Annotated in this window: 210 protein-coding genes, 5 tRNA genes and 1 riboswitch (2 of these 216 only partly in view); of the genes, 88 read left to right on the top strand and 127 right to left on the bottom strand. The window is 60.6% G+C overall.

Annotation, left to right across the window (positions count from 1 at the left end; all coding sequences use genetic code 11):
* Positions 1-1414: the 5' portion of a cation acetate symporter gene (locus tag CQ017_RS10845; RefSeq protein WP_105553720.1), read on the bottom strand. The gene continues 209 nt to the left of window position 1, outside the view; 1414 of the gene's 1623 nt are visible here — the first part of the coding sequence; its start codon is at positions 1412-1414; its stop codon lies beyond the left edge, outside the window.
* Positions 1414-1758: a DUF485 domain-containing protein gene (locus tag CQ017_RS10850; protein ID WP_096287346.1), complete on the bottom strand. Its 345-nt coding sequence runs from the start codon at positions 1756-1758 to the stop codon at positions 1414-1416. The genes CQ017_RS10845 and CQ017_RS10850 overlap by 1 nt, the downstream gene beginning before the upstream one ends.
* Positions 1759-1958: 200 nt before the next feature.
* On the opposite strand from CQ017_RS10850, the gene CQ017_RS10855 reads away from it, so the two are divergent.
* From CQ017_RS10855 to CQ017_RS10870, 4 genes are read left to right on the top strand one after another with little or no spacing between them, the layout of a single operon-like run.
* Positions 1959-3146 carry a sensor histidine kinase gene (locus CQ017_RS10855; protein WP_105553721.1) on the top strand — a complete coding sequence of 396 codons (1188 nt, stop codon included), beginning with the start codon at positions 1959-1961 and terminating at the stop codon, positions 3144-3146.
* 20 nt (positions 3147-3166) lie between these two features.
* On the top strand, positions 3167-3883 hold the full coding sequence (locus tag CQ017_RS10860; RefSeq protein WP_096287350.1) for a LytTR family DNA-binding domain-containing protein: 717 nt from the start codon (positions 3167-3169) through the stop codon (positions 3881-3883).
* On the top strand, positions 3880-4251 hold the full coding sequence (locus tag CQ017_RS10865) for a hypothetical protein (RefSeq protein ID WP_258133595.1): 372 nt from the start codon (positions 3880-3882) through the stop codon (positions 4249-4251). Before CQ017_RS10860 ends, CQ017_RS10865 begins: the two co-directional genes overlap by 4 nt.
* Positions 4248-5753, top strand: coding sequence for a cation acetate symporter (locus CQ017_RS10870; protein ID WP_105553723.1), 1506 nt, complete (start codon positions 4248-4250; stop codon positions 5751-5753). Before CQ017_RS10865 ends, CQ017_RS10870 begins: the two co-directional genes overlap by 4 nt.
* 108 nt (positions 5754-5861) lie before the next feature.
* Here the strand turns inward: CQ017_RS10870 and CQ017_RS10875 are convergent, their stop codons facing one another.
* The 6 genes from CQ017_RS10875 to rpsB all read right to left on the bottom strand — a co-directional run bounded on the left by CQ017_RS10875 (position 5862) and on the right by rpsB (position 11589).
* Entirely contained in the window at positions 5862-6434 is a 573-nt protein-coding gene (locus CQ017_RS10875; protein WP_374954794.1) for a DivIVA domain-containing protein, read from the bottom strand.
* A gap of 143 nt (positions 6435-6577) precedes the next feature.
* Entirely contained in the window at positions 6578-8182 is a 1605-nt protein-coding gene (locus CQ017_RS10880; protein WP_308729559.1) for a phosphatidate cytidylyltransferase, read from the bottom strand.
* Entirely contained in the window at positions 8182-8739 is a 558-nt protein-coding gene (frr, locus tag CQ017_RS10885; protein WP_096287358.1) for a ribosome recycling factor, read from the bottom strand. The genes CQ017_RS10880 and frr overlap by 1 nt, the downstream gene beginning before the upstream one ends.
* Positions 8740-8846: 107 nt before the next feature.
* Positions 8847-9569: a UMP kinase gene (gene pyrH / locus CQ017_RS10890; RefSeq protein WP_096287360.1), complete on the bottom strand. Its 723-nt coding sequence runs from the start codon at positions 9567-9569 to the stop codon at positions 8847-8849.
* A 167-nt stretch (positions 9570-9736) separates the two neighbouring features.
* The gene (tsf, locus tag CQ017_RS10895; protein WP_105553925.1) at positions 9737-10573 is read right to left on the bottom strand and encodes a translation elongation factor Ts; all 837 of its coding nucleotides are present in this window, start codon (positions 10571-10573) and stop codon (positions 9737-9739) included.
* Between the two features lie 143 nt (positions 10574-10716).
* Positions 10717-11589, bottom strand: coding sequence for a 30S ribosomal protein S2 (rpsB, locus tag CQ017_RS10900; protein WP_105553724.1), 873 nt, complete (start codon positions 11587-11589; stop codon positions 10717-10719).
* 406 nt (positions 11590-11995) lie between these two features.
* On the opposite strand from rpsB, the gene CQ017_RS10905 reads away from it, so the two are divergent.
* Positions 11996-12517 (top strand): M23 family metallopeptidase, encoded by a 522-nt coding sequence (locus CQ017_RS10905; protein WP_105553725.1) that lies wholly within the window; start codon positions 11996-11998, stop codon positions 12515-12517.
* Between the two features lie 91 nt (positions 12518-12608).
* Here CQ017_RS10905 and CQ017_RS10910 read toward each other — a convergent pair.
* The 8 genes from CQ017_RS10910 to CQ017_RS10945 all read right to left on the bottom strand — a co-directional run bounded on the left by CQ017_RS10910 (position 12609) and on the right by CQ017_RS10945 (position 19060).
* Positions 12609-12682 (bottom strand) — tRNA-Ile (locus tag CQ017_RS10910).
* A 99-nt stretch (positions 12683-12781) separates the two neighbouring features.
* Positions 12782-13963, bottom strand: a complete 1182-nt coding sequence (locus CQ017_RS10915; RefSeq protein WP_374954993.1) for a glycosyltransferase — start codon at positions 13961-13963, stop codon at positions 12782-12784.
* Between the two features lie 53 nt (positions 13964-14016).
* The gene (locus tag CQ017_RS10920; RefSeq protein ID WP_105553727.1) at positions 14017-14931 is read right to left on the bottom strand and encodes a DMT family transporter; all 915 of its coding nucleotides are present in this window, start codon (positions 14929-14931) and stop codon (positions 14017-14019) included.
* A gap of 91 nt (positions 14932-15022) precedes the next feature.
* Entirely contained in the window at positions 15023-15862 is an 840-nt protein-coding gene (locus tag CQ017_RS10925) for a phage holin family protein (protein ID WP_105553728.1), read from the bottom strand.
* A 516-nt stretch (positions 15863-16378) separates the two neighbouring features.
* Positions 16379-16451: transfer RNA gene (locus CQ017_RS10930), tRNA-Asn, on the bottom strand.
* A 1-nt stretch (position 16452) separates the two neighbouring features.
* Positions 16453-16528, bottom strand: a tRNA-Asn gene (locus CQ017_RS10935).
* Positions 16529-16652: 124 nt separating this feature from the next.
* Positions 16653-17738: a glycosyltransferase family 1 protein gene (locus CQ017_RS10940; RefSeq protein WP_105553729.1), complete on the bottom strand. Its 1086-nt coding sequence runs from the start codon at positions 17736-17738 to the stop codon at positions 16653-16655.
* A 53-nt stretch (positions 17739-17791) separates the two neighbouring features.
* Positions 17792-19060, bottom strand: coding sequence for an MFS transporter (locus tag CQ017_RS10945; RefSeq protein WP_105553730.1), 1269 nt, complete (start codon positions 19058-19060; stop codon positions 17792-17794).
* 316 nt (positions 19061-19376) lie between these two features.
* Between CQ017_RS10945 and CQ017_RS10950 the strand changes: the two genes are divergently transcribed.
* The 9 genes from CQ017_RS10950 (at position 19377) to CQ017_RS10990 (ending at position 31494) form a co-directional block, all read left to right on the top strand.
* Entirely contained in the window at positions 19377-20897 is a 1521-nt protein-coding gene (locus CQ017_RS10950; protein ID WP_105553731.1) for an aspartate aminotransferase family protein, read from the top strand.
* Positions 20894-22249, top strand: a complete 1356-nt coding sequence (locus tag CQ017_RS10955) for a lysine N(6)-hydroxylase/L-ornithine N(5)-oxygenase family protein (protein ID WP_105553732.1) — start codon at positions 20894-20896, stop codon at positions 22247-22249. Before CQ017_RS10950 ends, CQ017_RS10955 begins: the two co-directional genes overlap by 4 nt.
* Before the next feature lie 7 nt (positions 22250-22256).
* Positions 22257-24608: a GNAT family N-acetyltransferase gene (locus tag CQ017_RS10960; protein WP_105553733.1), complete on the top strand. Its 2352-nt coding sequence runs from the start codon at positions 22257-22259 to the stop codon at positions 24606-24608.
* Positions 24609-24769: 161 nt separating this feature from the next.
* Positions 24770-26005: a biotin synthase BioB gene (gene bioB, locus CQ017_RS10965; protein WP_105553734.1), complete on the top strand. Its 1236-nt coding sequence runs from the start codon at positions 24770-24772 to the stop codon at positions 26003-26005.
* The gene (bioA, locus tag CQ017_RS10970; protein ID WP_105553735.1) at positions 26005-27363 is read left to right on the top strand and encodes an adenosylmethionine--8-amino-7-oxononanoate transaminase; all 1359 of its coding nucleotides are present in this window, start codon (positions 26005-26007) and stop codon (positions 27361-27363) included. Before bioB ends, bioA begins: the two co-directional genes overlap by 1 nt.
* Positions 27356-28531, top strand: coding sequence for an aminotransferase class I/II-fold pyridoxal phosphate-dependent enzyme (locus CQ017_RS10975; protein ID WP_105553736.1), 1176 nt, complete (start codon positions 27356-27358; stop codon positions 28529-28531). The genes bioA and CQ017_RS10975 overlap by 8 nt, the downstream gene beginning before the upstream one ends.
* Complete coding sequence (locus CQ017_RS10980) at positions 28528-29706, top strand: cytochrome P450 (protein WP_105553737.1); 1179 nt, start codon at positions 28528-28530, stop codon at positions 29704-29706. Before CQ017_RS10975 ends, CQ017_RS10980 begins: the two co-directional genes overlap by 4 nt.
* A complete protein-coding gene (gene bioD / locus CQ017_RS10985; protein WP_105553738.1) occupies positions 29703-30413 on the top strand; it encodes a dethiobiotin synthase in 711 nt (236 codons plus the stop codon). The genes CQ017_RS10980 and bioD overlap by 4 nt, the downstream gene beginning before the upstream one ends.
* 58 nt (positions 30414-30471) lie before the next feature.
* Positions 30472-31494, top strand: a complete 1023-nt coding sequence (locus tag CQ017_RS10990; RefSeq protein WP_105553739.1) for an LLM class flavin-dependent oxidoreductase — start codon at positions 30472-30474, stop codon at positions 31492-31494.
* 49 nt (positions 31495-31543) lie between these two features.
* Here the strand turns inward: CQ017_RS10990 and CQ017_RS10995 are convergent, their stop codons facing one another.
* On the bottom strand, positions 31544-32173 hold the full coding sequence (locus tag CQ017_RS10995; protein ID WP_105553740.1) for a maleylpyruvate isomerase family mycothiol-dependent enzyme: 630 nt from the start codon (positions 32171-32173) through the stop codon (positions 31544-31546).
* A gap of 359 nt (positions 32174-32532) precedes the next feature.
* Here CQ017_RS10995 and CQ017_RS11000 point away from each other — a divergent pair, with 359 nt between their 5' ends.
* Entirely contained in the window at positions 32533-33015 is a 483-nt protein-coding gene (locus CQ017_RS11000) for a 6,7-dimethyl-8-ribityllumazine synthase (protein ID WP_258133596.1), read from the top strand.
* 138 nt (positions 33016-33153) lie between these two features.
* Here CQ017_RS11000 and CQ017_RS11005 read toward each other — a convergent pair whose 3' ends face one another.
* Positions 33154-33825 (bottom strand): DUF6308 family protein, encoded by a 672-nt coding sequence (locus tag CQ017_RS11005; RefSeq protein WP_105553742.1) that lies wholly within the window; start codon positions 33823-33825, stop codon positions 33154-33156.
* A gap of 174 nt (positions 33826-33999) precedes the next feature.
* Between CQ017_RS11005 and CQ017_RS11010 the strand changes: the two genes are divergently transcribed.
* From CQ017_RS11010 to CQ017_RS11020, 3 genes are all read left to right on the top strand, one after another.
* The gene (locus tag CQ017_RS11010; RefSeq protein WP_105553743.1) at positions 34000-34374 is read left to right on the top strand and encodes a PH domain-containing protein; all 375 of its coding nucleotides are present in this window, start codon (positions 34000-34002) and stop codon (positions 34372-34374) included.
* Positions 34375-34636: 262 nt separating this feature from the next.
* The gene (locus CQ017_RS11015; protein WP_258133597.1) at positions 34637-36550 is read left to right on the top strand and encodes an MFS transporter; all 1914 of its coding nucleotides are present in this window, start codon (positions 34637-34639) and stop codon (positions 36548-36550) included.
* Positions 36547-37101, top strand: a complete 555-nt coding sequence (locus CQ017_RS11020) for a TetR/AcrR family transcriptional regulator (RefSeq protein WP_105553744.1) — start codon at positions 36547-36549, stop codon at positions 37099-37101. Before CQ017_RS11015 ends, CQ017_RS11020 begins: the two co-directional genes overlap by 4 nt.
* A 28-nt stretch (positions 37102-37129) precedes the next feature.
* Here CQ017_RS11020 and CQ017_RS11025 read toward each other — a convergent pair whose 3' ends face one another.
* The 7 genes from CQ017_RS11025 to xylA form a co-directional block, all read right to left on the bottom strand.
* A complete protein-coding gene (locus CQ017_RS11025) occupies positions 37130-38356 on the bottom strand; it encodes a glycerate kinase (protein ID WP_105553745.1) in 1227 nt (408 codons plus the stop codon).
* A gap of 57 nt (positions 38357-38413) precedes the next feature.
* On the bottom strand, positions 38414-39973 hold the full coding sequence (locus tag CQ017_RS11030; RefSeq protein ID WP_105553746.1) for an SLC13 family permease: 1560 nt from the start codon (positions 39971-39973) through the stop codon (positions 38414-38416).
* Positions 39970-41496, bottom strand: a complete 1527-nt coding sequence (locus tag CQ017_RS11035) for a sensor histidine kinase (RefSeq protein ID WP_105553747.1) — start codon at positions 41494-41496, stop codon at positions 39970-39972. Before CQ017_RS11035 ends, CQ017_RS11030 begins: the two co-directional genes overlap by 4 nt.
* Positions 41489-41680: a hypothetical protein gene (locus tag CQ017_RS11040; RefSeq protein ID WP_096287439.1), complete on the bottom strand. Its 192-nt coding sequence runs from the start codon at positions 41678-41680 to the stop codon at positions 41489-41491. The genes CQ017_RS11035 and CQ017_RS11040 overlap by 8 nt, the downstream gene beginning before the upstream one ends.
* A 257-nt stretch (positions 41681-41937) precedes the next feature.
* On the bottom strand, positions 41938-42747 hold the full coding sequence (locus CQ017_RS11045; RefSeq protein WP_105553748.1) for a DUF4190 domain-containing protein: 810 nt from the start codon (positions 42745-42747) through the stop codon (positions 41938-41940).
* Positions 42748-43003: 256 nt separating this feature from the next.
* Complete coding sequence (locus CQ017_RS11050; protein ID WP_105553749.1) at positions 43004-44398, bottom strand: xylulokinase; 1395 nt, start codon at positions 44396-44398, stop codon at positions 43004-43006.
* A 101-nt stretch (positions 44399-44499) separates the two neighbouring features.
* The gene (gene xylA, locus CQ017_RS11055; protein ID WP_105553750.1) at positions 44500-45687 is read right to left on the bottom strand and encodes a xylose isomerase; all 1188 of its coding nucleotides are present in this window, start codon (positions 45685-45687) and stop codon (positions 44500-44502) included.
* A 486-nt stretch (positions 45688-46173) separates the two neighbouring features.
* On the opposite strand from xylA, the gene CQ017_RS11060 reads away from it, so the two are divergent.
* Positions 46174-47379: an ROK family transcriptional regulator gene (locus CQ017_RS11060; RefSeq protein ID WP_105553751.1), complete on the top strand. Its 1206-nt coding sequence runs from the start codon at positions 46174-46176 to the stop codon at positions 47377-47379.
* On the opposite strand, the gene CQ017_RS11065 is transcribed toward CQ017_RS11060, so the two are convergent.
* Positions 47376-47705, bottom strand: coding sequence for a thioredoxin family protein (locus CQ017_RS11065; protein ID WP_105553752.1), 330 nt, complete (start codon positions 47703-47705; stop codon positions 47376-47378). The two genes, CQ017_RS11060 and CQ017_RS11065, sit on opposite strands and share 4 nt — an antisense overlap.
* A gap of 171 nt (positions 47706-47876) precedes the next feature.
* On the opposite strand from CQ017_RS11065, the gene CQ017_RS11070 reads away from it, so the two are divergent.
* Positions 47877-48710, top strand: coding sequence for a hypothetical protein (locus tag CQ017_RS11070; RefSeq protein ID WP_096287451.1), 834 nt, complete (start codon positions 47877-47879; stop codon positions 48708-48710).
* Positions 48711-48827: 117 nt separating this feature from the next.
* On the opposite strand, the gene CQ017_RS11075 is transcribed toward CQ017_RS11070, so the two are convergent.
* The 4 genes from CQ017_RS11075 to dusB all read right to left on the bottom strand — a co-directional run bounded on the left by CQ017_RS11075 (position 48828) and on the right by dusB (position 53421).
* Positions 48828-48900, bottom strand: a tRNA-Asn gene (locus CQ017_RS11075).
* Positions 48901-48954: 54 nt separating this feature from the next.
* Positions 48955-50835, bottom strand: a complete 1881-nt coding sequence (gene dnaG / locus CQ017_RS11080) for a DNA primase (RefSeq protein ID WP_096287453.1) — start codon at positions 50833-50835, stop codon at positions 48955-48957.
* Between the two features lie 68 nt (positions 50836-50903).
* Positions 50904-52187, bottom strand: coding sequence for a deoxyguanosinetriphosphate triphosphohydrolase (locus tag CQ017_RS11085; RefSeq protein ID WP_096287455.1), 1284 nt, complete (start codon positions 52185-52187; stop codon positions 50904-50906).
* A 37-nt stretch (positions 52188-52224) separates the two neighbouring features.
* On the bottom strand, positions 52225-53421 hold the full coding sequence (gene dusB / locus CQ017_RS11090) for a tRNA dihydrouridine synthase DusB (RefSeq protein ID WP_176484221.1): 1197 nt from the start codon (positions 53419-53421) through the stop codon (positions 52225-52227).
* Positions 53422-53523: 102 nt separating this feature from the next.
* On the opposite strand from dusB, the gene CQ017_RS11095 reads away from it, so the two are divergent.
* The 7 genes from CQ017_RS11095 (at position 53524) to CQ017_RS11125 (ending at position 60883) form a co-directional block, all read left to right on the top strand.
* Positions 53524-53994 (top strand): hypothetical protein, encoded by a 471-nt coding sequence (locus tag CQ017_RS11095; RefSeq protein ID WP_146112474.1) that lies wholly within the window; start codon positions 53524-53526, stop codon positions 53992-53994.
* Between the two features lie 2 nt (positions 53995-53996).
* Entirely contained in the window at positions 53997-55646 is a 1650-nt protein-coding gene (locus CQ017_RS11100) for a DUF5671 domain-containing protein (RefSeq protein ID WP_105553754.1), read from the top strand.
* A gap of 402 nt (positions 55647-56048) precedes the next feature.
* Positions 56049-57194 carry an iron chelate uptake ABC transporter family permease subunit gene (locus tag CQ017_RS11105; protein ID WP_105553755.1) on the top strand — a complete coding sequence of 382 codons (1146 nt, stop codon included), beginning with the start codon at positions 56049-56051 and terminating at the stop codon, positions 57192-57194.
* On the top strand, positions 57191-58273 hold the full coding sequence (gene fepG, locus CQ017_RS11110; RefSeq protein ID WP_105553756.1) for an iron-enterobactin ABC transporter permease: 1083 nt from the start codon (positions 57191-57193) through the stop codon (positions 58271-58273). The genes CQ017_RS11105 and fepG overlap by 4 nt, the downstream gene beginning before the upstream one ends.
* 17 nt (positions 58274-58290) lie before the next feature.
* Complete coding sequence (locus CQ017_RS11115; RefSeq protein WP_105553927.1) at positions 58291-59157, top strand: ABC transporter ATP-binding protein; 867 nt, start codon at positions 58291-58293, stop codon at positions 59155-59157.
* Positions 59158-59237: 80 nt separating this feature from the next.
* On the top strand, positions 59238-60227 hold the full coding sequence (locus CQ017_RS11120) for an ABC transporter substrate-binding protein (protein ID WP_105553757.1): 990 nt from the start codon (positions 59238-59240) through the stop codon (positions 60225-60227).
* 179 nt (positions 60228-60406) lie between these two features.
* Positions 60407-60883: an N-acetyltransferase gene (locus tag CQ017_RS11125; protein ID WP_105553758.1), complete on the top strand. Its 477-nt coding sequence runs from the start codon at positions 60407-60409 to the stop codon at positions 60881-60883.
* A 102-nt stretch (positions 60884-60985) separates the two neighbouring features.
* Here the strand turns inward: CQ017_RS11125 and CQ017_RS11130 are convergent, their stop codons facing one another.
* The 3 genes from CQ017_RS11130 to CQ017_RS11140 all read right to left on the bottom strand — a co-directional run bounded on the left by CQ017_RS11130 (position 60986) and on the right by CQ017_RS11140 (position 64373).
* Positions 60986-61972: a DMT family transporter gene (locus CQ017_RS11130; protein WP_096287469.1), complete on the bottom strand. Its 987-nt coding sequence runs from the start codon at positions 61970-61972 to the stop codon at positions 60986-60988.
* 83 nt (positions 61973-62055) lie between these two features.
* Entirely contained in the window at positions 62056-62982 is a 927-nt protein-coding gene (locus CQ017_RS11135; RefSeq protein ID WP_105553759.1) for a GNAT family N-acetyltransferase, read from the bottom strand.
* 5 nt (positions 62983-62987) lie between these two features.
* Positions 62988-64373: a glycine--tRNA ligase gene (locus CQ017_RS11140; RefSeq protein WP_105553760.1), complete on the bottom strand. Its 1386-nt coding sequence runs from the start codon at positions 64371-64373 to the stop codon at positions 62988-62990.
* Between the two features lie 302 nt (positions 64374-64675).
* Between CQ017_RS11140 and CQ017_RS11145 the strand changes: the two genes are divergently transcribed.
* Positions 64676-64903, top strand: a complete 228-nt coding sequence (locus CQ017_RS11145) for an RNA-binding S4 domain-containing protein (RefSeq protein WP_105553761.1) — start codon at positions 64676-64678, stop codon at positions 64901-64903.
* Positions 64904-64937: 34 nt separating this feature from the next.
* Here CQ017_RS11145 and CQ017_RS11150 read toward each other — a convergent pair whose 3' ends face one another.
* The 3 genes from CQ017_RS11150 to CQ017_RS11160 form a co-directional block, all read right to left on the bottom strand.
* Positions 64938-65288, bottom strand: a complete 351-nt coding sequence (locus tag CQ017_RS11150) for a GntR family transcriptional regulator (protein ID WP_105553762.1) — start codon at positions 65286-65288, stop codon at positions 64938-64940.
* Positions 65285-66346, bottom strand: coding sequence for a hypothetical protein (locus CQ017_RS11155; RefSeq protein ID WP_105553763.1), 1062 nt, complete (start codon positions 66344-66346; stop codon positions 65285-65287). Before CQ017_RS11155 ends, CQ017_RS11150 begins: the two co-directional genes overlap by 4 nt.
* Before the next feature lie 104 nt (positions 66347-66450).
* On the bottom strand, positions 66451-67107 hold the full coding sequence (locus tag CQ017_RS11160) for an alpha/beta hydrolase (protein ID WP_105553764.1): 657 nt from the start codon (positions 67105-67107) through the stop codon (positions 66451-66453).
* 201 nt (positions 67108-67308) lie between these two features.
* On the opposite strand from CQ017_RS11160, the gene CQ017_RS11165 reads away from it, so the two are divergent.
* Both CQ017_RS11165 and CQ017_RS11170 read left to right on the top strand, forming a co-directional pair.
* A complete protein-coding gene (locus CQ017_RS11165) occupies positions 67309-67734 on the top strand; it encodes an SHOCT domain-containing protein (RefSeq protein WP_105553765.1) in 426 nt (141 codons plus the stop codon).
* A gap of 51 nt (positions 67735-67785) precedes the next feature.
* Positions 67786-68652: an SGNH/GDSL hydrolase family protein gene (locus CQ017_RS11170; protein WP_105553766.1), complete on the top strand. Its 867-nt coding sequence runs from the start codon at positions 67786-67788 to the stop codon at positions 68650-68652.
* A gap of 96 nt (positions 68653-68748) precedes the next feature.
* Here the strand turns inward: CQ017_RS11170 and CQ017_RS11175 are convergent, their stop codons facing one another.
* A complete protein-coding gene (locus tag CQ017_RS11175; RefSeq protein ID WP_105553767.1) occupies positions 68749-69894 on the bottom strand; it encodes a homoserine O-acetyltransferase in 1146 nt (381 codons plus the stop codon).
* Positions 69895-69896: 2 nt separating this feature from the next.
* On the bottom strand, positions 69897-71240 hold the full coding sequence (locus tag CQ017_RS11180; protein WP_105553768.1) for a bifunctional o-acetylhomoserine/o-acetylserine sulfhydrylase: 1344 nt from the start codon (positions 71238-71240) through the stop codon (positions 69897-69899).
* Positions 71241-71331: 91 nt separating this feature from the next.
* A riboswitch (SAM riboswitch) is annotated at positions 71332-71449 on the bottom strand.
* A gap of 173 nt (positions 71450-71622) precedes the next feature.
* On the opposite strand from CQ017_RS11180, the gene CQ017_RS11185 reads away from it, so the two are divergent.
* Positions 71623-72267 (top strand): VOC family protein, encoded by a 645-nt coding sequence (locus CQ017_RS11185; protein ID WP_105553769.1) that lies wholly within the window; start codon positions 71623-71625, stop codon positions 72265-72267.
* Positions 72268-72364: 97 nt separating this feature from the next.
* On the opposite strand, the gene CQ017_RS11190 is transcribed toward CQ017_RS11185, so the two are convergent.
* The 12 genes from CQ017_RS11190 to tpx all read right to left on the bottom strand — a co-directional run bounded on the left by CQ017_RS11190 (position 72365) and on the right by tpx (position 83302).
* On the bottom strand, positions 72365-72772 hold the full coding sequence (locus CQ017_RS11190) for a GNAT family acetyltransferase (RefSeq protein ID WP_181150539.1): 408 nt from the start codon (positions 72770-72772) through the stop codon (positions 72365-72367).
* 57 nt (positions 72773-72829) lie between these two features.
* Positions 72830-73582: a CPBP family intramembrane glutamic endopeptidase gene (locus CQ017_RS11195; protein ID WP_374954996.1), complete on the bottom strand. Its 753-nt coding sequence runs from the start codon at positions 73580-73582 to the stop codon at positions 72830-72832.
* 119 nt (positions 73583-73701) lie between these two features.
* Entirely contained in the window at positions 73702-74505 is an 804-nt protein-coding gene (locus CQ017_RS11200) for a DeoR/GlpR family DNA-binding transcription regulator (protein ID WP_105553772.1), read from the bottom strand.
* A 12-nt stretch (positions 74506-74517) separates the two neighbouring features.
* Positions 74518-75228, bottom strand: a complete 711-nt coding sequence (locus CQ017_RS11205) for a copper homeostasis protein CutC (RefSeq protein ID WP_105553773.1) — start codon at positions 75226-75228, stop codon at positions 74518-74520.
* Positions 75229-75230: 2 nt separating this feature from the next.
* Positions 75231-76088, bottom strand: coding sequence for a carbohydrate ABC transporter permease (locus tag CQ017_RS11210; protein WP_219843930.1), 858 nt, complete (start codon positions 76086-76088; stop codon positions 75231-75233).
* Positions 76089-76090: 2 nt separating this feature from the next.
* Positions 76091-77020 (bottom strand): carbohydrate ABC transporter permease, encoded by a 930-nt coding sequence (locus CQ017_RS11215; RefSeq protein ID WP_105553774.1) that lies wholly within the window; start codon positions 77018-77020, stop codon positions 76091-76093.
* A 136-nt stretch (positions 77021-77156) separates the two neighbouring features.
* The gene (locus CQ017_RS11220; protein ID WP_105553775.1) at positions 77157-78416 is read right to left on the bottom strand and encodes an extracellular solute-binding protein; all 1260 of its coding nucleotides are present in this window, start codon (positions 78414-78416) and stop codon (positions 77157-77159) included.
* Positions 78417-78927: 511 nt separating this feature from the next.
* On the bottom strand, positions 78928-79764 hold the full coding sequence (locus CQ017_RS11225) for a class II fructose-bisphosphate aldolase (protein ID WP_105553776.1): 837 nt from the start codon (positions 79762-79764) through the stop codon (positions 78928-78930).
* Between the two features lie 12 nt (positions 79765-79776).
* Entirely contained in the window at positions 79777-80709 is a 933-nt protein-coding gene (locus CQ017_RS11230) for a 1-phosphofructokinase family hexose kinase (RefSeq protein WP_105553777.1), read from the bottom strand.
* Positions 80706-81644, bottom strand: a complete 939-nt coding sequence (locus CQ017_RS11235) for an ROK family protein (RefSeq protein ID WP_105553778.1) — start codon at positions 81642-81644, stop codon at positions 80706-80708. The genes CQ017_RS11230 and CQ017_RS11235 overlap by 4 nt, the downstream gene beginning before the upstream one ends.
* Before the next feature lie 9 nt (positions 81645-81653).
* Positions 81654-82526, bottom strand: coding sequence for an SIS domain-containing protein (locus CQ017_RS11240; RefSeq protein ID WP_374954997.1), 873 nt, complete (start codon positions 82524-82526; stop codon positions 81654-81656).
* 275 nt (positions 82527-82801) lie between these two features.
* On the bottom strand, positions 82802-83302 hold the full coding sequence (gene tpx, locus CQ017_RS11245; protein WP_105553780.1) for a thiol peroxidase: 501 nt from the start codon (positions 83300-83302) through the stop codon (positions 82802-82804).
* Positions 83303-83434: 132 nt separating this feature from the next.
* Between tpx and CQ017_RS11250 the strand changes: the two genes are divergently transcribed.
* On the top strand, positions 83435-84067 hold the full coding sequence (locus CQ017_RS11250; protein ID WP_105553781.1) for a bifunctional 2-polyprenyl-6-hydroxyphenol methylase/3-demethylubiquinol 3-O-methyltransferase UbiG: 633 nt from the start codon (positions 83435-83437) through the stop codon (positions 84065-84067).
* Here the strand turns inward: CQ017_RS11250 and hutI are convergent.
* The 5 genes from hutI to tdh form a co-directional block, all read right to left on the bottom strand.
* Positions 84051-85250, bottom strand: a complete 1200-nt coding sequence (gene hutI / locus CQ017_RS11255) for an imidazolonepropionase (protein WP_105553782.1) — start codon at positions 85248-85250, stop codon at positions 84051-84053. The genes CQ017_RS11250 and hutI overlap by 17 nt on opposite strands.
* 196 nt (positions 85251-85446) lie before the next feature.
* The gene (locus CQ017_RS11260) at positions 85447-86862 is read right to left on the bottom strand and encodes an FAD-binding oxidoreductase (protein WP_105553783.1); all 1416 of its coding nucleotides are present in this window, start codon (positions 86860-86862) and stop codon (positions 85447-85449) included.
* A 90-nt stretch (positions 86863-86952) separates the two neighbouring features.
* A complete protein-coding gene (locus CQ017_RS11265) occupies positions 86953-89916 on the bottom strand; it encodes an AAA family ATPase (RefSeq protein WP_181148490.1) in 2964 nt (987 codons plus the stop codon).
* 134 nt (positions 89917-90050) lie between these two features.
* On the bottom strand, positions 90051-91250 hold the full coding sequence (locus tag CQ017_RS11270) for a glycine C-acetyltransferase (protein WP_105553785.1): 1200 nt from the start codon (positions 91248-91250) through the stop codon (positions 90051-90053).
* 10 nt (positions 91251-91260) lie between these two features.
* Entirely contained in the window at positions 91261-92307 is a 1047-nt protein-coding gene (gene tdh / locus CQ017_RS11275; RefSeq protein WP_105553786.1) for an L-threonine 3-dehydrogenase, read from the bottom strand.
* Between the two features lie 136 nt (positions 92308-92443).
* Between tdh and CQ017_RS11280 the strand changes: the two genes are divergently transcribed.
* A complete protein-coding gene (locus tag CQ017_RS11280) occupies positions 92444-93349 on the top strand; it encodes a LysR family transcriptional regulator (protein WP_105553787.1) in 906 nt (301 codons plus the stop codon).
* Positions 93350-93544: 195 nt separating this feature from the next.
* Here the strand turns inward: CQ017_RS11280 and CQ017_RS11285 are convergent, their stop codons facing one another.
* The gene (locus tag CQ017_RS11285; RefSeq protein ID WP_105553788.1) at positions 93545-94375 is read right to left on the bottom strand and encodes an aldo/keto reductase; all 831 of its coding nucleotides are present in this window, start codon (positions 94373-94375) and stop codon (positions 93545-93547) included.
* 79 nt (positions 94376-94454) lie between these two features.
* A complete protein-coding gene (locus CQ017_RS11290) occupies positions 94455-95639 on the bottom strand; it encodes an MFS transporter (RefSeq protein ID WP_105553789.1) in 1185 nt (394 codons plus the stop codon).
* 113 nt (positions 95640-95752) lie between these two features.
* Between CQ017_RS11290 and CQ017_RS11295 the strand changes: the two genes are divergently transcribed.
* Both CQ017_RS11295 and CQ017_RS11300 read left to right on the top strand, forming a co-directional pair.
* On the top strand, positions 95753-96199 hold the full coding sequence (locus CQ017_RS11295; RefSeq protein ID WP_105553790.1) for a MarR family winged helix-turn-helix transcriptional regulator: 447 nt from the start codon (positions 95753-95755) through the stop codon (positions 96197-96199).
* 34 nt (positions 96200-96233) lie between these two features.
* Positions 96234-96908: an HAD family phosphatase gene (locus tag CQ017_RS11300; protein ID WP_258133599.1), complete on the top strand. Its 675-nt coding sequence runs from the start codon at positions 96234-96236 to the stop codon at positions 96906-96908.
* Positions 96909-96985: 77 nt separating this feature from the next.
* Here CQ017_RS11300 and CQ017_RS11305 read toward each other — a convergent pair whose 3' ends face one another.
* From CQ017_RS11305 to CQ017_RS11355, 10 genes are all read right to left on the bottom strand, one after another.
* Complete coding sequence (locus CQ017_RS11305; RefSeq protein WP_181148488.1) at positions 96986-98260, bottom strand: low temperature requirement protein A; 1275 nt, start codon at positions 98258-98260, stop codon at positions 96986-96988.
* Positions 98261-98358: 98 nt separating this feature from the next.
* Entirely contained in the window at positions 98359-99003 is a 645-nt protein-coding gene (locus tag CQ017_RS11310) for an isochorismatase family protein (RefSeq protein WP_105553792.1), read from the bottom strand.
* A gap of 316 nt (positions 99004-99319) precedes the next feature.
* Complete coding sequence (locus CQ017_RS11320; protein WP_105553794.1) at positions 99320-100501, bottom strand: Gfo/Idh/MocA family protein; 1182 nt, start codon at positions 100499-100501, stop codon at positions 99320-99322.
* Between the two features lie 71 nt (positions 100502-100572).
* Positions 100573-101610: an ABC transporter ATP-binding protein gene (locus CQ017_RS11325; protein WP_105553795.1), complete on the bottom strand. Its 1038-nt coding sequence runs from the start codon at positions 101608-101610 to the stop codon at positions 100573-100575.
* Positions 101591-102607 (bottom strand): ABC transporter ATP-binding protein, encoded by a 1017-nt coding sequence (locus CQ017_RS11330; RefSeq protein ID WP_105553796.1) that lies wholly within the window; start codon positions 102605-102607, stop codon positions 101591-101593. The genes CQ017_RS11325 and CQ017_RS11330 overlap by 20 nt, the downstream gene beginning before the upstream one ends.
* Positions 102607-103515, bottom strand: coding sequence for an ABC transporter permease (locus CQ017_RS11335; protein ID WP_105553797.1), 909 nt, complete (start codon positions 103513-103515; stop codon positions 102607-102609). The genes CQ017_RS11330 and CQ017_RS11335 overlap by 1 nt, the downstream gene beginning before the upstream one ends.
* Positions 103512-104435: an ABC transporter permease gene (locus CQ017_RS11340; RefSeq protein ID WP_105553798.1), complete on the bottom strand. Its 924-nt coding sequence runs from the start codon at positions 104433-104435 to the stop codon at positions 103512-103514. The genes CQ017_RS11335 and CQ017_RS11340 overlap by 4 nt, the downstream gene beginning before the upstream one ends.
* Positions 104436-104514: 79 nt before the next feature.
* Positions 104515-106110, bottom strand: a complete 1596-nt coding sequence (locus CQ017_RS11345; protein WP_105553799.1) for an ABC transporter substrate-binding protein — start codon at positions 106108-106110, stop codon at positions 104515-104517.
* Between the two features lie 126 nt (positions 106111-106236).
* Complete coding sequence (locus CQ017_RS11350) at positions 106237-107424, bottom strand: ROK family protein (RefSeq protein WP_105553800.1); 1188 nt, start codon at positions 107422-107424, stop codon at positions 106237-106239.
* A 101-nt stretch (positions 107425-107525) separates the two neighbouring features.
* On the bottom strand, positions 107526-108434 hold the full coding sequence (locus tag CQ017_RS11355; protein ID WP_105553801.1) for an aminoglycoside phosphotransferase family protein: 909 nt from the start codon (positions 108432-108434) through the stop codon (positions 107526-107528).
* A 147-nt stretch (positions 108435-108581) separates the two neighbouring features.
* Here CQ017_RS11355 and CQ017_RS11360 point away from each other — a divergent pair, with 147 nt between their 5' ends.
* Positions 108582-108788 (top strand): hypothetical protein, encoded by a 207-nt coding sequence (locus tag CQ017_RS11360; protein WP_105553802.1) that lies wholly within the window; start codon positions 108582-108584, stop codon positions 108786-108788.
* On the opposite strand, the gene CQ017_RS11365 is transcribed toward CQ017_RS11360, so the two are convergent.
* Together CQ017_RS11365 and CQ017_RS17890 are read right to left on the bottom strand one after the other, a co-directional pair.
* On the bottom strand, positions 108785-109000 hold the full coding sequence (locus tag CQ017_RS11365) for a hypothetical protein (protein ID WP_105553803.1): 216 nt from the start codon (positions 108998-109000) through the stop codon (positions 108785-108787). The two genes, CQ017_RS11360 and CQ017_RS11365, sit on opposite strands and share 4 nt — an antisense overlap.
* A 389-nt stretch (positions 109001-109389) precedes the next feature.
* Entirely contained in the window at positions 109390-109569 is a 180-nt protein-coding gene (locus CQ017_RS17890) for a hypothetical protein (protein WP_146112475.1), read from the bottom strand.
* Positions 109570-109706: 137 nt separating this feature from the next.
* On the opposite strand from CQ017_RS17890, the gene CQ017_RS11370 reads away from it, so the two are divergent.
* Entirely contained in the window at positions 109707-110180 is a 474-nt protein-coding gene (locus tag CQ017_RS11370) for a DUF664 domain-containing protein (protein WP_105553804.1), read from the top strand.
* 310 nt (positions 110181-110490) lie between these two features.
* Positions 110491-110721 (top strand): hypothetical protein, encoded by a 231-nt coding sequence (locus CQ017_RS11375; protein ID WP_146112476.1) that lies wholly within the window; start codon positions 110491-110493, stop codon positions 110719-110721.
* Positions 110722-111076: 355 nt separating this feature from the next.
* Here the strand turns inward: CQ017_RS11375 and gatB are convergent, their stop codons facing one another.
* From gatB to CQ017_RS11395, 4 genes are all read right to left on the bottom strand, one after another.
* Positions 111077-112585 (bottom strand): Asp-tRNA(Asn)/Glu-tRNA(Gln) amidotransferase subunit GatB, encoded by a 1509-nt coding sequence (gatB, locus tag CQ017_RS11380; protein ID WP_105553806.1) that lies wholly within the window; start codon positions 112583-112585, stop codon positions 111077-111079.
* Positions 112586-112594: 9 nt separating this feature from the next.
* Complete coding sequence (gatA, locus tag CQ017_RS11385; RefSeq protein WP_374954994.1) at positions 112595-114133, bottom strand: Asp-tRNA(Asn)/Glu-tRNA(Gln) amidotransferase subunit GatA; 1539 nt, start codon at positions 114131-114133, stop codon at positions 112595-112597.
* Between the two features lie 4 nt (positions 114134-114137).
* Complete coding sequence (gene gatC, locus CQ017_RS11390; RefSeq protein WP_096287501.1) at positions 114138-114434, bottom strand: Asp-tRNA(Asn)/Glu-tRNA(Gln) amidotransferase subunit GatC; 297 nt, start codon at positions 114432-114434, stop codon at positions 114138-114140.
* Positions 114435-114520: 86 nt separating this feature from the next.
* Positions 114521-115147: a 1,4-alpha-glucan branching protein gene (locus CQ017_RS11395; protein ID WP_105719015.1), complete on the bottom strand. Its 627-nt coding sequence runs from the start codon at positions 115145-115147 to the stop codon at positions 114521-114523.
* 54 nt (positions 115148-115201) lie between these two features.
* On the opposite strand from CQ017_RS11395, the gene CQ017_RS11400 reads away from it, so the two are divergent.
* Positions 115202-115804, top strand: a complete 603-nt coding sequence (locus CQ017_RS11400; RefSeq protein WP_181148482.1) for a GNAT family N-acetyltransferase — start codon at positions 115202-115204, stop codon at positions 115802-115804.
* A gap of 13 nt (positions 115805-115817) precedes the next feature.
* Here CQ017_RS11400 and CQ017_RS11405 read toward each other — a convergent pair whose 3' ends face one another.
* Entirely contained in the window at positions 115818-117731 is a 1914-nt protein-coding gene (locus CQ017_RS11405) for a penicillin-binding transpeptidase domain-containing protein (protein WP_105553809.1), read from the bottom strand.
* A 72-nt stretch (positions 117732-117803) separates the two neighbouring features.
* On the bottom strand, positions 117804-118340 hold the full coding sequence (locus CQ017_RS11410) for a GNAT family N-acetyltransferase (RefSeq protein ID WP_105553810.1): 537 nt from the start codon (positions 118338-118340) through the stop codon (positions 117804-117806).
* A 566-nt stretch (positions 118341-118906) separates the two neighbouring features.
* On the opposite strand from CQ017_RS11410, the gene CQ017_RS11415 reads away from it, so the two are divergent.
* From CQ017_RS11415 to CQ017_RS11425, 3 genes are all read left to right on the top strand, one after another.
* The gene (locus CQ017_RS11415; protein ID WP_105553931.1) at positions 118907-119713 is read left to right on the top strand and encodes a glucosamine-6-phosphate deaminase; all 807 of its coding nucleotides are present in this window, start codon (positions 118907-118909) and stop codon (positions 119711-119713) included.
* Positions 119714-119979: 266 nt separating this feature from the next.
* A complete protein-coding gene (locus CQ017_RS18495; protein ID WP_308727261.1) occupies positions 119980-120204 on the top strand; it encodes a hypothetical protein in 225 nt (74 codons plus the stop codon).
* Positions 120205-120481: 277 nt separating this feature from the next.
* Positions 120482-120994: a hypothetical protein gene (locus CQ017_RS11425; RefSeq protein WP_146112477.1), complete on the top strand. Its 513-nt coding sequence runs from the start codon at positions 120482-120484 to the stop codon at positions 120992-120994.
* 106 nt (positions 120995-121100) lie between these two features.
* On the opposite strand, the gene CQ017_RS11430 is transcribed toward CQ017_RS11425, so the two are convergent.
* From CQ017_RS11430 to CQ017_RS11460, 7 genes are all read right to left on the bottom strand, one after another.
* Positions 121101-121898, bottom strand: a complete 798-nt coding sequence (locus CQ017_RS11430; protein ID WP_105553813.1) for an inositol monophosphatase family protein — start codon at positions 121896-121898, stop codon at positions 121101-121103.
* Positions 121899-124142, bottom strand: a complete 2244-nt coding sequence (gene ligA / locus CQ017_RS11435) for an NAD-dependent DNA ligase LigA (protein ID WP_105553814.1) — start codon at positions 124140-124142, stop codon at positions 121899-121901.
* Positions 124143-124229: 87 nt separating this feature from the next.
* On the bottom strand, positions 124230-125159 hold the full coding sequence (locus tag CQ017_RS11440; RefSeq protein WP_105553815.1) for a PP2C family serine/threonine-protein phosphatase: 930 nt from the start codon (positions 125157-125159) through the stop codon (positions 124230-124232).
* On the bottom strand, positions 125160-126371 hold the full coding sequence (locus CQ017_RS11445; RefSeq protein WP_105553816.1) for an adenylate/guanylate cyclase domain-containing protein: 1212 nt from the start codon (positions 126369-126371) through the stop codon (positions 125160-125162).
* Positions 126368-126919: a hypothetical protein gene (locus CQ017_RS11450; RefSeq protein WP_105553817.1), complete on the bottom strand. Its 552-nt coding sequence runs from the start codon at positions 126917-126919 to the stop codon at positions 126368-126370. The genes CQ017_RS11445 and CQ017_RS11450 overlap by 4 nt, the downstream gene beginning before the upstream one ends.
* Positions 126920-127005: 86 nt before the next feature.
* Positions 127006-127872: a biotin--[acetyl-CoA-carboxylase] ligase gene (locus tag CQ017_RS11455; RefSeq protein WP_105553818.1), complete on the bottom strand. Its 867-nt coding sequence runs from the start codon at positions 127870-127872 to the stop codon at positions 127006-127008.
* Positions 127873-127911: 39 nt separating this feature from the next.
* On the bottom strand, positions 127912-128769 hold the full coding sequence (locus CQ017_RS11460; protein ID WP_105553819.1) for an NAD(P)-dependent oxidoreductase: 858 nt from the start codon (positions 128767-128769) through the stop codon (positions 127912-127914).
* 195 nt (positions 128770-128964) lie between these two features.
* Between CQ017_RS11460 and CQ017_RS11465 the strand changes: the two genes are divergently transcribed.
* The 3 genes from CQ017_RS11465 (at position 128965) to CQ017_RS11475 (ending at position 132639) form a co-directional block, all read left to right on the top strand.
* Positions 128965-130575 (top strand): acyl-CoA carboxylase subunit beta, encoded by a 1611-nt coding sequence (locus CQ017_RS11465; protein WP_105553820.1) that lies wholly within the window; start codon positions 128965-128967, stop codon positions 130573-130575.
* A gap of 46 nt (positions 130576-130621) precedes the next feature.
* Complete coding sequence (locus CQ017_RS11470; protein WP_105553821.1) at positions 130622-130840, top strand: acyl-CoA carboxylase subunit epsilon; 219 nt, start codon at positions 130622-130624, stop codon at positions 130838-130840.
* A gap of 131 nt (positions 130841-130971) precedes the next feature.
* On the top strand, positions 130972-132639 hold the full coding sequence (locus CQ017_RS11475; RefSeq protein ID WP_105553822.1) for a DUF885 domain-containing protein: 1668 nt from the start codon (positions 130972-130974) through the stop codon (positions 132637-132639).
* Positions 132640-132700: 61 nt separating this feature from the next.
* Here the strand turns inward: CQ017_RS11475 and CQ017_RS11480 are convergent, their stop codons facing one another.
* Positions 132701-133090, bottom strand: a complete 390-nt coding sequence (locus CQ017_RS11480; RefSeq protein WP_105553823.1) for a VOC family protein — start codon at positions 133088-133090, stop codon at positions 132701-132703.
* Positions 133091-133595: 505 nt separating this feature from the next.
* Here CQ017_RS11480 and CQ017_RS11485 point away from each other — a divergent pair.
* The 5 genes from CQ017_RS11485 to CQ017_RS11505 all read left to right on the top strand — a co-directional run bounded on the left by CQ017_RS11485 (position 133596) and on the right by CQ017_RS11505 (position 141963).
* A complete protein-coding gene (locus CQ017_RS11485; RefSeq protein ID WP_176484225.1) occupies positions 133596-134978 on the top strand; it encodes a dicarboxylate/amino acid:cation symporter in 1383 nt (460 codons plus the stop codon).
* A 139-nt stretch (positions 134979-135117) separates the two neighbouring features.
* Positions 135118-135789 (top strand): TetR family transcriptional regulator, encoded by a 672-nt coding sequence (locus CQ017_RS11490; protein ID WP_096287537.1) that lies wholly within the window; start codon positions 135118-135120, stop codon positions 135787-135789.
* Between the two features lie 3 nt (positions 135790-135792).
* Positions 135793-139233 (top strand): MMPL family transporter, encoded by a 3441-nt coding sequence (locus tag CQ017_RS11495; protein ID WP_105553824.1) that lies wholly within the window; start codon positions 135793-135795, stop codon positions 139231-139233.
* A complete protein-coding gene (locus CQ017_RS11500) occupies positions 139230-139868 on the top strand; it encodes a nucleoside triphosphate pyrophosphatase (protein WP_105553825.1) in 639 nt (212 codons plus the stop codon). The genes CQ017_RS11495 and CQ017_RS11500 overlap by 4 nt, the downstream gene beginning before the upstream one ends.
* Positions 139869-140187: 319 nt before the next feature.
* Complete coding sequence (locus CQ017_RS11505) at positions 140188-141963, top strand: biotin carboxylase N-terminal domain-containing protein (protein ID WP_105553826.1); 1776 nt, start codon at positions 140188-140190, stop codon at positions 141961-141963.
* A gap of 109 nt (positions 141964-142072) precedes the next feature.
* On the opposite strand, the gene CQ017_RS11510 is transcribed toward CQ017_RS11505, so the two are convergent.
* From CQ017_RS11510 to CQ017_RS11525, 4 genes are read right to left on the bottom strand one after another with little or no spacing between them, the layout of a single operon-like run.
* Entirely contained in the window at positions 142073-142351 is a 279-nt protein-coding gene (locus CQ017_RS11510; protein ID WP_096287545.1) for a hypothetical protein, read from the bottom strand.
* Between the two features lie 12 nt (positions 142352-142363).
* Positions 142364-143140 (bottom strand): TM2 domain-containing protein, encoded by a 777-nt coding sequence (locus CQ017_RS11515; RefSeq protein ID WP_258133600.1) that lies wholly within the window; start codon positions 143138-143140, stop codon positions 142364-142366.
* A 52-nt stretch (positions 143141-143192) separates the two neighbouring features.
* Positions 143193-143840, bottom strand: coding sequence for an Rnase Y domain-containing protein (locus CQ017_RS11520; RefSeq protein WP_105553828.1), 648 nt, complete (start codon positions 143838-143840; stop codon positions 143193-143195).
* Positions 143841-143842: 2 nt separating this feature from the next.
* A complete protein-coding gene (locus tag CQ017_RS11525; RefSeq protein ID WP_105553829.1) occupies positions 143843-144313 on the bottom strand; it encodes a hypothetical protein in 471 nt (156 codons plus the stop codon).
* A gap of 232 nt (positions 144314-144545) precedes the next feature.
* Between CQ017_RS11525 and CQ017_RS11530 the strand changes: the two genes are divergently transcribed.
* From CQ017_RS11530 to CQ017_RS11550, 6 genes are read left to right on the top strand one after another with little or no spacing between them, the layout of a single operon-like run.
* A complete protein-coding gene (locus CQ017_RS11530; protein ID WP_105553830.1) occupies positions 144546-146585 on the top strand; it encodes a hypothetical protein in 2040 nt (679 codons plus the stop codon).
* The gene (locus CQ017_RS11535) at positions 146572-148200 is read left to right on the top strand and encodes a class I SAM-dependent DNA methyltransferase (RefSeq protein ID WP_105553831.1); all 1629 of its coding nucleotides are present in this window, start codon (positions 146572-146574) and stop codon (positions 148198-148200) included. Before CQ017_RS11530 ends, CQ017_RS11535 begins: the two co-directional genes overlap by 14 nt.
* Positions 148187-149392, top strand: a complete 1206-nt coding sequence (locus CQ017_RS11540) for a restriction endonuclease subunit S (RefSeq protein WP_181150541.1) — start codon at positions 148187-148189, stop codon at positions 149390-149392. The genes CQ017_RS11535 and CQ017_RS11540 overlap by 14 nt, the downstream gene beginning before the upstream one ends.
* Before the next feature lie 2 nt (positions 149393-149394).
* Positions 149395-150135, top strand: a complete 741-nt coding sequence (locus tag CQ017_RS17895) for a hypothetical protein (RefSeq protein ID WP_146112478.1) — start codon at positions 149395-149397, stop codon at positions 150133-150135.
* A 47-nt stretch (positions 150136-150182) separates the two neighbouring features.
* Positions 150183-151289, top strand: a complete 1107-nt coding sequence (locus CQ017_RS11545) for a YhcG family protein (RefSeq protein ID WP_105553833.1) — start codon at positions 150183-150185, stop codon at positions 151287-151289.
* Between the two features lie 22 nt (positions 151290-151311).
* Positions 151312-154506: a type I restriction endonuclease subunit R gene (locus CQ017_RS11550; protein ID WP_219843937.1), complete on the top strand. Its 3195-nt coding sequence runs from the start codon at positions 151312-151314 to the stop codon at positions 154504-154506.
* Positions 154507-154581: 75 nt separating this feature from the next.
* Here CQ017_RS11550 and CQ017_RS11555 read toward each other — a convergent pair whose 3' ends face one another.
* The 3 genes from CQ017_RS11555 to CQ017_RS11565 form a co-directional block, all read right to left on the bottom strand.
* The gene (locus CQ017_RS11555; RefSeq protein ID WP_105553835.1) at positions 154582-155334 is read right to left on the bottom strand and encodes an SDR family oxidoreductase; all 753 of its coding nucleotides are present in this window, start codon (positions 155332-155334) and stop codon (positions 154582-154584) included.
* 183 nt (positions 155335-155517) lie between these two features.
* Positions 155518-156906 (bottom strand): MFS transporter, encoded by a 1389-nt coding sequence (locus tag CQ017_RS11560; protein ID WP_105553836.1) that lies wholly within the window; start codon positions 156904-156906, stop codon positions 155518-155520.
* A gap of 377 nt (positions 156907-157283) precedes the next feature.
* A complete protein-coding gene (locus CQ017_RS11565; protein ID WP_096287563.1) occupies positions 157284-158696 on the bottom strand; it encodes an NAD(P)H-quinone dehydrogenase in 1413 nt (470 codons plus the stop codon).
* A 114-nt stretch (positions 158697-158810) separates the two neighbouring features.
* On the opposite strand from CQ017_RS11565, the gene CQ017_RS11570 reads away from it, so the two are divergent.
* The 5 genes from CQ017_RS11570 (at position 158811) to CQ017_RS11590 (ending at position 162993) form a co-directional block, all read left to right on the top strand.
* Positions 158811-159611, top strand: coding sequence for a purine-nucleoside phosphorylase (locus CQ017_RS11570; protein WP_096287565.1), 801 nt, complete (start codon positions 158811-158813; stop codon positions 159609-159611).
* 37 nt (positions 159612-159648) lie between these two features.
* Positions 159649-161379, top strand: a complete 1731-nt coding sequence (locus CQ017_RS11575) for a phospho-sugar mutase (RefSeq protein ID WP_105553837.1) — start codon at positions 159649-159651, stop codon at positions 161377-161379.
* Between the two features lie 56 nt (positions 161380-161435).
* Complete coding sequence (gene deoC / locus CQ017_RS11580) at positions 161436-162122, top strand: deoxyribose-phosphate aldolase (protein ID WP_096287569.1); 687 nt, start codon at positions 161436-161438, stop codon at positions 162120-162122.
* Positions 162123-162157: 35 nt separating this feature from the next.
* Positions 162158-162409 (top strand): hypothetical protein, encoded by a 252-nt coding sequence (locus CQ017_RS11585; protein ID WP_096287571.1) that lies wholly within the window; start codon positions 162158-162160, stop codon positions 162407-162409.
* A gap of 104 nt (positions 162410-162513) precedes the next feature.
* The gene (locus CQ017_RS11590; protein ID WP_258133601.1) at positions 162514-162993 is read left to right on the top strand and encodes a tetratricopeptide repeat protein; all 480 of its coding nucleotides are present in this window, start codon (positions 162514-162516) and stop codon (positions 162991-162993) included.
* A gap of 59 nt (positions 162994-163052) precedes the next feature.
* Here CQ017_RS11590 and mfd read toward each other — a convergent pair whose 3' ends face one another.
* Positions 163053-166679, bottom strand: a complete 3627-nt coding sequence (gene mfd / locus CQ017_RS11595; RefSeq protein ID WP_105553838.1) for a transcription-repair coupling factor — start codon at positions 166677-166679, stop codon at positions 163053-163055.
* A gap of 226 nt (positions 166680-166905) precedes the next feature.
* Here mfd and CQ017_RS11600 point away from each other — a divergent pair, with 226 nt between their 5' ends.
* Together CQ017_RS11600 and nhaA are read left to right on the top strand one after the other, a co-directional pair.
* Complete coding sequence (locus CQ017_RS11600; protein ID WP_096287575.1) at positions 166906-167400, top strand: DUF2505 domain-containing protein; 495 nt, start codon at positions 166906-166908, stop codon at positions 167398-167400.
* A 228-nt stretch (positions 167401-167628) separates the two neighbouring features.
* Complete coding sequence (nhaA, locus tag CQ017_RS11605; RefSeq protein ID WP_258133602.1) at positions 167629-168912, top strand: Na+/H+ antiporter NhaA; 1284 nt, start codon at positions 167629-167631, stop codon at positions 168910-168912.
* A gap of 97 nt (positions 168913-169009) precedes the next feature.
* Here nhaA and sufU read toward each other — a convergent pair whose 3' ends face one another.
* The 4 genes from sufU to CQ017_RS11625 all read right to left on the bottom strand — a co-directional run bounded on the left by sufU (position 169010) and on the right by CQ017_RS11625 (position 171874).
* The gene (gene sufU / locus CQ017_RS11610) at positions 169010-169462 is read right to left on the bottom strand and encodes a Fe-S cluster assembly sulfur transfer protein SufU (RefSeq protein WP_105553840.1); all 453 of its coding nucleotides are present in this window, start codon (positions 169460-169462) and stop codon (positions 169010-169012) included.
* A complete protein-coding gene (locus CQ017_RS11615; protein WP_105553841.1) occupies positions 169463-170764 on the bottom strand; it encodes a SufS family cysteine desulfurase in 1302 nt (433 codons plus the stop codon).
* A 198-nt stretch (positions 170765-170962) separates the two neighbouring features.
* Complete coding sequence (pth, locus tag CQ017_RS11620; protein WP_105553842.1) at positions 170963-171544, bottom strand: aminoacyl-tRNA hydrolase; 582 nt, start codon at positions 171542-171544, stop codon at positions 170963-170965.
* A 45-nt stretch (positions 171545-171589) separates the two neighbouring features.
* Positions 171590-171874: a 50S ribosomal protein L25 gene (locus tag CQ017_RS11625; RefSeq protein ID WP_105553843.1), complete on the bottom strand. Its 285-nt coding sequence runs from the start codon at positions 171872-171874 to the stop codon at positions 171590-171592.
* 302 nt (positions 171875-172176) lie between these two features.
* Between CQ017_RS11625 and CQ017_RS11630 the strand changes: the two genes are divergently transcribed.
* Positions 172177-172620 (top strand): DUF1801 domain-containing protein, encoded by a 444-nt coding sequence (locus tag CQ017_RS11630; protein WP_105553844.1) that lies wholly within the window; start codon positions 172177-172179, stop codon positions 172618-172620.
* Between the two features lie 83 nt (positions 172621-172703).
* On the opposite strand, the gene CQ017_RS11635 is transcribed toward CQ017_RS11630, so the two are convergent.
* The 3 genes from CQ017_RS11635 to CQ017_RS11645 all read right to left on the bottom strand — a co-directional run bounded on the left by CQ017_RS11635 (position 172704) and on the right by CQ017_RS11645 (position 175416).
* A complete protein-coding gene (locus tag CQ017_RS11635) occupies positions 172704-173684 on the bottom strand; it encodes a ribose-phosphate diphosphokinase (protein ID WP_096287589.1) in 981 nt (326 codons plus the stop codon).
* Positions 173685-173754: 70 nt separating this feature from the next.
* Positions 173755-175206: a bifunctional UDP-N-acetylglucosamine diphosphorylase/glucosamine-1-phosphate N-acetyltransferase GlmU gene (gene glmU / locus CQ017_RS11640; protein WP_105553845.1), complete on the bottom strand. Its 1452-nt coding sequence runs from the start codon at positions 175204-175206 to the stop codon at positions 173755-173757.
* A 135-nt stretch (positions 175207-175341) separates the two neighbouring features.
* Positions 175342-175416 (bottom strand) — tRNA-Gln (locus tag CQ017_RS11645).
* Positions 175417-175604: 188 nt separating this feature from the next.
* Here CQ017_RS11645 and CQ017_RS11650 point away from each other — a divergent pair.
* Positions 175605-177392 carry an ABC-F family ATP-binding cassette domain-containing protein gene (locus CQ017_RS11650; RefSeq protein ID WP_096287593.1) on the top strand — a complete coding sequence of 596 codons (1788 nt, stop codon included), beginning with the start codon at positions 175605-175607 and terminating at the stop codon, positions 177390-177392.
* Between the two features lie 298 nt (positions 177393-177690).
* Here CQ017_RS11650 and CQ017_RS11655 read toward each other — a convergent pair whose 3' ends face one another.
* The 5 genes from CQ017_RS11655 to CQ017_RS11675 all read right to left on the bottom strand — a co-directional run bounded on the left by CQ017_RS11655 (position 177691) and on the right by CQ017_RS11675 (position 180941).
* The gene (locus CQ017_RS11655) at positions 177691-178212 is read right to left on the bottom strand and encodes a GrpB family protein (protein WP_105553846.1); all 522 of its coding nucleotides are present in this window, start codon (positions 178210-178212) and stop codon (positions 177691-177693) included.
* 99 nt (positions 178213-178311) lie between these two features.
* Positions 178312-178818, bottom strand: coding sequence for a GNAT family N-acetyltransferase (locus tag CQ017_RS11660; RefSeq protein WP_105553847.1), 507 nt, complete (start codon positions 178816-178818; stop codon positions 178312-178314).
* Between the two features lie 147 nt (positions 178819-178965).
* Entirely contained in the window at positions 178966-179451 is a 486-nt protein-coding gene (locus CQ017_RS11665) for an AAA family ATPase (RefSeq protein WP_181148478.1), read from the bottom strand.
* A 355-nt stretch (positions 179452-179806) separates the two neighbouring features.
* On the bottom strand, positions 179807-180253 hold the full coding sequence (locus CQ017_RS11670) for a cytidine deaminase (RefSeq protein WP_105553849.1): 447 nt from the start codon (positions 180251-180253) through the stop codon (positions 179807-179809).
* A 130-nt stretch (positions 180254-180383) separates the two neighbouring features.
* Positions 180384-180941, bottom strand: coding sequence for a TetR/AcrR family transcriptional regulator (locus CQ017_RS11675; RefSeq protein ID WP_105553850.1), 558 nt, complete (start codon positions 180939-180941; stop codon positions 180384-180386).
* Between the two features lie 31 nt (positions 180942-180972).
* Here CQ017_RS11675 and CQ017_RS11680 point away from each other — a divergent pair, with 31 nt between their 5' ends.
* A complete protein-coding gene (locus CQ017_RS11680; protein ID WP_105553851.1) occupies positions 180973-182535 on the top strand; it encodes an MFS transporter in 1563 nt (520 codons plus the stop codon).
* A gap of 281 nt (positions 182536-182816) precedes the next feature.
* Complete coding sequence (locus CQ017_RS11685) at positions 182817-183653, top strand: serine hydrolase (protein WP_105553852.1); 837 nt, start codon at positions 182817-182819, stop codon at positions 183651-183653.
* Positions 183654-183716: 63 nt separating this feature from the next.
* Here CQ017_RS11685 and CQ017_RS11690 read toward each other — a convergent pair whose 3' ends face one another.
* Both CQ017_RS11690 and CQ017_RS11695 read right to left on the bottom strand, forming a co-directional pair.
* Positions 183717-184268, bottom strand: a complete 552-nt coding sequence (locus CQ017_RS11690; RefSeq protein WP_219843933.1) for a TetR/AcrR family transcriptional regulator — start codon at positions 184266-184268, stop codon at positions 183717-183719.
* Between the two features lie 7 nt (positions 184269-184275).
* Positions 184276-185097, bottom strand: a complete 822-nt coding sequence (locus CQ017_RS11695) for an alpha/beta fold hydrolase (RefSeq protein WP_105553854.1) — start codon at positions 185095-185097, stop codon at positions 184276-184278.
* Positions 185098-185394: 297 nt separating this feature from the next.
* Between CQ017_RS11695 and CQ017_RS11700 the strand changes: the two genes are divergently transcribed.
* The gene (locus CQ017_RS11700) at positions 185395-185781 is read left to right on the top strand and encodes a RidA family protein (protein WP_096253787.1); all 387 of its coding nucleotides are present in this window, start codon (positions 185395-185397) and stop codon (positions 185779-185781) included.
* Positions 185782-185850: 69 nt separating this feature from the next.
* On the opposite strand, the gene CQ017_RS11705 is transcribed toward CQ017_RS11700, so the two are convergent.
* Positions 185851-186318, bottom strand: a complete 468-nt coding sequence (locus CQ017_RS11705) for a glyoxalase/bleomycin resistance/extradiol dioxygenase family protein (RefSeq protein WP_096253786.1) — start codon at positions 186316-186318, stop codon at positions 185851-185853.
* Positions 186319-186364: 46 nt separating this feature from the next.
* Here CQ017_RS11705 and CQ017_RS11710 point away from each other — a divergent pair, with 46 nt between their 5' ends.
* The 8 genes from CQ017_RS11710 (at position 186365) to CQ017_RS11745 (ending at position 192909) form a co-directional block, all read left to right on the top strand.
* Complete coding sequence (locus tag CQ017_RS11710) at positions 186365-186712, top strand: MerR family transcriptional regulator (RefSeq protein WP_105553933.1); 348 nt, start codon at positions 186365-186367, stop codon at positions 186710-186712.
* A 114-nt stretch (positions 186713-186826) separates the two neighbouring features.
* Positions 186827-187573 (top strand): SUMF1/EgtB/PvdO family nonheme iron enzyme, encoded by a 747-nt coding sequence (locus CQ017_RS11715; RefSeq protein WP_105553855.1) that lies wholly within the window; start codon positions 186827-186829, stop codon positions 187571-187573.
* 93 nt (positions 187574-187666) lie between these two features.
* On the top strand, positions 187667-188146 hold the full coding sequence (locus tag CQ017_RS11720) for an NUDIX domain-containing protein (RefSeq protein WP_105553856.1): 480 nt from the start codon (positions 187667-187669) through the stop codon (positions 188144-188146).
* Positions 188147-188336: 190 nt separating this feature from the next.
* Positions 188337-189041: a DNA-binding protein gene (locus CQ017_RS11725; RefSeq protein WP_105553857.1), complete on the top strand. Its 705-nt coding sequence runs from the start codon at positions 188337-188339 to the stop codon at positions 189039-189041.
* Positions 189042-189294: 253 nt separating this feature from the next.
* A complete protein-coding gene (locus CQ017_RS11730; protein ID WP_141393567.1) occupies positions 189295-189738 on the top strand; it encodes a hypothetical protein in 444 nt (147 codons plus the stop codon).
* 505 nt (positions 189739-190243) lie between these two features.
* A complete protein-coding gene (locus CQ017_RS11735) occupies positions 190244-190732 on the top strand; it encodes an N-acetyltransferase (protein WP_181150543.1) in 489 nt (162 codons plus the stop codon).
* 520 nt (positions 190733-191252) lie between these two features.
* A complete protein-coding gene (locus CQ017_RS11740) occupies positions 191253-191948 on the top strand; it encodes an Abi family protein (RefSeq protein WP_219843934.1) in 696 nt (231 codons plus the stop codon).
* Between the two features lie 124 nt (positions 191949-192072).
* A complete protein-coding gene (locus CQ017_RS11745; RefSeq protein ID WP_105553858.1) occupies positions 192073-192909 on the top strand; it encodes a serine hydrolase in 837 nt (278 codons plus the stop codon).
* Between the two features lie 286 nt (positions 192910-193195).
* On the opposite strand, the gene CQ017_RS11750 is transcribed toward CQ017_RS11745, so the two are convergent.
* From CQ017_RS11750 to CQ017_RS11765, 4 genes are all read right to left on the bottom strand, one after another.
* Positions 193196-193513, bottom strand: a complete 318-nt coding sequence (locus CQ017_RS11750) for a hypothetical protein (protein ID WP_096287603.1) — start codon at positions 193511-193513, stop codon at positions 193196-193198.
* A 249-nt stretch (positions 193514-193762) separates the two neighbouring features.
* Entirely contained in the window at positions 193763-194689 is a 927-nt protein-coding gene (locus CQ017_RS11755; protein ID WP_105553859.1) for a CPBP family intramembrane glutamic endopeptidase, read from the bottom strand.
* Between the two features lie 145 nt (positions 194690-194834).
* Positions 194835-195551, bottom strand: a complete 717-nt coding sequence (locus CQ017_RS11760) for a response regulator transcription factor (RefSeq protein WP_105553860.1) — start codon at positions 195549-195551, stop codon at positions 194835-194837.
* Positions 195548-196519: a sensor histidine kinase gene (locus CQ017_RS11765; RefSeq protein ID WP_146112480.1), complete on the bottom strand. Its 972-nt coding sequence runs from the start codon at positions 196517-196519 to the stop codon at positions 195548-195550. The genes CQ017_RS11760 and CQ017_RS11765 overlap by 4 nt, the downstream gene beginning before the upstream one ends.
* 570 nt (positions 196520-197089) lie before the next feature.
* On the opposite strand from CQ017_RS11765, the gene CQ017_RS11775 reads away from it, so the two are divergent.
* Positions 197090-197929, top strand: coding sequence for a MerR family transcriptional regulator (locus tag CQ017_RS11775; RefSeq protein WP_105553863.1), 840 nt, complete (start codon positions 197090-197092; stop codon positions 197927-197929).
* A 259-nt stretch (positions 197930-198188) separates the two neighbouring features.
* Here the strand turns inward: CQ017_RS11775 and CQ017_RS18135 are convergent, their stop codons facing one another.
* On the bottom strand, positions 198189-198353 hold the full coding sequence (locus CQ017_RS18135; protein ID WP_181148597.1) for a hypothetical protein: 165 nt from the start codon (positions 198351-198353) through the stop codon (positions 198189-198191).
* Between the two features lie 124 nt (positions 198354-198477).
* On the opposite strand from CQ017_RS18135, the gene CQ017_RS11780 reads away from it, so the two are divergent.
* Positions 198478-198774, top strand: coding sequence for a DUF4190 domain-containing protein (locus CQ017_RS11780; protein ID WP_105553864.1), 297 nt, complete (start codon positions 198478-198480; stop codon positions 198772-198774).
* Positions 198775-199450: 676 nt separating this feature from the next.
* Here the strand turns inward: CQ017_RS11780 and CQ017_RS11785 are convergent.
* Entirely contained in the window at positions 199451-199831 is a 381-nt protein-coding gene (locus CQ017_RS11785; protein WP_105553865.1) for a VOC family protein, read from the bottom strand.
* Between the two features lie 415 nt (positions 199832-200246).
* Between CQ017_RS11785 and CQ017_RS11790 the strand changes: the two genes are divergently transcribed.
* Together CQ017_RS11790 and CQ017_RS11795 are read left to right on the top strand one after the other, a co-directional pair.
* Positions 200247-201470: a multidrug effflux MFS transporter gene (locus tag CQ017_RS11790; protein ID WP_105553866.1), complete on the top strand. Its 1224-nt coding sequence runs from the start codon at positions 200247-200249 to the stop codon at positions 201468-201470.
* 69 nt (positions 201471-201539) lie between these two features.
* Positions 201540-202064, top strand: a complete 525-nt coding sequence (locus CQ017_RS11795) for a TetR/AcrR family transcriptional regulator (protein WP_181148599.1) — start codon at positions 201540-201542, stop codon at positions 202062-202064.
* 654 nt (positions 202065-202718) lie between these two features.
* On the opposite strand, the gene CQ017_RS11800 is transcribed toward CQ017_RS11795, so the two are convergent.
* Complete coding sequence (locus CQ017_RS11800; RefSeq protein WP_181148600.1) at positions 202719-203573, bottom strand: phosphotransferase; 855 nt, start codon at positions 203571-203573, stop codon at positions 202719-202721.
* A 125-nt stretch (positions 203574-203698) separates the two neighbouring features.
* Positions 203699-204184: a zeta toxin family protein gene (locus CQ017_RS11805; protein WP_181150544.1), complete on the bottom strand. Its 486-nt coding sequence runs from the start codon at positions 204182-204184 to the stop codon at positions 203699-203701.
* A gap of 766 nt (positions 204185-204950) precedes the next feature.
* On the opposite strand from CQ017_RS11805, the gene CQ017_RS11810 reads away from it, so the two are divergent.
* Positions 204951-205208 (top strand): metal-sensitive transcriptional regulator, encoded by a 258-nt coding sequence (locus tag CQ017_RS11810; protein WP_105553870.1) that lies wholly within the window; start codon positions 204951-204953, stop codon positions 205206-205208.
* A gap of 72 nt (positions 205209-205280) precedes the next feature.
* On the opposite strand, the gene CQ017_RS11815 is transcribed toward CQ017_RS11810, so the two are convergent.
* Both CQ017_RS11815 and CQ017_RS11820 read right to left on the bottom strand, forming a co-directional pair.
* A complete protein-coding gene (locus CQ017_RS11815; protein ID WP_105553871.1) occupies positions 205281-205691 on the bottom strand; it encodes a BlaI/MecI/CopY family transcriptional regulator in 411 nt (136 codons plus the stop codon).
* A complete protein-coding gene (locus CQ017_RS11820) occupies positions 205688-206284 on the bottom strand; it encodes a hypothetical protein (protein WP_105553872.1) in 597 nt (198 codons plus the stop codon). The genes CQ017_RS11815 and CQ017_RS11820 overlap by 4 nt, the downstream gene beginning before the upstream one ends.
* Positions 206285-206410: 126 nt before the next feature.
* Between CQ017_RS11820 and CQ017_RS11825 the strand changes: the two genes are divergently transcribed.
* The 3 genes from CQ017_RS11825 to CQ017_RS11835 are packed head-to-tail and all read left to right on the top strand — an operon-like array spanning position 206411 to position 208397.
* Entirely contained in the window at positions 206411-207181 is a 771-nt protein-coding gene (locus CQ017_RS11825) for a thioredoxin domain-containing protein (RefSeq protein WP_105553873.1), read from the top strand.
* Entirely contained in the window at positions 207181-208053 is an 873-nt protein-coding gene (locus CQ017_RS11830; protein WP_105553874.1) for a cytochrome c biogenesis CcdA family protein, read from the top strand. The genes CQ017_RS11825 and CQ017_RS11830 overlap by 1 nt, the downstream gene beginning before the upstream one ends.
* The gene (locus tag CQ017_RS11835) at positions 208050-208397 is read left to right on the top strand and encodes a hypothetical protein (protein WP_105553875.1); all 348 of its coding nucleotides are present in this window, start codon (positions 208050-208052) and stop codon (positions 208395-208397) included. The genes CQ017_RS11830 and CQ017_RS11835 overlap by 4 nt, the downstream gene beginning before the upstream one ends.
* A 114-nt stretch (positions 208398-208511) precedes the next feature.
* Here CQ017_RS11835 and CQ017_RS11840 read toward each other — a convergent pair whose 3' ends face one another.
* The 9 genes from CQ017_RS11840 to CQ017_RS11885 form a co-directional block, all read right to left on the bottom strand.
* On the bottom strand, positions 208512-210815 hold the full coding sequence (locus CQ017_RS11840; RefSeq protein ID WP_105553876.1) for a cation-translocating P-type ATPase: 2304 nt from the start codon (positions 210813-210815) through the stop codon (positions 208512-208514).
* A 70-nt stretch (positions 210816-210885) separates the two neighbouring features.
* The gene (locus CQ017_RS11845; RefSeq protein WP_105553935.1) at positions 210886-211113 is read right to left on the bottom strand and encodes a heavy-metal-associated domain-containing protein; all 228 of its coding nucleotides are present in this window, start codon (positions 211111-211113) and stop codon (positions 210886-210888) included.
* A gap of 1213 nt (positions 211114-212326) precedes the next feature.
* Positions 212327-214117 (bottom strand): NAD(P)/FAD-dependent oxidoreductase, encoded by a 1791-nt coding sequence (locus CQ017_RS11855; protein WP_105553878.1) that lies wholly within the window; start codon positions 214115-214117, stop codon positions 212327-212329.
* A gap of 122 nt (positions 214118-214239) precedes the next feature.
* Positions 214240-215412, bottom strand: coding sequence for a GAF domain-containing protein (locus CQ017_RS11860; RefSeq protein ID WP_105553879.1), 1173 nt, complete (start codon positions 215410-215412; stop codon positions 214240-214242).
* Positions 215413-215616: 204 nt separating this feature from the next.
* A complete protein-coding gene (locus CQ017_RS11865; protein ID WP_105553880.1) occupies positions 215617-216987 on the bottom strand; it encodes an FAD-binding oxidoreductase in 1371 nt (456 codons plus the stop codon).
* Between the two features lie 101 nt (positions 216988-217088).
* On the bottom strand, positions 217089-218021 hold the full coding sequence (locus CQ017_RS11870) for a 4-(cytidine 5'-diphospho)-2-C-methyl-D-erythritol kinase (RefSeq protein ID WP_105553881.1): 933 nt from the start codon (positions 218019-218021) through the stop codon (positions 217089-217091).
* Between the two features lie 2 nt (positions 218022-218023).
* Entirely contained in the window at positions 218024-218905 is an 882-nt protein-coding gene (gene rsmA, locus CQ017_RS11875; RefSeq protein WP_105553882.1) for a 16S rRNA (adenine(1518)-N(6)/adenine(1519)-N(6))-dimethyltransferase RsmA, read from the bottom strand.
* Positions 218906-219004: 99 nt separating this feature from the next.
* Positions 219005-220180 (bottom strand): resuscitation-promoting factor, encoded by a 1176-nt coding sequence (locus tag CQ017_RS11880; RefSeq protein ID WP_181150546.1) that lies wholly within the window; start codon positions 220178-220180, stop codon positions 219005-219007.
* A gap of 271 nt (positions 220181-220451) precedes the next feature.
* Positions 220452-221399 (bottom strand): TatD family hydrolase, encoded by a 948-nt coding sequence (locus CQ017_RS11885; RefSeq protein WP_105553884.1) that lies wholly within the window; start codon positions 221397-221399, stop codon positions 220452-220454.
* A 275-nt stretch (positions 221400-221674) separates the two neighbouring features.
* Between CQ017_RS11885 and CQ017_RS11890 the strand changes: the two genes are divergently transcribed.
* The 3 genes from CQ017_RS11890 to CQ017_RS11900 are packed head-to-tail and all read left to right on the top strand — an operon-like array spanning position 221675 to position 226305.
* Positions 221675-222565 (top strand): MoxR family ATPase, encoded by an 891-nt coding sequence (locus CQ017_RS11890; protein WP_258133606.1) that lies wholly within the window; start codon positions 221675-221677, stop codon positions 222563-222565.
* Between the two features lie 12 nt (positions 222566-222577).
* Positions 222578-223900, top strand: coding sequence for a DUF58 domain-containing protein (locus CQ017_RS11895; protein ID WP_105553886.1), 1323 nt, complete (start codon positions 222578-222580; stop codon positions 223898-223900).
* Positions 223897-226305 carry a transglutaminase domain-containing protein gene (locus CQ017_RS11900; RefSeq protein WP_105553887.1) on the top strand — a complete coding sequence of 803 codons (2409 nt, stop codon included), beginning with the start codon at positions 223897-223899 and terminating at the stop codon, positions 226303-226305. The genes CQ017_RS11895 and CQ017_RS11900 overlap by 4 nt, the downstream gene beginning before the upstream one ends.
* 99 nt (positions 226306-226404) lie before the next feature.
* On the opposite strand, the gene CQ017_RS11905 is transcribed toward CQ017_RS11900, so the two are convergent.
* A complete protein-coding gene (locus tag CQ017_RS11905; RefSeq protein ID WP_105553888.1) occupies positions 226405-227892 on the bottom strand; it encodes an NAD-dependent succinate-semialdehyde dehydrogenase in 1488 nt (495 codons plus the stop codon).
* 138 nt (positions 227893-228030) lie between these two features.
* Entirely contained in the window at positions 228031-228891 is an 861-nt protein-coding gene (gene rsmI, locus CQ017_RS11910; protein ID WP_105553889.1) for a 16S rRNA (cytidine(1402)-2'-O)-methyltransferase, read from the bottom strand.
* Between the two features lie 67 nt (positions 228892-228958).
* On the opposite strand from rsmI, the gene CQ017_RS11915 reads away from it, so the two are divergent.
* Positions 228959-229240: the 5' end (the start) of a dolichyl-phosphate-mannose--protein mannosyltransferase gene (locus tag CQ017_RS11915; RefSeq protein WP_105553890.1), read on the top strand. 1329 nt of this gene lie beyond the right edge of the window; the window shows 282 of its 1611 coding nt (coding positions 1-282); its start codon is at positions 228959-228961; its stop codon lies beyond the right edge, outside the window.

Consider the following 229240-nt stretch of genomic DNA (forward strand, 5'->3'; position numbering starts at 1 on the left):
AGACCGGGGAGAAGATGATCAGCAGCAGTGCCGAGGACAGGCCACCGTACATGGACCATACCGCACCGCGGGTCTTGAAACCCTTCCAGAACAGCGAGTACAGGATGGTTGGCAGGTTAGCCGAAGCGGCGACCGCGAAGGCCAGCGCCACCAGGAAGGCAACGTTCTGCCCCTGGGCGCCGATACCCCCGGCGATGGCGAAGATACCGATGATCACTACCGTGCGGCGGGCAACCTTCATCTCCTTTTCCGGAGTCGTCTTGTCCTTGGCGATCACCGAGGCATAGACGTCGTGGGCGAAGGAGGCGGCGGCGGTAATCGTCAGGCCGGCGACCACCGCGAGGATGGTTGCGAAGGCAACCGCCGAGATCAGGCCCAGCAGCAGCGTGCCACCTAATTCGTAGGCGAGCAGCGGAGCGGCAGAGTTCACGCCGCCCGGAGCGGCCTTGATTCGATCCGGACCGATCAGTGCGCCCGCGCCGAAGCCGAGAACCAGGGTGAACAGGTAGAAGGCGCCGATCAGCCAGATCGCCCAGACAACCGACCTGCGCGCTTCCTTGGCAGTTGGCACGGTGTAGAAACGCATCAGCACGTGCGGCAGGCCCGCGGTGCCAAGGACCAGGGCCAAGGCCAGCGAGATGAAGTCAAGCTTCGAGGTTCCGCTCATGCCGTACTTCAGGCCCGGGTTGAGCAGCTCCGGATTGCCGGCGACCTCGGCGGCCTTGCCCAGCAGCTCGGAGAAGTTGAACCCGAACATCGCCAGCGTCCACACGGTCATGATCAGTGCGCCGGCGATCAGCAGGCAAGCCTTGATGATCTGCACCCAGGTGGTGCCCTTCATGCCGCCGATCAGTACGTACATGATCATCAGCGCGCCGACAATCACGATTACCAGCGACTGGCCGAGCTTCTCGTCGATCCCCAACAGCAGCGAAACCAGTGCGCCGGCGCCGGCCATCTGCGCCAGCAAGTAGAAGACGCACACCGCGAGTGTGGAGACCGCCGCGGCGATACGTACCGGGCGCTGCTTCAAGCGGAAGGAGAGCACATCTGCCATGGTGAACTTGCCGGTGTTGCGCAGCAGTTCGGCCACCAGCAGCAGGGCCACCAACCAGGCGACGAGGAAACCGATGGAATACAGGAATCCGTCGTAGCCGTTGATCGCGATGGCACCGACAATGCCCAGGAACGACGCTGCGGAAAGGTAGTCGCCGGCAATGGCCGTACCGTTTTGCGTTCCGGTGAAGGAACGGCCACCGGCGTAGTAGTCCGCGGCGGTTTTATTGTTCTTGCTTGCCTTGAGCACGATCACCAAGGTGATGCCCACAAAGGCGGCGAAAATTGCGATATTCACCAGCGGGTTGCCGACCTGAGTCGATTCGGCCCCCTGGGCCAGGATCAGCGAAGAATTCATTAGTTCACGCCCTCTTTTTCCAGACGCTCACGAATCTTCGAAGCCTTGGGATCAAGTTTATTGTTGGAGAACTGCACGTACAGTGCGGTGATGACGAAGGTCGAGACAAACTGCAACAGGCCAAGCAGGATACCCATATTGATGTTGCCGAAAACCTTGATGGACATAAAGTCATGGAAGTAGTCCGCCAACAAGACGTAGGCGAAGTACCAAACGAGGAAAAAGATTGCCATGGGGAAAACGAAGCTGCGGTGGGTCTTGCGCAGTTCCTGGAATTCTTCCGAATCCCTTTCCGCCACAAAATCAATGTCATCGGTGACATCGGGTTGCGATTCAGCACTCATTGGTGCCCTCCTTGAACGAGTTAAACAGGGTAGTGATGACGCACACATGTGCATTGTGACTAAGTTCACTATTGGTCATTTGCCCGTCCCCCACTAGGGGTTCGGCCACGCCAATGGATTAGCGGATAAATTCCTGCGCTCAACGGCACGCTGCGTGACGACGAACGGTCAACGACGGCGGCGGGCTTTAGGATTGAAATATGTCACCAGCGCTGCAGATCACCCTCATCGTCACCATCGTGGTCGTGGGCATCGCCATCGTTGGCTACCTGGGATTCAAGATCTCCCGTTCCACCAACGAACTGGGGACCTACGCGGAGGAAGCCACCTTCCAGGCCCTGCACCATATGTCCATTGCGGTCCCTCATCTCGGACGCGGGCTCACCGAAGAGGGTGCGGCCAAAAGCGCCAAGGCGCTGCGCAAGCTGCTGGGCTGCTCCGCCTTCCTGATCAGCGACACCAGGGCGATCCTCGCCACCGACGCGGCCATCGAGTTCACCGCCGATCTCGAAGCACACGCCCAGTCCGTCAGCTCCTCGGTGATCGGCAGCCAGAAAACACAAGTCCACCGCACCTCCGGGCTGGATCTGGTGGCGGCCCCGATCATGGTGGGCGGGCAGGCGGTGGGCACCGTCACCGCCCTGGCCGAACGCGCCGGGGCGAGCTTCGTGCGAGCCGTCAGCGAGGTCGCGGTCTTCGTCTCCGCACAGGTCACCACCGCCGAACTCGACGAGTCCAAGGCGCAGCTGCTCGAGGCGCAGATGCGTGCGCTGCGCGCGCAGATCTCCCCGCATTTCATCTACAACTCGCTGAACGCGATCGCCTCCTTCATCAACACCGATCCGGCGCGTGCCCGCGAACTGGTCATCGAGTTCGCGGACTTCACCCGGTACTCCTTCCGCCGTCGTGGTGAGTTCACCACCTTGGCCGAAGAGCTCGAAGCCATTGACCGCTATCTCCTCCTGGAAAAGGCCCGCTTCGGGGATCGCATTAAGGTGTCGCTGCAGATCGCCCCCGAAGTATTGCCCACCCAGATCCCGTTTCTGTGCCTCCAGCCACTGGTGGAGAACGCCGTGCACCACGGGCTGGAAGCCCGCCCGGACGGCGGAAGGATTTCGATTACCGCCACCGAGGACGGTTTGCACGCGGTGATCGCCGTGGAAGACGACGGGGCCGGCATGGACCCGGAACAGCTGGCCTCGGTATTGGCCGGAACCACCGTGAATATGCACGTCGGATTGCGCAACGTCGATGTGCGGCTGCGCCAGCTCTACGGCAACGCCAATGGGCTGCTCATCGACACCGCTCCGGGTGCCGGGACGCTGATTACCCTGAGAATCCCCAAGTTCCGTCCCCCACAAGGGCTAGAGACAGACGTATTGGCCTAACTGACGGTAGAGTTTTAGCCATGATTAATGTGGTCGTTGCCGATGATGAACTTCCAGCGGTTGAAGAAATCTCCTTCCTGCTCGGACAGGATTCGCGTATCGGAAAAATCCACCGTGCCACCTCCGGCGCCGCGGCGCTGAAGGCACTGGAAGAAAACGACGTCGATGCCCTGTTCCTGGACATCCACATGCCGGCGCTGTCCGGATTGGATATCGCCCGAGTCATCTCCCGCTTCACCCACCCGCCGCTGATCGTGTTTGTCACCGCCGACGAGGACCAGGCACTCCAGGCTTTCGAGCTGGCGGCAATCGACTACGTGCTCAAACCCATCCGCCCGCAGCGCCTGGCCGAATCGGTGCGCCGCATCTGCGAACTGGTCGATGACGAACCGGCCAAACCCGAAATGATCACCGTTGACCAAGGCGGCATCACCAAGCTCATTGCCCGCGAAGATATCGGCTATGTCCAAGCCCAAGGCGACTACGCTCGGCTGCACACCCGCGATGCCAGCTACCTGATTCGCGTGCCGCTCAATGACCTCGAACAGCAGTGGGCCGGATCCGGCTATGTGCGGATCCACCGCTCCTATCTGGTCTGCATGGACAAGATCGAGACGGTGCGGCTGCAAACGGGCAAGGCGGCGGTAGTGGTCCACGGCGCCGAGCTGCCGATCTCCCGGCGCGCCCTGCCCGACCTGCGTGAACGATTGGCCGCGAACCGGATCCGCCCATCGTGAGCCCGGAGCAAGACCGATTTGCCGAACAGCGCCCGCAACGCGTGCGCGTGCAGGCACCGCAGAACGCAAGCCTGAATATCGCCGCCGCCCGCCCCGAGCAGAGCGCCGAGACCTTCTACGTGCGCCAGCTGATCCGTTCCCAGCTTCGCTTGGCGATGGCGGTCGCTGCGGGGCTGCTCATCATGCTGGTGGGCATCTCGGCGATTTTGGCCTTCTGGCCGGTGGTCGCCCAGGTGACGCTCTTCCACATTCCCCTTCCCTGGTGGATCTTGGGCGTGGGAATCTACCCGATGATCATCGTTGCCGGGCTGTTGTTCAATCGGGCCGCAGCGCGCAACGAGCGACGCTACCGGAGCATCTCTCGATGACCGGCGTGCTTTCCATCCTGGCGCTGCTGATGGTCTGCGTGGCCACCATGCTCATCGCTTTCTACGGGCTGCGGCTCTCCCGCACGACCAGCGATTTCTACGTGGCCTCGCGCACCGTAAAACCCTGGTGGAATGCCTCGGCCATCGGCGGAGAATACCTTTCGGCGGCCTCCTTCCTCGGTGTGGCCGGGTTGATTGTGCTCAGCGGCCAGTCCGGGCTCTGGTTCCCCATCGGCTACACCGCCGGGTACCTGATGCTGCTGCTCTTTGTGGCCGCTCCGCTGCGCCGTTCCCAGGCCTACACCATCCCGGACTTCGCCCAGATCCGCTTCGAAGACTCCGTGCTCCTGCGCAAGATCACCACCTATCTGGTGGTGATCATCTGCTGGCTGTATATCGTCCCGCAGATGCATGGCGCGTCGCTGACCCTATCCATCGCCACCGGGCTGCCCGGCTGGGTCGGACCGGTCATCGTCGCCGCGGTGGTGTGCCTGACGGTGGTCTCCGGCGGGATGCGTTCGGTCACCTTCGTGCAGGCCTTCCAATACTGGTTCAAGCTTGCGGCCCTGGTGATCCCGACCTTATTCGTGCTCTTCCAGGTCATGCCGGAATACTCGGTGCCCGAGCGGGCGGCAGCGGTCGCCGGGCGGTTGCAGTCCATCGGCGGGATGAGCCTCTATGAGACGATTTCGATCATCCTGGCCTTGCTCTTTGGCACCTTGGGCCTGCCCCACGTGCTGGTGCGTTTTTACACGAACCCCTCGGGGCAAGCCGCACGCACCACGACGGCCATTGTGCTCTGCCTGCTCTCGGTGTTCTACCTGCTCCCCACCACCCTGGGGGTGCTGGGGATTCTCTACACCCAGGATCTGAGCGCCAATAACGCCGACGCGACGATCCTGCTGCTGCCGCAACGCATCTTCGATGGGTTCCTCGCCGATCTGCTCACCGCGATCGTGGTGGGAGGAGCCTTCGCGGCTTTCCTGTCCACCACCTCCGGGCTGGCCGTCTCCTTGGCCGGCGCGCTGTCGCAAGAGTTCTTCCAGGGCACCGTGCGCGGATTCCGGATCTCTACGGTGCTCGCCACCGCGCTGCCGGTGCTGATTGCCTTGCTCACGAATTCCTTGGCGTTGGCTGGCGCCATCGGCAATGTCTTCGCATTTACCGCCTCGACCATTTGCCCCCTGCTCCTGCTGGGCATCTGGTGGCGTTCGCTCACCGCCCGCGGGGCCATTGCTGGCATGTCCGTCGGCGCGGCCTGCTGCGGCTTGGCGTTGCTCGGATCGAATATGCTGCCAGAAAGCAGCGATTCGCTGTGGGTGCTGATGCTTCGCCAGCCGGCGGCGTGGAGCGTTCCGCTGGCCTTCGTGGTGATGATCCTGGTCTCCAAGTCCACCAGGCGCAGGGTCCCAGCCAATGCAGACCGCGTGATGGAGCTGCTGCATGTGCCCGAGCGCAGCTACAAGCCAGCTGGTGACACGGGCGCTGACCGGCTCAGCTGATTCGGCCACGAATCGAAGAGATGCAGCCCAGGACGCTTTAAAGCACTAACCGCGGCTCTGGCAGGCCTGCTGGCCTGCCAGAGCCGCGGTTGGCGCGTCTCAAAATTCTTAGTCGATCGAAGCCATCAGCTCGACCACGCGGTCGAGGAAGGCGTCCACCTGGGACTCTTCGTAGCCTTCGGTGCCTACCGCGGAGCGGAACTCCACGCGGCGTACCGAGTCGACGGCCATCGGCACATCGCGTTCGAAGTAGTCGATCAGTTGATCGCAGAGCCGGTCGACGTCTTCAATGTTGTAGCTTGAGGCGTTGGAGCGTGAAGGTCGGCGGAAACGCTCACCCTTGGCACGGTGCAAACGCCCGCGGAGGATCGCTGCCAGGCGTCCGACCTGCTGCAACCAGACCTCTTCGCCTTGATGGGCAATGAGGTCATCACGCTCGCGCTTGGCGAATACGTCTTCCAGCCGATCCAGTGCGCCGTCCACTTCGCGGGCCTGGTAGCCGCCCTTTTGCGGTGCGAAGGTAGTGCGGCGGATCAGGTGGCTGGTCACCACGGCATCATCGTTTCCGCCGCCGTTAAAGGTGGCACGCGCCCGGCTGAGAAAAGCATCAACCTGCTTTACGTTGTAGCCGAATTCCTTGTCCGGGACCCGGGAGAACGGAGCATCTTGTTGCTGCGACACGACTATTCCTTAGTTCTAGACGAAAAGTCATTAGGCGTACCGCCATGATGCGGCACCCTTCAATCTTATGTGTTGTGAAATCTTTTGCTGCCATGGGCACACCGTCCGGCGCAGATCCGTCACCGGTTCTGCAGCTCACGCGTTTAGAAAACCGCGACGCTCCAGGCCAAGAGGTGCGAGATGAGATAGGCCAACGGGATGGCGAACAACAGCGAATCAAGTCTATCCATAATGCCGCCGTGCCCCGGAAGCAGGTTGCTCATGTCCTTGATGCCCAATTCACGCTTGACCATGGATTCAGCGAAGTCACCGGTGGTCGCTGCGACCGTGGTGAAGCAGGCGAGAATCACTCCGGACCACCAAGGCATATCCAGCCAGTAGTTGGCTGCCAGCGCGCCGATAGCCATGGACCCGACCATGGACCCGGCGAAGCCTTCCCATGATTTCTTGGGCGAAATCTTCGGGGCCATCGGATGCTTTCCGAATAGCACGCCCACGGCGTAGCCAAAGGTGTCGTTGCTGACCACCAACAGCAGAATCGTCGTAATCAGCAGGTTGCCGTTCTCGCCACGCATCACCAAGAGGGCGAAACTGAGCAGCAAGGGAACCCAGCTGATGATGAACACGCTGCTCATCACCGAGGCTGCCGCACCCTTGAGCCCCTCGAGGATTCGGAAGAGCAATGCCAAGATCAAGCTACCCAGATAGGCGAAACCCAACGCGTCGAGGCCACCGAGGGTAGCGCTGACCGGAAGCAATATGGCCGCCAAATACAGCGGGAATTGCTGCACCTCGGTTTTCGCATGGGTTGTCGCGCGGGCCACCTCCCAGGAACCTACCCCGGCGAGCACCACGATCAGAACCACCAGCAGGGTTGGCATCCAGAACAGTCCCAGCATCGCCAAGCCGAGCATCAAAAGGCCCACGCCGATGGCCGCCGGAAGGTTTCGCCCCGCCCGGGATTTCTTCGGTGGTCCCCCGATCAGCAATTCTGCGGGGATCTCCGCTTCTTCGGGTTCGGCTTTGCCGGTTTCGGCCAGGTCCTCGCTGTTCGCTTGCGGAGGTTTTGGCTGCGTTGCTTCCGCTGGCTTTCCCGCCGCTGGCTGCCCGTCCGAGGTCTTCGACGCCGGCGCAGGGGCAACTAGTTGCGCCTTTGCCTGCGCTTTAGCTTTCGCCTTGGCCGCATCGACTACCGGTTTGGGAGCTTGCGGAGCTTGGGCCGCACCGGCAGCTTCGGCTGGCTTCGGGGCCCCTTCGGCCTGGGCCGGCTGCGGGGAGGAACCGATGGTAGCCTCGGGGGCTTTGACGCTATCCGGGCGAGCCACCGAAACAGGTTCGGGCTTTGCGGGTGCCTCGGCGTCCGGTTTAGCCGCCCCGGGCTTTGCGGTTTTGCCTGCTGCAGGTTGAGCGGCTGGCTTGGCGGCAACGGGTGCACGTTTGGGCGCGGTCTGAGCGGCGGCCGACTGCGCGGTCGGTGCAGAAGTTTTTGGGGACGGCGAAGCGGTCTCGGCTGCCGGCTGGGCCGTAGCCGGTTTCGCCTTGTCGGCGGCCTTAGCCCCGGCTGGCTTCGCAGGCTCGGCTTGCGCCCCGGAGAGCGCTCGCTTGAGTTTCGAGGCGCGTGAGTTACCGCGTTCGGCGGCTTCGCGTTTAGCGCGGGCCTCACGCCGAGTCATGGGCTGGTCTTCGCCGGATGCCACTGAGGGCACCGCCGAAGCGTTGCCCTCAGTGTTGTCTGTCGAGCCTGGCATTAGACGTCCAGCAGCTCAGTTTCTTTTTTCTTCAGGATCTCATCGACCGAATCAACGTGCGCCTTGGTCAGCGAGTCGAGTTCTTTTTCGGCACGGCTGCCTTCGTCCTCGCCAATTTCGCCATCCTTGACGAACTTGTCGATGCTGTCCTTGGCCTTGCGACGGTGGTTACGCAGGGCAACCTTCGCGTCCTCGCCCTTGGTGCGGGCAAGCTTGACGTATTCCTTGCGGCGTTCCTCGGTGAGCACCGGAAGCACCACGCGGATCATCTTGCCGTCGCTCGATGGGTTGGCACCAACCTCTGGGTCGCCCAAGGCCTTTTCGATGGCGCGCATGGCCGAAACATCGAAGGGGCTGATGGTGATGGTGCGTGCTTCTGGAACAGCGAAGGAGGCTAGCTGCATCAGTGGGGTTGGGGAACCGTAGTAGTCCACCATGACCTTGGAATACATGCCAGGGTGGGCGCGACCGGTACGGATCGTCGCGAAGTCCTCCTTGGCGGCTTCAATGGTGCGGTCCATCTTTTCGGCGGCATCCGCCAACGTTTCGTCAATCACCGGTACTCCTCAGTACTTTGCCTGCGCTCTGCTGCCTCAACCGCGATAACACGCAGGTGAAGCAACCGAACAAATAGATCTAAATCAATCCTATGCCACGAACACCCTTATGGGGTGACGGTGGTGCCGATCCGCTCGCCGCGGATGGCGCTTGCCACATTTCCTTCGCCTTCCATGCCGAAGACCAGCATGTTCACGTTGTTGTCCTGGCACATGGTCATCGCGGTCTGGTCCATAACCCGGATATCGCGCTGCAGCGCCTCCGAGTAGGTCAGGGTCTCGAGCTTCTTCGCGCTTGGGTCCTTTTTCGGGTCCGCGGTGTACACGCCGTCAACGCCGCTCTTGGCCATCAAGACTTCGTCCGCGTCCACCTCCAGGGCACGCTGGGCGGCCACGGTGTCGGTGGAGAAGTACGGCAGGCCGGCGCCGGCGCCGAAGATGACCACGCGATCTTTTTCCATGTGGCGGATGGCGCGGCGCGGGATGTAGTTCTCCGCAACCTGCGCCATGGCGATGGCCGACTGCACGCGGGTTTCCACGCCGCACTGTTCCAGGAAATCCTGCAGCGCCAAGCAGTTCATCACGGTGCCGAGCATGCCCATGTAGTCCGCACGGGAGCGGTCCATGCCCGCGGCCGAAAGTTCGGCGCCACGGAAGAAGTTGCCGCCGCCGACGACGATTGCCACCTCGACCTCGCCGACGGTCGCAGCGATCTGTTCGGCGACACCACGCACGGTGATTGGGTCAACGCCGACGTTGCCTCCGCCGAAGACCTCTCCGGAAAGCTTCAATAAGACGCGGCGGCGTTTGGTTTCTGGGCTGGTAGGCATGGGGTCTGTCTCCTGGGGTTGAGAAATCTGTATCCGGATCTCAAACTATCTTGTCATCCGGGCTCAAGAAAAGGGAGGCGAGTCACCGAGTTGCTCGGTGGCTCACCTCCCTTGACTTGTTTAGCCGCTCGCTAGAAGCGGCATTCGCTTACTGTGTGGCTGAACCCTTAGGCACCAACACGGAAACGGGCGAAGGCAACTGGCTTGGTGCCAGCTTCTTCGAAGACCTTGGCTACGGACTTCTTTGCGTCCTTGGCGAAAGCCTGGTCAACCAGCACGATTTCCTTGAAGAAACCGGTCAAGCGGCCTTCAACGATCTTGGTGAGGGCGGCCTCTGGCTTGCCCTCGGCGCGTGCGGTTTCGTCGGCGATGCGACGCTCGTCTGCAACCTTGTCCGCAGGAACTTCATCGCGGGACAGGTAGGTAGGAGCCAATGCGGCGGTGTGCACTGCAACGTCGTGGGCGACGGTTGCGGCGGCTTCGGAATCCGCATCAACGGCCATCAGGACGCCAACCTGTGCAGGCAGGTCCTTGCTGGTCTTGTGCAGGTACGCTGCAACGCTTGCACCCTCGACGCGGGCAACACGGCGGACAACGATCTTCTCGCCGAGGATTGCGCCCTCTTCGATGACGATCTCCGAAAGTGGCTTGCCGTCCAGCTCGTAAGCCTGCAGTGCTTCGGCGTCTGCGGCACCGGAGGCCACAGCGGCATCCAGAACCTTGTTTGCCAGCTCGATGAACTTCTCGTTCTTGGCGACGAAGTCGGTCTCGCAGTTGATCTCGATCATGACACCAACGGTGCCATCGACCTTGGCGGCTACGAGGCCTTCTGCGGTCGAGCGGCCTTCGCGCTTGGTAGCGCCCTTCAGACCCTTGACGCGGATGATCTCGATGGCCTTCTCGGCGTCGCCGTTAGCCTCGTCGAGAGCCTTCTTCACGTCCATCATGCCAGCGCCAGTGCGTTCGCGCAGAGCCTTGATATCAGCAGCGGTGTAGTTTGCCACGTGCATCCCCGTTCACTAGGAGGTTTCAAGTTTATGTCGCTCGTGGGACGGGTCGGATAACCAACCCGTCCCACGAGACTTTATTGAGCATCCTTCCACGCATGGTAGCGCGTGAAAGCAAACTCTAAGAGATAGTCAGATGACTACTTGGCTTCTGGAGCCTCTTCAGCAGCAGCTTCAGCTGGTGCCTCGGTTGCTGCTTCAGCTGGTGCTTCGGTTGCAGCTTCGGCAGGAGCCTCGGCCTTTGCCTTCTCGCCTTCGAGCAGCTCGCGCTCCCACTCGGCCATTGGCTCTGCAGCGCCCTCGGTCTTGCCGGCAGCCTTGTTGTTCTTGGCGATGAGGCCTTCAGCAACAGCGTCTGCGACAACGCGGGTGAGCAGGTTGACGGAGCGGATGGCGTCGTCGTTACCTGGGATTGGGAACGTAACTTCGTCCGGATCGCAGTTGGTGTCCAAGATGGCCACAACTGGGATACCCAGCTTCTGAGCTTCGTCGATAGCCAAGTGTTCCTTCTTGGTGTCAACGATCCAGATAGCGGAAGGGGTACGGGTCAGGTTACGGATACCACCGAGGTTGTTCTGCAGCTTGGTCAGCTCGCGCTTGAGCAGCAGAAGTTCCTTCTTGGTGTGGCCCGAACCGGCAACGTCCTCGAAGTTGATCTCTTCCAGTTCCTTCATGCGCTGAACGCGCTTGGAGACGGTCTGGAAGTTGGTCAGCATACCGCCGAGCCAGCGCTGGTTCACGTATGGCTGGCCAACGCGGTTAGCCTGCTCGGCGATGGATTCCTGAGCCTGCTTCTTGGTACCGACGAACAGAACGGTGCCACCGTGGGCGACGGTCTGCTTGACGAACTCGTAGGCACGGTCAATGAACGACAGCGACTGCTGCAGGTCAATGATGTAGATGCCGTTGCGCTCGGTCAGAATGAAGCGCTTCATCTTTGGGTTCCAGCGACGGGTCTGGTGGCCGAAGTGGACGCCGCTGTTAAGCAGCTCTCGCATGGTTACGACTGGCATGTCGCAACTCCTCTCAGCAGTGGCGGACCGGACGCATGCGCGTCCGCGGTAACTGCTCTTAGTTGTTTGGGTTGTACGCAGATCCCCGTTTTGGTTATCTGCCCTAGTGCGCGGCCCGGACTGCTTGACAGTCCGCGCAAGTCCACCGATTCTCTCGGACCACTGGAACTTGCGCCCACTTCCTGTAAAGGTCGTGGAACCTCGCACGCGAAGTCAATCTCTTGACTGGTGCACCAATTTTGGACACACCTATGACAAGAAACTGCAGTTCCAAGTGTACTACACCGACCCCGTCCGGCTGACAGAGATCCTTGGTGATCTAGCGCCTATAAACTCATCCCGGAAGTTACCCACAAACGGCCATCAATCCGAGGTCCATCCGGTCTCTGCCGCGCACGCTGGATAGATGAAATCGAAACACCTCCTGCTGCTGGCCCAAGCACTGCTAGTGCTGTCATTGATTCCTCCGGGAGCCCACGCACAGCCAGTGGATTCCCTCGCGCAACCAACCGCTGCGGCCGTGTGGCGTTGGCCGTTGACCGGTGAGCCGAAGGTCCTGAATGCCTTTGATAAGCCGGCCGAAAAATGGTCGGCCGGTCATCGTGGCGTGGATCTTGCCGCAGCAGAAGGCGCCCAAGTGATTGCCCCGAATCGTGGACGCATCACCTTCACCGGGGTGGTCGTGGACCGTCCCGTGCTGGTTATTGACCACGGCTACGGCTTTAAGACGAGCCTGGAACCGGTAACCAGTGAGCTGCAGGTGGGCAGCTGGGTTGAGCCCGGCGCCAAACTCGGGTTCGTGGCGGTGGGGGCGCACTGCACCGGCCGATGCATTCACTGGGGCGTGCGACTGGACGGAGAATATATTGATCCAGCGCTCTTGATCGAGGACTTGCGCCCGTCAATCCTATTGCCGCTGAACGACTGAACTTGCGGATTCGCTCGGCTCATGGCCGACATAGCAAAAAGGAAAGCCACCGAGTGACTTGTTTCCACAAGTCGCTCGGTGGCTTTTACCGTAGGGCGTGCCGGACTTGAACCGGCGACCAAGGAATTATGAGTTCCCTGCTCTAACCAACTGAGCTAACGCCCCACTATGAGAATTACCGCCACAGCGGTAACCACACTCGAAATATTCTAGGGCATGACCAGCCAAAATCTCGATTCGAGGTCGCGGTGGTGTCCTCACGCTCTAATGCTGGTTGACGCTTTGACCGCGGTATAGCGCTTCGAAGGAATTCATGGTCTTCTCCTGCGCATGATTCATGACCTTGCGATGGCCAGCTTCGCCCAGTCGTTCGCGGGCCTGCTGGTCCATGCTCAGCACCGTATCAAGCTTCTGCGCCAGGTCTTCGCGGTTCCCGGGTTCAAACATGTAGCCGTTCACCCCCACATCGACAAGATGCGGCAGTGCCATCGCATTGGCGAGCACCACAGGCTTCGATGCGGAGAGCGCCTCCAACGTCACCAGAGACTGCAATTCGGCGGTGCCCGGCTGACAGAATACGTCGCAGCGCAGGTACGCAAGGCGAAGCTCCTCGGTAGTGACGTGGCCTAGGAACCGAACTCGATCGCTCAATCCCTGCTCGTGGGCAATACGCTCCAGGGGTGCGCGCTGTTCACCGCCTCCGACTACTTCGAGGACTGCGTCGGGAACCTGCTTCATGATGGCCAACGCCTCGATCAGTTCATTGACGTTCTTCTCAACAGCTAAACGGCCAACAAAAAGAATCGTCGGCGCTTCGTTGCGAACTATCTCTTCGCCCTCAGCCAACTCATAATTTCCGGCTTCAATGCCATTGGACAGCGGCAAAACCTTGGTCAGTCGTGCATAGTCTTTCATGGCTTTGGCCGCCAGAGGGGTGGGCGTGGTAACCGCGTCGGCCTTGCCGAAGATCTTTCCCATATCGCGCCAGGAGTTACGCGCGACAATTTTCTTGAACCACTTCGGGAATGGCAAGAACGGGTCGAGGTTCTCGGGCATGAAGTGATTTGTTGCGACCGAGCGCACACCGTGCTTCCGTGCGTAGGCAATCGTCTGCTGGCCGATCATATAGTGGCTCTGCGCGTGCACCACATCCGGGTTGATATCAGCCAGGAGCTTATTGATCTGTGAGTTAACTTCCCAAGGAAAAACGATCCGGAAGTACTCGTGGGTTGGTACGGCGTGGGATTGCAGGCGATGCACAATCGCCTCCGGACGAACTTCGGTGAAGGTCTTGCCGTTCTCCCCGCGTACCGCCAAGACGTGCACGCGATGCCCACGCTCTTTCATGGCGGTGGCCAAGCGATAACAGAACATGGCCGCGCCATTGATATCCGGCAGGTAGGTATCGGCGGCGATGACGATCGTCAGCGGTTTTTCCTCGGCCACGTATTGTCCTTGTTCGATCAACATATTGTCTTGTGAGAAGTACTTAGCTATTTCTATGTGTCATGGCTAGACAGGGTTTTTAAATGCCGCGCCTTGGCTTTGCGATCCAGAACCACCGGATGATGACGAGACAGCGCCACCACGCCAACGATCGCAAGCACCCCAGCCAACGCCATGGCCACAGCCAGCATGGCAGGCACATCCGGACGAAGCTCACCCAGGATCGTTATGCCTATGGCGATGCCGACAATCGGGTCAATTACCGTCAGTCCTGCGATAACCAAGTCCGGCGGTCCCTTTGAATAGGCGTTTTGCACAAAATATGAACCAAGCAGCCCCGCCACCACCACAGCTGCTAGAGCAAGCCATGGCACCGATGACCAGAATTGGCTGCCCAAGTGCAGCACATCGATTGCGACGGTACGTACCAGCACCGCTACGAAGCCAAAGAGCACACCGGCCCCTACGATGTAGAAGATAGCCCCGAGTTTCCGGTGGAAAAACAGTGCAGTGATTCCGATCATTGCGATAACACACGCCAGAATCACCTCGATCAGCAACTCCTCGGAGTTGCTGACCTGATGCTGATCACCGGTAACGTTGATTGCCATCAGTACGAACGTGGCCGAGCCAACCATACAAGCGGCAATCGCGAGTACCGTCGGAAGATTCATCGTGAGCTTGTGTTCGCGCGCATTGACCACCGTGGTCACCACCAGCGCGATGGCGCCAATTGGCTGTACGACGGTCAGCGGGGCGCTGGCCAATGCGAAGACATTGAGCACCATGCCAAGCCCGAGCAGCAGCAAACCACTCATCCACCGGCCATTGCCCATCAGCTTGCCAATATTGCCGAGGGTGACATCCAAACCACCGGCGGCAGACTTTACGGCGCTCGATTGGAAGTGCGCGCCGAAGGCAAGGCAAAAGGCACCGCATAGTGCCGCTGCAATAGCGATCCAAACCATGTCAGTGCCTTTCCCACTAGTTCCTTGTATTCCGAGAGGCCATGCTGCGCGGTTGCGTTATATCGCCGCGCCACCTCATCGGTTCAAGAACCTAGGAGCGCTTGACCAGCTTACGAATGATCGCAACGAGAGCCCCGGCCGACGCTGCAATGATCGCAAAAGGCTTAGCCTTCTCCACCCGTTCTTGTCCTGCACGATCAGCTTCGCTGTTCTCACCATTGTTCACCGACGAGGTGACGAAACTACGTGCCTTGGCAGCAGCGTTAGTCACCGAGTCTCCGGCGTTTTCGGCAAACTGGCGTGCTTTGTCGATTTTGGCTTTGGGTCCTAGAACGCTCTGACCCAAGTTGTCGCGCAACGCCTGTATCTGGCGGCGGCGACGCTTTGTGCGAAGTACCAATTCATCCGCGGTAGGAGCCGGAGGCTTAGGTTCCTTCTTCTTGTCCTTTGCGGACTCTTCGGATTCGTCCTTCTTGCGCATTGGCTCATCCAAGGTGCTGACGTCGAAGTTGCTGCCGTCCTTGATCACACCGATATCGTGGCGCAGGCCGCGAATCGCTGCTTCTGGAGTCAGCGGCAAGGCTTTCTTAACCTTGAGATAAATAACAAGGGCAAGAATTGCTGCCACCAGCAGGAAGAAACCTGCGACGATCAGTGCCGCTGCCCAGCCCTGGAACCAGATAGCCAACACGTTCACCAAGGTGACAACCACTGCAACTACAAACAGCGAAACTACTACAAGTGCGCCCGCCGCAAGTCCGGCGGCCACACCCAATCTGATGCCCTTGCTCTTGAGCAAGGTGGTTCCTAGCTTGATCTCGTCCGAGAGCTGCTGCGGGACAAGCTCCTTGAGTCCATCGACTTGCGCCTTGGCACTCTTGACGCTCGACTTCAGGCTTTCATCTGCTTGCATCGAATCAGCTTCAGACATGGTTTCTCCATATTCTCGATCGCTCAGCAACCGGTGTTTCCACGCTAGCACTCCGGTTACCGCCTACGTATCAGTCTTCAGGCGTAAACCCCACAGCTAAATCTCATGCCACGGGTGTAACTGTTAACGATTTGAAAGTCTATCGTCTATCCACTTGAGCTTATAGGAAGCGACCGCATCAATATGCATGCCCCGTAGTTCACATCCTGTTCATCAGTTACCTGCCGACTAATCGTGTCCGAGGCCCGTCAATACCTCACCGACCAGAAATCCGATTCGTTCTCAAGGATCAGTTTTATATAGTCCATGCTGACTACCCGAACCTCTAGCTGTCCGCCGCGTCTCAAAACGCACCGGAGCGAACCCGCGATTACCTAATAAATATCCTAGCCAGAGCCCAACTCGCGGCGCTATCAGGGTTTCCCCTGAAGATCGCGCAGATATCCCGAAGTCCAATGGGTGAAGCTTTAATGAATAAGGCCCCAACCGCGTCATGCGGTTGGGGCCTTAAGAAAGCTCCTCCAACTGGACTTGAACCAGTAACCCTTCGATTAACAGTCGAATGCTCTGCCAATTGAGCTATGGAGGAATGGCTCCTCCAACTGGACTTGAACCAGTAACCCTTCGATTAACAGTCGAATGCTCTGCCAATTGAGCTATGGAGGAATGCTACGAGAACTACTTTAGCACTAGCCAAGTACTGTTTTGAAATCAGGGACTCGACTCGTGCCCAAGGCATGCAGCTACCCGACCCGAGAGTCGGAGATTCCTTTCAAATCTCAGCCGAAACCTATTTTGGCGAACGGTGCGAATGGTCAATCGCGTATTGAGCCAGTTCAATTAATTGCCGGGCCGAGGCATCCCACGAATATTGGCCGGCACGTACAAGCGAACGGTCCGCATATTCTCTCCAGACATCCCGATCCGAGAGCTTCTGCACCTGTTGCGCGAAGGCTTCCTCGCTATCGGGATCCGCAAAAAGCGCCGCTTCTTGGGCCACTTCTCGGAAGATTGGCATGTCGGTGACTACCACCGGAGTGCCCGCACTCATCGCTTCCACCAGCGGAAGACCATATCCTTCTTCACGCGACAGGGTCACCAAGGCGGTGCACGAAGCCAGCAGATTGGCATACTCTTCGTCACTCACTCCCCCATGGAATACCACCTTGGCGCCGTGCGGAATTTCAGCTGCCAGCTCGGCGCGACGCTGCTGGCTGATGCCGCTGAGCAGGTGCAACTCGTAATCGGGCAGCAGCCGCATGGCCCGGATCAACGTCTCGACGTTTTTATACTCCATGAATGAGCCCATGTAGAGCAGCGTGTTCTTCGCGGCGGCTCGCAGATCGCGGCTCGCGCTCTCGTTCGAGGGAGCGTTGGACACCAGGCCGATATGCCGCTTGGTGAGCCTGTGCTTGCGCATCAGATCCGCGGTGGTTTGTGAAACGGTAGCTACCGCGTCGGCACGGTTCAGCAGAATTCGTTGCGGGAAGTAGACCTGGTGGAACAGGAACCAGCCCCAGCGGATGGGCGCGGGCAAGAATTTCGGGGCATGCGGGTGCGCATAGTAAATCAGGTCGTGCAGGGTGAGAATGACCGGGAATTTTCGCCCCAGCGTGCCCATGGTCTGCATCGGGGAGAACACCGCATCTGGCTGCAGCTTATTGATCTGCAGGGCCACCAACGGTTCAAGGACGCTCGTGGGGGCAGAGATCTTGAGGTACGGAACATCTGGCAGCAGGTCCAGCTGCCGCAGATCGTTGATCAGCATCGTCACGTCGGCGATCTTGGCCGTTGCTTCGATGAGTCCCGCGGTATAGCGGCTGATTCCGTCGTGATGGGTGACCCGGGTGTAGCGGGCATCGATGACGAGTTTCACGAGCGTGGAAGCCTTCGTTTGGGGAGCTGGTTTTCCAAGCTTATCGTTTAAGGTCACCGAGTCTGGCCTGCGCTCAAAAGTGCCTTTCGGGGGCGCATCACGAGGTATCCGATGAGCCCGGCGGCAACGGCCAGCGGCCACAGCCCCAGCGCAGCCGGAATGCCGAAGGCCGAACCGATGGCGCCGCCGGCGAGGCTTCCCAACGGTATCGCGCCAAAAGTGAACAATCGGCGAGCGCTGCTCACCCTGCCCAAAAGCTGCTCGGGCGTGATGTCTGCAACCCACGCCGAGACGGCGATGTTGAAAACGATCACCACGATCCCCCATGCCACTGCCTGCACGCCGAGCAGAATCATGGAAACTACTGGTGCGGTGAATGCGGCGATAAATACCATGGTGGCCAAGAAAAATTGACTGAGCAACGTCGCCGTCGTCAGCCGAGCCGTTGAAAACCGAACGGCAATGCGCGTGGCCAGCGCGGCACCTAGCAGCCCACCGGCACCGCCCAGTCCGGCAAAAATACCAAATCCCTGGGCACCGAATCCTAGGTAATTCACGATGAACAGCGCTTCTACCGCGGAGCCTAGCGCGAGCCCGAAGTTTGAGCACATGACCGCAATGGTGACCGCAATCAGGGTCCGGTTTGTACGCAGGTATTTCAGCCCGGATAGCCAGTGAGTATCGTGTTTTGCTTCCTTGCCTCCGGGACCTTGACTTCCATGCGAATCTGGCTTGCGTGGGAGCCTGACCAGATAGGCGAGGCCCAGGGCCAGCATGGCGAGCACCACGGCGACCGCCAGAAGTGTTGACGCTCCGAAGATGACGAAGCCGGTGCCCGCGGCAACAGGGATGATAATCGCCAGCGACTGATCCGCGGCGGTGAGTTTAGCGATCAGCCGACTCATCGAGGTTGCGCGTCTCGCGCCGGTGTTCGTATTCAATTGTGGGACGGCCGAGACCTGCGCAGTCTCAGCTACGACATTGCAGACACCCAGCAGTGTGACCAGCAGGAATCCGTACCCGATGCTCAGGGTTCCGGTGAAGGTCAGCAGCAAGAGGCAACCGGCCAGCACGAGCTTGGCGGCAAGCCCAATGCGCAGCAACCGCAGAGGCCGGTAACGGTCAACCAGATACCCGATGGGAATCGTGGCGACGAGGAACGCGACGGAACCCAACGTGTTGAGCAGCCCCATTTGCCAGGCGCTAGCACCAAGGGTGGTGACAAAGATGAGGTCCACGGTGAAGTCTGCCAGGCTTCTGCCGGCTGCGTCGCTGGTATTTGATAAAAGGAAACGTCGCTCACCACGCAAAGTCGTTTCCATTACGCTCCATGATAATTGTCAGATACGTCACACCGGGGCCCCATGTCAACGCTACCTCATTCCGAACCGAGCCGACCAGCATTTCTCCTTGTCGACCGGCAATCTTCCGTGCTTGAGCGGCGAAATCTGGCGAGAATCCCATCTTCGCCTCGAGCTCAACATTCACTGCCATTCGATCCCTTGGGCGCCTTCAGATGGTTCCCACCGGATCGTCATATCCACAAAGGGCTTGCAATACGTTACCTAGTTGTGATGTTAATAGTTCGCGGTTAGGGAAGACTAACCAAATACTTAATTCACCATGTGAGGAGTATCCGTGGGAACCTCTCTTGAGACCCTGCACATCCCCCTGTTTGACTCGCAGCTTTTTGATGATTCGTTGCTGTGCTCGGGCACCTTAGATCGCTATGAGTCCGAGGCCCGGGAGGCACTGCTGCGGGTCACCGATCAGCTGGCCGCCGTCGAATCACCCACCACCGGCCCCTCGCCGGAGGATCTGCGAGGCCTGGTCGATGCCATCGACCTCGACTCGCCGCTTGGGAGCAACGCCGAGTCTTTTGACGAGCTGAAAAAGATCTACCTGCGTGACGCCGTCTATTTTCATCACCCGAAGTACGCCGCGCATCTCAATTGCCCGGTGGCAATTCCTGCCGTGGCCGCCGAAGCGTTCGTCACCAGCCTGAACACCTCAATGGATACTTTTGACCAGAGCGCCGGGGCCACGCTCATTGAACGTCGCCTCACCGCGTGGACCGCGCAGCTCATCGGATTCCCGCAACTCGCCGCGGATGGCATCTTCACCTCCGGTGGCACCCAGTCCAATCTGCAAGCCATGTTGATCGCCCGCAACGACGCGGTGTCGAAAACCCCCGGACCGCTGCCTCAGCGGCTGCAGAACCTGCGCATCTATACCTCACAAGATGCCCACTTCAGCATCTCCAACGCGGCGATGATGCTGGGGCTGGGCCATGAAGCGGCAGTCGGCATCGAAACCGACGGCCACCACCGAATGGATGCCGACAAGCTACGCGAGCAGATTGCCCACGATATCAACCGTGGGCTGGTTCCGATGGCGATCTCCGCGACCGCCGGAACCACCGATTTCGGGGCCATCGACCCACTGGGTCCGATAGCCGACCTGGCCAATGAAGTCGGTGCCTGGTTCCACGTCGACGCCGCATATGGCGGCGGACTACTGCTTTCGTCCTCGCACCGCGAACGGCTGTCGGGCATTGAGCGCGCAGACTCGGTGACCGTGGACTTCCACAAGTCCTTCTTCCAGCCAATCGGTTCCAGCGCGCTGATTCTGCGCGCGGCAGATTCCTTCGAATCCATTGCCCACTACGCCGAATACCTGAATCCGAAGTCCCAAGCCCAGCAGACCCCCAACCAGGTCGACAAGTCGTTGCAGACCACTCGGCGCTTTGATGCGCTGAAGCTCTGGGTCACCCTCCGCACACTTGGAGCGGTGCGTCTGGGTGACATGTTCGACCGGGTGATCGAACTCGCCGAATCCCTCGAGGCCGAGGTCTCATTCCGGCCGCAGCTGGAGCTGGCGGCCCCGGTGCAGCTGAGCACCTTGGTCTTCAGCTTCAAAGATCCCGGAAGCCACTTGGATTGCTCGGAAATGAATGAACTGACCAACCAGATTCGCCAGCGGCTCTACCGCACCGGCGAAGCGATGATCGCAGCCACCACCGTGGACGGTCGGCGGATGCTCAAGCTGACCTTGCTGAACCCGAATACCACCATGGAAGACCTGACCGAAATACTCGACGCAATTTGCCGCGTCGGCAATGACTTGCTGCTCGAACGCTTAGAAGGAGCCCGCGCATGAACCGTGGATCAGCCCAGGAGCACTTTGATGTGATCGCCATTGGCGCTGGCCCCTTCAATCTAGGGTTCGCCGCCCTCACCGACCCGCTACCGGAGTTGAAGGTCGCGGTGCTCGAGGCCAGCGACAACTTCGTGTGGCACCCGGGCATGATGCTGGACGGCGCGCACCTGCAAGTGCCCTTCATGGCAGATCTTGTCACGCTCGCAGATCCCACTAACAAGTTTTCCTTCCTGAACTATCTGAAGGAAAAGGAGCGAATCTACCCGTTCTACATCCGCGAAAACTTCTACGCGCTGCGCAAGGAATACAGCGACTATCTCGCGTGGGCTGCGCAACTGCTGCCCAGTGTCCGCTTCGGCCATCGCGTACTTTCCGCCGAATTTGCGGACGGCGCCTACCAGCTTTCGGTGCTCACCGATCGAGGCCTGACCCATTTCAGCGCGGACAAGCTGGTGCTCGGCACCGGTTCCCAGCCCTATCTCCCGGACTTTGTCGACGAGCAGTTGCTGTCCACGAGCTCGGTGACCCATTCCTCCGAGTACCTGCATTCACGGCAGAGCATCATTGAGCCCAAGGCCGAGCAGAGGCCCAAGGTCGTCACGGTGCTGGGCAGTGGACAGAGCGCCGCGGAGATCTTCCTTGACCTGCTGCGCAGCCTGCCGGAACAAGACCATTTGGTATGGGCGACACGCTCCGAGCGTTTCTTCCCACTGGAGTATACGAAGCTGACCTTGGAAATGACTTCCCCAGAATATATCGACCACTTCCACGCCCTGCCGATCTCGGAACGCGACGCTCTGTCCAAGGCGCAAAAAGGCCTGTACAAGGGCATCAATGCCGACCTGATCGATGAAATACATGAAGAGCTCTATCAGCGCAGCGTGGCTTCTCCGGCCCCCGTTCACCTGCGCACAGGATGCGCCGCGACAGCCGTGGCTCCGCAGGACGGGGCGATCCAGGTCGAGCTGCACCACGAACGGGAAAAGGAGAAGCTCGCGTTCCTCACCGACGCGCTGGTGCTCGCCACCGGCTACCGCAACGGCACACCGGACTTCCTCGAAGGCCTCGAAGACCGAATCACCCGCCTGCCCGACGGCCGCCTGGACGTGGACCGCAACTACTCGATAGGCACGAACCACGACATCTTCGTGCAAAACGCTGAACTGCACACGCACGGATTCACCGCCCCGGATCTCGGCATGGGCGCCTACAGGAATTCGGTACTTATCAACCGCATTGCCGGGCGCGAGGTCTACCGAGTCGAGGAGCGCATCGCCTTCCAGCGGTTCGGTGCCGCCTCGCTGGAGAACTTGCCAACTTGCCAACCGCAGCCAATCTCGGCCCAAGATTAGGAGCCCCATGACGACCTACAACTCATTTACCTTCCGCAGCATTCAGCTGCCCTCCGACGCCAAGCTTTTGCATTCCTGGATCGCCACCGAGCATGCCCGCTATTGGGGAATGCCCACCGCAAGCCTTGACGAAATTGAAACCGAATATCGCGGACTGCTGGAGCTCCCCAACTATGAGGTGCTCCTTGGAGAGCTCCGCGGTGAGCCACGCTTCCTGGTCGAACTCTACGATCCCTCGACATCCAGTCTCGCGGGAAAGTACCCGTACGTTCGTGGAGACCGCGGGCTGCACTTCCTGGCTCCGGTCCCCGCCGGGAAAGGCGAGACCGGATTTACCTTGCATGCCCTCGGCGCGGCCATCCGGCACGCTTTCGCGCAACCGGGAATTGAACGGGTGGTGGTTGAACCCGATGTACGGAACAAGACGATTCAAGCGCTCAACTCGCGCGTCGGCTTCCAGCCGCTGAAAGAAGTCACGCTTGATGAGCCGCGAGGCCCCAAGGCGGCGTTGCTTTCAATTTGTACCCGCGAGGATTTTGAGCGCACCACCGGGATATCAGCCGGCGCCAACCATCTAAGCCCGGCTCGCTGGGAACGGGCGAATAGGCATGTTCTGGCCAAGGCCCTAGGCGAGTTCAGCCACGAGCGCCTGCTGGATCCGCTCCCACTGGGAGAGGACCGTTATCGGGTCGAAAAGCAGGGACACCGCTACGAATTTACCGCCCAACGCTACGCGCTGAATCACTGGCAGATCTCGCAGTCATCGGTTGAACATCTAATCCAGGCCGCGGAAGGCTGGGACGGCAGCGACGTAGACGTCTTGGATTTTGTCACCCTTTTCGCCACCGAACTCACGCTCAGCGAGGCACAGCTCCCCACTTATCTAGAGGAGCTAAACAGCACGCTAGGCAGCCATTGCTACAAGCAGGCGCATGCAATGCACGACAGCACGCAGCTGGCCGAAGCCGCCGGCAGCCCGGCAGAATCCTTCCAACGCATCGAATCCTCCATGACCGAGGGGCATCCGTGCTTCGTGGCCAACAATGGGCGCATTGGGGTGGGAAGCTTAGACTACCTGCGTTATGCGCCGGAAACCGGCGCCGCCATCCGGCTCGGTTGGGTTGCCGCGCATATTTCACAGGCCTCGTTCGACTCCATCGACGGGCTGGACTACCAGTCGTTGCTTGAACAAGAACTGGACGGTGAGGCCAAAGCGACATTGGATCGGCACCTCTCCCGGCGTCTGGCCGGTACCGGACTTGATCCTGCGCAATACATTTATCTTCCGGTCCACCCCTGGCAGTGGGAGAACCGGCTGTCCACCACCTTTGCCAACGACATTGCTCGTGGCCAGTTGATTTGGCTGGGATATTCCGCGGACGAGTACCAGGCGCAACAGTCGATTCGCACATTCTTCAATGTCACCTCACCGAGCAAGCACTATGTCAAGACCGCGATGTCGATTCTTAACATGGGGTTCATGCGCGGACTCAGCGCGGACTATATGAAGGTCACCCCGGCCATCAATCAGTGGCTCTATGAGCTCTTCGCCTCGGATCCGGTACTCGCCTCGCAACCGGTGGCGTTGCTGCGCGAGGTCGCGGCCGTTGGTTATCGAAACCAGCAGTTCGAGGCGGCCACGACGCCCAGCGCACCACAGCGCAAGATGCTTGCCGCGCTCTGGCGCGAGTCGCCCATCGACATGCTGGGACCGGGCGAAACCCTTGCCACGATGGCCAGTTTGCTCCATGTCGATGCCCACGGCAAGAGTTATGCCGCGGCGCTGATCCGCCGGAGCGGACTTGAACCGAAGGTGTGGCTCAACCATTATCTGGAGGCCTATCTGGCTCCGCTGGTGCATTGCCTCGCGGCCTATGATCTGGTGTTCATGCCGCACGGCGAGAACATCATCCTGGTCCTGCGCGACGGGGCGGTGCAGCGGGTGCTGCTCAAGGACCTGGGCGAAGAAATTGCGGTGCTCTCGGACCGTGTGGAACTTCCGGAAACAATTCGTCGGGTGCGCACCGGAGGCGACCCGGTGCTTTCGATATTCACCGATGTTTTTGATTCCTTCTTCCGCTTCCTCGCCCCATTATTGGATGCCGAATCCTTGCTCCCGGAAGCCGAATTCTGGCAGGTCGTCACCGAAAGCCTGTTGGACTACCGGGAGCAGCATCCTGACTTTGCAGACCGCTTCGAGGCATTGGGCCTGTTTGCCGACAGCTTCCCGCTCTCCTGCCTGAACCGACTGCAATTGCGAAACAACCAGCAGATGCTGGATCTTTCGGATCAATCCGGCGGGCTGCTCTATGCCGGCGATTTGGACAACCCCTTGGTTCGGGTGGTTTCTCCGGTTTAGCGATAGCTTCTCGCAGCTCGCGTCGTTTGGTTGGCATCGAACGACGCGAGCTGCTTCATTTAATCTTCGAACCAAAAATCTGAACAGTGTTCAATGATTCGAAAATCCGCTGTACAGTGAATTCAAACATTATTGAACACTGTTCAACAGGAGATCTTTTGATGACAACACTAACCGGCCCGAAGCGCATCGCGCTTGACCCCTTTGCCCTCGCTGCACGGATCAGCGAAGGGCATCGCCTGACCGTGGCCGAGTCACGCGCTATCCTGGCCACATCTGATGAGCAGACACTAACGCTCGTTGCGGCAGCCGGCCGGCTACGCAGGAAGCACTTCTCCAACACCGTGAAGGTGAACTATTTGGTGAACCTCAAATCTGGATTGTGCCCGGAAGACTGCACATACTGCTCGCAGCGCCTTGGTTCCAAGGCAGAAATCCTGAAATACACCTGGCTCAAACCAGACGAAGCGGTCCGCCAGGCCGGACTGGGCATTGCCGCCGGAGCCTCGCGAGTCTGCTTGGTGGCCTCGGGCAAAGGGCCCACCGACCGGGACGTCAATCGCGTGAGCACCATGATTGACCAGCTCAAAGAAGAACATCCGCAGGTAGAGGTCTGCGCTTGCCTGGGCATTCTCAAAGGAGGACAAGCCGAACAGCTCAAGACGGCCGGCGCCGACGCCTATAACCACAATCTCAACACCGCAGAATCCCTCTACCCGGAAATCTGCAGCACACACAGTTACCAGGAGCGCGTAGCCACCGTCGAACAGGCCAAGGGGGCAGGCCTCTCCCCCTGCTCTGGACTCATTGTCGGCATGGGCGAAAGCACCGACCAGCTCATCGAAGCGGTCTTCGCGCTGCGTGCGTTGAATACCGACTCAATTCCGGTCAATTTCCTGATGCCCTTTGACGGCACTCCGCTGGAAGGCACCTGGAACCTCACCCCGCTGGCTTGCCTGCGCATCCTCGCGCTGGTTCGTTTGGCCTGCCCGGACAAGGAACTGCGTATCGCCGCCGGCCGGGAAATGCACCTGCGCTCCCTGCAGTCCGCCGCGCTGGAAGTGGCTAATTCGCTCTTCCTGGGCGACTACCTGACCAGCGAAGGCCAGGATGCACGCGCCGACCTGGCGATGATCGCCGACGCCGGATTCGTGGTGCTGGGCCAGGAAGGCAAAAACACCGCGCAGATCGCCCAGACCCTGCACGAAGCCGCCGCCCACGCCGCCCGCCAACCAGCGGACGCAGGCAATGCCGCGGCGGCCGGGTGCGCCGGATCCTGCTGCTCCTCCGCGGCCTCGGCGGCCTGCGGCAAAGCGGCCTCCGGTGGCGGCACCGGCGAGACCGAACCGGTGCTGCGCCGCCGCGGCGCCGGGACCGCAGAGAACCCCAACGCGTGATGCCCACCGATGCCAGCCTGCTCTCCCGCGACGCAGGATTGCTCTGGCACCCCTATGCCGCGCTTGATGCCGGGGCAGGCTACGCGGTCACCGAGGCACGCGGCGCCCGGCTGGTCCTCGAAGACGAAACCGGCATCCGCCGCGAGGTGATCGACGGGATGTCCTCGTGGTGGTCAGCCGTGCACGGCTACCGCAACCCGGCGCTGGATGCCGCGGCGCGCGGGCAGCTGGAGAAATTCAGCCATGTGATGTTCGGCGGGCTGACCCACGCCCCGGCCATCGAATTGGCCGAGCGGCTGGTGGACCTGGCCCCGGGCGAGCTGCGCCACGTGTTCCTCGCCGATTCCGGGTCGATCAGCGTCGAGGTGGCCCTGAAGCTCGCCCTCCAATACCAGGAGGCAAAGGGCCGCACCACGCGCCACCGCTTCGCGGCCCTGCGCGGCGGCTACCACGGGGACACCTTCGCCACCATGGGCATCTGCGACCCGCAGGACGGAATGCACGCGGCTTTCGCGCCGCGCTCCTCCGTCGAGCTGTTCCTGCCCAAGCCCCCGAGCGCACGCCGCAGCGCACAGGGGCACTGGGAATACCTCGTCTCCGAGCTGGCCGACTGGGAATGCACGGTGCGCGCATTGATCTCCGAAAACTCCGCACAGCTGGCCGGGATCGTGTGCGAACCGGTGCTCCAGGGCGCCGGAGGGATGCACATCTACCCGCCGGCGGCGCTCGGCATCCTGCGCGAACTCGCCGACGAACACGACCTGCCGCTGATTGCCGATGAAATCGCCACCGGATTCGGACGCACCGGCGAGCTGTTCGCCGTGGCGCATGCAGGCATCGTCCCGGACATCATGTGCGTGGGCAAGGCGCTGACCGGAGGGTATCTCACCCTGGCCGCGATGCTTTGCACCAGCAAAATCGGCTCCGCGCTTGCCAGCGGAACTCGGTCCGCCGGGTCCGCGCTGCTGCATGGGCCGACCTTCATGGGCAACCCGCTGGCCTGCGCGGTGGCCTGCGCCTCGCTTGACCTGCTCGTCGGGGCACCGGCCGGCAGCCCACCGGCGGCACCCTGGCAGGCCCAGGTTACCGCGCTGGAATCCGGGCTGCGCACCGGGCTCGCCCCGGCGGCCGGACTGGCATCAGTCAAGGACGTGCGGGTGCTCGGCGGGGTTGGAGTCATCCAACTTCACGCCCCGGTTGACGTACCCGAAGTGACTCGAGCGGCGGTAGCGCAGGGGGTCTGGGTGCGCCCGTTCCGCGATCTGGTCTACGTCATGCCTCCCTATATCAGCACCCCCGAAGAGCTCGCCGCGCTCGGCCGCGGACTGCTGGCCGCGGTGGAGCAGGTCCATGGCTGAGAATACCTCCGGCTGGGAGCGCTGGCTGTCCGCCCGAGCCACCGTGCGCGAGCGCCGCGGCCTGCGCCGCAGCGATGCGCTGCGGGCCGGATCCATTGATTTGGCCTCCAACGACTATCTGGGTCTCTCGAATCATCCCGAGGTGCTCCGGGCCGCCGCCGAAACCCTGGAAAGCTACGGCACCGGGGCCGGTGCAAGCCGAATGGCCAGCGGAACTCTAGCAGTGCACCGGGAGCTGGAGGCCGCGCTGTGCCGGTATACGCACCGGGATGCCGCCTTGGTCTTCTCCAGCGGGTATACCGCCAACCTCGGGGTGCTCGGCTCCCTGGGCGGTCCGGGCAGCCTGTTCATCCTGGACGAGCATGCCCATGCCAGCCTGGTCGACGGGGCCAGGCTCTCCGGCGCGGCTGTGGCCACCGCCGGGCACAACGACCTGGCCAGCTTCCGGCGGCTGCTCCAAGCCAACCACAGCAGCGCGCACCCCAAGCCTCGGGTGCTGCTGGCCGTCGAATCGGTTTACTCGGTTTTCGGCGACGCTGCGCCGCTAACCGAGCTGGCAGCATCGTGCCGGGAGTTCGGCGCGCTGCTGCTGGTGGATGAGGCCCACTCGCTGGCCGCCAGCGAATCCGGGTCGGCGCTGCGCGCCGCCGGCCTCGAAGCTCGCGGCCAGGTAATCACCACCGCAACCCTGTCCAAGTCGCTGGGCGCCCAAGGCGGAGCGGTGCTTTTCGGCGGCCCGGCTGCCGCAGCGCTGCGCGAACATCTGCTCAATACCGCCCGCACCTTCATCTTCGACACCGCGCTGGCCCCCGCCGCCGCCGGCGGTGCCTTGGCCGCCCTGCGCTTGGCGGACCGGGCCCGGCTTGCCGCGCTGGCCCGGAACCAGCGGTTGATCCGCGGTCTGTTGGCGGAGTACCCGGAACTGGCCGGGCGGGTGGAATCCGGGGCCGGACCGATCCACTCGGTGAAGATGCCCAGCGCCGCGGCCGCCGTGCGGGCCGCCGCCACCCTGGCCGCGCAGGGCATCGCGGTATCCTGCTTCCGCCCGCCCAGCGTCCCCGACGGAATCTCCCGTATCCGGCTGACCGCCCACGCCCACCAGCAACCGGCCGAACTGTCCACGGCCATCGGGAAGGTAGCCCGGGCGGCCATCGAGGAGGAATCATGAATTGCCCCTACGCCCCCACCGCCGGCAGCTTGGCCGACGCCCCGCTGGCCGGCCCGCTGCCCGCGGCCTTTCCCGAAGCCATCAACCGGCGCTACCGCAGCGTCGAGGACCCGGACACGGTGCGCGGCATCTTGCGCCGCCCCGGGGAATTCACCACGGCCAACGCGCTGAGCACCGCCATCAACCTCACCCCGGCCGCGTTGCGGATCCTGGCCGCGGTGAAATTCGCGCTGCCACCGGTGCTCGCCAGCGCCTCGGGCAGCGAACACCTCTCCGTGCGCCGGCTCGTCGCCGGATTCTTCAGCCCCGCCAAGGTCCAGTCGCAGCGCCAGCCGGTCACCGAACGAGTGCGGGAAATCTGCGCCCGGCTCGAACCGCGCTACCGCAACGGGGAATCCCTGGATCTGGCCGTAGAGCTGGCCGCGGTGATCCCCGTCGAAATCATGGCGGTGCTGACCGGGGTGCGCGTGCCGCCGGCCGAAAAACTCAAACGCTGGAGCCAGGATTCGCTGGAATTGTTCTGGGGGTGGCCCGAGGAGGAACGACAGCTGGTGCTCGCCGCCAGCGCCGCCGAATTCTATGCCTGGCTGGATCAGACGGTTCACGAGGCGGTCAGGAGCCAGGAGCCGAACCTCTATGCCGTGCTGCATCGCTCGGGAGTTCCCGAACGCCAAATCCGCTCGCTGGCCTACTTCCTGGGGATCGCCGGACAGGAGACCACCGCGATGCTCATCCAGAGCACTCTGCACGCGGCGCTGCGCGAGGGCCACTGGGCCGCCTGCGCCGACCCGGACACCGGACCAGCCGCGGCCCAAGCCGTGGTGCGCGAGGTGCTGGCCGTCGCCTCCTCGGTGCCAACCTGGCGGCGCATCGCCGCGGTGGACGCCCGCGTCGGCGATCACGAATTCGCCGTCGGCGAGGAGCTGGTGCTGCGCCTGTCCGGCGGAATCCTCGGCACCGGCGGCGACGATTCGCTGGCCTTCGGCCATGGCGTCCACCGCTGCTTGGGGGCGGGCCTGGCCCGGATGGAGGCCGAACTGGTGCTCGCCGAAACGGCCCGTTGCCTTCCGGACCTCGAAGCCGCCGGCGCGGCCCCACGCTTCGCCCACCTGCTCTCCTTCCAGGCGCCGGTCGCGGTGCCGACTGGATTCCCCTTCGAAAGGACCCACCGATGATCCACGCCATCACCGGAACCGACACCGAGGTGGGCAAGACGGTGGCCACCGCCGTGCTCGCCGCCCGGGCGCTGGCCCGCGGTGCCCGGGCGGCGATCTACAAGCCGGCGCAGACCGGTGTGCTTCCCGGACAGCCCGGAGACGTGCAAGACGCGGCCGGCTGGCTTGGCCACCCGGAGCGGCTGGGCACCGCCGAGGGGGTGCGGCTGTGTGCGCCGATGGCACCGCTGGATGCGGCCCGGTGCGCGGGATTCGCCGACCCCGCCGAGGTCCTGCCGCCCCTGGCCGAGCACGTGCGGCGGATCCGCGAGCTGGCAGCTGCCTATGACGAGGTGCTTGTCGAGGGCGCCGGAGGGCTCTTGGTCGAGCTGACGTCCGCGGGCGAAACCATCGCTGATCTGGCCGCGGCCGTCTCGGCGGAGCTGGTGGTCGTCACCCGCCCGGACCTGGGAACCCTGAACCACACCGCGCTGACCTTGGAGGCCTGTGCGGCCCGCGGCTTCTCCCGCGGCACGCTGGTGCTGGGCAGCTACCCGGACCGCCCCACGCAGCTTGCCGAATGCAATCTGGCGGGTCTGCGGGCCTTAGCCACCCGTTTCGGGTGGAGCTTCGCCGGGAGACTGCCCGCAAATCTGGTCCGCGATCCGGCACGCCGCCCGGAGGCGCTGGCCGCAGCGGCCCGTGCGCTGGCTCCGATTCCCGCCTAGCCCCCGGGCGCGGCGACCTTGCGGAATACCGGCCGGGCAATATGCGTTGGGCACAAGTATGAAGAACATCGGATTTTTGTCCTTTGGGCATTGGACTGATCACCCACAGTCAGGAACCCGCAGTGCCTCGGATGCGCTGCTGCAAGCAATCGATCTAGCGGTTGCGGCCGAGGAACTCGGCGCGGACGGCGCATACTTCCGCGTGCACCACTTCGCCCAGCAATACGCATCCCCCTTCCCGCTGCTCGCCGCCATCGGAGCGCGCACCAGCCGCATCGAAATCGGCACCGGCGTCATCGACATGCGCTACGAAAACCCGTTGTACATGGCCGAGGACGCCGGATCCGCCGACCTCATCTCCAACCGCCGCCTGCAGTTGGGCATCAGCCGCGGTTCACCGGAACAGGTCATCGACGGGTGGCGCCATTTTGGTTTCGAACCGCATGAGGGCGAGAGCGACGCCGAGATGGGACGCCGGCATACCGAGCGTCTGCTCCAAGTGCTCTCCGGAGAAGGATTCGCCCAGCCCAGCCCCAAGCCGATGTTCCCCAATCCCCCGGGGCTCTTGCGCATAGAACCTCACTCCGAGGGTTTGCGCGAGCGCATCTGGTGGGGCTCGGGCTCGAACGCCACCGCCGTGTGGGCGGCGAAACTTGGAATGAACCTGCAAAGCTCCACGCTGAAAGACGACGAATCCGGCAAACCGTTCCATGTGCAGCAGGCCGAGCAAATCGAGCTCTACCGACAGGCATGGAAAGACGCTGGCCATGCACGCGAACCGCGGGTCTCGGTGAGCCGCAGCATCTTTGCCCTGACCGATGAGCGGGACTGGCAGTACTTCGGACGCGACCGCTACAGCTCCGACCAGATCGGCAACATCGACGCCAAAACCCGCGCAATTTTCGGCAAGTCCTATGCCGGAGAACCCGATGAACTGGCCAAGACGCTGGCCGAGGATGAGGCCATTGCCGCGGCGGATACCTTGCTGCTGACCGTGCCCAATCAGCTAGGAGTCGAGTACAACGCACACGTTATCGAATCGGTGCTCAAACATGTCGCTCCGCTGCTGGGCTGGCGCTAGGGAGAACGCCGAGCTGATCTTTACCGGCCTGGCTACTTCACGGGATTCCCTAGGCTAGCCGCTGTGCGAGCACCGCTACCCCGTCGCCGCGAAGGGAAGACAGGTAGTCAGGCCGTCCCGCCATGATCATGACAAGATCGAGTTGCTTGCCTTTGACCAGCGGCCCGTCTCCCGCCGAGAAGGAAGAATCTTCGGCTTTCAGGGCCAGACCAGTGACGAGGCGTTTGCTGTTCACCGCGAAATCCCGCTCGGAGAAGAATTTGGCAACCTCGTGCACCGCATCCGGATCAGGGATCAGCTCGAGGGCAAGCGGCCGGGCGATGTCCTGACCGTGGACGATCACTTCCCCGAGCATCGCCGCGTAATCCTTGGTCGGGGCGACTGTGTTCTCGGCGGATGCACGCAGGTTCGCGAGCGTCTGGGCAGGAGTGTCGCCCAAATATCTGCGCAGCCTACGCTCGTTATGCACAGCGGAGTTGAAACCTGCCAACACGATGCTGCGCAGCCAAGACATCGTGCCGGTGTTTGCGGCGGCGCTCAGATGCGCGACAACCTGGGAGACCGACCAATTGCTGCACAGCGTGGGAGATTGCCAAGCCTCATGATCCAGTCGCGACAATATTTCCAGGAGCCTGTGCCGTTCAGCGTGGATTGCATTCCAGAAATCATACTCGTGCATCAAGTTTCCGTTCGGTTTGATCTTGTCGGGGCAGGTTCCGCCGGATGGCACTCCACAGCGCGTCGCGATGAACAAGATGTCGAGATCAGACGCGATTCCGAGGCGATTTAAGCCTAGTGCAGCACGCCGCAGGAAAATAGTCCGGTTGCCCCGAACTAGCCGGGCATCAAGTACAACGGGCCAGCCATCGATTCCAGATCGGTGCCGCTGGCGCTGCTACGGGGTAGGCACTCGGCGGAGAGCAATCGTTACAACAATTCTCGCCGCCATTGAAGCGAATGAGACGCAGGACACTAGGCTGGATAGGGAGAGCTTGGTTTTCAGACTGCCCGAGCCGTTGAGCAGTTCGAATGGCTCCGATGAGATTTTGCCTAATACAAGAAAAACTGACACAGGAGAATTACATGAGCAAGCCACTAAATATCGCATTCATCAAGGCCAGCTGGCATGCAGATATCGTGGACCAGTCGCTGGCAGGGTTCAAAGCAGATATGGATGCTTCCGGTGTTGAATACGGCATCGATGTGGTCACCGTGCCTGGTGCCTACGAGATGCCGCTGCAGGCCAAGCGGCTAGCGCAGTCGGAAAAGTATGATGCCGTGGTGGCCGCCGCGCTAGTAGTCGACGGCGGGATCTACCGCCACGATTTTGTCGCTCAGGCGGTTGTCGATGGGTTGATGCGCGTGCAGCTGGACACGAATGTGCCGACCTTCTCGGTGAGCCTGACCCCGCACCACTTCCACTCCAGCGAAGAGCACGAAAAGTTCTACTTCGAGCACTTCGTCACGAAGGGCGCCGAAGCCGCGCGCGCGGTGCGTGCAATCGCGGCGCTCGGCGAGTAGCGTTCGCTTCTAATACGCAATGCGTGATGGTCGCTTCGAGAACTATCCGGAGCGACCATCACGCATTTTTTCGTATGAAATTCTTGACCCGTTGGCGGGAATTTGCGGAGCTAAGCGGGATGCTCGTCGTTCAGCTCGTTACGCCTCGTCGAGTGTTGCATCGGGAACGATGCCTTGCCTTCCGCCGCTTGTCCACAGCACAATATCCAGCACTCGCAAGAGCGAGAGGTGCGTTTGCCCCGCGTCCTCGCGAATGCTCTTCAGCTTCTCAACGAGTTTTACATCCTCAGCTGGATCCTGATGGAACGCGTCCCACCAACGAGTCCATTGAGTACCGGAGCCAGGTATTTTTACCCGCTTGGCGATCACGGAATCGAATATAGGAATCAGATGCGGACGCTTGCGGGCCAGGATCTTGCTCGCGGTAGTCTGCCCAATCCCCCACCTGTTCCCTGGTTGACGAAGGATCTCCCACAACTTGTCTGCGGGAGATCCGTCGGCCAGAAATTTCTGGAATTCTCCTTCGGTCAGCTCCTCGAATCGAAGGCCCACTGGAATCTGAGCAAGTTGTTCGCCGAGCTGTTCCGCATAGGTTCCCAAAATCCCCAATGCGGCCTGTCCTGGAACGTGAACCGAGAGCATCGAAACCGCTATCAAATCCTCGGCAGTGATCTTGTTGGGTTCGCGAAGGTCACCTCCACCTGCGAAGGATTCGAACTGCGAACCTGAATATCGAGGTCGACCGTTCTCTCGGATTTCAAAGTACTTCTTGAGATCGGCGACTGCGTCGTCATGCTCGATCGAATTCATTGCGAAAAGTGGCACGTGTTCCCCCTGTAATGCGCCCGAAGGCCCGATGGGCTCAACGTATCACCAGCTTCCGACAGATGCGCCCGGAGCGCTTCATTCCTTGCCAACATCACATAGGCACGCCCACCGACGAATGCGCTCCAAATTGTCCCAAGTCATGCCTAGGATCAAGGCATGATCGATTTTAATAACTCCTCAGTGTTCAAACTCGGCCCATGGAACCTGGCCGAGGTAGCACCGGAAATAACTCCCATGCTCGTCTCCGGGGAAGAACTGCTCGCCGCGTTCAAGGGTGCACGCGACTATGTAGTCTTCACCAATAAGCGGCTCGTTGCGGTCAATGTCCAAGGCCTGACCGGCAAGAAACGCGACTACACCTCGCTGCCCTACTCCCGCATCCAGGCCTTCTCCGTCGAAACGGCCGGAACCTTTGATCTCGACGCGGAATTGGAACTGTGGTTTAGCGGTCTGGGCAAGGTGAGCCTGGATTTCAAGGGCAAAGTCGATATTCGCGCCCTCTCCCAAGTGATCGCCGGCTACGTTCTGTAGAAGTACGCTGGCGCTTTTGAAAAATTGTCCGGGATGAACTTTTCCGGATCAACAATTGCTAGCTGGAATCCATGCAACCGAAAGGGCACTGAACGCCCTGCTGCCGTGCACGCTGAGGATCCGATAGTCCGGTTCCGACGGTCTCATCGCCCCCTCCGGCACCGGAACCTACTTGACAGTACACCGAATGTCCGTGTGTTCTTAGAGAGGGTAAACAGCCGTTCACCCCATTTGCGCCATCTATTATCCGAAGGCCACCGTCGTGCCGATACGTTCCGTTCCCGCGTGGGCGACCACCGCCATCCTCGCCTTGTGCGGGATGGTGGTAGCGCTCCAGCAGACCCTCGTTGTCCCACTATTGCCTGATTTTCCGGTGATCCTCGACGTCTCGGCCGAAGATTCCTCCTGGCTGGTCACCGCCACGCTGCTCAGCGCGGCGATTTTCACCCCGGTCATTTCCCGCATGGCCGACATGTACGGCAAGCGCAAAATGCTGCTGCTCGCTTTGGCCGTGATGACCCTCGGCTCGCTTGTTGCCGCCCTCGGCGGATCCTTTGGCGCACTGATCGCCGGGCGGGCCATGCAGGGCTTCGCCTCCTCGCTGATCCCGGTGGGAATCTCGGTGCTTCGCGACGAATTGCCCAAGGAAAAGGTGGCGTCGGCCGTCGCGCTGATGAGCGCAACCTTGGGCATCGGCTCGGCGCTGGGCATGCCGATGTCCGGACTGCTCTACAACGCCTATGGCTGGGAATCGCTGTTCTGGGTTTCCGCAGGCCTGGGCCTGGTATTCCTCGTAGGCGTGCTGCTGCTGGTCAAGGAATCGACGATCACCACCCCCGGCCGCTTCGACATCTCCGGGGCGCTGGTCCTCTCCGTAATACTCACCGCCGCCCTATTGGCCGTCACCAAAGGTGCCAGTTGGGGCTGGAACAGTCCGCTCACACTCGGCCTATTTGCTCTGGCACTCGCGCTGCTTGCCGGTTGGATCCCGCTGCAGCTGCGCGTCAACCAGCCGATGGTGGACCTGCGCACCGCGGTGAAGCGGCCGGTGCTTCTGACCAACGTCGCCTCGTTCTTCCTCTGCGTGGCGATGTTCGTCAACATGCTCATCACCACCCAACAGCTGCAGATCCCCACGCAGACCGGTTATGGCTTTGGCTTGTCGGTGCTGGTCGCCGGGCTCGCCATGGTGCCTTCGGGGCTGGCCATGGTCTTCTTGTCCCCGGTTGCCGGCGCGATGCTCAATCGCTGGGGAGGCAAACCGACGATGATCTTCGGCGCGGCGATTATGGCCCTCACCTACGTGGGCCGGGTCTTCCTGGATGACGCTGTGTGGCAGGTGATCGTCGGGGCAACCTTGGTCAACGTCGGAGTCGCCTTCTCCTACGCCGCGATGCCGACGCTGATCATGAGCGCGGTACCGATTACCGAAACCGCCTCGGCCAACGGGGTCAATGCGCTGATCCGTTCGCTGGGCACCAGCGTGGCCAGCGCACTGACCGGCCTGATCCTCGCCACGCTGGTCGTCGAGCACAACGGCACCGTGCTGCCCTCGATCGACTCGCTGCATTTGGCGTTCTGGCTCGCGGCGCTGGCCGCGGCCATCGGCATCTCTATTGCCTTGTTCATCCCCAGCGGCGGGCGCACGCCGAAGGCAGACAACAACGTCGAAGAGACCATGGTGCATGGCCGGGTCATCATGTCCGCTGCCGGCGGTACCCAGCGTCCGGCCATTGTGACCTTTGTGCGCCAGGACGGCGTCCCCGGTGACTGGGCGCGCACCGACCATGAGGGGCTTTTCACCGCGGCGCTGCCCGGACCAGGACGTTATCTCGTGGTCGCCAACGCCGCAGGCTGGGTGCCAAATTCCCAGCTGGTGACTTTCTCCGGCGGAACCACGGAGCACAATGTGGAACTGCACGATACGCTTTCGCTCAGTGGCGTGGTGGCTACCGGCAATATGGCCGTGACCGGGGCCCTGGTCAGCCTGAGTGCCGGAGCCGGCGACTTCATCGCCGCGACCCACACCGACGGGCGCGGGAGTTACACCTTGGATCTGCCTCCGGTGGGAACCTACGTTTTAACCGCCGCGTCACCGCACTGTGACACCGCCACTTCGGTCAAGCTCATTCTGCGGGCGCGGACCGAGCGTGTGGATATCGAGTTGCCAGCATGAGCGCCGTCGATGGCCGGGGACGCATCCGGCAAGCGGCATCGGCCTTGTTCGGCGAGCGCGGATTTCATGATGTTACGGTGCGCGAGATCGCCGAGGCCGCCCAGGTCTCCCCCGCCTTGGTGATCAAGCTCTTCGGTTCCAAGGCCGAGCTGTACACCGTAGCCAGCACCATCACCGTTCCGCTGGCAGACCTGGACCTGCCCCGCGAACGCCTGGGCCGGGCGCTGGTGCAGCAGATCCTCAACCGGCGTGATGCCGCGGTGGTTGATCCATGGGAGACCCTGGTCCCGCGGATCAGGCAATCGCCCACACCGGAGGTAACCCAGCGCGAGCTGCGCGAGACCTATCTGGCCGGGTTGGCAAGGACCATCGCAGATACCACCGCCGACCGCCGCCATGCCTCGGCCGTGGCCTGCCAGCTGCTGGGCCTGGCCGAGGGCATTCGAGTCCTAGGCTATTTCGCGGCCGAGGATTTCGATTCCGACGAGGTCGTCGAGCAGTATGCGGCGGCGGTCCAACTGCACATCGACCGGGCTGGCGCCTCCGGCTAGCGCACCCTTGGCTCTCACCGGCGTCCGCTCACCAGGCCTCGTGCGGGCTCAGTTTGCTGGCTGCCATCGAGGCGCCGAGGATGATGGTGCGCATGAAGCGCTCGGCGGCCTCGATGAGCAGCCGTTCCCCGTCATCCACCGCTTCTTGCAGGGTCATCGGGATCGGCACGATCGAGGCAATCGCATCGATGCCGATGTCGTGGACGTCGCGGCAGCCGCGCCCCAGCGTTCCGGCGAGAGCCACCACCGGCACTCCTTGCAGGCCGGCACGGCGCGCGACCTCCGCGGGAACCTTGCCCTTAGGCGTCTGAAAATCGATGGCGCCCTCGGCGGTGATCACCAGGTCCGCTCCGCGCAGCATCGAATCGAGGTCGATTCCGGCCAGCCCGGAGTCGAGGATCGCTTCGAAGCGGGGCAGCAGCACCGCTCCCACTGCGGCGAGTCCGGCGCCCAGCCCTCCCGAGGCCCCGGTGCCCGGCGCGGTCGCGAAGTCGGTCTCACGCGCCGAGGCAAGCGCATCGCGGCGCAGCACCGCGGCCCAGCGCTCAAAACCAGTGGACATTGCCTCGACCTGCTGAGGCGTCGCGCCCTTTTGCGGGCCGAAGACTCGGGCCACGCCGCGCGGCCCGGTCAGGATGTTGTGCTGATTGAGCGCAAGCGTGATCTGCACGGTTCCGGCGGCGAGCGCCGGGTGCAGCCCGGCTAAATCAAGCCGGTCGATGCGTCCGAGCTGATTTCCTCCGGCGGTGAGCTCCCGGCCTTTTCCATCTAGGATCCGTGCCCCGAGCGCCTGCAGCGCCCCCATGCCGCCGTCGGAGGTTCCGGAATCTCCGCATCCGACAAGCACCTTGGTCGCGCCCGCGTCGATTGCCGCGGCGATCAGTTCGCCGACGCCGTAGCTGGTGGTGGTTCCCGGGTCGCGCTGGGCCCGGGGAACGAGCCGCAGACCGGCCGCGGCGGCCATCTCCACGACGGCGGTGCCGGCGGATTCTCCGCCGAGCATCGCATAGTGAGAGCCGACCTTTTGCCCTACCGGTCCGGTGACGACCGCTGGGACGAGATGGCCGCCGGTGGCGCGGGCAAGGGTTTCGGCGGTCCCTTCCCCGCCATCGGCGATCGGGACGGCCTTGACCACTGCCCCGGGCAAGGCGCGGCGCACGCCGGCGCCGATTGCCGCGGCGACGGCCGAGGCGTCGAGGGATTCCTTGAATCCGGAGGGGGCAACCAGGATGCGTTGCGGCAATGCGTGAACCATGAGGATGAGTCCTTTTAATGTGATTAGGTGTAGGCAATGGTTGTTGGGTCAGCGATCTCAGGTGAACAGCGGCAGGCCCATGGCCGGCCAGATCCAGAAGGAGAACACTAGGATCAGGGCGACCATGACCGGTCCCAGCACCGCGCTGAGCCGCAGCAGGTCCGCGGGTTGATAGCTGTCCACACCTTCGATATCGGAAAACAAGTTGACGGGCTTCGCGCTGCTGGTGAGCGTGTGGCAGAAACCTGCGGCGGCAGTGGAGGCGAAAGCGATAGCCACCGCGTCCACCCCCACACCCGGGGCAAGCGAAACGACCAGCGGAATCAGCACCGCCGAGCGCGCCGAACGGGACTGGATCACCAGGTGGGCCGCGGCGGATACGACCACCACCACGATGGTGAACACCCACGGGGCGGCGGCTCCCAGCCCCTCGACCGGTCCAAGCACGCTGCGTGCCAGCCAGTCGGCGGCGCCGGTGCGGGCCAGCGCGGTGCCCAGGGTCAGCGTGGCGGCCATGAAGATCAGCATTGACCACGGCACCGCCTTCAGCGCCTTGGCCAGGCCCACCGAGCCGAAGCCCGGACTGGCCACGAGCAAGGATCCGAGCAGAGCCACAACGGCCGGGTGCAAGTGGTGCAATGGTTCGGTGCACCAGAGCACCACCACCGCGGATACCAGCAAGGCGGCGCGCGATTGCCCGACGCTCAGCGGTCCGGTCAGCGGTACCAGGGAATGCTCTTGGAGCTGCCCAATGCTCACCTCCAGCGCTTGGCGGCGATCCGAGCCGCGGGTGAAGAGCCATAGCACCAGTTCCGCGCACAGATGCGAGGAGACGAAGGCCAGCGGCAGCCCGTAGAGCAGCCAACCTGCGAATGAGAAGTCCTGATAGCCGGAGGTGGCGAGGATCTGGCTGGTGATCAGATGCGCCCCGGCCCCCAAATACGAGGCGACCGCAGAAAGCAGGATGACCGAGGGGAAGAGCAGCGACAGGGCCAGGACAACCCTCGGGCGGGCGGCAAGCACCTTGGCCAAGGCCATGAAGACGGGAATTGCCAGCGCCGCCCGGCCCGAGGTGGAAGGCACCGCGAATGCGGTGGCCACCAGTGCACCGGTGGTCAGGTGCATCAACTGTCTCGGGTTGCGGGCTCCGACAGCGATCCAGGCGGCGGCGCGGGTGGCCAAACCAGTTGCCGTGATTCCGGCGGCAATCACGAACGCGGCCAACAGCAGCCAGATGGTGTCTTCACCCAGCGAGGCGAAGAGGACGTCCTCGGGCAGCACGCCCATGAGCACCAGCACCAAGGCCGCGCCGAGAGCGACATAGGTGTCCCCGACCGGGGAGAAGACCCATAGCCAGATCGCGACGGCGAAGACCGCCAGGGTCAGTGCGCCCTGGGACGGCAGCGCGGTCGCCGTTCCCGCCGCGGAGCCAAAAGCCCCGAAGGCGCACCAGACCAGAAAGGCGGCGAGCAGCATCGCGGCCAGCAACCCGCTGGCGCGCCGGTGGTTCCAGCGCCGCCGCGGGGCGCGTTGTGCCGGTCCAACGGCAGCCGCCGGCTGCGGTGCGTCGGTGCTGTAGCGGAATCCGGTATCCCTAGTGCGTTGTCTCGTGCTCATGACTCGGCTCCCAGAGTGCTCGCCATGCGCTCGGCGAAGTTCTCCTCGGAGCCTGCTTCCGGAGCCAAAGCCAGTCGCGGTAGCGAGAGGCCGAAGCGGGCTCCGGCGCCTGGGCCGGATTCGACCCACGCGGTCCCCCGATGCGCTTGGGCTACCGCCTTGACCACGGCCAGCCCAAGGCCCATGCCCGGTTCCTGGTCAGTGCCGGTGCCCCCGCTGCGATAGGTATCAAGCAATGCGCGGGCCACCTCGGAATCCAAGCCCGGGCCGTCATTGGCCACCCAGAAGCTGACTGACTGTTCATCGGCGGCGGAGCCCAGTCGAATGGTGTCCCCGTGGTCCGTGTGCGCGACGGCGTTCTGGATCAGTTGGCGCAAGGCATCGGTGATGCGCTCCGGGTCAAGCCACGCCTCGGCGCGAGCCGACTGCTCGATGCGGAAATGCCGTTGCAGGTAGGTGTCCGATTGCGCTGCCTCGGCGGCAATATCCGCGGTGACCTCGCCCACGGCCACCAGCCGCGGCCTGACGAAATCCGGGTGGCCGCTGTGTGCAAGTACGTCGAGGTCGGCGAGGGTTTGACCCATCTGCGAGATGAGCTCCTGCGCCCCGCAAGCGATGTCGGCGCGTTGCACCGCGGGCAGGTCTTCACGGACCAGTTCGTGCAGCGTCGCCGCGAGCCGACGTTGCGGTTCGTTGAGATGCTCGCGCGCTTCGGCGATGAAGTGCCGCTGGGCCAGATGGGAGGACTCGACCCGGTCGAGCATTGCGTTGAGCGTCTGGGCCAGCTGCGCCAGGTCGTCGCGCCCGGACACCGGGATGCGGGCCGAAAGGTCATGCGCCGTAATGGCTGCAGAGGTCTCGCGCACGGTGCAGATCGGGCGCATGATTTGACCTGCCACTAGCCAGGAGATCCCCGCGGTCAGCGCCAACCCTCCGGCGGCCACCGCGAACAGGAGCACCGCCTGCCGGTTGGCTTCTTCCTGCGCGCCGGAGGTGAACTGTGCGACGACCAGCTGGGCTTGTTGCATCGGGCCGGACCGGTTCGCGGTAGCGGCTTCCTCGGCTACCGCCTTGGCCCAGCGCACGGTGCCGTACTTGGTTTCATACACCGCCGAGGTCCGCGAATCTTCGAGGATCCGAGCCAGCAGCTGCGCATCCGCGGCCAGCACAACACCGGTCTGGTCCAAGGCGCCGTGCGCGCTGAACACGCGGCCGTTGGCCTGGCCGACAATTGCTTCGCCCGCCATGGGCTGCTGCCGGGCGAGATAACGTTCGAGCAGTTCGTCCATCGAGGCGAAGGGGCGCGCGGTCTGCGGATCCAGCCCCTCGGCGGCGAAGGTCCTGAATTCCTCGATCTCCTGGGTGATGCCCACATTGGCCGCCTCGGCGACCTGCCCGGACATGATCGAACGCATGGTGACCGTCACCGCGAGCAAGGCCAGCGCCGTGGTGAGAACGATCCAGCCGACAATCCGCAACCGGGCCGAGACCTTGGACCCCTGCTGCTCAGCAGATTCAGCCATCCTTGCCACCGCGTTCCGGCTGCGCGCTGGGCAGCGCAGTTTGCGGTCGCACGTCCAGTTGAACCACGATCGGCTGCTGGTGCGGAGTCGGCGGACTTGCGGAGTCGGCCAGCGCTTGGCTGGCGCTTGCCAGCCCGGCGGGAACGGCCAGGACAGCAAGGATGAGAAGTATGCGACGGATCATGCTTCTACATTAGAAAACCCTTGTGAGACACAAATTAAGTACTGGTGAGAGGTTTATGATTCGTCGATGAGAAGAATATGAGAAGGTGAGAAAGTACCTTACGGGCTCCCGATCACGGTCTGCGCGACGGTGAGTTCGATGGCTCCGGCGTGGGGGCGCCTACCGGCTTGCGGCGCACAAGGCACGGGCTGCGCCGCATGGTCTTTTCTTGCGGCACAGCCCGTGCCTTCGCGTTGGAGCTCGTTGTTGCGGTTCGACTATTTGGTCTCCCAGAGTCCCGCTTCGTCGTCGAAGGACAGAGTTTCGGTGACGCGGATCTTCGCGTCATCGAGCGCATCGGCCGGTACATCGAAGACGACCTGGTAGGTTCCCTTGCCGCCCTTGGTCAGCGTAGGCACATCCATGGCTGGTTTCGGAGCCATGGCCATGGAGCTAGAGGTGCTGTAGATGCGCGAATCGGAGCCAACCAGCTCTGGAGACAGGTCAAGCCAGGCGTCGCCTTCTTCCTCGCCGTTGTACACCACGGAAAGATCTACGAGGACATATTGCCCCTCGGCCTTTTCATTGAATGTGTTGGCCTTGGCCATGGCCTCGTCGGCTTCGAGGTTCACGGAACTGACGTTGACCGAATATTCACCGATAGTGGCCGCCTCACCCAGCTTGAGCACCTGAGACTCATCTGCCGCCTGCTCGATGACCTTCTCCGGAGCCGCGACCTCTCCGTCCGCGGCGTCATCGATGGCAGCCGAGACACCGTCCAAGGCCTTGACGTAGGCGGACTGGGTGACGAAGACCAGCACGATGGCAACGATGGCGATCACGCTAGAGGCGATCCCCAGCCCCTTGCTGCCGCGCCGCTTCGCGGCGATGGCGAGTGAGATGATGCCGAGGATCAGGGCGACAAAACCTAGAACCGCGGCGAAGTTGTTCACGATCGGGACCCAGCACAGGGTCAGGGCAACGATGGCAATGACCAGTGCGGCAATTCCCAGCCCCTTGCCGGCAGTGGACTTTGCGGGTGGGAGCTGCGAGTGCGGTGCAGGCTCCAGTGGAGTTCCAGCAGACATGAATATTTCCTCAAGTGATGACGGCGCTTAGCCAGCGCCTAAGTGAAACCGGCTCATACCCCATGGTCGTGATCCGGATTGAATCTTGCTTGATCCATCAACGACACTACGAGGACGCTCCGACACTTTAGCCTCACAGTAAATTTTCAGCTCCCGAGAAGTTCCGCCCCTGCCTCGGCTTAGCTCGCGCTTCCGGCAAAGGACTGCCCCTCGATTTCAAGTTGACCATGTAGTCGAAGGGCAGTCCTCTGGGCTCTCAGTAACCGGAAGCAGCCTGCCGGTACTGGCGGAGGACCCGGCTGTCCGGTTCGCTTGTCGCCAGCAGGGCCTCATTGGTTGGCCAGAGCGGCAATACTCCGCTTAACACTCCCGCCGCCTGGCGCGCTGCCCCATCGGCAACGTACTCCCCGGGTTCCGGAACGCTTACCGGCAGGCCCAGCACACTGGCCGAAATTTCCTGCAGTGCAACCGAACGCGCCGCCCCACCGACCAGCACAATACGCTCGGCCAGCACCCCCAAGTCCGTCAGTGCCTTCAGCCCGTCCGCCAGCGAACAGATAATCCCCTCGAAGGCGGCTCGAGCCAGATTCTGGGCGGTGAAGTTCTCCAAGGTCAGCCCGTGCAGCGAGCCTGTAGCGTCGGGCAGATTAGGGGTTCGTTCCCCCTCAAAGTAAGGGATCAGGCTCAAACCTTCGGCACCGGCAGGCGCGGTCAATGCCAGCTGGGACAGTTGCGGAAGATCGACTTTCAGCAGCGCCGCCGTCGCATCCAGCACGCGGGAGGCATTCAAGGTGCAAGCCAGTGGCAGGTAGCTGCCGGTGGCATCGGCGAATCCGGCCACCAGCCCCGAACGATCCCCGGTAGGCTGGTCGGACACGGTGAATACCGTCCCGGAGGTGCCAACCGAGATCACCACGGTGCCCAGCGTGGCGTTCACGCCTAATCCCGCTCCGGCGTTATCGCCGCAGCCGGGGCCGATCAGCATTCCAGCTGAGGTCAACTGTCCGACTTCCAATGGCCCCAGGACCTTTGGCAGGACCGGCACATGCCCCAGAGTGCGTTCGAGCACCTCTGGCAGATACTCGCCGGTGCTCGGTGACCAGTACCCGGTTCCCGAGGCATCCGAACGGTCGGTGCGCAACGCGGCTAGGCCTTCGGCACCGCTGCCTGGGCCAAATCCTGCCAGGCGCCAGCTGAGCCAATCGTGAGGTAGGCATACCGCGGCAGTGCGCGCGGCGTTCCCTGGTTCCGCGGTAGCCAGCCACAACAGCTTGGTCGCGGTGAGCGAGGCCACCGGGATGGTTCCAATGCTTCGCGCCCAATAGTCGGCGCCGAATTCTTCGACGAGCTGCCGAGCTGCGCCCGCCGAGCGAGTGTCGTTCCACAGCAGGGCGGGACGAACTACCGCGCCGTCGGCGTCGAGGCAAACCATGCCATGTTGCTGGCCTGCCACCGAAATAGCCGAGACATCCTCCAGGCCGCCGGCCTCTTCGATGGCTTGCTGCAGTGCCGTCCACCAGTGCTCTGGGTCGATCTCGGTGCCCGATGGATGGCGCGCGGAGCCCTGTCGGATCAGGGCTCCGGAACCGGCGTCACGAATGACGACCTTACAAGATTGGGTGGAGCTATCCACTCCGGCAACCAGCTGCATTTAGGTAACTTTCGGGCTTGGGATGAATAACAGCGCCGCGTCCCCGGATCTGGCAACAGAACCGGGGACGCGGTCAAACTTTTCTTGTAAAAACCTCAGGCTTAGCGTGCGCCCATCAGGTGTTCCAAGGCCAGCTGGTTCAAGCGGATGAACCCGAAGGAACGCTCGGCGGCAGCGTCTGCATCAAAGCCTTCGAATGCCGACGTATCCGCCAGCAGATCCGCGGTGGTTTCGCCGGCGGCCAGAGTGCTTTCGCCCAGCTCGAAGACGCCTGCGGTCTTCAGCGCTTCCCGCACCTCTGGGTTGGCGCGGAATGCGGTAGCGCGTTCCTTGAGCAACAAGTACATGGACATATTCGCCTTGGCGGAGTCCCATACCCCGTCATAGCCGTCGGTTCGCGATGGCTTGTAGTCGAAGTGGCGTGGACCGTTGTAGGTTGGCCCGCCGTTCGGGAATCCATTTTCAAGCAGGTCGACAGTGAAGAAGGCGCTGGTGAGATCGCCGTGGCCGAAGACGAGGTCCTGGTCGTACTTGATTCCGCGCTGTCCGTTGAGGTCGATGTGGAACAGCTTTTCTGCCCAAAGCGCCTGCGCGATGCCGTGCGTGAAGTTCAATCCTGCCATCTGTTCATGGCCGGTTTCCGGGTTAACGCCTACGATATCGCCGTGCTCAAGCTCGGCAATGAAAGCCAGCGCGTGGCCTACCGTGGGCAGGAAGATGTCACCGCGTGGCTCGTTTGGCTTAGGTTCCAGCGCAAGGCGCAGCCCGTAGTTCTTTTCCTTGATATAGGCGGCGACGGTATCAACGCCTTCCTTCATGCGATCGAGCGAAGATGCCAGATCCTTGGATCCGTCGTATTCGCTGCCTTCGCGGCCACCCCACATGACAAAGGTTTCGGCACCCATCTCGGCAGCGAGATCAATGTTTTCCAACACCTTGCGCAAGGCATAGCGGCGAATGGAGCGATCGTTGGAAGTGAAGCCGCCGTCCTTGAAGACCGGATGGCTGAACAGGTTGGTGGTAACCATTGGGACCTTCAAACCGGTCGTTTCCAAGGCGCCACGGAAATCCTTGAGGATGCTCTCGCGTTCTGCTGCCGTTGCATCAAACGGGATCAGGTCGTTGTCGTGGAAGGTAATACCGTAAGCACCCAGCTCGCTGAGCCGATTGACCGCTTCGACCGGGTTGAGTGCCTGGCGGGTTGGCGTGCCGAACGGATCGTTCCCGGTCCATCCCACCGTCCATAGGCCAAAGGTGAAACGGTCTGCTGGCGTTGGTTGCAAAGTCATGCGTACTCCTGAATGATTTGTAGTTAGCAACAACTTATTGCAGAACGATCCTCAGAGTCAAGGAAAATTTCCCCCTCATTCGCGAATAAACGAAATTGGCAGAGTTCCTCCACCAAGTAAAACAAGGGGTATAGACTTGATGTAGCGCCCTAACTCCTATAAGTTTACGTTTACAACTTATGGGAATTTTGATTGTCCATTTCCTTGAAACGCGGCAATCTTCTGCCGCGCCCGTGCCGCATGGCATCCCATCGTCACGTCACGTGGGTTGCAGGCGCAAGAACGGTCATTGGGAGCGGCAACGTAGTTGATAAAATGGCGAAAGTTTGAAGATGTTCCAACGACTGACAAGACGGACGCCACTGGTGCTCGTGGCTCGTTACCCCTGCCCAGCCGGTTGAATTTATGGCACTCGGTCGCTGGCCGCCGTTGCTCATCCATCAGCTAGCCAGCTCAGCCTAAGAATGAAGAATTGAAGGACACTAGATGACGGCCTCACCCCGTGCGTCCAAGGCGGTGCAGAGCCCTGAAACCATGCGGCGCAATAATCTGTCTGTCATTCTCACCTTGTTGCACCGCGAAGGCAGGCTATCGCGTGCCCAACTTACCGAGCGCACCGGTTTTAACCGTTCCACGGTCGGCGCACTAGTCGCCGAACTTTGCGAGCTGGGGCTGGTCTTCGAAAGCGAGCCACAAGCAGCTGGCAGGGCTGGCCGGCCCAGCCCGCTCGTTCATCCCAACGACAAAGTCGTCGCGGTCGCCATCAACCCGGACATCGATGCCGTGCATGTTGGGCTTGTCGGGCTCGGCGGCAAGGTCCATCGCAGAATTCGCTATGAAGCCGCCGCGAAACCGACTCCTGTTGAAACCGCCAACATCAGCAAGGCAATTCTTGACGGCATGCGCGCGGATATCGATGTGCTGGATCGCATCGTCGCCGTGGGCGTAGCGGTGCCCGCTCTGGTGCAAGACAGCGACGGAAAGATCCTCCTCGCACCGCACCTGCAATGGGCGAATGAATCCTTGTCGTCATTGCTGGAACCCGCGCTCGGACTTCCGGTACTCGTAGGAAACGACGCAACCCTAGGCTCCGTTGCCGAAAGCATTCACGGTGCCGCGCAAGGTTACGCCAATGTGCTCTATCTCAATGGAAGCGCCAGTGGCATTGGCGGCGGCATTCTCACCGGCGGTGCCCCGCTTCGTGGAGCCTCGGGCTTTGCCGGAGAACTGGGGCATACCTTGGTCAGAACCGGCGGGGTCCTCTGCCATTGCGGGCGCCGAGGTTGCCTCGATGCCGAGGTGCGGGTTGAAAGTCTCTTGGATATCCTCCAGTTCGACAGCGCCGACCTAGACTCTCTTGAGCAGGCAATTGCCGGCAATGAGTCCGCGCAGCTTCACCAAGAAATCGACCGGCAGATTGATCTGCTGTCCGTGGCGCTTACCAATTTCGTTAATATATTCAACCCAGAAATGATCGTCCTTGGCGGTTTCTTGGGAACCATCTACGCAATGCGCGCCGAACGGTTGACCGATGCGGTCTCCAGCGGCCCCATTGCAGGGCTAGGCCGCGAGGTCAGAATCAGAAAGGCTGTGCTGGGTTCGGATCTATTGCTCATTGGCGCCGCCGAATTGGCATTCGCCCAATTGCTTTCGGACCCAGCCGGGTACAGGGCCGCAGACCAGACGCCCTAGCGGTTTGCCTGCCGCTGCCCGTAGCCTCGGGCCGACAATGCCGCGGTCAGCTGGTCAACAGTTGGCGCACCTTGCAGGCCATCCGGCGTCGGATAGATGCGGCAAGCGAGTTCGCGCGTAGTCGCCGCCGGAAAAAGATCAATGCCTCCTGCAATGATCGTTGGGGAACCGGCAAAACCAGTGCCAAGCGTCTCGGCGCTTGTTTTCAAAACGTGTTGCAGTATCGGCGTATTCCTGACTCCGAGTGCTTCGAGGGCAGCGCCCAGTCGCTCGGCCGCAAGGGCGGAGTTGGGGCAATTCTCGATAACCAACAATTCGATGCGCATACGTACATTCTCCTCGAAGGATCCAGAGATCCAGGAAGTTCTGGATTCGCTATCCCGGCTGCTGCTCGGCTAAGCGATGCGGGGATTCACGGTGCTCAACCGCTTAACCCAGCGACACGCTGAGATGAAAACAATTCCTAGCCAGCGCAGTTGCTGTTGCAGAATTCAAGTATGGGCACCAACGACGAAATCGATCATGGCCGCGACACGCTACGCTACGTCAGGCTAGCTCTGCTGGTCCTACCGCTTTTACTGGTTGTTGCCATCGTGATTTATGGGCTTTTAAACGGAAAAGTTGAAGACTCGATCAGTTCCTACTACTTGGGACCTAGCCGGGACCTATTCGTCGCAATGCTTGTCGCCACCGGAGTAATGCTCGTAGTTTACAAAGGCGCGCCCCTGGAGGACTATGCCCTGAACCTTGCCGGTTTCTACGCGATATTTGTAGCCTTGGTTCCAACCCGGCTGGGCGAGACGCTCTCCACGCTGACCCCGCACGGTCAACTACAGCTGATCCGCTCCGTGCAAATATCGGTGTTTGCCGTCCTCGTGGTTTCCGCGGTATTTGTCTGGCTTGAATGGAAAACTAGCAAGTGGTCGCCGCGCTCGTTGCACTTCAGCACGCTCAGTAAAACTTTGACCCTCGTCAGTACCGTGCTGCTGATCGCGTTTATCGGCTTGCTGTTGTGGCGCAGCATCGAAGGCACAGACTTTGCCGGTGTTCACTATGCTGCCGCGTTTCTATTGATTATCAGCATGGGAGTAGCCATCGCCAGCCATCTGGGGCGCGAAGACCTCTGCGACACCGATACCAGCGGTGGGCGTTCAACCCAGTACGCCGTCTTGCTGGTACTCATGGCTTTGGGCATCGTCGGATGGCTCGTGCTTACCCTCATGGGCGTAGCGCAGGCGCTATTTATCATCGAGTGGTACGAGATCGGCCTCTTCACCTATTTCTGGTATTTGGAATCTCGAAGACTGTGGAACCACCCCGCGCAGGCATAGGCCCCAACAGTGGATCCCTTTAGCGCCCTAGGCGGGCGTGAGGCTTCAAACATCCGGCAGGAATACTCAAAGGCAAAGGCCCCGATTCTCGCAATGAGAACCGGGGCCTTTTGAAAGCTCCTCCAACTGGACTTGAACCAGTAACCCTTCGATTAACAGTCGAATGCTCTGCCAATTGAGCTATGGAGGAATGCAACGAGATATAACTTTACCCGACGCTCAACCAAAAACCAAAACTGGCCGCTCAGGTCCCACGGAGGATTCGGCGACGCATCTCAAGTTCCATAAGTTCGCGGTTGATCTGGGTGTATTCCTCCCCTTCGGGTTCCATTTCGGCCCGCTGCAACCGGCCAATGAGCTCGGCTTTGCGATGTGTGATTTGAAGCTCAATCAGCCCATTGATGATGTCTGAACAATAGCGGGACAAGTTGTGCTCATCGGAGGCCGGAATGCTGGTCACCGCAAGCTCGGAGACGAAAGAACGCAACTGTTCGGGCACCTCATCACGAATCACCTCGACCCACGACGATGCCGAAGCGCCTACCGCACTGGCAGCCACCACCCCGTCGTGTACGGCAGCGTGCGCCGGAGCCATGAAGCGGGCCTCGTAAAAGGCTTGCCACTGCTCTTCACTGAGCCGGTGAGGTTGCTGAATGACAACTTCCAGCGCCTGACGCTCCAAACGCATCACCGGATCACGCTTGTCGGGACGTTCGAAGGCGTTGCCGGGCTGCTCTTGCGCCTCCCCCGCAGCCTGGGCGCTACCGGCGGCCGCCTGGGTGTTCTTAGGCAGCCGGGCGCGTTTGATGGAGGCGGCAACCGAACGGTTCACGTCTTCATTGTTCATGCCCAGCCAGCCGGCCAGTTCACGCGCGTAGGCCGGACGGATCGACGAGTCACGAATCTGCGCGAGGATCGGTGCGGTCTGCCGCAGGGCCTGCACACGGCCTTCAACGGTGTCCAGATTGAACTTCTTCAGCTCCGCGCGGATCGCGAACTCGAACAGCGGGCGCTTGAGCTCGATCAGTTCACGCACCGCTTCATCCCCGCGATGCAAACGCAGATCGCAGGGATCCGCACCGGTCGGCTCAACGCACACATAGGTTTGCGCGATAAAACGCTGGTCTTCTTCGAAGGCACGCAAAGCCGCCTTCTGCCCGGCGGCATCGCCGTCAAAGGTGAAGATCACTTCGCCACCGGTACCGTCATCCTGCAAAAGCCGCCTGGCGATCTTGATGTGGTCGGTGCCGAAGGCGGTGCCACAGGTCGCCACCGCCGTGGTGATCCCCGCAAGGTGGCAGGCCATCACGTCGGTGTAGCCTTCGACAACGACGATTTGTCTGGTCTTGGAAATCTGTTTTTTAGCCAGATCCAGCCCGTAGAGCACCTGCGATTTCTTATACAACTGGGTCTCGGGGGTGTTCAGGTATTTAGGGCCCTGATCATCCTCGTAGAGTTTGCGCGCGCCGAAGCCAATCGTGGCACCTGACAGGTCGCGGATGGGCCATACCAGTCGGCCACGGAACCGGTCGTAGATCCCGCGGTTGCCTTCCGAGAACATGCCGGTGAGTTTGAGTTCCTCGTCGGCAAAACCCTTTGAACGCAGGTGCTTGAGCAGCGCGTCCCACCCCTTGGGTGCGTACCCCACGGAGAAATCGGCTGCCGCCTGAGGCTCGAAGCCGCGCCCGTTCAGGAATTCTCGAGCGGTTTGCGCCTCGTCGCTGGCTAGCTGGGTGCGGAAGAATTCCTCGGCCACCTTATGGGCGTCGACCAGTCGCTGGCGCTTACCGTATTCTTCGCGGCGGGGCCCGGTTCCGCCATCCTCATAATGCAGCTCGTAGTTGATGCGAGCCGCCAGGGATTCAACGGTCTCGGTGAATGAAGAGTGGTCCATCTTCTGGATGAACGCAATCACGTCCCCGGACTCGCCACAGCCGAAGCAGTGGAAGGTTCCCAGCTGAGGGCGGATATGGAAGGAAGGACTGCGTTCATCGTGGAACGGGCACAGGCCCTTGTAGGAGCCCACGCCCGCGGATTTGAGCGTGACATAGGATTCGACGACCTCACGAAGGTCGATGCGGTTACGCACCTCGTCGATGTCTTCTCGTTTAATCAGCCCTGCCATGTTTCCCATTCTAAGAAGTTGCGCGCCGCCTAGGCTGCGCGCGTCACGGGCTGTGCATGATGCTCAGCCTAGAAAAGCTTCGGTTCGAAACTCTCGCCCTTGACCAGCGCCGTGTGCCATTCCAGGGCCGAAGCGTCGGTCAACGAGGCGACCTGATCGATGATCACCCGCAAACGTTCATGCGAGTCCGCCGCGTCCTTGTAGTCGGCGGCGAAGATGGAATCGAGGTATTTGTCTTCCTTATCGGATAACAACTCCACCAGGTCGGTGAGTATTTCCCGCTGCCGCGCATAGATTGGCTGGCGCTCTTCGTTGGTCATCACGAAGTTCGCGGCAATCCCCTTCATCACCGCGATCTCGTGTTCGGTTTCCTCGGGAACGATCAGCTGTGCGTTGTACCGGGTCAGGCTTCCCTGCCCGTACTCGCTGCGCGTGGCGTCCATGGCCGCCTGGCAGAACCGTCCGATGAATTGGCTGGTCATATCCTTGAGCGCCGCTCGTGCCCGGCGTGAGCCGTCGGCGTGCGATACCCACTCGGCCGAGGCTTCCAGGCGAGCCAATGCCGCCTCGATATCTGACTCGTTCGTGGTGGGCAGGTACCAGTCCTTGGTCACTTGCAGGGCGCGGTCCCTTTGCGCGGATTCGAGCAGCCAGCGCAGTTGCAGGCGCCCTCCGACTATCGCGTCTTCCACGTCATGCACCGAGTAAGAGATGTCATCGGCCAGATCCATGACTTGGCCTTCCATGCACACCTGGCCGAGCACCGAATCCGGGCCGCTGCGCAGCCAGTCGAAGACCGGCCGGTCATCGGTATAGACGCCGAATTTCTTCGTCTTCTTCCCGTTTCGCATCGGCGCATCTTCACGCAGCCAAGGGTACTTGCACGAGGCGTCCAAGGCAGCTCGTGAAAGGTTCAGCCCGGCCGAATGGCCGTTATGACGGAAGGTCTTGGTCTCCAGCCGAGTGAGCAGGCGCAGGGTCTGCGCATTGCCTTCGAAACCACCGATGTCCTTGGACAGCTTGTTCAAGGCTTTCTCACCGTTGTGGCCGAAGGGCGGGTGGCCTAGGTCGTGGGCCAGGCACGCGGTGTCTACGATGTCGGGATCGCAGCCCAAGGCGGCCCCGAGTTCGCGTCCCACCTGCGCCACTTCCAGGGAGTGGGTCAGCCTGGTCCGCACGAAATCGTTCAGCGTGGGTGAGACCACCTGGGTTTTGGCGCCCAGCCGGCGCAGCGCCGAGGAGTGCAAAACCCGGGCGCGATCACGTGCGAACGCGGTGCGATACGACTTCTTAGCCGGTTCGGGCACCCAACGTTCCTGATCAGCTTCGGTATATCCGTTGATCTCGGTCATATAAAGAGTCTAGTGACTTTTTGGGTCACTCGTTCACTTATCCACCGGAGATGTCTAACTCAGCTGCCTTGATCATGACCCGATGCTCATCGGACATCTCACGCGAGCTCAGCCAGCCGTCTGGCAGGTGGGTTTTCTTCGGCGTTCCGGCACGTCCACGGGTCCCCTCGGCGGCAGAGCCCGGGTAGCCCAAATCCAGATCGAGTTCATTCAGCAGTTCGCGCAGGCGCTCCAAGGACGGCACCTGGGCCAGCTGGGCGCGGATATCGCCGCCCACCGGATAGCCCTTGAAGTACCAGGCAATATGCTTGCGGATGTCGCGCATCCCCTTGCCTTCATCCTCGAAGTACTCGGCCAGCAGCTCTCCGTGGCGGTACACGGTGTCCGCCACTTCGCGCACGCCGGGGCGGAAACGCTGCGGCCGCCCTTCGAAAGCGGCCTGCAGATCGCCGAAAAGCCACGGGCGCCCCTGGCAGCCGCGGCCCACCACGATGCCGTCGACTCCGGTCTGCTCGACCATCTCGATGGCGTCTTCGGCACTGAAGATGTCTCCATTGCCCAGCACCGGAATATCCGGCAGGGCTTCGCGCAAGGTGGCGATGGCTTCCCAGTCGGCCTTTCCTGCGTAGTACTGGCGGGAGGTGCGGCCGTGCAGGGTGACTGCGGCGGCGCCGTGGTCACGAGCGATTTTGGCCGACTCGATGTACGTCAGGTGGTCCTCGTCGATGCCCTTGCGCATCTTGATGGTCAACGGCACCTCGCCCTTGGCGGCCTCGGAGGTGGCCGCTTCGATAATGGAGGTGAAAAGGTCCGTCTTCCACGGCAGCGCAGCGCCACCGCCCTTGCGGGTAACCTTCGGGACCGGGCAACCGAAATTCAGGTCGATATGGTCGGCGCGGTCTTCGTCGATGACCATGCGCACCGCGGCGCGCACGGTATTCGGGTCCACACCGTAAATCTGGATGGAGCGCAGCTCCTCATCCTCGTCGTGGGAGATGATGCGCATCGACTCGGCGTTTCGCTCCACCAGGGCGCGTGCGGTGACCATTTCGGTCACATACACGCCGCCACCGTATTCACGGCACAGTCGACGGAACGCTCGGTTGGTGATGCCAGCCATGGGGGCCAGGATCACCGGGGTTTCGATGGTGTGCTTGCCCAGCTGTAGCGGGGGCAGCTCAAGGGCCGGAACGTCGGTCGACTCGGTGGTTTGGGTAGCAGAAAGGATCGTCACACAACCATTATCTCAAACCCGAGCAAATCTCGGGTGAGATCTATATCAAATCGCAACCATGCGTAGCTGGATTATCTTATATCTAACAGGCAGAATTATGGGATGACAAGTAATTATTCGCGCGTACGGCTGTCATTGATAGCCCTTGGTGCGCTCTGTGTGGCATTGGTTATAGCCGCCCTGATCTCCGTTGCCCTGCGCCCCGCGGCCCCGTTGCTTGCCGAGAACACCCCGGAGGGCGCCGTCCAGCGCTACATCATGGCCATCGCCGACGCCGACATGGATACCGCGAAGAATTTCGTTCATAACGCTGCAGACAAGCAGCTCTGCGACCCCTTGTCTGCAGAGCTGCGCGACCCCGAGGTGAGCCTGATAAAAACCGTGATTACCGGCAACAGCGCCGAGGTCCACGTGACCTTCAACGATGACACCAGCGCTGTTTACGATTCCTTCTTCGGCATGTACGCGTACCAGGATTCCTTCCAGCTGACCCAGGTCGGCTCGGACTGGAAAATCCTGGTTGCCCCATGGCAGGTCAATATGTGCACCGACGAAGAAATGCTGGGGTACTAGCCATGAGCAACCCCACCACGCAACGGCCCAATCACGCGGTGGCCGGGCAAACGGTGACCAGCCTTCGCCAACTAATTCTGCACGGCTTGTTGTTCATTTTGCTCATGGTCCTCGGCTCGGGGCTTTCGACCCTGATCTCGATGCTCTTGCGTGGCTTCGTTCCGGCCTACAGCGGATCCACCGAACTCGCGGTGGGACTGTCTTTCACCTTGATCGCCGGCCCCCTCACCTGGCTGCTGTGGCGCACGGTCCGAAAAAACCTCCAACAGGTCAATCCGGTTGACGCCGCTATTTGGTCCTTGCAGGCCGCGGCCGTGTACGTGCTTGCCCTGGCAATGTCTTCAATATCCTTCCTCCGATTATTCGCCGAGCTGGTCGACCCCAGGAACGGCACCGGCTGGCAGTCGTTGCTGGGCGCAGGATTGGGCTGGGGCCTGGTTTTTGTGTGGCAGTACCGCTTGATCAATAGCCCGAAGTACGCACCCACAGAGCTCCCCTCGCTCGCTCCTGCGCTGGGTTCTGCCTACGCCCTGGTACTGGCCGGCATTTCGTCCGTGCACTTGGTGCAGCGTGCCGTCAGCGAGCTCCTTTCACCGCAGGAAATCCTGCTAGGAGCGCCCACCGCTCTCCCCCAGTTATTGGCGGCTGCAGTCTGGACGTTTGGCGCACTCCTCCTATGGTGGTGGCATTGGACAGTGCAGCGCGTGCACAGCATGGTTGATGATTTTACGGATTTCAGCTACGTCATCATCGGAATTTCTTTGCCCGCGGTGTTCTCGCTGCTCTGCGCGGCGGGGCTACTGTCCCTACTGCTCCCGCTACCCGTGGGGTCGGACACCTGGGTCGAGGACCTCACCATCGACGGCCCGCCATTAATCGCCGGGCTGCTGGTCAGTTTAATCGTGTGGATCTATCATCAGGCAAAATTGAACACACGCGGCACGTGGTCAGCGGAGGTTTCCCGGCAGATCGTTAGCGGCGCGGCACTGGCCATCGGCGCCAGCGGTTTGGGCATGGTCATCAACGCCCTTCTGGCCTCGCTCGCGGTTCCGTTCTCCACAGGCACCTCGGCATCGGTGCTCCGCGCCGGAATCGCGTTCCTGGTCGTCGGCGCGCTAGCTTGGGTGTTTTTCTTCCGCCCCATGGCACCTGCCAAACCGGCCTCCCGACGCGTCTACCTGGTGATGTTCTTCGGTTGCAGCGCACTGGTGGCCCTGATTTCGCTGCTTGTTGTTGGCTACCGAATCTTCGAATTCCTGCTGATTAACACCGGCTCGGGAAGCCTCTTGGAGATGATCCGAGCACCTTTCGGCTGGCTAGTTGCCACCGCGCTGGTTGCCACGTACCACTTCTTCTTGTGGCGTTCGGATCGCCAGCTGCTGAGCTCCATGTCCTCGGAGAATCTCCCGGCAGCCGAAATTCCACGCAGCCTGATGATCGTTGCGCCGCAAGGCTCCGATTACCTGCTCGAAGGACTGCGTCAACTGAAGCACATCCAACTTCACTGGGTGCCCTGCACAGGCACTGCTCCTGCGCAGGACGCCCTGGACCAGCTGCTCACTGAAGTCTCCACCCGAATCGATTCTGAAGCGTCCGGGCTGCTGGTAACCGTTGACTCTTCCGGCAAAGCGCAATTCGTCTCACTGGCCTGAGCCCAGACGCGACCCGAATAGGAAATTCCAGCCCCGGTTGCGACCTGCTTCTCCCCGCCATCGTGCCCTATTTCAGGGCACGATGGCGGTTTTTTATCTCAATGCAATTGCTCAGCGCCAGCCGATGGATCAAATAGAGCATTTCATGCACACCGCGTGAAGCGCGGTACGCCTGCCGCTCGAGCAAGGCGTTTCAGCGAAGTTAGTTAGGGCACCCAACACTGGGTCCTCCAACCCAAATTTCTTCATAGCTCGTCCATCATTCCAAGCCGGCGACCGGTTATTCGACCGAGGGGCCACGGGGTCCCCGTCGTAATCTTGCGATACTTCCGAATAAGAAGATGATACTGTTTTCTTTTGTGCCATCAGATAGGTGAGCATTACCTAACTCAAGAAGGTCTGATGCGAACTCCGACGCAGATCTCCGCAGAGCCCGAGGAATTAGTCCCAGGGGTCGAACCCGCTCCGGCGACCGATGAGGCCGTCGCGTCCCTGCCTGGCCTTGCTGCCCCCGAAGCAAATTCAACTGAAACCCGTACCGGTTTAGCTGCGAGCAATGCGACCCGCGCGGTTGGATTCGCGCTAGCACTCGCAGCGCTCGGCGTATCGGTGCTCTTGTCGCTCGCTGTTGGCGCTAAGTGGATTCCGGCCGTCGAGGTATTCCGGGGTTTAGCAGGCCTGGGCACCCAGGAAAATTTAGTGATACTCAACGAACTGCGCGTACCGCGTACGTTGGTCGGCCTCATGGCTGGGCTGGCGCTAGCCGTGGGCGGCGCGTTGATCCAGGCCTTGACCCGCAATCCGCTCGCTGACCCGGGAATTCTTGGTGTCAACGCGGGTGCCGCCTTCGCGGTTGTCCTTGCAGTTGCCGTATTCGGCATCGTCTCCATCGCCGATTACATCTGGTTCGCATTCGGTGGAGCAATCATCACCACGATGCTGGTGTATCTCATTGGCTCCCGTGGACGGTCCGGCGCTACACCGATCAAGCTGACCCTCTCGGGAGTTGCCTTGGGCGCCATGCTCGGCGGGATCTCAAGTGGCATCACGTTGCTGAACCCGGAGGCATTCGACCGGATGCGGTATTGGGGCGCCGGTACCTTGAACAACCGGACCTTGGATATGGTCTGGGTGATCCTGCCTTTTGTCGTGGCAGGATTATGCTTGGCCTTTTTCTGCACACGCTCGCTCAATGCGGTTTCGCTGGGTGAGGACATGGCCCGCGCGTTGGGAAGCAACGTCACGCGAACCCGCGTAGCGGTCATCGTTGCGGTGACATTGTTGTGCGGCGCCGCCACCGCGGCTGCCGGCCCCATCGGGTTCGTGGGGCTGATGGTTCCGCACATTGCCCGATGGATCGTCGGCGCGGATCAACGGTGGATTGTCCTCTATAGCCTGGCGTTGGGACCGGTGCTGCTTTTGGTCTCGGACGTCATCGGCCGCGTAGTTGCTCCGCCCGGCGAGTTGCAGGTCGGCATCGTGACGGCCTTCGTGGGCGCGCCGGTGCTGATCTGGCTGGTCCGCCGAAAGCAGGTCAGCGGGCTATGACCACCACTGGCAACACTCTCGCTTCCGCTCAACGCGTGGATTTCGGCCCAGGGCACACGGTGCTTTCATCGCCTGGCGGCCGCTTCTCGCTCCGCGTGCAGCGCCGTTCGATCATCGTCTGCGCGATCTTTATTGCGCTCGGTCTCGTGCTAGCGCTCTGGGCCCTAGCCACAGGCGAAATAACTTTCTCGGCCACAGAGCTTCTGCGTGCCCTGCTCGGCACCGGCAGCAGCTCGAGCGAGCTGGTGGTGCTCTCCTGGCGCTTGCCGCGGGTAGTCATGGCCCTGGCGCTTGGCGCGGCCTTGGGTATCAGCGGAGCGATTTTCCAGTCGCTGACTCGGAACCCTTTGGGCAGCCCGGACATCATCGGGTTCAACACCGGCGCATACACCGGCGCCTTGGCGGTTATTTTTCTCGCTGGCGGAGGATATTTTCAGATTGCCGCTGGGGCACTTCTCGGAGGCCTGCTGACGGCTGCGTTGGTATATCTCTTGGCTTATCGCCGCGGGTCCCAAGGTTTCCGGTTGATCATCGTCGGGATTGCGTTCAGCGCCATTCTCGCGTCGCTGAATACTTGGCTGATCCTGCGTGCCGGGCTCGAAGAAGCGATGTCCGCGGCCGTCTGGGGCGCCGGGTCGCTCAATGCGATGGGGTGGGAACACGCACAACCGGCGTTGCTCGCGGTCACCGTCTTTTTCATCGCCGCCGCCATGCTGGCCCCGCGGATGCACATGCTGGAGATGGGAGACGACGCTGCCAGCGCGTTGGGCATTCGAGTTGAGCCCGCCAGGCTCCTGCTGATGGTGGTCGGCGTCGGCTTCACCGCACTGGCCACGGCCGCCGCCGGGCCTATTTCGTTTATCGCCCTGGCCGCACCCCAAGTAGCCCGGCATTTAACGCGCAGCGCGGGAGTCCGCATGGGCTCATCGGCCATTCTCGGTGCGGTGCTCTTGCTTTTCAGCGACCTGATGGCCCAGCGCCTGGTTCCGGAGACCGCGCTACCGGTCGGCGTGGTCACGGTCAGCGTAGGCGGCATTTATTTGATCTGGCTCTTGCTCCGCGAGGCGAAAAGAAGTTGAAAGGCAATAAGTTGCAGATGAGAACAAGCCAGCCATCGGTTCGAGATCCCCAGCTCACCAATGCCCCTGGCCGTCTTGGGGAGGCAACCACCTCTCGGCTAAGCGGCCACGATCTTACTCTGGGCTACGAACAGCGCACCATCTCCCAGGAGCTGAACGTCGCGATCCCCGACGGATCATTTTCCGTCATTATCGGTCCGAACGCCTGCGGCAAATCAACCTTGCTGCGCGCGCTGTCGCGTCTGCTCAAGCCCCTGGCCGGGCAGGTTATCTTGGACGGAAAACCGATCCATAGGCTTCCTGCCAATGACGTTGCCAAGCGGTTGGGGCTGCTCCCCCAGTCCTCGATTGCCCCGGATGGAATCACCGTCGCAGATCTGGTGGCTCGCGGTCGCTACCCGCATCAGAAGCTACTCTCGCAATGGTCTGCAGCGGATGAGAGCGCGGTGCTCGAAGCCCTGCTAGCGACCAATACGGCCAGCCTTTCACGCAGGCTGGTCGATGAGCTCTCCGGAGGACAACGCCAACGCGTCTGGGTCGCGATGGTGCTTGCGCAGCAAACCCCGCTGCTGCTACTGGACGAACCCACCACCTACCTCGATATTTCGCACCAGATAGAAATCATGGAGCTCTGCCGCCAGCTCAACCGCGGCAAGGGGCACACGGTGGTCGCGGTGCTCCACGATCTGAATCACGCATGCCGTTATGCCAATCATCTGATTGCCATGAAGGACGGCGCCATCGTGGCCACCGGTGCGCCGTCCGAGATCGTCACCGAAGAGCTGATTCACGAGGTCTTCGGGCTGCGCTGCCGGATCATCGAGGACCCCGTATCCCGGACGCCGCTGGTCGTTCCCCTGGGTGACGTAGAGAGCTGGGCCTAGCGGCTCGTCAACACCACCAGAATATTGCCTTGGCCGGCCGGCTCCGGACGCGCCGCACCTAACCGAAAGATGAACCGAATATGACTGCACCTACCCGACGCACGCTGCTGACCATGCTCAGCGCCGCCTCAATCATCGCGCTCACCAGCTGTGGAGCGCAGAGCGCTGAAAATGCGAGCACCGGCGCTTCGCCCGAGACCCTGCACGGCTCGTGGTCGTTTACCGACTCGTTCTATGAGAAGACCACTACCCTGGACCAGCTGCCCGAATCGATCGTCGTGGATTCCTACTCCGCGGCCGCGCTGTGGGACTACGGCGTCCGCCCCACCGGTGTCTTTGGCTATGGACTCACCGAAGAAGGCGGACTTTCGGTAGGCAACGCGGATGTCAGCCAGATGACGATCGTCGGCAAGGACGCGGAGTTCAACCTGGAGAAGCTGCTCTCCTTGGACCCCGAGGTGATTATCGGCTACGGCAACTCCGAAGGCACCGGCTGGACCTGGTGGGATGAGAAGGTCCAGGGCGAAGCTACCGCCACCGCACCATACCTGCCGATTAAATCAGGCGGCCGCCCGGTTCAAAGCGTCATCGAGGACTATGCCGCCCTAGCCGAAGCGCTCGGCGGTGATACGAACACCGAGTCGGCGGTGCAAGACAAAACGGCTTTCACCGAGCGGCTCGAGACGCTGAAGGGCATCGCCGCCGAAAAGCCCGGGCTGAGGATCATCGCGCTCAACGGTTACGATGAGCTCTACGTCGGTCAGAAAACCATCGGCCAGCTCGCCTTGCTCGAGGACCTGGGATTCGAAATAGCCGGCCCGACCGCCGATAGCGGGTGGGCCTCACTGAGTTGGGAAAAGGTTAGTGATTACCCGGCAGACGTGGTGCTCAGCTACTCGGGGACGGCAGCACAGGTCAAAGACCATCCGGTGTTCTCCTCACTGCCTGCGGTGCAGTCCGGCCAAGTCGTGGAGTGGGATGACAAACGCCCCTACACCTACGCCAGCTACGTGCAGTGGTTCGATCAGCTCATCGACATTCTCGAAGATGCCAAAACCTTCGGTTCCTAGCAGCTGGCCGGCTCGAAGGTGTTGCCCACATCTCGGCACGAGATCCGGTTTCCGCCCGTTTTAGGGCGAACGCGGGAACCGGATTCGTTGCCGTCCGGGCGGTGCCTGCCACCGGGCTCACCGGCTGGTAGCCGATTGCGGCGTTCATCCCGTGGCAGAAATCGGCTTAGGCTTGAGCCATGACTATTCGACTGGTTGCCTTGGAGCCCGCAGAGTTCCCAGCATGGATGGAACGAAGCGCCAGCGAGTATGCCGCCGATCTGGTCTCGTTGGGAAGCACCACCGAAGCCGCCAGGTCGCAGGCGGAGCTTACGCTCCGCGGGGCGTTTCCCACGGAGCGCCCCAATTCAGCGAATGCGGTATTTAATCTGATCGACGAGAACGGATCTGCGGTCGGCTATATCTGGGTCGGACCGGATCAGTCGAAGGATCCGACCTCTTGGTGGGTGTGGGACATTGTCGTCGACTCCGATGCCCGCGGCAGGGGACATGGCAAGGCAGGCATGCTGCTGGCCGAAGATTATGCGCGATCGCAAGGAGCGTGCACCCTGGGGCTGAGCGTATTCGGCTTCAATCGCTCGGCGCGAGGGCTCTATGAGTCGCTCGGATACGAAACCACAAGCGTAAAGATGCGAAAAAGTCTCGTGGCCGAATAGGCACCCGGTGCCCGGTCATGCGCGCAGCCCGGGGCCGAGCCCAAAGCGCCGTAATCGCATCGGCGGTCCTGATGGCCCGTCAGCCATAGAGAGCAGAATCCCCTAGTTGCGCTTGCGGGTGAGTTTTCCGGTGCCGCTGACCGATGCGAGCGCTACCGCGAGCAGGGTCAGCACGGTGCCGGCTACCGTGGCAAAGCTAATCTGCGACCCGTCGGTGGGTACCAGCAAATCCATCAGGAGCGAGCCGAGCAGCTGGCCGCAGATCATGCACAAGCCGGTGAACAGCACCCCTAGATGCTTGACCATGAATGCGGAGACGCCGATAAAAACGCATCCAAGCAGCCCGCCGACGTAAAACCACCATTGGCTTGGCGGGGCCCCGAGCGGGGAAACAGCGGGCAGGCGCACCAGCAAGATCACCGCGAGCATCAAGCTGCCCACGACAAAGTTCATCAGTGTAGCGGTTATCGGGGTGCCATAAGCTTGGGCCTGCACCCCGTTGGAAGCCGATTGGAATCCCATGAGTATGCCCACCACGAGTGAGAAGATCATGGGCAGCAGCAGCGTGGTCAGCTCGATGTCCGTATTAATGCGTGGGCTGACGGCCCAGATTACTCCGATCACCGTGAGCGCCGCCCCGGCCAAGCGCAGCGCACTGATCTTTCGTGGCCCCGCCGGACCGAAGCCGATCCGGTCCACGATCATCGAACCGACGGTCTGGCCGGTCACCAGGCTCACGGTAAATAGCGCCACGCCAACCAACGGAACCGCGGCCGACTGGCTGACCACCACAAATCCGCCTACCGCGCCGGCGGCCAGATACCACCACGGGAATTGACGCTCGCGGATGACGCGGGGCACCGAGCGCGCGGCCCGGCGGGCGCCGGGGACCACAAGGTGGATGATGGTCAATGCCACCAGCCCCACCAGAAAACTGACCAGCGCGGCGGCAACCGCGTCGCCCAGCTCAACACCCAAGGCACCGTTGACGCGGCTCTGAATCGGCATGAGCAGTCCGGTGGCCACGGCGATCAGCAGATACACCAGCTTCAGGCCGGGGCTCAAGGTGGTGCTAAGCGAATTGTTCACTCGTGGTTCTTTCTCAGATACTAGGCAAATGCATTGCGGGGAAAGCAAAGGCGGGACCCTGCCGGGTCCCGCCTGGGAACTACTTAATTGGCGTAGTCGCTCGCCAGAATGTGCGTCGTTGAGATGATCGTTGCCTGCTCAACGGTGGCCAGGGCATCCACCAAGGAGGAAAGCACGAACATCGACGAGTCGACCTCCAGCTTCACCGGGTATTGGTAAACCAGCATGGCAACCAGGTCGCGAACCGACTCGGCCACCTGGTCATCGCTGAATGCCGGGTTGGAGCCCACCAGCACGTCGGTGGGTGATTCCGCGCGGGCCGGGATATAGCTGATCGCGAAGGCCAGGATCTTTCCGCCTTCGCTGCGTGGCTTGTCGCGCAGCACGATGGCGCCCTGGGCGCCGGTGCTTTCGTCGAGCAGCATCTTCTGCGCCGAGCCCACGGTCATCTTCGCCGGGTCCCACTGGTGGGTGGCGTTGTAGAAGTCCATCACAAGCTTGGTCAATTCGACGCTGCCGGTAGCGATATCCTCGATGACCCGGTCGTTGTTGTCAAAGTCCGGTTCGGCCAGCGCACCGGGTTCCAGGATGACGTCCCGCGATACCTGGATCTCTCCCAGTCCGAGGGCCGCACAGAAACCGCCGGCGGCCTGCGCCGGGTCGCCGGCGGTCACGGTGTACCGCGACTTCAGCTCGGTGCTTTCCCCGGCCGGAATCAAAGTCCGCAGCTGCGCCACCAGCTCGGTGCCCACGCCTTGGCGGCGGTGGGTTGGGGCCACCTCCACGTAGAGCCACAAACGCTGCGGGTGCAGCGAGGAAGCAAAGATCACGCCGGCGCCGATAGCTACGGATTCGCTGGTGGCCACCAGGGTGCGCGAGAACGGCGCATCGCTGTCCTCGCGCAGCATGGTGCGGTCCTGGTACGCCTGCGGAGACAGCGGATCGCCGAAGATCTGCAGCAATTCGAGGTCATCGCCCGAACGCCAGGCGCGGAATGCTAGATCGCTCATGCGCCCTAGGCTCCGTTCAGACGCTCGGATAGGTAGGTCGTGACCTGGTCAAGGGCCACGCGTTCCTGCGCCATGGTGTCGCGTTCGCGGATGGTGACCGCGTGGTCATCGAGAGTATCGAAGTCCACGGTGATGCAGAACGGGGTGCCGATCTCATCCTGGCGGCGGTAGCGGCGGCCAATGGCGCCGGCGTCGTCAAAATCGATATTCCAGCGCTTGCGCAGCTCGGCGGCCAAGTCCTTGGCCTTCGGGGACAGCGATTCGTTGCGGCTCAACGGCAGCACGGCCGCCTTGACCGGCGCCAGGCGCGGGTCCAGCTTCAGCACGGTGCGCTTGTCCACGCCGCCCTTGGTATTCGGTGCTTCGTCCTCGGTGTAGGCATCCACCAGGAAAGCCATCATGGAACGGGTCAGGCCGAAGGAAGGCTCGATCACGAATGGCACGTAGCGTTCGCCGGAGGCCTGGTTGAAGTACGACAGATCGGAACCCGAAGCATCCTTGTGGCTGGTCAGGTCGTAGTCGGTGCGGTTGGCGACGCCCATGAGCTCGCCCCATTCCGAGCCCTGGAAGCCGAAGCGGTACTCGAAGTCGATGGTGCCAGCCGAATAGTGGGCGCGGTCGTCTTCCGGCACGTCGAACTGGCGCAGGTTCTCCGGGTTGATGCCCAGATCCAGGAACCAGGCCCAGCAGGTGTCAACCCAGTGCTTGAACCACTGATCGGCGTCTTCCGGAGCGGTGAAGAACTCGATTTCCATCTGTTCGAACTCGCGAGTGCGGAAGATGAAGTTGCCTGGGGTGATTTCGTTGCGGAACGCCTTGCCGATCTGGCCGATGCCAAAGGGCGGCTTCTTGCGGCTGGCGTTGAGCACGTTGGCGAAGTTCACGAAGATGCCCTGCGCGGTTTCCGGGCGCATGTAGGTCATGCCGGCTTCGGTATCCACCGGGCCGAGGAAGGTCTTCATCAGGCCGGAGAACTGCTGCGGCTCGGTGAACTGGCCTTTGGTTCCGCAGTCGGGGCAGGCGATCTCGCTCATGCCGTCCTTTGGATCACGGCCCTTCTTGGCTACGAATGCCTCGATCAGGTGATCTTCGCGGTGGCGCTTGTGGCACTGGGTGCACTCGACCAGCGGGTCGGTGAAGGTCTTGACGTGTCCGGAGGCTTCCCAGACAGCCTTAGGCAGAACGATGGAGGAGTCGAGCCCCACCATGTCTTCGCGTCCGCGCACGAAGCTCTGCCACCATTCACGCTTGATATTTTCCTTCAGCTCGGTGCCTAATGGCCCGTAATCCCATGCGGATCGGGAACCACCGTAAATTTCACCAGCCTGAAAAACGAATCCGCGACGCTTCGCGAGGGAAATAACCTGATCAAGCTTGGACTGTGGCGCCATCTTCAACTCCAAAGGAAAGTACGAGGCCGCTGGTTGCGGTCCGTAGGAAACACATACCGGTTAAGCCTATCGTGTCTGCTCGGGCTGGCGCACACCAAGGGATATTCCCTTGCGCTTCGCGCCTGACATCGTTTGGGCGGTCGCCAGTTCCTTGCTCTCGGGGCGCCCAGAATTCTGCCGCCGTCGTGCGGAATGCCAGATTTAGCCATACCTCGGACGATGCGCTGTCGGCTCCACCACAGATACGGGATTTTCCAGAAATTCATTTATGCGCGCCGTCCGATGTGCGCGATGATAGAAGCATGGCAAATTCCGAGGTATTCTCCATCCAGATCCGCGACGAATCGATTCGTCTGGGACAGCTGCTCAAGCTCGCTTCGTTGGCAGAAGACGGCATTCACGCAAAGCAACTGATCGAAGAGGGCCTTGTACGGGTCAACGGCAAGGTCGAAACGCGCCGCGGCGCTCAGATGCGCCAAGGCGACAAGGTCACCGTCCAAGGCGAATCCGTCGTTGTCGAAACAGCTTAGTTCGAGGTAGTTGAACACCCCTTTGTGGCGGCGGCTAGGAGTTCCAGGCCGCCGCCACGAGTCTTTGCAATTCCGCGAGGCTCAGGCCGGAGGCCTTTGCGTTGCCAGCGAGTGCGCGGGTTTCGGAGAGCAGCGCGGTGGTGAGAATCTGTCCCGGATTCACTCTGGTTCCGTTGGCTCGCCCGGTGCGCACCAGGCCAGCGATTTCAAGTTCCTTATACGCCTTGGCCACCGTACCTACGGCAACACGCAGGTCACCTGCGAGCTGCCGCACCGGAGGTAGCCTCGTCTCGGCGGCGAGCTCCCCACCTTGGATCATCGCGGCAAGCTGGGCTCTGATTTGTTCGGATGGCCCGCTGGGATCCGAAGGGTCAAGGGTGATCACGCGCTTACCCCCTCCCCTATTTCTTTATCCGTCGCCTTGAAAATCGTGGCAATCCAGCCAGCCAGCTGACCGAGAAGTATTGCACCGACGACAAGCACCAACAGCCCCAGGCCCGCAAGGCTCAATGCCAGTGCCGCGTTCCACAGGTCCGTGGAACCTTCGGGTAGGGCTCCGCGTGTGTAGGTTTCGCCAACTACAAAATTCAGCGTGTAACCAGCGTTGTAGATGGCTGACGCAGCCATGGCGAGCAACGGCAACAACTGAAAACAAAGCATTGCGCTGAACCCGGTGCTCAGCACGTAAGCATTATGTGTGCGCACCGCGTTGTCGAAACCTTGGAGCGCAGGGCTGCGCAGGCTCGGACGCCGAGCATTGCGGTTCAACGCCCACAAGGTCAGTAGCGCCCCCAGCACGAGGAACACCAGCAGCGGAATTCCGTAGTACCAGCCGGGGAATGGCCCCGTGGCGCCGTCACCGAGCGACACCTCGGTGACCATCATGTTTTCGTCGAGACTGGCGCCGTTGGCGGAAGCGTAGGGCAGCATGCGGTATCGCCCCCGTTCGTCCGTGGAGGATGCTAAGCCCGCAACGAGCAGTCCGATCAGGGTGGCACCGAGCATCACTCCAGGGACAATTATCCCCCAAGCCGGGCCAAACATTCCCGTCGATCGCGGAGTGAGGTCTGCGCTGACACGCGCGCCGTTCCCTTCTTCGGCACTAGCGAAATCGTGCGGGATGGGGAAGATGATAAAAACAATGGCTACCAGTATCCAGATGCCGGCTGGAGCCGCGACAAGCTGCAGCCCATTGGCCTTCGGGAAAGCTTGATTGAGGTAAATTGCCCAAGTGCCAGCAAGTAGCGCAACTATCAGCGCCGCCATGTTCCGTGCACGCACGGCTCGCAGCACCTTCCCCGCAATTCCCGCTTCGGCGGCGGCGCCGCGATGCGCCAGATTCACCAGGTCAGCCCGCCGCTGCGATAACACGCCACGACGAATCAGCAAGGTCAGGGCAAGCCCGAATCCTATTAGCACCAAGAACGGCAAGACGTTGCTCATGTGAATTCCTCACGTGATGAGAGGCGCACCGGCCTCCCGCTTGTATCATTGGAACAATACAAGCAGGAGGCAACGCCTTGTGTCAATAGGTTGATACAAGGTGTTTAGGTTGCAGCTCCTTGGAGTACTACGGCGCTGAGGAACTCATGCACGTGCGCCATCTCCTGCGCGTTCACCGAGTGCAGCATATTCGAGTAGAGCACCTTGGTGACGTGAACGTCGCTGGTGGCCCACCCGTGCGTGTATTCAATTTTTTCGGCGGTAATCACCGGATCATCCTGATCACGGCCCCAAAACAGTGGCTTGCGCATCTGGCGCAGCTTTTCGTCTTGGAAGAAGCCGCTGCCCTCTTCCGGCACCGCAAACCCCGAAAGGCCGACAACTGCCGTGATCGCCTCCGGCTGATGCCGCAACAGCGAAGTTGCCACAGCCATGCCCATCGAGAAGCCCAGCAGGCTCACCGAAGAGTGCTGCCTGGTGATCGGTTCGAGCCAGCTCCACAGGCCCGAGATTGCGGCCTTCACCTCATCGAAGGAGTAATCCAGGTCTTGCATCAGCGGAAACCACGTGAAGCCGGGCCCCAGCGCCTGAGGCGCACGCACCGAGACGATGGTGAACTCTTTGGGAAGCATGGGAGCCAACCCCATGAGATCTTCCTCGTTGGAAAGATAACCATGAAGCAAGACCAATAGCGGCGTGCCGGCTCTTTCGGCTTCGGGCCGGGACCAAATGACGGTGGGATTCCAGATATTTTCACTCACGCATCAAGTCAACCAGATGCCAGCAGGGATTCGGCAAATCGATTCACCGGCTGGGTCGCCATTACAATAATGTAACGTTTGGAATAAATAAGGAAAGGCTGAAAGATCCATGGTTGACTAGCGATATCAACATGCGTTGCGGCATTCCGAACAACGCATTGAGGGCTACCCGACGTGCGCGGAGCGAACATATTGGATGACATGAATATCACTGAGGTTGCAGCAGAAATTACAGAACTCACTCAGGAAGAATTTGATGAGCTCAGCGAGCTCAATGATTCGACTCCATTCGGTTATGTGGATGATGACTCCGCCGGAAGCTTTGGCGCTCTTGACACGCTCTTTAACGCGATGCCTTTTGCTTTCGGAGCCATCGTCGCTCTTTTTGTCCTCATGGCGGCCGCTACCACCTTCTTGCTTGTGCGTAATTTCAAGTCAACCAAGCAATCCGGGGCCAAATACTACTCGCCGCAGTCCGATCCAGGAATACTGCCGGCCAACGCTCACCTGTTGGCGCGGAATAAGAACTTGGAGCAGAAACTCGCAGAGCTAGATGATCTGTTCGCTCGGCGAATCATCACCCGCGAAGAATATGCCGCGGCTCGCAGCAAGGCGCTGCTGGGGTGACCTCCCGCTGGCGCCATTGACAGCTAGTTACCGAAAAGTAACAATATTGTTGTGTCTGAAAATTCTGCGTCCGAATCATCCCTCCCCGCTCACGAAACAAGTCACCCCTGGCGCCGGTACGTGGCGCTGGGAGACTCCTTTACCGAGGGTATCGGGGACCCCGACCCGCAGAACCCGGGGCGGCACCGCGGCTGGGCAGATCGTCTCGCCCAACAGTTGAGCACCACCGTTCCGGACTTTTCCTACGCAAACTTGGCCATCCGTGGGCGGCTGATCGGCCAGATCATTTCCGAACAAGTGACCCCGGCAATAAATCTCAAACCAGACTTGATCAGCATTTGCGCTGGAGGAAACGATGTCATTCGCCCCGGCGGCGATCCGGACAGAATCGCCGAACAGCTAGAGCGGGCGATTAGCGATCTGAGCAAGACCGGCGCAACAATACTATTGCTCACCGGACCCGATATTCGCGATACGCCTGTCCTTGGCGGCATACGCGGGAAAGTCGCCATATACAACGAAAACGTGCGGGCAATTGCGCAACGTTACGATGCCGTGGTGGGCGACCTCTGGGCCTTGAATGAGCTGCGCCGAACACGCATGTGGGACCCCGACCGGCTGCATTTCTCTCCACTGGGACATCAGCTCATCGCCGCGATGGCCTTGGATGCGTTGAACGTACCCCACGAGCTGTCCTTGAATGCTCAGCTGGACAACGCGCCACGAAGCTGGCGCGAAGCGCGAATCGAAGATCTGCAGTGGGCACGCGAGTACTTTGCGCCATGGGTTTTGCGCCGCATTCGACACCAGTCTTCCGGTGACGGGGTGACGGCCAAACGCCCGGTACCCACCCCGTTCACCCTGCCACCGCCGAATGAGTCATTGGGCGCTGGGGATAGCGCCCCTATGCAGGACTGAGCCCCACGACGCACAATGGAACGCAGTTTGATGCACCGCTTACTGGTGGATCAAACTGCGTTCCTTTTATGTTTGGATACTTAGCTAGGCGAGTTCCTAGTCGTCAAAAACCAGGGCCTGCAAGACCGGATCAAGCTGCTTGGCATCCGTCAGGAAGCCATCGTGGCCAATCGGTGAATCGATGTAATGCACCGGTTTCGGCTTCGGCAACGACGCAGCGAGCAGTTCAGACTGTGCCGGGAAGTACAGCCGATCGCTGCTGACCGCGGCAACCACCACGTTCACCTTAGCCAGACGGGCCAAGGCATCACGTAGCGAATCGTATCCGCGAGCAACGTCGTGGCTCATCAAGGCCTCGGTGATCACCAGATAGCTATTCGCATCGAACCGATGCACCAGCTTGGTCGCTTGGTGATCCAGGTAGCTTTCCACCTGGTAGCGTCCGCGTGCACCTTCCGAGGTATCCAGTGGCTGTTCCCCGGGCTGCGGCTTGCGCGCGAAACGCGTCTCCAGCTCGACTTCGGAGCGGTAGGTGATATGCGCCAGTCGGCGGGCTAGGCCCAAGCCGGCATCCGGGCGCACACCGTTGGCGTAGTAGTCGCCTTGCGCAAAATTTGGATCGAGGCGAATCGCCTCGGTCTGCACCTGCGCAAATGCGATCTGCTCCGCCGTAGCTTGCGCGCTGGAGGCCATGACAACCACGTTCTTGACCCGTTCCGGAAATTCGACTGCCCATTCGAGGGCCCGCGCTCCACCCATGGAACCACCGATGACCGTATGCCAGGTGTGCACCCCGAGCAGGTCGGCCAGGCGCGCCTCAAGGCGCACCGAGTCTTTGATCGTGACGAAGGGGAAACGTGAGCCCCAGGCTTCGCCGTGTTCGTCGAGCGAACCGGGCCCGGTGGATCCATTGCAACCACCAATGATGTTGATGGCCAGGACAAAGTAATTGTCTGTATCAACGGTCAGCCCGGGGCCGACAAAGTCTTCCCACCAGCCCGGGGTCTGCGAATCTCCCTGCGATACGTGAGCATCACCGGTCAGCGCGTGCATAACCAGCACCGCATTTGACCCGTCCGCGTTCAGCTGCCCCCATGATTCATAGGCCAGCTCGATACGCGGCAGGTATCCACCGGTTTCGAAGGTGTACTCCCCCACGGACGCGCGGCGCAAAATGCCGTCCTGTCCGTCGGCGAGGTTCTTCGAGTCGAGAGTCTCTTCGGTAGTCACTATGGATGCCATGCCTAGAGGGTTTCCTGCAATTCCTGGTTGGCAGGCTCTGCGATCGCAGCAAAACCAAGTTGCAAGTCAGCGAGTATGTCCTTGATGTTCTCCAGCCCCACGCTCAGCCGAACGAGCCCCGGGCGCACGCCGGCCGACAGGCGTTCCGCCTCGGTCAGCTGTGCATGGGTGGTCGAAGCGGGGTGAATCACCAGCGAGCGAACGTCGCCGATATTCGCCACATTCGAATGGAGTTCTAGGGCATCTACGAATGCCTTGCCCGCTTCGGCGCCGCCGGCAACGTCAAAGGCGATGACCGCCCCAACACCGTTTGGCGCATATTTCTGGCCACGCTCAAACCATGGCGAGGAAGGCAACCCGGCATAGGCGACCTGCTCGACTTGGTCATGGCCTTCAAGCCAGGCGGCGACTTCCTTGGCATTCTGCACGTGGCGTTCCACGCGGAGCGACAGGGTTTCCAGCCCTTGGGCAATCAAGAAGGCGTTGAAGGGTGCCACCGATGAGCCCAGGTCGCGCAGCAACTGCACGCGTGCCTTGAGGATGTAGGCGAGGTTTGCGCCGAGAATGCCGTTGACGCCCAGATCTCGGGCGAACACCAATCCGTTGTAGGACTCGTCCGGGGTGTTGAAATCAGGGAAGCGTTCCGGATCCTTGGCGAAGTCGAACTTCCCCGAATCCACGATGACGCCGGCAATGGCGGTGCCGTGCCCGCCGAGATACTTGGTAGCCGAGTGGATGACGATGTCCGCGCCCCACTCGATCGGACGGATCAGGTATGGGGTGGCCAAGGTGTTGTCCACCAGCAACGGAACACCGGCTTCGTGGGCAATCTCCGAGATTCCCTCGATGTCCAGGATGTCCTGACGCGGGTTGGAGACCACCTCGCCGAAGAACGCTTTGGTATTTGGCTGCACAGCCTCGCGCCACTGCGCCAGGTTATCCGGATCGGCCACGAAGGTGACCTGGATGCCGAGCTTGCGCAACGTGTGCTTGAACAGGTTCTGCGTTCCGCCATACAGGCTTGGGCTGGCAACGAGGTGGTCGCCGGCCTGGGCCAGGTTCAGGATGGCGAAGGTGGTGGCCGCCTGCCCGGAGGCGAGCAAAAGTGCGCCGACACCGCCTTCGAGGTCGGCAATGCGGTTTTCGACGGCTTCCTGGGTTGGATTTCCAATGCGAGTGTAGATCGGCTCCAGCTCCTGCAAGGCGAAGCGCGCGGCCGCGCTCTCTGCGCTGGGGAAGACGAACGAAGACGTCTGATAGATCGGCAAGGCACGCGCTCCGGTAACCGGGTCGGGCTGTTGTCCGGAGTGGATCTGACGCGTCTCAAATGACCAGTTGTTACTCATGGTTTCCTCCATATAGCTTGTTGACTATGGGGGTACACCACTAAAAAACACACCGACAGGAAGCTCCTCGTCGAGGTACTTTCCAGGGGGTAACCCGCGCTTGTCCTAGACACAGTTTGTGCCGAGGGCCAGGTCTTCACCCGGGGCACCCCACCGCGGAGGAGGGTTGCCGCCCAGTAAGCCGGGGCTTGTTACTGGGACTCATGACCTGACACAAGTCTGCCGGACAACCGAAGATCTTGGCAATATGAAGTGGCTCAAAGTGACGCAATCGGTCATATTGCACTTTTATAACGCAATTTATGCAGAGCGTTCGATCGCCAGTTCGCCAGTTAGGGTAGCCTAAGTCGAGACTTGAATCACATAGTGACATGATGGGCACATGATGAGGCTAGATCACGTTACGTACGCATGTGGCCCGGACGGGCTCATGCCAACCGCCGAAAGAATCTCCGAGGCTTTGGGCTTGGAATTCGTCAAGGGAGGCGTGCATCCGCGATTCGGAACTCGCAATGTAATTTTCCCGCTCAAGCATGACCAATACCTAGAAGTAGTTGAAGTTCTGAACCACCCCGCTAGCGACAAGGCACCGTTTGGGCAGGCGGTCCGTGCCCGTTCCGAGCTGGGCGGCGGATGGATGGGATGGTGTGTTTCAGTTGAGGATCTCTCAAGCGCAGAAGAGCGCCTGGGACGCAAATCGGTTCCGGGTAACCGCAAGTTCCCTGACGGCCGCGAACTCACCTGGCAGCAGATTGGCATCAAAGGTCTGATCGCGGACCCGCAGGTTCCATACTTGTTGCGCTGGGACGCCGGCACCGAAGACTTGCACCCTTCCCGTGCGCTGGATCCCGCTGGCCAGATCCAGAGCATTGCCATTGCCGGTTCACGCGACCGAGTCCTTGATTGGCTGGGGCAGCCAGAAAACGTGAATCTCGGTGCGGTGAGCATGGAGTATGAAGCACCCAACGGGACCCCGGGCATCTTGTCTGTAACTTTCGAAACCGATAACGGTACCGTGGTGCTGTAAGACAAGGTACGCACGAAGGTAGGTGGGGGCAATGGCGCCCCCACCTACTCTTCTTTAATGCCAGTTGTGCGCTCAAACTGGCAAGGCTCTGCTCTGCCTATAGCCGCTTGCCCAAAACCACAATGTCTTGGGTTTCGTAGCCTTGCTGCTCGTAGAATCGAATGACCTGCGAGTTCTCGGAGCGAACCATCAGCTGCACCTTGGGCACCGAACGTCGGCGCAACCAATCGGTGGCCGCGCCAACGATCTGTTGGCCCAGTCCTTGGCCCTGGCTCTCGGGACGGACCGCAACGTAGTACAGCCACCCGCGGTGACCATCAAAACCAACCATCGCGGAGGCAAGCAGCGCTCCGTCGCGGTGCCCCACAAGAATTGTGGATGACTCGTTGCGTAGCGCTTGTTCCGCATCGGCCCGCGGATCATTCCAAGGCCGGGTGAGTTCCACCCGTTGCCAGAGTGCGACCACCTCGGCAAGGCCATTCATCTGAAGCTCGCTAATCTGCATTTTCGCTCCCCTGCTAAAAGCACTTAGAAATTGGGCCATCATGAATCTGGAAAGTGCTCAGGCACCAATGCCGATGGCCGGGCCGATGAGCAAGAAGCCTACAAAACCAACGGCATCCAGCAGGAAATGCGCGATGACCAGGGGCATGACGCGACCGTATTTATGATAGAGCCAGCCAAAGACCACACCCATGGCGAAGTTGCCGATCATCGGTCCGGCCCCTTGGTACAGATGATAGCTTCCGCGCAGCAGGGCCGAACCGAGAATCAGCACCCAGGGTCCAAGATTGAGTCTCTTGCCGTAGCCGAAGAGGAAAGCCAACATCACGACTTCCTCCAGTACTGCATGGCGTACCGCTGAAAGGACCAGCACCGGCACACTCCACCAGTAGTCTGCGAGATTTGCCGTGGCCAGCGCTGTGGTGATGCCGAATGCCCGACCCGCTGCATATACGCCTAGCGTGCCGATTCCCATGACGAGAAACAAGCACACCCCGAGCAGCGCATCCTTGCCAGGACGACGGAAATCGAAGCCTACGTCCCGGATGCTTCGTCCGAGCGTTCGATGCATGAAATAGAGCGCGAGGGCCACCGGGAGCAGGGCGAAAAGGATATCCAGGAGCTGGTACGCCAGGTCAAAGTATTCTCGCGTGTTCAGCGGATTGTTCATGGATGTGGTCTGCTCGCGCAATGGCGCACGAGTCGCCTTGTCGGCAAAGCTGATAAGCGAATACACGGCGCTCTGTCCGAGTGAGAGCCCTAGAACGAGGAAAATCTCAATCTTCAGGATGCGAGTGCCGCTCGTCGTCAATGTCTTTTCACCAGTCACATATCGATCATAGACTTCGACTGCTGTGCTGCGGCTGAGCAAGGAGTCCGAGCGGATCATGCTGCAGCGCCTGACCATGCTGCAGCGTTGGCCCGATGCACTTACTGTGCCGCAGATATTCCCGTTTTGGTGATGACCGGGATTCCTGCCATGGCAAGGGCCTCCCGTTGCTCGTCCGTGATCTGATCGTCGGTGATCAGGCCGGTGAGGTTTTCGCGATCTAAGATCACGAAGGAATGCCCTCCGATCTTCGAAGCATCTGCCACCAGGTAGCTCCTACGAGACTGGTTGATCATCAATTCGTTGACTGCTGCTTCCATCTCATCGCTGACCATCGCTCCGATGCTCGGTTCCAGCGCATTGATGCCTACAAAAGCCATATCGAGCGTGATTTTGCCAAGCGAATTTTGTGCTAGCGGGCCGACAAGCTCGTAGGAGCGCTCGTTGAGCACCCCACCGGTGACCATAACGCGAATGTGCGGGCGCACGGCGAGCAAAGAGGCGATATTGACTGCGTTGGTAACTACGGTGAGGGTGATACGACCGGGCTCCCCCACTAGATCCTGGCGCATGCCCAGTTCAATGGCTATTGCTTTAGTGGTAGTGCCCCCAGAAAGTCCGACCACGGTATCGGCTTCAACCATGCCAGCGGCGAGCCTTGCGATCTGAAGTTTGCGTTCGTCATGGTCTTCACGCTGATACCGCGAGGGAAGGTCGTAGGCGACCGTGTTTGAGACTGCCCCACCGTGGGTTCGGGTGAGAAGCGAGGCATTGGACAGCGAGTCCAGGTCCCGTCGTGCAGTCGCAGGCGAGATTTCCAGCTGCTGAACAATCTGCTCGACATCAATCTGGCCATTGCTAGCCAGGAGGTCGAGGATATGGTTCAGGCGTTCCTCGCGTTTCATGGATCCAGCTCTCTAATAGTGCAAATCATCAAGTAAATTGCGTAGTTCTCTAACCTGTTGTTCATCAACGGCCAGGCTCTGCGCATAAGGTGTTTTGGCGGAGAAATGAACCGCCGCTATGCCTGTGGCATAAGCCGCACGCACGTCCCGTGGCTTCATGCCACCACCGGACATGATTTCAATTCTTCCTTCGGCACGCTGCACCATGCGTTTGATCATGGGTAGCCCTTCACCAACCGTACTTCGTCCTCCGCTAGTCAACACTCGTGTGACCGGAAGTTGCAAAAGCTCAAGGACGCTGTGCGCAGGATCGGGCGTTGCATCGATGGCGCGGTGCACCGTGATTTCCATTTGCGAATTGATCTGCCGCCCAGCCTCGATCAGCACGCGAATCCCCGGGATATTTAGGGATCCTTCAGCGGTCGAAGCCCCGATGACCAGTCCTTGCACTCCTTCGAAGGCAAGCCGCTGCGCCTGTCTGACCAGCAAATCTAGTTCCTCGGCAGTGTAGGTGAAATCACCGGGACGCTCACGCAAAAGTGCATGTACGCCAAGCGGGGGCGATTGCTCCAGGGCTTTGACCAGCAGTTCGGGGCTTGGGGTAAGCCCGCCGAGTTCCAACGCTTGGCATACTTCGATTCTGTCGGCTCCTGCCCCCACCGCGCGCGCGGCACAGCTTGGTGAAGTTGCAACGATTTCCAGCGCAGGCGCGTTACCTGGCATAGCTATTTCACCGCCCCAGCGGCAAGGCCACCGATCAGTCGTTTTTCAATCAGGGCGAACAGAATGATCACCGGAACAATCGCGACAATCGAAACCCCAAAGACGTACTGCCAGGCGGTGGAGTACTGTCCCACGAACTTCGTCAACGCCACGGAGAGCGGCTGATTCTCGGCCGTCGACAAGATCACCAATGACGCTGCGAATTCGTTCCAGCAGGAGACAAAGGTGAAGATCACCGCGGTGACGATGCCCGGCCAAACCAAGGGCAGATTGATGGTGAAGAGCACGCGCAGTTTTCCTGCACCGTCGATTTGCGCGGCTTCGTCGATGCTGCGCGGAACGCCTGCGAAGAAGGAGTGCATGATCCATACGGCGAAGGCAAGGTTAAAGGCCGCATTGATCAGAATCATGGCCAGCCACGTGTCATGTAGATCCCACGCAAGCATCTGCTTAAACAGGCCGGCGGTAAGCACCGCAGGCTGCAGCATCTGGGTCACAATGACCAAGAACATGAACACCATTTTGCCCGGGAACTTAAAACGGGCCGTGTAATACGCCGCCGGGGTAGCTACCAAAAGCACCAACAGCGTGGCGAAAACCGAGATGACAATCGTGGAAATGAGGTTATATGGGACCGGTGTCTCAGGAGTCGCCCACATCGAAGCGTAGTTCGACCATTGTGCACCTTCACGCGGGAGATAATCCGGCGGAATAGAGAGGATTTCCGCCTGTGTTTTTATGGAGCCAATGAGCATGGTCAGATATGGCAGCAGGAAGATTAGAACAACTAGTACACCGATCAGCATGCGCATGATCACCGTCTTGCGCGAGGCACGATCGGCGGTGACGAGAAACGCCATCTCTATATCTCCTGCATTGGTTTGACGGACTTGACGTAGATGGCCACGATGACGACAACAATGGCGAAGTTCACCACGGAAAGTGCTGAGGAGATATCCAAGCGGCGATCAAATTGCAGAACCTTGAATATGTAGGTCATGAGCGTGTCGGCGCTGTTTCCCGGAATCGAACCGGTCATCACCTTCAGAATAGGGAGATTATTAAAAACGTTGATGATGTTGATCAGAGCCGCGACGGCGAGCGCCGAGCGCAGCTGCGGGAGGATCACGAAGATGTAGGTTTTCCATTTACCTGCCCCGTCCACCCGAGCTGCCTCTAGGGTTTCTTCCGGGATGGCCTGCATCCCGGCGAGCAGCGTATAGGTGGTAAAGGGTATCGAAACGAAAATGGCAACGACGATCGAAACCAGCATCGCTGGGACCGCATTTTTAGTCCAACCGAACCCTTCGTCCATGAGCCCTATGTCGATGAAGAACTTGTTGAAGATTCCGTAGTTGGGATCCAAGCCGTAGTAGAACACTGTCGTGGTCATGACTACCGAGGCGGCCCAGGGAACGATGACGGCCATTCGCACAAAAGTGCGCCCGGGGAACGGCTTGTTCAAGAATTGGGCGAGAGCCAATGAAAGAAGCACCGTGATCACGACAACGGAGAGGACCCAAACCACGGTGTTGATCATGATCCGAGGCAGTGCCGGATCTTGGAAGACCGTGACGAAGTTGTCCAATCCGACAGAATGAAGGTCGGTGCCAACCGATGAAATCTTACGGGTCGAGTTGTAGATCATGTAACCGGCCGGATACACCACCATGGCCAAAATCAAGAGCAAAGCCGGCCCTATCCAGGGCACTGAGGACAGCAATGACTGCGAGTCATTACCGCGTTTGCGTCTCTTGGCAGGTGCCGGGGTGACCTGTAACGAGGTACTCACGCTCTGCTCTCCTTTATTCTTTCGGCGCCACGGGAAAACTACGCGGGCCGGCCGTATCGTTTGGTTCGGCAACAGAGGCCCGGCGAAACATTCGTCGGGCCTCTTATTGCGTGGTTACTTGGATTCGCCCAGGCTGCTAGCTGGCCGCGTCAGCCTTGGCTTGGATGCCCTTGAGCACGTCCTCGGCGGACTTACCGGTACCCAGTTCGCCCATCAGCGATTTGAAAGCACCGTCGGTCGCATTCCATGCGGGGTTGGTCGTGGGGTAGAAGACCGCGTTCGGCAACATGTCCAAGAATGGCTTGAGGACTTCGTCCCCGGCGAGCTTCTCGGAACCGGACTGGGTAGTTGGAAGGAATCCTTCGGTGCTGACCCAGTCGGTGTAGACATCGGCCGAGTAGAAGTAGTCCATGAATTCCTTGACGGCTGCCGATTTGCTTCCGTCATTCTTGAAAGACATCAGCCGATCCGCGACGCCTAAGGTTGCAGGTTCCCCGGTCTTGGTGGCGACCGTGGTAACCCCGTATTTCAGATCGGGGTTTTCCTTTTCAATCTGTCCCACGGTCTGTGGCAGTGCATAGGCGAAACCTAGCTGGCCCTGGATGAAGGTGTTCAGCATAGGGGTGCGCTGGGTAGCGCCCGGATCGTTTTGCGTGACGCCGTCATCGATCATTTTCTTCATGAATTCGGCGGCTTCGAGGTTTTCCGGGGTGTCCACGGAGATCGAATCTGCATCACCGAAGTTGCCTCCGTTTCCCGCAAACCAGATCAGTGACTCGCCTTGGGCTTCTTCGCTGCCCAGAGGCATGCCGTAGCCGTCCGCCTTGGTCTTTTCGCTGATCAGCTTTGATGCTTCGTAGAGTTCATCCCAAGTCTTTGGGACGTCCTGGACTCCGGCTTCGTCCATCAGCGTCTCGTTGTAGAACAGCGCGCGGGCCGAGGCAATCAGTGGCAGTCCGTACTGGGTGCCTTCAAATTTTTCGGCATCTGCGAAGGCGGGCTGGAAGTCCTCAATGGTTTCGGGTGAAGCGACATCTGAGACCGGAGCAAGCAGTCCTTCTGCGGCGAACTCGGCAAAGGCGCCACCGTTGTAAATATCGGGTGCCTGGTTACCCTGAAGTTTGGTCTTCAGTACGCCTTCAAGATTTTCCCACGATTGCACCTCGAGGTTGATGCTGATGTTGCTGTGTTCGGCTTCGAAGTCTTCGATCACACCTTCCCACAGGGCCTTGGTGCCTGTGGAGTAGGTAGGAACGAGCATTTCCAAAGTGGTGTTTTCGCCGCCCGCCGCATCTGTGGAGGCATCGCTTTCACCGCCAGAAAAACCGCAGCTGCTCAACAGCAGCGCTGCCGTTGCAGACAGGGCCACCACCGCGGTACGTGTAGTTCGTTTCATCTCTGCTCCTCATTGTCGCGCCATTGCGGCACCCTACTCGGTGTGAATGATTCTGATTTTTTTGGCGACTTATAGTCAGAAAAAAATCAGCCTACACCGATTATGTAGTGATAGAGATCACTGGTCAAGGCTTCATGATGATATTTTTAGAGTTAACTGGGCGCTAAAAGATCATAAACAATCACTTCGGGATGAATTTTTCTACGTTCGGGACGTAAGGTGACGGATAGGCATCACCGCATGCCTTGGACGTACTCATTCGCGCGGCAGTGCAACGATTCACGCCGGCTCGGTTCCGTTCCAGCCCTGTCGGGTAGAGCTCCGCGAAGAGAATTACGGATTCTGGGCAGGGTGGGATTTTGCGTGCCCTAGAAGCAGCCAACGAAGAATACACGCGCAGGCCCAACCGCAAGGGCCAGAAATTGGCCTTGAAGTCCGACGTGGTTGGGCAGGAGCGGAGAACTGTCCCTTCGGCGGATTGCCACCGATCCGCGACAACGGCTCATGGCTTTTAGGCAGAGGCAAAGAGCTTGAGCAGTCGCGCTGCCTCGATTGCCATCTGGGTTCGCCCGGCAGCCATGTATTTGCGCGAATCCACCGCTTCGGGATGTTCCGCGAGCCATTGTCGTACCGCCCGAGTAAAGTACCCGTTCAAATGCGTAGAGACATTGATCTTGCGCATCCCGGCCCGGATTCCGTCGACCAGTGTTTCGTCGGGCACTCCCGAGGACCCATGGAGCACCAGCGGAATGTCCAGACTTTCCTTAAGCCGCCCAATGAGCTCCAGATCCAGTGTCGCACCGCGGTGCAACATCGCGTGCGACGAACCGACAGCAACGGCCAATGCATCTATGCCGGTCAGCGAGGAGAAATGGGCTGCCTCGCCTGGGTCGGTCCGGACTCCGGGAGCATGAGCCCCGTCTTTTCCGCCGATCTCCCCGAGCTCGGCTTCAACATAGGTTCCGGTGAGTTTCGCGGCCGCAACTACACGGCGGGTGGCTGCGACATTATCTTCAAAGCCCAGCTTCGCCCCGTCGAACATCACGGATCCGAAGCCAAGCTCTAGCGCTTGATAGACCAACTGTTCGTCTTCTGCATGGTCCAGGTGCAGGGCCACTGGCACGCTGGCCAGTTCGGCCAGCGCCTTGCTGGCCGCGGCAATGGGCGCTAGTCCCCCGTGGTATTTCACGCAGTTCTCGCTAATCTGCAAGATCAACGCGGTATTCGCCAGTTCGGCCCCTTGAATGAGGGCTTGCGCCGTTTCTAGATGAATGACATTAAAGGCGCCTTGTCCAAAGGCCCCTGCCTGTGCGAGGTCCATTATTTCTCGGGTGGGCACCAATGGCATGGGCGTTTCTCCTTAGATTTCGGCGTTTGCCGGCAGAATTTGATACTCGACTTCGTCGAAGAGCTCTTGATGAGCAGGCGCAAGGGCACCTGCGGTGGGCATGAGCACCGTGGACGCAGACCAGGCAACGGCGAGCCGCAAGGTAAATTCAGGTTCTTGCTCACGCAAGTAGCCGGTCATGATTGCTGCCACGGCCGAGTCTCCGGCGCCAGTCGGGTTTCCGCTGAGGGACCTTGGCAACACCGCATGGCCTATGGCAGGGGTAGCCGAGGAGAAACGGAAGATGCCGCGCGCACCGGCGCTCAGGAATACCTCCGTAGCTCCGAGGTCGATCAGCTTGCGTGCGCCCAAGGCCAGGTCCTGGCAGCCTGTTGCCTCGCGTAATTCGTATTCGTTGGGCTTGAGCACCGCATGATGCCGGGCAGCTTGCAGGAGCCATGGGCCGGTGGCATCGACGAGCACCGGGCATCCACGCGCGGTTGCGAGGTTGATGAACTCTCCGATTAGTCCCGGTTCGGTTCCCGGAGGCCACGAACCGGAAATGTTGACCGCGGTGGCAGCACCGAGTGCTTCCGCATAGGCGGCAAGAATGTTTTTCCATTGCCGGTAGTCCAGCGCCTGTCCGGCCTGATTGAATAACGTCGTGGTATTCGCCTGCGGATCGTGAAAGGCCATAGAACGCCGGGTGGACGCGGTCACCGGGATGCTTCTGAAGGGCAGGCCGCTGCCCAGCAGATTCTCGGTAAATTCAATCCCGCTGTTACCGCCGGTGGGGCTGAGCGCAAGCACCGGGTGATGCTGAGAGTGCAGGACCCGGGCCACGTTGATTCCCTTGCCACCGGCTTGGGAGGTCGGTAACGGAACTCGATGGCTCGAATCAAGCGTGAGGTTTTCCACCGTGTAGCTCTCATCGATGGCAGGGTTCGGAGTGAAGCTGAGAATCATGGAGTTTTCCCCTGATTTTTCTCGGATGCTTCTTGAGCCAAGATCAATGAACCGCGCAGTCCGGCGTTGGCCCCGAGCTGTGCTGGAACCAAGCGAGGTTTACGATGAAATGAAAGCCTGGCATACAACGCAACTTGCAACTCCTCGAAGAACCGGTCTCCGGCTTGCGCTAGTCCGCCACCGATCACAATGCCTTCGGGCGCAATCGATGCGCATTGTTGGGCGAGCGTGAAGCTCAGCGCCTCAATGGCGTCGGCAATGACTTGTGCCGCTGCGCTGTCTCCCGCCTTGCGGGCCTCGAAGACCTCCTTGGCCCCGCCGCGGCGGCCGGTGCGCTGCTCGTATCTGCTGGCGATGGCGCCGGCAGAACCCAGAGTTTCCAAACATCCGGTGTTGCCACATTTGCAATCGAGCCCTCCGGGAACTTGCGCATGGCCCAGTTCGCCCGCATATCCACCGGAACTGACTATCCGCCCGTCAACAAGCAGCGCGGAACTGATTCCGGTTCCGATGATCATCACGACCGTGCTGCGTTTCAGGTCCGGATCGGCAGCGCCACTTCCAAACTCCAGTTCGGCCCGGGCCGCCAGCGTGACGTCATGCCCGAAGCCGACGGGCAGGCCCAAGGCTTGCTCTGCCATTTGGCGCAGTGGCGCCCGACGCCAGCCAAGGTTGGCGGAAAAGATCCCGATGCCGTGCTCGGCATCAACTAGTCCGCATACCACCAGCCCTGCGGCTAGCGGCGTCTGCCCGGAAAGCTTGCGAAGCCGCGCCGCAAGTTCAACCAACTGTCTCATCAGCGTGGCGGCTGCCAGCTCGGCACCAGCCACGATGGTCGGCTCGCGCAGAACGTGCAGGAACTGGCCATGCTCATCGGCAAGGGCTGCCTTGATGTCTGTTCCACCGACATCAAAAAGTAGGAAATGCTCACTCATGTGGCTAGCTCAGTCTTCCAAGATCACCGAACGAGTGAGGTTACGTGGACTATCCGGGTCCATACCGCGAGCTCGCGCACGGTCTAAAGTGACGCGGTGAACGTAGGCCAGTTCCGCCAGCGGGTGCCGATCATTATTGATGTAGATGGCCCCCGTGCGCTGAACCTGTGCGCCCAGACCTTCCGGTTCTTCACCGAACATCCAGGTCACCCGGTTTGGTGCGGCAATGGCAATTGGCCCGTGGCGGTAGTCCATCGCCGGGTACGCCTCGGTCCACCCTTGGACCGCTTCGCGCATTTTGAGGGCAGCTTCATGGGCCAGCCCCACGCTGAAACCGCGGCCAAGGAAGGTGAATTGTTCGGCTTCGATGAGTTGCTGGGGCGTCTGCGCGTTGACCAGTTCCCCGGCCTGCACAATTGCCTCGTCCAAATCGATGCCCACGCTGGAGAGCAGATAAGCCAAGGCGGTGGTCGCGAAGCGAGTCTGAACCACCGAACGCTCGTCTGCATAGGAAAGTTCGACTACCGCGTCGAGCTTTTCCATGATCGGCGAGCTGACATCGCCAATAATTCCAACCGTGCGCAGGGAACCTCGGAGGTCATCAAGGACCTGAAGCACCTCGGAGGTCGTGCCTGAACGGGTTATGGCAACCAGTACGTCGTAGTCGCGGGTGGTGATTCGGGCTTCCGAGGCGGCGAATGCGTCGGTGATCCCCTGGCCTGCCGCTTCGCGCGCCGCGGCATAGGCCTCGGCCATGAACCATGAAGTGCCGCAGCCAATGACCGCGACTTTAAGACCCGGTGCTGGCAGCAGGTTCTCACTTTTTTGCTGCGCCACTGCTCGCCGCCACATCTCTGGCTGTGAAACTAGCTCCTGCTCCATATGCGCACCCAGCACGACTTGTTCGCTCACGGCAGCTCTCCCCTTCCGGGATCAAATTCTCAATATCTAGTCGGACAGAATCTACATTTTGATGTTTTGTGATCTTTTCAAGATACTAACAATCACAAACGATCTTTAAACGAGTATAGAGTTAGAACCCGCTCTTGAGAATGCCTCGGGGAAAAATAAATGCGCCGCCCCCTATTTAAGGGAGCGGCGCATCGCCACGACTCTTGCACCGTCACCTTTTCAGGTCCGAGGGCGCAGAACGGAGATTAGCTATTCAGAGCAGCGATAGCGGCATCGTAATCTGGCTCGGTGGTGATCTCTGGAACGATCTGGCTGTAAACAACCTTGCCGGTTTCATCCAAAACGACCACAGCGCGGGCCAGCAGGCCTGCCAGCGGGCCGTCGATCTGGGTTAGGCCGAAGTCAGCACCGAAATCCGAGCGGAAGACGGAAGCTGCCACAACGTTCGCGATGCCTTCGGCGCCACAGAAGCGGCCCAAGGCGAATGGCAGGTCGGCGGAGGCGCACACCACGGTGGTGTTTTCCAGGCCGGCAGCCAGCTCGTTGAATTTACGGACGCTGGCAGCGCATACGCCGGTATCAACGGATGGGAAGATGTTCAGCACCACGCGACGGCCGGCCAGTGATTCACTGGTGACCTCTGCGAGGTTGGTGTCGGTCAGGGTGAAGGAAGGTGCCTGCGCGCCAACGGCAGGCAGCTCGCCAATAGTCTGGACAGGGGTATCTTTGAATGCAGTAATAGCCATACTTCATTGTCTATCACGAATGGCCAGATCCCAGCCATATTTCGGCCAGAGCGCAACGAAGCAAAGCTCACTTTCACCCTTCGCCCCGATTTTTCGCAGCACAAGCGTACCTTCCCATGACAGACTCAGTGCATGGATACGGCCACCGACCTCAACGCATATGCAGCAAAAATGCGTGCGTTAACCGAAGAAGGTACTGATCTTGAGGTCGACGTTCGCTTCGTGGACATGCTTTGTTCGCGTGCCGCAACGATCTTGGACATCGGTTGCGGCATTGGAAACGCCGTCCACGGGTTAAGGTTCCGCGGTCACAACGCCTACGGGATCGATCCCACCGAAGCAGTGCTGCAGGTCGCCGCGGAACTCCACGACCCGGCATGGTTCCGCCCCATCAGTGCCACCGAGATTTCCGTTGATAATTTAGTCCGTGCCGAGCTTCCCGTTGCCTACGATGCAATACTGCTGTCGGGAAATGTTCCTGCGTTCCTGAGCCCGGCCGAGTTCAGCACCTGCTTTGCACTGCTTGGCGAACTGCTTAGACCCCAAGGTGCACTCATTCTCGGAACTACCAGCGCGTTGCGCGGCGGCCCGAAAGATCAAGATGAAGCCTCGAAGACGACCGAGCTGCTGCTCACTCACCGTTACGCGGATTGGCATCTGAACCCTTTTTCGGATGATTCCCCCTGGTCCGTAAGCGTCTTCGCCCGCACCGAAACACGCGAGTTTCCGCAAACTCCGGACGGAAAGTTCATCCTCGGTCGCTGACCAGTTCCCCGGCCCGATACACGCTGTGGGTCAGAGGCATTCCCGGACGATAGGCAAGGTGAGCCGCCGTGGCTGCTTGAAGTACGTGCAGGTCCGCGCGCTTCCCGACCTCGATCGAGCCGACTTTATCTGCCACTCCGAGCGCCATCGCACCGCCCATGGTGGCTGCCTCAATCGCTTCGGCGAGGCTGAGATTCATTTGCAGCACCGCCGTCGCCACACAGAAATTCATGTTGCTGGTGTAGCTGGTGCCGGGATTGCAGTTGCTGGCCAAGGCGATCACCACTCCGGCATCCAGCAGTTCACGCCCCGGAGCCAGCGGCTGGCGGGTGGACAAGTCGCAGGCCGGAAGGCAGGTGGCGACCACTCCGCGGTCGCCCGTGCGCTGTCGGGCATTCCACGCGGACCAGGTTCCGGCGAGCGCATCGATGTCGCCGAGCTCCAGATAGTTCACGTGGTCCACCGAGAGGCTGCCGAATTCGACCGCCAGTTGAGTTCCGGCGCCCGGGCCTAACTGGTTTCCGTGGATCTTGGTGGCCAATCCCCGATCCTTTGCCGCTTGCAGCACCTTGCGCGATTGCGCTTCGCTGAAGGCTCCGCGCTCGCAGAACACGTCCACGAAATCTACGGTTCCGGCCACGGCGTCAAGCATCGGTCCGGCCACCTCCGCGGTGTACTCGTCCGCGTCCCGTCCGGCAGGGACGAGGTGTGCGCCGAGAAAGGTCACCTGATCGACCAGCTCCCGGGCCAATCGTGCATGGCGGACCTCTTCATCGAGGGTCAGCCCGTAGCCGGTTTTGGTTTCCATCCAGGTGGTGCCCATGGCCAAGGCTTCCGCCCGGCGTGCGGATACCAGTTCACGCAGCGCTTGGTCATCGGTGGCCCGGGTAGCCGTGGTAGTCACGGCTATTCCGCCCGCCGCATAGTCTTCCCCGGCCATCCGGGCCACGAATTCATCCGCGCGATCTCCGGCGAAGATCAGGTGGCTGTGCGAATCCACCCAACCGGGCAGGACCGCGCGTCCGTCCAGATCCGTGACCTTCTCTGCCGACGGTGCCTGCTGCGCTGCACCCACCCAATCGATGATTCCATCGCGGATCAGCACCGCCGCGTTGCTGAGCACGGTGCCCTCGCGGTCTACGGTGCACAGCTGGGAGATGTTGGTCAGTAAGTGGGTGTTCATCTACCTTGATTCCTTGGGTTCACTGCGTGTGAGGGCACCCCTGCCTCTGAGGTGTGCCCTGAGGGCCTCCTCAGAGACTATTCAATAGAACCTGGCCAGTGAAGTTCCGCGGCCAAATTGAATCCGGTATTTCGGACAAAGTGAGCCGCCCCAGCAATGCGCTGAGGTGGCTCACTATCCAGTGTGGCGTAGCCGTCTAGCGGTATTGGCGCTCCCTGCGGCCCTGCGCCGGAACGATGTTCTGGTTCACCCGGAACAGGTTCCCCGGGTCATAGACGGCCTTAATGTGGCTCAGCCGCTCATAGTTTTCCCGGTAAGCGCTCTTCACCCGATCCTCGCCCTCGTCCATCAGGAAGTTAACGTACGCACCTCCCGCGGTGGTCGGATGCAGGGCCTCGGAATAGGCTTGCGTCCAATCGGTGATCAGCTTGGCCTTGGCCGGATCTGGATCCACCCCGACGATGACTCCGGCCCAGCCGCCCTGGCGGTAGGCGAAGGCCGTGTCCTCGACCGGAACACGTGCTGCCGCCCCGTCGATGGGATACAGGTGCATGGTGGAGTGGCCCGTGGGAAGCTGCGCACCGAAGTAGTTGTGGACCTCGATCGCGGTGTCGGTCAGCTCGGTGACGAAGTCCGCCCTCCAGTACCACTGCATCCCCGCCGGGTAGAGCGCATCGAAGGCCTGCTGCAGGATGTTGAACGGCATCTCGTGCGGCCCCACCAAGAGCGGGTTGCCGAATTCCTTCACCGGGGCCATCACCTGCTCGGCCAGCTCATGGGCTCCGGTGTAGCACCAGAGGATCCCGCAGGCCTGCCGGCCCCACAGCTCCTCCGGGAACGGCGCGGCACCCGGGATGGTCAGCAACCCGATCCAGCCCGAAAGTTCCTCCGGCAGCGAAGGCTGTATTTCCCGGTACCAGCGCATGACCTCGGTGGTGTCGGAGATGTCGTAGAGCACCGGCCCGCCGATAATGATCCCGTTCTCGCCGATGTCGTGGGTGCGGAAGGTGAAGGAGGTGACGACCCCGAAGTTTCCGCCTCCCCCGCGCAAGGCCCAGTACAAGTCCGGGTGGCGGTTCTCATCGGCGGTGACCAGGGCGCCATCGGCGAGCACCACATCGGCGGAGAGCAGGTTATCCACCGTCAGTCCGAAGCGCCGGGTCAGGTAGCCGATGCCGCCGCCCAAGGCCAAGCCTCCCACGCCGGTGGAGGCAATGAAGCCGCTCGGGGTTGCCTGGCCGAAGGCCACCGTTGCATGGTCCACATCTGCCCACGTGGCGCCGCCGTCGACCCGCACGGTGTGCGCCGCAGGGTCCACGGTGGTGCTACGCAGCGCCCCCAAGTCGATGACCAGCGCGTCGTCGGCGATGCCCAGGCCTCCGGCGTTGTGCCCGGCGCCGCGTACCGCTAGGAGAAGCTCGTGCTCGCGCGCGAAGTTCACGCAGGTGATCACGTCCGCGGTGTCCGCCACGCGGGCAATGGCTGCCGGATATTTGTCAATCATCGCGTTGTATACGGCGCGGACCTTGTCATAGTCGGGGTCCTCGGGCAAGGTCAGCGGCCCGCGCAGCGCTGCCGCGAGGTCTGCAAGGATTTCTGTCTTGCTACCCATGACCAACTCCTTCGTTCGGTTCTCTTGCTGGGTTTTACCCACCCTAGGAGCCCGCGCGTTCGTCTGGCGTTCGCAGCGTTCGCAGCCGTGCTATCCCAACCGTTCGCGTAGCCGCAGCAGGGCCGGGCTCCAGCAGCACTCCCCAAGTTCTTCGGCCTGCCGCAGTGCTGCATCCAATTCGGTGCGGGCCAGATCCAACTGGCCGTGGTCGGCGAGCGCATCCGACAGCAGCATGCGCCAGTAGGGCATCCTCGCCAGCGCACCTTGTGCCTCGAGGGCACTGATGCCTTCGTGGATCCGGGTGATTCCTGCGCTGCCGCCGGCGTACCACCCGGCGAAGATCTCGGCCCACTGCCCGTAGTAGGCGATCTCGTAGCGGCGGCATATTTTAAGTAGTTCAGCGATCCGCAGGCTCAGTTCCGCCCGGTCCCCGGCAAGCTGATGCAGCAGGCACACATACCCCAGAGCCACCGCCCTGGTATAGGGATGCCCGGAGGCGGCCGCCCTGGTCAGCGCTTCTGAGCCTAAGCGCAGGGCCTGCTCCGTGTGGCCGGCAAGCCAATGCGCGTGCGAGGCCCACGCTCGCGCATGGATTTCAAGCCGTGTGCCCAGGATGAACGAATAGCCGTTCTGTCCGCTCTCGTAGCAGGCGGCAAAATGCTCGATGGCTTCCTGATGCCGGCCCAGGGCCAACGCACCACCCGCCACCGCGAAATGCGATTGGCCAGTCAGGTCGGCATCTCCTTGCGACAGTTCCAGGGCGTGCAACCCGATGCTGTGGCACAACGGGTTCTTGCCTTCGACGTAGCGCCCGGCGAACAGCCCGATCAGGCTTGCGGCGAGAGCCTTCGGGTGGCCCAATTCTTGGGCCAACTGCGCCGTGCGTTCGAGATTGTCCAGTAGTTCGGGTGCCGAGTAGCCGCGCAACGCGGTCAGCGGTGAGGACATGGCCGTCCGGGTGGAAAGCTCCCGTTCGTCGCGTTCGCGCCCGGCAGGCTGGGCGGAGATCAGTTCCAAAGCGGTACGGAAGTTGACCAGCGCGGTTGAATTTGCATAGATCCTTGAAGCCGCCGCTCCGGCGCTGAGCGCAAAATCCAGGGCACGACCGGGGTTTGAACCCAGCGCGTATTGTTCGGCGAGCACCGCGGCTACCGGGTCGAGATTTGCGGAGTGCAGTAATTCCAGGGATTGGGCCAGCCTGCGGTGAAGCAGCCAACGGTTGGCCGGAGTAACCTTCTCGTAGGCTGCCCGGCGCACCAGATGATGCACGAAGTCATAACCATTTCCTGCCGGTAGCAGAATTCCCAATCGCCACAGTTCATCCACCGCACCGACCAGGTCATGATTCTCCAGATCTGCTGCCTCGCTGAGCAGGTCAAGGGTGATTTCGCGGCCGTACGCGGAGGCAAGCTCCGCCAAGTGCTTGGCCGCGGGTGAGAGCTGTTCGAATCGATGATCAAGCACCGCATAGAATCCAGTGTCCTGCAGATCCCCGGATGATGAGGCAGCTCGGGCCGCTTCGAGAATGAACAGCGGGTATCCGCCTGTCGCGGCGTGCAAAAGCTTACCTTGGGAGCCGGTCAGCGCCTGGCCGCGAACTCGTGCAGCAAGTTCGGCGCTCTGCTCGACCCCCAGCGGTTCGAGGCTCAGTTCGCCCAGCGCGCCGGCGTTTCGCAGCGTGGTTAGCATTCCCGCCACGGCGGGGCTGCAAGCGGCGTCTGGGGTGCGCATGGTGGCCACGAGCAGGAGTTGGCTGGTATGAGGTCCCGAAAACAGGAAAGATATCCAGGCAGCGGTGTCGGCATCACACCAGTGCAGGTCATCGAGGATCAAAAGTATCGGACGGCCCGCGGTACCCATCGCGCGGGCCAGCCCTTCGAAAAACCTGTAGCGTTGCCAGGCATCAACCATAGCCCGGTTTCCCGCGTGGGCTTCGGCGCGTTGCGGCTCGCCCAGCAGCCCGGGCAGCAACCTGCCCACCTCGCGTTTGAGCTCCACTGGCAATCCAGCCAGTAGCGGGGCGAAGGCTCGATCACGCAACCAACCGGCCACCGGCGCAAGCGGGATGAGCCCACCGGAGTCCACGCAGCGTGCTCGGGCAATCAAGGCGCCGGTAGCGCGGGCATGGATTTCGAGCTGTCGGGCCAGGTGGGTCTTGCCTACTCCCGGCCCGCCTTGGAGCACTACCATTGATCGTTTTCCGCGCACCGTCTCGGCCCAGAGCTGTTTCAGGGTGTTCGTCTCGGTTTCACGCCCAGTACTTTCCTGTCCGCCATCGGCCGATTCGCTTCGTGGACTTGACGCGCGTTGGGCACCGGGTTGCATCCGAGGCAGCATTTTTTGAATCAGCGACTGGGTATCGCGGCCCGGAGCGACGCCCAGTTCGTTGTCCAGAACCTCAGCGCACTTATGGAAGGTGTACATGGCCGCCGTATCTTCGCCCAGCGACATCTGCACGCGCATCAGGTCCCGATACCCGGCCTCCTCCAAGGGTTGGACATCCACGCGTCTCTGCGCCATGGCTAGGGCTCGATGGCCCTGGCCCCTGTTCAGCCATCCATCGGTGGCCTGGGCGCACAACTGCGCGCACTGCCCCGCGAGCCGTTCACGCGAATGCAACACCCAGTCGGCGTAGCTACCGGGCATCAGCTCACCCAGGTATTCGGCTACCGCTAGTTCGGCATGATCCAAGAATCGCTGATCATCTCCGCGCGCGGTGGCAGCCTCTGCTTTGGCCCGCTGTTCGGCGAAAATTTGGGCGTCTACGCGAATCCCGGCACTGCCCAACCAGGAAATGGCCCCATCGGCAGTGCCCAGGCAGTCCACCTCGCCGAGCCCGATGCGCAGGTTATGAAGTTCGCGGCGCAGATTCGTTTGTGCTTGGGAGTCGCTGGATTCCGGCCAGAAGGTTCCCGCTAAAAGCAGCCGTGGTATTTGGACTCCGGGATGCAACACCAGATAGGCCAACAATTCAAGTGCCCGCGATCGGCCCGAGAGAACATCAGCGCCCCACGCGGTGAGCCGCTGTTCCCCAAACAAATTCAGATATAGCACTATTGGCCTTCCCCGAGTTGGCCCCACATATCATTGTGGCACCACCTAACTGGTGCCACAATGCCCAGACGACGCGGAACGCAAAACCGCCCGCGCTTCCGGGAACGGAAGCACGGGCGGTTTGGTGTTGCTGCTTAGCGGCTGGCGACGAAAGCCTGCACACAGGCCTCGATGTCCTCGGCCGAATGCGCGGCGGAGAGCTGCACACGGATGCGCGCGGCCCCCTTCGGCACGACAGGGAAACTGAACGCGGTGACGAAGACGCCATGCTCCAGCATTTTGCCGGCGACTTCAGCGGCCTTGACCGCGTCCCCGAACATGACCGGGATGATCGCGTGCTCGCCGTCGAGGAGGTCGAAGCCCTCCTCGGTCATCCGGCGGCGGAAGTGCGCCGCGTTTTCGAAGAGCTTCTCGCGCAAATCTCCGGATCCTGCCACCAGGTCAAGGGCGGTCAGCGTGGCTGCCACGATGGACGGGGCCAGCGAGTTGGAGAACAGGTATGGGCGTGCCTTCTGGCGGAGCATCGCCACGATCTCCCCGCGGCCGGAAACGTAGCCGCCCGAGGCACCGCCCAACGCCTTGCCGAAGGTTCCGGTGTAGATATCAACCCGGTCCGAGACGCCGGCGTGCTCCGGGGTTCCGGCACCGTTGGAGCCCATGAAGCCCACCGCGTGGGAATCATCGACCATCACCAGTGCGCCGTACTTGTCCGCCAGGTCGCAGATCGCTTCCAGCGGGGCCAAGAATCCGTCCATGGAGAACACGCCATCGGTGACGACGATGGTGCGCCGGGCACCGGCGCCGTCGTTCATGGCGGCGGCCGCCTGCAGCTGGGTTTCCAGGTCTTCCATGTCCTGGTTCTTGTAGCGGAAGCGTGCCGCCTTCGACAGGCGAATGCCGTCGATGATCGACGCGTGGTTCAGCGCGTCGGAGATGATCGCGTCTTCGGCGCCGAACAGGGATTCGAAGACACCGCCGTTGGCATCGAAGCAGCTGGAGAACAGGATGGTGTCTTCGGTTCCGAGGAATGCCGAGAGCTTGGCTTCAAGTTCCAGGTGCAGGTCCTGGGTGCCGCAGATGAAGCGGACCGAGGCCATGCCGAAGCCGCGATCATCCATGGCGTTCTTGGCCGCGTCGATGATGCGCTGGTCGTCGGCCAGACCTAGGTAGTTATTCGCGCAGAAGTTCAATACCCGGCGGGATTCGCTTCCCAGCGAGCCGGCCATGATCGATGCGGACTGCGCCGAGTCGATGTGGCGTTCGGCCTTGAAGAGGCCCGAATCCTTAAGCTGCTCCAGTTCCGCGGACAGCTGGTCTTTCATATCTGTATACATGTCATATCTCCTAGAAAACTGTCCAGTCCAAAACAACTTTGCCGCCGTGTCCCCCACGAGCGGCGGTGAAGCCTGCTTGCCATTCGGTAGCCGGCAGGAAGTCGGTGACCACCGAGGCGACGCGTTCACGCAAAATATCAGAGGTGGTGAGCATGGCGCTCATGGCGTACCAGGTCTCGAACATTTCGCGCCCGTAGATGCCCTTCAGGGTGAGCATGTGGGTGACGACCTTGCCCCAGTTGATATCGATCGATTCACTGGGCAGGCCGAGCATGCTGATCTTGCCGCCGTGGTTCATGTTTTCGATCATTTCGGGCAACGCGGTCTTGTGACCAGACATTTCCATGCCGAAGTCGAAACCCTCGCGCATTCCCAATTCCTTCTGGGCTTCGGCGATTCGCTGTTGGGCCACGTTGATCGCCAGGTCCACGCCCATGGTGCGGGCCAGCTCCAGGCGCTGCTCGGACACGTCGGTGATGGCGATATTGCGGGCGCCGGCATGGCGGGCCACCGCGGCGGCCATCAGGCCTATGGGGCCGGCTCCGGTGATGAGCACGTCTTCGCCGACCATGGGGAACTGCAGCGCGGTGTGCACGGCGTTGCCGAATGGGTCGAAGATAGCGCCGAGCAGCGGGGTGATGCGCTCGTCGCGGTGAACATATACGTTGCTTTCGGGGATCGCCACGTATTCGGCGAACGCGCCATCGCGCTGCACGCCGACGGAGTTGACGTTGATGCACATATGGGGGCGCCCGGCCCGGCAGTTGCGGCACAGGCCGCAGACCACGTGGCCTTCGCCGGAAACCCGGTCACCGATCTTAACGCCTTGCACGAACGAGCCGACCTCGACGACCTCACCGTAGAATTCGTGGCCGGGGACCAGCGGGGTGTTGATCATGGCCTTCGCTGCATCGTCAAAGGCTTCGATGTGCAGATCGGTGCCGCAGATTCCGGCGGTCATCACACGGATTTTGACATCGTGGACGCCGACCTCCGGCTCTGGCCGGTCGACGAGTTCCAGGCCGGCATGTGGTCCGGACTTGTACAGTGCTTTCATGCTGGTTCCTTTGGGATCGGGCATCGGGGTGCGTGCACGACAGACTTGGGGTTGTTTCAAGTGTCGCACCCAACAGCATGGGAAGAAACCTTAGACGAACTTCGATTTCCTGATCTAACGATTTAGTATTTACTTCATGGAATTACATCAGTTGCGGATTCTTCGCGAGCTAGCGGATTTAGGCAGCGTCAACGCGGTCGCGAAGGCCCTGTACGTCTCACCGTCGGCCGTGTCCCAACACCTCGCGCAGTTGCAGCGCGGCTTCCCAGCCGCGCTGACTCAGAAGGATGGACGCCGGCTGGTGCTAACGGCCGAGGGAAAGTTGCTGGCTTCGGCCGCCGCCTCGGTTGCCTCGACCTTGGCCGAGGTCGAGGCGAAGATCCGCACACAGGACCAAGACCTCGAGGTGCCAATACATATCGCGGGGTTCCACTCCATCGGGCAGACGATCTTCGCTCCGCTGCTGACCTACCCGGAAGGGGAGCTACCCCCGCTGCGCTTCTCCGATGAGGATGTCTCGCAACAGGACTTCCCGGCACTGACCTCCGGCTACGATTTGGTACTGGCCCACCGCATGCCGCATACCGCGCCTTGGCCGGAAGAACGCATTGCCGTGATCCCGCTGGCCTTTGAACCCTTGGATATCGCAATTCACCGCGATCACCCGTTGGCAGCGTACTCCGAGCTCTCCCCGGAACAAGTGATCGACGAGCGGTGGGTGGTCTCGCGTTCTGGCTATTCGCCGGCCGACGTCCTGGAGACCATCGCCGCCCTCGCCGGCCGGGCACCAATGGTGGAACACCGAGTCAATGACTACGCCACCGCCGGGGCATTGATTGAAGCCAGCAAATGCCTAGGAATCTTGCCGCGGTACACGGCGCGCAACACCCTGGATGAAACGGTGATTTTACGACCAATCAAAGGCTTGAACTCAGGTCGACAAATCGACCTTCTACTGCGGGCGGAGCATTTGCACCGCGGCACGGTAAACGATGTCATCAACGCCATCCGCAGTACGGTGCAGCGGCTGGTAATCAGCTGAGGCAGCAATACGCAATCACCCCTAGGCACGAAACCGCAAGGCAAAACCCTCTTTTGCATGTCGGTCACTGGCCCGCGAGCGTGCCCGATGGCTTTCTACCCACCGCCGCCGCCTTTTATGGTGGCCGCGGAATGGCTCCGGGTACGGAAGACGCCCGCCCCTCGAAAGGGACGGGCGTTTAGAAGCAGTTCATTATCAGCCGTTGAAGGCGTCCGGATCTGGACCGGTGCGGCCATCCCGGTCCAGCGCCTCAATCGCGGACATCTGGTCAGCGGAGAGCTCAAAGCCGAACAGGTCTAGGTTGGCGGCGATCCGCGCGGGGGTGACCGACTTCGGGATAATGATCCTTCCTTCCTGCAGGTGCCAGCGCAGGATCACCTGCGCGGCGGTGACATTGTGCATTGCGGCAATCGCCAGAATCGATTCCTCGCTCAGCAGCGCTCCCTGCGCCAGTGGGCTCCAGGCTTCCGTGGCGATGCCGTGCTCGGCGTTCGCGGCGATCACTTCGCGATTCTGCAGTGCCGGGTGCAGCTCGACTTGATTGACCGCCGGAACGATGTCCGCCGCCTCGACCAGCTTTTCCAGATGCCCCGGCTGGAAGTTCGATACGCCAATGGCACGGACTTTCCCCTCGGAATAGAGCTTTTCGAGCGCTTTCCACGAGTCGACGTAGAGATCTTTCGCGGGCGCCGGCCAGTGGATCAGGAATAGATCCAAGTAGTCCAGGCCCAGGCGTTCAAGGCTCGCCCCAAAGGCTTCGAGGGTCTGCTCGTAGCCCATATCGGCGATCCAGAGCTTGGAGGTGATGAACAGTTGATCACGGGCTATGCCGGACTCGGCCAGGGCCTTTCCCACGCCTTCTTCGTTGCCGTAGATCGCGGCGGTGTCAATGCTGCGGTAGCCAGCGTCCAGCGCGGCGGCGACGGCTGCCGTGGTCTGCTCATTTGGCACTTGGAAGACTCCGAAGCCCAGCTGCGGCATTTCGATGCCGTTGTTGAGCGTGAGGTTTGGGATTGAATTGGTCATGGGACTCCCTTTGAGAATTTTTTCTGGTCATTCAGTGGTTAGTTGAGCGGTGAAAGCCCGGTCGGTGAAAGCCTGCGGCCTAGTTTGCTGCCATAACCGCGGTTCGCGCAGTCGACGGCTCCCGCTTGGCCAACGAGGCGGCCAGCAGCATCAACAGCAGCGCGGCGAGGGTGATGGCGGCGCCAATCCAGATCGGCGAGGTGTAGCCAAGCCCCACGGCGATGCCCACCCCGCCGGCCCAAGCGCCGAGGGCATTGCCGACATTAAAGGCGCCGATATTTGCTCCGGAAGCCAGCGTCGGGGCAGTCCCGGCGTAGCGCATGATGCGGCTTTGCAGGCCGGGAACGGTGCCGAAGCCGAATCCACCCATGAGCAGCAGGGCCACGACGGTGGCTATCGGGCTTGCTGCCAGAGCACCGAAGCCCACCAGGACAACAACCAGGGAGGCGATGAAGATCAGCAGCGTGCGGTCGATGTTCCGGTCGGCCATGCGTCCGCCGAACCAATTGCCAACGAACAGCCCCACACCGAAGAGCACCAGCAGCCAGGGGACGGCTCCGGAGGCAAAGCCGGATACTTCGGTCAGCGTGTAGGCGATGTAGGTGAAGGCACCGAACATCCCGCCATAGGCAAGCACCGTGACACCCAGCGAGAGCCACACCTGCAGGGAGGCGAAGGCGCTCAGCTCCCTGCGCAGGGATACCGCTTCGGCGGCATGCCGGAGCACCGGCACCAGAAGCAGGATGCCGATCAGTGCGAGCACCCCGATGCCGGAGATGGCCCAGAAGGTGGAACGCCACCCCGCCTGCTGGCCCAGGAAGGTTCCGAAGGGAACGCCAAGGACATTGGCGGCGGTCAGTCCGGTGAACATGATGGCGATGGCCCGCGCCTTCTTGGCCCCGGGCACCAGATCCGCGGCGACGACGGTGCCGATGCCGAAGAAGGCGCCGTGGCATAGTGCGGCGATCACCCGCCCGATCATGGCCCCCATATAGTCCGGGGCGATGGCGGTGAGCGTATTGCCGATGATGAACAGCACCAGCAGCCCCACCAATACCGGTTTGCGCGGCAGGCGCACGGTGGCGGCGGTCAGCCCGAGAGCGCCGACCACCACGCTCAGCGCGTAGCCGGAGATCAGCCATCCTGCGGCCGCTTCGCTGACGCCGAAGTCCGCCGCCACCTCGGGCAGCAGGCCCATGATCACAAATTCGGTGAGCCCGATGCCGAAGGCACCTAGGGCCAGCGCGATGAGTCCCAGTGGCATTTGCTTACTCCTGATAAACTTGAACAATAGTTGCAGACGCTTGTTATTGCGCCGATGGGTTAAATAGTTGCACACGCAACTAATGCGCGCAAGCAATCATTTTGGAGGATGAAGTGGGAATCGCAGACGACGCGGTCGAAATCCGTGCCCACGGGTGGCGTACATTGGCGGCCTTGCACGGAATTATCGAGTCCGCACTGGAAAAAGACCTCAGCGCAGAAGTCGGCTTGTCTGTGGTGGAGTACACACTTCTGGACGCGCTGAACCGGCAGGACGGCTGGCATATGCGCATGGCGCAACTGGCCCGGGCGACCGCGCTGAGCCCCAGCGCCACCACACGCCTGGTGACCCGTTTGGAAGATCGCGCCCTGCTCTCCCGGGTGCTCTGCGCCGATGACCGACGCGGCATCTACACCGAGCTGACGCTCGCCGGCCAGCAGCTTTACCGCAAGGCGAAGCCAATTCACGACGCAACCCTGGAACGCGTGCTCAAGGAGGCCGAGCAGCAGCCCGAACTCGCACCGCTAGCCCGGATCCTGCCTCAGTTCCCTTCCGCCTAGCCCTCTGCCACTTCCGCGAAAGGCCACGACCCCCGTGATACCCCGCTTCTCCGCCGTGCTTTTCGACTGCGACGGCGTCCTCGTAGACTCCGAACTGATCACCAATTCGGTCCTCCGCACTATGCTGCTCGAGCTGGGCTGGGAGATCGGCGTGCAGGATTGCCTGGAGATTTTTATCGGCAAGGCACTGAAGGACCAATGGGAACCGATTTACGCGCACACCGGATTCCGCATCGACGATGCGTGGCTCACCAGATTCCGCGCACGCCGAGATGATGCGCTGCGCAGCGCGCTGGCCCCGATCGACGGCGCGGCCCACGCGGTAGCCGCGATCGCCAAGACCTACGGGTCAAAGATCGCCTGCGCCTCCGGCGCGGATCGAGGCAAAGTGGAAATGCAGCTTTCGGTTACCGGCCTGGCCCCCTGGTTTGGAGATCGCGTATTCAGCGGCATGGAGTATCCGCGCAGCAAGCCAGCACCGGATGTGTATCTGGCAGCCGCCGCGGCCCTGCAAATTGACCCGCTTCAGGCGCTGGTCATCGAGGATACCGTCACCGGAGTCACCGCCGGGGTGGCAGCCGGCGCGACGGTGTTCGGCTTCGCCAATGGCGGTCCCAGCAGCACCGCGGCCGAGGACCTGCTGGCGGCCGGGGCAAGCCGGATTTTCAGCAGCATGGACCAACTGCACGCGCTGACCATCAAGGATTAGCGTCCCGGGTCTCTGGCCGGGATTACGCAGCCGACGCCGCTGGCGGCGTGCGTCACCGTGTTTCCGAAAGTGCTCAACTACCGCGCAGGTTGCTGCAGCGCACGGTCGAGGGTCACCGCCAGCTTTCGCCAATAACCTAGTTCATACACGACAATCACGGTGAGCGGCGAGCACAGCAGCACCAGCAGGCAAGCCCAGGCCGGAAGGCCCCATTGGCTCAGCAGGACCGCAGCCAGCGGCATCAGAAACGTCGGTAGATGCGCCAGGGTAAACATCGCAGCGTCCAGCAACCAGGTCAGCAACGAGGCGATGATCAGCATGAAGATGAATACCGGAATCGCCAAGGCGAGGATCACCACGACCGGATCCGTGGCGGCCTGCGGGTCATAGGCGTAGCCGACCGTATGCAGCCCGGCACCAATCGCGGCGATGCAGGTGAACAGGGCAATATGACCGTAAATCCACGCGGAAGCCTTGTCTCGCCGCTGATGCAGGACCGGCCCGGAGGGCAGCTGAAAGTATGCCCACCACAGGCTGAAAGAGATCAGCACGCCTACCGAGACCACCACCACGCTCTCAAAGCTCCAATTCGAGCCCGCCGAGATCGCGCGGGCCGCCGCCAGCGTTCCCACGATGCATTCGCCGAGAGCGATGATGGCCATCAAGCCATAGCGTTCGGCAATGTGGTGGGCATGCCAGGGAATGCCTGATTCGCCGCGCCGGCGGGCCACCTTCTCGGCAATCAATGGCGCACTGAAATCGATGACCCAGAAAATTGCCAGGCAGACCAAGGCCGGAACCAGCGACAGCGGAAGGAAAAGGAACGAGGTCCAGCCGATCTGCGCGATGCCCACGCCGATAGCGTTTCCGCGGGCCACCACTCGGTGCCGCGGGTCCTGCCGGGCGACTCGCAGCCATTGCCCGATCAGCGCGATGCGCATGACTATGTAGCCGACTACCATCACATTGGCATCCAGCACCGCCCCATGATCTATGGATTGGAACATCATCGGGATGCCGACCGCCAGCACGATGACGCCCGCCATCTGCACCAGCGTCAGGCTCCTGAACAGCCAATCGTCATTGTCGAAGGCCGAGGCCAACCAGGCATAGTTGGCCCAGGCCCAGACGATCGCCAAGCAGGCGATGACAAAGGAAACGATGGCCGGCAGATAATGGCCTACCTCGATGCCGTGGGCCAGCTCGCTACCGGCCACGCCGAAGGCGGTGACGAAGGTCAGGTCGAAGAATAACTCCAGGGTGCTGGCGGACCTGTTTTTCTCCTGCGGATCCCGGCCGCGCATGCGCCGCAGGCCATGCTGGTAGAAATTATCTCCCGTGCTTACGGTCATCGATACAGCCTTTTCGAACGGCAACTTGCGAACAGCAATAGAATATTGGACCGAACACTGAAATACGCAAGCAACCGCCATCGACCACCGCTTCTTTGCTACTTCCCGGCAGCGTCAAGCTCGTGCTTCAGCGGGAAGTACCAGCGCATGTTCTCGCGCAATTTATCCGAGTCACCGCGTGCCCAATTACGCATCAGCTCCCCGCCGAAAGAAATCGCGGTCACCGGCTGCGCGCCGGCGGAGATCATCCGGTCGAAGGCCCGATCGTGGGCCACCTGCGAAATTCCTCCCACGGCATCGGCTACCGGGTAGACCTCGTATCCTTCGGCCAGCATGTCCAAGGTCGGGAAGGTCAGGCAGACTTCGGTCCACAGCCCGGCCATCACCACCTTGCGGCGGCCGCTGCCCTCGATGGCCCCACGAAATTCGGCGTCCTCCCACGCATTGACACCGCTGCGGTCAATCTCCGGCACTCCGGGCAGCTCGTCCTTGATGTGCTGCGCGGTGCCCTCGTTCACGCCCATGTCCACGCCGACCGTGGAGAGCACCACCGGAATCTCGTATTTCATGGCCAGGCGGCACAGCGCCACGACGTTCAAGTCGATCCGCTCACGGGTGGCCGAGGTGACGGTGCCGTACTGCTCGGGCTGGTAATCGATCAGCGCCAAGACGCAGTTCTGCGGTGTCAGCAAGTGATCGTGCGCTTGATCGCGGATCGGTTCCGGCGAGGTCTTCTTGGACATCTGCTTCTCCTTCAGGGCCTATTCACCAACGAAAAGGGGTACGTGGAAAACACGTTATCCTACGCGGTGCGGCGGAACCAGAGGCCAGAGCGAGGCGCGCGCGAATGCCTTCGGCCCATTGGACCGGCCCAAGGCAGGCGCCTGGGCAGCAAGGCGCGACGGCACCGCCAATGCGGGATTCTCCTCCGGCTCCAGCTGCACCATTGCGCCAAGTGGCACACTCTTGCGCGCCGGGACCAGACGGATCACCCATCGAATCCCACCCGGCCGAGGTTCCGCCGAGCGTTCGGAAGCCATCTGGCCAAATGACGGCTCCCTAGTTGACGTGCTGCGCCTGCTGGTCCGCTTCGAAGTAGCTGACCAGGCCTTCCTCCAGACCGGGAATCTGCAGCGTCTGCCCCGACGAGCGCAGCGAACGGGCACCCAAATCACCCACGGCGACGGCAGCCCGGGCAGCCAGCGGCGAGGTTTCGGTCGCTCCCCCATCACGGGCGAAACGCAGGAATTCGGCGATCAGATTCGGGTCGGCGCCGCCGTGGCCCGCATCATCACCCTTGATCTCAACCTTCAGATCCGGTTCGGCGAAACCATGCGTGGTGCGGGTGTTCCACACGTGGATGAAGTCCCCGGGGCCGTCACCGAAGTTCTCCAACCTTCCGGCGCTGCCGATGACCGTGTAATTGCGCCAGTAGTCGGGGGTGAAATGGCACTGCTGATAGGAGGCCAGCACCCCGTTATCCAGCTTCATCTGAACCATCGACAGATCCTCCACATCAAGCTTCGGGTTCAGGCCGCGCTGCGCGGACGGCGGCCAGTTCTCCAGGGAGAACCAGTCGCGCAGGCGCAGGTCCGCATTGTTCCGCCGGTCCTCCACCTGACCGTAGACCGCCAGCGATCCGACGCCGGAGACCTGGGTGCTGTAGCCGTTGGCCAGCCAGTGGATGACATCGATATCGTGGGCCCCTTTCTGCAAGAGCAAGGTATTGCTGTATTGGCGTTCGGCGTGCCAGTCCTTGAAATAGTAATCTCCGCCGTTGCCCACGAAGTGCCGGCACCACACGGCCTTCACCTCGCCGATGGCACCCTGTTCGATCAGCTGCTTCATCTGCCAGATCACCGGCATATGGCGCATATTGTGCCCGACGTACAATCTGGTGCCGGTGCGCTGGGCGGCGGCCAGGATCTCGTCGGCGCGCTCCAGGGTGATGTCCAGGGGCTTTTCGACAAAGGTGGGGATACCCGCTTCCAGCGTGCGGAGCACTACGTCGCGGTGCGTGAAATCCGGGGTGAGGACCAGGACCGCGTCGAGGCCGGCGTCCAGCAATACCTGCAGGTCCGCGGTGACTTCCGCCTCGGGCAAGGCCGCCCGGGCATCCTCGCGGCCGCGCTCGCTGGTATCGCAGACGATCCGGACCACGCTGCCTTCCCCCGGACGTTGCAGGTAGCGGTGCAGCGAAGCCCGCAGTCCGAAGCCGACGATTCCGACCTTGAGGTCCATGTAGTTCTCCTTTTGATTGGCGCCCTTGCGGCGCGCAGCAAATATTTGATGACCGGATGAAGCCGGCGCGGCTAGCCTGAGCCGAGGTTCAGCGGGCCGGGGAAGAAACAGCGGGCCGCATGATCACCCTGCAGCGGGTCCAGCCGCGGCTCGGAGGCGGCGCAGCTGGGTTGCGCGATGGGACAGCGGGTATGGAATCGGCACCCCGTCGGCGGGTCGATGGGCGAGGGCGGATCCCCCTGCAGCAGGATCAATTCACGCGGTGTGCTCGAACCCTGCCGGAGTTCGGGCGCCGCAGAGAGCAGCGCCTGGGTGTAGGGGTGGGCGCTGTGCTCATAGACCCTGTCGTAGCTTCCGGATTCGACCACCTTGCCCAGATACATCGTCGCGACGCTGTCCGAGATATGCCGGACAATCTGCAGGTCGTGGGCGATGAACACGAAGGTCAACCCGAGTTCCTGCTGCAGATCCTGAAGCAGGTTGACCACCTGGGCGCGCACCGACACATCCAGGGCCGAGACCGCCTCATCGCAGATCAGCACCCGGGGATTCAGCGCAATGCCGCGGGCAATGCCGATGCGCTGCTGCTGGCCGCCGGAGAAGTTATGCGGATAGCGGCTCAAATGATCCGGGTTCAGCCCCACCAATTCCATCAGCTCCGCGATCTTCGCCCGCCGCCGGGCACGGGGCACCAGATCGGGATGGATTTCGAAGGGTTCAAGCAGGATCTGCTCGATGGTCATCCGCGGATCGAGCGAAGCGTAGGGATCCTGGAAGATGAGCTGGATGTTCCGGCGCATCAGGGCACGCTCGGCACGCTGCAGCTCGTTGATGTCCACCCCGTCAAAGAGCACCTGGCCTTCGCTGGGCTTTTCCAGCCCGGAGAGGATGCGGGCAAGTGTGGACTTCCCGCAGCCGCTCTCACCGATGATCCCCAGCGTCTGCCCGGCGGGCACCTGCAGGTCCACCCCGTCCAGCGCCTTGAGCACCTTCTTCGCTCCGAAGGGCAGCGGCCGGGCTACCGGATAGTGCATCCTGATATCGCGCAGTTCCATAATCGGTCCGGATGCTGTCTTGCCGGTCCGCGGCTCAGTGGCTGTATGCGGCATGACTCGGTACCTCCTGGGAATGGAAACAGGCCGATTGGCGTCCGGCCGAGATGGCCTCCAGCGCGGGCACGGCGGCGGTGCAGGCTTCGTCGGCCAGGAAACACCGGTTGGCGAACGAGCAGCCCACGGGAATGTTCAACAGGTCCGGCGGGCTGCCGGGAATCGCCGGAAGCCGGTGCCCCTTGAGCGCTTCACTGGCCACGGATTCGGCGAGCCCCCGGGTATAGGGGTGGCGCGGCGCGGAAAGCACCTGGGCGGTCGGCCCCTGCTCGATGATCCGTCCGGCATACATGACCGCTACCTGGTCGGTGACCTCGCGCACCACCGAAATATCGTGGGTGATCAGGATCAGGCCCATATTGTTCTCCGCCTGCTGCTCCTTGAGCAGCTCCAGAATCTGGGCCTGCACGGTCACATCCAGGGCGGTGGTCGGTTCGTCGGCGATCAGCAGTTCGGGTCCCAAGGCCAGCGCCATGGCAATGACAATGCGCTGGCGCATGCCGCCGGAGAATTGGTGCGGGTAGTCGTTCACCCGGCTGGCCGCGGCCGGGATGCGCACCCGGTCCATCATCTCGATGGCCGCGGCCTTCGCGGCCTTGCGGCTGTAGCCGCGGTGCACCCGGAACAGCTCGCCGATCTGCCGGCCCACCGGATGCACCGGGTTCAGGGCGCTGAGCGCGTCCTGGAACACCATGGACATGCACGGGCCGGTCAGCTGCCGGCGGCGTTTGGCGCCGATGGACAGCAGGTCTTCGCCGTTGAGCAGGATTTCGCCGCCGGCGACCCTGGCCGGAGGGGTGTCGAGCAACCCCATGATGGTCCGGGCGGTCACCGACTTGCCGGATCCCGACTCGCCCAGGATGCCCAGGCACTGGCCGGCGGCAAGCTGCAGGTCGACGCCGTTGATGGCGGTCGCGGTGCCCTGGGGCGTGGCGAACTGGACGCGCAGGTCGCGGATTTCCAGCAGCGGCCGCGGGGCGTGGTGCGGTTGCCTCATTACTTTCCTTTCGGGTCGAATTCGTCGCGCAGCGCTTCGCCGAAGAGCACGAAGCCGAGCACCGTTATGGTCAGGAAGATCGCGGGGAAGAGCAGCAGGTGCGGTGCGGCGTCGATGTAGTCGCGGGCGGCCGCCAGCTGCAATCCCCAGGAGACCGCCGGCGGGGTCAGCCCGATGCCGATGAAGGTCAGCCCGGCTTCCGCGGAGATCATGCCGCCCACCCCGAGGGTCTGCAGCACCAGCAGCGGGGTGACGGCGTTGGGCACGATGTGCTTGGCGATAATGCGCCGGTTGCCGGCGCCGAGCAGCCGGGCGGCCTGCACATATTCGCGGTGCCGGATCTCGAGCACCGAGGAGCGCATGAAGCGCACCCCGCCGGGCCAGCTGAACAGTGCCAGCGCGAAGATCACGGTCCAGATATTGCGCTGGCCGAACAGCTGCAGCACCACGATCGCCGCCAGGATGAACGGCAGGCCGAAGGCCATATCGCAGATGCGGGAAATGACCGCGTCCACCCAGCCTCCGAAGTAGCCGGCGATCGCGCCCACCAGGGCGGCAATGGCGAAGGCGATGGCCGAGACCACGATGCCCACCAGGATGGAGGCCCTGGCCCCGTAGATCACGTTCGTGTAGTAGTCGCAGCCCTGGATGTCGATGCCGAAGAGATGCGCGGCGCTCGGGGCCTGGTTGGAGAGCATGATGTCGCAGTTCTCGGTCGGTCCGGCGCCGAATCCGGTGAACAGCTGCGGAAAGGCCGCCATGATGATCATCAGCAGCACGATCGTGCCGGAGATGGCCAGCCGGGGGCGCAGCCACCAGCGCCGGTGGGCGCCGCGGCTCGGAGCCGGGGCCCGGTCCACCGCCTGGGCGCCGTCGCCGGGGCCGATTGTTGTGCTTGTCGCGCTCATATTCTCACCCGTGGATCGATTAGGCCGTAGGTCAGGTCAACCAGGAGGTTGAAGACCAGGTAGACCAGCACCAGCAGGGTGGCGATGCCCACCACCACGGTGCCTTCCTTGTTGTTGATGGAGGAGACCATCAGCCCGCCGATGCCCGGCAGATTGAAGATGGCCTCGATGATCACTGCCCCGCCGAGCATCCCGGCCAGGCTCAGGCCCAGGTAGGTGACCACCGGGATCATGGCGTTGCGCAGCGCGTGGCCCCAGATGATGCGCCGCGGAGTAAGGCCCTTGGCCTTCGCGGTACGCAGGTACTCGGCGCGCAGAACGTCCACCAGCGAGGTGCGGGTCAGCCTGGCCAGGCCGGCGGCGGCCTCCAGCGCCATCACCAAGGCAGGCAGGATGAAGGCCATCGGCCATCCGGCGCGGATGCCGGCCGGATCGACCCAGCCCAGGTGCACGCCGAAGTAGGTTTGGGCACCCAGCGCGATGACGAACCCCGGCACCCCCATGAACAGGACCGTGAAGACCAGTGCGAAGTGGTCCCCGGTTTTCCCGGCACGCAACCCGCCGTAGACCCCGATGAGCAGGCCGATGAAAAGCTTGAGCACCCATGCGGTCAGGGCGAGGGCCAGCGTGGTTGGCAGGCGTTCCAGGATCAGGCCCAGCACCGGGCGGCCGAAGAAGTCGATGCCGAAATCGCCGCGGAAGACGCCGAGGATGTAGTTTCCGTACTGGACGAAAAACGGATCATCCAGATGGTAGGCCTGGCGGATCTGCGCCACGGTGGCTTCCGGCAAGGGACGCTCCCCGGTCAATGCCGAAATCGGGTCACCGGGCATCAGGAAGGTCAACGCGTAGATGATGAATGTGGCGCCGAGCAGCACCGGGATCATCTGCCCGATACGCCGAACGGTATAGCCCAGCATGGGTACTCCCTCATCACAATAGGTGGCTGGCGCGGCCGCAAGATCTTCGTGCGGCCGCACCAGCCAAACGGAACCGTTGCTAGCAGCCGTAGCCGGCGCGGTAGTACTGCAGGTCTCCCTGGACGTCGTTCAGCTGCGCGCACTGCGACTGCAGTCCGTAGTCGGTGGGGATGAACAGCGGGATCGCCGGCAGATCCTCGACGATGATCGCCTCGGCTTCGGTGTAGAGCTTCGCGGCCTTGGCTTCGTCCATTTCTGCGCGGGCCGCACGCAGCAGCGTGTCGACCTTGTCGTTCGAGTAGCCGGTCACGGCGTTGCCGTCTCCCCCGGTCTCGTACTGGCTCAGGTACTGGTCCGGCGACATGTAGGACCAGCCCCACAGGCCGAACACGGCTCCATCGAGCTTCTGGCTGTTGCGGCGTTCGGAAAGCTCGGTGCCCAGGGTGGGCTTCAGCTGCACCTTGATGCCCAGGTTGTCCTGGATCTGCTTGGTCAGCGCTTGGACCAGCTGCTGGTCCGAGGCGGAGTTGCTCTCGATGATCAGCGTGCCGTCAAACCCGCCGCCCTCGGCCAGGATCTTCTTGGCCCGCTCCGGGTCGAAGACGCAGTCGGCGCAGGAGCCGGACACATAGGAGCCCAGCGACGGAGGCACCAGCGAATCCGAGGTTTGCGCATGGCCCTTGAGCAGCGAGGCGGCAATGGCTTCGCGGTCGATGGACAGCGAGATGGCCCGGCGCAATGCCGGGGACTTCAGTTCCTCGACGTATTCGGGGATCTGCAGCGTCTGCTGCTTGGAGGCGGTTTCCACCTCGTAGAGGGCCTGTTCGCCCAGCTGGTTCTTGGCTTTGTCGACCATGGTCGCCGGCACATTGCGGATCATGTCGAGGTTTCCGGCGGTCATGTCGGTGTAGGCGGCATCCACCGCGGTGTAGATCTTGCCGACCAGCTTGTCCGCACCGCCGGAGAATCCTTCGGCGCCCTTGAAGCCGTCCCATTTCTCCAGGACGACCTGCTGGTTATGGTCCCAGGAGATGAACTTGTAGGGGCCGTTGGAGACCGGGGACTGCTCGTAGGCGTCCAGGTCTTCGAAGGCGGATTCCGGCATGGGGCAGGTCGGATTGGTGCTCAACAGCTTCGGGAAGTCGGCGTTCGGCGCGTTCAGGGTGACCCTCAGATGGGTTTCGTCGACAACCTCCACCCCGGAGAGCTTTTCGGTCGAAGCCTTGCTGCCATCGGTCGGGTTTAGTTCTTCGTAGCCCTTGAAGGAGACGAAGGTACCGTTGCCTTGCCAGGCGTTGGAGCCGGTGGCTGTCGCGTTCCAGGCCTCGGCGAAGGAGTATGCGGTGACCGGCGTGCCATCGTGGAAGGTCCATCCGTCCTGCAGCTCGATGTCCCAGACCTTGGCGTCCTGGCTGGTGACGGACTTGGCGGCCAATGGCTCCAGTTTCTGGCTCTGGGAGTTGACCTCCATCAGGTTCGCGCAGAGCGCCATGCCGATCTGGCTTCCGGGTTCCTTCTGCGGAGTGATGCTTTTTGGTTCCGTCGACATGAATGTCAAGGTCGCGTCTGATCCTTCGGCACCGGTTGCGGCCGTGCTCGACGATGAGCATCCCGTGGCGAGGAGCGCCAACGAGGCCACCCCCGCAACGAACGCGATTTTCTTGGATTGTTTCATCCTTTTCCTCCCTGATTTACGGCATTCCGGGCACGAGCGCCAAGGCAGTGGCTGCCGTCACATTTATTTATTTTATGAAATAAAGTAAACACGATAGGAGGATGATGTCAACAGTTGTGCATGAAATTACTTGCGGATTGCCTCGGCGTGCATCCGCTCGATGAAGCTCAGCGGGTTGCTCAGCACTTCGTTAACCATGATGCTGGCGGCAAAAATGGACAGCGATAGCTCATGATCGCTGGAGTAGACCACCCGCTGGGCGGCCAGCGGTCCTTGCAACGACCGGCTGGCCACGACAGACTGCACCCCGGCCAGGGTTTCGGGACGCTCGGCTGGCGTACCGGCAATCACCAGCAGCCCGGGGTCAAGCAGGTCGAATACGGTAGCGGCGGCGTGCGCCACAAAACCGTTCCGTTCGGTGACCAGCGAGCGGATCTGCTCATCTCCGGCATCATAAAGCCGGTCGATATCCCCATAGTCCTTGACGTCCAGTCTCCCCGCCTCGTGGGCGCGACGCACCGTCGCTTCATCCGTGGCCATCACCTGCAGGCATCCGCGGCGTCCGCAGGCACAGGGATATCCTGCGTCGCTGACCTGCAGATGAGCAATGTTCCCGGCATGCTGCGACCATCCGGCACGGATCTGTCCATTGCTGACCAGCACCGCCCCGAGATCGGAGGTAATCACCATGAGCAGGAAATCTGATTCCCTGGCTCCATGTCCGTAAAAGAGTTCGGATTGCGCCGCAGCTCTGGCATTGTTATCCAAGATCAGCGGCTGGGGCAGGTCAGCTAGCATGCTGACCGCCGGAACCTCACTCCATCCTGCGCCCTGGTTCTCGACGATTCGGCCATTGATCCGGTCGACAATGCCACCGGTCGCGACTCCCGTCCCGAGGATCTGACGCCCCTTGGCGTGCTCGGCTATGAGCAGGTTCGCCTGTTCGATGATCAGCGCAAACGAGGCTTCGGCATCCAGTCCCGCGTGCGGAACGAGGACCGACGCCTTGGAGATTCCGTCCAATCCGGTCAACACCACGCCGGTAACCCGCGGGCCGAGGTGGATGCCCATGACCAGGTTCGATTCGCTGTCCACGCTCAGCGGAACGCGGGGCCTGCCCTGGCCCGCGGCCACCGCATCGGCCTCGGCAATCAGCTGGTGATCCAGCAAGCTGGCGGCAATGCTCGTGACCGAGGCGGCGCTAATGCCGATTGCGTCGGCAATTTCCTTGCGTGAGCGCCCGGGAGAAGCGAAGGTTTCGCGCAGCACCGACGCAAAATTCCGAGCGCGGGCCGGATCGGTCCTACGGCTCATGGCAGGGGCACCTTTCTTCCAGAATATTCCTTTTGTCTAGGAATGCTTTCATCATTCTTTCATCTGTACAGCAGACTTGCGCATCTGCCGGCCTGGCAGGCTCACGGCTTCAGCAGCACCTTCAGGGTATCCCGGCCGATTTTTCCCAAGGGATCGGCTGCGCCCAGTGGCGCGGTGAGCATGGCGTAGCGCAGCGCCCAACCACGGGCACGCAACCTCATTGACATGCCGCGATCGACGCTGTACCTCTGCAACGCTTGCTCCCGCGGCTCCTCGGTAAAATGCATCCACAGCATCCCCAAATCCGAAGCTGGATCTCCGGCGCAGAGATCTCCGAAATCCACCAGGGCGGACAGCTCGGCCCTGCCCGCAACGGTGGTCACAATCGTATTGTGTGGATGCGGATCACCGTGGAGCCAGCGTGGCGGCCCTCCATAGGCTTCGGCCTCCAGCGACTGCTCCCAGATGCCTTGCGCACCACGCCGGTACGTCGCTGGAAGCTGGGAGATTTGCTCCCTGGTGCGCCGGTCCACGGCTTGCAATTCGCAGCCCCTGAATTCACTGCGTGGCGCATCCTCCGGAGCCGGGCCATGCAACGCCAGCAGGTAGTCGATAAAAGCCGGTGCGTAGGCATCACGTTGCGTTCGCCCCAGCGTCGCGGCGCTGATGCCAGGCACGTAGCGGCAGATCGAAAAGGTGAACGGGTAATTCGCGGTCGGCTCGCCGATGAATACCGCAGCCCCCACATCCAAGCCGCTGTCGGACGACAGGCGAGGCAACCATTGGCGTTCCTTGTGCCCGATCTTTTCGGCCAGCGCACGTCGAGGCAATCGCACCAACAGGTCTTCACCCAAACGGTAAACCTCATTATCCCAGCCGGTGGCCAGATACGTCAGGGGCTTCCCGGCCCACTGGCGTGCCTGCGCGAGGATCAATTCGCGCACCAGGTCCCGGTCAATAGACACTTCGGCCGCCGGCATAGCCGAAACCGGCATTTCTTGGAAGGTCATTGCTCCATGCTAAATCAATCCCGCCAAAGTGACCGTTCGCGTTCCGTTTTGGACGACTATCCCCGAGCAGAGAGGTAGCCCCCGCGCCCGTGTGGGCACCGCCTGGGTATACGACGTGCAAGGCATCCTCGGCGAAGGACCCTCCTGGTGGCGGAACCCGCTGTCCTTCGTCACCGATATGAAATCGGCGGTGAACTGGCCGAGGTGTTCATTGCTTCGGAAACCTCAGCCGGTGCCAAATCCGACGCTTATTTCGAGTCAGACGGTAAACGTCTGCTCTCGCATTTTTTGCTTGCTGCGGCCATTGCGAACCGTCCCATCGCAGAGGTGTTCATCTGGGCGCAATACGCCTAGCTTTCTTCACTACCTTCGTTACTTTTCCGCTTTTCGCTCTTCACCTTGTACAGCGGGGCGATGGCACCGATGATCATCATTGAGATAACAAAAAATGCCATTTCTCCGAAGGATCGCTGGTCGCCGATGTTGTAGCGGATCGCTTCTGCTGCGGTGCCCAGCACAAAGCCGAGAAGCATCCCGAATAAAGACGCTTTATTGGTCGAGCGCATTGCATGTCTCCTAGCGAGCATCTCGCTGTTTCGTTGATCAGCTTTGGCTTTTCGATAATCACCGCTTGCTTTACGGAGGTTTAGAACACTTAACCAGAGGCTTTTCGCTTGCTCGAATTATTTCAACCCTGCGTACAATCATCAAGCGTACTGACGAGTAGCAAACGCAGTCAACGCCAACACGCTCATACTTTACTAGGAGGGCAGCACGCGAAAATCCTTGCCCTCGACCAAGCGCGTTGACTCATCATAAGTACACATGAAAAGAGGCGTTTTTTGGGAACGAAGACGGAGGCTCAAAGCGAAGAACCCACCAGCAAACATGGGGTTGCTGCGTCCGTGTGCGCGCCCAATTACTTGGCCAGCAGAAAGCTCGGCGAGACGTTGATTTACTTTAATCCACCGTTGCTGTTCCGGCTGCTGCGGGTACGTGCATCCTGGGACTCCCAGGCTACGAGTCCGCCGGCCGAGGGAAGCAGGAGCAATGCGGGCAACCACTGCCAGATGATCAACAGCACCATCGCCAGGAGGAGCATCGCCAACGCAGCGATTCGCGGCCAAGCACTCATGATTCGCCTACTCTCTAGAAAACGCCCAGGGACGTTGAAGTCGTTGTTCGAGGCAGTCTACCTTCGATGCATCGCGGGCAATAGGTCTCGGCGCTAGAGCATCAAGCTACTGACCTCGGACAGGCTAGAATCACTCCATGCGCAGCCACTCACCAAGCGAACAGATCCTCGTCCAGCTGCTCCTGGAAAAGTTCGATCAGATTATCGAAATTATCGCCCAACTGCCGGAGGAACTGCCCAATACCCGCCCGGGGATTCCCGGCGGCAACTCACCCATCCAACTCTTGGTGCACTGCTGCGGGATGATGCGCCGCTGGTCTTCAACGGTGAATCTAGGGGTAGCGATTCCCCGCGATCGAGCGGCCGAATTCACCGCGGCTCTCCCCACTGCGCAAGCACTGGCCCATGCAACCGCAGTGCGCGCAGAGTTCGCCGCCGACCTGGCGCAGACCGAAATGCAAGCCAGGCCAGCTTCGTTGCCAGCTGGCCGCGAGGACGAATATTTCGCACAAACCTGCCAGGGGGTTCTGCTGCACGTATTGGAAGAGTTCTGCCAGCATCTAGGACACCTCGAGATCACCAGGGACCTGCTGCTCGCCGGTTGGCGCTGAGCCTCCGGCAAGTCTCCTTCACGCCCTTGCCCCGCGCGTTCGAACACTGGACATTAACTCCACTGGCTGCATAATTCCACGGAATGCAGCCTTTCACCGAACGCTCAGAGGGATTTTAATCATCCAAATTGACGATAGCCATGGCCGCCAAGGCAACGTATTGTGAAGATGGTAGTTCCTATAGGAACCAATCAGTTCGAATTTGGATTGAATTACCTGACATGCACAGAAGGGCTTCGTGAGTCGCATGCTTGCTTGGTTTGGCCTGGAAGAAAAGGCCAAAAACGAATCGGCACCACCAGGCGATGGCGTGAGCGAAAAAACTAAGTGGGGATCCCTGCTCCTCTGCCTCGCTTCGGCATTTGCGGTTTTTGCCGTGGCTCATTGGCTGCTTGACGGCGCTTCCGGCTTCGCATCCTATGTGCCCGGAATATGCGCCGCAGGCACCCTTCTCATTGGTTCGCTCGTTTCCGAGCACTCCCTAGCCCGCGGTGCAGGCCATTCCCCGTACCGCCACTCGGGCAAAAACCAAATCCCGTAACTTCAATCGCGCGCCCCGCGCGTTGGCCGCGTCCTGAGGTCGAATGGCGTTCGGGGGCGGCCCCGGCATTGCGTCTGCCGGCGGGTTGGACTTCGAAGCTCCTCTCCGCTATCCCACCGCTCCCGCCCGCGCTATAAGATTCGCCAGTCCAAAGAATGGCACCGTCTGGCGAGCACAGCCGAGCGGAGCCGCCCGCAGAGGCGGCGACGGCCTAGCTGATCCCGTTACAATTTCCGAACTCGGGCAACGCCTGCGATCGATCATCCGCTCTGAGTCGCTTGCAGGAAAAACAATGAACCCCGAATTCCGTTGACCAGAATTCGGGGTTCGATGTTTTTGTACCTAAGGAAGGGTCTTACAGGCCCAGCTTCTCGATCACGATTTCGCGCACGCGGCCGGCATCTGCCTGTCCGCGGGTGGCCTTCATAACCGGTCCCATCAGGGCGCCGATGGCCTGCATCTTGCCGCCCTTGATCTTCTCGACCACGTCCGGCATGGCGGCCATGGCATCATCCACGGCCTTGCCCAACGCATCGTCGTCGTTGACCACGGCGAGGGAGCGCTTGGCAACGATCTCGGTTGGCTTGCCTTCACCGTCAACCACGTACTCGAGCACCAGGCGGGCGATCTTGTCATTGATCTTCTTCTCGGCGATCAGCGAGTTCAGCTCAACGATGGTCTCCGGGGTAACACCCAGATCCGCGATCTCCTTGTCCGCCGCCTTGGCCAGACGGGCAATCTCGCCCATCCACCACTTGCGGGCTACCGCGGCGGACGTACCGGCGGCGATGGTCGCTTCGATCTCATCGAGCACCCCGGCGTTGACCACGTCACGGAATTCCTTATCCGCATAACCCCAGTCGGCCTTCAGCCGCTTGCGGCGATCCGCCGGCGGCTCGGGAAGACGCGAACGCAGTTCCTCAACCCATTCGGCGGTGGTCACGATCGGCACCAGATCCGGCTCCGGGAAGTAGCGGTAGTCATCGGCATCCGACTTCGGACGGCCCGAGGTGGTGCTGCGGGTGTCCTCGTGCCAGTGGCGGGTCTCCTGCACGATCTTCGCCCCGGAGTCCAGCACGGCCGCGTGCCGTTCGATTTCGAAGTGCACGGCGTGCTCCACGGCGCGCAACGAGTTCACGTTCTTGGTTTCGGTACGCGTACCGAACTTGTCCGCACCCTTGAGCATCAGCGAAACGTTCGCGTCGCAGCGCACGTTGCCGCGCTCCATCTTCGCGTCCGAAACCCCGAGGTTCTTCACGATTTCGCGCACCGCAGCCACATAGGCCTTTGCCAGCTCCGGCGCCCGCTTGCCGGCGCCCTCGATGGTCTTGGTGACGATTTCAACCAGCGGCACCCCGGCACGGTTGTAGTCCACCAGTGAGTAGTCCGCGCCCTGGATGCGTCCGGAGGCACCGCCCATGTGGGTCAGCTTTCCGGCGTCTTCCTCCATGTGGGCGCGTTCGATCTCCACGCGGAAGATCTCCCCGTCCTCCAGTTCGACATCCAGCCAGCCGTCGAAGGCGATCGGATCATCGTACTGCGAGGTCTGGAAGTTCTTCGGGGTGTCCGGGTAGAAGTAGTTCTTCCGCGCGAAGCCGCAACGCTCGGCGATCTGGCAGTTCAGCGCCAGGCCGATCAGGATGGAGTACTCCACGGCGGTCTTGTTGACCACCGGCAGTACGCCAGGCAGACCCAGGTCAACCGGGGTGACGTTGGTGTTCGGGTCGTCGCCGAAGGCATTCGGGGCGTCCGAGAACATCTTGGTCTTGGTGTTCAGCTCTACGTGGACCTCGAAGCCGAGCACCGGATCATATTTCTCCAGTGCCACATCAAAGTCGACGAGTTCATCGGTGTAGTTAGACATGTGCTCCCCTTAGGCCTTTGGCGCGATCGACGCGGAATCAATGGCAGGTGCCTGCGAGATCAGGGTGTGCCCCCAGCTCTTTTCCAGCAGTGCTTCCAGTGCCGCACCTGCACGATAGACGCGAGCGTCCTCGAAGGCAGGAGCCAGGAACTGGATGCCCACCGGCAGGTCCTCGGACAGCCCGCCGGGCACGGTGATGCCCGGGATGCCAGCGAGGTTTGCCGGGATGGTGGCCACGTCGTTGAGGTACATGGCCAGCGGGTCGTTGTCGTTGGCGCCCAGCTCGAAGGCGACGGTCGGAGCGGTCGGCGAAACCAGCACGTCGGCCTGCGCGAACGCGGCATCGAAGTCGCGCTGGATCAGCGTGCGGACCTTCTGCGCCGAACCGTAGTAGGCGTCGTAGTAGCCGGCGCTCAACGCGTAGGTGCCCAGGATGATGCGGCGCTTGACTTCGTCGCCGAAACCGGCGGCACGGGTGGCTCCCATCACGCGTTCGATGGTCAGCGCGCCGTCTTCCGGAAGCACCCGGTTGCCGTAGCGGACCCCGTCGAACTTCGCCAGGTTGGAAGAGACTTCCGAGGGCATGATCAGGTAGTAGGCACCCAGTGCGTACTTCAGGTTAGGGCAGGAAACCTCGACGATTTCCGCGCCCGCGCCCTTGAGCAGTTCGAGGGACTCCTCGAAGCGTGCCTGCACGCCGGCTTGGTAGCCCTCGCCCTGCAGCTCGGTGATCACACCGATGCGCAGGCCCTTCAGGTCCCCGGTGGCGCCGGATTCTGCGGCGGCTACCAGGCCCTCGAGGGTTTTTGGCAGCGAGGTGGAATCCTTCGGATCGTGCCCGCCGATCAGTTCCTGCAGGTGTGCCGAGTCGAGCACGGTACGGGAGACCGGGCCGATCTGGTCCAGCGAGGAGGCCATGGCGATCGCGCCGTAGCGCGAGACCCCGCCGTAGGTCGGCTTCACGCCCACGGTGCCGGTGACGGCGCCGGGCTGGCGGATCGAACCACCGGTGTCGGTGCCCAGAGCCAGCGGCGCCTCGAAGGAGGCTACGGCCGCGGCCGAGCCGCCGCCGGAACCGCCGGGAATACGATCCAGGTTCCACGGGTTGCGCGTCACCCCGTAGGCGGAGTGCTCGGTGGAGGAGCCCATGGCGAACTCGTCCAGGTTGGTCTTGCCCAGCATCGGAAGCTTCGCTGCGCGGATCTTCTCGATGACGGTGGCGTCATAGGGGCTCATCCATCCTTCGAGCATCTTCGATGCAGCGGTGGTCGGCTGGCCCTTGGTGACGATCAGGTCCTTGATGGCGATAGGCACGCCGGCCAGTGGGTGCAGCGCTTCGGCTTCGGCTCCGCCGGCGGCGCGGATCGCGTCCACCTCGGCGGCGACGGCGAGCGCTTCCTCGGCGTTCACATGCAGGAAGGCGTTCAGTGCACCATCAACTTCGGCGATGCGATCCAGGTGAGCCTGGACGGCGACTACGGAAGTCACATCGCCAGCGCGCAGCTTTGCTGCCAGCTCGGTGGCGGAAAGACGAATCAGATCTGACACTAGGTTATTCACCATCCAGAATTGCCGGGACCTTGAAGCGGTTCGAGTCCGAGTCAGGCGCGTTGAGCAGAACTTCATCGATGCTCAGCGTCTGCCCCACCACGTCTTCACGCAATACGTTGGTCAACGGGATTGGGTGGCTGGTGGCTGGGATATCGGAGGAGGCGACTTCGCTGACGGATGCGATGGCATCGACGATCACGCCGAGCTCACCGGTCATCTTGTCCAGCTCTGCGCCGCTCATCTCGATGTGGGCCAATCGTGACAAGTGCACGAGGTCCTCACGGCTGATGGCAGACATATATCTCCCTAAAGTGGGCGGATGGGTTTCACAGACAAGTCTATCCCTTGCCCGCCCTCAACTAGGTCGCAAAAGTCCTTCGGAGGTTATGCTGTGCGCAATACCAAACCGCTCAGCTCCTGGCCGAGCGCATTCTCCCAGAAGCCGATGACTCCCGGGGCGCTGGCCTTGCCGGCCACCGGCTTGCGGATAATGACGGCGCGCTTCCCGCTGGTCTCGCCGGTGAGCGTGATCCGTGCATCGTCGGTAAATGATTCGGTGTGGTGCTGCGGGATGGATTTGCCCGCGAGCAGTCCGCGCGCCTGGTCGTTGAAGACCGGGTCCCCGGCCGCGTCATAGACATAGCGCGGCCCCAGGATGGCGTGCTCGCTGATGCCTATCAGGTACGGCTCGCCGCCTTCGAGGGGTGCTTCTCGATAGCTCAAGGGCACATGGTAAATCACCTCGGAAGTGTCGGCATGATCCGCATAAATGCGCAGCTCCACCCCGACCTTCCCCTGGGGGTCTTCGAGCCGGAATCCGCCGATATGTTCAAGTTTCGGGACGCCCTGACCAGAATAGAAGTCCTGCTTGACCAGCCAAGCGGACACCAACTCATTTTTGGTTGGCGACATTGAGGTGTTGTAGACGATGCCCATGGGCTCAGTCTGCCAAGTCAGCGACGTGCGCACAAGAGCTTGACCCTCGTGTTGCCCGCGGCTCTCAAGGCGCATGTTAATTTTCCTGCAGAGCCCGTGCCGCCAGAGGATATCGATAGCATGGGATCCATGACAACCGATGCTCAGTGGAACCAGGCCAGCCAAGCCCAAAGTTACGGCGCAGCCCTGTTACAGGATGAACGGGTGTGCCTGCGCGAGGTGGAGCCAGAAGACTTGGCCCAGCTGGCGGCGTGGTGGAATGACCCGCAGTGGGCGGTGCTCCAACAGAGGATCGCCAAGCCCAGGCCATCGCAGCGGGTAATGGATATGTTGGCCGTGTGGAGCGAGAACAAGCCGAACAGCGGGGACGCCGGATTCAGCATCTTCGAAAAGCCGCAGGGCAACCTCATTGGGCATGCCACGCTCGCCGGTGGCGCGCTGCCGCACCGCGCAGCGGAATTTGCCATCATGCTTGGCGGGGAGCACGTGGACCGTGGCTACGGCACCCGTGCGGTCCGGCTGATGACCGGTTACGGCTTCAACGAGATGGGGCTGAACCGCATTGGCTTAAAGGTCGCGGCGTTCAACACCCGTGCGCTGCGGGCCTATGAAAAAGCCGGCTTCAGCCTCGAAGGCCGCGAACGAGAGGTATATTTCCACCAAGGCAAGTTTCATGACCAGCTCATCATGGGTCTCCTTGCCCGCGATTACTTCGCCACCGCGCGACCCTGAACCCCGGGCGGGCTTACTTGCCGGCGCCGGTGAGGAAATCGGCGACCAGCGGACCGGCGGTCTGCGCTCCCCCGTCGCCGTCTTCGACGAAGGCCGCCACCGCGAGGTCGCCCTGGGCGGCGATCACCCAGGCGTGCGCGTTGCGTTCCGCATCGTATTCCGCGGTGCCGCTCTTGCCAATGATCTTTGCTCCCGGCACCGACTTCAGGTCGCTCAGCGTGCCATGGTCCACGACCCCAGCCATCATTTCCTGCAGCTGTCCGGCTTCGGATTCGGTCAATTCGGTCTTCGCCTGCGCAGGTTCCTTCGGCTCGGGGTCCAGCACCAGCCGTGGTTGCACGGTGCTGCCCTGGGCGATTGATGCCATGACTGTGGCCATGCCCAGCGGGGAAGCTTCGACCACACCCTGTCCGATCATGTTGGCAGCCAGTTCGGTTCCTTCCGAGGCATCCGGAACGGAGCCGATAAATGCTTCGGCTCCGGTGCCATCCTCGGCGACAAGCCCCAGCGAGCTGGCGGCCGAGGCTACGGATTCAGCACCTAGTTCGCTGCCTGCATTGACGAATACCGTATTGCAGGATTCGGCAATGGCCTCGGCCAGCGGAATCGTGCCCACGGCACCCGAGGGGTAGCCGTCATAGTTCTTGAAGCTCTTGCCATCTACCTCGGTGCTCGCCGGGCATTGCACCTGGCTCTGCGGGGTTTCGCCCTCGCGGAGCATCGCTAAGGCGCTGATGACTTTGAAGACGGATCCTGGAGCGTACCGCCCCTTCAGCGCGGTATTCAGCCCATTGGACTCTGGCCCGGAAGCTGCCGCCAGCACCTGGCCATCGGATGGCCGGATCGCCACGATGGATGAAGCAGAATCGGATTCGGAAACCAGGGACTCTGCGACGGTCTGCAGCTTTTCATTCAGCGAAAGCTGGAGATCCTCGCCAGCCACCGGCTCGGTGCCCAGCAGTTCGGCCATCGGTTCGTGCTCCGCGTTGTACCGCGAAACCGTTACCCCGGCGGTGCCCGCCAGGGACTCGTTATAGGTGGCTTGCAGGCCGGAAAGACCAACTTGGTCACCTGCCTGTATCTTCCCTTCGGACTTTTCAATGATTTCGGCGGTCGCCTGGCCGACGCTTCCAAGGATCGGGCGGGCGAAGGCTCGTGTGGGCGCCAACGGCATCTCATCGGGTTGCCCGAGGGCTCCGGGAATCTCTGCAATCTGTTCGTCGGTCACTTCGCGGTCCGCATCATCGCGCAATACGATTGCCTGGACCCACGCCTTGGCACCGGTTTTTTCCACACGGTTCGCGAAGGAATCTTCGTCAATGCCAACGAGTTTTGCCAGGTTGCGTGAGGAGGCTTCCCACTCGCCGGATTCTGCTCGGGTCTTATCGATCCCCACGCGCACCACCGGACGGTTCTTCACCAGCGCGTTGCCGTTGCCGCCAAGGATCTGCCCGCGTGCGGCTTCGCTGAAGCGCGCATCGAGGTATTGGCCGGCTTCCAGTTCTGGTGCGAGAATCTTCGGATCAAAGCGCAGCTTCCACTGCTCGGACTCTTCATCAAATTCCATGACCGCTTGGGTGTCATAGGTCAGATCGGTATCGCTGGAGTCAACGTCCCAGGTGGTTTGCAGCGTCGCGGTGGCGGTCTTCACCCCATCTTGGGACTCTTCGTCTTCGGCGGCACCGAGCACCGTGTGGCTGCGTTTGATGTCCCCCATCGGGCCATACGCGGTTTCCAGGCTCTTCGCCGCCGCACTGGCGTCGCTTCCGGCCAGTGGCACCGCGGAGAAGTCGCCGGAGCCAAGCGCGGCGGCAAGCGCCTCGGCCGCGGGCTTCGGATCCGGTGTCGCCGCGCTGCAGGCGGTAAAAGAGCCAGCAACGAGGGCTGCAATGGACAGGGCGACTGCACTTCGGGGGAAACGACGCATGGCGCCAGTCTATGCAAATGCGAGAGCGCCAAGCCAGAAAGGCTCGCCACAAGTCAGCATTAGGCACATTCTTTAGCTTTCCAGCACTAGCGCATACACCACGAGGCGAATGTCGGTATCCGGAACCACCCAGTCTCGTTCCGGGCGGTGGGTGAAGCCTAGGGATTCATACAGCCGCCGGGCCGCACTCCAGTGGCCACCGGTGGTCAGAGACACGGCGTGCACCCCCGGTAGCTGGCGGGCATGCTCGATCGCCGCCAGCACCATGGCTCGTCCGGCGCCAGCGCGTTGCACGGTTGGATCCACGCTGAGCATCCTGATTTCGAGTTCACCTTCGAGGGCAACGTCAGCGTATTCGTTGCCCGCTTGGATCAGGGTCATCGAGGCAATGATCCGGCCGTCTTTGCGTGCCACGAAAATATCGCAGTGGGCACCGCGCTGGGTAACCTGGCGAACAAAGTGCAGGTACTCATGCTGCGGATCGTCAAAATGCCCGGCCTGCAGGTACGCATCAACGGTGAGGTCGCCGATGCGCTCGTAATCGGCTGCGCTGGCCAATTCGATGCGCAACTGGCCCTTGGCTGCTTTGCAATCATCAACTTCAGACATGGTGCCTCTAGTTTGCCATTGATATCCGGCTCGCGGTGCTGCGGCAGGGCACTTCGCCGACTATTGGGCCTGCACCGCTCGGCCGCCCGGCAATAAACGAATCGTGAAGAGTTCGCTCTGCAGCGTGAGGCCGTACCGATGCTTCTGATCGTAAATGACGAGTCATATGCCGGTTGAAGTCGACAAGGCAATTCTCCCAAGCCGGCACGGGAAACAAGCCGATTTTCGAAGCAACAATAGTTAGTTCAGCTGCCATCTCGGGCCGGCAACCAGTAAACTTACTAGCGTTGCCGCAGTTCACGCGGCAATCCTCGATATTCACACTGTGGTGAACGCCCAGCCCGAGGACTCGGCCGAGCAATCCATTCGGCGCCCAATCAGTTGTTTTTAGGATGATTTTCGGCCACGGCCGGCATTTTGGACTCCGCTCAAGGAATCGGCCACTTACTTATTGATTTTTGTGCTGCAAAGGGCATCGTGATGGTTCACATCCAACGATTAGGCCTACGGCTCGCGGCCTGCCCAACTAGAAGTATTTTCCACTAACAGATCGGAGAGTGAACGACTTGCGCGTTCTCATTGGTTCTTCCGCGGAGCATGTTGCCCGTATCGCCGCAGATAACGTCCTCGCTGGACTAGCTCACCACGGCAAAGGGAAAGACCCCGTGCTCGGTGTTGCCACTGGCTCTTCGCCGCTTGGTTTGTATCGCGAGCTCAGTGCGGCAGTAGCCGAGGGACGCGCAGATTTTTCCAAGGCCCAGGGCTTCGCGCTGGACGAATACATCGGCATTCCGGACACTCATGAACTGTCCTACCGCCAGACACTCATCGCCGAGGTTTGCAACACCTTCGGCATGCCGGTCAGCGGGCTGCACACGCCTCAGGGTATGGCCGATTCCTTAGAGGAAATCGAAGCCAACGCACGCGCCTATGACCAATCGATCAAGGATTCCGGCGGCGTCCAGGTTCAGATCCTTGGAATCGGCAGCAACGGCCATATCGGCTTCAATGAACCAGGCAGCGCCTTGCGTAGCCGGACCCGGATCAAGCGTTTGGCTGCGCAGACTCGAATCGACAATGCACGGTTCTTCGACGGAATCGAGCATGTTCCAACCCATTGCGTCACCCAGGGTCTTGGCACGGTGCTGGAGGCCGGGCGGCTGGTGCTGCTGGCTACCGGTGAGTCGAAAGCAGAGGCGATCGCGTTGGCGGTGGAAGGACCGTTGTCGGCTTCGTGCCCCGGGTCCGTACTGCAGCTGCATCAGGATGCTGTGGTGGTGCTCGACGAGGCAGCCGCGGCGGGCTTGAAGAAGCGTGCCTACTATGACGATGCAGCCGAGGGAATCAGCTTGGAAAATCTCCGAGTGCACTAAGCCGGTTCAACACAGCCCTGCGAAACCTAGCTGCAATACTGGGGCGTATGGCTGTCTACTTCGAATGTGTCACTCGCACTCCAATGGATCGAACCGAACTTTTTGACCGTTCGAGGAGCATCGATTTGCACCGCGGTTCCATGGCTAACACCCAAGAACAAGCCATAGCCGGGGTGAGAAGTGGACTCATCTCGCTCGGCGAACAAGTTACCTGGAAGGCTCGACATTTCGGGCTCCCGTTTAGCCTCACGACGAAAATCACCGAGATGAAATCCGCAGAAATGTTCGTCGATGAACAGCTCCGCGGACCGTTTAAGTCTTTCCATCACGTCCACGAGTTCCATGAACTCCACGGAGAGACGCTAATGGTTGACCGGATACGTTTCGCCGCACCTTTCGGTCCCCTGGGATGGCTGGCCGAAAGGTTGGTCCTGGGTTGGTACCTGCCCCGGCTTATCCGGCAGCGCAATGATTTTCTCCTGCATGGATAGTTCTCAGCTGGCGCGGATCCTCAATGGATGGTTAATTCGCATCCACTAGTCCGTTGGAAATTGACGCACTGCCGGTCCGGGCAGACTTTAAGTCCACTACTCGTTAAGCTTAAAGTGGTCTGAAAAGACCGAACAACTGCAGCCGTTTTGCCTGACGCACTGATCAAGGATCTTCCCTATCACCACACAAACTCAACCCCCAGCGACCAGCCATTCGCTGGCGGGCAAAATTGCGCTCGTAGTCTCGCATGTCCTCTCGCCTGTCCTGCTGGTCGGTTTGCTGTTGATCGGTACGCCCTTGCGGCACAACGGGATCTCCTGGGTTGAGGCGGTAGCCGCCACGACGTTCACCATAATTATTCCTTGGCTATTTTTGGTGCTAGCGAAGTTCCGCGGCGGCGTGAGCGATCTGCACGTCACCCAACGCAGTCAACGCCATAAGATCTTTGCCCTGACTGCGGTGTCGATCCTCTGTGGACTGGCCTTGCTCGGCTGGCTCGGGGCAAGCGCCACAATGTTTGTCGAGGTGCTGTCCATCTTGGCGGGGCTACTCACGGTGGCTTTGATCAACTTATGGTGGAAAGTCTCGGTACATCTAGCCGTGGGCTGTTACGTGGTACTTCACATCTCCGCAGGAGATGCCTTCCTCGCCCCGGCAATAATGTTCATTGCTTTGCTATCCTGGTCGCGCATCCGTAGCAGCCAGCACACCGCCTCCCAGGTGTGTGGTGGAGTCATGGTCGGCGTATTGATCAGTTATTTCAGTAGCCAGCTAGCTCTGCTCGGATAATAGTCCGCAAAACACTTCTGGCTCGGTCCGCCGTCCATTTTGTGGGCGGCGGACCGAGCCAGGTTGAGCTTGGTTGGTCGAGAGCATTGCGTTGCAAGGCGATGCGCTAGGGGTTGACCAGCTTCTCGGTATCTACAAGTCCGGCGTACTGCCATCCCGGATATCCCACGGGACGACCCACCGGGGTGCCCGTTTCCTCGGCAATCAAAGCGCCGGCCGCCCAATCGTATTCCTGAGTGCCAAATTCGGCGTACGCGTCGAGTGAGCCTTCGGCGACCAAACACAGATCCAGTGCTGCCGAGCCGATTCGACGGATATTCACAAAATCAGGCAGAAGCTCCTCCAAGACCCCGAGTTGGAAGCCGCGGCGTTCCGCGTCATAGCCGAAACCGGTGCCCAACAACTTGGCGTCGGATTCAACCGGCCCGGCGAGCTTGGTGATCTTCTTGGTACGCAAATCATGCTTCCAAGCTCCCAGTCCACGGCCGGCGAAGTATTCGACTTGCAAGGCCGGGGCGACAATGGCCGCCGCCAACCACAAATCGGTTCCGTCCTCCTGCTTCTGGCACACGCCCACCGATGAGCAGTAGTAGGCGATGTTGCGAACAAAGTTCGTGGTGCCATCGAGCGGGTCGATGCTCCAGCGGTAGCCGCTGGGATTGCTCGGCTTCCGACTCGGATACTCTTCGCCGGTCAGTTCGTCATTAGGTCGCGTGGTGATGATCGTGGCACGAATGGCTTCCTCGGCGGCCCGGTCAAAGTCGGTGACCCAGTCTCCCGCCGCAGATTTCTCGTCAACGTTGAACTTTTCCACGTCACGCTTGGAGAGCACCTCGGCGCCGGCCGCCGCGGCGCGGCGTGCTACGAGCACCAGCGGGTCGTGTGCGGCCTTGTTGTTTTCCACTTAGACTCCTTGATTTGCTGTCAATGCAACTTCGCGTGCCGCGTCGGGGCCCTGCTCGAGCAGTACTACAAACCCTGCTTCGTCCAATACCGGCACCCCGAGCGACTGCGCCTTATCCAGCTTTGACCCGGCGGCTTCGCCGGCTACGAGGAAGTCGGTCTTTTTGGACACGCTTCCGGTGGCCTTGCCGCCGCGGATGATAATGCCTTCCTTAGCGGTGTCCCGGGAGAAATTCTCCAAAGTACCGGTGACCACAATGGCCAGGCCTTCTAGGTGCTTGAGGACGTTTTCATCTTGTTCGTCATGCATCTTCACCCCGGCGGCCTGCCAACTGGCGACGATGTCACGGTGCCAGTCAACCTTGAACCAGTCCACCAGCGCCTCGGCGATAATCGAACCCACCGAGTCAATCTGGCTCAGTTCCTCCACCGCGTTAGCTGAATCGAGGGCCGCTAGCACCGCGTCCATGGATCCATAGCGGGTAGCGATCGCACGCGAAGCATTGGGACCCACATGACGGATCGACAAAGCGACCAGTACGCGCCAGAGCGGGTTGCTCTTGGCTTTTTCCAGCTCGTCAAAGAGCTTCTCGGTGCCTTTCGTGGCAACCGACGGCTTTTTGGCGGTGGGCTTGGTGAAGAAGTACGGCACCAGTTCAAATTCCCCGGTGCCTTCTCCCTTGGCGCGCTTCTCCCGCCACACCTTGACCTCGGAAAGCTGTTCAAGCTTGTCCTTCAGGTCAAAAAGCTCGGCCTCATTGCGCAGCGGGCCGGGGCCCGCCGGGAGGATGACACCGCCCTGGGTGGCTGGGTCTTCTCCGGGGCCGCTGGTCAAGGCCGCGGCTGCCTCGTAGCCCAGTGCCTCGATGTCCAGGGCGCTGCGCCCGCCTAGGTAGGCAACGCGTTCGGTGAGCTGAGCCGGGCACGATTCGGCGTTGAGGCAACGGATATCCACGTCGCCTTCCTTGGCCGGAGCCAGCGGCTGGCCACAGGATGGGCATTCGGTGGGCATCACGAAGTCCCGCAAGCCCTCATTGCCTTCGCGCAAGGCGAGGACCGGGCCGACGATCTCCGGGATCACGTCTCCGGCTTTGCGCAAGATGACCGTGTCACCGATCTGCACATTTTTTGCCTTGACCACTTCCTGGTTATGCAAGGTTGCCCGGGCAACAGTGGATCCGGCCACGAGTACCGGTTCCATGACGCCGAAGGGGGTCACCCGTCCGGTGCGTCCTACCTGCACCTGGATGTCGAGCAGTTTGGTGTGGACCTCTTCGGGCGGGTATTTATAGGCCACAGCCCAGCGTGGGACGCGGGAGGTATAACCGAGCTGTTCCTGGGTGGCCAGGTCATCGACCTTGATGACAATGCCGTCGATATCGTGGATCAGCTCATGCCGCTTTTCGCCATTCTCGGCGATGTAGTCCGTAACCTCGGCACGCGAGGTAACAACGCGGCCATAAGGCGAGACCGGAAGGCCCCAACCGCGCATTAGTTCATAGGCCTCGGACTGGTGGGTCATCGAGAAGTCCCGACTGCGTCCGAGCCCATGCACAAACATCCGCAACGGACGCTTGGCAGTCTGCTGCGGGTCTTTTTGCCGAAGCGAGCCCGCGGCGGCATTGCGTGGATTCGCCAACGGTGCTTTTCCTTCGGCGATCAGCATCTCGTTGTAGGCGTTGAAGTCCTTGGTGGCAATGTAAACCTCACCGCGCACCTCGAATTCTTGCGGGTAGCCGGACCCGGAGAGTTCTTGCGGGATATCGGAGATGGTCAGCGCGTTGTGCGTGACGTCTTCCCCGGTGGTTCCATCCCCGCGGGTCACCGCGCGCACGAGCTTGCCGTCCCGATAGGTCAGGTTCAGCGCCAATCCATCTATTTTGACTTCGCACAGCCAGCTAACCGGAGATTCGGGACGTAGCTTCGTGGCATTCGCTTGGGCTCGTTCGAGCCAGACATCCAGCTCTTCAAGCGTGAAAACATCTTCCAGCGAGTACATGCGGCTTGCATGCTTGACCGGCGCAAAGGCGCTGCTGACTTCGCCGCCCACCTCAAGTGTGGGTGAATCCTGCCCCATGAGTATTGGGTATTGGCTCTCCACCAGCTGCAGTTCGTGGAATAGCGCGTCGTAGTCCGCGTCGGGGACCAGCGGAGCGTCCTGCTGGTAGTAAGCCTCGCGATGTGCGCGTATCTGTTCCACCAGAGTCTCATAGCGTTCCCGAACGCTATCCGGTGGGGTCATCATTGAGTCTGCTGGTGTTACTGGATTTTCACTCACGTATCCAATTGTGCCCCACCCGGCCGACGCTTTGGCCTCTAGCACGCCCGGTAATTAGGAACCGGTGTCAGGCAACACATCGATGACTACCACCGCGATGTTGTCACGGCCCCCGGCCTCCAATGCCGCTTGGGTCAGAACCTGGGTAGCCTCTTGGCGGTCCGGGTGGTTGATCAGGAGTTCTTGGATATTCATCTCCGTCAGCTCCCCGCTCAGCCCATCGCTGCACAACAGGTAGCGGTCGCCGATGCGTGGCTGGAGCACCGTGAGATCGGGCTGGCTGTCGGCACCGGCACCCAGCGCCCGTGTAATGAGATTCCGATGCGGATGGCTGCGAGCCTCGGCTTCGGTGATCTGTCCGGCATCAACCATTTCCTGTACGGCCGAATGATCCCGGGTGAGCTGGCGCAGTTCCTGCCCGCGCAAACGATACCCTCGCGAGTCTCCGACATTCACCAATAGCAGGCTCGTATATTCGCCGGTGCTCTGGGTTTCCGCACTGACCTTCTCGGTCCGGGCGCGGTGTTCGGCCAGCATCTCGGGGGTAATCTTGCTGAGCACGTCGGTGTTCTGGCTCATCTTAAAACTGCCGGTCCACGGGGGAACCACCATTGGCTGGCTGATCTGGTCTTGCCCCGGGCCGGCGCTGCGGACCAGCGCCAAGGCGCAGAGGGTCGTGCCGCCACGGGACTCCAGGGCATCACGAATGCGGTCATCGATCAGTTGGATCTGGCGTTGGATCTGTTCCACGGTGGGCAGACGCGGCACCACGGTCTTGAAGCTGAAGGTATTGAGCTCTTCGAGGGTCTCCACCGCCAGCTGGCTTGCGACCTCGCCGGCCTCGTGCCCGCCCATGCCGTCGGCTACCGCCTGGATCACGTCGGTGATCAGGATACGGTCCTGATTGTCTTGACGCTTCAGACCCACGTGGGTTTGTCCGCTCACCGCAAGGCGGAAGCTTTCTGAGTGCTGTTCGGTTTCCATTTAGTCCAGCACCAGCCTGCCACCCTCGCCAGCGGAGAGTTCATAGGGTTGAATATCACCAAAACCACGCACCGAGGTCACCTCTTGCGCGGTCAGAATGAATCGGGCGTCTTGTTTCAAGGTATTGGCGGTTACCGCATCGGTCAGCACCATCCCAGGCTCGGCAAGGGAAGTCAGACGAGCGGCGAGGTTCACCGTCGGACCGTAGATATCGCCCAGGCGGGAAAGCAATCGTCCCCACACCACGGCCACACGAGTGCGTGGCAAGAGCTCATCCGCTTCGAACTCACGGGAAAGGGCCAAGGAGATCTGGGCACCTGCCTGCGGGGTTTCGGCAACGTATAGGACTTCGTCGCCAATGGTTTTCACCAAGCGACCGCCGCCGACCGAAATAATTTCGGCGCTCTTGGACTCAAAGCGCTGGACCATTTGCGCCAAGGTGCGCTCATTCATCCGGCGCGAGAGTGAGGTGTAGGAAACCAAATCGGCGAAACCTACCGCGCGGGCAAGCGGCAACGGCGTGTCATCGCTATCGCTGGAGTCCTGATTGTAGGCAGCCACCCCGGCCTCGGCGCGCAGCGCCAGCCGGTGGATGCCGGCATTGAGCTGGCGGCGCCAGGAATAAACCAGCAGTTCTTCCAGAGGGCCGATAAGTTCGGGCAGGCTCTCGAGTAGTTGGCGGCGGGCTTGCCGGTCGCTCATATTCTGGTTGGCAACCATGTCCTCGACGATCGCCTCGACCTGCCATACGACCATCCGATCGGTCATCTGGCCGACCGAGCGCATCAGCGAGATCGCCGTTTCGTCGGTGAGCTTGCCCTCGCGGACCAGGTCGACCATGGTCTTCAGGGCTTCGGTGTCACGTCCGCTGAAGAAGACCTCATCGTCGCCGAGCTCGGGAAAGCCCATGGCGCGCCAAAGTTTGCGCGCCGAAAGTAGCGAGACCCCCGCATCGGCGGCGACTTCTCGCCGCTTGAATTCGCGCTGTCCACCGATCAGCCGTTTTTCCAATTCGGCCATGTGGTCCTTGACCGCGTCGGAAGCATGGTCAGGTACCTGCAGGGGGCTCTCCATTGCCTGTGCAAGTTCCGCAATCGGGTCTAGCTCCGCCGGGATCTCATGGTTTGCCGTGTGCCCGCGTGCCTCGCGTACGGCTTCGGAGGCCGCCAAGGGGGTATCTGGGCGTGATGGATTGGAGTTGTCGGTGCTCATTGTCCAATGCCCTCACTGTTCGATGCATCTACCTGGGAGTTCGATGACTGCTGATTATGCAAGTTGCTCATCATTTCGATAGCCAACGTGCGGAAATAAGATACTGCGGGCACATGCATAATACGCACATGTCCATGGCTTAAGACAACGTCCAAGGCCCCTGGTTTCGTGATCGCAGCTTGTTGTTTGGTGTGCGCAATTACGTCGCGCACGGAATAAAGTCCGACAGATTCAAGGTCCGCGCGCCCAAAAGAGGTCCGGAACAAGATTCTCTCGGTGGTCAAGATGATGCAGCTGCGAAGCCAACGCACCCACGGTGTCACGCACCAAATCAGCACCAGAATGAACCAGAGCACCAGGCTGAGAACCATCCATAGATCGGATTCGCTCGCGAGCCAGTCCGAGAGGTCATGGCGTGAAAGGTAGCCCAGCAAGAACGCGCACCCGGCGGTGAGGAATAAAAAGACGGCAAAAGGTTGGCGTAACACTCGGGAATGTTCTCGGGTCTTGATGACCACGCGCTCCCTGTCATGTAACGGCACCTTCATCGTCTAGTTCCTCGCCCCTCCTACCGCAGGTTCTTCTGTACAGTCTTCTCCACTAATACTAGTCCGCGTATTCTGTGCTTCGCCTGTTACGCGTATTTGCCGTCGGCGCGCCGCACATGGTGCACGTCGCCTGCCAAGATTCGTTGGCTTTGGCCCGAAGCGTTTTCCACCACTAGCGCTCCGTCCTCGGCCAACTGCACCGCACGTCCGAGCAGCTGCGATCCATCGGGGAATTCGACGCGGACGTCCTGCTCCAGGGTGGCCAGACGAGCCGCGACGAGGTCGCGCAAGGAGTGGCCGGAATATTCTCCGAGCGACGCGGTGCTCTGCCCGCCCACCGCACGAAAAGCGGCATCCAATGCGGTGAAGCGACGCAGATATTCGGCTAGGAGCTCACCGCGGTCGACCCGGGTGCCGCTGGCTAGTCGCAGCGAGGTTGCCGTGGCAACGGGAAGCTCCGAGGCTTCTTGATCTACATTGATCCCGGTTCCAACGACTACAGCGAATCCTTGCGGCGTCTGCACCAGCTGGGCAAGAATTCCACAGATTTTCCGGTCTCCGGCAAGCAGATCATTGGGCCATTTGATGCGCGGCTTCACCGGCGCTAGTTCCTCTACGGCCTGCGACCAGGCCAGTGCCGCCAGCATGGTGTACCAGGACAAGGACTCTGGCTCCATAGCAGTGCCCGGCGAAGCGAGGACGCTGACCGTGATGGCCGACCCGGCCGGCGTTACCCATTCGCGGCCCAACCGCCCCTTGCCCTGCTGCTGATGCTCGCTGAATAGGACGCTCAGGTGCCCGGCGGCGCCGGAGCTTGCCAGCTGGGCAAGCTCGGTGTTGGTGGAACCCGAGGTAGCGAGCACCTTGATAAATCCCAGCCGCAGTTGCGCGGCCAATTCATGAAGCGGCAACGGGTCCAGTGCCGCACGCGCCGAGGATGTTTCAGGATTCATCCTTCAACTCTATGACACGCACGGCACCGAACTTCGGTTCTAAAGGAAAATGTCCTCGATGAGTTGGGCCTGGGGATTCACCGAGTACTTTTCCAGGTCGGTTACCCCGGAAAGCTCCAGCACCTGGGTGTCGGTGAAGAAATTCCCGCTCACCAAAGACGGAGTGCTGGCCAAGATGCACATCGCCGCGTCCGCAACGATGTCCGTGGTGCGTGCTGCCTGAATCATTTTCATTCCCCCTGGCAAGCTCCGGATGGCTGCGGTATCGATGAGGGTTGCCGGCCACAGGGAATTCACCCCGACGCCCTCGCCCTTGAGCTCTTCGGCCAGCCCGAGGGTGGTCAATGACATGCCATATTTGGCCATCGTGTAGCCCAGGTGCAGGCCCGCCCAGTGCGGGTCGAGGTTCAGCGGCGGCGACAAGGTGAGAATATGCGCGTGCGTCGATTGGCGCAGGTAGGGAAGCGCGGTTTTGGACAGCAGAAAGGTGCCGCGCACGTTGATGTCCTGCATCAGGTCGTAGCGCTTCATGTCCAGGTCATCCGTTTTGGCCAGGTTGATGGCGGAGGCGTTGTTGATGACGATGTCGATGCCGCCGAATTTTTCGACCGCCGCATCGACCACGCGCCGGACGTCCGCATCTTCACGCACGTCTCCGACTACCGCCAGCCCCTGGCCTCCGGCGGCGTTGATCTTCGCTACCGCAGAATGAATGGTGCCTTCCAGAGTGGGGTGTGGCGTGTCTGTCTTTGACAGCAAGACAATATTTGCTCCGGCTTTTGCCGCAGCTTCGGCGATGGCCAATCCGATGCCGCGGCTTCCACCACTCATCACGATGGTTCGGCCGCTAAGTTGTGAGATGTCAGGGGCGATGTCGGCTCGCAATTCATTAGTCATGTGACCTAGATTACGCGATGTCGCCGCACTAAGCTACTCGTGAGTAACTTATTCTGGCGTGCTTCACGTTCTCCCCGGGGCCAATTTGTAAGTTTCCTACAACAAAAACCGAAATTTTCCCGGTTAGACTGACCTAGTTGGCATTTTTCTTGTGCCATTCCTACACATAAGACATAACCCGAGGGAGTCGAAGGCATGACGCAGGGCCGTACCGAGACGGAAGAATCAATCGATCTGTCCACCACCGCCGGCAAGCTTGCCGAATTCCGCCGCCGCCAGAGTCTGGCACAGGCGCCTTCGGGTGAAGCCGCCATCGAAAAGCAGCACGCCCGCGGCAAGCACACCGCACGCGAACGCATCGAGATGCTGATGGACGAAGACTCCTTCATCGAATTTGATGCCCTTGCAGTGCACCGCTCCACCGCCTTCGGCATGGAAAAGAAGAAGCCCCTGGGCGATGGACTCGTTTCCGGCTACGGCACCGTGGATGGCCGCCTTGTCGCCGTATACTCGCAGGACTTCACCGTCTACGGCGGTTCCCTCTCCAAGGTCAATGGCGAGAAAATCGTCAAGGTCCAGGAATTCGCGCTGCGCAATGGCTGCCCGGTCGTCGGCATCCTCGACGGCGGCGGAGCACGCATCCAAGAAGGCGTCGCCTCGCTGGCCATGTTCGCGGACATCTTCCGCAACAACGTCCACGCCTCCGGCGTCGTCCCGCAGATTTCACTGATCATGGGCCCGAGCGCCGGCGGCGCGGCGTACTCCCCCGCGCTGACCGACTACGTGATCATGGTCGACAAGACCAGCCACATGTTCATCACCGGCCCCGACGTCATCAAGACCGTCACCGGCGAAGAGATCGACATGGAGTCCCTGGGCGGTGCACGCCAGCACAACGCGAACACCGGCACCTCCACCTATCTGGCCACCGACGAGGAAGACGCCGTGGAGTTCTGCAAGGAACTGCTGGACTTCCTGCCTTCCTCGAATCTCGCCGACGGGATTATCGCTGAATTCGACGAGGACCTGGAACTCAACGACGATGACCTGTCCCTGGACACGTTGATTCCTGATTCCGCGAACCAGCCATATGACATGCGCAAGGTGATCGAGTCGGTTGTCGATGACGCTCACTTCTTCGAGATGCAGGCGCTCTACGCGCCGAACGTCATGATCGGCTACGCCCGCGTCGAGGGGCGCACCGTAGGCGTGGTCGCCAACCAGCCGATGCAGTTTGCCGGCACCTTGGATATCGCCGCCTCGGAGAAGGCAGCCCGCTTCGTGCGCAATTGCGATGCCTTTAATATCCCGATCCTGACCTTCGTGGACGTCCCGGGCTTCCTGCCCGGCAAGGACCAGGAATTCCAAGGCATCATCCGCCGCGGCGCGAAGCTGCTCTATGCCTACGCCGAGGCGACCGTGCCGAAGCTGACCGTGATCACCCGCAAGGCCTACGGCGGAGCGTACATCGTGATGGGCTCCAAGAAGCTTGGCGCAGACCTCAACCTGGCATGGCCGACGGCGCAGATCGGCGTCATGGGAGCACAGGGCGCGGTGAATATTCTCTACCGCCGCGATCTGGCCGCGGTAGAAGCCGAAGGCGGAGACGTCGAGGCGCGCCGCAAGCAAATTATCGAGGACTACGAGGCGGAGCTGCTCAACCCGTACCAGGCCGCCGAGCTTGGCTACATCGACGCGGTGATCGCCCCGAGCGAGACCCGCCTGCAGCTAGTGCGCGGGCTGCGCGCGCTGCGTGAAAAGCATGTGAGCCTGCCCCCGAAGAAGCACGGCAATATCCCGCTGTAAGCGGCGGACTCATTGACCAGCAACTAATTTTCTCAAGGAGTAGCCTGTGCCCGAGCAAAGCACCGCCAATGCGGCCGCCCTCATCACCGTGACCAAGGGCAAGCCCAGCGCCGAGGAACTCGCGGCGGTTACCGCGCTGCTCACGGCGATGGGCACCGCCGCACCGGCAGAAAACGATATGCCAGTCGAACCACAGCGCGTGGCACGCATTCGCAAACGCCGCGCGCTGACTCCCCGCCTCGGCTGGAGCTTAGGCCGACGCTAGAGGCAGCTGGTATTGCACCCCGGCGTTCTGTCGAAAGACAGGGCTCCGGGGTTTATCGCATTCCAAACAAGTGTGCCGGCAATTACCCAATACTCTTCAACAAATCTTTCATATCTATTAGTGTTAGCTCCATGACATCCACTGCTACGCAGCGCGTGCCGACGGGCATCGACGCCATTGCGGAAAATTTCTTTGCCAAGACTCTCGAATTAGTTCCGGAGTACGGCGTTTCATTCGGACTCCCCGGTTACGAGTCGGCCTATTCCGACTACTCCCCCAAGGGCACCGATCAGCAGATCGAGCTATTACGGGAGACTCTCGCGGACCTTGAGGCGGCGAAGCCACAAGATGACATCGACTCGGTCACCCTCGATGCGATGCAGGAGCGGCTCGGCCTGGATCTGGAAATCCAGCTGACCGGACGCACCGAGCTGAACAATATCGCCTGCGCGGCGCAGGAAATCCGCTCGGTCTTCGACCTCATGCCGCAGCAGAGCGCAGCGGACTTCGCATTTGTGGCCGCCCGGCTTGCCAACGTCCCGCAGGCGATTGACGGCTACATCGCCTCATTGCGCGATTCGGCCTCCAAGGGGTTGGTGTCGGCTAAGCGTCAGGTGAAGATCGTCGCCGGCCAGTGCCGGGATTATGCAAAAGACGGTGGGTTCTTCGATCGGCTAGCCACCTCCGGTGCCGAGCAAGACCCCGAGCTCGCCGAGTCGCTGCACGCCGGAGCGTCCGTGGCGAAGAACGCCTACCTGAAGCTTGCGCAAATGCTTCGGGAAGAACTGCTGGCGCAGGCCCCCGAGGCGGATGCGGCAGGCCGTGAATACTACGCGTTGATGTCCCGCCGCTTTCTGGGTGCATCGGTTGATTTGGACGAGACCTACGCCTGGGGAGTCGGCGAGCTAGATGCGATCATCGCGGAGCAGCAGCGCGTGGCCGAACTGATCAAGCCCGGCGCCTCCATCGAGGAAGCCAAGGCGATCCTCAACGCTGATGCGGCGCGCAAACTGGACGGCACCGAGGCCCTGAAGAGCTGGATGCAGGACAAAGCCGACAAGGCGATTGCCGAGCTGCGCGACAGGCACTTCGATATTCCAGCCCCGATGGATCGAATCGAGTGCCTGATCGCCCCGACAGAAGACGGGGGAATCTACTACACCGGGCCCTCGGAAGATTTCACCCGCCCCGGACGCATGTGGTGGTCGGTGCCGCCGGGCGAAGACCAGTTCTCCACCTGGTCGGAGCTGACCACCGTGTACCACGAAGGGGTACCGGGCCATCACCTGCAGATAGGTACCGCGCAAATGCAGGCGAACACGCTCAATAGCTGGCGCCGGCTGCTCTGCTGGGTTTCCGGCCACGGCGAGGGGTGGGCGCTGTATTCCGAGCGGCTGATGCACAAGCTGGGTTACCTCGATGATCCGGGCGACTATCTGGGCATGCTTGATGCCCAACGCATTCGTGCGGCCCGCGTGGTCTTCGACATTGGCGTGCATCTGGCCCTGGCGGTTCCTCCCCAGTGGGGCACCGGAACCTGGGACGCCGATAACGGGTATGAGTTCTTGCAGAAGAATCTGGATCTCACCGAGGGCCAGTTGGACTTCGAATACAACCGCTACCTCGGTTGGCCGGGCCAGGCCCCCAGCTACAAAATCGGCCAGCGGCTCTGGGAGCAGGCCCGCGACGAGGTTGCCGCCCACGATGGCGGGCAATTCGAGCTCAAGGACTTCCACACCAAGGCGCTGAAACTCGGCTCGGTGGGACTTGATACGCTCAACCGCGCCCTGCGCAGCTAGGCAGCTAGCCAAGCCGTTGGCTGCCGGGGATTCCCGGCAGCCAACGGCTCCTGCCGCGTCATTAACCGCGGTAGTTGGACAGCTGGATCAGATTTCCGCAGGTGTCATCCAATACGGCAGTGGTCACCGGGCCCATCTCTGTGGGTTCCTGGGTGAACCGCACGCCCAGGGCGCGCAAACGCTCATATTCGGACCGGACATCGTCAACCGCGAATGAGGTCAGCGGAATGCCATCGGCGAAAAGAGCCGCCTGGAATGGTCGCGCCGCCGGATGCTCGGCAGGTTCCAGCAGGACCTCGACGCCTGCCTCATCTTCTGGCGAGACAAGTGTCAGCCATTTGAATTCACCCACCGGCACATCGTGCTTCTTCACAAATCTGAGAATTTCGGTGTAGAACTTTTCGGCCTTCGCCTGGTCATCAACCATGACGCTAGTGATATATACCCGCATGATTTCTCCGATGTTCGTCGTCGCACGCCTAAGGCGAATCCCCTAGCGGCATCCAATCTACCGACTTTCAAAGCCAACTGGCCATCGTCAACAGCCGGCGGACCGACCCCTGCGCAGGCGGTGCAGTTCGCCAGTACGCGGTGCCATTCCATTGCGTGCAGCCCGGAGCCCAAGAACTGCTGAGACCGTTCGTTGCGCGTTTTCGCCTGGCGCCGACCGTTCGTACTGCCATCTTGTATTTCACCGGCAATAACCAAATCCTTGGAAGCATAATTACCTACGAAAATCCATCTGGAAACTCCTGGGCGAGGCCTCCGGTACGCCGCGCAGGGCACCTCCGAATGCCGGGGCACTCGTCGCAATCCGCAAAACACCTCTGGATTTCAGCCCAGATCGGTGACCGGTCGCACAGTAATTGAGCTGTCAATAACGGAATAATCCAGAATCGTAATGTTGCGTAACTTTAACTGCGATGGTTGGCGTTTTCCGGCATACCGTTTTAGTCATGTCTAACACCGCACCTTCATCCCGACTGCCTCGTTGGATGACCAGTTTCGGTCCGCAGATTATCGCTGCGTTGATCGTCGGTCTGATCCTCGGCCTGGTCGCCAAGTACACCGGCAGCACTTCCGAGGAACCCAACGCGCTCGGTGAAGCCCTGCAGATCATCGGCTCCAGCTACGTTGCCCTGCTGCGCACGGCCGTCATCCCGCTGATTTTCTTCGCAGTGGTTGCTTCCATTGCCAATCTGGCACAGGTGACAAACGCTGCACGCCTGGCCTGGCAGACCCTGCTGTGGTTCGGCATCACCGCGCTAATCTCCGTGACCATCGGCATGGGACTGGGCGTACTGATGCAGCCCGGCGCCAATACCGGCCAAAGCGCACCGGCCGAGTACGACGGCAAGACCGGCGACTGGCTCGGATTCCTGACCGGGCTGATCCCTTCGAACTTCCTGGGCCTGGGCGCAAGCACCAAGCTCGCCGAGGATGCGGCCACCACCTCGATCAGCTTCAATGTGCTGCAGATCCTGGTGATCGCCATCGCCGTGGGCATTGCCGCGCTGAAGGTCGGCAAGGCGGCCGAACCATTCCTGGCCTTCTCCGCTTCGATCCTCGCGATCATCCAAAAGGTGCTGTGGTGGATTATCCGCATCGCCCCGCTCGGCACCGTTGGCCTGATCGGCAACGCCGTCGCAAGCTACGGCTGGGACACCATTGGGGCGCTGGGCAAGTTCACCCTCGCCATCTACATCGGTCTGGCCCTGGTGCTCTTCGCCCTCTACCCCATCCTGGTTCGCTCCCACGGCCTTTCCATCAAGCAGTACTTCTCCGGGGTGTGGCCCGCGGTGCAGCTCGGTTTCGTCTCCCGCTCCTCCATCGGCACGCTGCCGCTGACTCAGCGCGTGACCGAACGCAACCTCGGCGTGCCCTCGGGCTACGCATCCTTCGCCGTCCCCTTGGGTGCAACCACCAAGATGGATGGTTGCGCAGCCATCTATCCGGCGATTGCCGCCACCTTCGTGGCGCAGTTCTTCGGAATTGACCTCGGCGTGACCGACTACCTGCTAATTGCCCTGGTTTCGGTTCTGGGCTCGGCTGCTACTGCCGGCACGACCGGAGCGGTAGTGATGCTGACATTGACCCTCTCCACCCTTGGACTTCCGCTGGCCGGCGTTGGCCTGCTGCTCGCGGTTGATCCGATTGTTGACATGGGCCGCACCGCGGTCAACGTGGCCGGCCAGGCCTTGGTCCCAACGATTGTCGCCAAGCGCGAAGGCATCTTGGATGCGGAGCTGTACAACGCCCCACGCAATGGCAATCCATTCGCCGACGACAGCATCGCGGCCACCCAGGATCAGTCGGCGGCAACGTCGGCAAATGCCTAGTTCCCCTCAGGTCCGAGCGGCCTGAGCAGCACCCAGCGGTCGGCATCCTCCCATCAGGAGGATGCCGACCGCTTTTTCGTGGGGCAGAACACAACTCCCCACTTTGCACAGCGTGCAAGTTTGCACGTAGTGTAATTACGTGACTTCCAATGGCACCGGCACGCGCCGCGAACTCAATAGGCAGGCGACGCATCAGGCGATCGTCGACGCCGCCCTTCGACTGCTGCGCGAGGGGCACGGCACGGCGATCACCGCCACCCAAATCGCCGAAATTGCCGGCATTTCCCGGCGCACCCTGTTCAATTATTTCCCCTCCGTAGATGCAATCTTGTCCTACCCCCTGCACGCGGTGCTCGAACACATGGTCGAGACATTAACTCCCCTGACCGACCAGCTGCCACTGATGCAAGCAGTGGTCCGCGCCTTGGAATCCGAGCGGGCCACCGAGCTTTTGGGGCAGGTCGCGCAATTCGGCGCCTATCTGCGCCGGCAGGAAAACGGAACCTGCTACCCGCCGAATTTCATTGCCTGGCAAAGCGCCACCGGCGACGTCATCGCCAAAATAGCCGCCCGGTACCCGCATACCGATGCCTACTCCATCCGCGTGTTCACGCATGCCATCCTCGGGGCCGGGCAAGCGGCCTTCGATACGTGGATCGACCAGCTGCCCGAGCCGGATGCGACCGGGCTGCACGTTTCCGACGAACTCATCTCTTCCTTCCATCGGCTCATCACCCGGGCCATGGAAACACTCGATGCGGGTTTCAACTCGCTGCCATTGACCGCACCAAACTCGCTCAAGGAAGACTAAGCCATGGCTACGTTCCTTTACCGCCTCGCCTCGTGGGCCCACAGGCACCGTTTCCGCATGCTCTCCATGTGGATTGCGGCGTTTATCGCCATCGGCGTCTGTGCCAGCCTGTTCATGGGGCAGCTGTCGAACACCTTCACCCTGCCGGGCACCGAAACCCAGCGCACCATGGACCGGATGAAGGAAGAACTCCCCGATCTTGCCGGCGGACAGGGCACCATCGTCTTCCGTGAAGGTTCAAACCGCGAGTTGAACGCGGACCAGAAATCGGCGATCCAGGACTCCCTGGATCAGCTGGCCTTGCATCCGCAGGTCGTCGAGGCCATGAGCCCCTTCGAACTGCAGAAACAGCTTGATGACGCCAAGCCCGAGCTGGACAACGCCCAACAAGAACTGGTGGACGGGCAGAAAGAACTCGACGATGCCAAGGAACAGGTAGCTAACGGCAAGGTACAGCTCGCGGACGGCCACAAGAAGATCACCGAGGGCTGGTCCGAACTTTTCGATGGCACCAAGGAAATCGAGGACGCCGAGCCGCAGATCGCCGCGGCCGAAAAGAAGCTGGCCGCCGGTTGGAATGAGCTACGCGCCGGTGAAACCCAGCTGAACAGCGGGCAGGCGCAGCTGAACGACGGCGAAAAGAAATACAAGGCGGGCCTCGCCGAATACAATGCGGGATTCGAAAAGTACCAGTCCGGGCGGAGCCAGTTCGAGGCCGGAGAAAAGCAGCTCGATCAGGCAGAGGCGCAGCTGAACGCAGGCGAGGAAGAATACCGGGCGGGGCTGGACAAGCTTCTGGACGGCAAGTCCCGCAGCCAGTTTGACAAGGAACTAGTTGCCGGCAAAGAGCAGGCCACCGAGGGCCTGGCGAAGGCCGAAGAGGGCCTGAAGACCATTGAACCGCAAATCTCGGAACTGGAATCCCAGATCCCCGGAGTCGAACAGGCGCTCAAACAGGCCGAAGCCGAGGGGGACGAAGCCCTGATTCGCGAGTACACCGAAAAGCTGACGGCACTGCAGGGCGGCCTCGCCGACCTGAATGCCGCCAAGCTGCAGGCCACCGAGGGCAAGGCCCAGGCCAACGCCGCGCTGAAGCAGATCGGCCAGGCCGAGGCGGGCCTGAAGCAACTGGATACCGCGCGCAAGGAATTGGATGCCGGGGCCACCCAGGCCACGGAAGGCCGCCAGGAGCTCGAAGCTAACCGCGGCGAACTGGCCTCCGCCAAAAAGCAGCTTGATCAGGCCAAGTCGCAACTTGCCTCGGGCAAGCAAGAAATCGATGCGAACAAGTCAAAGCTGGCGCAGGCGCGTGCCGAGCTTGAATCCGGCCGCGCCGAGCTCAACGCGGGGCAGGCAGAATTCGACAAGCAAAAGGCCGCCTTCGTAGCGGGCAAAGCGCAACTGGCGGACGCAGAGAAACAACTGCGCGAGTCCGAAACTACTATCAAGGAAAAGACCAAAGAGCTCGAAGACGGCGAAAAGGAAATCGCCCAGGGAGAAAAGGACCTCGAGAGCGGACGAGCCGAACTTGAGTTCGCCTCCCGCCAGGTAGGCGCCAGCGGGGACATGCGTTTCGTTTCCGAAGATGGCTCCACCGCCGTCTCCCAAGTCAGCTTCCGCATCGCTACCGACGCATTGACCGCCTCGGATCGTGAAGCCATCACCGCGATCGCCAGCGGGCCGCAGTCCACCGGTGTCGAGGTGCTCTTTTCCAAGGAGATCCTGCAGGACATCTCGGAGGTCTTCGGCACCGCCGAAATCATCGGCGTAGTGATCGCCGCCGTTGTCCTGCTGGTTATGCTCGGCACGCTGATCGCCGCCGGACTGCCCCTCTTGCTCGCCCTGCTGGGTGTTGGCGCCGGGGTGGGCACCACGCTTGCCTTCTCCTCGATGTTCACCATGGCCTCGATTACCCCCGCGCTGGCTTTGATGCTGGGACTCGCGGTGGGTATCGACTATGCGCTGTTCATCATTCACCGCCACCGCACGCAGTTGCTCTCCGGCATGGAGGTCGGTGAATCGATCGCCCGCGCGGTGGGTACCAGCGGCAATGCCGTGGTCTTCGCCGGGCTGACGGTCATCATCGCGCTGTCCGCCCTCGCGGTCCCGGGCCTGCCGTTCCTGACGGTGCTCGGACTCTCCGCGGCCTTCACCGTGCTCTGCTCGGTGCTGCTGAACATCACGCTGCTTCCCGCCCTGCTGGCCATGGCCGGGCCCAAGCTGGTGTCCCAGCGTGCCCGGAAGAAGGCGGACAAGCCGGTGGCCAAGGAACCTGTCTCGGCTCGCTGGGTCCGCCTGGTCACCAAGATCGCGATTCCCGTGTCGCTGCTGGTGGTCGTGGTGCTCGGCGCCATTTCGATCCCGGTATCGCAGATGCGTACCGCCTTGCCCGACGGCAGCGCCGAAGCCGCCGACTCGCAGGCCTTCCAGGCTTATCAGCAGACCAGCGACAAGTTCGGCGCCGGCTACAACGGCCCGCTGCTGGTCCTCGCGGACCTTCCCGCAGACCTATCCGAGCGGCAGGCCGAATCCAAGTCATTGGATATCGCAGATATGCTCCGCGAATACGACGGCGTGGTCGCCGCCATCCCGGTGACCATGACCGAAGACAGGTCGCTGTCCGCGATCCAGGTGATCCCGGCAGATGGCCCCGCCTCCGCCGCCACCGAAGCGCTGGTGCACGAGCTGCGCGGCGACGCCCAGAGGATCAACGACGCCACGGGCGCCAAGATCGCGGTGACCGGCCAGGTCGCAGCGCAGATCGATGTCTCGGAGAAGGTGACCTCAGCCTTGCCACCGTATCTGGCCATCGTGGTGGGGCTCTCGCTGGTCCTGCTCTTGCTGGTCTTCCGCTCGGTAGTGGTTCCGCTGTTGGCAACCGGCGGCTTCCTGCTTTCGCTGGCTGCGGCCTTCGGGGCCAGCGTCATGGTCTACCAGTTCGGCTGGATGGGTTCGGTCTTCGACGTCAATGTCCCCGGCCCGCTGCTGAGCTTCCTGCCGATCCTGCTCACCGGCATCCTCTTCGGTTTGGCCATGGACTATCAGGTGTTCCTGGTCTCGGCGATGCGTGAGCACTACGCCCACGGATTGTCGGCCAGGGACGCGGTGCGCTCGGGCTTCTCCATGGCCGCACCGGTGGTGACCGCGGCCGCGCTGATTATGATCGCGGTGTTTGCCGGATTCATCTTCTCCCACCTGTCAATGATTCGGCCGTTGGGCTTCGCCTTGGCTACCGGGGTGCTCTTTGATGCCTTCGTGGTACGCATGACGTTGATTCCAGCGATTATGCACCTGCTGGGCGACAAGGCTTGGTACCTGCCGAAATGGCTGGATAAGATCCTTCCAGACGTGGATGTCGAGGGCGCAAAGCTCAATGAGATGCTGGACCGCAAGGCCGAGCGGCCGCTCGGCGAAGCCTCGGCCAAGGAAGAGGTAACCGTATGACCTTAAGTAATGAAAGCGCCCGGCTGCTGCTGGCCTCCGCCTCCGCGGGGCGGCAAAAGCTATTGGCCGATGCCGGGCTGGCCTTCGGAACCCAGGTGTCGCGCGTTGACGAGGATGCCGTGCTGGCAGCCGCCGTGAGCGCCGGCGGTCCGCAAAGCCCGGAAGCAACCGCGCTGCTCCTGGCCCGCGCCAAGGCCGAGAACGTCGCCGCAGCTGAGCACCCCGAGGGCACGGTGGTGCTGGGGTGCGACTCCGTCTTCGAGCTCGATGGCGTGGCCTACGGCAAGCCCTATACCGCCGAGGTGGCCCGCGAACGCTGGCAGCAGCTCAGTGGCGCCACCGGCATCCTGCATTCCGGGCACTGGCTGGTCAACACCGCCGACCCGCAAGGCGCGAGGGGACGTGTCTCCTCGACCACAGTGCACTTCGCCGAGGTCAGCGACGAAGAAATCGAGGCTTACGTGGCCAGCGGTGAACCGCTGCCTTGCGCCGGCGCATTCACCATCGACGGGTTGGCCTCGGCCTTCATCGAGTCCATCGAAGGGAACTTCCAAAACGTGGTGGGCCTGGATATCTTCGTGCTGCGCGAACTGCTGGCGGAAGCCGGAATCCCGATTGTGAGCCTCTGGAAGTAAGCATGCGCCGCCCGCTCCCTGTCCAAGATTTATTCTCGGGCAGGGACGCGGTGTTTAACGATCCCCCTCGAATCCGTTGGCCGCCGGTTCACCGGCGCGCCCCGCGAAACAGGGTAAACCGAAGCGCGGAATACGGTGCCTGTTAGGCCGCTGGACATCAGGAGTTTTGCCTTTGGCTCAAATGGCAGCACATTTTGTAGGAACCCTCTAAAAATATCGGCCTAACACCCCAGATTTTCCGGATAAGTACATATACTTCCCACAAAGCCGATAGGCTCCTAGGTGAGAAACCCTAATTTTTTATAGACAAGGTTCACCCATGAATCCATTGACGAAGGTGCTAATCGCCAACCGCGGCGAGATTGCAGTGCGAATTATCCGTGCAGCACGCGATGAAGGAATCGAATCGGTTGCGATCTACTCCGACTCGGACCGCGATGCGCTGCACGTGCGCCTGGCAGATGAAGCCTACGCACTGGGCGGCACCACCGCCGCCGAATCCTACCTTCGTATCGAGAAGATTCTGGATATCGCGCAGCGTTCCGGCGCCGACGCGATCCACCCCGGCTACGGCTTCCTGGCCGAGAACGCCGATTTCGCCCAGGCCGTCATCGACGCGGGCCTGACCTGGATCGGCCCCAGCCCGGATTCCATCGACCAGCTGGGCGACAAGGTCAAGGCACGCCACATCGCCGAGAAGGTGGGCGCTCCCCTGGTTCCGGGTACCAAGGATCCGGTCGCTTCGGCCGAAGAGGTCTACGCATTCGCCGACGAGTTCGGCCTGCCGCTGGCGATCAAGGCCGCCTACGGCGGCGGCGGACGCGGCATCAAGGTGGTACGCAACCGCGAAGACATCGGCGAGCTCTACGAGTCCGCAGTCCGCGAAGCCATCGCGGCCTTCGGCCGCGGCGAATGCTTCGTCGAGCGCTTCCTGGATGCGCCGCGCCATGTGGAAACCCAGTGCCTGGCCGATGTCCAGGGCAACGTCGTGGTGGTCTCCACCCGCGACTGCTCCTTGCAGCGCCGCAACCAGAAGCTTGTCGAGGAGGCCCCGGCGCCGTTCCTGAGCGAAGCCCAGATCACCCGGCTCTACGAATCCTCCAAGGCGATCCTGCGCGAGGCGAAGTACACCGGTGCCGGCACCTGCGAGTTCCTCGTGGGACAGGATGGCGTCATTTCCTTCCTCGAGGTCAACACCCGCCTGCAGGTGGAGCACACCGTCTCCGAAGAGGTCACCGGGCTGGATCTGGTCCGCGAGCAGTTCCGCATCGCCCGCGGGGAAGAGCTCGGCTACACGGACCCCGAGGTCCGCGGCCACTCCTTCGAGTTCCGCATCAACGGCGAAGACGCCGGACGCGGATTCGTCCCCACTCCTGGCACCATCACCAAGATGACTCTGCCCACCGGCCCCGGAGTGCGCGTGGATTCCGGCGTCGAAGCCGGCGAGAGCGTCTCGGGCAACTTCGACTCGATGATCTCGAAGCTGATCGTCACCGGTTCCACCCGTGAGATCGCCGCGGCCCGCGCCCGCCGCGCGCTGGAAGAATTCCAGCTCGAAGGCATGGCCACGGTGCTGCCATTCCACCGCGCGGTGATGAGCGATGCGGCCTTCGTGCCCGAATCGGGGCCGTTTACGGTGCATACCCGGTGGATCGAAACCGAATTCGCCACCGTCATCGAGCCGCACCCGATGCCGCAGGCCGAGGCGGAAGGAGCTGCCGAACGCACCTCGGTCACCGTTGAGGTTGCCGGCAAGCGCTTGGAAGTCACCTTGCCCGCCTCGCTGGGCGCGGCCTCTGCCGCCGCGAATGACAAGGCCGCCAAGAAGAAGCGCAAGCCGGGCCGCAAGGCCGGGGCCGCCGCCGCTGGAAACAGCGCCGAGCTGCGCTCGCCCATGCAGGGAACCATCGTGAAGGTAGCCGTTGAAAGCGGTGACACCGTAGCCGAAGGAGACTTGGTTGTGGTGCTCGAAGCGATGAAGATGGAGCAGCCAATCACCGCGCACCGCGCTGGCAAGATCGAGGGCTTGGAAGTCAGCCCCGGTGAATCCTTGTCCTCCGGCGCCGTGATCGCCTCGATCGTCGACGCCGACTAATCTAACAGGCAGCACAAAGCCGGGCTTGTTTGACCTTGGATTCCAAGGTCAAACAAGCCCGGTTTTTGCTTTCTGGCCCGGCCCTTCCCTGCCGGAATCTTGGAGGTGGCTACTCCAGGTTCTCCGGTCCGGCTTTGGCTTCCTGCGCTTTTCCGGTTTGTGCAACGTACCGCTTGTAGGTGCGCAAGGCGCTCAAGTGCATGAAGAAGAGCACTATCTGCACTAATGCGACCAGTACCCAGACTCCGGTGATCAGGTAGTTGGGCTCCGCCCCGCGTGTGGCTTCGTCAATGTTGTCCAGAATGTTGGAGGCGGCAATGGCCAGGCAACCGGTGAGGAACATAGCAGATACAAGGACTTCCGCCTTTTTGGACAGCAGATATTTCATTGTCCCCCGGCCCTACCGCAGCTCTTCGATGGTGACGGTCCACCCGCTGAAGTTCGCCGCATTGACGTCCAGGTAGTAAGTGCCCGCGCTCTTATGGAGGGCAGTTTCATCCTCTGCAGGGCCATCAAGCATGACCTCGGGAAGACCTCCGTCTTCGAGCAGCACGATCCCTTCTTCCAAGACGTAGATGGCACCGATGGCGAAATCCTCGCCGCCGGCGAACGAGTACGTCATGCGGGCTTCCGCGCCAGTCAGCTCGAAGGTGGAGCTGGATTTGTCGGTTCCGCCTTCCATCGTGACCACTTCTTGCCAGGTTGCAGCCTCTTCGACGGCTTCGCCGACCGGGTCTTCGGCTTCTTCTTCTGTTTCAGCCGGGGCTGCTGCCGCGGAGCTGGGATCTGCCTGCTGCGACACCGCCGGCACGTCTGCGGCCGTCTTGGCAAGCATTGCGGCACTGCTACCGCCCGACACCATCCCCACGACCAGCAACGCGGCGGTGACAATCCACGCAACGAGTCGGTACTTAGCGTAGCCGTCCAGCAACCTGCCGGACTTGTCGCGCATCGAGCCGGTCAGGATGATGATCCAGTCGATCAGCACCCACACTCCCAGACCACCGAAGGTCAAGAGCTTCAGCACTCCGGTACCGATCTTGCCGAGATAGAAACGGTCCACCCCGAAGAACCCGAAGAACAAGGACAAGAGCCAGGTGGCGACAAATGATTTTGCTGGCGCCTGGTCACCGGGATAACCCGGAGCCCCATAAGCCTGCTGAATATGGTTGGACATGATATTCCTCAATCTCGCAGCCAGAAGCTGCGTCATAGGTAGTGATGATCAGTTATTGCTTGGTCCAGGTACCGCAACGGCTCAGCTCGAGGTCCTGGCCCTTGCCCACGGTGACCGAAGGACGTCCGCCGCCAGGGATGTCATTGTCGATGATGTCCCCATTGGTCCCCGTTTTGAGCACAGCCCAATAGCAGTCGCTGGAGACTGGCGCGTCAGACCTGTAGGTTCCGGCCTTGATATCCACGCCAATGGTCCACACGCCGTTGCTGACGGTATTGGCTTCTTTCTCGTCCTCGGCCTTGCCGACGGCTTTCTCGCGTTCGGCCAGTGCCGCATCGGATTCATCCAGCTCCTCCTTGCGCTCGTCGAGCGCCTTGGATCTGGAATCCAGCTCGTCGCTGCGTTCAGCCAGCTCGGCTTCCCGGGTTTCGGTTTCGGTCCGGTACTCGTCGAGTTCCTGCCGCACCTCGTCGCGTGCCTCCTCGAAGGCATCCCGTTCGCCTTCCACGGCGGACTTCTCGACCCCCAGAGCGGCGTATTCCTCGCTCTGGGTCGGATCCATGCTGTCGGTTCCGACTAGGAAACCGACGGCCAGCGTTCCCAGCAGGACCACGAGCGCCAACAACGGTTTGAACCATCCGCGGCGCTTTCCGTTGACGTCCGAAGAACCAACTGCGGAGGATTGCTCGGTGGAATTCATGGTTACCGCTCCTTTTCTAGAAGAATGTCCACCCCGGAGTCGGGGTGGTAGGACCAGGAAATCGCCACGCCATCCCAGCTGTCGTCTTGGCGGCCATCCAGCGCCCGGGTGCTGTCGATCTTGCTGATCACCGCTCCTGGGACCTCCAGCCCGGTCAGTACGCAGGCAATCTGCGCGAAGTCCTCCGTTCCGGAATCCCAGACGTCACTGCCTTTGCTGTCCAGCTGCAGCGCCTCGCCGTCATCCAGCACGAGAAAGCCTTCCGCGGAAACTTCGCACTCCTCCACGGCGCCCGCAAAGTCCGGCCCGCCGGCAAATAGTCCAGGGTTTGACATGCCGGCAACCGCCAGCGCACCGATGAGGCAACCGGCAACTCCCCCAATTGCTGCCGGGAGCATCCACCCTCGCGGCAAGCGCGTTGCTTGCTCCAATTCGCTGGTTTCAGCTGGCGCGTGGTCCGCTGTCTCCGACATGTCGATACCTCCTGGAAAGTGATGAGATCTGCTGGGCCGGACCGCGTCCCCAAACTTGGCCCGGCCCAACCGGATGCCAGCTTGTGCTGACGAGTCCAAGCTACGGAGAACATTCACACTTAGTCACTAAATACTCTGATAATGGGGATTATCAAAGAAATTGAGAATATTGTTAGAAACTCTGACATGATGGAGAAACCAACAATCGGCGCCACAGCTCCAGGAGGTGTTCATGGAAAATCAACACGGCGACCTCATGAGCATGTCCGATATTGCGAGCCTGGCTCAGGTCAGGCGTCCCGTCGTGAATATGTGGATCAAGCGGCATGCTGCCGGCTCCACGCCCTTTCCAGAACCTGCCGTGATCCGCGGCGAACAGCGCTATTTCTTCTCGCATGACGTGGTGTCGTGGCTGGAAGAGACCGGCAAGGGGAACAACCCACAGGTCCGGACCGACACTGGAATAAATATCCAGATTGATCCGCAGGACATCGAACCATTGACGGCGCTGCTAGCCCTGAGGACCCTGATCGGCGAGCCTTTGGGCACCTACGCAGCCGATGACCTCGTGGACCTGGCCGACGAAGAAGATCCAGATGATGAGTTCCTTTTCAAGGAAATCCATGAATCCCGGAACTTGCAGCACCTGGCGATGAGGGCGGATATGTGCGCTGACGCCGCATATACGGCGGCTCACGCTTTGGAAGCCATCTATTCGGCGCGGTTTACCAATGGCCTGAAGGAGCTGTCCCAAACGGCTCTCAGCAAAGACGCGCTCTTGTTCCTCGCGGACTTGGCCTTGGCCCTGCGCGGCGAGGACGCGATAGTTGAGGCCACCCGCGGCGGAAGCGACCTGCTGCTCAGCACCCTGGACCGGCTCCCGGAAACAGAATCGCTCACCGTTGGCTTGCAGCAACCGAACACGGCCGCGCGGTCGGCATTGGCGCGAATGGCCTTGCGTCGAGTGGTAGCCGTTGCCGCAGGCAAGGACAATGTCATCTTGGGCTCAGGCCATTCGGACGGACAGGCAACCTATCTGGCGCAGCTGCCGTCCCCCGAGGCCCCGGATGCCCCGGCAGGTGCCTTGCTTTCCCAAATCGATGAGCTTGCCCTCAGCCTCGACCGCCAGGACAGGGCACTGATCGTTGGACCATCCTCGATTCTCAGCGATCCGCTGGAGGACAAGGAGCTGGACTCGATCCGCTCAACTATCCTGCGCAGTCGACACGTTCACGCGATCGCTTCCCTCCCCCCTGGGGTGAGGACCGCAAAGCCACGACAGCGCATGGCCTTGTGGATTCTTGGGCCGGAACTGCCAAGCACCGGAGAGAGTCCGGCACGCATGCTCGTCACGGATCTGAGCCTACGGACTTTGACGCAGCTGCTCAATGCGGATTTTGGCGCGCAGGTGGCGTTTGGTCTGCGAAATATGACCAGCAAGAGACCAGCCGCCGTAATCCACTCACGCTGGATGCCGCTTCCCTCGGTGGTCGCTGCATCCGGAGGACTGATTCCCGCGCCACGCATGGAGCGGGAGATCTACACCGACTACGCAACGTCGGCCCGTGCTGTCACCGAGTTGGAGGCCCTTGCCGAAGTAGTGCAAGAAACCAACGAAGTTCGCCCCGATTTTCCTTTCGAATTTTCCGCGTTGGAAACTCGACTGGACTTCAAACGCGGATTTGAACCAAACATCGGTGAGCTGCTCGAGTCCGGTGCATTGAAGCATCTGCCGGGCACAAGGTTTGCTCCAGATGATGTCGAAGACTTGGGACATTCCGGCATCGGTATCTGGGAGGCAAACTTGCTACCCAGCGCCAAAACGGAGGCAACTATTTCCCATTTCGCATTGGCTAACGGCTATGGGAACAGCCAGCTGACCGAGCCCGGCGATATTGTCTTCAGCACAACTGGCGAAGTCCGTGCGGTCGTAGATCGCGAGGGCTCACGAGTGGTGCGTTTCCCGGCAAAGGCATTGCGAATTACCGCGGACAGTTCCAGTGGGCTGATCCCCGACCTCATAGCCGAAGCGCTTAACCGCCAGCGGCTGAAGCAATGGCGGAGAACGCATATCCGTATCTGTCCTGATGACAAAAAAGAACTGCTGGTTCGCGCTTTGGAGTTTCTGGAATATGAGCAAAAGATCGCGCGAAAAAGAATAGAAGCGATTAACGCGCTTGAAAACTCATTAACCAATATGGTTATTGACCTAAAAATTGACATGATTGATCGCAGGACCCAGCGAAAGGAAGGCAGCAATGCCACCTCGTAAAAAGTCAGCGGCCCAAGCGGCGCTTCCTTCAACTATGAAGGAACTCAAAGACACCTTGTGGAAAGCTGCGGATAAGCTTCGCGGATCCATGGATGCCTCGCAGTACAAGGACGTCATCCTTGGTCTGGTCTTCCTGAAGTACGTCTCGGATGCATTCGAGGAGCGGCGTCAACAGATCCGCGCCGAATTGACGGACAGCGGCCTGGCGGAGGCCCAGATCGCCCTGCTGATTGATGATCCGGACGAGTACACCGGACATGGCGCATTCTTTGTTCCAGATGCCGCACGCTGGTCTCACCTGGCTGTGAATGCCAAGGGCCTGTCCGCGGTTGACGGAAATGCTCCGAAGAATATCGGTGAGCTTGTTGATACCGCCATGCATGAACTGATGACGGCCAACCCAACGCTGGCGGGCACCCTACCGCGCATTTTCAACCGCGACAGCGTAGACCAACGCCGCTTGGGTGAACTGATCGACATGTTCAATAGCGCGCGGTTCACCGGTGAAGGTTCAACGCGTGCCCGCGACCTGCTCGGCGAAGTCTACGAATACTTCCTGGAGAAGTTCGCTCGTGCCGAAGGCAAGCGAGGCGGCGAGTTCTACACACCAGCAGGCGTGGTGCGAGTCCTGGTTGAAGTGCTTGAACCCCAGAGCGGCCGCGTCTACGACCCTGCATGCGGCTCGGGCGGCATGTTCGTCCAGACCGAGAAATTCCTTGAATCCCACAATGAGGATCGCACGGCGATCTCGGTCTACGGCCAGGAGCTCAATGAGCGCACCTGGCGCATGGCCAAGATGAACCTGGCCATTCACGGCCTAAATGCGAATTTGGGCCCCCGCTGGGGCGACACCTTCGGCCGCGATCTCCACCCGGAGATGAAAGCCGACTACATCATGGCCAATCCACCATTCAATATCAAGGACTGGGCGAGGAACGAGGAAGACCCCCGCTGGACCTACGGTGTTCCGCCTACCGGCAACGCCAACTATGCTTGGATCCAGCACATCCTGTCCAAACTTGCACCCGGCGGATCCGCCGGCGTGGTTATGGCCAATGGCTCCATGTCCTCGAATTCCGGTGGCGAGGGCGACATCCGCGCCAAACTGGTGGAGAACGATGTGGTCTCCTGCATGGTGGCTCTGCCGACCCAGCTATTCCGGTCTACCGGCATCCCTGTGTGCATCTGGTTCTTCGCAAAGGACAAAACGGCCGGTGCAGGCGGTTCCATTGACCGCTCGGGGCAAACGCTGTTCATCGATGCCCGCAGTATGGGACATATGGTTGACCGCGCCGAACGAGCACTCAGCGATGAGGATATTTCAACGATCGCCAATACCTTCCATACGTGGCGTGGCAAGGAATCTGCCGAAGGAACATACGACGACGTCCCCGGGTTCTGCTACTCAGCTTCAACCCAAGAAATCAAAGACGCGGGATACGCCCTGACCCCAGGACGCTACGTCGGGGCCGCTGAAGTCGAAGACGACGGTGAACCAATCGAAGAGAAGATAGAACGGTTGAAGAAGGGACTCTTCGATCAGTTGGATGAGTCGGCGCGGCTGGCCCAAATTGTTCGCCAGCAGTTGGGAAGAGTTCAGAATGCACAATACTAATAGAATTCTCCTCAAAGACCTCCTGATAACAACAAAGGATGGCGATTGGGGGAAAGCAGAGGAGCAGGATGGCTATGAAAAGTACCAAGTAATTCGTGCTACTGATTTCCATGATGTCTCCGTTGGAGATACACGAAAAGTTCCTGTCCGTTTTTTAAATGAGAAGAACGTACAGCGTAGAACTTTAGAGCCAGGTGACATTCTAATAGAAACTGCAGGGGGCTCACCTGGTCGGCCAACCGGGCGCACTATGTTCTTTTCGGAAAGAGTTCAAGCAGGATTCAGCAGTCCTGCCACATGCGCTAGCTTCGCCCGATTTATGCGTGCGAATAGTGAAATCGTTGATCCCAGATACCTCTACTGGTATCTACAGTCAATGTATCTCTCTGGTGAAATTGAGCAGTACCAAGTTCAACACACTGGCGTTGCTCGATTCCAATACACCGATTTTGCCGCTTCGCATTCAGTCCCTCTACCTTTAAAAGGCACTCAACAAGCCATCTCTGAAGTTCTCTGCGCGCTAGACGACAAGATCGCGGCAAATACAAAACTCGCTGATACTGCAGACGACTTAGCCAAAACTATGGTTCGAATGACAGTCACGTCATTGACTCAACGACTCGATGAAGCCGCGAACATTGTCATGGGTACTTCTCCTAAAGGATCAGACCTGAATGAAAATAGCGAGGGCATAGCGTTTTTCCAAGGGGTCCGCGATTTCGGCATGCGTTTCCCATCGCGTCGCGTTAGCACAACTAACGCAATACGACTTGCGCAAAAGGGCGACATACTGTTGAGCGTACGTGCCCCTGTTGGGGAAGTGAATTTCTCTCAAGATGAGGTTTGCATAGGTCGCGGACTTTCAGCGGTTAGACACAAATTTGGCCGTCAGGCTACCTTGTTCCACCTGCTTCGACATGAAAGTTCGGTTTGGGCACCGTACGAAGCAGAAGGGACCGTTTTTGGTTCCATAAACAAGTCTCAGTTACATGGGATTCTAGTCCCTACGGTGCGTGAAGATATTGCATCAGAAATTGAATCAAAGGTCGGCGCAATTGAAAATACCATCGCTGGATTCTTGGCCGAAAACGAGCTCCTGCAACTAACACGGGATACGCTCCTCCCGCAGCTCATGTCCGGAAAACTTACAGTCAAAGATGCTGAAAACATTGCGCAGCAGGCAGGCGCTTAGCCATGCACTATTTCTCGGAGCGAGCGCTGAAGGATCATGTGCACGATGGGCACGTTGTGTCTCGTACTCGCGGATGGAAAGTTGGTTTATCGCGTTTTTTCAGCGCCGAACGACACATCGAACATAGCGAAGTACTCTCGTCGGCTGAACGCGTCGATATGGCTCTCAAAGTGGCACGAAGAAAGAAACGACATGTGCTGCATGACCCTTGGGAAGTATTCGAAGGCTCATTACTAGATACACGCGTTACGAATTTATGCATCGGCGTTATGCCATTTGGATCATTCGGCAAAAATACCTATGGAGAAGCTAGCGTCATGTGGGGACATTCGAATATTCCTCCACAACAACCGTTCCGAGAGCAAGAAACGGATCTAATTCTTGTGGGTTCACCTGACCATGTCGCCCATGGTGGTTGGGTTCGGGGATGGACCAAGGAGCAGCTGCGCACAACACGCGGATACCCTTCTGATCCATCAATCCTTGCCGAAATAGTGCGGACGGAACTTGCGCTCAACTCACCAGAAGTTGCTGCCGATGTCTCCGCAATGATGGCTGAATGGATCGAAAGCGGTGATCGTGCAGTGTTTGCCATGCAGGAGACTGAACGTTCACGCCGCACTTGGGATCGGCAAGTCCGTCTCCCTTCCGCTCGGCTAACTGCGGCCATATTGGATACTGCAGACGTTAATGAACGGCGCATCATTTTGGCCCGCCCGATCCTCATTGAAGAAGCAGGATAGCAAAACGAGCCTGTAACCGGCCCCGACCTGTCGAACGGAGTTATTTCATGCATGAATCTCAGCCAACTGATTCCAGCGACCCGAGTAACATCGAGTTTTCGAATGTGCCAGCACGATCCTCCGTTCCACAGTGGTACGGCGACCTCCTGACGGCTGTTTCCGCGCGTATCGAGACTGGTCAAGCTCGTACTATTTCCGCGGTAAATCAGGGCCTAATCCACACCTACTGGGGAATTGGCGCCGAGCTCCTCGCCCGAGAAACCGAGGAAGGCTGGGGCGCACGTGTAGTGACGCGCTTATCTTCTGACTTGAAGGAACGGTTTCCTGACGCGCGTGGGTTCTCTCCGCGAAATCTCCGGTACATGAAATCGCTAGCCGAGGCATGGCCGGGCTCAGTAATGTTGCAAGCGCCGCTTGCAACATTACCTTGGTACCACCACATCGCTTTGCTAGAGAAACTTGATAATTCCGAGGCTCGGCTCTGGTATGCATCGCGAGCTATCGAAGAAGGCTGGTCCCGTAACTCCCTCGTCCACGAGATCGAGACGCACCTGCATGAACGTTCCGGTAAAGCAGTAACCAATTTCCACGACAGGCTTCCCGAATCGGCTGCCACTCTTGCCCAAGAGTCCATTAAAGACCCATACATCTTTGATTTTCTGTCACTGGGCAACCAACGCAACGAGCGGGACCTTGAGAACCAGCTCATCAAGCATGTCGAGCATTTCCTGCTCGAACTTGGCCGTGGATTCGCCTTTGTCGGCCGGCAAATGAGACTGGATATCGCCGGAGACGAGTTCTTCCCGGACCTGCTCTTCTACAATTTCAAGCTCCGCCGCTTTGTCGTCATCGAATTGAAAGTCACCAAATTCGAACCGGGCCACCTCGGACAATTGGGCATGTACATGAGCGCGGTAGACGACCTTCTCGCGCAGCCAGACGATGATCCCACCATCGGACTGCTCTTGTGCAAGACGAAGAACGAAGTCGTGGCCGAATACGCGTTGCGTGGGTTCAAATCCCCCATCGGAGTCGCCGAGTGGGCCACCGAAATCAAGGACTCCCTGCCGGCGGAGCTCGCCACCGGACTTCCAACCATCGAAGAGCTCGAATCCGAACTCGAAGATGCCCAACAGCTAGACCAGCAGTCCTAGGAAAGGATCCCTCATGAATTCGATGAACAACGAGGATGTCTGGGAAGGTATCACTCTCGAACGGCTCGGCGAAGAAGGCTGGGAGCCCAAGCACGGCAAAGACATTGCCCCTGGCACCGGCGAGCGCGACTCCTGGGATGAACTGGTGATCAAGCCGCGCCTGCTTGCCGCCTTGCGTCGGTTGAATCCTGGGGTGCCGGACCAGTATCTGCAGCAAGCCTTGGCTGAAATCATCGCTCCCAAATCCCAAGATGCCATTGCGGAGAACTACCGGGTCCACCGGATGTTCACCGAAGGCTACCGGTTGTCCTACTACGATGCCGACGGCACCGAGCACAACCCGACCCTGCGCCTGATGGGCATGGAGGAAACGGACAACCAGTGGCTTGCCGTCAACCAGGTCCGCCTCGTGCAGGGCGAGTACGAACGCCGTTTCGACGTAGTGCTCTACTGCAACGGCATGCCCGTGAGCATCATCGAGCTGAAGAAGGCCGGTGCGGTCTCCGCCACCGTGGCCACGGCCCACGCACAACTGCAAACCTATCTGCGCGAATTCCCGTTGGCCTTCCGCTTCTGCATGTTCACGCTCGCTTCCGACGGACTGGATGCACGGTACGGCACCCCATTTACCCCGCTGAACCATTTTTCGCCATGGAAGGTCGATGACGACGGGGTGCCGGTGGAAACCGGCCATGACCTCAGCGGTGAAGCGCCGCTGCCACTGGAAACCGCTCTATCCGGGCTTTACAATCCTTCCCGCTTCCTCCAGCTGCTCTTCTGGTACACCGCCTTCGACGGCGGCGAGGAGCTGCAAAAGCGCATCGCCAAGCCGCACCAGTACTTTGCCGTGGCGAAGGCGGTGGGCTCGACCATTACAGCGGTGAAGTCCACCGGCAAGGCCGGGGTGGTCTGGCATACCCAGGGCTCGGGCAAGTCCATGGAAATGGAGCTCTACGCCAACCGGGTGATGCGGCACGCCCAACTGAAGAATCCGACCATCGTGGTGATCACCGACCGAAACGAATTGGACGGCCAGCTCTTCGCCGGGTTCGAGCGCTCGCTGCTGCTCCCGGACACTCCCATGCAGATCCAACGGCGCAGCGACCTGCGCGCTGAACTGTCCAACCGGGTGACTGGCGGCATCTATTTCACCACCTTGCAGAAATTCGGCAAGACCAAGCGCGAACGCGAAACCGGACAAAGCCATCCATTGCTGTCGGACCGCAAGAACATCATCGTCATGGTGGATGAGGCCCACCGCAGCCACTACGACGATCTGGATGGCTATGCCCGCCACCTGCGCGATGCGCTGCCCGGTGCCACGCTCATTGCCTTCACCGGCACCCCGATTTCCTTCGAAGACCGCAACACCCGCGACGTGTTCGGCGACTACATCGACGTCTACGACCTGTCCCGGGCAGTGGACGACGGGGCTACCGTTCCGGTGTACTTCGAGCCGCGGCTGATCAAGGTGCAGCGCTCGGAAGAATTGAGCGAAGAGGACATCGACAATGCGGCTGATGAGGCCACCGTCGGTCTGGACGACACCGAACGAGTCAAGATCGAGCAATCGGTGGCCGTGGTCAATGCGGTCTACGGAGCCCCGGAGCGCATCGAGATGCTCGCCAAGGAAATCGTGGATCACTGGGAGGAGCGTCGGGCAACCATGTCCGGGTTCATCGCCGAACCGGAGGGAAAACCCACCTACGGCAAGGCCATGATCGTTGGCGGAACCCGGGAAATCTGCGCGAACCTCTACGCCGCGGTCGTCAGGCTTCGCCCGGACTGGCATAGCGATGAGTTGACCGCCGGCAAGATCAAGGTGGTCTATTCCGGGGATGCCACGGATGTGCCACCGGTGTCCACGCATGTCCGCCGCGACTCGCTGAACAATATTGTCAAGGCCCGGGTGAAGAACCCCGAGGACGAACTGGAATTGGTCATAGTCAAGGACATGATGCTCACCGGCTTCGATGCCCCGGCCTTGCATACCCTGTACCTGGACCGCCCGCTCAAGGGCGCCCTGCTCATGCAGACCCTGGCCCGCGTGAACCGCACCTTCCGCGGCAAGCAAGACGGGTTGCTGGTGGCGTTTGCCCCGTTGGCCGATAATCTGGCGGCGGCCTTGCAGGAATACTCCTCCACTGACCAGAAGCGCAAACCCGTGGGCCGCAACGTCGAGGAACTGGCGGTCCTCACCAAGCAGCTGATCGCCCAGATCGAAAAGATGCTGGCCGGTATCGATTGGCGGTTGCTGCGCAGCGGGCCTTCGGCCCGTTCCTGGCTCGGCGCGGTGCACAGCACGGTGAACTACCTGCGCGATCCGCTGACTCCAGGCAATCAGCCGGCCGAAGGAGAAGCCAGCCTCGCGGCTACCTATCGCGTCGCCTCTTCGGCCTTGGCGCGCGCCTGGTCGCTGTGCTCCGCCTCCGGCGCGGTGGATGAGCTGCGCGCAGATGTGCAGTTCTTCGAGGAAGTACGTGTCTGGATGGCGAAATTCGATGCGCAGGAGCGCCGCGCCAACGGGCGCCCGATTCCAAGCGAGATCCAGACGTTGCTGGGGAACCTCATTGCCCGGTCCACCGATGCCACCGGTGAGGTCTTGGACATCTACGAAGCCGCCGGAATGCCCAAGCCCAGCTTGGGCCAGCTCACCCCGGAGTTTGTTGCGAAGGCGAAGAAGGCCAAGAACCAGCATCTGGCCATCGAGGCCCTGCGTAAATTGGTAGCAGAGGAATCCATCAAGGTCACCGCGCACAACATGATTCGGCAGCGCGCCTTTTCGCAGCGCATCACCGAACTGATGCGCAAATACACCAACCAGCAACTCACCAGCGCGGAAATCATCGCCGAGCTGCTGGAGATGGCCGACGAAATCACCGATGAGGCCAGTCGTGGCGAACGCTTCGAGCCGCCGTTGGACTACAAGGAACTGGCGTTCTACGATGCCATCAGCCAGAACGAGTCCGCGGTCGATCTGCAAGGTCCGGGAATTCTTGCCGAGATCGCCCGACAGCTCGTCGCCATGATGAAAAGGGATGCCAAAACCGACTGGACCGTACGCGAAGATGTACGCGCCAAATTGCGCTCCCAAGTCAAACGACTGCTGGTGATCAACGGCTACCCGCCAGACCAGCAGCCCGAGGCCATCAAGCTCGTGATCGAGCAGATGGAAACCATGGCCCTGCGCGAGAACGCCGCCGCTAGGGTGCACTGATGCCTCATCCTGGCCTTCCTGCGTTGCTCCTGCTTTCCCGGCTGCTGCCGGCTCCGCGAAACCGCAATCGGGCTCTTACTGCCTTTGCTGTTCCTGCAGCCAGTCGGCAAAGGTCTGGGAGCCCAGCCGCGCGCCGGCTCCGGGCAGCAATGTGCCATCGCGCATGGCACGCCCCATAGGCCCGGGAATGGGTATTTCCATCACGCGCTTTGCCCTTCCGGTGGCGTGTTTGAGATAGGCCCGGACCAGATCCGCCATCTGCTCTTCGCGCGGCCCGGCGAGATCTGCCACCACGCCTTGCGGCTGGGCCACCGCAAGCTTCACCAATTCGGCGGCGACTTCGGCCGCCGCGATCGGCTGCGAACGCATGGCCGGAGCGAATTGCGCTGGGCCGAGGCCCAAACGGTCTTGCATTTGACCGGCGAACTCGTGGAACTGGGAGGTGCGCAGCAGGGTATATCCACCGGGCTGCGCCATCAGCAAACGCTCCTGAGCTGCCTTGCCCGCATAATACTGGGCGTCCACCGCCAAAGCGCCAATGATCGACAGCGCCACGTGATTGGCGCTGCCCACCGCGCGGCCGGCGGCCAGCAGGTTTTCGGTGACCTTCGTAAAGAAGTCCACCGCCGTGCTGGTGCGCATGCTTGCGGTGCCCGTGACGTCGATAACCGCGCCCACCCCTGCCATGGCTTGGGCCAGGCCGCGGCCGGTCAGCAAGTCCATGCCCGTTTTCCGGGTCAGTATCAGCGGCTGGTGACCGGCCATTTCAACTGCGGCCACCACGTGACGGCCGATAGTTCCCGTTCCACCTGCAATAGCAATCTTCATGGGCTTTCCCTATCTCGGATGCCTGCCACGTCAGCAAGCTCACCATGAGCACTGGCTCGTCTCTTTCCCTTCCGACTCTACGACAAGCTCCGCGGTTTTGATCCGCAAAAAGCAAAAGAAGGTGCGCAGGGAAATTCCTGGTGGAATTCTCTGCGCACCTTCGAAAACATTCGGGGACCGAGATTACTCGACGAATTCCTCCATGTCCATGTCCTTGGTCTCGCGGGTCAGGAAGAGCGCAACGAGCGTCAGCACCGCGGCGATGGCCAGGTAGATTCCGACGCCCATCGTGTTGCCCTTGCCTGCGCTCCACAGTGCGATGGCCACGAACGAAGCCGGAGCCGCACCGATCACCGAAGACATGTTGTAGGCAACTGCCGAACCGGTGTAGCGCACGTTTGAGGGGAACAGCTCGGGCAGGAACGAAGCCATCGGACCGAAGGTCAGGCCCATGAGCGTGAAACCGACGACCAGACCGGCCATCGCCGCGCCCTGCCCCGGACCGAAGAACAGGGTCCAGGCCAAGCCGAAGACCAAGATTCCGCTGGTAACCCAGATCAGGAACTTGCGGCGGCCGAACTTCTCGGCCAGTGGCCCGGAGACCACGGTGAAGATACCGAAGAATACGACGCCGATGATGAGCATGGTCAAGAAGGTTGGGCGTTCGATACCCAGACCCGGGACGAACCCTTCGGCGCTAAAGGTCTTTCCTGCGGCATCGGCGGCGGCCTGTCCCTGTTCAATCGTTGCCGCGGTGGTGCCGTAGGTCAGCGTGAACGAGGTCATCAGGTAGAAGAGCACATAGGTGGCAAGCATGATGAAGGTACCGGCCAAGGTTGGTCGCCAGTGGTTCTTCATGGTCACCGAGAATGGGGACTTCACCACCTTCTTCTCGTTGAGCACCTTCTGGAAGGACAACGATTCCACGAGCTTCAGACGCACCCAGAGGCCGATGATGACCATCACCGCGGAGAAGTAGAACGGAACGCGCCAGCCCCAGGCCAAGAACTGCTCTGCGGTCAGCGTGGTCTGCAGGACCACGAACATCAGGTTGGCCAGGATGAAGCCAACCGGTGCGCCGAGCTGCGGGAAAGTTCCGTAGATGGCGCGCTTGTTCTTCGGAGCGTTTTCGGTGGCAAGCAATGCGGCACCGGACCATTCGCCGCCCAAGGCCAGGCCCTGAGCGAAGCGCAGGATCACCAGCGCCGTAGGCGCAAGTACCGTCCAGTGGCCCTGTGCGGCGGGCAGGAAGCCCATCAGGAAGGTCGCGATACCCATCAGCAGCAACGAGGCAACCAGAGTTCCCTTGCGTCCCAGCTTGTCACCGTAGTGGCCGAAGACGATCGAACCGAGCGGGCGCGCGATGAATGCGACACCAAAAATGGCGAAAGAGGACAGGATGGCGTTGATCGCCGTGGCGTTGGGGAAGAACAGCGTTGGGAAAACCAATACCGACGCGGTGGCGTAGGCATAGAAGTCGAAGAACTCGACCGTGGTGCCAATCATGCTGGCGAACAGCACGCGCCCACGGGTGTTTTCCTTTGGCGCTACTGTCTGGTTAGCCTGCGACATGGCGGCGGCTCCTTCTGAAGTGCGAGTAAAGGCTCGTTTATGACTTCATAATGGTAAGCCGAAACGACCAGTATGTGGATATTTGTGTCCAATATTTGGACACATTTTTTATTCAACACCCACCTGGCCCAGTATTCGCCCCTGACTTGCGCGAAATGTGCTCCCGAATAGTGAGACGCGGCAATCGAACGCAGCGCATGCCCTATATCAAAAGACGAGCGGACTATGAAGTGCCCCACGAAAATATACTTCTGCGCCAATTTGCGGCAGTGGCCGTGCGCACCACCTGGCGCTGGCTTCCACCGGCCCTGACAGCGCGAAAAAGCCGGGCATTCCCGATTGCTGCTCAGGAACGCCCGGCTTATGCGGCAAGAGACCTAGATATGACGGTGCAAGCGGCGGGCGGCTTCGGCCAAAGAACCGGAGAGCGATGGGTAGACCGAGAAGGTCTCGGCTACATCATCCACGTGCAGGCTGTTCTGCACCGCAAGCGCCAGGGAGAAGATCAATTCACTGGCCCGCGGCGCGACGACAACGCCACCGATAACGGTGCCCGAGCCCTTGCGCGCAACGATCTTCACGAAGCCCTGCTCGACGTTCATCATTTTTGCGCGAGCGTTGGTATTCAGGTCAATCTTGATGATGTTCGCCTGGTACTTGCCCTCGGCGACCGCACGCTGCGAGACGCCGACGGTAGCGATTTCCGGGGAGGTGAAGACGTTCGAGGAGACCAGATTCAGATCGATCGGCTTCACCGAGTCGCCGAGCAGGTGGGCAACGGCAATGCGGCCCTGCATCGCGGCCACCGAAGCCAGGGCGAAGACACCGGTGCAGTCGCCAGCGGCGTAGACGTTGGTGACGGTAGTGCGCGAGACACCGTCCACCTTAATGTGGCCCGAATCGCTGAGCTGAACGCCGGCTTCCTCCAGGCCGAGGCCTTCGGTGTTCGGGATCCCGCCGACGGCTACCAGGCAATGGCTGCCTTCGAGCACTCGGCCATCGGCCAAGGTGACAAACACCTTGTCCCCCTTGCGCTCCACGCCTTCGGCGCGTGCTTGGGAAACGACGTTGACGCCGTTTTCCTTGAAGGCGTCCTCGAGCACGGCCGCGGCATCCGCGTCCTCGCCGGGAAGCACACGGTCACGCGAGGAGACCAAGGTCACCTTGGCGCCGAGCAGATTGTAGGCCGATGCGAACTCCGCACCGGTGACACCGGAGCCAACAACGATCAGGTGCTCTGGCACCTCGTTCATATTATAAATCTGGGTCCAATTGAAGATGCGCTCGCCATCTGGCTTGGCGGTAGGAAGTTCGCGCGGATGGGCGCCGACGGCAAGCAAGATGGCGTCGGCTTCGATCGACTGCTCCGAGCCGTCCGGGTGGCTTACCGCCACCGTCTTGCGGTCCACCAGGCGGCCGTCGCCGATCACGATACGCACCCCGGCACGCTCCAGGCCGGTGCGGATATCTCCGGACTGTTCCTTGGCCAAGGCCAGCAAACGGTGGTTGACCACCGAGAAGTCGGTCTGCGCATCGTTGATGCCCTCGATGTTGACACCGAAGGTTTCCGCATGCTGCACCCGGCGTACCGCGTCAGCGGTAGCGATGAGGGTTTTGGACGGCACGACATCCGTGAGGACCGCCGAACCACCCATCCCGGCACGCTCTACAACGGTGACATTGGCACCTAGCTGGGCGGCTCCCATGGCAGCTTCATAGCCACCTGGTCCGCCACCAAGGATTACTAAACGGGTTGCTTTATTCCTACGATCTGCGCTCACCTTTCCCATTGTTCACCATGCACCGGATTTGCGCACATCACGATCGAGTGAATTTCGCCCCGTTGCCACCGTTGCCACCTGACAAAGGGGCTACCTACCGGTAGCGTATTTCACGTGAATGATATGCAAAACGACCCACAGGCGTTGGCGGCACAGGCCGCCCAGGTAATTGCCGAGCAGACGAACGTCGAAAAGCACGACATCGCTCTGGTCCTAGGCTCCGGTTGGGGCCAGGCCGCCGAGCTGATCGGCGAGACCACCCACACCCTGGATGCCGCCAACATCCCCGGGTTCCATGCCCCGGCCGTACCCGGCCACCGCGGCAGCATTTCCTCGATCCTGACCGAAACCGGCAAGCGCGTGCTGGTCCTTGGCGCGCGCACCCACTATTACGAGGGGCGCGGCGTCCGTTCGGTAGTGCACCCGATCCGCACCGCTGCCGCTGCCGGCTGCACCCAAGTGGTGCTGACCAATGGCTGCGGCGGGCTGAATCCGGCATGGACTCCGGGTACCCCGGTGCTGATCTCGGATCATCTGAACCTCACCGCCGCCTCCCCGTTGGAAGGCGCCACCTTCGTGGACCTGACCGACCTCTACTCCTCGCGCCTGCGCGAGGTGGCCCGCGAGGTCGACCCGACCCTGGACGAAGGCGTGTACGCCCAGTTCACCGGCCCGCACTACGAGACCCCGGCCGAGGTGCGGTACGCCAAAACCATCGGCGCCGATCTGGTGGGCATGTCCACCGCGCTGGAAGCCATCGCCGCCCGCCATGCGGGAATGGAAATCTTCGGCATCTCGCTGGTGACCAACCTGGCCGCCGGCATCAGCCCGGTTCCATTGAGCCACGAAGAGGTGATCGAGGCCGGCCAGGCTGCCGGCCCGCGCATCTCGAAGCTCCTGGCGCAGATCATCGCCCGGCTCTAGGCGAGAATCAACTTCACTTTTCGAGGCTAGGAAAACGATGAACCACACCGAGAAAATCCAGCTCCTCGCGCGGGCGGCCCATTGGGCGGCGCAGGATCCGGATGCGGCTACCGCCGAAGAACTCCAGCAGCTGATCTCCCGGGTCGAATCCGGGGATGCAATCGCCATGGAGGATCTTGCCGAGCGCTTTTCCGGCGTGCTCGAATTCGGAACCGCCGGGTTGCGTGCCGAGCTCGGCGCCGGCCCCATGCGGATGAACCGGGTCGTGGTCCTGCGCACCGCCGCCGGGATCGCCCGGTTCCTCAGCGAACGGGCCGCAGGCGCCTATGCGCCCAAGGTCGTGATCGGTTTCGACGCGCGCTACAACTCGGAGGTGTTCGCCGTGGATTCGGCGGCGGTCTTCACCGCCGCCGGCTTCGAGGTCCTGCTCATGCCTTCGGCACTGCCGACCCCGGTGCTCGCCTGGGCGGTGCGCACCTTCTCCGCGGAGGCCGGAGTCATGGTCACCGCGAGCCACAACCCGCCCCGAGATAACGGCTATAAGGTGTATGTCGGCGGCAGGGTGGCCGACGAGGTGGGCCGCGGCGCGCAGATCGTCTCCCCCATCGATGAGCAGATCGCGGAGCTCATCGATCCGAACCAGCCGGTGGCGCAGATTGAGCGTCTGCCCTCCGGGTGGACGGTGCTTCCAGGCTCCGGCCAGGACGGAGACATCGAGGCGGCCTACCTGGATTCGATCGGCAAGGTGATTGATCCGGCGGATGAAGCCCGCGCGCTGCACCGCAAGCAGCTGAAGGTGGTGGTCAGCGCCATGCACGGCGTCGGCGGTCACACCATGCGCCAAGCCTTGCGCAACGCGGGATTCACCGATGTGCATATGGTCCCCGAGCAGGAGCACCCCGATCCGGATTTCCCGACGGTGAAATTCCCCAATCCCGAAGAGCCCGGGGCCATCGATTTGTCCCTGGCCCTGGCGCGCAAACTCGGCGCAGATCTGGTCATCGCCAATGACCCCGACGCGGATCGCTGTGCCGGTGCCATCCATGACGGCACCGCGTGGCGCATGCTGCGCGGCGACGAAGTGGGCTGGCTGCTCGGAGACCAGCTTTCGCGCACCCTCCCGGCGGAACAGAAGCTGGCGAATTCCATCGTCTCCTCGCGCATGCTCGCCGCAATTGCCAAGGACAGCGGGCGCGAACACGAGGAAACCCTCACCGGTTTCAAGTGGATCTCGCGGGTGGAGAACCTCGGCTTCGGCTACGAAGAAGCACTGGGCTACTGCGTGGCTCCGGGGCTCGTGCGCGACAAGGACGGAATGTCCGCGGCGCTGGTGCTCGCAGACCTGGCGGCGGAGCTCAAGGCCGGCGGCAGCAGCATCCAGGGGCGCCTGGACGAGCTGGCGGCCCAACACGGCGTGCACGTCACCGACCAGCTTTCCCTGCGCTTCACCGACCTGTCGCAGATCCCGGTGCTGATGGACAAGATCCGCACCAGCGCCCCGGCGGAACTCGCCGGAGCGGCGGTCACCGAGGTCACCGACCTGTCCCGCGGCACCGAAAAGCTGCCGGCAACCAACGCAATGGTGCTGCACACCTTTACCGGGGCGCGCGTCATAGTCCGCCCCTCGGGCACCGAACCCAAGCTCAAGTGCTACCTCGAAACCGTGGAGCACGCAGATGACTTGGCCGGCGTGCCTGCCGCACGGGCGCGTGCCACCGAACAGTGTCTGGCCCTAAAGCGCGAACTCGAAGCGTTCCTGAACGAATAAATTGTTCGTGCAGGACCTGCTCAAAAACTAGGTAAGAGAACGAACAGAGGATCAAGATGAGTGAACTGAGCGCCCGCGACATTGCCGGCTTTATCGACCACACCCTGCTGGCACCGAACGCTTCACGCGAACAGATCGTGACGATCTGCGAGGAAGCCAAGAAGTATGAGTTCAAGTCCGTCTGCGTGAACCCGCTGTGGGTGTCCACGGTCTCCCGCGAGCTCTCCGGCTCCAACGTCTTAACCTGTTCGGTGATTGGCTTCCCGCTGGGCACCTCCACCACCGACACCAAGGTCTTTGAAACCCGCACCGCGGTAGCCGACGGCGCCAACGAGATCGACATGGTGATCGACGTGGCTGCGGCGCTGCGTGGTGATGGCGACGCGCTGGTTAACGAGATCTTCGCCATTGCCCAGGCAGCCCACGAAGGTGGCGCGATCTTGAAGGTCATTATCGAAACCTGCCTGCTTACCGAGGAGGCCAAGGTTCTGGCCTGCGAGGCAGCCAAGGCCGCGGGCGCCGATTTCGTGAAGACTTCCACCGGGTTCTCCACCGGCGGCGCCACCGTGGAAGATGTCGCCTTGATGCGCAAGACCGTCGGCCCTGGTCTGGGGGTCAAGGCTTCGGGCGGTGTGCGCAGCGTGGAAACCGCCCGGGCCATGATTGCCGCCGGCGCAACACGTCTCGGTTCCAGCTCCGGAGTTGCTATCCTAGAGGGAGAGCAAAGCGGGTCCAGCTACTAAGGCACCGCACCCATTCGTTTCCTCAAGGAGAAAAAGTGTACTCGAACGGCAAGAACACCGCCCACTCTGGTGAAGGTCGCCTCGTTGGCAACATCGTTAATACCGTGATCTTCCTGGTGCTGTTCTCGGCTGGCATCTACGCCCTGTCCTACTGGACCTTGGAGACCGCTTGGTGGCCAACCATCGCATGCTTCGTGCTGTCGTTCGGCGCCTTCGCGATTCCGATGCACCTGATGGGACGTTCGGACTCCATCGCCGTGGCTGCCGCAGCTAACACCGCCAAGTAAGTAAAGCTTGAGCTAGGGGGAGGTCTTCGGGCCTCCCCCTTTTTCGCGCCCCGTCCGGCCAAGGCTGCTTGCTTGGGCTTGGATTGCCAGACTAGTCTCAAGCCATGACCGGCAGCTGGCAAGAACGTATCGAATTATTCTGGAACACCGCAGGGACTAAAAATCCAGATGCCCTGCGCAATGAGCTGGCGCAACTACTGGCGCAAAAGCCAGCCGATGATGCTGAGGCCCTTTTTGAACGAGCCTCGCTGCACGATTATCTGGGCGAGGAGGCCCTGGCCGTCGGCCCCTACCGCGCGGCGATTGCCGGGAGATTGAGCGAGCAGAAACTGAGCGAAGCGCGAATCCAGCTGGCCAGCACCCTGCGCAATTTGGGAGAGGTCCGGGAAGCCATCGAATTGCTCCGTATGGTCGGCCCGGATTCTTCCTTGCACCGTGATGCCCAAGCGTTTCTCGCCTTGGCCTTGCATGATGCCGGTGAAGGCTCCGCGGCCCTTCAGGTCGCCTTGCAGGCATTGGCTCCGAGCCTGGAACTCTATGCCCGGCCGGTGCACGCCTACGCGGCCGAATTGCGCACCAGCTGACCGATGGCCGGGATCCCAGAATCCAGTTCTGGAATCCCGGCCATCGATTTGCTCGAGGCCTACTTTTTCGCTTCGGCCGCCGCTGGTGCCGCCGGCGTCGGCTCGAAGATTCCATAGAGCATGCGCTCGGCCCATTCAAGGATCGCCTCGTCGGCAAGGTCCTTGCCGCCCACCGGCGACGTCCGCGGCTTCGGGATGAAGATTGCGTTCAAGGCGGGCTTGTTCGCGGCCCCTGGGTAGAGGCGTTCCAAACGGACCTGACGCGAGGCCGGAAGGTCTCCGATCTTCGCCGGTGACACCTTGATGTGGTTCCCGATCTGCTGGATGTCACGCAGCCCCACCGCGCGTGCCCTCACGCGCAGCGCCGCGACACGCATCAGGTTCTCTACCGGCTGCGGCAGCTTGCCATAACGGTCCTCGAGCTCCTCGCGGACCTCGGCGAGCGCTTCGGCGGTTTCGGCTCCGGCGATATTGCGGTAGGCCTCCAAACGCAGCCGTTCACCCGGCACGTATTCGTGGGGCAGGTGCGCATTGACCGGAAGATCAATTTTCATTTCGGTGGCTTCTTCTTCGCCTTCGCCCTTGAAGTCGGCTACCGCCTCGCCGACCAGGCGCAGGTAGAGGTCGAAGCCGACCCCGGCGATATGTCCGGACTGCTCCCCGCCAAGCAAGTTGCCCGCTCCGCGCAATTCAAGATCCTTCATCGCCAACTGGTAGCCCGAGCCGAGCTCGTTATGCGCTGCCACAGCCTTCAGCCGCTCCAGCGCCACCTCGCCGAGCGGCTTCTCCACATCCCAGAGGAAGTAGGCGTAGGCGCGCTCGCGGGCACGTCCCACACGCCCGCGAAGCTGGTGAAGCTGGGAGAGCCCGTAGTTGTTCGCCCGGTCCACGATCAGCGTGTTGGCGTTCGAGATGTCCAGGCCGGTTTCGATGATGGTGGTGGAGACCAGCACATCGAACTTCTTCTCCCAGAAGTCCTGGATGATTCGTTCCAGCCGCGATTCGCTCATCTTGCCGTGCGCCACCTCGACGCGCGCCTCGGGAACCAGTTCGCGCAGCTCCGCGGCGACCCGGTCGATGGAGGAGACCCGGTTGTGCACGAAGAACACCTGGCCGTCGCGCATCAGCTCTCGGCGGATCGCGGCGGAGATCTGCTTATCGCTGCGCGGTCCGACGAAGGTCAGCACCGGATGGCGCTCCTCCGGAGGCGTGGCCAGCGTCGAGGTCTCGCGGATGCCGGTCAGGCTCATTTCCAAGGTGCGCGGGATTGGCGTGGCGCTCATCGCCAGCACATCCACGTTGGTGCGCATCTTCTTCAGCTCTTCCTTGTGTTCCACACCGAAGCGCTGTTCCTCGTCGATGACCACCAACCCGAGGTTCTTGAACTGGACCGTCTTGGACAGTAGCCGGTGGGTGCCGATCACGATATCGATCGAGCCGTCCTTGAGCCCGGCAAGGATTTCCTTGGATTCCTTGGCCGTCTGGAAACGGGAAAGCGACTTCACCCGCAGCGGGAATCCCGAATAGCGTTCGGTGAAGGTCTGGTGGTGCTGGGAGGCAAGCAGCGTGGTTGGCACCAAGATGGCCACTTGCTTGGAATCCTGGACCGCCTTGAACGCGGCACGGACCGCGATCTCGGTCTTGCCGAAGCCCACGTCACCGGAGATCAGCCGGTCCATGGGGATCTCGCGCTCCATGTCCTGCTTGACCTCGTTGATGGCGGTGAGCTGATCCGGGGTCTCGATATAGGCGAAGGCCTCTTCGAGCTCGTTCTGCCACGGGGTGTCCGGGCCGAAGGAGTGGCCGCGGCTGGCCATCCGCGCCGAGTACAGCTTGATCAGGTCCCCGGCGATCTCCTTGACCGCCTTGCGGGCCTTTGACTTGGTGCTGGCCCAGTCCGAGCCGCCCATCTTGGACAGGCTTGGCGCTTCGCCTCCCACATAGCGGGTGACCAGGTCCAGCTGCTCCATCGGAACGAAGAGCCGGTCCCCCGGTGCCCCGCGCTTCGAAGCGGAGTATTCCACCACGAGGTATTCGCGTTTGGCATCCTTCGAGGAGCCGGACACCTTGCGTGCCACCAATTCCACGAATTTGCCGATGCCGTGCTGCTCGTGCACGATGTAGTCGCCGGTTTGCAGGGACAGCGGATCCACCGCATTGCGCTTGCGCTTGGCACTGAGCTTGCGCGTCTTGCGGCTGCCATAGGCGCTCGAACGCCCCAACAGGTCGGCCTCGGTCAGCAACCCGAATTTCAGCTCGTCAAAAACGAAGCCGCGCCCCGCGGTGGCCTGCGTGATTTCGATGAGTCCCGCCGTGGGCAGCTCGCTGAGCTCCGGGACACGGTGCGCCGGGATCTGGTATTCCTGGAAAAGTTCAGACAGCCGCGCCGCCGGGCCCGGGCCTTCGGTGGCCACCACCAAGCGCCACCCGTCCTTGACCCGGCCGGAGAGGAATTCCATCATCGCTTCGATGTCGCCTTGGTAGCCGCGTGGCTCGCGGGCCTCGACTCGGATGGTCGCCGCGCCTAGGCCAAGATCTTCATCCGCACCCAGCGAGGTCAGCGACCACCAAGAGACCTTGGCGTCCTTGGCATGCTCAACGGTTTCGGCCAGCGAGGCGAAGTCTCCGGAGGCGAGCTTGCGTCCGGATTCCGCGGTGCTCAGATCCAATGGCGCCGCCGCGCCGTCGGAGGCCGAGGCCCACGCCGCGGCGAGGAATTCAGCGTTGGTCGCGTTCAGGTCGTGGGCGCGGGAGCGGACTCGCTCGGGTTCCATCACCAGTGCGATGGACGAGGCCGGAAGCAGCGAGAGCAACGGCACCATCTCATCCACCAGCAGCGGCGCCAGGGATTCCATGCCTTCCACCGCTATGCCGCCGGCAATTTTGGTCAGCATTTCCGTCGCCGCGGGGAAGTTCGCCTTGAGGTTGGCGGCCCGGCTCATCACCTGCGGGGTAATGAGCATTTCGCGGCAGGGAGTGGCCACGATCTTGGCTGGAGCCTCGCCTTCCAAGGAACGCTGATCGGCGATCGAGAAGTAGCGCATCGAATCGATCTGCTCGCCGAAGAAGTCGATGCGCACCGGATGCTCGAGAGTTGGCGGGAAGACGTCGATGATGCCGCCGCGGACGGCAAATTCGCCGCGATGAGTGACCATGTCCACCCGGGCATAGGCCGCCGCGGCCAGATCCCTGATGACGCTTTCGAAGCCCGGCTCCGCGTCGAGCTCGAGCTCCACCGGGCGCAGCTGCCCCAATCCGGAGACCAGCGGCTGGAGCACCGCGCGAATCGGCGCGATGATGACCTTCAGCGTCGGGTCTCCGTCGTGCAGCCGACGCAGGACTTCCAGGCGACGGCCCACGGTATCGCTGCGCGGGGAGAGCCGCTCATGGGGCAGGGTCTCCCAGGAAGGGAACTCCGCAATCTGCTCTGCGGGCATGTATGCGGTCAGGGAGGCCGAAACATCCTCGGCCTCACGCCCGGTGGCGGTCACGATCAGCATGATCGACTGCTCTTGCCCGGAGAAGAGCCCCTCGGCGACGTGGGCGCCGAGAATCGCGCGCATCCCCGGCGGGGCGGCGATCTCCAGCTCTTCGCTGCGGGCGTTGAAGGCCAACGAGGCGCCTTGCTGGATTCGCCTAAATGACGGTTCCTCGCGCAGGAAATCATGAAGTCCGCTCAGGCTCATGTTGCTTAAAGTTCCTCTCCTGAAGGCAAAATATCCGGTAGCGCACCACAAACAACGACCGCAAAATGTTTCCGCGGTCGGCGCAATGCCAATATGTTGTTTTATGCGGCCTTCCTAGCCTACCTAACCTGAGGGAACCGATAGGGTTAATAACGACCAGAACCGGCACGGAACACAAGATTGTTCTGCACGACCGCCGAACCTTTCAAGAACGGGATTCGTATTCATGGCATTGAACGCAAGCACGCAGATCGCGCACCCTGCAGACAAGGTCATCGCGACCTTGGCCGATCGCGGTTTCGCCGAGCATCTGACCTCGCTCGCCAAGGGCACGTTGACGAGTTTCACCGTTGAGGGCGACACCAATAGCGCCTTCACGCTGACCACCGTCCGCGCGCTGCCCACCGACCGCGTGCCGGACTTCGCCCGTAAATTCGTGGGCGCTTCCATTGATGTCACGCAGGTCGAGCAGTGGAGCGCACCGGATGCAGCAGGCAATCGTTCGGCTTCGGTGAAGATCAACGTGGCAGGCGTCCCGGTGTCGGTCTCCGGCACCGAATCGTTGAGCCCAGCCGGTGAGCAGAGCGAATTCGCTATCGATGCGAAGGTTTCCTCGTCGATTCCGTTCATCGGCGGCAAGCTTGCCTCCGCTGCGGAGCCGTACCTGGGCAAGGCGCTGAACATGCAGGCCGCTCAGGTCAATGAGTGGCTTTCGCGCTAACCGCCGTCAAGAACCAGCGGCAAGATCCCGGGTCGGTGTGAAGATGCGCTCACCCGGGATTTTGTGGTTCGAGCCACGTTTCGCGCTAGTGTTAAAGTCAGGTGTGCCGGGAAGTCTGGTCGGCGAACAAATTTTCATTTATCGAAGTAAGCGAGTTCAACAATGACTCCAACGCCCTCTTCAGGTTCGCCAAGGAACCTGTTTTCGCGCCCAAGCTACAAAGAGTCGGTGCGCATTGGAGATATCCTGCGCAAGGAAACCGTCGGCGGCATGGTCCTCATCGCTGGCGCGATCCTCGCTCTCATTTGGGCCAACACGCCGATGCGCGATTCCTATTTTGCGCTGCGTGATTTTCATTTCGGGCCCACCCTCTTCGGTGTCGACCTGAATCTTTCCATCGGCCACTGGGCAGCCGATGCCTTGCTGGCGGTGTTCTTCTTCCTGACCGGTCTGGAATTGAAGAAAGAATTCGTCATTGGCGATCTGCGCAACGTCAAAACCGCGGCGGTCCCGGTCGCCGCTGCCTTCGGTGGCGTGCTGGTTCCGGCGTTGGTCTTCGTGGCTATTGCCGCCGGCTCCGGAGGCGGCACCGAGCTGCTCCGCGGCTGGGCGATCCCCACGGCAACCGATATCGCTTTCGCCGTCGCGGTTCTTGCCGTCATCGGTTCGGCTCTGCCGGCCGCGCTGCGCATCTTCCTGCTGACCCTCGCGGTGGTTGATGACCTGATCGCCATCGTCATCATCGCCTTCGTCTTCACCGACGAGCTCAAGCTGGCCTACCTCGGGCTGGCCCTGATTCCGATCATCCTGTTCACCGTGCTGGCCCGCTCCCTGGGCAAGTTCTTCGCCAAGCGCGCCTGGGCGGCGTGGGTGATCCTGTTGCCGCTGGGCGTCATCACCTGGATCTTCATCTTCGGCTCGGGTATTCACGCAACCATCGCGGGCGTGGTTCTGGGCTTCTGCATCCCGGTCAAACGCACCGACGGCCGCGAAGGCTACGGTTTGTCCGAACTCTTCGAGCACCGGTTCCGTCCGCTCTCCTCCGGTTTCTGCATCCCGATCTTCGCATTCTTCGCCGCGGGTGTCACGGTGGTTTCCTCCGAATCCGGCGGCGGCGGGCTGTTCACCGACCCGGTGCTCTGGGGCATCGTGCTTGGCTTGGTGCTCGGCAAGCCGATCGGCATCATGGGCTTCACCTGGTTGCTCACCAAGTTCACCAAGGCGTCTCTGGACAAGGACGCCAAATGGGCTGACCTGTTCGGCGTGACACTGCTGGCGGGCATCGGCTTCACCGTCTCCTTGCTGGTCTCCGAGCTATCTTTCGGATTGGAATCGGAGCACTACGAGCATGCAAAGGTCGCAATCCTGGCCGGCTCCTTCATCGCCGCGATCCTCGGCGCCTTGTGGCTGATTCCGCGCAACCGTGGGTACAAGATCATTGCCGCCCGCGAAACACGCGATGACAACAAAGACGGCATCCCGGATGTTTACCAGCCCGGTGACAAAGACTAGCTCTGTTTGACGAAGAAACCCTTGCTCGGCACATTGAAAATGTGCGGAGCAAGGGTTTCTTTATATCTAGAGGCTCTGGCGCTGCCCTGAGATCCGCTCAGGCGTTGGCACCCAGCATGGCTGCTTCGGCTGCCACCCAGGCGAGCATGGCGCACTTAACGCGTGCCGGGAACTTGGAGACACCAACGAATGCCGCAGCGTCTTCCAGCACGTCCTCGTCCGGAACCATGGTGCCCCGCGAGCGCATCATTTCACGGAAGACTTCCAGCTTGTCCAGGAATTCATCCTTGGTCATCTCCGGGAGCATCTCGCTGAGCACCGAGGCGGAGGCCATGGAGATGGAACAGCCGTCTCCTTCCCAGCTCATCGCCGTGAAATGCGCGTCGCCATCCAGAGCCACGCGGACACGGATCTGATCTCCGCAGATGGGATTGTGCTGGTGCGATTCGCCATGCAGTTCGCCGTCTGCCGGGTCGACCAAGGGCGAGCCGAAACGACGCCTGGCATGGTCGAGGATGACCTGTTGGTACAGCTGATCTAGCTCGTTCATTTAAACTCCAAAGTATTCACGCACGGAGGCAACGGCCTCGATCAGCGCGGTAACGTCCTGCTCGGTGTTGTAAAGGTAGGTGCTTGCACGAGTCGTGGCAGATACTCCCAGGGCACGGTGCAGCGGCTGGGCGCAATGGTGTCCGACGCGCACGGCGATGCCGCGCGAGTCCAGGAACTGGCCCACATCATGCGGGTGGACCCCGATGACTTCGAAAGGCACGGTGCCGATGCGTTTGATGCCGGAGGGACCGAAAACGCGCACGCCTTCCAGCTTGGACAGTCCCTCGAAGAGCATGGCCCCGAGGTGTTCCTCCCAGGCGGCAATGCGGTCCATGCCGATCTCGTCCAAGTAGCTGGCGGCGGTAGCCAGGCCGTGGACCTGCGCGATGCGCTGCGTCCCGGCTTCGAAGCGCTGCGGCGACGGGAGAAATTCGGCATGCTCCATATCGACCACGGTGATCATCGATCCGCCGGTCAGGAACGGCGGCATGGCGTCCAGCAGCTCGGCACGACCGTAGAGGCCGCCGATGCCTGTTGGGCCGAGCATCTTATGTCCGGAGAAGGCCATGAAGTCCACGTCCAGGGCCTTCACGTCAACGGGCATATGCGGGACCGACTGGCATCCGTCCAGCACCGTCAGTGCTCCGACCTTCCGCGCGGCGGTGACAAAACGCGCGACGTCCGTGATGGTGCCCAGGACGTTGGACACATGGGTGAAGGCCACCAATTTGGTCTTCTCGTTGATCAGCTCGTCGAGCAACTCATAGCGCAGTGCGCCGTGCTCGTCGACCGGCACGTAACGCAAGGTCGCGCCGGTGCGGAAAGCCAATTCCTGCCAAGGGATCAGGTTTGCGTGGTGCTCGATCTCGGTCACCAGGATCTCATCGCCGGCACCGATCCGGAAGCGTGCGGAAGACTCGCCGCCGCGGCCGAGCGAGGCGTTGGAAAGCGAGTAGGAGATGAGGTTCAACGCTTCGGTGGCATTGGAGGTCCACACCAGTTCGTTGCTGCGCGCGCCGATGAACTTGGCCACGGTCTCGCGTGCCTGCTCGAAAATATCGGTGGCTTCAACGGCGAGGGTATGCGCACCGCGGTGCACTGCCGAGTTGGCGTTCTCGTAGTAATGCTGCTCGGCTTCGTAGACGCAGCGTGGCTTCTGGCTGGTCGCTCCGGAGTCCAAATAGATGAGCTCGGTGCCGTTGACCTGGTGCTCCAGGATTTCAAAGTCTGCTTTGATCCGTGCGACCTCTGCTTGAGAGAGCGCTTCGGTGGTTTCTGGGTGACCGGTAACCGTCTGCACGTGGTCCTCCGAGGTAATGGATGTGGTTTGCCAGATCGCTTAAGCTGATTAGGCAAAGGGTACATTAGCTAATTATTCCACTCTAGATCGCAGATCACATCTAAGTAAGTCCTTAGTTAGCAACCCCTCAGCAAAGGCAAAACGGCCAGAACCCCTGCCGCAGTGGCAAAAATTCTGACCGCTTTGATCGCAATACGATTAAGAAGTGTGAAACTTCTCCTGCGCCGCGTCCAACCCGGAGGACATCAACAGTTCGACGGCGTCCGCCGAATTATCGATCAGAAACGGCAAAACTTGCTTTTCGGTTTTCGAGAAGTCCTGCAGCACCCAGTCCGCGGTATCCATGCGCCCGGAGGGACGTCCCACGCCGGCACGAACGCGAAGATAGTCCTTGGAGCCCATGGCCTTGGAGATATCGCGCAGTCCGTTGTGGCCGCCTTCTCCCCCGCCGCGCTTGAGCTTGACCGTATCGAAGGGAATGTCGATCTCGTCGTGGACGACGATCAATTTTTCGATCCCGATGCCAAAGAATTTGGCGAGGTTCGCGACCGGTCCACCGGAGAGGTTCATGTAGGTCAGGGGTTTGGCCAAGACGATGCGGGGTCCGCCGATGCCTAGCCGGCCCTGGATAATCTGGGCACGCGAGGAATGGGTTTTGAATTTAGAGCCGGAACGTTGTGCCAACTCGTCGAGCACCATGTGCCCGATATTGTGCCTATTGCCAGCGTAGCCGGGCCCGGGATTCCCGAGCCCGGCTACCAGCCAAGTGTCATTGCTCATGAGTCTTAGCTACTAAAAGCTGTATTGCAGTTCCGAAGAGTGCAATTACGCAGCGATCAGCAGGTCCATGTGATCAACGGTGCGGTTGATGGCGTGGACCTGAACATCCTTGATCGAGGTGGTTACTTCCTTGCCCTCGATGTTCAGAACCAGCTGAACGCTGCGGTCACGGATGGCCAGGGTGGTCTCGTGGATTGGCAGCAGGATGTGCTGTGGCTCGGAGCCTGCACCGTAGATGACTGCTGGGATCATGCCGTCGCGGCGGGCCTGACGGGCTGCGCCCTTGCCGAAATCGGAACGGACTACGGCGTCAAGGTTGACAGATGCCATGATGAATCTCCTTAGAGTAAATGAATGCTACTTCTTACGCCCTGCGTGGACCTGGGAAGCATCCATCATCTGGAGATGAAAGAGCTTTTCCGGCCTTGTCGATAACGGCTACATCAAAAAAGATGTTTCCCTCGCCTGGGCACAATGAGTAATTCTACCAGTTACTCACCCCGGAGAAAAAACATGTAGCCCATCCCACATCATCAAGAGATGATACCTTTTGGCATAGTTCCGCTCCCCCGGTAGCGTGGCAACAATCCAATAGATCAACGGTGAGAATCCGCCTAAACCAAGGAGCACTTGTGGCTACGAAACAACCAGCGATGTCACCGTCCGAGATGCCGGTTTCAGAAGTCTTGGACCGTGCCCCCGGGACACGGCGGGCCGAGGCCGAGGAGCTGCTGAGCCTCTATCAGGAAATCACGGCAGAGACACCGGTGGTCTGGGCCGGGAAAATCATCGGGTTCGGTGAATACGAATACTTCCATGCCAACGGGCGCAGCGCACGGGCGCCGCTCATGGCCTTCGCCCCAGGATCCGCAAAGCACACCCTCTATCTCCAAAGCGATTTCGCCGAGAAGTGGCCCGAACTGCTCGCGGCGCTCGGCCCGCACCGGGCCAGCAAGGCCTGCCTCTATCTGGGACGGCTGTCCAAGATCGATCTGGGCGTGCTTCGTGAGCTGCTCGAAGCCTCTCACACCTTGGCGCGCACCGAAGCCGGGCAGGGTCCGGTTTCCAACGGCTGAGCTTCATGCGCTGGTAAATAGCTTTTAACGGCCTCTGGCCGGCACCCGAAGGTGCCGGCCAGAGGCTTGCGAAACGAGGACTGCTAGGCGCGGCCGTCGAAGAGGTTCGTCACCGAACCTTCGTGGAAGACCTCGGAGATGGCGCGAGCCAGCATCGGTGCGATCGAGAGCACGGTGAGGTTCTCGAAGCGCTTCTCTTCAGGGATCGGCAGGGTGTTGGTGACAACCACTTCGGTGGCACCGGACTCGGCCAGACGCTGCGCGGCAGGCTCGGAGAACACCGCGTGGGTGGCGGCGATGATGACGTCCTTGGCTCCGGCTTCCTTCAGCACGCGCACCGCGCCGGCGATGGTTCCACCGGTGTCGATCATGTCGTCGATCAGCACCGCGGTGCGGCCTTCAACCTGGCCCACCACGGTTTTGGACTCGGCCTGGTTAGGCATGGTCAGATCGCGGGACTTGTGGACGAACGCCAGCGGGGCACCGCCGAGGCGTTCGGCCCACTGCTCGGCAACGCGCACGCGGCCGGTATCCGGGGACACCACGGTAACCTGCTCCACATCCACCTTGGTGCGGATGTAGTCGGCCAGCAGCGGGAAAGCAAACAGGTGGTCCACCGGACCGTCGAAGAAGCCCTGGATCTGCGCGGTGTGCAGATCGCAAGAGATCACCCGGTCTGCGCCTGCGGTCTTGAACAGGTCTGCGACCAGACGAGCCGAGATCGGCTCGCGGCCACGGCCTTTCTTGTCCTGGCGGGCATACGGGTAGAACGGTGCGACCACGGTGATGCGCCGCGCCGAGGCGCGCTTCATCGAATCGATCATGATCAGCTGTTCCATCAGCCAGTTGTTCAGTGGGGCCGGGTAGGACTGCAGCAGGAAGACTTCCTTGCCGCGGACCGACTCATCCGACCGAACGTAGATCTCGCCGTTAGCGAAGTCGTAGGCGTTCAACGGGAGCAGTTCGGTGTCCAGTTCCTTGGCGACTTCCGCTGCCAGTTCCGGGTGTGCCCGGCCGGTGGCCAGGACCAGCTTTTTATCGACATTATGGCTGATTTCACTCATGGGGTTTGCTTTCTCGCTCGCTTCGCTATCACGTATGAGGTGGTCTGAGGAAATGACTTCCTCGAATGAATTACTCGGAATCCGAGCCATTCAATGAGGACTTGAACGCGGCGTCGGCCGAAGGGGTGCCGGGGCGCTTCTCCAGCGTCCAGCCCTCGGTGTTGCGCTGCGGGGCCACGGACAGCGCAAGCGCACCGGCCGGGACGTTTTTGCGTACGATCGCGCCAGCGCCGGTGTAGGCGCCGTCCCCGAGTTCTACCGGGGCGATGAACACGGTGTTCGAGCTGGTGCGCACATGCGAACCGATCTTGGTGCGGTGCTTCTTTTCGCCATCGTAGTTGGCGGTGATGTTGCCGCAGCCGATATTGGTGAATTCGCCGATTTCGGCATCCCCGGCGTAGCCGAGGTGCGAGAGCTTGGAGCCGCGGCCGATGGTGACGTTCTTGGTTTCGTAGAACGCGCCGATCTTGCCGTCCGGGCCGAGCTCGGTCCCCGGGCGCAGGTAAGCGAATGGACCCACGCTGGCTCCCTCGGAGATGCGCGAGTCGGTAGCGTCGGTGCGCTTCACCGTGGCGTTCTGGCCGACCACCACGTTGGTCAAGGTGGTGTCGGGGCCAACTACCGCGTTGGTGCCGATGATGGTCTCCCCGTGCAGCTGGGTGCCCGGCTTCAGGGTGACATCCTGGCCAATGATGACCGTCGCGTCGATCCAGGTGGTGGCCGGATCAACGATGGTCACGCCCTGGCGCATCCAGAATTCGGCCTTGCGCTCGTTGTAGATGCGGGCCAGGTTGGAGACCTGGACGCGGTCGTTCGCGCCCTCGATCTGCCAGCGGTCGGCGATCTGCGAGGAAGCGACGCGGCCGCCACGCGAGCGAGCAATGGCGAGCACGTCGGTCAGGTACATTTCGCCCTGCGCGTTGTCGGTGGTGACCTCGGTCAGCGCCGAACGCAGCATGGCGGCATCGAATGCATAGATGCCGGAGTTGATTTCCTTGACGGCCAGCTCGGCCTCGTTGGCATCTTTCTGTTCGCGGATGCCGGAGACGTCCCCGTTCTCATCGCGAAGGATGCGCCCGTAGCCCGAAGGGTCATCCAGCTCGGTGGTCAGCACGGTGACCGCGTTGCCGCTGGCCTCGTGGGTGACAACCAATCCGGAGAGCACCTCGCTGGTGAGCAATGGCACATCGCCGTAGGTCACCACGACGGTTCCTTCGAGGGCTGGATCCACCGCTTCAAGGCCCTGCTGCACGGCGCGTCCGGTGCCGGGAACTTCGTCCTGGTCGGCAATGGTGATGTTCGGGAACTGGCCCAGAATATGCGCCGCCACGAGGTCACGCTGGTGACGCACCACGGCGACCAAGCTCTTTGGCTCCAACGCAGAAGCTGCGTGCAACGCGTGGGAAATCATGGAACGACCTGCGATTTCATGCATGATCTTCGGCTTCGCCGATTTCATCCGAGTTCCCGCGCCTGCGGCGAGGACGATAACGGCTACTGGTGCGTTGACCTGATCGCTCAAGTGCTTTCTCCTGCGAAGTCGAGTTTGAGGTTTCCGGCATTGAAGTAAAACCCCGGTGACAGTCTATCGCGCGGAAGAAGATCGGCTTAACTGGCGCCAAAAAGAAAAGCGCCCGCAGGGGGCGCTTGAGCAAAGTGGTTCCGCCCGTAGGATTCGAACCTACAATGCACAGCTCCAAAGGCTGGCGTGTTGCCATTACACCAGGGCGGAAAACGCACCGCGCGGGCATTGCCCGTTTAGCACGCTAATTATTCTGCCACGTTCCATGTCCTGAGTGAAATCGCACAACACACCCAAGAAGGGGTATTTTTGTCCTTCCAGCTGTTCTCCGGCAAAAAATCACCGGTTCCAGGTGATGCGGATCCGTCTCGATTTGCCCTGCTTCGTAAACTAGAGGTGTGGCTCATTTACTCGGGGGCGAAACCCTACATCTGGAATATCCCACTCACGTCGTATTCGACTCGGTCACCATCGGTATTTCCGAAGGTGACCGCATCGGGCTCGTGGGACGCAACGGCGAAGGCAAATCTTCGCTCCTACGCATGCTCGCGGGCAAAATCGAGCCGCACTCAGGCCGCGTGACTAGACGCAGCGGAGTGCGCGTCGGTGTGCTCGACCAGAGCGATACCTTGGATTCCGACGCTACCGTGCACTACGCGCTGGTCGGCGACATGGAAAACCACGAATGGGCCGGCGAGGCACGCATTCGCGATGTGGTTTCCGGCCTGGTGGCGGATTTGGATTGGGAAGCGAAAATTTCCACCCTCTCCGGCGGCCAGCGACGACGCGTCGCCTTGGCCGCATTGCTCGTCCAGGACTGGGACGTGGTCATCCTCGACGAGCCAACCAACCATTTGGACGTCGAAGGCATTTCGTGGCTGGCGAATCACGTGAAGAATCGCTGGGCGAAGAATTCGGGCGGGCTCATGGTCGTAACCCACGACCGCTGGTTCCTGGACGAGGTCTGCACCGACACCTGGGAAGTCCATGACCGCCTAGTTGAACCCTTCGAAGGCGGCTACGCCGCGTACATCCTGCAGCGCGTCGAGCGTGATCGCATTGCGGCGGTGACCGAAGGCAAGCGCCAGAACATGATGAAAAAGGAACTCGCTTGGCTTCGCCGAGGTGCCCCGGCGCGAACTGCCAAACCGAAGTTCCGCATCGAAGCGGCAAACCAGCTGATCGCCGACGTTCCACCGGTTCGCAATCCGCTGGAACTGAAGAAGATGGCAACCACGCGTCTGGGCAAGGATGTGGTGGATCTCTTGGACACCGAGGTCAGCTTCGGTGAGAAGCGCATCCTGAAGCCTTTCACCTGGCGCATCGCCCCGGGTGAGCGCACCGGCCTGCTCGGTGCCAACGGCGCAGGCAAGTCCACGCTCTTGGGCCTGATTGCAGGAACCGTATTGCCTACCGGCGGCACGATCAAGCGCGGCCAGACGGTTAAGCTCGCGGTGCTGGACCAGCAGTTCCGTGAATTGGAAAAGATCGGCGAGGATCGGGTCCGAGAGATCTTGGCCCGCTACCGCACTACTTTTAATGTGGACGGCAAGGATCTGACCCCGGCGCAGCTTTTGGAGCGCTTGGGCTTCTCCTCGGCACATCTGTCCACCAAGGTCCGGGAACTATCCGGTGGCCAGCGCCGCCGGCTTCAGTTGCTGATGATCCTGATGGATGAGCCAAATGTGCTGATCCTCGATGAGCCGACTAACGATGTTGATACCGACATGCTGGCCGCCCTCGAAGATCTGTTGGATTCTTGGCCAGGTACCTTGATTGTCGTTTCCCACGACCGCTACTTGCTAGAACGCGTCACCGATCAGCAGTACGCAATCCTCGATGGAAACTTCCGTCATGTGCCAGGTGGCGTAGATGAATACCTGGAGCTGCGCAGTTCAGAAAGCTCCAAGGGCTCGGGCAACCCCACAAGCGCTTCTGCAAAGGGCGGCAAAACTGCGGGCGGCTCGGGCGTTGACCGTCGAGCCGCGCAGAAAGAACTGAACGCGAACGTGCGCAAGGTCGGTCAGCTCGACCAGAAGATCAGCAAGCTGAACGAAAAGTTGGCAGCACATGATCAAAGCGACTTCGAAGGTCTGGGCAAGATCACGGCCGAGATTCGTGAACTTCGAGAACAAGTTGACGTCCTGGAAGAACGTTGGCTGGAACTGTCAGAATTAGTCGACTAGTCGGCCGCTTCGGGTACTTCCTGAATTGACGAAATTGTGGCGCAGAAACTTCGGTTTCTGCGCCACTATTTTTATGGAGCAAACGCCCAGAAATGTGTCCCGCTTAGCCCCCGTTCACCGGGCATTTTCTCGGGCGGGGTATATGGGAATGCGAAATCGTTGGAAACTCGAAGTTTTGAAAATATCAGAAGTCAGCTGAGCGTCTGTCCCGTATAACGACCGTCTTACGGGACATATTGAACGTACAGATCAAATGACCTGCGCGGACACTTATCTAGAGCCAAAATCTTCGCAGAAACTACTCACCCGCAATGACGCGCGAGATAAATTGAGCTTTTCCGTTGTTGTAGGAGAGCCGGTCAGTGCTGTAGCGGTCAGCGAGACCGGACTTAAGCGTGGCGTATTCGGCGGCAAGATTCGGATCGGCTCGAAGCTTTTCGCGGAAACGCAACACGTCGTGTTCCCAAGCTGATCCTTCTTCGCAGACGTGTATGTGCACGACGCGAGGTTCACCGGCTGGTGGGCGAAAGAATCGGTGGTCGGGTTCGCGTTGCCGAAGCACGAGACCTAACGATTCAAGTCCAGGACGATAGGCCGATTCATCGTTTATATCTGGCACAGATACTTGTAGGTCAAGTACGGGCTTGGCGATCAGGCCAGGGATCGATGTTGACCCTACATGTTCTATTCGCGCAACCGTGGGAACGATGGCCGATTGGATTCGGTTAGACCATTCAGCCGCTACCAATGGCCACAGTGGATCAGCTTCCTTTAGTTCCACTGGCTCCCCACCAGGCTTATCAAACCACTCATTTGTCATGATCCAATTCTCACCCAAATTTCCCGCTCAAGGTTCCCCATACGATGAATCAGCTACGCGTCTAGCGCCCAGCGTTCGGCTACATGAATTTCCGGGGGCTTAGTCGTGGAGAATTATTTGGTAAAGGTTCTGGTCTTGCCATTCCCCGGCAATCTTCAAGTACCCTGGAGCCATTCCAATCTGCCGAAAACCCGCCTTCAATAGCACTCGTTGCGAGCCAATATTGTGCAGGAGGGTGCTCGCTTCGATGCGGTGCAGCCCAAGTTCGTCACGTGCCGTTTCAACGATCGCTTGTACCGCTGCCGAGGCAAGTCCCCGGCCAGCATAGGAGCTATCCACCCAGTAACCTAGCCCAGCGCTCTGAAATGGTCCACGCACGATTCCAGCCACATTGAAGCGGCCTACGAGGGCACCGTCAGCAAACAAGCCCAAGGGATACCCCTCGCCGGCTTGATGCGCAACCAGACGGCTGGCGATGTCAGCCTCCTGCCACGCCTCGGTGTAGTACTCTTCAGGACGAACCGGCTCCCACGCAGAGAGGTACTCACGGTTCCGCACATACGCAGCGGCAAGCGCCGGCGCATCACTCGAACGCAGGACTCGCATACTGACATTTTCACTAAGCTGACGCGATTTAAACACCCGTCAATGGTACACGCGGTCTACTCTCATATGTCGCCCGGTCAAGGTTCCTCTTACGTACGTTTCCCCAGAGGACCGGCTTACGGGAAACCTGTAGGTGAAAAGTTCCTTCTAGCGGGTGGGGCGCTGCAAAATACGTTCAACGATTTGCTCGGGAGTTTCATCAGCAACAATTCGCATCTCTGATACGAACGGAAGAGGCTGCCATCCGTGGTACCAACCGCGCATATCTTTATCGCTGAATTCAGTGGCTTGCGGTCTCGTCGAATGTCGATTGACAGTCTCTTCGAAAGCGAGATCGAATGAATAAAATCTGGCATCAGCAGTATGCGCTGCCACGCGCTCTAACATTCCCCCGTATCTGGAGGCGTTAAAGATCCCTTCCAGGATTACGTTGTGTCCACGGTTTAGACAATGAATGGCAGCAATTTCGAGTAGGTCTGCGTGAGCTAGGCTTTCCTGCTCTCGCTCATGGTAAATAACTCTGCGAAAGTGATCCTGCTGAAGCACCGCTGTAAGTTTCCCGAGTTTGGTTTGCAGCATGCGCGCGATCGTGCTTTTCCCTGAGGCTGAATTTCCACGAATCACTATCAACATACACATCACCTGCATTCCTTAAGATCCAAATATGAAACCGATACGCATCGCTGCACGCAGATGACCTCATTCTAGCTCTGGCATAGATGACGGCGTCCCACAGAGCGTTCGGCATGCGGGCGTACTGCCCAGATGCTGAAGGCTCCGAACACCCACCGCAAACTCATCGGCTAGCGACCGGCTCATGGGACGGATCGTAGACTCTCATTTTTAGGGAACCTAAAATCTGGCACGACTCCAAAAATGGTCCGCTTAGTGCAACATGGCATTGCAATTAGTAAAGCGTGGACTGCATTAGCCAGTGGAATGTATGCGGGACGAAAGCCAACGACGCGAAAAGAAGTGTTGCCTTCGGTTATCCGTTGTGGTCCGCAGTAGTTGGCCATGCCCCATCATCGGTGAACTCCGTGGCCCAGTAGTACGGATTGACTTCAATCAGCGTACGCGCAGCCCACCCTCCAGCTGAGCCGGGATCTGATACCGCGACCTGAACGTCCGGCCCCCAAAGTGCGAGTCTTTCTTGACAAAGACCACAAGGAGCAAGAATCGTAACTTGGTCTTCACCGGCTGCCTTGCTCACGCAAACTGAGGCGGTTACTCGTCGATCCATGTTGTACGCCTGACAGATGGCACCCGTTTCAGCACACAGGTTAGCCGCAGCATTAAAATTGTCGAGGCTGATGCTAGTTAATATTTGTCCATCTTCGAGGTACAAGGCGGCAGCGACGGCCTGCTCCGCATCTGGCCAGCGACGATTGATGTGTTCTATTGCCGCGTTGACGAGTTTTTGGTTAAGTTTCATAAACGCATTCTGGCATGAACCACTCAGCAAAATGTTATTGGCTAGTTCTAACCTTTCAAATTCCCGCGTCTGTTCATTCCGTCGACCGTCCAACTGAGCGTTCGGCTTGCGGGATTCCGTGCTAGGTGGCCTAGATGGTGAGCAAATGATTGATGATTGGACGCAGTGCCGTACAGAATTCCGCTGCCTGTGTCGGGTCATATAGAAGCCGGAGCGCGAAGCCGTCTGAAATAGCAATGATGCCAGCCGCAGCAGCTTCCGGTTGCGCTGTACCAAAAGACCGCAAGGCCTCTACCAATTGTTCAGAGACTAGCTTGTCCTGGCCTATAAGGATTTCAGCGATCCACGGTGTGTGGATAGCCTCGGCAGCGAAGGCATTCCAGGCGATGGCCTCTTCTCTGCGCTGCTGGTCGAGGGGCAAAGTTTCCTCGACCATGCGAACCAGGTAGTCCACCGCATCTCCACTGAAAGGGAGAGCATTCATACGCGCCTCGGCTCTGGAAATAACCAGATTAACGGCGGCACGGAGCAGGGCTTCCTTGTTGGAGAACGTCTTTTGCAAGGCCCCGACGGACCAGCCCGAATCTGCTGCCACGGTTCGGATACTGACAGCTTGGATACCGCCACGAACAATCAGGTCCAGTACCGATGCGGCAAAGGCTTCCCGCTTATTTATCCCTGATTTCATAAACACCAGAATACGTGTGTATTCTCTGAATATGAAATCGCCATCAACTACCCAGAGCGCTCCCGTTCGCCAATCCTCAGCGAGGTGGTCGGCAGCGCTGGTCGGTGGCCCCGCAGACTTGCTGGATTTCCTTATTCCCCTTTGGGCGGGAACAGCGCTCGGGCTGGATGCGACCGTGATAGGCGTACTGGTTGCAGCGGAACTCTTTGTCTCTTTTGCCGCCAGGTTTCCCGCCGGGCTGCTGGCCGATGTGTGGGAACGTCGGAATATTGCAGCTGCTGGGGCAGTGTTGTATGGGCTCTCGTGCGCTGGATATGCACTATCCGCGGGTTCGGCAATGGCCTTTATCTCGGCGGCACTCGGTGGGTTTGGGGGTGCGTTGTTCTGGGTGTCGTTACGGGCCATAGTGAGCGAATCGGCGGGCACAGATTCGTTTGCCTTTCCCAAGCTGATGACGTGGCAGGAAACTGGATCTTGGGTGGCCTTCGTCGCCGGCCTGACACTAATCAGTTCACTGAATTTCCAAGGTGTTTTCTGGGCCGCTTCCGGTGCCTGCTTCGTCGCTGCGGTAATGATCGCAACAGCACCTCGACGCGCCACTGTGTCCCCGAAACAGGCAGAGTCAGCCTTCCCGACGCAGCGACTACGACCAATGCTGGTTGCTACCGCACTAACCTCGCTGGCTGAAGCAGCAATTGGCTTGCTGTTGCTGCTGCACCTTCAAAAGGCTTTCGACCTCGACGTGGTTTCCATCGCGCTGGTATTCCTGCCTGGCGCCATCGTGATAAGCCTGGTTCCAGGGCCAGCACACCGGATCACTTTGAGGATCGGACGGCGCAGAGTCGCAGCTATCGCAGCGCTATCCAGTGCCACATTCGCGTTCACTTTAGCGTTCGCGCCCTCACCTTTGCCGATCGCCGCCCTGTGGATTCTTAGTGCAGCGGCGTGGGCAGCTATCATCCCGATCGAGCAATCCGTCATCGCCGAGGTAGCACGTGAACGCGGCGGAAAAGGATTTGGGCTCTACGAGTCAGCCAAGTTGGCCGGTGCCGGAGTCGGTGCGCTAGTGGCTGGCGTCAGCTATGAGACAACTTCCTGGCAGGTTGCCTGCATCCTGTTTGCGAGCGTCATCGCCGCCGGAGCCATCGTCACGCCGTGGGCTGTACGTCGTTCTGGCGCCGCCAACGTCCCCCGGGACGAGCCAAGCCCGGTGACAGCACCGGCTGTTTCTACTTCAGAGGAAATGAACACGCCAGGCCCACAGGCCTGGCAACCCGAACATAACCAAGAGGAAAAGATGATGGCAACAACCAAGGCAGATAACTCCAAACTCACTGGCCTCGGCTGGCATCTACTCATTTTCGCCATCGCTCAGATCGCACTGGCCTTCACGGGCATGTCCTGGATAGTGGACTCATTCAGCACCAACGACTTCGGCGAACACCTCGCCTCCGGAGGCCGACCCGAGCTCGAAGGAATCCCAAGCTTCTTGTACGGCGCAGGAAAGATATGGGTCATCTTCTTCGTCATCGACGTCATATGGACACTGATCTCTAGTCGAAAAGGCAGCCAGACCCCGAACAAACAAGAGTAGTAAGCAATCCCAATCGAGAATGCCGGTCGCCCTAGCGGGGATTGCGGTCACACTAGTCACCAACTCGTATGTATCGGCTTGCGCAAGCTCGCCTACCACGGCCGGTTCCAACTTCAACCTGCTCCATCGCTGAATTACGGTCAACAAATAAATCTGAGCCGAACTCATCAAATAGTATCCCAGTGAAGGTTCCTCTTGTGCGCATTGAAATCGATCGTTTAGGAAATCAATTCAGGTGGGCACTTATCCCTCTTGTCCGAGCCTGATGGCAGGATGGAGATATGCAGCACACTGTCCCTATTTACAGCATCGCGAAATCCTACACCGCCGCCGCTGTTCTCTTGACGTTTAATCCGCAACTACACATCGGTGATCGCCTGGTCTGGCTACCAGCGCAGTTGAAATCTCTGTCGTTCGAAGACTTGCTCTCACACCGTTCCGGGCTCAATGATTATTTTGTTTGGCCGGACTATCGAGCTGCAGTAGAGAACGCCGCAGAACCTTGGGACGCAATGGACATCATTGCGCGTGCAGAGGTGCAAAACCCTGGCGGTTTTAGCTATTCAAATATCGGATATCTACTTCTACGCTTAGCTCTCGAAGAATTCCACCAGAAGCCTTTTTACAACGTGCTCGACAACTTGATCTTTAGCCCTCTTGGGATTCAAGCCTCTCCTTTTGATTCCCCTGATGATTGGGAACAATGCAATCATCCCGCGATCACTGAAGAACTACGCAACTACCACCCAGGATGGGTGTACACCGGAACTTTCGCGGCCACACCCGATGAAGCTGCACGTGGAATTGCGTTAATCATGCGAAACGAGCTGGGGTCGGCTTTGCCTGAAGCAATGTCGAAAACCCATTTGGTTGGTGCTCCGCAGAATCATCCAATGTCGCCGGAAGCTGGGTACGGGCTGGGACTTATGACGCGCGGTCTACCTCCAGTTGTTGTTGGGCATGGCGGGCAAGGCCCGGGGTTCAATCACTTCGCTGCAGTCAGTTCCGATGGTTCTCGCTGGTGCGGAGATACGAGCGCGCAGGAAGGTGAAGATCAGGATTTGATCCGTCGATGCGTGGCCGCTGTGACCAACGATGATCTCACGGTGTCCCAGTAAAGGTTCCCCCATGGATAGGTAGTCGCGATTCCATCGCTACCCCTTACCCCTGATGTACAAGCATCACCGAGACCAAGTGTCCAGGGCCACGACGACGCTCTCCGTCAGTCTGGCGAAGCTGCGCTCCAGGTCCACAGGAAGCTCGAATGCCCCGCGCGTTTCAAGGTCAACGAAGCCATGGAGCGAGGACCGAAGGAATCGTGTGGCATCCACGGCGTCGTCCCCGAGGAGCCCGTAGCCCTCGAGGACGTTGAAAACGACGTCAGAGATTGACGATGAGACACAAGCGTCATCGTCGTCGCCGGAAGCGGGCGCATGTACCGTCATCGGGTACTGTCCGGGATGTTGCAGTGCCCAACGACGATAAGCAAGCGCCAGCGCCCTGATGGCATCGTCTCGGGAGCGTCCGATGGCAGATTGTCCGAGGACGTGGGCCAGACTCGTTTTGGCACGAAGCATGATGTCGCGTTGCAGGCCTGGCATTCCGTCGATGTGTTTGTAGAGGGATGGGGTCCGCACACCTAGGCTCTCTGCCAGGACGGAAAGGCTCAATCCGTCAAGGCTACGGTCATCGAGAATCAGCGCCGCCCGCTCGACGACTATCGTTCTGTTCAATCCGGGCCTAGACATGATTGTTGAGCGCGCTGAGGAACTTGATAATAGCGGTCGAGGTAATCCCTGGTTGCTGCGATTGGGGATAGTGGCCGGCATCGGGAATGATGACGGCAGATCCGTGAAGTGTATGCGCGATCCAGTCTGCTTCGGCCGTGGGGTCCTTGAAGTCCGGGTCTTTCTCGCCCATGAGGACAAGCGTCGGCGAATCCACCGCGGCTAGGCATTCGCCTGCCCGCAGGTGGTCGGTGCGCGTGGTGAGGCAGAAGGCCCTTCTGTAGCCGGGTCGTTTCATGCTCTTGAATGCTGCCTGGCGGTATTCGGCGAAGTCCGCGGGCTTGGTGCCGGCGTAGAGGGTAGGCAGGTAAGCTTTCCAAGCCGCTGGTGCCCAGGGACGTACCATCATGATCCGGAAGAGGAGGTTCTCGACGGCGTTCGTGGATGGTTGGCGAACGAAGGGGCCGATCAGGACGAGTCCACTGATGAGCTCGGGGTGCTCAGCCGCAACGATTACTGCCGCACCTGCAGCCATCGAGTTGCCGACAACGATGGCGGGACCACCCAGTTTCCGTAGCAACCCCTCGATATCCTCGGCCGTGTCGACGTCGCCGTAGCTAGGGAACGAGGCATCGCTGTCCCCGTGTCCCCGCAGGTCCGTTGTGGCAACGGTATATCCGGCGGCAACAAGCGCTGGGGTTAGGAAGCGGTATGTAGACCGCAGTTCGCCCATTCCCGGAACAAGCAGGATGAGCGGCCCTGTGCCTTGGATGTCGTAGGCAATTTTCCCCTGCGTTGGGAGCTGCAAGTATTTCGTTACGAGTCGCGATGCCATAAGGCTAATCTACTTAGCTTAGAAGATAAGTGCAATAGCCTTGAAGTTGTTGCCATGCCCCTTGCTCGGCGAAGCCTGGTGCTTCTACGCTTTGTCGTGAAATATGTGGAGCCCGAGTGTCCCACTGAACGTTCCTCTTACGGGCGTTCCTCTCGGGGACCGTCTTACGGGTCGATCTGGTCGGCACTTAAGAACCTCGATGCCAATCGACACACAGGATTGTTTCCTGATGCCCCGATATAGTGTTGGACTATTCTTAACGCCCTCATATTCTTTTGAAAGTTGAATGAAATAACCATGGCGAAGCACCATTTCAGTCCAAACCTTCACCAGTCCACGGCCCCGTTTTCACATTTCGTACAACACGGTGACACAGGGTATACCGCAGGAATCATCGGCCAGCGTACGGATGACGGGACGCTCGTTTCGGACGATGTCGCTGAACAGTGCGAAGCCATGATGAAGAACCTGGAGACGCTGCTGGGCGAGATTGAATTGAACACATCGGACCTTCTGCGCACCACAATCTATTTGACGGACTACAAGGATTTTGCAGCCATCAACGCCGTCTATGCCAAGCATTTGGAAGCGCCGTACCCGGTTCGGACAACGATCCAGGTAGCGGCGCTTCCACTCGGCGCAAAGGTGCAGATCGACACGGTTCTTCGGCTTCAGAACGCATAGTTCCGCCGCGCCGCTGAAACTTCGACCCATGTTGCGGGGTGCGCCCCGAACTTAATCGAGTCCGGGGTGTTACCTGCTTGCTGCTGTTCCAAAGCCTTCGCGGTCGGTGCGCGTTGCGATGTCTTCCAATTCCTCGAACACGGTGATCTGTTGCCCGGCGGGGTCTTCTAGCCGTGCGTTCAGAGATCGCCAGGGCGTCTCGCGTGGTTCGGCAATAACGGTTGCTCCTGCCTCAGCAAGTTTGGTGGTGACGCCGTGCCCGTCCGTGACCTCAAAGGCAAGCCGGATACCGGGGCCTTGCCGTGAGCCGGTCTCGACCTGGTCGATCATCCGCTTCTGGGCCGGGTTTGAGATTTCGAGGGTGGCACGCCCAGCGTCCAGAATCGAAACCCTTGCGTCGCCATCGCCCTCAAACGCGGCTTGTTCAGGCAGGCCCAAGGTGTCGCGGTAGAAGGCGATCGCGGCGTCGAAGTCTTCGGCCTCGACGATGACGCGTAGTTGTAGGACAGGGGCAGTTTCAGGCTGTTGTGTAGTCATGCTCGCTAGACTAGGACCTGACATCAATGTGAGGGGCAAGCGACCGATGAGAATTGGCCAATTATCCGAGGCAACCGGAGCGAGTCCACGGTCACTTCGCTATTACGAAGAACAACATCTCCTCGTTTCCACGCGATCTAGCAGCGGCCAACGCATATACACGGACGAAGCAGTGGAGCGCGTGGCACTCATCCGCGACCTTTTCCAAGCAGGGCTGTGCAGCTCGACCATTGCAGATATCTTGCCGTGCATGACCGATACAGCGTCCCAAACACCAATCCTCCGAGCGCGCTTGATCAGCGAACGTGCCATAATCTCAGATCAAATAGAAGCCATGGGAAAGACCCTGAAAGCCATGGATTCAGTCCTCGGAAACCTGCCCCTCGACGCCTGACCTAAAAATCCAGAAGTCACATTCCAGTCGACGGCAACGCGTCCCGTAGAGGGTTCCCCTTGCGGGCGCTCACTTAAAGGGCCGTCTTATGGGACGGCATGGGAGCATTATGGAATGCCTACCTTTGACCTTCGTCCGCTACCGGCCGGACAAGTGGAATTGCACGATGCGCGACGGAAATACCGTTGGACCGTCCATCTGGAACCATTCGAGATTGGAACCACCTCCGTCACAACGGCGCAGTACGCGCAACTGATGGGTACTAGCGAAACAGGCTCCGAAACACCTCTGGTAGATATGAATTGGTTGGAAGCCATCAAGTTTTGCAATGCAGCGTCAATGCATGAAGGACTTGCCCCTGCATACATCATCGAGGCAGGCGAAGTGAGTTGGCAGACCACCGCCTCCGGGTACCGCCTGCCCACCGAAGCCGAATGGGAATACGCGTGCCGCGCTGGCACCGTGGGGCCACATTATGGCCCCCTCGATGCCATTGGGTGGACAGCGAATGACAAGCTAGAAAATCCGAAAGAAGTTGGTCAAAAACTACCCAATGCCTTCGGGCTCCACGACACCCTTGGAAACGTCTGGGAATGGTGCTGGGATCTACTCGATCCGGCCCGCTACGACGATTACCGAGTCTTCCGCGGGGGAGGTTTTGCTGATAAGTCGTGGAGCGCGCGGGCTTCTACGCGTCGCGGTGGTGCGCCTGGGATGAGCCACCCGGACCTTGGTCTGCGCATGGCACGGGGTGCCTTCGACGATGCACAGGCAGCGCAAGGCTGGTCAGCCGAGGCTGATTCTGAACGGGGAAAGATAACTGGCATGCTGCCATCCGGGTGGACGCCCCGGCGATACTGAGACTGACCAAAGCAGGCCAGCCCATATACACGGCGGCGGGTGTCCCGCAGGAGGTTCCTGTGTGTCGCTGGTTTCATGTCGTAGCCTTATGCCATGCCAGTATCAGACTATGTTGCCGGGTTGAGGCAACTAATTGGGCCTCGTCTGCTGGTCCTGCCGGGAGTAACCGCAGTAATCAGGGACGATAATGCTCGTTATCTTCTGGCACTACATGTTGCAGGGAATCGATGGGGGTTGATCGGCGGAGCCGTGGAACCCCTTGAGGGACCACGCGACGCTTTGAAACGCGAAGTCTGGGAAGAAATCGGTGCTGACATTGAAATTCATTCGGTGCTTGACAGCTATGGTGGCACCAACCTGTTGAACGAGTATCCAAATGGAGATCTGGTCAGCTACGTAACGACCGTCTACCTATGTCAATTAGTAGGGGATGCGTCAGCTGTCGAGGCCGATGAAGTCTCGGACATCGGATGGTTCTCCCGGGATGAGATCCGAGAGCTCGAACGGTTTGAATGGATAGACACGGTCTTAGATGACGCTCAGCGTTTTTTCGATGCCGAAGAAGCCCGGTAGCCCTTCCTCTTACGGACGCGCAAACGCACTGAAAGGGACTTTGGTTCCAGATCCGGAACAAGAGGCTTAACGAAAGAAAGGGCCCACCATCGTGGGCCCTTCAATACCTTCTATGCACCACGCTGCCTATTCGAATGGCGAACCATTGAACAGAGGACCGATCCCGTAGTGCTCCTGTAGTCTACTACTTATGCCTGAAGGATTACCACATGCCAATGTTCCCACTCCCAGGCAGGCCATCGCATGGCTATCGCAACACCGCTACGACAAGTATCTGGCGTTGGCCTCAGGTGATCACTCGCTGGCCATGGAAATCTACTCCTGGAACTCTGAACTCTCTTCGGCAATCCTTCGCGATCTAGCCCATGTGGAAGTCGCAGTTCGCAATGCCCTTGACGGTCAGTTGGCACCGACTTTTCCCGACTGGGCAGCACAACCAACGCCCGGCTGGCTGCAACTGCAAAACGGTACGCAAAGGGTCCGCATGCGACAGCAAAAATTAAACAACGACGGCCTGAAACTACTCCGCCAAGCCCAACGTGACGTCGGAGCGGCCGCCACCCACGGTATGGTCATTGCCAGGCTCTCATTTGGCTTCTGGCAATTCCTCATCACGCCGAGAGTCCGAGAAAGCACGCTCTGGACCCCCTATCTACATCGGGGTTTCCCACGCGGCACAGCCCGGGCGGACGTCTCCAGGTTTCTCGAATCGGCAGTAAGTTTAAGAAATCGGCTGGCCCACCTCGAACCGGTTGCCAGTGCCTCAACCAGTGTCACGGAGCGCTTGGCCGATATGAACGCCCTCTTCAAGCTTGTGGCACCCGAAGTCCATGACTGGATCACGGAAATCAGCGATGTCACAGAAATCATCAACCGCGAACCGGTCAGCGGGTGAGCTGTCATGGGCTCGTCTCAGCACGAGTGAACCGAACCCCATGAAAAGGGTGGGAGATTGTGCCCAGTGAAGGTTAGGCTTACGGAACCTGCGCTGGATACAAGGTTAGAGGGTGTGTCCACCAAATCCCATTTAGCCGGCCACCTAACCGTTGCGATAGAAATGATGAATTACTTTGCAATGAGTCAGACCATGAACAAGGCACTAACCGGAACCAGCTCTATACGCTTCGAGCGCGGGTAGGGTGTGAAGAATGAACGCGAAATCAGCAGCCGGTATTCGATTACTCTCTTGGTCAGGTACAGGGATGGCGATCTTGTCCTTGCTAGCAATACAGTCATGGGCAGGGCAAATCATTTTTCTGTCGCTGGGTTCCTTATTCTTCATCCTTTCGGCACAGCGAATAGCGAAACTTGAGGCTTTCAGCGCGCATGTGCCGAAGAATGTCCCGTTTTATCTTGCCATAGCATCAGCGATAGCGTGTCTCGTACGTTTTTCGATTTTGACTCTGACGTCGATACCGGCTCAGCATGGTGAATACGTTTCGAGGAATCAGAATCCAATGGTTACCTTTGTTGCTAGCAATACAGGATTCTTCTACATTTTTTCCTTAGTATTGCTGTTTGGCATGGCTCTAGCCACTCTTGTTTTTCTATCTATACCGACCCGCGAAAAAACCCGCGAAGCTCTCTCGTAAGTTGTCGCACGAGCCAACTGTAGATTCACGAATTCTGATATCGAATTAATGCCTCAGGCTGGACTCGACTGATATTCCTGTTCCAAGTAGCTGTCGAAGATCTTAGCTGTCCGTAGAGGGTTCCTGCTACGAGACGGGTTTGGCTTGATTCTGTCCCGTAGCGGAACCTTGACCGGTGCAGGCGAAGCTCTTCTGATGCCCCCTGAGCGTAATCACGGCAATGGAGCTGGCCCTCCGCTGAGGCCTGGTAGATACATCCACGGAAGTGCAAGTGAACTGACTAGTCTCGACTTTTCTTCTTCGTGAAGAAGCCCGCGCCAATCAATCCGATTGTCACGATTACGCCGATCATAATGACGTCGGCACTTTCCATGTCGTTACCCCCGGTCGGTCTTCGGTTTTCTTACACTATAGCTTTTCACGGGATGGCCAAATCGAGGTGAAGCCCCGCTGTCCCATAAAGCGTTCCTTCTCCGGGCACTGGGTGCTGTGAAAGAATGTTTTGGTGAATTGCTTGGATGATGAGTTGCAGTTGGTCCTGAGTCTTGAGCCAGACGGAATCAATGAGGCCGCATTGATTTGGGCCCGCGCCACAGCCGTGCGCGACCAACGTCCAGAGCCGCTTACCGGCGAAGAAAAAATCCTTGGAATCCAACGGCGATTACAGCTGGAGGGAGCTAAACTCCTCGTTGCCAACCGCGAAGACTCCTGCGTGGGATTCGCGCTCTTTGCACCTCACGAAGAAAGCCTAGAGATCTTCTACCTTGCAGCCACCCCCGAGGTGTGGGGCAGTGGCGTGGCAAGTAGCCTGCTAGTCGCCGTTGAAGAATACGCCAAGAGTATCGGTCGCGCGGCTCTGGAACTATGGGTCATCGATGACAACAGTCGTGCTCTTGCCGTTTACGAGGGATCTGGATTTGTCGGTACTGAACAGGTGAAGCATGACCAATTATCGGGCCAGATTGAGCGACGGATGCTAAAGGAAATTTGTTAGTTGGCCGCTACGGCCTAAACCCAACCGCCGATGTCCCGCAGGTGGTTCTTGAGCCGACGTTGCCTCCAGCCTATATAGGCTCGTTCTTTCCTAGTTCCAAGGTCGCTAGGCTGAGAACATGAAACCTGGAAGATTGAAGGCTATTGGAACGGTCCTGCTGCTCTTGGCCATTGTTGGCACGCTTAGCAGCTGGTCAGTGACCGGCGATGATCGCATTGCCTCTACCGTCATCAACGTACTTCTATTCTTAGTCGGAGCAGTAGCAATATTTCTGGGATACTGGCGTTCTCGCGTTCGAGGAACCGCGACGGCACAAAAACGAATCGGCTGACTCTGAACAGGTAACTTTGAATTCTGTATAGCCGTCCCGCAAAACGTTCCCCAAACGGGGGAGATTCGGGAAAAGAAAAACTCCGGGTCCGCCAAGGCGAAATACCGGAGTTTCCAATTCATGGCCCGAGTAACATGAAACAGCGGTCATCAAGGGCTTGCAAATCAACCTTACCTTGAAAGGTGACATATGGCGAAGGCATCGGGCAACGATACTTGGATCGAGAACTGGCTGAGCATGGACCGCTTTTCCACCTACCTCGAAGTCGCGGGAGGCTCTCGCACACGCGCCCTGGACCTATATAACTGGAACGCCAAGCTCAGTGCCGCTTTTCTCCACGACCTCAGCCACCTCGAAGTCGGCCTGCGGAACGCGTGCGACCGCCAACTTGCAGCAGCGACACTCCCAGGTGACACGCATTGGACCGACCCAGCTACGCTACTTGCCCTATTCCCCATTGTGATGCGACGAAACAAGCTGACCGGTCGGTTGCATGACGTGAACAAGATTCCCAGGAGCAACGTCGAGCGCGCCCGAACAAGCGCAGCAACAAAGCCACATGCCCCACCATTGCCAGGGAAGACAGTCGCTGAGATCATGTTCGGCTTCTGGACCTATCTCTTGGCTGACGCGCATGAAAAAACGATCTGGGTTCCCCATCTCCACAAGGCGTTCCCTCCAGGGACAGACCGGAACCGACTCAACGACTCACTTGCCTCGCTTCGTCGCTTTCGGAACCGAGTGGCCCACCATGAGAACATTCTCCGTGGCTCGGAGGGTGAACGTCGCCGAATCGTCTATCTGGTGCGATTGCTGTCTACCGATGCGCTGGAGCATCTCCAAGCCAACAGCGACTTCGCCACGATTCTGGGGACGCGCCCATAAGGGTTTAGTGTATTGGAGTGTCCCGGTAGACGTTCCTCTTGTGCGCATCGAAATCGATCGTTCAGGAAATCAATTCAGGTGGGCACTTATCCCTCTTGTCCTAGACTGATGGCAGGATGGAGATATGCAGCACACTGTCCCTATCTACAGCATCGCGAAATCCTACACCGCCGCCGCTGTTCTCTTGACGTTTAATCCGCAACTACACATCGGTGATCGCCTGGTCTGGCTACCAGCGCATTTGAAATCTCTGTCGTTCGAAGACTTGCTCTCACACCGTTCCGGGCTCAATGATTATTTTGTTTGGCCGGACTATCGAGCTGCAGTAGAGAACGCCGCAGAACCTTGGGACGCAATGGACATCATTGCGCGTGCAGAGGTGCAAAACCCTGGCGGATTTAACTATTCAAATATCGGGTACCTACTTCTACGCTTAGCTCTCGAAGATTTCCACCAGAAGCCTTTTTACAACGTGCTCGACAACTTGATCTTTAGCCCTCTTGGTATTCAAGCCTCTCCTTTTGATTCCCTTGATGATTGGGAACAATGCAATCATCCCGCGATCACTGAGAAACTGCGCAACTACCACCCAGGATGGGTGTACACCGGAACTTTCGCAGCCACACCCGATGAAGCTGCACGTGGAATTGCGTTAATCATGCGAAACGAGCTGGGGTCGGCCGTGCCTGAAGCAATGTCGAAAACCCATTTGGTTGGTGCTCCGCAGAATCATCCGATGTCGCCGGAAGCTGGATACGGGCTGGGACTTATGACGCGCGGTCTACCTCCAGTAATTGTTGGGCATGGTGGGCAAGGTCCAGGGTTTAATCACTTCGCTGCAGTCAGTTCCGATGGTTCCCGCTGGTGCGGAGATACGAGCGCGCAGGAAGGTGAAGATCACGATTTGATTCGTCGATGCGTGGCCGCTGTGACCAACGATGATCTCACGGTGTCCCAGTAAAGGTTCCTCAATCGGAACGATCAGTTATCGCAATCAGGGTCATGCCACACCTTAGATCTGGCGGCAGGCCAGCGCCCACCTTCCGGAACGGTGCGACTGTTCCGTTTGGAAAAGTGCGCCTCGCTGGTTCTCGATTCGAAATGAATGAATTGGCATGGTCTGCGATTAGTTGTCCCGACACTGTTTGCCGCACAGCGCCTCCGCGGTTCGAGCGCCGAGCTCGTCTACAAGTTTTGGGTCCAAGCTGTCAGCGGCAACTCGCGCAATCCCCCTACCTAAATCAGCGCTAAAAGACGGATTGGCCCGAAGCCGCAACGACGCCTGAGCGAGTACGGTGGAGTGTTTTCACCAGCATCACGGCGAACACCACGGCCAGTACATCAGCGGCCAGCACCATGAGCAGTGAAGCATGAGCTGCAATCCATAACGGATTCGCATTGGGTAGCATCTGGGCGGGATCGACTCCAGCGGCCGCCTCCATTCGATTGACGGCGGCGCTGTCCGCAATCTGCCAGAGAAAGAAAAATGCTACGACTGCGACATTAAGGCCCAGCAGCGTCAAACCGCCAAGAACCCCGAGTAGCTTATTGAAATCTCTTGGCATTCGCACTCCTAATTACAGCCGTTCCGAACGGATTCCCAGAGCCGCCGGATGAGCAACTTCGAGTCCAATCCCTATTATTCCCGCTTTGGCGCACCGGGGGTTCTCCGTGTCGGGGCGGCCCAGCCGGATACCGGACGGCAGTCGATGCCCTTGGCCGCGGGAGACCGGCCAGACAGTTCGCTGGATCGGTTGTCTGTGTCCCGGCACGGTCCAGGGTTTCTGGATGAAGGACTTTTTCTGCCCCACGAATCACTGCACTCGGTCAAATGCCGAGCCCTGGCCCGGCATAATGATTCGGCCCCGGGCGATCAGCGACGTGGAAGCGAAAGCCGGCCGCGACGACGCGCAATGGCCAGGAATACCACGGTAGCCACCGAGCACACCAAGATGGCGACGATGCTGGCTTCCGGCCCGAAGCTTCCCCCGGAAAGCCAGTCCGGTCCGCTGGTCACCGCGGTGACCAGCGAATCGCGGGCCTCGGAACCCGAGGTGATCGATCCAAAAAAGGCCCGTTGTCGCAAAGTTCCAGCCGAAGTGCACTCCGATCGCCAGCCATAGCGATCTGGTGGCAAGGTATGCGGCGCCCAGCATGATTCCGGCTTCAATCATGATGGCGAAGGCGCCCGGCAGCGAAGCATCCGGATTCACGAGGTGAACGAGCCCGAAGAGGATCGCCGAGGCGCCAAGTGCCACGGCTGTGCCCCAGCGGCCGTGCAGCAGGCGGAACACGACTCCGCGGAAGAATACTTCTTCCGAAACGGCGATCGCGCACATCATTCCGGCGACGGCCAGCATGCCGGAAATGGACCCCCAGCCGGTGATCGTGTACGCGCCGAAAAGGGCGAGGATGCCCACCGTCGCGCCGGACATCAGCACTCCGAGCCCCGTTCCGGCCAGCAGGTGGCGGACGCCGTGGTCCGATGGGAATTCTTCTACCTTGCGGCGTTCGACCCTTCGACCGGTCCAGATGTACAGGCAGATCATGGCAGCCGCCAGGATGGGGCCGATGGCCAGCGCGGCCACAGGGTTGCGCGGCCAGGCGGCGATGGCATTAGTCGCCAGCATCGCCACGGCTAATCCGGTGACCATCATGGCCGTTTTGATCCAGGAACGAGTTCCGGGGTCCATGACTCCGGGCTTGGCTGCTGGCTTGAGATCCTGCGTGGACTTTGTCATTTTTGCTCCTTATCCCCTACTCGGCTTCGGGGTCTGAGCATGACGTTACGGCGTTCGAGAACACGGCGAATCCCCCGCGAGCGGACATTTGGGATCCCTCGCTCGGGGGACCCAGAGTTCCTGGTGATCTGCGATCCGTACGGCCTCAAGACCAGGCGGCCAGTCCCGTTCTGTGCGCGAGCACTACGGCCTGCACCCGGTCACGCAGCTCAAGCTTGGTCAGGATGCGCGACACATAGGTCTTCACCGTCTCATGGCTGATCACCAGCTGAGCCGCGATCTCCGCGTTTGACAGCCCCTCGGCGATGAGGATCAGCACTTCGCGTTCCCGTGCGGTGAGTGCTTCGAAGATCGCAGCATCCTGCGCGGTGAGTGCTTCGAAGATCGCAGCATCCTGCGCGGAGGGCCGCAACCGTTCAGCGTAGCGTCCGATCAAGGACCGCGTCACCGCCGGTGCGATCAGCGAGTCGCCCGCGGCGATGGTCCGGATGGCCGCCGCCAGCTCGGCGGGCCTGGCATCTTTGAGCAGGAAGCCGCTCGCGCCGGCGCGCAGCGCGTCGTACACCAGAGAGTCCAAGGAGAATGTGGTCACCACCAGGACGCGTGCGGCATCCGAAACCTGCGGTCCGGCTATTCTCCTGGTCGCTTCGATCCCGTCCAGCAGCGGCATGCGGATGTCCATCACTACGACATCCGGGCACTCGCGGCGGGTGACCCGTAAGGCTTCTTCCCCGTCTGCCGCCTCGCCGATAACCGCAAGATCGGGCTGGGCATTGATGATCGTCGCAAATCCGGTGCGCACAACCTCTTGGTCATCGCAGATCACGACGCGGATCGGCGTGTTCGCGGCGGCCGCGCTCACCGCGGAATCCGCACGCGAACCACGAACCGCTGGTCCACCGGTTCGGCCTGCAGCTCCCCGCCTGCCAGTTCCACCCGTTCACGCATACCGATGATCCCCCGGCCTCCCGATACTGATGCCATTCTCTTGCGGCGGCGGCCGGAACTGACCACTTCGACCATGATCTCATGTTGGCCGTAGGCGACTTCCACCGCTGCGGCACCGTCGCGCGAGTGCTTCATCGCATTCGTGAGACTCTCTTGGACTACCCGGACTATCACCAGTCCGGTGGCTCGCGTCAATGGGCGGCGCGCGCCGCGCTCCACGAATTCGACTAGCTGACCGGCCGAGCGGGCCCGGGAGACGACGTCGCTGACCTGCTGCTCGGCGGGCGCACGAGTGCTCTCAGCCTTCCCGTCCAGCGCCCCGAGCAGGCTGCGCAAGTCCTCCAGCGTCGTTCTGCCCCCGTCGGCGACGGAGGCCAGCAGATCCAGCGTCCCCCGATCGAGATTCGGACGAAACTGACCGGCCTCGGCCTGCACCACCATCGCGGTCACATGATGGGTGACCACGTCGTGCAGCTCGTGGGCGATCCGCGCCCGTTCGGCCGTGATCGTCTCCCGTTCGGCCGCCTCGGTGCGGCTGCGACGCATCGCGGCCTGCGATCGGAGCCACGAGCCGAAGAACCACAGCGCCGCCAGAAGCGCTCCGAAAGCCAGCGCGTCGGAGACTGTCAGTGCCGCGTCGAGCGGAATCAGCGCCGCGGCGAGCGCGGCATAGCCGCCTAGGACGAGCAGCGAAGTCAGCATCCGGTGCCGCTGGAGCAATGCCCCGCGCCCACCAGGGCAACGAGCAGACCGAGGGCGGCGAAGGTGGTGGGGAACCCGAGCAATTGGTACGCCGCGAACGCCGCAAAGGCCAGCGCCAAGGACCACTGCGGCCAGCGGCGCAGTATCGCGACCGAGCCTCCCTGGATCACGATCAGACAAACGCCGAGCGGATTGAGCCGGTGATCGGGCGACGCAGCCAGCTCGAGCCCCTGCTGCGCCACACCCGGCACGAACGACAAGCCGACAAGCCGATGAGAACGACAGCGGACACGACGTCCCACTTGAGACGAGCCACCGGAAATCGGACAGTCTTCATCCCAAAATCGTACCCGGATGCCCAGGGCGCAGGTGATGCCGCGGCGGGCAGCGCCGCGATGACGGTTCCACCTGCCGGCGTTCCCCCAAGGGCCTGCGAGCGGGCACAGGAAGGTTGCTTCGCTGACGCCGGCGGCAGATCCGGATGACGTAGGTCAAATATCCGAGTACTGCGGTGCGGAAGTAAATGCCGCCAAACCGAGTGGATACGTTGACCTTGAGGCAGTCTCCGCTGTAACCGCCTCGCGTGTTGACAGCCGCGACCCCGTGGCGAATGGCTGTAGCCTACAAGGTGAGCACGTTCTTGCAGGGAAAACAATGATCGTGGTTGCCCCTTGGAGTCAGTCCGGCGGTTGAGTTTTCAGCGGTGAGGCATTTGGCGTCACGATTCGATCCACTAAGGAAGGTCCCGTTTTGCCTTTGTCCTTTATCCCGCCGCGTCAGGTCAATATCGGCGACGCGGCAGCATTCGTCGGCACCACACCGCAGGCGATCCGTCGCTATCACGAGATTGGCCTGCTCCCCGAGCCCGAACGGGGCAGCGATGACCGCCCCCGATACGGCTACGAAGACATGATCCGGCTGCTGTGGATCCACAAGATGACCGGCGCCGGGTTCGCCTCGGAGGAGATCCGTGACGCCTTTGCCGGCACGGCTCCTGTTGGTGCCGACAGCGTGCAAAACGCCGCTATCGCGCAACGCATGCGCACCCCAGATGGCAGAATGGGATTACTTTCCGACTTCGTCACCTGCCGCCTCAAGCCCCTGCCCAAGGGCTCCCTGCGCCAGGCGGATCTGGACAGCCTGCTGGTCACAGAGCGGATCTTCGGCCCGCTCGGCGCGGCCCTCCAAGCCACCCGTTTCATTGCCATAGCGACCCACCCGGGTCTGCAAGAAGAATCCGACCGTGTTGATATCGCCGAGGAGGCACTCGATGACACGATCGCTGCCGAGGACCCGCGTGTGGCACTGGTAGCTGCCAAACGGCACGCATTCGAATTGCAGCTGCACGCAGTCATCGAGGGTTCCAGCCTGGCGCTGAGCGACGAAGCGATCGTCGACTCCTGGGACGCGTTGCACCCCGAGAACGAAGATGAAGATGAGAGCGGAGTCGACCAAGACCCTGGCACGGGGCCAGAGACCATGAGCGCAATCGAAGCTATTGGAAAGATGCCCTACGATTTCTCCCCGGCCCGCCTGCGCTGCATGGAATTGGCCGAAGAACTCGCCACCAGCGAGTCACCCGGTTCTTGAACAAGTCCCCTCGTCCTAAACCAGGAAGTATGCTCGGATATCCGTTGAGCCAGTCGAGATTCCTTGCGCCAGTGTTGGTCCAGATATCGCACCTGGGACCAGCACGTCGATGGCTTCGCCCGAGAACGTGTCCGTAGCGGGCGCCGCTAGCGGACCGAGCGCTTCTCGGAAACAGGGCTACGCCGCACCATGGATCCAGGTCCCGACCAGTGACCGTCCTATGGGACAAATCAATATGGAGCACCAATATTGGTGCGGTCTAAGCCAGCGCCCCTTCAAACGGATTGCAAAAAAGGAAATCACGTTGCCGTTCAGGAAACAGAACACCGCCTTCCACGACGGACCATAAGTACTCAATAGTGCCGGAGCAAACCAACGCGAGCATGGACAGGGTTTCGATTCGAGAGTTGATGGCAACCACCATTGGCTGCCGCTTCCTCCGTCTTCGGCGGCCCTCTCCGACGGGCAGAGAAGCTTCAGCTACCTCGCTGGCTTTTCGAGTGCATCAACGTCTAGGCTCAGCACTAACAGCAAACGATGGAGGAACCATGGCAACGCAAAGCGTGTCGCCACACACGGGCTCGGAACCACTGAACAAGCTGTCCGTCACGGCCCTGGCCCTTGCGGCCTTAACCCTTTTGAGCATGTGGTTCCTTGGCAACTCGGGTCTGGCGATCTTTGCGGTGGGCGCGGGCCACGTTTCGCTAAACCAGATCACCCGACGGGGCGGTCGCGGCCGCTGGCTCGCAATCGTTGCGCTCGTGATCGGATACGCCGTTGCCGCCCTCTCGTTCTATTCAATTCTGACTGCCATCCCACTGTTGATCCAGTCCTACATGGCCTGACGCCGTATTTGACGAGCAAGGTTTCTTGGCCGGCGGTAAAGCCAGCCCGAGGGTTCGTTTCCTATTTTTTGATGCTTCCCATCTCTACGGGTTTCCCGGCATTGGGGTTGTTTCCCATCAGGCGGACTATCCGGTTTTTCGCGGAATGCCGAAAGTCCCCTCCCGCTCGAAGCCCATCTCGACGAACAACTCGAACAAGCGTCCTTCCGCCTGTTCGTCCACTCACCGGAGCGCCTGGGATACGTCCTGCAACTCAACGAGCGCATAGGCATCCAGATTCCATGCATTCCCGGGGTGCAGTTGCGAGCAAAAATTGACCCGATAGCAGGGCGAACTCACCGAGGCGCGTGGTTCGGCGTGGTCAGTTCCTATGGCGCGCATGGCACCAAGATACAAGGCTGTGCGGTGGAGCTCTAGAACAACCAGTTGCCTAGGTCGCATGAATTATTTGAACCGTAGAATCGCATCTGGTGAGGGTTCCGTATACTCTGCACTTGTTTTCTGGCGCCAAGCATGGACGAAGAATCGCTGGAAGTTGACTTTTATGAGCCGCATCTCGGGAGCCGCTTGAGCAGTCAGGCTTTCTCCTACTTCACAAAACCATGCCGGGTGGTCGATCACCGTGGCTGCCGGTTCGCGAAGGCAGCCTAGCCACCGCCGCCGGCCCGTTGCGGCGTCATGAATCATGGAAGTCCGCTGGCTCCGGTGCGATGCGTTTGGCCATGAGGCAGAATTTGTTGCCCTCCGGGTCAGTGAGAACGTGCCAACTGCCCGACGGGACCACATCGGTCGACATGGCCCCCAACGACAGGAGCCGTTCCAGTTCTTCCGCCTGGCCGCTATCTGTCGGACACAGATCGAAGTGCAACGTTTCGGCTCTGGGCACGACGTCGTCCGTACGCAGGAACAGCATCGTCGGGGCATTCGGAGCCCCGGAGATCGCGACTCCCGTCGCGTCCGACCCCGTGATCCGGTAGCCGAGCGCCGCGCACCAAAAACGAGCCAAGCGCTCCGGATTCCGTGCCTTGATCACGATGTCCGCAATTCGACTAGCCATGCACTCCACCCGCTTCCTGCTCGCCGACCGTGCGGCTTTCGACTTCGTGGCAACCCCGCGCGGCTGGAACTCGCACGGGCCGGCAAACTGTCAGTATCCCATCGCTTCAGGTGCCGATCGCCAACCGGACAACAGTGAGCACGAGCCACCTAATAGCTTTTCGAGAATCCCGCCATTGATCTCTGCGATTCACAGTACACCCGGCATGGTGTGATGCCGACTATGGAAAAGCTCCCATCCATCCGGCGAGCGCCGCACTTTTACTACGCCACTCCCCCTGATCGATCCAACCAATTCATACCGTGCGTCACTCCTCACATTTTCGGTTTCGAGGTAGCCATCTGGAACATTTTCAGATACTTTTTAACCTACCTACCGATAGGTAGGCAAGATTCTTGATTTAGAAGGCGTTTGCATGACTACTACAATTTCCCGCCCCCTCAAGGTGGGTGCATGGTTTGCTATCTCATTGGCACTCGTGACAGTTCTTGGTCCGGCAGGCACGGATATGTACCTGTCGTCCTTGCCCGATGTGGTGGAGCATTTAAACGGCACAGCGGCTTCAGGCCAGCTCACTTTAACCGTTTACTTGCTGGCCATGGGTGCAGGCCAGCTGGTATTCGGGCCGATTACTGATGCTTTCGGGCGCCGGCGGCCACTGCTGGCCGCCCTGATCGTTTTCCTGCTGTCCTCCGTATGGGCTGCCATGAGCCCATCAATGGGCATACTTTTAATGTCGCGCACATTGCAGGGGCTGGCAGCTGCCCTTACCCTAGTCGTGGCCCTGAGTATGGTTCGAGACGCAGCGCAAGGTGTCCGAGCCGCGCAGCTCTTTGCATTGCTCATGACGATCGAAGGCTTGGCTCCGGTATTGGCTCCCACGGTCGGTGGTTTTGTCGACCAGCATTTCGGGTGGCGTGCTGTGCTTCTGGTCTTGGCGGGGCTGGCAGCAATCGCGTTTGCGAACTCAACGGTGAGCTTGCGCGAGACACTTCCAGCTGAATCCAGAACGTCGTTGCGGTTGGGCCAGGTGATGCGCACCTACGGACGCATCGCACGGGATGGGCAATTCCTGCTACCGGCCTTAGGCCTCTCGGCAGTGTTCTTTTTCCTCTTCGCCTACATCGGCGGGGCGCCCTTCATCTACCAGGGGGAGTTTGGTCTCAGTTCAGATACCTTTGGCCTTGTTTTCGGTGGAACCGGGCTCGCCGTGATGTTCGGTGCAATTATTGCCGGGCGCACGGTAGGTAAATTCGGCGCCGGCAAACTCGGCGTCATTGGCACTATCTTGATCGCACTCGGCGCGCTGATCGGCCTAATTCTCTCAGGTATTGGGTTGGGTCTCGCAGGCATTGTCATCGGCATGTTTGTTGCACTCCTCGGAGTCGGAATAGCCGAAGCGACGTTGATGGCCTTGGCAATGGCTTCGCAAAATACTGCGCTTGGTTCAACCGCTGCGCTCCTGGGAGCTTTCCAGCTGATCATTTCCTCGGCGGCTACGCCCTTGGCAGGGCTTGCCGTGGGGATATCCACGGGGGCATGGCTGGGATTCCTTCTGGGCATCTCCTTGGTAGCCTTTATCATCGTAGGAGTGAGCATTAAGCGCGCCCCGGCGATCACCGATCTCGGAAGTCACTAGCAGAAGCCTGAACTTGTGGAGGTTTCATTGGCAAAACCCCTGTCCCCGTCAGCCCAACGCGTCTGCTTAGTGGCTGCCCAGCATTTTGCGCAACATGGCTATGATGGCTCATCACTCACCGTCATCGCCGAAGGCGCAGGCATGCGCAAGGCCTCACTGTATGCGCACTTCTCCAATAAGGATTCCTTATACGAGCAGACTCTGGATTTGGCATTTGCCGACCAGGAGGCCGCAGCGAAAGCTGCATTCGCTAGCGAAGCGGACGGGAAAATGCCGGGAATCGAGTACTTGGAGGCACTTTCCGCGAGGTATGCAGCGTCAGTGAACTTCCGATTCCTGCTGCGGTCCGTGTATGCCCCGCCGCATGCACTTGAAGCAAAGATCATTGGCAAATATCGTAACTTCGAAAACGAGCTGCGAGCCCTATTCGTGTCAGCTGCGGCCAAGGAAGACGAGAAAACGCGCGATCTGACGGAAGCGTATCTGGCGGTGGTCGACAGCCTCCAGGTCGAGCTGATCTATAATTCTGCTGAGAATTACGAGGTCAGATACCGAGCCGTGTTGCGGATGCTTCAGCATTACTACGAGAAGTGATCAAAGAGTTCCGCAATGCTTCCGGCCAAGCAGCTGAAGCAGTTCGGCACGAGCACCGCGGTGAAGCCGTCATCCGAATAATGCGTTCGAATGACGGCTTCGTGCTGTTCTGAGCCAACTAGCCTGTGAAACGTAAACACGAACGGATCCGAGCCACTACTAGGGTGCATATTCTTGGTCCTCGGAATGGAGTTCTCGTTGAGTTCAATCAAAAAGATCGTCGAGCAGAATCGATTACCGAAAAACCATGTTGCACCCCGGTGGCAGCGCATCCCTTAAGACTTGTCGAATGGTTCCGTGGATGTTTCCACTCGTTTCGGGATCATCGTGGCTCCGGGCCTGTTTTCGCCCCGGTTGTTGGACTAAGACAAATAATCGATTCCGTCACCAGTCTCGACATTCAGCGCTTCAGGCTCAGGTGCCTTACGCACGGCGGCTGCGTTCTGATTCCGGCAATGTGCCCGTCCAACGACGCTGCTTTGCGCGTATGCGCGGAGTCGAAAAAAGGTTAGTTCCATCATAATTCGCCCGGACAACTGGAGCTATTCCGCAGAACTCATAATGCATCCGAGGAAAAACCGTGATTGATTTGGAGGCATACTGTCGATGACTTCTTCAGGCACCGACTACGCTGTGCATCCAGCTGGTGTCGGCCTAGGCAAGGTTCTCTCGGAGCCATCTGGATGCATTGTCGGCCGCGGCGAGAATCTCAGGCTCTGGGCGTTGGGAGACTATCAGGAAACCCACCTGTTGAAGCCGGAAGGTATTCCTCCGAATCAATGCCCGTTGCACTTGATCGGCGGAGCAAATCTTCGATAGCTTCTCCCACCCATGCCAGACTCCCATACTGGCGAGGTCAGTTGAACGATCGCTCCCGGAAGACAAATCCCAGTCCAGAATGCCGGATACACGTCCTTGATCCCACAAGACATTATGGCCGCCCAAATCCCCATGCGAGAAGACTCGATCCTCAGCACTGATTCCGGCAAGGGCTTCAACCGCTTCTCCAGCCAACGCTCGAATTTGTGGTTCAATCCTTGGAAGGACCTCATCGATTTGAACCCGATGCCAGTCCGAGCCTCCGCAAAATGACAGGGGCTCAGCCAACAAAGAACGCAACGGCACCAGATCTATGGAGGACACCAAATCCAGCAGCCGCCTGATTTCGCCCGGCGAACCTTCACCGGCGGGGCATGGGCGTCCCGGGATGAATTCCGTCGCGACAGCTGATATGCCGTCAACCTCGATAACCGGCCCCATCGACCAGGGCAGATTCAATCCGATATCGCGCGGAATCATGTCGACAAGCTCTTGCCTCCGACACATTTGATCGCCGGTAAATTTGTCTCGCGCGATTCTGATAGCGGCCTGCTGCTCCAGCAGAACAACAACGTGGGCGGAACCTTCTTCGACGACTTTTCGACGCGCGCCACGCGCCTTGCGTGGAAGATCCGCGATCGCAAAGTCAACGATAGACGTCAGGCCGGAGTTGATTACTGGCATTGGCATAGTCATGAGCCTACAAGACTCGTTGGGCTGAAACGCTCCCTGGAAGTGACTCGCGATTCTCGCCTACGTTCCGTGTACCGAATGCATTTCCGCGTATGGATCCGGCATAAGGTGAGCCCTAGGGTCTAAAGCGCAGGGCCATGCAAAATGCGTTCAACGATCTCGTCAGGGTGTTCGTCAGCCAGAATTCGCTGCTCTGCAACAAACGACAAGGGCTGCCATCCGTGATACCAACTTTGCATATCCGCGATGCTAAATTCAGTGGCCTTTGCCCTGCTCAAATGCCGTAGAGCCGTCTCCTCGAACGTCAGGTCGAAAGCATAGAACCGGGCATCATCAACATGTTCTGCCACGCGCTCTAACATTTCGCCATATCGGGTGGCGTTGAAGATTCCTTCCAGAATCACGTTGTGGCCACGACCTATGCAATACGTAGCCGCCATTTCGAGTAGATCTTTGTGAGCTAGGCTTTCGTTTTCACGCTCGTGGTAGATGACCCGTCTGAAGTGGTCCTGCTGAAGTACCGCTGTCGGCGCCCCGAGCTTGGTCTGGAGCAAACGCGCAATGGTGCTCTTACCAGACCCCGAATTTCCACGAATCACTACCAGCATGGCTAAAACCTTCATTCCGAATGTCCGCAGATAAACCTGTTACGCAATGCTGAGCACAGGCGGTGTCATCCAATTCCAGGGGGCGCAGCGTCCCGCATCGTGTTCGCCCTGCGGACACATCGAATTGTAAAGTCCGACTCAAAGCTATCCCGGCCCGAGGACCAAAACTTCAATGGACAAAACAGGCCTGAAGATCCGGCTGGCCGTCGCCCAGCATCGCGATTAAACCGATTCCGTCGTCAGCGCCACGCTAGTTCCCTACCAAGAGAAGCTTCGATTGCATTCAACAATGAACGACTAGATGGCGCCCAACGCCTTGCCACAGGCAATTCCAGCACCAGGGCCGGAGCCGAGCTGGATCTGCGGGGGCTCGAACACGGCCCCTTCGCCCTTGACCTGACACCAGATTACTGGTTGCCCCGTTCACCTACCGACCCAAAAGGCGTGAGAAGAATCCTCGGGCGGAGCGTGATTTCTTCGGCGCATTTGGGTCGCAACTGCAGCGCTCTTTTTGTGGAATATGAGCCATGACCTGCTGGACATGCTGGCCACAGCCGGCCCAAGTTGTTTTATGGCATAGGCGACAATTGACGGCACGGCACATGCTTACACTTCCTAAACTTAGTAGCACTTTCGAGGGTATCTCCGCGAGCATATCCAGTATTGCACATACCCTAGGGGGTATTTAAAAGCATGGACTCAACCACGACAGGGAAACCCCTAGGGGTATAGACTGAACTGAACTACGACCCCGAAGGATCCCTCCATGCAGCTTGAAGTCGAAACCATGAAGCCCGCAATCAACAGGCTCAAGCGGGCACAGGGTCAGCTCAATGCAGTGATTCGCATGTTGGAAGAGGGAAGCGATTGCCGCGCAGTGGTCACGCAGCTATCCGCCGCCTCCAAGGCGATTGACCGCGCGGGGTTCTCCATCATCGCCACCGGACTGGAGCAGTGCCTGCAATCCGAAAATCCGGAACTAGACCGAGCCGACATGGAGAAATTATTCCTCTCACTGGCCTAGGCAAGAAGCCGGCGGCTGCCCTGGAGACTACGAAGCGATCCCCCATCTTGCATATGGCCGAAAGCTGGTCGCCTAGTCCCGAGCATCATCCAGCAGCGCCGCCAGGAGTGCGCGGTCTGCCCCATCAAGCAAGCCCACGAACCGCGCGAGGCAGTTCTCCTTATTGTTCGTCTCCGTTAACGAACGGACCATATGCGCTGCAGAAAACTGGCAACCGGTCAGCGTGGCCTCGTATGTCCAGACTCTCCCGATCAGCGTGCGCGCGAGCAGTCCCTTGTCGAAGAGGTGCCCAAGCACGGTGGCGACCGTGGTGTAAGCAGGTGTGACCTCCTCTTCCGCATCCATTATTTCGAGTACGGTACGCGCGGTGTGCGGTTGGCCGCTGCGCCATAAGATGTTCATCACCCGTCGCTCCAGGGACCCGAGCTGCGGGGCATGCTCCACGCTGAAGGGCAAAGACGGCGGCACAGAGTCACTGGTCATCGAGGAAGACCTCCAATCGATACGCGTGGACGCGCAGGTACAGCACACTGGACTTGGCCGGAAAGCCGGAAAATCAAAGCAACGAACGTTGATGCCACTGCGATGCCTGCCAGCCAAGGCTGCAACGGAGCAAAGTACGTAGTTGCTCCGGAATACCCTAAGACCAAGAGGGCGATTTTATTGCAGACCGGGCAACCCACGGCGAACCAAGCCAGAACGCCGCCGGTGAGCCCTAGCCTAGAAGTCGCTTTTTCTTCTTTTCCTTGCCGTTTCTCGGCGGACCGAGTTGCCGGATCCTGACTCTGCGCGGAACCACTTGAATTCATTTCTGTTGAATTTTTGACGTAGCTTGCCAAGAGAAGTCCTGAGAGTCCCGAGGTGGCGATCCACACTGGGTAATTCCACAGGGTCGCGGGGATCTCGCGGGTGAAGATGCCGTTGGGAATCAAGACTGTTGCGAGCCCCAAAAGCACTCCTACCGCCACGGTGGCGGCGATTGCCGCCAGCCACTGCCGAGTCCCCCATAAGCTCAAGGCCTGTCCCGACAAAGGAATCCGACTGATAAACCCCTTCACCCATTCGTTCGCTGGCAACCTAGCTCCTTACCGAGCGCAGGCGGTCGCTCCGCCGGCATTTGTTTATTACTATGCCCCATCGTACTGTTACTAATCAACGTAGTAGTAAGTATTGGCGCCCTGACGGCAGGGAAGGAAATATAGATGATGAGCACGAATGAAACCGCTTCGAGGACACCAAAGGGGAAACGGCTTCCGTGGTTTTGGCTCCTCCCCATTCCGATCGTCATCGTCGTCGCCTTGCTGATTTGGTCCCAAATACCGGGCAAAGCTCCAGAATCGGCGCAGGCACCTTCGGCGATAGCGGAGAGCATCCAAGAAGCACCCGCTACGCCCGCGGCACCGCCGGCCTTTCCCGAGGTCTCTCGCCTGGATCCAAAGGATCCAACTGCCGTGGGGTCGGTCGACGCCCCCGTCGTCATGGTGGCCTACTCAGATTTCCAATGCCCGTTCTGCGCCAAGTGGACCGATAGCACCCTGCCGAAACTCACCGAGAAATACGTAGACAACGGGCAGCTTCGGATCGAGTGGCGAGATCTGGACATCTTCGGCGAGGCCTCGCTGACGGCCGCCCAGGCTGGCCAGGCAGCCGCACTGCAAGGCGGCTATATCGACTTCCACCATCGCCTGTCCCAGGGCGGGAACATCTCCGCGGCAAAAGACTTCACCGATGAATCCCTGTTTGCGATCGCCGAAGACCTGGGGCTGGAGGGCGACAAACTCGTCACCGACATGGGCAGCGCCCAGGTCAAGGACGCAGTGCAGCGCAATATTGCAGAAGCCCAGTCCCTGGGCGTATTGAGCACACCGTCATTCCTCATCAACCGGACACCATTCGTCGGCGCCCAGCCACTGGCCAACTTCGAGGCGGCAATCGAGGCAGAGCTCGCCAAGGCCGAAGCCGAGCAACCATAGTGGAGGCCGGAATCCTATTTGCCTTTGTCGGTGGGCTGCTCGGCCTATTTAGCCCTTGCAATGCAATGCTTCTGCCGGCGTTCTTTGCCCATGCAGCGACTTCCACCCGGCGACTTGGCGCCATCGGCTTGGCCTTTCTTGTCGGCACGCTAGCCACGCTGGTACCACTTGGCCTAGGCATGGGGTGGCTCGGCGGCGCCCTTGCCGTTGACCGCGGGCTGCTCATTGTCATCGCCGCATGGGTGATAGTGGCCTTCGGACTACTACAGATTTTTGGCGGCGGCTTTGACGCCGCGCGATTCTTGCCGTCACGAGTACGCCAACCACGCGCTCCGGGCTCGCTATGGGGTGCAGCGCTCTTGGGTACCGTTGCCGGTGTCGCAGGTTTTTGCACCGGACCGGTCCTTGGCGCAATCCTGACCTTGGTCCTCACCTCGGGCAGCCCGCTAGCCGGCGGCCTGCTGCTTTCCGTGTACGGCGCTGGCACGGTACTGCCCATCATCGCTCTGGCATGGGCCGTCAAGAAGTATGGCGGAATGCGCTGGAGGTGGATGCGCGGCCGCCAGCTTCGGCTGGGCCGGTTGCACTTGCACAGCAACACCCTGATCGCCGGAACAGTCACCTTGCTCGTCGGTGTGGCGATGCTTCTCACCGGCGGCTTGGCCACCGCCGGCGAGCTGCTGCCGCACGACATCCTCGATGGAATTTCTACAACTGCCGCGAACATCGACGCGGCCATACCAACGTGGATCTGGATCACTCTGGCCGCGGCCGGTTTCTTCGCCTGGTGGGTTGCAGAAGCTCTTCGCCGTTTATCGGCATCGGCTAGCGCTCGGTCGGCGCAGTCCACTTCCACGAAGGGAACACCATGAACCACCATCTCCTGCTCCATCTTGCCGGTACCGGCGAAGCCCCGCAGCCCAATCTGGAGATGGCTGCGCGCGTCGCCCGCAACGCCCGAGCCGAGCTCCCCGATTGGACCATCGAGCTTGTGGTCCAGGGCCCGCAGGTAGCGCTCCTGGCCACCGGGAGCGAGCTGGCCCAAGAGGTGGTTTCGCTAGTGGATGCCGGGTTCATCGTGAGTGCCTGTGCCAACAGCCTGCGCTCGGCCGCGGTTGACGGCGAAGGACTGGCAGCCGGCGTTCGAATTGTCAGCGCCGCGGTGGCGCGCCTAGCCACCGCTCAAATCGACGGTGCCGCGTACATCCGTGTTTAGTGCGGCAACACCGATTTTGGGAATCCGATGCTTACCTCATCGGACATAGAATGCCGGTGTTCCTCCGCTAGTGGAGGAACACCGGCATTCATGTTTTTGGCCTAGAAACGAAGCCTAGCTTGATCGTTGCTTTCGTCCGAACCCACGCAGCCGCAGCGAGTTCGCGACGACCAGCACTGAGCTGGCGGCCATGGCGGCACCTGCAATCATGGGATTCAAGAACCCCAGGGCTGCCACCGGAATACCAGCGGTGTTGTAGACAAACGCCCAGAACAGGTTCATCTTGATAGTTCCCAGTGTCTTGCGGGAAAGCTCGATAGCTTGCGCAACCTGCTCGACGTCATTGCCCATGATGGTGACGTCGGCTGCTTCGATCGCCACATCCGTCCCGGAACCCATCGCGATGCCAAGGTCTGCCTGAGCCAGCGCCGGAGCGTCGTTGACGCCGTCGCCGACCATTGCCACGACCCTGCCTTGCTCCTGCAGCTGGCGCACGGCCTGAGCCTTGCCTTCGGGGAAGACATCCGCGAACACGTCTTCCGGCGCGATACCAACCTTGGCGGCAACTTGCTGCGCTACCGCCTTGTTATCCCCGGTGAGCAATACCGGGCGCAACCCAAGTCCCTTGAGCCTTGCAATGGCGGCAGCCGAGGACTCCTTGATGGTGTCGGTCAGGTTGACGAATCCGGCAAAGGCTCCATCCACGCCGATCATAATCGAGGTCGCGCCACTGCTCTGCGCGGTTGCAAGATCCGCGAGCTGCCGATCGGTTAGCTCAATCCCATTTTCCTTCAGCCAGCTTTCCCGGCCGGCCACCACGGTGTGCACACCCACCGTTGCTCGCACGCCGCCACCGGCGGCGGAGACGAACCCGGTAGCCACGGCCAAGGAAGCGTTGGCACGCGCCGCTTCGACAATTGCTTGGGCAATCGGGTGCTCAGACCCCGCTTCCGCCGCGCCGGCCAGTGCCAGCAGCTCTTCTTCGTCAAATCCCGACGCCGGGGTTGTAGAGGTGACCGCAAGGTTGCCCTCGGTCACGGTGCCGGTCTTGTCCAGCAGCACGGTGTCAACCTTGCGGGTGTCTTCCAGGACTTGCGGTCCACGGATCAGGATGCCCAGCTGGGCCCCGCGTCCGGTACCCACCAGCAAACCAATAGGAGTCGCCAGGCCTAAGGCACAAGGGCAAGCAATGACCAGCACCGCTACCGCGGCAGCGACGGCCGAGCCCATATCACCGGTGTGCAATAGCCAGAGAACAAAGGTGGACAGCGCAATGACCAGCACAATCGGCACGAAGACCGCGGAGATGCGGTCTGCAAGTCGAGCGATCGGCGCCTTGCCCGTCTGCGCCTGGGATACCAGGCGTCCCATCTGAGCCAGCGTGGTGTCCTTGCCAACGCGGGTAGCACGAATAACCAGTACGCCGGAGGTGTTGATTGTTGCACCGGTAACGGTGTCATCCGGGCCGACTTCCACGGGCACCGATTCTCCGGTAACCAATGCGGTATCCACCGCCGAGTGCCCCGAGACGACAAAGCCGTCGGTGGCAATTTTTTCGCCGGGGCGCACAATGAACTCATCGCCAGGAAGCAACTCGGCCGCTGAAACCTTGGTTTCGACGCCCTCGCGGATCAATGTGGCTTCCTTGGCGCCTAGATCCAGCAAGGTCTTAAGCGCGTCGCCGGCCCGGACTTTGGCGCGGGCTTCCAACCAGCGGCCGAGCAGCAGGAAGGTCGCCACGACACCCGCGGTCTCGAAGTACAGCGCATGCTCGCTCATGGCCATGCCGACGTGGGCCGTGATATTCGGATCCGCAATCAGCTGCCACAGCGAGTAGAAGTAAGCCGCAAGTACACCAATTGAGACCAGGGTGTCCATGGTGGAGGACAGATGGCGCGCGTTGATGGCAGCGGCACGGTGGAACGGCCAGGCTGACCAGAACGTCACCGGGGTGGCAAGCGCCAGCGCAACCCAACCCCAATGCGGGAATTGAGCGCCGGGGATCATGGAAATAATGAACAGCGGCACGGTGAAGATCGCGCCGACAATGAGGCGTGTCTTCAGGTCCTGGCCTGCCTGCGCGGCGGGCTTGTTCCTGCGCGGCGGCTCAAGCGATGCTGCTGCAGTGGAGGTTCGCGCGGTTTCGGTCTGCGAACGGGCTGTCTGCTCTGCGTATTGGTCCACCTTGAGGTTGGCCTTGTAGCCGGCGGATTCGACGGTCGAGATCAGCTCTTCGTCCGTTACGCCTTCCGGAACCGTCACGCGAGCGGACTCCAGCGGAAGATTCACCAGCGCTTCCACGCCTTCCAGCTTCCCCAGCTTGCGTTCGACTCGACCCACGCAGGAAGCACAGGTCATTCCCTGAATATCCAACTCGACGATGCGTTGATTGGTGGGGAATGCGGTGTCGTTACTCATGATTCCACTTCTTTCTCACTCCCGGAGACGGGCACATATAGCTATTCGCGCCCCGTCTCGGGGCCGGTATTTAGGCTTCCGCGGAAACGAGCTTGTAGCCCGCTTCGGCGACGGCCGCTTCGAGAATCGAGTTCTCGACTGGTTTGTTGGTGGCGATGGTAGCCGTAGAGGCTCCACCGACGACGAGGTCAACCTCGACATTGCTGACACCAGGGATCTCTTGGAGTTCCTCGGTCACTGACGAAACACAGTGCCCGCAGGTCATGCCTTCAATCTTCAAGGTGATGTCGTTGCTCATGATGTCCTCCGTGTTTGTTGTATTGCTATTTGCTTCTTCATCGCTCGAGCTGCATCCGCAGCAGCTTGATTCGTTGCTCATGAGTTCCTCTTCTCGCGGGATCTTTCGGTTCTCGAAAAGTCATCTGGGCAAACGGCTGGCCTTGCAGCCATCTCCATGATTTTGCATGAGCCTCAACAGCGGCCATTGCGTTTTCCATACCTTGACGATATACCCCTAGAGGGTATCGAGTCAAGTACCCCCATAGGGTATATTTTCAGTTAAATTCAAAGCCACTGGATCCAACGAACTGCGTCATCAATACATTGATTATCCGATGTCCGGGTAGACGCTTCATGCACAATTGCCCAGCCGAGGATCGCAGTTTGAGAAATCGGAGCGCGAAGCACCACCCCGGGGATGCCGCCGATTTCCGAAAACTAGCCATTGCACTCAAGGCAGGCAGGGCTTCGCGGCACCCGCGGGAAGCGCGGCCCTAAACTTATAGAGGATGCCTCCCTCACCGCCAAGGCCAAATAGCTAACGGTGCGCAACCAGAGTGCAGCGGAACCTGCAAATACTCCACCGACCGCGTACCTTGCAGGAAAAGCCACCGCTGTCATCGGGGTGTATATGACCCCACCCAAGGGCTCCCTGAGGCTCTGCATCGAGGAGAAATCCCGAATTCAGCACCTTGCGCGAACAACACCGCTCTTGCCGATCCGAATGGAATGCAGCGAAGACGCGCCGCGGATCTGGCGCCAGGCCTTCTAGGCTTTGCTCAGCAGATTGGCCGGATCCAATCCGGGGCGTTTTCCGCACTCGCGAATGGATCATCATTCAGCTCACAATGCTTTTATCGTGAAGTGGTGGCTCGTCTCGCCGCTGCGGATCAACACTCATTCCACGCCGGCCGGCGGATCAGGGCCGAATCTGGCGAAGGATTGGATCCTGATCGCTTATCGACAGGCGAGCGAGCGCGGCAGGTCCAGCGCCGTGAAAAATCTGAATCGGCATATCCGGAAATTCACTCCGGGGTGGGTTGAGCACGGAGATCAAATTGCATAAAGCTCATCCACTGCGGAAGGCTTGCGGACGGCTCCCCCTTCCAGAACTTCTAAACACCGGGCAAGAGATCAACGATTCGGTGAAAGCGCAGTTGGGCCCGGAGGATCTTCGGCGTCTAAAGATCCTCCGGGCCCAGCTCACAAGTCAACCTTGAACAGCTAGTTGATCAGGCTTGATGATAGGTTTCGGCGAGCGCGTAGACGGGCGTGGGCAGCCCCTCGAAACGGGCCTTGAGCTGCAAGCCCAGATATTTCGAGTAGTGCCTGGACTGGTGCAAGTTCCCGCCATGGAACCAGAGATTCTTGACCTTGGTTGGCTTCCACATATTTCGCAGTTCGCCTTGCCAGGGACCTGGATCCTTAGTGGTTTCAGAGCCCAAGCCCCAGCATTTACCCACCGCATCGGCGACTTCTTGGGAGATCAGGTGGGCGGCCCAGCCGTTCATCGACCCGTAGCCTGTTGCGTAGACCACCGCGTCGGCGGGCAGCTCGGTTCCATCGGCCAGGATCACGCTGTGCTCGGTCAAGTGCGAGACCTCGCCCTGGGCCAAGGCAATGGACCCATCGGCCACCAGCTCGCTCGCGCCGATGTTGATGTAGTAGCCCGAGCCGCGGCGCAGATACTTGAGGAACAGCCCCGAGTCGTCATCGCCGAAGTCGAGGTCGAAGCCCACGTCCTCCAGGGACTTGTAGAACTCTGCATCCTGTTCGCGGACCTTGTCGAACGCCGGACGCTGGAAATCCGGCAGGACCTTGTACGGGATGGAAGCAAAGATCAGGTCAGCCTTGTGGTGATCGATGCCTGCGGCCAAGGCCTGTTCGGAATACAGCGGCCCCAGCACGGTATTCATCAAGGATTCCGAACGCACGATGTGGGTGCTGGAACGCTGCACCATGGTGGGCTTGGCACCGTTCTGGACCAAATCCGCGCAAATATCGTGGGCCGAATTGTTCGCACCGATCACCACGACGTTCTTCCCTGCGTAGCGTTCACCGCCTGGGTGCTTCGAGGAATGACTCTGTTCCCCGGCGAAGCTCTCGGCACCCGGGTAGCGGGGAACGCTGGGGATTCCGGACATTCCGGTGGCCAGGACCAATTGGGTGGGACGCAGGGTGAGCGGCACCCCGTCGCGTTCGACTTCGACGATCCAGCCGTCGCCGTCCGGGTCTTGCTTCGCACTGGTCGCTTCGGTCAGGGACCAGTAGTCCAGTTCCATGAGCTTGGTATAGCTTTCCAACCAGTCGCCCATCTTGTCCTTGGGAGTGAACACCGGCCAGTGGTCGGGAAATTCGATGTACGGCATATGGTCATACCAGACCGGGTCATGCAGGGCCAGCGAGTGGTAGCGCGAGCGCCACTGGTCCCCCGGCCTCGGATGCTTGTCGATGACCAGGGCCGGGACGCCCATGCGTTTGAGCCGTGCGGCCAATCCGATGCCGCCCTGGCCGCCACCGATGATCAGAGTGTACGGCTGCTCGGTGATTCCCAGTGTTTGCCGCTGGGCTTCGCGGCGGTCCAGCCAGTTCTCCTTGCTCATGGCCGAGCCGTGCTCGGCCCCGAGTTCGCGCCTGGACCCGGCAGGTTCGGGATATTCGCGCAGTTCCTGGGCCGTGCTCAGCAGGGTCCAGCACCGGCCGTCGCGCAGCCGGAAGAGCCCGAGCCCGTTGATGGCATCGTTCTCGAAGGTGTACCAGGCCTCGACGACTCCATCGGCGTCCTGTGCGCTGGTCACCTTCAGGTTTCGCGGCCATGCCCCGCGCTCGACGCCGAGCAGCATCTTCGCGATGTCTTCGCGCCCCTCGCTGGTGTGCAGGTTCCAGGTCAATGCGGTGAGGTCCCGCCAATAGCATTCCTCGCCGAAGAGCTCCGCGGCCCCTTGCACATCGCCTGCTTCCAAGGCCTGCTGCAGCGCTCGGCACCATTCTTGAGCCTGCGCCAGTGGATCGTTGTTCGCCATAGCCATCACTTCAATTCATCGGGAGTCCGGGAAATGATGCGGCTTATTCTGCCGCCCTGAAGCAAGGCTATGACCTGCATCACAAAATGGAAGCGTTGCAAAAGGTTGCATGCCTCCAGGGATCAAGGTTGGCGGTACACCGGTACCATCAGCCGATAGGGCCGGGAGGCAATCAGGCCACGCAGCCTTCCACGCAGCCGGGAGATTTCGGCTCGAATAGTCACGTTGGGCGTTTGCGCAGGCCACAGTTCCTGGAGCTGCGCCGCGGTGGCTCCCGCGGGGCAGCTCGCCAGAAGCTCCAAGATTTGCCAGTGCTTGGCACTGAGCCCAATGCGGGTCGTTCCGCTTGGCGTATGCACCAGCGCTTCCTGGAGGCCCCCGGCGCAGAGTTCAAGCGTCACTTGCTCATCGGCTCGTTGCAGGAGCCAGCCGCCGGCAGTTCTGCGCGCATCCACCGCACCGATGCCAATGATCCAGTTGCGCCCTTCTTCCAAGGCCGGTGGCAAGGAGATTCTACCGCTGATGCTGTATCCACGAGCGGACGCCACAGAACCCTGGGAATCAACCAGCAGGTATGCGCCCTCCGGCAGCGTTGCTGCCAGTTCGAGCCGTTGCATTTTTAAGTCGTGCTCGCCTCGCAGCAGTAGTTCCGCTTCGTGGGCGACGGATGAAACCAGCGCCAGCGAGTGCGGGTGAGCTGTGCGAAATGATCCGGCCAAGGTGATGGTGCCGACCAAGGATGAAGTGGCAGGGTTGCTGACCGGCGCCGAGGTGCAGACCCAGGAATGCTGTTCTTCGCGAGCATGCTCCGGACCAAAAATTTGCACCGGCGTCCGCTCGGCCATTGCGGCGCCGATGCCGTTCGTGCCGACGTCGCCTTCCCGCCATCTGGCCCCGGCAACAAAGCCGATGTCATCGCTTCTCCGGCGGATCATCGAAGGTCCCAGAACCCAAAGCACGTACCCCTGGCTATCGGAGATCACCAGTTGGTTTCCAGCCTGCGTGGCCAGTGACAGCAACCGGTCCTTGAACAGCTCAACGAGTCCGTTCAATTCCTCATTGGATTCCCGCCGCTCGCGGACAGTTGCAAGGTCCAGGGGAACAATGTCCTTGTACTGCGCTCCGGCGCGCGACCAGGAACGAGCCACCACGGGTCGAACCAGCGAGGGAATGCGCGTGCCTTCGGCCCAGCTCTGATGCAGGGCTTTGAGGCCCCGTGCTTTATTGGTTGGGTCTTCCCCAGCTGCCAGGGCCGCTTGGAACAGCGCCTGGGACCCACGGTGCTCCACAGTCATTTACTGAGAATGCCATGCTTCGCTAGTGGATGGGAAGCTTTCGCCGCTTAAAATCGCTGAGGCTTTCCCCGAATCGTCGAAGGAACTGGGGAAGGCCCGCGAGCAGGTGCGAGTTGGCCTGTGTGCTGCCGTGAATTCGGCGACCGCCTTGGTTGCGGCATCTACGATGCTTGCGCTGCACTCCGCAGCAGCCAGGCAACTCGCCTATCTCTTCCCCGTCACCAGATCCGCCAGGTGCGCTATGGCGGAGGTCTTCGTCCCACCCTTGGATTCGGCCCGGTCCGCCATCCCATAGGCAGCATAGAGCCCCGTGGTGGCCATCCAACGAAGCGGTTCGGGTTCCCACTGCCGCACCTTGTGGTTGACCCAGGGCAAATTGGTCAGCGCGGTATTCTGGCCTAAGACCAGATCGCGCAGGGTTCGACCGGCAAGGTTGGTGGTAGCCACGCCGGTCCCCACATATCCCCCGGCCCAGCCGATTCCAGTGCGCGGATCCATACCGACGGTGGCGGCCCAATCTCGCGGAACCCCGAGCACCCCGGACCAGGCATGAGCGATCGCCGCTTGCTTGGCTTGCGGGAATAGCCGTTGCAAAATTTCTTGGAGTCCGTTGACCGTCACCGCTGGAGTCATCCCATCAAGGTCGGTACGCGACCCGAATTTGTAGGGAACTCCGCGACCTCCAATGGCGATCCGATCATCGGCGGTGCGCTGGGCGTACATGTACACGTGGGCAAAATCGCCAAGCACTTCGCCGTTCTTCCAGTTCACCTCATCCCAGAAAGATGCATCCAGCGGCTCGGTGGCAATCATCGAAGAATTCATCGGCAGCCACAAGCGCTTATGGCCTTTAATTCCGGCGGTGAAGCCCTCGGTCGCACGAATGATGAAGTCCGCGGTGACGGTTCCACCAGCAAAATCCAGTCGGTGAGAACTGATCTCGGTGACCCTGGTGCTCTCGAAGATTTCTACTCCGAGAGATTCGACTGCCTGTGCCAGCCCACTGACCAGTTTGGCCGGTTGGATCCGAGCGGCATGCGGGTGCCAGGCGGCGGCAAGTGTGCCCGCGACATTGATCTGCTGTGCAGCTTCGGAGCTTTCCAGCAGCTGCACCCCGCTGTGCTCCCAAGACTGCTCGGCGGTCACGAAAGCGCGCAATCGTGCCTCTTGGGCCGGATTGTACGCAACCTCGAATTCGCCGCCCTGCAGGATGTCCGCGTCGATGTTCTCCGCGGCGCAGACCCGCACCACTTCGTCGATGGTTTGATTCATGGCCAGCTGAAAGTCGTCGACCGCTTGCCGGCCGTGGGATTTCAGATATTGTTCGCGTCCACCGGTAATGGTGTTGGTCAGCCAGCCGCCATTGCGTCCGGACGCCCCATACCCGATATGGCGCTGCTCCAGGATAGCGATCCGCAGGCTAGGCGCTGCGTGCTTCAAATAGTAGGCGGCCCACAGGCCGGTAAAACCGGCACCCACAATGGCAACGTCAAATGCATGGGATCCGCGCAGAGTTTCCCGCGAGGTGGGTAATCCAAGGCGTTCCCACCAATGAGATACGTGGCCATTGATCATGTGATTCCTTCGTTCCACAACGAATAAATGAACCACGCTCACTTTATGGTTCCGAAATCACTCTAGAGTCACGGCACCCACCCTGGCAAGGGTTCAAGAAGCTATTCGGAAAGCTCCACATGCGCGCCCGGTGCCGGAGCACTGACCATCATGGTGGCGACTCCCACCTCGTCTCCGAGCTGCGTCATCACCTGCTCGGCGTGTTCGGCATCGCGCACCAGCAGGGCCAAGGTCGGTCCCGACCCGGACACCATGGCCCGCAGCGCGCCGGCGCCTTCGGCGAGGTCCCGCACGGTTCCAAGTTCCGGAGCCAAGGCCAAGGATGCCTGCGTCAGGTCATTGACCAGAAGCTGCGACAGCGCTTCGGTATCCGATTCCATCAGCGCTTTAATAACCTGTGGATCGATCTCTTGTGGAACCTCAACACACTGGCCGGCGCGCAGCCGGTCGAGCATCGAATAGACGCGAGGGGTCGATAAGCCAAAACTGGCAGGGATCAATACCCACTGCGTCTTGGCACGGGTCAGCAAGGGGGCGAGTTTGTCGCCGATGCCCAGGCCGATGGCCGCACCGCCCATGAGCGCAAAAGGCACATCGGCGCCGAGCCGGGCGCCAAGCCTGCCAAGCTCTTCACGGTCCAGTCCGGTCCCCCACAGCTCGTTGCAGGCAACGAGAGCAGCCGCGGCATCCGCGGAACCGCCGCCCATCCCGCCGGCAATCGGTACGCGCTTGGTGATGTGGAGGTTTGCACCCAAGGTGCAACCGGTATGCTCGCGGAGAAGCTCGGCGGCTTTCCACACGAGGTTATTTTGGCCCAGCGGGAAATTTTCCGGATCGGCAACTACCGGCGAGCCCGGTTCTAGGCTCAGCTGCAGTTCACCGTCTGCACGCAGTGTGGCTTCGATTTGCTCCAGCAGGGATACCGCGACATACAGGCTGGCGACCTCATGGTAGCCGTCCTCACGCGGTGGTCCCACCCGGAAATAGCAGTTAATTTTTCCCGGCGCGGTGGCGATGACGCGTTGCTTGGCCATCGTTAGTCTTCGGTCTGCACGAGCGCCGGCACCGTGTGAGCCGCACGAGCAATCGAGATGAATCCGTCTACGTCCAGCTTCTCCCCGCGCTCCTTCGGGTCGATGCCCGCAGCGTGCAGGATCTGCTCGGCGCGAGCGCCGGATCCGGCCCACCCGGACAGGGCAGCGCGCAGCGTCTTGCGGCGTTGGGCAAAGGCTGCGTCAATGATGGCAAAGACTTCCTTGCGGTCTGGTGCGTCGCTGCGATCCTTGTCGCGAGTGAAAGCCACCAGGCCGGAATGGATCTTGGGGGCCGGCCAAAAGACGTTCATGCCAATGACGCCTGCCTTGCGCATGGTGCCGTACCAGGCGCCCTTGACCGAGGGGACACCGTAGATCTTATTTCCCGGTGTTGCGCACATCCGGTCGGCGACCTCGTCCTGCACCATCACCAGGCCATGGGTGATGGATTCGAAATGCTCCATCAGGTGCAGCACCACGGGCACTGCAACGTTATATGGGAGATTTGCGACAAGGGCGGTGGGATTGCCCGGAAGCTCGGTGATCTTCATGGCATCGCTGAGGATCACCGTCAGGTCCTCTTCTCGGCCCGGACGGAGTTCGGCCATGGTCTGCGGCAACCGCTTCGCAAGCGGCGGGTCGATCTCTACGGCGACCACCTTTGCCGCGGCATCCATGATTCCGAGGGTCAGCGAGCCGAGGCCCGGTCCGACCTCAAGCACGGTCTCCTCCGGGGCGACATTTGCGGTGGCCACAATCCTGCGGATGGTGTTTCCATCAATGACAAAGTTCTGCCCGAGGGTCTTCGTGGGACGTATCCCAAGCTCCTCGGCCAGTCGACGGATTTCGGTAGCCCCAAGCAGTGGCAAAGATTCCTTAGACATCACACCTACAATTCTAGTTCAGCGCGCAAGGACTGCTGACGCGACGCGACGCGCCCACCCGAATGGGGTGGACGCGTCGCGTCAAAAGTTTTCTGCTGCTTAGCGCAGCCCGAGCTTGGACGAGCAGTGTGGCCAGTGGCCCCATCCGCCGTTGGCACGCAGCTTCTCAGCGGTAGCAATCTGTTCCTGAGGGCTGGCCTGGTGTGGCAGCGGCGCGTACTTCGTTCCGCCGGCTCCGCGCCATGACGAAGCGGAGAACTGGAGTCCACCGTAGTAGCCGTTACCGGTGTTGATCGACCAGTTGCCACCGGACTCGCACTTGGCCAGAGCCGCCCAGGTAGAGGAGATGCTACCGGTTGGAGCCTTGGTCTTGGAGTCCGAGCTCTTGGAATCCGAGCTTGATTCAGGCTTCTTGGTTCCGACTCGAATAACCTCTGCGACTGGCTCCTTGGTGACCTTGGACTTCAGAACTTCTTCCTCGCCCTTTTTACCATTGCGGGTTTCCTGGCGAAGCGTCAGTTCACGCTCGCCCTTTTTGCCCTCGGTTTTGACCTTGGTCTTGCCCTTTTCGAGCTTCGAATCCTTGACCTTCTCGGTATCAAAACCGATCTCTCGCTTTTCATCCCAAGTCTTCACCGAAACGACGATGACCTCGATCTTGGTGTCGTCCTCGATCTTGGTGCTGGTCTTCGCGTCCTTGTCGGTGTCTTTACCTACTTGAACGTTGACCTCGTCGTCCTTGTCGAGCTTGACCTTCTGCTCGGCAAGCAGTTCCTTGACGGTCTGCGCGGTGGTCGAAACCTTCTGCTTCTTCTCGTCGACAAGCAGAGTCACATTTTTAGGGGTGATGATCTCGATTTCGTCGCTGAGGCTGACGAGCTCGATATCTTCGCCGAGGGATACTTCCGACTTCTCATCCAGCTTCAGTTCGTCCATGACATCCGCCACGGTCATGCCGGTGGTGTGCACTACTCGGTCGGTGCCATCGATGCTGACCTGTACCGACTTGTTGCGGCTGATCTCGATGCGCTGCTCATCGGAAAGCTCCGAATCTGCGGCCACGCTCAACTCGTCACGCTCGTAAACGCTGATGCCTTCCTGCTCAAGGGCATCCTGCACGGTTGCTACGCGGGTGGTGAAGATCTGCTCATCGCCATCAATGGCCACGGTCACGGACTTCTGGCCGGAAATATAAAAAACAGCTCCGGCAATGACCACGGCAACAGCCACGGCCTGAGCCAGATATTTGACCCAGCTTTTTTTGAGCAAGTGCATCACGGTAGTGAGATCCCCATCGTTTGTAGGTCGAACGCCAGGAAGATACTCCCGGTAAGTCTTGCTCAACCGTGGCGGCCAGGCCGCCAGTATAAAATTCAGTTTGCGCGTCACCCGATCCACGGAGGATCTAGTCCCCTACGGAAATACGGCAACGCACTAGGTTGCGACCGGCTCAGGGCGCGCTCGCAACTCAACGCTTTCCAATAACCGTAACCGAATTGTAATAATTGGCGCAACCTTTATATGTCGGAAACCACACCCGGCAGGACTACAATGCGCCGTACACCGCACCCGTATTCGCGGCTAGCTGCTCGCACAATTGAGCTAATTCAGCACCCCTGGTTTCAGCCATAAAGCGGACGGTATGGGGGATCATGTAGCTCGCATTTGGCCGCCCCCGGAAAGGATGTGGCGTCAGGAACGGCGCATCCGTTTCGACAAGCAACAACTGCGGGTCTGCTAGGCGCAAGGCCTGCTGGAGATCTGTTGAATTCTTGAAGGTCACGGTCCCCGAAAATGACATGTACCAGCCGTTGGCATTGCAGATCCGCGCCAGCTCGGCGTCGCCGGAAAAGCAATGGAAAACCACGCGCTCGGGCAACGGCGCATCGTTCAAGATCCGAACCACATCATGATGTGCGTCACGGTCGTGGATTTGGACTGCTTTTCCATGTTCCACGGCGATCCGCAAATGCTCGCGGAAGGACTTTTCCTGCGCATGATGCCCCGCTTCGCCCGTTCGGAAGTAATCCAGCCCGGTCTCACCGATGGCCCGCACCCGCTCGTTTGCCGCCAACTCCTCGATCTGCTCAATCGCGGCCTCAAGTTCGCCATGCTCCGCTAGGCGCGCGGCATCATTGGGGTGGAGAGCGATCGCAGCCAAGATGTTTGGAAAGTCCTTGGCCGCCTGCACGGCGAATTTTGACGATTCCACGTCGCAGCCAACCTGGATCAGCCCCTCCACCCCGACCGCTGCGGCCGCGCTGAGGGCCTGCTGCACACTGGCATTCACCGAACCATCGCGAAAATCCAGATGCGTATGGTTGTCGATCACCGGTACCGGCAGCGGGGCGGGTGCCTCCGGGTAACGGGTATTTCGTTTGCTTCCGTTCTTTTCTGTCTTTGCCGAGCGGGCGCGTTCCCCGGTAGGTGAAGAATTCGATTCTTCTGCCGGACGGTACCCCTCGGGAATCCGTGAGAAATCGGATTCACTCATCTGCGCACCGGACCTTTCGTCATAAATATTGTCAGTTCTTGGGTCTAATTCTTCCACCACCGGTACACAGGGAAAGAATCAAGGTATTTAGAAGCTATTCGTGGAGAAAAGAACCCCATATGATGTGAACACAAGCTACGGGAATTGCTTAGCGTGTCAAAGATGACCTCGGCACGATAAGTTGCCCAGCCAGGAGAATGCGCATGAGTGCCCACCCAACACTCCCCTTGGTAGATTCGACGTTTAGGTCGAATTACCAACGGATGTTCGATGCTGTGCAGACAGTAATCGCGGGTAAGCCCGAAGCAATTACCAACACCATTGTGGTGCTCCTCGCGCAAGGGCATCTGCTGCTCGAAGACGTTCCCGGAGTCGGCAAAACCATGCTCGCCAAGTCATTGGCCCGCAGCGTCAACGGATCCGTGCACCGAATCCAGTTCACACCGGATCTGTTGCCCAGCGACGTTACCGGCGTCTCGGTGTTCTCCCCGCAAGATCATGAGTTCACGTTCCATCCCGGCCCAATCTTTGCAAATATCGTGATCGCGGATGAGATCAACCGGGCAAACGCGAAGACCCAGTCCGCCCTGCTTGAGTGCATGGAAGAGCAGCAGGTCACCGTGGACTCGATTACCCACCCATTGCAGAGGCCATTTATGGTCGTTGCCACACAGAACCCCATAGATTCGGAAGGTACGTTCGCGCTGCCAGAGGCACAACGGGACAGGTTCATGGGTCGAATTTCGATGGGCTACCCACACCGCGAAGCAGAAATTTCCATGCTCACCAGCCACCATGTAGCCGAACCGCTTGACTCGCTGCGCTCAGTGCTTGAGCTCGAACAACTGCGGCAAATGATCGAACAAGTGAGGCAGGTGACCGTTACCGATCGGTTGAGTGGCTACGTCGTTGATTTGGGTCGGGCCACCCGCGACCATCCGCATATCTCGTTGGGCGCTTCGCCTCGTGCGCTCGTGCAATGGGTCCGCGCCGCAAAATCCCATGCGGCTATTAACGGACGGGATCATGTATTGCCCGAAGATGTGCGTGGAGTAGCCGAGATGCTGCTCTCGCACCGGCTGATCCTGACCCGCAGGGCATTATCCGAAGGCGTGGAACCCGCTGCTTTGATCCAGGAGCTTGTTTCCGCCACACCAATCGGATAGGCAAGGCACGCCATGGAAAAAATGCAGCGGTTCGACTCGCGCGATGCTCTGTCGTGGACACGCACGGATTCGACGCCCGCAACGCTACGCCGGTTCCAACTTGACCTGTTCACCGTGCGCGGCTGGGCAACCTTGTGCAGCGGAGCCCTGTTGATTTTCCTGGCCTACATCCTGGGCCGCCACGAGATGATGGCTTTGGGCATCGGACTGCTGACAGTGGCCTTGGTCAGTTGGTTGCTGGTATTGCGGCTACGCAATAAATCCAAACTGACCCGCAAACTGCTCACCGCAAATCCGGTGGTCGGTGACATCACCAGATTGCAGCTGTCCTGTGCGGAGAATGCGAAGGTCAAGGAATCGCTTCCACCCGAGTTTGGGCCGGGCCCCGAATTCACCGGTCCCGGAGAGACCGTGTACGAGCTCATCTTCCGCACCCGCGGAATCCATTTGGTGGGCCCGGCAAAGCAAATTCTTTCTGACCCCTTAGGCCTAGTGGACGGCATGGTCGATTCGGGAGATGCCTTGCCCGTCCCCGTTTGCGCCGAAATTCACCCGCTGGAACGCTTCGCTTCGCTCGGAGACAAGATGCTGACCGGTGACGCACGGTTCTCCCGAAGCACCACCGCCGACTACTATGACGTGGCCACCCGTGATTACCAACAAGGCGACTCGATCCGACAGGTTCACTGGAAAGCCACCGCACGGCAGGGCAAGCTCATGGTGCGTCAAGAAAACCATGTTGCTACTGCCCAGGCATTGTTGGTCTTTGACCGCACCTATGAGCACTGGCATATTAACGGCGCGGACCTGCGTCTGGGGATCCCGCAGGGCGACGGCCCTCCGATCCCAAGCAGCCGACGTTTTGAAATGGCGCTCTCCCTGGCCTGCAGTATCGGCCAACGCTACGCCGCCAACGGTTATCAATTGCTCTTTAGAGAACTTTCGGGAGAACAGCTGCTCAAGGCCGGCAGCGTCTCGCTGTCTGGGGCTTCCGCCCAGACCGGATTTGAAGACTTTCATGCCGCGAGCGCCGAAATGTCGCTGCGCGCACCAACTAACGCCGCCGAGGGACCTGAAATTCTCGGAGAGGGATTGCGCAAGCTGCTGCTGGGCTTTCGCGACGAACCGGTCATCATGATCCTCGGTGAGCTCCGAACCAATCAGGCCGCGTGGCTGGCAACTCTGGCGCGTTCGGTGCGCCATGTCGAACTGTTCCTGCTGGTCTCCCATCCGGAGCGCTACCGCGAGGTGCAGCAACACCTGGCCGAGACTGGGTGGAAAGTGCATTTCCTGGCGGCAAACACCAACATCAACGAATTGTGGTCACGGCCATGAGCGCCGCAGTGACCCAGCGGCCAGCTCCGAACTCCAGCGCGTCGGGCGCTGGGCCCAAAAAACCCAGGACGCATCACCTGTACGCGCGATCGCTAGCGGCTGCAGCTCTGAGCCTTGCCCTGCTCGCTGGTTTAGCCTCGCTCAGCGGAGTCGTCCAAGGCGGGGCGTGGTTCGGAGCCTTGATCTGGCCAGTGGTCTTCATCCATGGCAGCGCCGGGGTATTGCGCGGCATCCGTGGCTGGCACTGGGCTGCATTGCCTGTTGCCTTGCTTGTGGCGGTTGGCGCGGTCCTGGGGCACCAAACGATGCGCGCCAATCCCCCCTCCATGAGGCTCATCGATTGGTTCGGTGCGCTAGCCTCCGAGGCCGCCATACAGTTCTCCACTCAGGTGCCCCCGGTGGCCTACTCACGATATGTCGAGTTCGTTCTGCTTTTGCTCGCGGTGGTGCTGAGCCTCGTGGTCGAGGTTCTCGCATCATTCAAGCGCCTAGCGCCACTGGTGATCATGCCATTGTGCTTCGCCCCGGTGATCGCGTCGCTGTTCAAGCAAGAAGGGGCGGGCATCGGCTATCTCGTGCTGATGACGCTGGCAATACTTGGTTATTTCGCACTGCTCCCCTATATTTTCCGTTCCGAGCCTACAGGCGCGGGATTACCTGCGAAACGACAGGTGGGAATCCTCGCCGTCACCGCTGCCGCGTGCGCCCTCGCGATGATTCTCAGCGGCCTGTTCATGCCGGGCTTTCGCAATGGCATGCTCCCCGAAGGCACTCGGCCTTCCGGCGACCTCTTAGCCAGCAACGTTGACCCGCTGCTCAATCTGGGCCGAGATCTCAGAGCGAACAATGGAAGCGTCGCTTTTAGCTATCTCACCAGTTCTGCTGAACCGGTATATCTGCGTACCTCGATAATCGAAGATCTGAGCGCCACCCGCTGGGAACCGAGCGAAGATTTGCTCCAATCCGCGTATTTTGGGGACACCGCGATGGACACCGATGCCGACATTTTCAACGGAACCCCCGAGCTCACCCAATTGACTTGGGATGGGCAGGTCAGCAGCCCTAGTCTGCCGCTGCCAGACCGCAGTTTTTATATCACCGGCATCAATGGTTCCTGGAACTGGACCAAGCAGACCTCCGTGGCTCGGCTCAGCGGGGATGCCATGGCCGAAACAGGCCAAGTCACCGTGGGACACACGCAAATGAATTTGAGCGCGGAGATGGCGCGCAATCTTGGCTACTTTGGCGGCGAGCTGACGAATGAAATAGCGAATGTAAATCTTTCTATGCCCGAGGACCTCGACGGCGAATTCGACCAATTGCTGCGCCAGACGCTCGCCGAAGCCTACGGCGCGCAGGGCCCCCCGGCGAACGACTTCGATAAGGCCGTCGCCATTCAGGATTTCCTGCGTTCGGCTTCTTTCGGATATTCCGAACGCACGCCGCTCCGCGAAGGCTATGACGGAGCTAACCGGCAGGTAATTAAGGCGTTCCTGGATCGCCGTCAAGGTTACTGCGTACATTTCGCTTCCACGATGACCCTGCTGGCACGAGCGTCCGGGATCCCTTCGCGCATCGTGGTCGGCTATGCCCCCGGCGAGCCAACCGGTGAGACGTTTAATGCTGCTGACCTTGCCGAAGGCAACGGGATCGGGCGCAATGTGCCTCCGGAAGTTGAATTCACCGAATATGAGGTAACCGGCCAACAAGCCCATGCCTGGCCCGAATTGTTCCTCCCGGGGATCGGCTGGGTTCCTTTTGAACCGACCCCCGGCCAAGGTCAGGCACCTGACTACGCCCCGGGGGCAACGCCCAACGAAACGCCGCAAGAGGTGCCCGAGGAACTGAATCCTTCCGGTGCCCCGGAACTCGATGACCCGGAGGCCGAGGAAAGCGCAACCGCCAACGCGCCGCAACAAAATACCGTGCAGGCCGAAGACTATGGCTGGATGATCGTGCTTGGAGTCTTGGTGCTCGCCTTGCTACTGGCGGTTCTCCCCTGGCAGCGCGCTCGATTGCGTCGGCGCAGAATCGAACAAGTTCTTGCCGGCGGTGCCGGGAGCGCCCAGGCATTATGGGATGAGCTGCGTGCTTTGGGTGCGGACGTCGGCAACCCCGCCGGTGAGCAAGAATCGGTCAGCGACTACACCCTGCGCTTGGCCGAGAACCACCAGCAGCTTGCAGCACCCTTGACCAGGCTTCGCGAAGGAATCCAGGCAAGCTTCTACGCTCATCGACACCCGGATGGGGAACAAGGCGCCGAACTGGCAGCCGCGCTGGAACAGCTCGCTGCCCAACTAGGCCGCGAGCTGCACGGCACGCAACGCGTACTCCGCTTCTGCTTCCCGGCTTCCCTGCGCGAGCGGCAACTGCGCGAGGCAAGTGGGTTCACCAACGCACAGTAATTTGCGAGATTAATTGCCTGAAGCCCAACACCTGAAAAGGCGTTGGGCTTCACTGGCTAGTACCGTCCGCCAACTACTCGCGGCCGTTGATCACCGAAATTACTTAACCGGTGCGTATGGGTCGGCAATGCCGATGTACTGCACGGTGGTGTATTCCCCGAGCCCCTCGGCGCCGCCTTCACGGCCGAGACCGGACTGCTTCACGCCACCGAATGGTGCGGCAGCGTTGGAGATGACCCCGGCATTAAAACCAACCAGACCGAATTCGATCTGCTCGGAGACGCGGAACATCCGGTTGAAATCACGGGAGTAGATGTAGGAAGCCAGTCCGTATTCGCTCGCGTTGGCGAGGCGAATCGCGTGCGCCTCATCCTTGAAAGTGGTCACCGGAGCGACCGGGCCGAAGATCTCCTGGGTGAGGATCTTCGCGTCGTTGGCAACGTTAGCCAACACGGTGGGCTGGTAGAAGTAGCCCGGACCCGCTACCGGAGCACCGCCGGTGACTGCAGTGGCGCCCTGTGCCACGGCATCGGTCACCAGCGCGTGGACCTCGTCGCGAGCCTTCTCTTCGACCAGCGGGCCAACGGTGGACGATGGATCGGTTCCGCGTCCGGTCTTCAGCGCCTTCATGGCCTCCGAGAACTTCGCGATGAACTCCTCGGCCACATCTTCATGTACCAGGAAGCGGTTCGCTGCGGTGCAGGCTTCGCCCATATTGCGCATCTTCGCGGCCATGGCGCCTTCGACGGCTGCGTCCAGGTCTGCATCTTCGAAGACGAGGAATGGTGCGTTGCCGCCCAACTCCATCGAGGTGCGCAGCACCTTGTCTGCGGCATCCTTCATCAGCTGCTTGCCGACCGGAGTGGAACCGGTGAAGGAGACCTTGCGCAGACGGTCATCTTGCATCAGCGGGCCGGAGATCTTCGATGCCGAGGATCCCGAAACCACGTTCAGCACGCCTGCCGGCAGTCCGGCTTCCATCATGGTGGCGGCGAATAGCTGGGACGTCAGCGGGGTGAGCTTCGCAGGCTTGAGCACCATGGTGCAACCCGCGGCGATTGCCGGGCCGACCTTGCGTGTGGCCATCGCCAGCGGGAAGTTCCATGGGGTGATCAGCAGGCACGGACCCACCGGCTTGTGGTGGACCAGAACCTTGTTCTTGCCCTCCGGGGTGGTGACGTAGCGGCCGTAGTGGCGCACGGTCTCTTCGGAGAACCAACGCAAGAACTCTGCACCATAGGTCACTTCGCCACGGGCCTCAGCCAGTGGCTTGCCCATTTCCAGGCTCATCAGCAACGCAAAATCGTCGGCGCGCGCGGTGACCAAGTCAAAGCCGCGGCGCAGGATTTCGGCGCGTTCGCGTGGAGCGGTCAGCGCCCATTCGGCCTGGACCGCGTCGGCTGCATCCAAGGCCGCCATCGCGTCTTCGCTGGTGGCGCTGGCCAGCGTTGCCAGCTTTTCACCGGTGGCTGGGTCAAGTACGTCGAAGGTGCCACCATCTGAGGCATCTCGCCATTCACCATTGATAAGCAGTCCGGTGGGTACTTTGGCGAGCAGTTCTGCTTCGCGTTCAGCGGTAATCGACATAACGCGGTTCTCCTGAAAGTCGTAAATGAAAGGAATCTTCGTTGATCACAACGCTAGTGCTGGTTTCGAACGGCTGTAAATCGCCTGATGCACTACAAACTCGTTGTTTCATTGTGCATTCAGCCTAAGCGATTTCGGCTATTTTTTCGCTTCGTGACGTTCCGCCAGAACCGCTTCGTACAGGTCCCGCTTCTTCGCCCCGGCGGCTTCGGCGACCTCGGCCACCGCCTGTTTCATGCGCATCCCGTCCGCAACCAGCGTGGAGACTTTGGGAAGCAGATCCTCAATGGAGGCCGTTTCCGGGGCCGAAGCACCGGAGATCACCACGACAATCTCACCGCGGAGACCTTCATCTGCCCATGCCTTGAGCGCACCGAGCTCATCGCGGCGGACCTCTTCGAATTTCTTGGTCAGCTCTCGGGCCACCGCCGCCTGGCGCTGTGCGCCGAAGGCTTCGATCGCCGAGGCCAAGAAGTCAGCGACCCGGTGCGGGGCTTCGAAGAACACCATGGTGCGCTCTTCGTGCAGTAGCGCGCCCAGGCGCTTGCGCCGTTCACCAGCCTTGCGCGGCAAGAACCCCTCGAAGGTGAAACGTCCGGTGGGCAGTCCCGATAGCGCCAGGGCGGTCAGCACCGCCGAAGGCCCAGGCACCGCGGTGACCCGGATGCCTGCTTCCATCGCGGCTGCCACCAAGGGGTAGCCCGGGTCAGAGACCGCAGGCATTCCGGCATCCGAGACGACCAGCACGGTGGCTCCTTCGCGAGCCAGTTCGATCACTTCGCCGAGCTTATGGGCCTCATTGTGTTCATGCAGGCTCATCACCCGCCCGGCGGGTTTAATTCCCAAGGCATGAGCTAGGTGATGGAAGTTGCGGGTGTCCTCGGCGGCGATCACGTCGGCACTTTCCATAATTTCGCGGAGCCGTGGCGAAGCGTCGGACAAGTTGCCAATTGGGGTGGCGCCCAGGACGATTACGCCCTCATTATCTGAGTTCTGCACATCCTTTAGCCTACGCGAAGTACCAAAAGCACACATTCTCAGGGTTACGCCGGTAGCATGAACAACGATGAGCACCACTGCAGCAAAGACCCCAGATACCGGGCACGTGCGTTCCGCGCGCGTTGCCTTCACCTTTGAGAACCTCAAACAAAGGTTATTGCCGGTTGCGGCGCCCTCTGGTGCATTGATGTGGATTGTTCCGCTGGTAATGACCGTTATCGGTGGTCTGCTGCGCTTTGTGCACCTGGCGCATCCGAATATGTTGATCTTCGACGAGACCTACTACGTCAAAGACGCTTATTCGCTCTTGCACTTCGGCTACGAGATGGAATGGGTCGACGAATCAAAC

The organism is Arthrobacter sp. MYb224 (assembly GCF_002975455.1).
In the GTDB taxonomy this organism is placed as follows: Bacteria; Actinomycetota; Actinomycetes; order Actinomycetales; family Micrococcaceae; genus Glutamicibacter.

What these genes read in the sequence shown, in the direction of transcription:
- CQ017_RS11340 (WP_105553798.1), bottom strand. Translation starts at nt 104,435, where the DNA reads ATGCTGGGCTATACCGTTCGGCGTATCGGGCAGATGATCCCGGTGCTG.
- fepG (WP_105553756.1), top strand. Translation starts at nt 57,191, where the DNA reads ATGACCACCACTGGCAACACTCTCGCTTCCGCTCAACGCGTGGATTTC.
- CQ017_RS11185 (WP_105553769.1), top strand. Translation starts at nt 71,623, where the DNA reads ATGATGAGGCTAGATCACGTTACGTACGCATGTGGCCCGGACGGGCTC.
- CQ017_RS10925 (WP_105553728.1), bottom strand. Translation starts at nt 15,862, where the DNA reads ATGTCTGAAGCTGATTCGATGCAAGCAGATGAAAGCCTGAAGTCGAGC.
- CQ017_RS11565 (WP_096287563.1), bottom strand. Translation starts at nt 158,696, where the DNA reads ATGGGAAAGGTGAGCGCAGATCGTAGGAATAAAGCAACCCGTTTAGTA.
- bioA (WP_105553735.1), top strand. Translation starts at nt 26,005, where the DNA reads ATGCCCACCGATGCCAGCCTGCTCTCCCGCGACGCAGGATTGCTCTGG.
- CQ017_RS11040 (WP_096287439.1), bottom strand. Translation starts at nt 41,680, where the DNA reads ATGATCCGTCGCATACTTCTCATCCTTGCTGTCCTGGCCGTTCCCGCC.
- CQ017_RS11590 (WP_258133601.1), top strand. Translation starts at nt 162,514, where the DNA reads ATGACCGGCAGCTGGCAAGAACGTATCGAATTATTCTGGAACACCGCA.
- ligA (WP_105553814.1), bottom strand. Translation starts at nt 124,142, where the DNA reads ATGATGACCCCACCGGATAGCGTTCGGGAACGCTATGAGACTCTGGTG.
- CQ017_RS11310 (WP_105553792.1), bottom strand. Translation starts at nt 99,003, where the DNA reads ATGTCCAAGAAGACCTCGCCGGAACCGATCCGCGATCAAGCGCACGAT.
- CQ017_RS10920 (WP_105553727.1), bottom strand. Translation starts at nt 14,931, where the DNA reads ATGGTTTGGATCGCTATTGCAGCGGCACTATGCGGTGCCTTTTGCCTT.
- CQ017_RS10995 (WP_105553740.1), bottom strand. Translation starts at nt 32,173, where the DNA reads ATGCACGAGTATGATTTCTGGAATGCAATCCACGCTGAACGGCACAGG.
- CQ017_RS11505 (WP_105553826.1), top strand. Translation starts at nt 140,188, where the DNA reads ATGAATCCATTGACGAAGGTGCTAATCGCCAACCGCGGCGAGATTGCA.
- CQ017_RS11145 (WP_105553761.1), top strand. Translation starts at nt 64,676, where the DNA reads ATGGCAAATTCCGAGGTATTCTCCATCCAGATCCGCGACGAATCGATT.
- CQ017_RS11035 (WP_105553747.1), bottom strand. Translation starts at nt 41,496, where the DNA reads ATGGCTGAATCTGCTGAGCAGCAGGGGTCCAAGGTCTCGGCCCGGTTG.
- CQ017_RS11140 (WP_105553760.1), bottom strand. Translation starts at nt 64,373, where the DNA reads ATGGCGCCACAGTCCAAGCTTGATCAGGTTATTTCCCTCGCGAAGCGT.
- CQ017_RS11800 (WP_181148600.1), bottom strand. Translation starts at nt 203,573, where the DNA reads ATGCCAATGCCAGTAATCAACTCCGGCCTGACGTCTATCGTTGACTTT.
- CQ017_RS11695 (WP_105553854.1), bottom strand. Translation starts at nt 185,097, where the DNA reads ATGGCATCGCGACTCGTAACGAAATACTTGCAGCTCCCAACGCAGGGG.
- CQ017_RS11860 (WP_105553879.1), bottom strand. Translation starts at nt 215,412, where the DNA reads ATGACTGTGGAGCACCGTGGGTCCCAGGCGCTGTTCCAAGCGGCCCTG.
- sufU (WP_105553840.1), bottom strand. Translation starts at nt 169,462, where the DNA reads ATGAACGAGCTAGATCAGCTGTACCAACAGGTCATCCTCGACCATGCC.
- CQ017_RS11655 (WP_105553846.1), bottom strand. Translation starts at nt 178,212, where the DNA reads ATGACAAATGAGTGGTTTGATAAGCCTGGTGGGGAGCCAGTGGAACTA.
- CQ017_RS10980 (WP_105553737.1), top strand. Translation starts at nt 28,528, where the DNA reads ATGAATTGCCCCTACGCCCCCACCGCCGGCAGCTTGGCCGACGCCCCG.
- CQ017_RS11525 (WP_105553829.1), bottom strand. Translation starts at nt 144,313, where the DNA reads ATGTCGGAGACAGCGGACCACGCGCCAGCTGAAACCAGCGAATTGGAG.
- CQ017_RS11285 (WP_105553788.1), bottom strand. Translation starts at nt 94,375, where the DNA reads ATGACCAATTCAATCCCAAACCTCACGCTCAACAACGGCATCGAAATG.
- CQ017_RS11400 (WP_181148482.1), top strand. Translation starts at nt 115,202, where the DNA reads ATGACAACCGATGCTCAGTGGAACCAGGCCAGCCAAGCCCAAAGTTAC.
- CQ017_RS11460 (WP_105553819.1), bottom strand. Translation starts at nt 128,769, where the DNA reads ATGACTAATGAATTGCGAGCCGACATCGCCCCTGACATCTCACAACTT.
- CQ017_RS11395 (WP_105719015.1), bottom strand. Translation starts at nt 115,147, where the DNA reads ATGCGCCTTGAGAGCCGCGGGCAACACGAGGGTCAAGCTCTTGTGCGC.
- CQ017_RS11005 (WP_105553742.1), bottom strand. Translation starts at nt 33,825, where the DNA reads ATGAATTCGATCGAGCATGACGACGCAGTCGCCGATCTCAAGAAGTAC.
- CQ017_RS11220 (WP_105553775.1), bottom strand. Translation starts at nt 78,416, where the DNA reads ATGAAACGAACTACACGTACCGCGGTGGTGGCCCTGTCTGCAACGGCA.
- CQ017_RS11175 (WP_105553767.1), bottom strand. Translation starts at nt 69,894, where the DNA reads ATGGCATCCATAGTGACTACCGAAGAGACTCTCGACTCGAAGAACCTC.
- CQ017_RS11165 (WP_105553765.1), top strand. Translation starts at nt 67,309, where the DNA reads ATGAATATCACTGAGGTTGCAGCAGAAATTACAGAACTCACTCAGGAA.
- CQ017_RS11635 (WP_096287589.1), bottom strand. Translation starts at nt 173,684, where the DNA reads ATGAGTGAAATCAGCCATAATGTCGATAAAAAGCTGGTCCTGGCCACC.
- CQ017_RS18495 (WP_308727261.1), top strand. Translation starts at nt 119,980, where the DNA reads ATGAAATCCGCAGAAATGTTCGTCGATGAACAGCTCCGCGGACCGTTT.
- rpsB (WP_105553724.1), bottom strand. Translation starts at nt 11,589, where the DNA reads ATGCCAGTCGTAACCATGCGAGAGCTGCTTAACAGCGGCGTCCACTTC.
- CQ017_RS17890 (WP_146112475.1), bottom strand. Translation starts at nt 109,569, where the DNA reads ATGAGTGCTTGGCCGCGAATCGCTGCGTTGGCGATGCTCCTCCTGGCG.
- CQ017_RS11560 (WP_105553836.1), bottom strand. Translation starts at nt 156,906, where the DNA reads ATGTCGCAGGCTAACCAGACAGTAGCGCCAAAGGAAAACACCCGTGGG.
- CQ017_RS11670 (WP_105553849.1), bottom strand. Translation starts at nt 180,253, where the DNA reads ATGAAACTTAACCAAAAACTCGTCAACGCGGCAATAGAACACATCAAT.
- CQ017_RS11355 (WP_105553801.1), bottom strand. Translation starts at nt 108,434, where the DNA reads ATGACCTTCCAAGAAATGCCGGTTTCGGCTATGCCGGCGGCCGAAGTG.
- CQ017_RS11680 (WP_105553851.1), top strand. Translation starts at nt 180,973, where the DNA reads ATGAAATCGCCATCAACTACCCAGAGCGCTCCCGTTCGCCAATCCTCA.
- CQ017_RS11205 (WP_105553773.1), bottom strand. Translation starts at nt 75,228, where the DNA reads ATGCCAGGTAACGCGCCTGCGCTGGAAATCGTTGCAACTTCACCAAGC.
- dnaG (WP_096287453.1), bottom strand. Translation starts at nt 50,835, where the DNA reads ATGGCAGGGCTGATTAAACGAGAAGACATCGACGAGGTGCGTAACCGC.
- CQ017_RS11675 (WP_105553850.1), bottom strand. Translation starts at nt 180,941, where the DNA reads ATGAAATCAGGGATAAATAAGCGGGAAGCCTTTGCCGCATCGGTACTG.
- gatC (WP_096287501.1), bottom strand. Translation starts at nt 114,434, where the DNA reads ATGTCTGCCATCAGCCGTGAGGACCTCGTGCACTTGTCACGATTGGCC.
- CQ017_RS11350 (WP_105553800.1), bottom strand. Translation starts at nt 107,424, where the DNA reads ATGAGCCGTAGGACCGATCCGGCCCGCGCTCGGAATTTTGCGTCGGTG.
- CQ017_RS11515 (WP_258133600.1), bottom strand. Translation starts at nt 143,140, where the DNA reads ATGTCCAACCATATTCAGCAGGCTTATGGGGCTCCGGGTTATCCCGGT.
- CQ017_RS11510 (WP_096287545.1), bottom strand. Translation starts at nt 142,351, where the DNA reads ATGAAATATCTGCTGTCCAAAAAGGCGGAAGTCCTTGTATCTGCTATG.
- CQ017_RS11450 (WP_105553817.1), bottom strand. Translation starts at nt 126,919, where the DNA reads ATGAAGGTGCCGTTACATGACAGGGAGCGCGTGGTCATCAAGACCCGA.
- CQ017_RS11865 (WP_105553880.1), bottom strand. Translation starts at nt 216,987, where the DNA reads ATGATCAATGGCCACGTATCTCATTGGTGGGAACGCCTTGGATTACCC.
- CQ017_RS11025 (WP_105553745.1), bottom strand. Translation starts at nt 38,356, where the DNA reads ATGGTTCACGCATTGCCGCAACGCATCCTGGTTGCCCCCTCCGGATTC.
- CQ017_RS10955 (WP_105553732.1), top strand. Translation starts at nt 20,894, where the DNA reads ATGAACCGTGGATCAGCCCAGGAGCACTTTGATGTGATCGCCATTGGC.
- CQ017_RS11815 (WP_105553871.1), bottom strand. Translation starts at nt 205,691, where the DNA reads ATGACCAGTGACTCTGTGCCGCCGTCTTTGCCCTTCAGCGTGGAGCAT.
- CQ017_RS11660 (WP_105553847.1), bottom strand. Translation starts at nt 178,818, where the DNA reads ATGCGAGTCCTGCGTTCGAGTGATGCGCCGGCGCTTGCCGCTGCGTAT.
- rsmA (WP_105553882.1), bottom strand. Translation starts at nt 218,905, where the DNA reads ATGTCTAAGGAATCTTTGCCACTGCTTGGGGCTACCGAAATCCGTCGA.
- CQ017_RS11535 (WP_105553831.1), top strand. Translation starts at nt 146,572, where the DNA reads ATGCCACCTCGTAAAAAGTCAGCGGCCCAAGCGGCGCTTCCTTCAACT.
- CQ017_RS11835 (WP_105553875.1), top strand. Translation starts at nt 208,050, where the DNA reads ATGAACCACCATCTCCTGCTCCATCTTGCCGGTACCGGCGAAGCCCCG.
- tpx (WP_105553780.1), bottom strand. Translation starts at nt 83,302, where the DNA reads ATGGCTATTACTGCATTCAAAGATACCCCTGTCCAGACTATTGGCGAG.
- CQ017_RS11575 (WP_105553837.1), top strand. Translation starts at nt 159,649, where the DNA reads ATGAACCACACCGAGAAAATCCAGCTCCTCGCGCGGGCGGCCCATTGG.
- CQ017_RS10860 (WP_096287350.1), top strand. Translation starts at nt 3,167, where the DNA reads ATGATTAATGTGGTCGTTGCCGATGATGAACTTCCAGCGGTTGAAGAA.
- CQ017_RS11895 (WP_105553886.1), top strand. Translation starts at nt 222,578, where the DNA reads ATGGAAAAAATGCAGCGGTTCGACTCGCGCGATGCTCTGTCGTGGACA.
- CQ017_RS11455 (WP_105553818.1), bottom strand. Translation starts at nt 127,872, where the DNA reads ATGAATCCTGAAACATCCTCGGCGCGTGCGGCACTGGACCCGTTGCCG.
- CQ017_RS11500 (WP_105553825.1), top strand. Translation starts at nt 139,230, where the DNA reads ATGACCTTAAGTAATGAAAGCGCCCGGCTGCTGCTGGCCTCCGCCTCC.
- CQ017_RS11485 (WP_176484225.1), top strand. Translation starts at nt 133,596, where the DNA reads ATGTCTAACACCGCACCTTCATCCCGACTGCCTCGTTGGATGACCAGT.
- tdh (WP_105553786.1), bottom strand. Translation starts at nt 92,307, where the DNA reads ATGAAAGCACTGTACAAGTCCGGACCACATGCCGGCCTGGAACTCGTC.
- CQ017_RS11790 (WP_105553866.1), top strand. Translation starts at nt 200,247, where the DNA reads ATGACTACTACAATTTCCCGCCCCCTCAAGGTGGGTGCATGGTTTGCT.
- CQ017_RS11480 (WP_105553823.1), bottom strand. Translation starts at nt 133,090, where the DNA reads ATGCGGGTATATATCACTAGCGTCATGGTTGATGACCAGGCGAAGGCC.
- CQ017_RS11045 (WP_105553748.1), bottom strand. Translation starts at nt 42,747, where the DNA reads ATGTCTGCTGGAACTCCACTGGAGCCTGCACCGCACTCGCAGCTCCCA.
- CQ017_RS11440 (WP_105553815.1), bottom strand. Translation starts at nt 125,159, where the DNA reads ATGGAAACCGAACAGCACTCAGAAAGCTTCCGCCTTGCGGTGAGCGGA.
- CQ017_RS11780 (WP_105553864.1), top strand. Translation starts at nt 198,478, where the DNA reads ATGGCAACGCAAAGCGTGTCGCCACACACGGGCTCGGAACCACTGAAC.
- CQ017_RS11570 (WP_096287565.1), top strand. Translation starts at nt 158,811, where the DNA reads ATGCAAAACGACCCACAGGCGTTGGCGGCACAGGCCGCCCAGGTAATT.
- CQ017_RS11885 (WP_105553884.1), bottom strand. Translation starts at nt 221,399, where the DNA reads ATGAGTGAATCCGATTTCTCACGGATTCCCGAGGGGTACCGTCCGGCA.
- CQ017_RS10870 (WP_105553723.1), top strand. Translation starts at nt 4,248, where the DNA reads ATGACCGGCGTGCTTTCCATCCTGGCGCTGCTGATGGTCTGCGTGGCC.
- CQ017_RS11305 (WP_181148488.1), bottom strand. Translation starts at nt 98,260, where the DNA reads ATGACCGTAAGCACGGGAGATAATTTCTACCAGCATGGCCTGCGGCGC.
- CQ017_RS11715 (WP_105553855.1), top strand. Translation starts at nt 186,827, where the DNA reads ATGCCTACCTTTGACCTTCGTCCGCTACCGGCCGGACAAGTGGAATTG.
- CQ017_RS11200 (WP_105553772.1), bottom strand. Translation starts at nt 74,505, where the DNA reads ATGAAACGCGAGGAACGCCTGAACCATATCCTCGACCTCCTGGCTAGC.
- CQ017_RS11190 (WP_181150539.1), bottom strand. Translation starts at nt 72,772, where the DNA reads ATGCAGATTAGCGAGCTTCAGATGAATGGCCTTGCCGAGGTGGTCGCA.
- CQ017_RS11880 (WP_181150546.1), bottom strand. Translation starts at nt 220,180, where the DNA reads ATGCACTTGCTCAAAAAAAGCTGGGTCAAATATCTGGCTCAGGCCGTG.
- CQ017_RS10945 (WP_105553730.1), bottom strand. Translation starts at nt 19,060, where the DNA reads ATGGAAACGACTTTGCGTGGTGAGCGACGTTTCCTTTTATCAAATACC.
- CQ017_RS11260 (WP_105553783.1), bottom strand. Translation starts at nt 86,862, where the DNA reads ATGGGTAGCAAGACAGAAATCCTTGCAGACCTCGCGGCAGCGCTGCGC.
- CQ017_RS11230 (WP_105553777.1), bottom strand. Translation starts at nt 80,709, where the DNA reads ATGATTCTCAGCTTCACTCCGAACCCTGCCATCGATGAGAGCTACACG.
- CQ017_RS11180 (WP_105553768.1), bottom strand. Translation starts at nt 71,240, where the DNA reads ATGAGTAACAACTGGTCATTTGAGACGCGTCAGATCCACTCCGGACAA.
- CQ017_RS11060 (WP_105553751.1), top strand. Translation starts at nt 46,174, where the DNA reads ATGACGGCCTCACCCCGTGCGTCCAAGGCGGTGCAGAGCCCTGAAACC.
- CQ017_RS10850 (WP_096287346.1), bottom strand. Translation starts at nt 1,758, where the DNA reads ATGAGTGCTGAATCGCAACCCGATGTCACCGATGACATTGATTTTGTG.
- CQ017_RS11755 (WP_105553859.1), bottom strand. Translation starts at nt 194,689, where the DNA reads ATGACAAAGTCCACGCAGGATCTCAAGCCAGCAGCCAAGCCCGGAGTC.
- CQ017_RS11065 (WP_105553752.1), bottom strand. Translation starts at nt 47,705, where the DNA reads ATGCGCATCGAATTGTTGGTTATCGAGAATTGCCCCAACTCCGCCCTT.
- CQ017_RS11905 (WP_105553888.1), bottom strand. Translation starts at nt 227,892, where the DNA reads ATGTCGATTACCGCTGAACGCGAAGCAGAACTGCTCGCCAAAGTACCC.
- CQ017_RS11740 (WP_219843934.1), top strand. Translation starts at nt 191,253, where the DNA reads ATGGCGAAGGCATCGGGCAACGATACTTGGATCGAGAACTGGCTGAGC.
- CQ017_RS10975 (WP_105553736.1), top strand. Translation starts at nt 27,356, where the DNA reads ATGGCTGAGAATACCTCCGGCTGGGAGCGCTGGCTGTCCGCCCGAGCC.
- CQ017_RS11290 (WP_105553789.1), bottom strand. Translation starts at nt 95,639, where the DNA reads ATGCCACTGGGACTCATCGCGCTGGCCCTAGGTGCCTTCGGCATCGGG.
- CQ017_RS11625 (WP_105553843.1), bottom strand. Translation starts at nt 171,874, where the DNA reads ATGGCATCTGTCAACCTTGACGCCGTAGTCCGTTCCGATTTCGGCAAG.
- CQ017_RS11410 (WP_105553810.1), bottom strand. Translation starts at nt 118,340, where the DNA reads ATGTCTGAAGTTGATGATTGCAAAGCAGCCAAGGGCCAGTTGCGCATC.
- deoC (WP_096287569.1), top strand. Translation starts at nt 161,436, where the DNA reads ATGAGTGAACTGAGCGCCCGCGACATTGCCGGCTTTATCGACCACACC.
- CQ017_RS11010 (WP_105553743.1), top strand. Translation starts at nt 34,000, where the DNA reads ATGATCGATTTTAATAACTCCTCAGTGTTCAAACTCGGCCCATGGAAC.
- CQ017_RS11825 (WP_105553873.1), top strand. Translation starts at nt 206,411, where the DNA reads ATGATGAGCACGAATGAAACCGCTTCGAGGACACCAAAGGGGAAACGG.
- CQ017_RS11805 (WP_181150544.1), bottom strand. Translation starts at nt 204,184, where the DNA reads ATGCTGGTAGTGATTCGTGGAAATTCGGGGTCTGGTAAGAGCACCATT.
- CQ017_RS11235 (WP_105553778.1), bottom strand. Translation starts at nt 81,644, where the DNA reads ATGAGTGAGCATTTCCTACTTTTTGATGTCGGTGGAACAGACATCAAG.
- CQ017_RS11730 (WP_141393567.1), top strand. Translation starts at nt 189,295, where the DNA reads ATGAACGCGAAATCAGCAGCCGGTATTCGATTACTCTCTTGGTCAGGT.
- CQ017_RS11540 (WP_181150541.1), top strand. Translation starts at nt 148,187, where the DNA reads ATGCACAATACTAATAGAATTCTCCTCAAAGACCTCCTGATAACAACA.
- CQ017_RS10880 (WP_308729559.1), bottom strand. Translation starts at nt 8,182, where the DNA reads ATGCCAGGCTCGACAGACAACACTGAGGGCAACGCTTCGGCGGTGCCC.
- CQ017_RS11520 (WP_105553828.1), bottom strand. Translation starts at nt 143,840, where the DNA reads ATGAATTCCACCGAGCAATCCTCCGCAGTTGGTTCTTCGGACGTCAAC.
- CQ017_RS11475 (WP_105553822.1), top strand. Translation starts at nt 130,972, where the DNA reads ATGACATCCACTGCTACGCAGCGCGTGCCGACGGGCATCGACGCCATT.
- CQ017_RS11720 (WP_105553856.1), top strand. Translation starts at nt 187,667, where the DNA reads ATGCCAGTATCAGACTATGTTGCCGGGTTGAGGCAACTAATTGGGCCT.
- CQ017_RS10905 (WP_105553725.1), top strand. Translation starts at nt 11,996, where the DNA reads ATGAAATCGAAACACCTCCTGCTGCTGGCCCAAGCACTGCTAGTGCTG.
- CQ017_RS11465 (WP_105553820.1), top strand. Translation starts at nt 128,965, where the DNA reads ATGACGCAGGGCCGTACCGAGACGGAAGAATCAATCGATCTGTCCACC.
- bioB (WP_105553734.1), top strand. Translation starts at nt 24,770, where the DNA reads ATGACAACACTAACCGGCCCGAAGCGCATCGCGCTTGACCCCTTTGCC.
- CQ017_RS11705 (WP_096253786.1), bottom strand. Translation starts at nt 186,318, where the DNA reads ATGACTACACAACAGCCTGAAACTGCCCCTGTCCTACAACTACGCGTC.
- CQ017_RS11785 (WP_105553865.1), bottom strand. Translation starts at nt 199,831, where the DNA reads ATGGCTAGTCGAATTGCGGACATCGTGATCAAGGCACGGAATCCGGAG.
- CQ017_RS17895 (WP_146112478.1), top strand. Translation starts at nt 149,395, where the DNA reads ATGCACTATTTCTCGGAGCGAGCGCTGAAGGATCATGTGCACGATGGG.
- CQ017_RS11250 (WP_105553781.1), top strand. Translation starts at nt 83,435, where the DNA reads ATGGATACGGCCACCGACCTCAACGCATATGCAGCAAAAATGCGTGCG.
- CQ017_RS11325 (WP_105553795.1), bottom strand. Translation starts at nt 101,610, where the DNA reads ATGCCGCATACAGCCACTGAGCCGCGGACCGGCAAGACAGCATCCGGA.
- CQ017_RS11445 (WP_105553816.1), bottom strand. Translation starts at nt 126,371, where the DNA reads ATGAGCACCGACAACTCCAATCCATCACGCCCAGATACCCCCTTGGCG.
- CQ017_RS11210 (WP_219843930.1), bottom strand. Translation starts at nt 76,088, where the DNA reads ATGGCGTTTCTCGTCACCGCCGATCGTGCCTCGCGCAAGACGGTGATC.
- CQ017_RS11745 (WP_105553858.1), top strand. Translation starts at nt 192,073, where the DNA reads ATGCAGCACACTGTCCCTATCTACAGCATCGCGAAATCCTACACCGCC.
- CQ017_RS11855 (WP_105553878.1), bottom strand. Translation starts at nt 214,117, where the DNA reads ATGGCGAACAACGATCCACTGGCGCAGGCTCAAGAATGGTGCCGAGCG.
- gatB (WP_105553806.1), bottom strand. Translation starts at nt 112,585, where the DNA reads ATGTCTAACTACACCGATGAACTCGTCGACTTTGATGTGGCACTGGAG.
- CQ017_RS11000 (WP_258133596.1), top strand. Translation starts at nt 32,533, where the DNA reads ATGAGATTTTGCCTAATACAAGAAAAACTGACACAGGAGAATTACATG.
- CQ017_RS11370 (WP_105553804.1), top strand. Translation starts at nt 109,707, where the DNA reads ATGCGCAGCCACTCACCAAGCGAACAGATCCTCGTCCAGCTGCTCCTG.
- mfd (WP_105553838.1), bottom strand. Translation starts at nt 166,679, where the DNA reads ATGAGCCTGAGCGGACTTCATGATTTCCTGCGCGAGGAACCGTCATTT.
- CQ017_RS11685 (WP_105553852.1), top strand. Translation starts at nt 182,817, where the DNA reads ATGCAGCACACTGTCCCTATTTACAGCATCGCGAAATCCTACACCGCC.
- CQ017_RS11495 (WP_105553824.1), top strand. Translation starts at nt 135,793, where the DNA reads ATGGCTACGTTCCTTTACCGCCTCGCCTCGTGGGCCCACAGGCACCGT.
- CQ017_RS11600 (WP_096287575.1), top strand. Translation starts at nt 166,906, where the DNA reads ATGGCATTGAACGCAAGCACGCAGATCGCGCACCCTGCAGACAAGGTC.
- CQ017_RS11100 (WP_105553754.1), top strand. Translation starts at nt 53,997, where the DNA reads ATGAGCAACCCCACCACGCAACGGCCCAATCACGCGGTGGCCGGGCAA.
- CQ017_RS11030 (WP_105553746.1), bottom strand. Translation starts at nt 39,973, where the DNA reads ATGAGCACGAGACAACGCACTAGGGATACCGGATTCCGCTACAGCACC.
- hutI (WP_105553782.1), bottom strand. Translation starts at nt 85,250, where the DNA reads ATGAACACCCACTTACTGACCAACATCTCCCAGCTGTGCACCGTAGAC.
- CQ017_RS11530 (WP_105553830.1), top strand. Translation starts at nt 144,546, where the DNA reads ATGGAAAATCAACACGGCGACCTCATGAGCATGTCCGATATTGCGAGC.
- CQ017_RS11725 (WP_105553857.1), top strand. Translation starts at nt 188,337, where the DNA reads ATGCCTGAAGGATTACCACATGCCAATGTTCCCACTCCCAGGCAGGCC.
- CQ017_RS11335 (WP_105553797.1), bottom strand. Translation starts at nt 103,515, where the DNA reads ATGAGCGCGACAAGCACAACAATCGGCCCCGGCGACGGCGCCCAGGCG.
- CQ017_RS11225 (WP_105553776.1), bottom strand. Translation starts at nt 79,764, where the DNA reads ATGCCATTGGTGCCCACCCGAGAAATAATGGACCTCGCACAGGCAGGG.
- CQ017_RS11240 (WP_374954997.1), bottom strand. Translation starts at nt 82,526, where the DNA reads ATGGAGCAGGAGCTAGTTTCACAGCCAGAGATGTGGCGGCGAGCAGTG.
- CQ017_RS11840 (WP_105553876.1), bottom strand. Translation starts at nt 210,815, where the DNA reads ATGAGTAACGACACCGCATTCCCCACCAATCAACGCATCGTCGAGTTG.
- CQ017_RS10855 (WP_105553721.1), top strand. Translation starts at nt 1,959, where the DNA reads ATGTCACCAGCGCTGCAGATCACCCTCATCGTCACCATCGTGGTCGTG.
- CQ017_RS11105 (WP_105553755.1), top strand. Translation starts at nt 56,049, where the DNA reads ATGCGAACTCCGACGCAGATCTCCGCAGAGCCCGAGGAATTAGTCCCA.
- CQ017_RS11545 (WP_105553833.1), top strand. Translation starts at nt 150,183, where the DNA reads ATGCATGAATCTCAGCCAACTGATTCCAGCGACCCGAGTAACATCGAG.
- CQ017_RS11155 (WP_105553763.1), bottom strand. Translation starts at nt 66,346, where the DNA reads ATGAGCAACGTCTTGCCGTTCTTGGTGCTAATAGGATTCGGGCTTGCC.
- CQ017_RS11120 (WP_105553757.1), top strand. Translation starts at nt 59,238, where the DNA reads ATGACTGCACCTACCCGACGCACGCTGCTGACCATGCTCAGCGCCGCC.
- CQ017_RS11270 (WP_105553785.1), bottom strand. Translation starts at nt 91,250, where the DNA reads ATGTATACAGATATGAAAGACCAGCTGTCCGCGGAACTGGAGCAGCTT.
- bioD (WP_105553738.1), top strand. Translation starts at nt 29,703, where the DNA reads ATGATCCACGCCATCACCGGAACCGACACCGAGGTGGGCAAGACGGTG.
- pyrH (WP_096287360.1), bottom strand. Translation starts at nt 9,569, where the DNA reads ATGCCTACCAGCCCAGAAACCAAACGCCGCCGCGTCTTATTGAAGCTT.
- CQ017_RS11330 (WP_105553796.1), bottom strand. Translation starts at nt 102,607, where the DNA reads ATGAGGCAACCGCACCACGCCCCGCGGCCGCTGCTGGAAATCCGCGAC.
- CQ017_RS11870 (WP_105553881.1), bottom strand. Translation starts at nt 218,021, where the DNA reads ATGGCCAAGCAACGCGTCATCGCCACCGCGCCGGGAAAAATTAACTGC.
- CQ017_RS11710 (WP_105553933.1), top strand. Translation starts at nt 186,365, where the DNA reads ATGAGAATTGGCCAATTATCCGAGGCAACCGGAGCGAGTCCACGGTCA.
- CQ017_RS11085 (WP_096287455.1), bottom strand. Translation starts at nt 52,187, where the DNA reads ATGACCGAGATCAACGGATATACCGAAGCTGATCAGGAACGTTGGGTG.
- CQ017_RS11550 (WP_219843937.1), top strand. Translation starts at nt 151,312, where the DNA reads ATGAACAACGAGGATGTCTGGGAAGGTATCACTCTCGAACGGCTCGGC.
- CQ017_RS11700 (WP_096253787.1), top strand. Translation starts at nt 185,395, where the DNA reads ATGGCGAAGCACCATTTCAGTCCAAACCTTCACCAGTCCACGGCCCCG.
- CQ017_RS11320 (WP_105553794.1), bottom strand. Translation starts at nt 100,501, where the DNA reads ATGGACCTCAAGGTCGGAATCGTCGGCTTCGGACTGCGGGCTTCGCTG.
- CQ017_RS11345 (WP_105553799.1), bottom strand. Translation starts at nt 106,110, where the DNA reads ATGAAACAATCCAAGAAAATCGCGTTCGTTGCGGGGGTGGCCTCGTTG.
- CQ017_RS11135 (WP_105553759.1), bottom strand. Translation starts at nt 62,982, where the DNA reads ATGAGCGATCTAGCATTCCGCGCCTGGCGTTCGGGCGATGACCTCGAA.
- CQ017_RS11365 (WP_105553803.1), bottom strand. Translation starts at nt 109,000, where the DNA reads ATGCGCTCGACCAATAAAGCGTCTTTATTCGGGATGCTTCTCGGCTTT.
- CQ017_RS18135 (WP_181148597.1), bottom strand. Translation starts at nt 198,353, where the DNA reads ATGGTGGTTGCCATCAACTCTCGAATCGAAACCCTGTCCATGCTCGCG.
- CQ017_RS10990 (WP_105553739.1), top strand. Translation starts at nt 30,472, where the DNA reads ATGAAGAACATCGGATTTTTGTCCTTTGGGCATTGGACTGATCACCCA.
- CQ017_RS11810 (WP_105553870.1), top strand. Translation starts at nt 204,951, where the DNA reads ATGCAGCTTGAAGTCGAAACCATGAAGCCCGCAATCAACAGGCTCAAG.
- CQ017_RS11115 (WP_105553927.1), top strand. Translation starts at nt 58,291, where the DNA reads ATGAGAACAAGCCAGCCATCGGTTCGAGATCCCCAGCTCACCAATGCC.
- CQ017_RS11665 (WP_181148478.1), bottom strand. Translation starts at nt 179,451, where the DNA reads ATGTTGATAGTGATTCGTGGAAATTCAGCCTCAGGGAAAAGCACGATC.
- xylA (WP_105553750.1), bottom strand. Translation starts at nt 45,687, where the DNA reads ATGACTTTGCAACCAACGCCAGCAGACCGTTTCACCTTTGGCCTATGG.
- pth (WP_105553842.1), bottom strand. Translation starts at nt 171,544, where the DNA reads ATGAGCAATGACACTTGGCTGGTAGCCGGGCTCGGGAATCCCGGGCCC.
- CQ017_RS11750 (WP_096287603.1), bottom strand. Translation starts at nt 193,513, where the DNA reads ATGCCAAGAGATTTCAATAAGCTACTCGGGGTTCTTGGCGGTTTGACG.
- CQ017_RS11845 (WP_105553935.1), bottom strand. Translation starts at nt 211,113, where the DNA reads ATGAGCAACGACATCACCTTGAAGATTGAAGGCATGACCTGCGGGCAC.
- CQ017_RS11095 (WP_146112474.1), top strand. Translation starts at nt 53,524, where the DNA reads ATGACAAGTAATTATTCGCGCGTACGGCTGTCATTGATAGCCCTTGGT.
- CQ017_RS11020 (WP_105553744.1), top strand. Translation starts at nt 36,547, where the DNA reads ATGAGCGCCGTCGATGGCCGGGGACGCATCCGGCAAGCGGCATCGGCC.
- CQ017_RS11125 (WP_105553758.1), top strand. Translation starts at nt 60,407, where the DNA reads ATGACTATTCGACTGGTTGCCTTGGAGCCCGCAGAGTTCCCAGCATGG.
- CQ017_RS11900 (WP_105553887.1), top strand. Translation starts at nt 223,897, where the DNA reads ATGAGCGCCGCAGTGACCCAGCGGCCAGCTCCGAACTCCAGCGCGTCG.
- CQ017_RS11405 (WP_105553809.1), bottom strand. Translation starts at nt 117,731, where the DNA reads ATGCGTCGTTTCCCCCGAAGTGCAGTCGCCCTGTCCATTGCAGCCCTC.
- CQ017_RS11050 (WP_105553749.1), bottom strand. Translation starts at nt 44,398, where the DNA reads ATGCAGCTGGTTGCCGGAGTGGATAGCTCCACCCAATCTTGTAAGGTC.
- CQ017_RS10960 (WP_105553733.1), top strand. Translation starts at nt 22,257, where the DNA reads ATGACGACCTACAACTCATTTACCTTCCGCAGCATTCAGCTGCCCTCC.
- CQ017_RS11070 (WP_096287451.1), top strand. Translation starts at nt 47,877, where the DNA reads ATGGGCACCAACGACGAAATCGATCATGGCCGCGACACGCTACGCTAC.
- CQ017_RS11555 (WP_105553835.1), bottom strand. Translation starts at nt 155,334, where the DNA reads ATGAAGATTGCTATTGCAGGTGGAACGGGAACTATCGGCCGTCACGTG.
- CQ017_RS11280 (WP_105553787.1), top strand. Translation starts at nt 92,444, where the DNA reads ATGGAATTACATCAGTTGCGGATTCTTCGCGAGCTAGCGGATTTAGGC.